Annotated in this window: 234 protein-coding genes, 4 tRNA genes, 1 other RNA gene, 1 pseudogene, 1 riboswitch and 1 other annotated feature (2 of these 242 only partly in view); of the genes and pseudogenes, 171 read left to right on the top strand and 69 right to left on the bottom strand. The window is 42.4% G+C overall.

What is annotated here, in order from left to right; translation table 11 throughout:
* The 13 genes from AC4PHB_RS10340 to AC4PHB_RS10280 form a co-directional block, all read left to right on the top strand.
* Positions 1 to 775: the 3' portion of a M20/M25/M40 family metallo-hydrolase gene (locus AC4PHB_RS10340; RefSeq protein WP_492136347.1), read on the top strand. The gene continues 866 nt to the left of window position 1, outside the view; only the last 775 of its 1,641 coding nucleotides appear in the window; the start codon falls outside the window, past its left edge; it ends in the stop codon at positions 773 to 775.
* Positions 776 to 892: 117 nt separating this feature from the next.
* A complete protein-coding gene (locus tag AC4PHB_RS10335) occupies positions 893 to 1,969 on the top strand; it encodes a DUF5711 family protein (protein ID WP_492136346.1) in 1,077 nt (358 codons plus the stop codon).
* Entirely contained in the window at positions 1,966 to 2,574 is a 609-nt protein-coding gene (yedF, locus tag AC4PHB_RS10330; protein ID WP_492136345.1) for a sulfurtransferase-like selenium metabolism protein YedF, read from the top strand. Before AC4PHB_RS10335 ends, yedF begins: the two co-directional genes overlap by 4 nt.
* A gap of 6 nt (positions 2,575 to 2,580) precedes the next feature.
* On the top strand, positions 2,581 to 2,847 hold the full coding sequence (locus AC4PHB_RS10325) for a putative Se/S carrier protein (RefSeq protein ID WP_492136344.1): 267 nt from the start codon (positions 2,581 to 2,583) through the stop codon (positions 2,845 to 2,847).
* A 9-nt stretch (positions 2,848 to 2,856) separates the two neighbouring features.
* Positions 2,857 to 3,714 (top strand): mechanosensitive ion channel family protein, encoded by an 858-nt coding sequence (locus AC4PHB_RS10320; protein ID WP_492136343.1) that lies wholly within the window; start codon positions 2,857 to 2,859, stop codon positions 3,712 to 3,714.
* Positions 3,714 to 3,947, top strand: coding sequence for a DUF951 domain-containing protein (locus tag AC4PHB_RS10315; RefSeq protein ID WP_492137769.1), 234 nt, complete (start codon positions 3,714 to 3,716; stop codon positions 3,945 to 3,947). The genes AC4PHB_RS10320 and AC4PHB_RS10315 overlap by 1 nt, the downstream gene beginning before the upstream one ends.
* 245 nt (positions 3,948 to 4,192) lie before the next feature.
* Entirely contained in the window at positions 4,193 to 4,726 is a 534-nt protein-coding gene (locus AC4PHB_RS10310; RefSeq protein ID WP_492136342.1) for an RNA polymerase sigma factor, read from the top strand.
* Positions 4,719 to 5,030 carry a hypothetical protein gene (locus AC4PHB_RS10305; RefSeq protein WP_492136341.1) on the top strand — a complete coding sequence of 104 codons (312 nt, stop codon included), beginning with the start codon at positions 4,719 to 4,721 and terminating at the stop codon, positions 5,028 to 5,030. Before AC4PHB_RS10310 ends, AC4PHB_RS10305 begins: the two co-directional genes overlap by 8 nt.
* Positions 5,027 to 7,186, top strand: coding sequence for a tetratricopeptide repeat protein (locus AC4PHB_RS10300; protein ID WP_492136340.1), 2,160 nt, complete (start codon positions 5,027 to 5,029; stop codon positions 7,184 to 7,186). Before AC4PHB_RS10305 ends, AC4PHB_RS10300 begins: the two co-directional genes overlap by 4 nt.
* A gap of 67 nt (positions 7,187 to 7,253) precedes the next feature.
* A complete protein-coding gene (locus AC4PHB_RS10295) occupies positions 7,254 to 8,417 on the top strand; it encodes an iron-containing alcohol dehydrogenase (RefSeq protein WP_492136339.1) in 1,164 nt (387 codons plus the stop codon).
* 67 nt (positions 8,418 to 8,484) lie between these two features.
* Entirely contained in the window at positions 8,485 to 9,306 is an 822-nt protein-coding gene (locus AC4PHB_RS10290) for a purine-nucleoside phosphorylase (protein WP_492136338.1), read from the top strand.
* A gap of 10 nt (positions 9,307 to 9,316) precedes the next feature.
* Positions 9,317 to 10,375 (top strand): S-methyl-5-thioribose-1-phosphate isomerase, encoded by a 1,059-nt coding sequence (locus tag AC4PHB_RS10285; RefSeq protein ID WP_492136337.1) that lies wholly within the window; start codon positions 9,317 to 9,319, stop codon positions 10,373 to 10,375.
* Between the two features lie 134 nt (positions 10,376 to 10,509).
* Positions 10,510 to 11,694, top strand: a complete 1,185-nt coding sequence (locus tag AC4PHB_RS10280; protein ID WP_492136336.1) for an aminotransferase-like domain-containing protein — start codon at positions 10,510 to 10,512, stop codon at positions 11,692 to 11,694.
* A gap of 52 nt (positions 11,695 to 11,746) precedes the next feature.
* On the opposite strand, the gene AC4PHB_RS10275 is transcribed toward AC4PHB_RS10280, so the two are convergent.
* From AC4PHB_RS10275 to phoU, 3 genes are read right to left on the bottom strand one after another with little or no spacing between them, the layout of a single operon-like run.
* Positions 11,747 to 12,805: a sensor histidine kinase gene (locus tag AC4PHB_RS10275; RefSeq protein ID WP_492136335.1), complete on the bottom strand. Its 1,059-nt coding sequence runs from the start codon at positions 12,803 to 12,805 to the stop codon at positions 11,747 to 11,749.
* A gap of 3 nt (positions 12,806 to 12,808) precedes the next feature.
* Positions 12,809 to 13,474 carry a winged helix-turn-helix domain-containing protein gene (locus AC4PHB_RS10270; RefSeq protein WP_492136334.1) on the bottom strand — a complete coding sequence of 222 codons (666 nt, stop codon included), beginning with the start codon at positions 13,472 to 13,474 and terminating at the stop codon, positions 12,809 to 12,811.
* 4 nt (positions 13,475 to 13,478) lie between these two features.
* Positions 13,479 to 14,129: a phosphate signaling complex protein PhoU gene (gene phoU / locus AC4PHB_RS10265; RefSeq protein WP_492136333.1), complete on the bottom strand. Its 651-nt coding sequence runs from the start codon at positions 14,127 to 14,129 to the stop codon at positions 13,479 to 13,481.
* 197 nt (positions 14,130 to 14,326) lie between these two features.
* On the opposite strand from phoU, the gene rpsF reads away from it, so the two are divergent.
* The 27 genes from rpsF (at position 14,327) to AC4PHB_RS10130 (ending at position 39,227) form a co-directional block, all read left to right on the top strand.
* Positions 14,327 to 14,611 (top strand): 30S ribosomal protein S6, encoded by a 285-nt coding sequence (rpsF, locus tag AC4PHB_RS10260; RefSeq protein WP_333686917.1) that lies wholly within the window; start codon positions 14,327 to 14,329, stop codon positions 14,609 to 14,611.
* Positions 14,612 to 14,622: 11 nt separating this feature from the next.
* The gene (locus AC4PHB_RS10255; RefSeq protein WP_492136332.1) at positions 14,623 to 15,072 is read left to right on the top strand and encodes a single-stranded DNA-binding protein; all 450 of its coding nucleotides are present in this window, start codon (positions 14,623 to 14,625) and stop codon (positions 15,070 to 15,072) included.
* A gap of 17 nt (positions 15,073 to 15,089) precedes the next feature.
* Positions 15,090 to 15,314 carry a 30S ribosomal protein S18 gene (gene rpsR, locus AC4PHB_RS10250; protein WP_128424928.1) on the top strand — a complete coding sequence of 75 codons (225 nt, stop codon included), beginning with the start codon at positions 15,090 to 15,092 and terminating at the stop codon, positions 15,312 to 15,314.
* A 123-nt stretch (positions 15,315 to 15,437) separates the two neighbouring features.
* Positions 15,438 to 16,394: a YybS family protein gene (locus AC4PHB_RS10245; RefSeq protein WP_492136331.1), complete on the top strand. Its 957-nt coding sequence runs from the start codon at positions 15,438 to 15,440 to the stop codon at positions 16,392 to 16,394.
* 10 nt (positions 16,395 to 16,404) lie between these two features.
* Positions 16,405 to 18,399, top strand: coding sequence for a DHH family phosphoesterase (locus AC4PHB_RS10240; RefSeq protein ID WP_492136330.1), 1,995 nt, complete (start codon positions 16,405 to 16,407; stop codon positions 18,397 to 18,399).
* Entirely contained in the window at positions 18,396 to 18,842 is a 447-nt protein-coding gene (gene rplI, locus AC4PHB_RS10235) for a 50S ribosomal protein L9 (protein ID WP_492136329.1), read from the top strand. Before AC4PHB_RS10240 ends, rplI begins: the two co-directional genes overlap by 4 nt.
* 78 nt (positions 18,843 to 18,920) lie before the next feature.
* Entirely contained in the window at positions 18,921 to 20,195 is a 1,275-nt protein-coding gene (dnaB, locus tag AC4PHB_RS10230) for a replicative DNA helicase (protein ID WP_492137768.1), read from the top strand.
* Positions 20,196 to 20,286: 91 nt separating this feature from the next.
* Entirely contained in the window at positions 20,287 to 20,883 is a 597-nt protein-coding gene (locus AC4PHB_RS10225) for a GNAT family N-acetyltransferase (protein WP_492136328.1), read from the top strand.
* An 8-nt stretch (positions 20,884 to 20,891) separates the two neighbouring features.
* A complete protein-coding gene (locus AC4PHB_RS10220) occupies positions 20,892 to 21,974 on the top strand; it encodes a DnaD domain-containing protein (protein WP_492136327.1) in 1,083 nt (360 codons plus the stop codon).
* On the top strand, positions 21,958 to 22,947 hold the full coding sequence (locus tag AC4PHB_RS10215; protein WP_492136326.1) for an ATP-binding protein: 990 nt from the start codon (positions 21,958 to 21,960) through the stop codon (positions 22,945 to 22,947). The genes AC4PHB_RS10220 and AC4PHB_RS10215 overlap by 17 nt, the downstream gene beginning before the upstream one ends.
* Before the next feature lie 21 nt (positions 22,948 to 22,968).
* Positions 22,969 to 23,988: a PTS sugar transporter subunit IIC gene (locus tag AC4PHB_RS10210; RefSeq protein WP_492136325.1), complete on the top strand. Its 1,020-nt coding sequence runs from the start codon at positions 22,969 to 22,971 to the stop codon at positions 23,986 to 23,988.
* A 12-nt stretch (positions 23,989 to 24,000) separates the two neighbouring features.
* Positions 24,001 to 24,801: a glutamate racemase gene (gene murI / locus AC4PHB_RS10205; protein ID WP_492136324.1), complete on the top strand. Its 801-nt coding sequence runs from the start codon at positions 24,001 to 24,003 to the stop codon at positions 24,799 to 24,801.
* A gap of 336 nt (positions 24,802 to 25,137) precedes the next feature.
* Positions 25,138 to 26,169 carry a TAXI family TRAP transporter solute-binding subunit gene (locus tag AC4PHB_RS10200; RefSeq protein ID WP_492136323.1) on the top strand — a complete coding sequence of 344 codons (1,032 nt, stop codon included), beginning with the start codon at positions 25,138 to 25,140 and terminating at the stop codon, positions 26,167 to 26,169.
* Between the two features lie 12 nt (positions 26,170 to 26,181).
* On the top strand, positions 26,182 to 26,703 hold the full coding sequence (locus AC4PHB_RS10195; protein ID WP_492136322.1) for a DUF1850 domain-containing protein: 522 nt from the start codon (positions 26,182 to 26,184) through the stop codon (positions 26,701 to 26,703).
* A gap of 19 nt (positions 26,704 to 26,722) precedes the next feature.
* Positions 26,723 to 28,672 (top strand): TRAP transporter permease, encoded by a 1,950-nt coding sequence (locus tag AC4PHB_RS10190; protein ID WP_492136321.1) that lies wholly within the window; start codon positions 26,723 to 26,725, stop codon positions 28,670 to 28,672.
* A gap of 174 nt (positions 28,673 to 28,846) precedes the next feature.
* Positions 28,847 to 30,010, top strand: coding sequence for an alanine racemase (alr, locus tag AC4PHB_RS10185; protein ID WP_492136320.1), 1,164 nt, complete (start codon positions 28,847 to 28,849; stop codon positions 30,008 to 30,010).
* 65 nt (positions 30,011 to 30,075) lie between these two features.
* The gene (thrC, locus tag AC4PHB_RS10180) at positions 30,076 to 31,299 is read left to right on the top strand and encodes a threonine synthase (RefSeq protein WP_492136319.1); all 1,224 of its coding nucleotides are present in this window, start codon (positions 30,076 to 30,078) and stop codon (positions 31,297 to 31,299) included.
* A complete protein-coding gene (locus AC4PHB_RS10175; protein WP_492136318.1) occupies positions 31,283 to 31,747 on the top strand; it encodes a RidA family protein in 465 nt (154 codons plus the stop codon). Before thrC (AC4PHB_RS10180) ends, AC4PHB_RS10175 begins: the two co-directional genes overlap by 17 nt.
* Positions 31,748 to 31,807: 60 nt before the next feature.
* Positions 31,808 to 31,971, top strand: a binding site (T-box leader).
* Between the two features lie 86 nt (positions 31,972 to 32,057).
* Positions 32,058 to 33,332, top strand: coding sequence for a serine--tRNA ligase (serS, locus tag AC4PHB_RS10170; RefSeq protein WP_492136317.1), 1,275 nt, complete (start codon positions 32,058 to 32,060; stop codon positions 33,330 to 33,332).
* Between the two features lie 121 nt (positions 33,333 to 33,453).
* A complete protein-coding gene (locus AC4PHB_RS10165; protein ID WP_492136316.1) occupies positions 33,454 to 33,840 on the top strand; it encodes a DUF302 domain-containing protein in 387 nt (128 codons plus the stop codon).
* 83 nt (positions 33,841 to 33,923) lie between these two features.
* Complete coding sequence (locus AC4PHB_RS10160; RefSeq protein WP_492136315.1) at positions 33,924 to 34,787, top strand: DegV family protein; 864 nt, start codon at positions 33,924 to 33,926, stop codon at positions 34,785 to 34,787.
* A 66-nt stretch (positions 34,788 to 34,853) separates the two neighbouring features.
* Positions 34,854 to 34,929, top strand: a tRNA-Arg gene (locus AC4PHB_RS10155).
* A gap of 19 nt (positions 34,930 to 34,948) precedes the next feature.
* Complete coding sequence (gene tadA / locus AC4PHB_RS10150) at positions 34,949 to 35,404, top strand: tRNA adenosine(34) deaminase TadA (RefSeq protein ID WP_492136314.1); 456 nt, start codon at positions 34,949 to 34,951, stop codon at positions 35,402 to 35,404.
* Positions 35,405 to 35,472: 68 nt separating this feature from the next.
* Entirely contained in the window at positions 35,473 to 36,504 is a 1,032-nt protein-coding gene (gene ltaE, locus AC4PHB_RS10145; protein WP_492136313.1) for a low-specificity L-threonine aldolase, read from the top strand.
* A gap of 10 nt (positions 36,505 to 36,514) precedes the next feature.
* Complete coding sequence (locus AC4PHB_RS10140) at positions 36,515 to 38,521, top strand: molybdopterin-containing oxidoreductase family protein (protein WP_492136312.1); 2,007 nt, start codon at positions 36,515 to 36,517, stop codon at positions 38,519 to 38,521.
* Between the two features lie 95 nt (positions 38,522 to 38,616).
* Positions 38,617 to 39,078, top strand: coding sequence for a pyridoxamine 5'-phosphate oxidase family protein (locus tag AC4PHB_RS10135; protein WP_492136311.1), 462 nt, complete (start codon positions 38,617 to 38,619; stop codon positions 39,076 to 39,078).
* 58 nt (positions 39,079 to 39,136) lie between these two features.
* Positions 39,137 to 39,227 (top strand) — tRNA-Ser (locus AC4PHB_RS10130).
* Positions 39,228 to 39,312: 85 nt separating this feature from the next.
* Here the strand turns inward: AC4PHB_RS10130 and AC4PHB_RS10125 are convergent.
* The 4 genes from AC4PHB_RS10125 to AC4PHB_RS10110 all read right to left on the bottom strand — a co-directional run bounded on the left by AC4PHB_RS10125 (position 39,313) and on the right by AC4PHB_RS10110 (position 41,529).
* Positions 39,313 to 40,506, bottom strand: coding sequence for a tyrosine-type recombinase/integrase (locus AC4PHB_RS10125; RefSeq protein WP_492136310.1), 1,194 nt, complete (start codon positions 40,504 to 40,506; stop codon positions 39,313 to 39,315).
* A gap of 94 nt (positions 40,507 to 40,600) precedes the next feature.
* Positions 40,601 to 40,831, bottom strand: coding sequence for a helix-turn-helix domain-containing protein (locus AC4PHB_RS10120; RefSeq protein ID WP_492136309.1), 231 nt, complete (start codon positions 40,829 to 40,831; stop codon positions 40,601 to 40,603).
* 149 nt (positions 40,832 to 40,980) lie between these two features.
* A complete protein-coding gene (locus AC4PHB_RS10115) occupies positions 40,981 to 41,232 on the bottom strand; it encodes a hypothetical protein (RefSeq protein ID WP_492136308.1) in 252 nt (83 codons plus the stop codon).
* 9 nt (positions 41,233 to 41,241) lie between these two features.
* Positions 41,242 to 41,529 carry a PrgI family protein gene (locus AC4PHB_RS10110; protein ID WP_492136307.1) on the bottom strand — a complete coding sequence of 96 codons (288 nt, stop codon included), beginning with the start codon at positions 41,527 to 41,529 and terminating at the stop codon, positions 41,242 to 41,244.
* Positions 41,530 to 41,720: 191 nt separating this feature from the next.
* On the opposite strand from AC4PHB_RS10110, the gene AC4PHB_RS10105 reads away from it, so the two are divergent.
* Positions 41,721 to 42,032, top strand: a complete 312-nt coding sequence (locus tag AC4PHB_RS10105) for a hypothetical protein (RefSeq protein ID WP_492136306.1) — start codon at positions 41,721 to 41,723, stop codon at positions 42,030 to 42,032.
* A 121-nt stretch (positions 42,033 to 42,153) separates the two neighbouring features.
* On the opposite strand, the gene AC4PHB_RS10100 is transcribed toward AC4PHB_RS10105, so the two are convergent.
* From AC4PHB_RS10100 to AC4PHB_RS10090, 3 genes and pseudogenes are all read right to left on the bottom strand, one after another.
* Positions 42,154 to 42,879 carry a VirB6/TrbL-like conjugal transfer protein, CD1112 family gene (locus AC4PHB_RS10100; RefSeq protein ID WP_492137767.1) on the bottom strand — a complete coding sequence of 242 codons (726 nt, stop codon included), beginning with the start codon at positions 42,877 to 42,879 and terminating at the stop codon, positions 42,154 to 42,156.
* 142 nt (positions 42,880 to 43,021) lie between these two features.
* Entirely contained in the window at positions 43,022 to 43,237 is a 216-nt protein-coding gene (locus tag AC4PHB_RS10095; RefSeq protein ID WP_084234496.1) for a Maff2 family mobile element protein, read from the bottom strand.
* 44 nt (positions 43,238 to 43,281) lie between these two features.
* Positions 43,282 to 43,968, bottom strand: a pseudogene (locus AC4PHB_RS10090) (type IV secretory system conjugative DNA transfer family protein); the annotation flags it as partial.
* Between the two features lie 104 nt (positions 43,969 to 44,072).
* Here AC4PHB_RS10090 and AC4PHB_RS10085 point away from each other — a divergent pair.
* A complete protein-coding gene (locus AC4PHB_RS10085) occupies positions 44,073 to 44,582 on the top strand; it encodes a helix-turn-helix domain-containing protein (RefSeq protein WP_492136305.1) in 510 nt (169 codons plus the stop codon).
* Positions 44,583 to 44,677: 95 nt separating this feature from the next.
* Here the strand turns inward: AC4PHB_RS10085 and AC4PHB_RS10080 are convergent, their stop codons facing one another.
* From AC4PHB_RS10080 to AC4PHB_RS10010, 15 genes are all read right to left on the bottom strand, one after another.
* Complete coding sequence (locus AC4PHB_RS10080; RefSeq protein ID WP_492136304.1) at positions 44,678 to 46,453, bottom strand: VirD4-like conjugal transfer protein, CD1115 family; 1,776 nt, start codon at positions 46,451 to 46,453, stop codon at positions 44,678 to 44,680.
* Positions 46,450 to 46,929, bottom strand: coding sequence for a PcfB family protein (locus AC4PHB_RS10075; RefSeq protein ID WP_492136303.1), 480 nt, complete (start codon positions 46,927 to 46,929; stop codon positions 46,450 to 46,452). The genes AC4PHB_RS10080 and AC4PHB_RS10075 overlap by 4 nt, the downstream gene beginning before the upstream one ends.
* A 94-nt stretch (positions 46,930 to 47,023) precedes the next feature.
* Complete coding sequence (locus tag AC4PHB_RS10070) at positions 47,024 to 47,428, bottom strand: DUF3846 domain-containing protein (RefSeq protein WP_492136302.1); 405 nt, start codon at positions 47,426 to 47,428, stop codon at positions 47,024 to 47,026.
* A 282-nt stretch (positions 47,429 to 47,710) separates the two neighbouring features.
* Positions 47,711 to 49,003, bottom strand: coding sequence for a DUF4825 domain-containing protein (locus tag AC4PHB_RS10065; RefSeq protein ID WP_492136301.1), 1,293 nt, complete (start codon positions 49,001 to 49,003; stop codon positions 47,711 to 47,713).
* Positions 49,004 to 49,024: 21 nt separating this feature from the next.
* Positions 49,025 to 49,336 (bottom strand): hypothetical protein, encoded by a 312-nt coding sequence (locus AC4PHB_RS10060; RefSeq protein WP_492136300.1) that lies wholly within the window; start codon positions 49,334 to 49,336, stop codon positions 49,025 to 49,027.
* Entirely contained in the window at positions 49,320 to 49,811 is a 492-nt protein-coding gene (locus AC4PHB_RS10055) for an RNA polymerase sigma factor (RefSeq protein ID WP_492136299.1), read from the bottom strand. Before AC4PHB_RS10055 ends, AC4PHB_RS10060 begins: the two co-directional genes overlap by 17 nt.
* Before the next feature lie 175 nt (positions 49,812 to 49,986).
* A complete protein-coding gene (locus tag AC4PHB_RS10050) occupies positions 49,987 to 50,613 on the bottom strand; it encodes a hypothetical protein (RefSeq protein WP_492136298.1) in 627 nt (208 codons plus the stop codon).
* 292 nt (positions 50,614 to 50,905) lie between these two features.
* Complete coding sequence (locus AC4PHB_RS10045) at positions 50,906 to 51,853, bottom strand: nucleotidyl transferase AbiEii/AbiGii toxin family protein (protein WP_492136297.1); 948 nt, start codon at positions 51,851 to 51,853, stop codon at positions 50,906 to 50,908.
* Positions 51,846 to 52,616: a type IV toxin-antitoxin system AbiEi family antitoxin domain-containing protein gene (locus AC4PHB_RS10040; RefSeq protein WP_492136296.1), complete on the bottom strand. Its 771-nt coding sequence runs from the start codon at positions 52,614 to 52,616 to the stop codon at positions 51,846 to 51,848. Before AC4PHB_RS10040 ends, AC4PHB_RS10045 begins: the two co-directional genes overlap by 8 nt.
* Before the next feature lie 143 nt (positions 52,617 to 52,759).
* Positions 52,760 to 53,113, bottom strand: coding sequence for a DUF7768 domain-containing protein (locus AC4PHB_RS10035; protein WP_492136295.1), 354 nt, complete (start codon positions 53,111 to 53,113; stop codon positions 52,760 to 52,762).
* Between the two features lie 123 nt (positions 53,114 to 53,236).
* Positions 53,237 to 54,172 carry a DUF6017 domain-containing protein gene (locus tag AC4PHB_RS10030; protein ID WP_492136294.1) on the bottom strand — a complete coding sequence of 312 codons (936 nt, stop codon included), beginning with the start codon at positions 54,170 to 54,172 and terminating at the stop codon, positions 53,237 to 53,239.
* 66 nt (positions 54,173 to 54,238) lie between these two features.
* A complete protein-coding gene (locus tag AC4PHB_RS10025; protein ID WP_492136293.1) occupies positions 54,239 to 55,165 on the bottom strand; it encodes a ParB/RepB/Spo0J family partition protein in 927 nt (308 codons plus the stop codon).
* Positions 55,122 to 55,931 (bottom strand): ParA family protein, encoded by an 810-nt coding sequence (locus tag AC4PHB_RS10020; RefSeq protein ID WP_492136292.1) that lies wholly within the window; start codon positions 55,929 to 55,931, stop codon positions 55,122 to 55,124. The genes AC4PHB_RS10025 and AC4PHB_RS10020 overlap by 44 nt, the downstream gene beginning before the upstream one ends.
* A complete protein-coding gene (locus tag AC4PHB_RS10015) occupies positions 55,928 to 56,269 on the bottom strand; it encodes a hypothetical protein (protein WP_492136291.1) in 342 nt (113 codons plus the stop codon). The genes AC4PHB_RS10020 and AC4PHB_RS10015 overlap by 4 nt, the downstream gene beginning before the upstream one ends.
* Before the next feature lie 71 nt (positions 56,270 to 56,340).
* Positions 56,341 to 56,916, bottom strand: a complete 576-nt coding sequence (locus tag AC4PHB_RS10010; RefSeq protein WP_492136290.1) for a helix-turn-helix domain-containing protein — start codon at positions 56,914 to 56,916, stop codon at positions 56,341 to 56,343.
* A gap of 634 nt (positions 56,917 to 57,550) precedes the next feature.
* Here AC4PHB_RS10010 and AC4PHB_RS10005 point away from each other — a divergent pair.
* The 6 genes from AC4PHB_RS10005 to AC4PHB_RS09980 all read left to right on the top strand — a co-directional run bounded on the left by AC4PHB_RS10005 (position 57,551) and on the right by AC4PHB_RS09980 (position 66,526).
* Positions 57,551 to 59,197: a hypothetical protein gene (locus AC4PHB_RS10005; protein ID WP_492136289.1), complete on the top strand. Its 1,647-nt coding sequence runs from the start codon at positions 57,551 to 57,553 to the stop codon at positions 59,195 to 59,197.
* Between the two features lie 159 nt (positions 59,198 to 59,356).
* A complete protein-coding gene (locus tag AC4PHB_RS10000) occupies positions 59,357 to 60,502 on the top strand; it encodes an aminotransferase class I/II-fold pyridoxal phosphate-dependent enzyme (RefSeq protein ID WP_492136288.1) in 1,146 nt (381 codons plus the stop codon).
* Between the two features lie 184 nt (positions 60,503 to 60,686).
* Positions 60,687 to 62,099, top strand: coding sequence for a glycerate kinase type-2 family protein (locus tag AC4PHB_RS09995; protein WP_492136287.1), 1,413 nt, complete (start codon positions 60,687 to 60,689; stop codon positions 62,097 to 62,099).
* Positions 62,100 to 62,114: 15 nt separating this feature from the next.
* A complete protein-coding gene (gene eno / locus AC4PHB_RS09990) occupies positions 62,115 to 63,395 on the top strand; it encodes a phosphopyruvate hydratase (RefSeq protein WP_492136286.1) in 1,281 nt (426 codons plus the stop codon).
* Between the two features lie 114 nt (positions 63,396 to 63,509).
* Positions 63,510 to 64,745 carry a cysteine desulfurase-like protein gene (locus AC4PHB_RS09985; protein ID WP_492136285.1) on the top strand — a complete coding sequence of 412 codons (1,236 nt, stop codon included), beginning with the start codon at positions 63,510 to 63,512 and terminating at the stop codon, positions 64,743 to 64,745.
* A gap of 158 nt (positions 64,746 to 64,903) precedes the next feature.
* On the top strand, positions 64,904 to 66,526 hold the full coding sequence (locus AC4PHB_RS09980) for a hypothetical protein (protein ID WP_492136284.1): 1,623 nt from the start codon (positions 64,904 to 64,906) through the stop codon (positions 66,524 to 66,526).
* Positions 66,527 to 66,608: 82 nt separating this feature from the next.
* On the opposite strand, the gene AC4PHB_RS09975 is transcribed toward AC4PHB_RS09980, so the two are convergent.
* From AC4PHB_RS09975 to AC4PHB_RS09960, 4 genes are all read right to left on the bottom strand, one after another.
* Positions 66,609 to 67,232: a lysophospholipid acyltransferase family protein gene (locus AC4PHB_RS09975; protein ID WP_492136283.1), complete on the bottom strand. Its 624-nt coding sequence runs from the start codon at positions 67,230 to 67,232 to the stop codon at positions 66,609 to 66,611.
* Positions 67,216 to 69,366 (bottom strand): glycosyltransferase, encoded by a 2,151-nt coding sequence (locus AC4PHB_RS09970; RefSeq protein WP_492136282.1) that lies wholly within the window; start codon positions 69,364 to 69,366, stop codon positions 67,216 to 67,218. Before AC4PHB_RS09970 ends, AC4PHB_RS09975 begins: the two co-directional genes overlap by 17 nt.
* A 67-nt stretch (positions 69,367 to 69,433) precedes the next feature.
* Positions 69,434 to 70,018 carry a TVP38/TMEM64 family protein gene (locus AC4PHB_RS09965; protein WP_492136281.1) on the bottom strand — a complete coding sequence of 195 codons (585 nt, stop codon included), beginning with the start codon at positions 70,016 to 70,018 and terminating at the stop codon, positions 69,434 to 69,436.
* 115 nt (positions 70,019 to 70,133) lie between these two features.
* Positions 70,134 to 71,303: an MFS transporter gene (locus AC4PHB_RS09960; protein WP_492136280.1), complete on the bottom strand. Its 1,170-nt coding sequence runs from the start codon at positions 71,301 to 71,303 to the stop codon at positions 70,134 to 70,136.
* Positions 71,304 to 71,480: 177 nt separating this feature from the next.
* On the opposite strand from AC4PHB_RS09960, the gene AC4PHB_RS09955 reads away from it, so the two are divergent.
* The 3 genes from AC4PHB_RS09955 (at position 71,481) to AC4PHB_RS09945 (ending at position 73,681) form a co-directional block, all read left to right on the top strand.
* Positions 71,481 to 72,242 carry a ZIP family metal transporter gene (locus AC4PHB_RS09955; RefSeq protein ID WP_492136279.1) on the top strand — a complete coding sequence of 254 codons (762 nt, stop codon included), beginning with the start codon at positions 71,481 to 71,483 and terminating at the stop codon, positions 72,240 to 72,242.
* A gap of 104 nt (positions 72,243 to 72,346) precedes the next feature.
* Positions 72,347 to 72,904, top strand: a complete 558-nt coding sequence (locus tag AC4PHB_RS09950) for a TetR/AcrR family transcriptional regulator (RefSeq protein WP_492136278.1) — start codon at positions 72,347 to 72,349, stop codon at positions 72,902 to 72,904.
* A 78-nt stretch (positions 72,905 to 72,982) separates the two neighbouring features.
* Positions 72,983 to 73,681 carry a hypothetical protein gene (locus AC4PHB_RS09945; RefSeq protein WP_492136277.1) on the top strand — a complete coding sequence of 233 codons (699 nt, stop codon included), beginning with the start codon at positions 72,983 to 72,985 and terminating at the stop codon, positions 73,679 to 73,681.
* 69 nt (positions 73,682 to 73,750) lie between these two features.
* Here the strand turns inward: AC4PHB_RS09945 and katG are convergent, their stop codons facing one another.
* Complete coding sequence (katG, locus tag AC4PHB_RS09940) at positions 73,751 to 75,943, bottom strand: catalase/peroxidase HPI (protein ID WP_492136276.1); 2,193 nt, start codon at positions 75,941 to 75,943, stop codon at positions 73,751 to 73,753.
* A 249-nt stretch (positions 75,944 to 76,192) separates the two neighbouring features.
* On the opposite strand from katG, the gene rocF reads away from it, so the two are divergent.
* The 7 genes from rocF (at position 76,193) to AC4PHB_RS09905 (ending at position 82,568) form a co-directional block, all read left to right on the top strand.
* Positions 76,193 to 77,086 carry an arginase gene (gene rocF / locus AC4PHB_RS09935; protein ID WP_492136275.1) on the top strand — a complete coding sequence of 298 codons (894 nt, stop codon included), beginning with the start codon at positions 76,193 to 76,195 and terminating at the stop codon, positions 77,084 to 77,086.
* A gap of 132 nt (positions 77,087 to 77,218) precedes the next feature.
* Entirely contained in the window at positions 77,219 to 78,400 is a 1,182-nt protein-coding gene (locus tag AC4PHB_RS09930) for a DUF5050 domain-containing protein (RefSeq protein WP_492136274.1), read from the top strand.
* Positions 78,401 to 78,562: 162 nt separating this feature from the next.
* Positions 78,563 to 79,723, top strand: a complete 1,161-nt coding sequence (locus AC4PHB_RS09925) for a double-cubane-cluster-containing anaerobic reductase (RefSeq protein ID WP_492136273.1) — start codon at positions 78,563 to 78,565, stop codon at positions 79,721 to 79,723.
* Between the two features lie 15 nt (positions 79,724 to 79,738).
* A complete protein-coding gene (locus tag AC4PHB_RS09920; protein WP_492136272.1) occupies positions 79,739 to 80,494 on the top strand; it encodes an acyl-CoA dehydratase activase in 756 nt (251 codons plus the stop codon).
* A 114-nt stretch (positions 80,495 to 80,608) separates the two neighbouring features.
* A complete protein-coding gene (locus tag AC4PHB_RS09915; protein WP_492136271.1) occupies positions 80,609 to 81,448 on the top strand; it encodes a nitroreductase family protein in 840 nt (279 codons plus the stop codon).
* Between the two features lie 29 nt (positions 81,449 to 81,477).
* The gene (locus AC4PHB_RS09910; protein WP_492136270.1) at positions 81,478 to 82,038 is read left to right on the top strand and encodes a hypothetical protein; all 561 of its coding nucleotides are present in this window, start codon (positions 81,478 to 81,480) and stop codon (positions 82,036 to 82,038) included.
* Positions 82,039 to 82,076: 38 nt separating this feature from the next.
* A complete protein-coding gene (locus AC4PHB_RS09905) occupies positions 82,077 to 82,568 on the top strand; it encodes a pyridoxamine 5'-phosphate oxidase family protein (RefSeq protein WP_492137766.1) in 492 nt (163 codons plus the stop codon).
* 52 nt (positions 82,569 to 82,620) lie between these two features.
* Here AC4PHB_RS09905 and AC4PHB_RS09900 read toward each other — a convergent pair whose 3' ends face one another.
* A complete protein-coding gene (locus tag AC4PHB_RS09900; protein ID WP_492136269.1) occupies positions 82,621 to 83,076 on the bottom strand; it encodes a helix-turn-helix domain-containing protein in 456 nt (151 codons plus the stop codon).
* Between the two features lie 192 nt (positions 83,077 to 83,268).
* On the opposite strand from AC4PHB_RS09900, the gene AC4PHB_RS09895 reads away from it, so the two are divergent.
* The 5 genes from AC4PHB_RS09895 to AC4PHB_RS09875 all read left to right on the top strand — a co-directional run bounded on the left by AC4PHB_RS09895 (position 83,269) and on the right by AC4PHB_RS09875 (position 88,614).
* Complete coding sequence (locus AC4PHB_RS09895) at positions 83,269 to 84,288, top strand: bifunctional transcriptional activator/DNA repair enzyme AdaA (protein ID WP_492136268.1); 1,020 nt, start codon at positions 83,269 to 83,271, stop codon at positions 84,286 to 84,288.
* Positions 84,289 to 84,326: 38 nt separating this feature from the next.
* Positions 84,327 to 84,983 (top strand): hypothetical protein, encoded by a 657-nt coding sequence (locus AC4PHB_RS09890; protein ID WP_492136267.1) that lies wholly within the window; start codon positions 84,327 to 84,329, stop codon positions 84,981 to 84,983.
* Between the two features lie 135 nt (positions 84,984 to 85,118).
* Positions 85,119 to 86,345, top strand: a complete 1,227-nt coding sequence (dpaL, locus tag AC4PHB_RS09885) for a diaminopropionate ammonia-lyase (protein ID WP_492136266.1) — start codon at positions 85,119 to 85,121, stop codon at positions 86,343 to 86,345.
* 11 nt (positions 86,346 to 86,356) lie between these two features.
* On the top strand, positions 86,357 to 87,541 hold the full coding sequence (locus AC4PHB_RS09880; RefSeq protein ID WP_492136265.1) for a YgeY family selenium metabolism-linked hydrolase: 1,185 nt from the start codon (positions 86,357 to 86,359) through the stop codon (positions 87,539 to 87,541).
* A gap of 122 nt (positions 87,542 to 87,663) precedes the next feature.
* Entirely contained in the window at positions 87,664 to 88,614 is a 951-nt protein-coding gene (locus AC4PHB_RS09875; RefSeq protein ID WP_492136264.1) for a DNA-methyltransferase, read from the top strand.
* On the opposite strand, the gene AC4PHB_RS09870 is transcribed toward AC4PHB_RS09875, so the two are convergent.
* From AC4PHB_RS09870 to AC4PHB_RS09860, 3 genes are read right to left on the bottom strand one after another with little or no spacing between them, the layout of a single operon-like run.
* On the bottom strand, positions 88,585 to 90,051 hold the full coding sequence (locus AC4PHB_RS09870) for a sensor histidine kinase (RefSeq protein ID WP_492136263.1): 1,467 nt from the start codon (positions 90,049 to 90,051) through the stop codon (positions 88,585 to 88,587). The two genes, AC4PHB_RS09875 and AC4PHB_RS09870, sit on opposite strands and share 30 nt — an antisense overlap.
* On the bottom strand, positions 90,026 to 90,715 hold the full coding sequence (locus AC4PHB_RS09865; protein ID WP_492136262.1) for a response regulator transcription factor: 690 nt from the start codon (positions 90,713 to 90,715) through the stop codon (positions 90,026 to 90,028). Before AC4PHB_RS09865 ends, AC4PHB_RS09870 begins: the two co-directional genes overlap by 26 nt.
* Positions 90,708 to 91,268, bottom strand: coding sequence for a DUF4342 domain-containing protein (locus AC4PHB_RS09860; RefSeq protein ID WP_492136261.1), 561 nt, complete (start codon positions 91,266 to 91,268; stop codon positions 90,708 to 90,710). The genes AC4PHB_RS09865 and AC4PHB_RS09860 overlap by 8 nt, the downstream gene beginning before the upstream one ends.
* A gap of 292 nt (positions 91,269 to 91,560) precedes the next feature.
* Between AC4PHB_RS09860 and AC4PHB_RS09855 the strand changes: the two genes are divergently transcribed.
* From AC4PHB_RS09855 to AC4PHB_RS09820, 8 genes are all read left to right on the top strand, one after another.
* Positions 91,561 to 92,340, top strand: coding sequence for a DUF2089 family protein (locus AC4PHB_RS09855; RefSeq protein WP_492136260.1), 780 nt, complete (start codon positions 91,561 to 91,563; stop codon positions 92,338 to 92,340).
* A gap of 394 nt (positions 92,341 to 92,734) precedes the next feature.
* Positions 92,735 to 93,172 carry a very short patch repair endonuclease gene (locus AC4PHB_RS09850; protein ID WP_492136259.1) on the top strand — a complete coding sequence of 146 codons (438 nt, stop codon included), beginning with the start codon at positions 92,735 to 92,737 and terminating at the stop codon, positions 93,170 to 93,172.
* A gap of 111 nt (positions 93,173 to 93,283) precedes the next feature.
* Positions 93,284 to 94,345: a DNA cytosine methyltransferase gene (locus AC4PHB_RS09845; protein ID WP_492136258.1), complete on the top strand. Its 1,062-nt coding sequence runs from the start codon at positions 93,284 to 93,286 to the stop codon at positions 94,343 to 94,345.
* Positions 94,338 to 95,387, top strand: a complete 1,050-nt coding sequence (locus AC4PHB_RS09840) for a DNA cytosine methyltransferase (RefSeq protein WP_492136257.1) — start codon at positions 94,338 to 94,340, stop codon at positions 95,385 to 95,387. The genes AC4PHB_RS09845 and AC4PHB_RS09840 overlap by 8 nt, the downstream gene beginning before the upstream one ends.
* 15 nt (positions 95,388 to 95,402) lie before the next feature.
* Positions 95,403 to 96,881: a hypothetical protein gene (locus AC4PHB_RS09835; RefSeq protein ID WP_492136256.1), complete on the top strand. Its 1,479-nt coding sequence runs from the start codon at positions 95,403 to 95,405 to the stop codon at positions 96,879 to 96,881.
* A gap of 274 nt (positions 96,882 to 97,155) precedes the next feature.
* A complete protein-coding gene (locus AC4PHB_RS09830; protein ID WP_492136255.1) occupies positions 97,156 to 97,293 on the top strand; it encodes a hypothetical protein in 138 nt (45 codons plus the stop codon).
* A 24-nt stretch (positions 97,294 to 97,317) separates the two neighbouring features.
* The gene (locus AC4PHB_RS09825; protein ID WP_492136254.1) at positions 97,318 to 98,190 is read left to right on the top strand and encodes an ADP-ribosylglycohydrolase family protein; all 873 of its coding nucleotides are present in this window, start codon (positions 97,318 to 97,320) and stop codon (positions 98,188 to 98,190) included.
* Positions 98,191 to 98,201: 11 nt separating this feature from the next.
* Entirely contained in the window at positions 98,202 to 99,356 is a 1,155-nt protein-coding gene (locus AC4PHB_RS09820) for an aminotransferase class V-fold PLP-dependent enzyme (RefSeq protein ID WP_492136253.1), read from the top strand.
* 92 nt (positions 99,357 to 99,448) lie between these two features.
* On the opposite strand, the gene AC4PHB_RS09815 is transcribed toward AC4PHB_RS09820, so the two are convergent.
* Positions 99,449 to 100,069 carry a TetR/AcrR family transcriptional regulator gene (locus AC4PHB_RS09815; RefSeq protein ID WP_492136252.1) on the bottom strand — a complete coding sequence of 207 codons (621 nt, stop codon included), beginning with the start codon at positions 100,067 to 100,069 and terminating at the stop codon, positions 99,449 to 99,451.
* 226 nt (positions 100,070 to 100,295) lie between these two features.
* On the opposite strand from AC4PHB_RS09815, the gene AC4PHB_RS09810 reads away from it, so the two are divergent.
* The gene (locus AC4PHB_RS09810; protein WP_492136251.1) at positions 100,296 to 105,032 is read left to right on the top strand and encodes an S-layer homology domain-containing protein; all 4,737 of its coding nucleotides are present in this window, start codon (positions 100,296 to 100,298) and stop codon (positions 105,030 to 105,032) included.
* A 572-nt stretch (positions 105,033 to 105,604) separates the two neighbouring features.
* Here AC4PHB_RS09810 and AC4PHB_RS09805 read toward each other — a convergent pair.
* The gene (locus AC4PHB_RS09805) at positions 105,605 to 105,883 is read right to left on the bottom strand and encodes a type II toxin-antitoxin system RelE family toxin (RefSeq protein ID WP_492136250.1); all 279 of its coding nucleotides are present in this window, start codon (positions 105,881 to 105,883) and stop codon (positions 105,605 to 105,607) included.
* Between the two features lie 9 nt (positions 105,884 to 105,892).
* On the bottom strand, positions 105,893 to 106,120 hold the full coding sequence (gene relB / locus AC4PHB_RS09800; protein ID WP_320405685.1) for a type II toxin-antitoxin system RelB family antitoxin: 228 nt from the start codon (positions 106,118 to 106,120) through the stop codon (positions 105,893 to 105,895).
* Positions 106,121 to 106,286: 166 nt separating this feature from the next.
* Here relB and AC4PHB_RS09795 point away from each other — a divergent pair, with 166 nt between their 5' ends.
* From AC4PHB_RS09795 to AC4PHB_RS09775, 5 genes are all read left to right on the top strand, one after another.
* Positions 106,287 to 106,949 (top strand): hypothetical protein, encoded by a 663-nt coding sequence (locus tag AC4PHB_RS09795; protein ID WP_492136249.1) that lies wholly within the window; start codon positions 106,287 to 106,289, stop codon positions 106,947 to 106,949.
* A 32-nt stretch (positions 106,950 to 106,981) separates the two neighbouring features.
* Positions 106,982 to 108,178: a PQQ-dependent sugar dehydrogenase gene (locus AC4PHB_RS09790; protein WP_492136248.1), complete on the top strand. Its 1,197-nt coding sequence runs from the start codon at positions 106,982 to 106,984 to the stop codon at positions 108,176 to 108,178.
* A 12-nt stretch (positions 108,179 to 108,190) separates the two neighbouring features.
* Positions 108,191 to 108,562 carry an iron chaperone gene (locus tag AC4PHB_RS09785; RefSeq protein ID WP_492136247.1) on the top strand — a complete coding sequence of 124 codons (372 nt, stop codon included), beginning with the start codon at positions 108,191 to 108,193 and terminating at the stop codon, positions 108,560 to 108,562.
* Positions 108,563 to 108,591: 29 nt separating this feature from the next.
* Positions 108,592 to 110,310, top strand: a complete 1,719-nt coding sequence (locus AC4PHB_RS09780) for a hypothetical protein (protein ID WP_492136246.1) — start codon at positions 108,592 to 108,594, stop codon at positions 110,308 to 110,310.
* A gap of 266 nt (positions 110,311 to 110,576) precedes the next feature.
* Positions 110,577 to 111,926 carry an ATP-binding protein gene (locus AC4PHB_RS09775; RefSeq protein ID WP_492136245.1) on the top strand — a complete coding sequence of 450 codons (1,350 nt, stop codon included), beginning with the start codon at positions 110,577 to 110,579 and terminating at the stop codon, positions 111,924 to 111,926.
* A gap of 72 nt (positions 111,927 to 111,998) precedes the next feature.
* On the opposite strand, the gene AC4PHB_RS09770 is transcribed toward AC4PHB_RS09775, so the two are convergent.
* A complete protein-coding gene (locus AC4PHB_RS09770; protein ID WP_492136244.1) occupies positions 111,999 to 114,233 on the bottom strand; it encodes a subtype B tannase in 2,235 nt (744 codons plus the stop codon).
* A 369-nt stretch (positions 114,234 to 114,602) separates the two neighbouring features.
* Here AC4PHB_RS09770 and AC4PHB_RS09765 point away from each other — a divergent pair, with 369 nt between their 5' ends.
* The 3 genes from AC4PHB_RS09765 (at position 114,603) to AC4PHB_RS09755 (ending at position 115,688) form a co-directional block, all read left to right on the top strand.
* Entirely contained in the window at positions 114,603 to 115,049 is a 447-nt protein-coding gene (locus tag AC4PHB_RS09765; RefSeq protein ID WP_492136243.1) for an SRPBCC family protein, read from the top strand.
* Between the two features lie 153 nt (positions 115,050 to 115,202).
* Entirely contained in the window at positions 115,203 to 115,418 is a 216-nt protein-coding gene (locus tag AC4PHB_RS09760) for a GNAT family N-acetyltransferase (RefSeq protein WP_492136242.1), read from the top strand.
* Positions 115,419 to 115,688 (top strand): GNAT family N-acetyltransferase, encoded by a 270-nt coding sequence (locus AC4PHB_RS09755; protein WP_492136241.1) that lies wholly within the window; start codon positions 115,419 to 115,421, stop codon positions 115,686 to 115,688.
* A gap of 8 nt (positions 115,689 to 115,696) precedes the next feature.
* Here AC4PHB_RS09755 and AC4PHB_RS09750 read toward each other — a convergent pair whose 3' ends face one another.
* Positions 115,697 to 116,716 carry a YeiH family protein gene (locus AC4PHB_RS09750; RefSeq protein WP_492136240.1) on the bottom strand — a complete coding sequence of 340 codons (1,020 nt, stop codon included), beginning with the start codon at positions 116,714 to 116,716 and terminating at the stop codon, positions 115,697 to 115,699.
* A 159-nt stretch (positions 116,717 to 116,875) separates the two neighbouring features.
* On the opposite strand from AC4PHB_RS09750, the gene AC4PHB_RS09745 reads away from it, so the two are divergent.
* Entirely contained in the window at positions 116,876 to 117,751 is an 876-nt protein-coding gene (locus AC4PHB_RS09745) for a LysR family transcriptional regulator (RefSeq protein WP_492136239.1), read from the top strand.
* Positions 117,752 to 117,783: 32 nt separating this feature from the next.
* Here AC4PHB_RS09745 and AC4PHB_RS09740 read toward each other — a convergent pair whose 3' ends face one another.
* From AC4PHB_RS09740 to AC4PHB_RS09725, 4 genes are all read right to left on the bottom strand, one after another.
* Positions 117,784 to 118,608 (bottom strand): ZIP family metal transporter, encoded by an 825-nt coding sequence (locus AC4PHB_RS09740; protein WP_492136238.1) that lies wholly within the window; start codon positions 118,606 to 118,608, stop codon positions 117,784 to 117,786.
* 83 nt (positions 118,609 to 118,691) lie between these two features.
* The gene (locus AC4PHB_RS09735) at positions 118,692 to 119,897 is read right to left on the bottom strand and encodes an MFS transporter (RefSeq protein WP_492136237.1); all 1,206 of its coding nucleotides are present in this window, start codon (positions 119,895 to 119,897) and stop codon (positions 118,692 to 118,694) included.
* Positions 119,898 to 119,998: 101 nt separating this feature from the next.
* On the bottom strand, positions 119,999 to 120,652 hold the full coding sequence (locus AC4PHB_RS09730) for a vWA domain-containing protein (protein WP_492136236.1): 654 nt from the start codon (positions 120,650 to 120,652) through the stop codon (positions 119,999 to 120,001).
* A gap of 104 nt (positions 120,653 to 120,756) precedes the next feature.
* Complete coding sequence (locus AC4PHB_RS09725) at positions 120,757 to 121,746, bottom strand: macro domain-containing protein (protein ID WP_492136235.1); 990 nt, start codon at positions 121,744 to 121,746, stop codon at positions 120,757 to 120,759.
* 364 nt (positions 121,747 to 122,110) lie between these two features.
* Here AC4PHB_RS09725 and AC4PHB_RS09720 point away from each other — a divergent pair, with 364 nt between their 5' ends.
* The 28 genes from AC4PHB_RS09720 (at position 122,111) to AC4PHB_RS09585 (ending at position 148,956) form a co-directional block, all read left to right on the top strand.
* Complete coding sequence (locus AC4PHB_RS09720) at positions 122,111 to 124,441, top strand: ABC transporter substrate-binding protein (RefSeq protein WP_492136234.1); 2,331 nt, start codon at positions 122,111 to 122,113, stop codon at positions 124,439 to 124,441.
* Positions 124,442 to 124,555: 114 nt separating this feature from the next.
* Entirely contained in the window at positions 124,556 to 125,542 is a 987-nt protein-coding gene (locus AC4PHB_RS09715) for an ABC transporter permease (protein ID WP_492136233.1), read from the top strand.
* A 15-nt stretch (positions 125,543 to 125,557) separates the two neighbouring features.
* Positions 125,558 to 127,324 (top strand): ABC transporter permease, encoded by a 1,767-nt coding sequence (locus tag AC4PHB_RS09710; RefSeq protein WP_492136232.1) that lies wholly within the window; start codon positions 125,558 to 125,560, stop codon positions 127,322 to 127,324.
* Positions 127,325 to 127,331: 7 nt separating this feature from the next.
* The gene (locus tag AC4PHB_RS09705; RefSeq protein ID WP_492136231.1) at positions 127,332 to 128,531 is read left to right on the top strand and encodes an ABC transporter ATP-binding protein; all 1,200 of its coding nucleotides are present in this window, start codon (positions 127,332 to 127,334) and stop codon (positions 128,529 to 128,531) included.
* On the top strand, positions 128,524 to 129,537 hold the full coding sequence (locus AC4PHB_RS09700) for an ABC transporter ATP-binding protein (RefSeq protein ID WP_492136230.1): 1,014 nt from the start codon (positions 128,524 to 128,526) through the stop codon (positions 129,535 to 129,537). Before AC4PHB_RS09705 ends, AC4PHB_RS09700 begins: the two co-directional genes overlap by 8 nt.
* A 5-nt stretch (positions 129,538 to 129,542) precedes the next feature.
* Positions 129,543 to 129,788 carry a hypothetical protein gene (locus tag AC4PHB_RS09695; RefSeq protein WP_492136229.1) on the top strand — a complete coding sequence of 82 codons (246 nt, stop codon included), beginning with the start codon at positions 129,543 to 129,545 and terminating at the stop codon, positions 129,786 to 129,788.
* Positions 129,789 to 129,869: 81 nt separating this feature from the next.
* The gene (locus tag AC4PHB_RS09690) at positions 129,870 to 130,226 is read left to right on the top strand and encodes a transposase (RefSeq protein ID WP_492135739.1); all 357 of its coding nucleotides are present in this window, start codon (positions 129,870 to 129,872) and stop codon (positions 130,224 to 130,226) included.
* Positions 130,226 to 131,065, top strand: coding sequence for an IS3 family transposase (locus AC4PHB_RS09685; RefSeq protein ID WP_492137765.1), 840 nt, complete (start codon positions 130,226 to 130,228; stop codon positions 131,063 to 131,065). Before AC4PHB_RS09690 ends, AC4PHB_RS09685 begins: the two co-directional genes overlap by 1 nt.
* Positions 131,066 to 131,165: 100 nt before the next feature.
* Positions 131,166 to 131,396 carry a hypothetical protein gene (locus AC4PHB_RS09680; RefSeq protein ID WP_492136228.1) on the top strand — a complete coding sequence of 77 codons (231 nt, stop codon included), beginning with the start codon at positions 131,166 to 131,168 and terminating at the stop codon, positions 131,394 to 131,396.
* Positions 131,397 to 131,505: 109 nt separating this feature from the next.
* A complete protein-coding gene (locus tag AC4PHB_RS09675) occupies positions 131,506 to 131,637 on the top strand; it encodes a hypothetical protein (protein ID WP_492136227.1) in 132 nt (43 codons plus the stop codon).
* 18 nt (positions 131,638 to 131,655) lie between these two features.
* A complete protein-coding gene (locus AC4PHB_RS09670) occupies positions 131,656 to 131,967 on the top strand; it encodes a peroxiredoxin family protein (RefSeq protein ID WP_492136226.1) in 312 nt (103 codons plus the stop codon).
* Positions 131,968 to 132,206: 239 nt separating this feature from the next.
* Positions 132,207 to 133,964, top strand: a complete 1,758-nt coding sequence (locus AC4PHB_RS09665; protein WP_492136225.1) for a hypothetical protein — start codon at positions 132,207 to 132,209, stop codon at positions 133,962 to 133,964.
* Positions 133,945 to 135,057 carry an HD-GYP domain-containing protein gene (locus AC4PHB_RS09660; RefSeq protein ID WP_492136224.1) on the top strand — a complete coding sequence of 371 codons (1,113 nt, stop codon included), beginning with the start codon at positions 133,945 to 133,947 and terminating at the stop codon, positions 135,055 to 135,057. The genes AC4PHB_RS09665 and AC4PHB_RS09660 overlap by 20 nt, the downstream gene beginning before the upstream one ends.
* A 185-nt stretch (positions 135,058 to 135,242) precedes the next feature.
* Complete coding sequence (locus tag AC4PHB_RS09655; RefSeq protein ID WP_492136223.1) at positions 135,243 to 136,022, top strand: transposase; 780 nt, start codon at positions 135,243 to 135,245, stop codon at positions 136,020 to 136,022.
* Between the two features lie 168 nt (positions 136,023 to 136,190).
* Positions 136,191 to 136,559 carry a zinc ribbon domain-containing protein gene (locus AC4PHB_RS09650; protein WP_492136222.1) on the top strand — a complete coding sequence of 123 codons (369 nt, stop codon included), beginning with the start codon at positions 136,191 to 136,193 and terminating at the stop codon, positions 136,557 to 136,559.
* A gap of 159 nt (positions 136,560 to 136,718) precedes the next feature.
* On the top strand, positions 136,719 to 137,177 hold the full coding sequence (locus AC4PHB_RS09645; protein ID WP_492136221.1) for a hypothetical protein: 459 nt from the start codon (positions 136,719 to 136,721) through the stop codon (positions 137,175 to 137,177).
* A gap of 95 nt (positions 137,178 to 137,272) precedes the next feature.
* On the top strand, positions 137,273 to 137,689 hold the full coding sequence (locus tag AC4PHB_RS09640) for a DUF1622 domain-containing protein (protein ID WP_492136220.1): 417 nt from the start codon (positions 137,273 to 137,275) through the stop codon (positions 137,687 to 137,689).
* A 110-nt stretch (positions 137,690 to 137,799) separates the two neighbouring features.
* Complete coding sequence (iorA, locus tag AC4PHB_RS09635) at positions 137,800 to 139,575, top strand: indolepyruvate ferredoxin oxidoreductase subunit alpha (RefSeq protein ID WP_492136219.1); 1,776 nt, start codon at positions 137,800 to 137,802, stop codon at positions 139,573 to 139,575.
* Positions 139,576 to 140,145: an indolepyruvate oxidoreductase subunit beta gene (locus AC4PHB_RS09630; RefSeq protein WP_492136218.1), complete on the top strand. Its 570-nt coding sequence runs from the start codon at positions 139,576 to 139,578 to the stop codon at positions 140,143 to 140,145.
* A 275-nt stretch (positions 140,146 to 140,420) separates the two neighbouring features.
* Positions 140,421 to 140,747: a hypothetical protein gene (locus AC4PHB_RS09625; RefSeq protein WP_492136217.1), complete on the top strand. Its 327-nt coding sequence runs from the start codon at positions 140,421 to 140,423 to the stop codon at positions 140,745 to 140,747.
* A gap of 9 nt (positions 140,748 to 140,756) precedes the next feature.
* Positions 140,757 to 141,812: a V-type ATPase subunit gene (locus AC4PHB_RS09620; RefSeq protein WP_492136216.1), complete on the top strand. Its 1,056-nt coding sequence runs from the start codon at positions 140,757 to 140,759 to the stop codon at positions 141,810 to 141,812.
* Entirely contained in the window at positions 141,812 to 143,755 is a 1,944-nt protein-coding gene (locus AC4PHB_RS09615; protein ID WP_492136215.1) for a V-type ATP synthase subunit I, read from the top strand. Before AC4PHB_RS09620 ends, AC4PHB_RS09615 begins: the two co-directional genes overlap by 1 nt.
* Positions 143,756 to 143,783: 28 nt before the next feature.
* Positions 143,784 to 144,221, top strand: coding sequence for an ATP synthase subunit C (locus tag AC4PHB_RS09610; RefSeq protein ID WP_128425051.1), 438 nt, complete (start codon positions 143,784 to 143,786; stop codon positions 144,219 to 144,221).
* Positions 144,222 to 144,223: 2 nt separating this feature from the next.
* Positions 144,224 to 144,529, top strand: a complete 306-nt coding sequence (locus tag AC4PHB_RS09605) for a V-type ATP synthase subunit F (RefSeq protein WP_320405646.1) — start codon at positions 144,224 to 144,226, stop codon at positions 144,527 to 144,529.
* Positions 144,530 to 144,540: 11 nt separating this feature from the next.
* A complete protein-coding gene (locus AC4PHB_RS09600; RefSeq protein ID WP_492136214.1) occupies positions 144,541 to 145,170 on the top strand; it encodes a V-type ATP synthase subunit E in 630 nt (209 codons plus the stop codon).
* Positions 145,163 to 146,935, top strand: coding sequence for a V-type ATP synthase subunit A (locus AC4PHB_RS09595; RefSeq protein WP_492136213.1), 1,773 nt, complete (start codon positions 145,163 to 145,165; stop codon positions 146,933 to 146,935). Before AC4PHB_RS09600 ends, AC4PHB_RS09595 begins: the two co-directional genes overlap by 8 nt.
* A gap of 11 nt (positions 146,936 to 146,946) precedes the next feature.
* Positions 146,947 to 148,320, top strand: a complete 1,374-nt coding sequence (locus AC4PHB_RS09590; RefSeq protein WP_492136212.1) for a V-type ATP synthase subunit B — start codon at positions 146,947 to 146,949, stop codon at positions 148,318 to 148,320.
* 9 nt (positions 148,321 to 148,329) lie between these two features.
* The gene (locus tag AC4PHB_RS09585; RefSeq protein ID WP_492136211.1) at positions 148,330 to 148,956 is read left to right on the top strand and encodes a V-type ATP synthase subunit D; all 627 of its coding nucleotides are present in this window, start codon (positions 148,330 to 148,332) and stop codon (positions 148,954 to 148,956) included.
* A 32-nt stretch (positions 148,957 to 148,988) separates the two neighbouring features.
* On the opposite strand, the gene AC4PHB_RS09580 is transcribed toward AC4PHB_RS09585, so the two are convergent.
* The 4 genes from AC4PHB_RS09580 to AC4PHB_RS09565 form a co-directional block, all read right to left on the bottom strand.
* Complete coding sequence (locus AC4PHB_RS09580; RefSeq protein WP_492136210.1) at positions 148,989 to 150,443, bottom strand: nicotinate phosphoribosyltransferase; 1,455 nt, start codon at positions 150,441 to 150,443, stop codon at positions 148,989 to 148,991.
* Between the two features lie 1,032 nt (positions 150,444 to 151,475).
* Positions 151,476 to 151,733 carry a FeoC-like transcriptional regulator gene (locus tag AC4PHB_RS09575; protein WP_492136209.1) on the bottom strand — a complete coding sequence of 86 codons (258 nt, stop codon included), beginning with the start codon at positions 151,731 to 151,733 and terminating at the stop codon, positions 151,476 to 151,478.
* A 12-nt stretch (positions 151,734 to 151,745) separates the two neighbouring features.
* The gene (gene feoB / locus AC4PHB_RS09570) at positions 151,746 to 153,731 is read right to left on the bottom strand and encodes a ferrous iron transport protein B (RefSeq protein ID WP_492136208.1); all 1,986 of its coding nucleotides are present in this window, start codon (positions 153,729 to 153,731) and stop codon (positions 151,746 to 151,748) included.
* 52 nt (positions 153,732 to 153,783) lie between these two features.
* Positions 153,784 to 154,002 carry a FeoA family protein gene (locus AC4PHB_RS09565; RefSeq protein WP_320406288.1) on the bottom strand — a complete coding sequence of 73 codons (219 nt, stop codon included), beginning with the start codon at positions 154,000 to 154,002 and terminating at the stop codon, positions 153,784 to 153,786.
* A 320-nt stretch (positions 154,003 to 154,322) separates the two neighbouring features.
* On the opposite strand from AC4PHB_RS09565, the gene AC4PHB_RS09560 reads away from it, so the two are divergent.
* From AC4PHB_RS09560 to clpB, 5 genes are all read left to right on the top strand, one after another.
* Positions 154,323 to 156,692, top strand: coding sequence for a heavy metal translocating P-type ATPase (locus tag AC4PHB_RS09560; protein ID WP_492136207.1), 2,370 nt, complete (start codon positions 154,323 to 154,325; stop codon positions 156,690 to 156,692).
* 16 nt (positions 156,693 to 156,708) lie between these two features.
* Complete coding sequence (locus AC4PHB_RS09555) at positions 156,709 to 156,915, top strand: copper ion binding protein (protein WP_492136206.1); 207 nt, start codon at positions 156,709 to 156,711, stop codon at positions 156,913 to 156,915.
* A 44-nt stretch (positions 156,916 to 156,959) separates the two neighbouring features.
* Complete coding sequence (locus tag AC4PHB_RS09550; protein WP_492137764.1) at positions 156,960 to 157,196, top strand: metal-sensing transcriptional repressor; 237 nt, start codon at positions 156,960 to 156,962, stop codon at positions 157,194 to 157,196.
* 140 nt (positions 157,197 to 157,336) lie between these two features.
* Positions 157,337 to 158,284, top strand: coding sequence for a DnaJ domain-containing protein (locus AC4PHB_RS09545; protein ID WP_492136205.1), 948 nt, complete (start codon positions 157,337 to 157,339; stop codon positions 158,282 to 158,284).
* Between the two features lie 14 nt (positions 158,285 to 158,298).
* On the top strand, positions 158,299 to 160,872 hold the full coding sequence (gene clpB / locus AC4PHB_RS09540) for an ATP-dependent chaperone ClpB (protein ID WP_492136204.1): 2,574 nt from the start codon (positions 158,299 to 158,301) through the stop codon (positions 160,870 to 160,872).
* Between the two features lie 212 nt (positions 160,873 to 161,084).
* Here the strand turns inward: clpB and AC4PHB_RS09535 are convergent, their stop codons facing one another.
* Complete coding sequence (locus AC4PHB_RS09535; RefSeq protein ID WP_492136203.1) at positions 161,085 to 161,891, bottom strand: helix-turn-helix domain-containing protein; 807 nt, start codon at positions 161,889 to 161,891, stop codon at positions 161,085 to 161,087.
* 109 nt (positions 161,892 to 162,000) lie between these two features.
* On the opposite strand from AC4PHB_RS09535, the gene kynU reads away from it, so the two are divergent.
* The 5 genes from kynU (at position 162,001) to AC4PHB_RS09510 (ending at position 167,271) form a co-directional block, all read left to right on the top strand.
* Positions 162,001 to 163,281 (top strand): kynureninase, encoded by a 1,281-nt coding sequence (gene kynU, locus AC4PHB_RS09530; protein ID WP_492136202.1) that lies wholly within the window; start codon positions 162,001 to 162,003, stop codon positions 163,279 to 163,281.
* Positions 163,282 to 163,415: 134 nt separating this feature from the next.
* Positions 163,416 to 165,554 carry a DUF5050 domain-containing protein gene (locus AC4PHB_RS09525; RefSeq protein ID WP_492136201.1) on the top strand — a complete coding sequence of 713 codons (2,139 nt, stop codon included), beginning with the start codon at positions 163,416 to 163,418 and terminating at the stop codon, positions 165,552 to 165,554.
* A 414-nt stretch (positions 165,555 to 165,968) separates the two neighbouring features.
* Positions 165,969 to 166,187: a PF20097 family protein gene (locus AC4PHB_RS09520; RefSeq protein ID WP_492136200.1), complete on the top strand. Its 219-nt coding sequence runs from the start codon at positions 165,969 to 165,971 to the stop codon at positions 166,185 to 166,187.
* 41 nt (positions 166,188 to 166,228) lie between these two features.
* A complete protein-coding gene (locus tag AC4PHB_RS09515; protein ID WP_492136199.1) occupies positions 166,229 to 166,693 on the top strand; it encodes a GNAT family N-acetyltransferase in 465 nt (154 codons plus the stop codon).
* Positions 166,694 to 166,737: 44 nt separating this feature from the next.
* Positions 166,738 to 167,271, top strand: coding sequence for a GNAT family N-acetyltransferase (locus AC4PHB_RS09510; protein ID WP_492136198.1), 534 nt, complete (start codon positions 166,738 to 166,740; stop codon positions 167,269 to 167,271).
* Positions 167,272 to 167,338: 67 nt separating this feature from the next.
* Here the strand turns inward: AC4PHB_RS09510 and ffs are convergent.
* Positions 167,339 to 167,604: signal recognition particle sRNA large type (gene ffs / locus AC4PHB_RS09505), an RNA gene on the bottom strand.
* Positions 167,605 to 167,607: 3 nt separating this feature from the next.
* A tRNA-Ser gene (locus AC4PHB_RS09500) sits at positions 167,608 to 167,699 on the bottom strand.
* A 188-nt stretch (positions 167,700 to 167,887) separates the two neighbouring features.
* On the opposite strand from AC4PHB_RS09500, the gene AC4PHB_RS09495 reads away from it, so the two are divergent.
* From AC4PHB_RS09495 to AC4PHB_RS09460, 8 genes are all read left to right on the top strand, one after another.
* Positions 167,888 to 168,052: an Rdx family protein gene (locus tag AC4PHB_RS09495; protein WP_492136197.1), complete on the top strand. Its 165-nt coding sequence runs from the start codon at positions 167,888 to 167,890 to the stop codon at positions 168,050 to 168,052.
* Between the two features lie 93 nt (positions 168,053 to 168,145).
* On the top strand, positions 168,146 to 169,786 hold the full coding sequence (gene dnaX / locus AC4PHB_RS09490) for a DNA polymerase III subunit gamma/tau (protein WP_492136196.1): 1,641 nt from the start codon (positions 168,146 to 168,148) through the stop codon (positions 169,784 to 169,786).
* 12 nt (positions 169,787 to 169,798) lie between these two features.
* Positions 169,799 to 170,137 carry a YbaB/EbfC family nucleoid-associated protein gene (locus AC4PHB_RS09485; protein ID WP_492136195.1) on the top strand — a complete coding sequence of 113 codons (339 nt, stop codon included), beginning with the start codon at positions 169,799 to 169,801 and terminating at the stop codon, positions 170,135 to 170,137.
* A gap of 15 nt (positions 170,138 to 170,152) precedes the next feature.
* Positions 170,153 to 170,752 carry a recombination mediator RecR gene (gene recR, locus AC4PHB_RS09480; RefSeq protein WP_492136194.1) on the top strand — a complete coding sequence of 200 codons (600 nt, stop codon included), beginning with the start codon at positions 170,153 to 170,155 and terminating at the stop codon, positions 170,750 to 170,752.
* Positions 170,753 to 170,974: 222 nt separating this feature from the next.
* Entirely contained in the window at positions 170,975 to 171,322 is a 348-nt protein-coding gene (locus tag AC4PHB_RS09475; protein WP_492136193.1) for a hypothetical protein, read from the top strand.
* A 69-nt stretch (positions 171,323 to 171,391) separates the two neighbouring features.
* Complete coding sequence (locus AC4PHB_RS09470; protein WP_492136192.1) at positions 171,392 to 171,973, top strand: hypothetical protein; 582 nt, start codon at positions 171,392 to 171,394, stop codon at positions 171,971 to 171,973.
* Between the two features lie 50 nt (positions 171,974 to 172,023).
* A complete protein-coding gene (locus AC4PHB_RS09465) occupies positions 172,024 to 172,728 on the top strand; it encodes an immunoglobulin-like domain-containing protein (protein WP_492136191.1) in 705 nt (234 codons plus the stop codon).
* A 245-nt stretch (positions 172,729 to 172,973) separates the two neighbouring features.
* On the top strand, positions 172,974 to 173,108 hold the full coding sequence (locus AC4PHB_RS09460) for a hypothetical protein (RefSeq protein ID WP_492136190.1): 135 nt from the start codon (positions 172,974 to 172,976) through the stop codon (positions 173,106 to 173,108).
* A 165-nt stretch (positions 173,109 to 173,273) separates the two neighbouring features.
* Here the strand turns inward: AC4PHB_RS09460 and AC4PHB_RS09455 are convergent, their stop codons facing one another.
* Complete coding sequence (locus AC4PHB_RS09455; protein ID WP_492136189.1) at positions 173,274 to 174,131, bottom strand: SRPBCC family protein; 858 nt, start codon at positions 174,129 to 174,131, stop codon at positions 173,274 to 173,276.
* Positions 174,132 to 174,471: 340 nt separating this feature from the next.
* On the opposite strand from AC4PHB_RS09455, the gene AC4PHB_RS09450 reads away from it, so the two are divergent.
* The gene (locus tag AC4PHB_RS09450) at positions 174,472 to 175,260 is read left to right on the top strand and encodes an alpha/beta hydrolase (protein ID WP_492136188.1); all 789 of its coding nucleotides are present in this window, start codon (positions 174,472 to 174,474) and stop codon (positions 175,258 to 175,260) included.
* Positions 175,261 to 175,275: 15 nt separating this feature from the next.
* Here the strand turns inward: AC4PHB_RS09450 and AC4PHB_RS09445 are convergent, their stop codons facing one another.
* On the bottom strand, positions 175,276 to 176,820 hold the full coding sequence (locus AC4PHB_RS09445; protein ID WP_492136187.1) for an L-serine ammonia-lyase, iron-sulfur-dependent, subunit alpha: 1,545 nt from the start codon (positions 176,818 to 176,820) through the stop codon (positions 175,276 to 175,278).
* Positions 176,821 to 176,990: 170 nt separating this feature from the next.
* On the opposite strand from AC4PHB_RS09445, the gene AC4PHB_RS09440 reads away from it, so the two are divergent.
* The 6 genes from AC4PHB_RS09440 to AC4PHB_RS09415 all read left to right on the top strand — a co-directional run bounded on the left by AC4PHB_RS09440 (position 176,991) and on the right by AC4PHB_RS09415 (position 183,401).
* Positions 176,991 to 177,764 carry a PhzF family phenazine biosynthesis protein gene (locus tag AC4PHB_RS09440; RefSeq protein WP_492136186.1) on the top strand — a complete coding sequence of 258 codons (774 nt, stop codon included), beginning with the start codon at positions 176,991 to 176,993 and terminating at the stop codon, positions 177,762 to 177,764.
* A gap of 148 nt (positions 177,765 to 177,912) precedes the next feature.
* Positions 177,913 to 178,731, top strand: a complete 819-nt coding sequence (locus AC4PHB_RS09435; protein WP_492136185.1) for a pyridoxamine kinase — start codon at positions 177,913 to 177,915, stop codon at positions 178,729 to 178,731.
* Positions 178,732 to 178,755: 24 nt separating this feature from the next.
* Entirely contained in the window at positions 178,756 to 179,316 is a 561-nt protein-coding gene (locus tag AC4PHB_RS09430) for a pyridoxamine 5'-phosphate oxidase family protein (protein ID WP_492136184.1), read from the top strand.
* Between the two features lie 43 nt (positions 179,317 to 179,359).
* Positions 179,360 to 181,867, top strand: a complete 2,508-nt coding sequence (locus AC4PHB_RS09425) for an excinuclease ABC subunit UvrA (protein WP_492136183.1) — start codon at positions 179,360 to 179,362, stop codon at positions 181,865 to 181,867.
* Complete coding sequence (locus AC4PHB_RS09420; RefSeq protein ID WP_492136182.1) at positions 181,864 to 182,436, top strand: nitroreductase family protein; 573 nt, start codon at positions 181,864 to 181,866, stop codon at positions 182,434 to 182,436. The genes AC4PHB_RS09425 and AC4PHB_RS09420 overlap by 4 nt, the downstream gene beginning before the upstream one ends.
* A gap of 26 nt (positions 182,437 to 182,462) precedes the next feature.
* Positions 182,463 to 183,401, top strand: a complete 939-nt coding sequence (locus AC4PHB_RS09415; RefSeq protein ID WP_492136181.1) for a dimethylarginine dimethylaminohydrolase family protein — start codon at positions 182,463 to 182,465, stop codon at positions 183,399 to 183,401.
* Between the two features lie 28 nt (positions 183,402 to 183,429).
* On the opposite strand, the gene AC4PHB_RS09410 is transcribed toward AC4PHB_RS09415, so the two are convergent.
* The 5 genes from AC4PHB_RS09410 to AC4PHB_RS09390 form a co-directional block, all read right to left on the bottom strand.
* Positions 183,430 to 183,924 (bottom strand): CD3072 family TudS-related putative desulfidase, encoded by a 495-nt coding sequence (locus AC4PHB_RS09410; protein WP_492136180.1) that lies wholly within the window; start codon positions 183,922 to 183,924, stop codon positions 183,430 to 183,432.
* Positions 183,924 to 184,481 carry a CD3073 family putative ECF transporter S component gene (locus AC4PHB_RS09405; RefSeq protein ID WP_492136179.1) on the bottom strand — a complete coding sequence of 186 codons (558 nt, stop codon included), beginning with the start codon at positions 184,479 to 184,481 and terminating at the stop codon, positions 183,924 to 183,926. Before AC4PHB_RS09405 ends, AC4PHB_RS09410 begins: the two co-directional genes overlap by 1 nt.
* Positions 184,482 to 184,590: 109 nt before the next feature.
* Positions 184,591 to 185,145 carry a GNAT family N-acetyltransferase gene (locus AC4PHB_RS09400; protein WP_492136178.1) on the bottom strand — a complete coding sequence of 185 codons (555 nt, stop codon included), beginning with the start codon at positions 185,143 to 185,145 and terminating at the stop codon, positions 184,591 to 184,593.
* Positions 185,146 to 185,715: a GNAT family N-acetyltransferase gene (locus AC4PHB_RS09395; RefSeq protein ID WP_492136177.1), complete on the bottom strand. Its 570-nt coding sequence runs from the start codon at positions 185,713 to 185,715 to the stop codon at positions 185,146 to 185,148.
* Positions 185,712 to 186,395, bottom strand: a complete 684-nt coding sequence (locus AC4PHB_RS09390; protein ID WP_492136176.1) for an RluA family pseudouridine synthase — start codon at positions 186,393 to 186,395, stop codon at positions 185,712 to 185,714. Before AC4PHB_RS09390 ends, AC4PHB_RS09395 begins: the two co-directional genes overlap by 4 nt.
* Positions 186,396 to 186,492: 97 nt before the next feature.
* Between AC4PHB_RS09390 and AC4PHB_RS09385 the strand changes: the two genes are divergently transcribed.
* The 11 genes from AC4PHB_RS09385 (at position 186,493) to AC4PHB_RS09335 (ending at position 198,294) form a co-directional block, all read left to right on the top strand.
* Positions 186,493 to 187,575, top strand: coding sequence for a hypothetical protein (locus AC4PHB_RS09385; RefSeq protein ID WP_492136175.1), 1,083 nt, complete (start codon positions 186,493 to 186,495; stop codon positions 187,573 to 187,575).
* The gene (locus tag AC4PHB_RS09380) at positions 187,575 to 188,531 is read left to right on the top strand and encodes a GNAT family N-acetyltransferase (RefSeq protein WP_492136174.1); all 957 of its coding nucleotides are present in this window, start codon (positions 187,575 to 187,577) and stop codon (positions 188,529 to 188,531) included. The genes AC4PHB_RS09385 and AC4PHB_RS09380 overlap by 1 nt, the downstream gene beginning before the upstream one ends.
* Positions 188,528 to 189,805, top strand: a complete 1,278-nt coding sequence (locus tag AC4PHB_RS09375; RefSeq protein ID WP_492136173.1) for a B12-binding domain-containing radical SAM protein — start codon at positions 188,528 to 188,530, stop codon at positions 189,803 to 189,805. Before AC4PHB_RS09380 ends, AC4PHB_RS09375 begins: the two co-directional genes overlap by 4 nt.
* 3 nt (positions 189,806 to 189,808) lie before the next feature.
* Entirely contained in the window at positions 189,809 to 190,429 is a 621-nt protein-coding gene (locus AC4PHB_RS09370; protein ID WP_492136172.1) for a class I SAM-dependent methyltransferase, read from the top strand.
* The gene (locus AC4PHB_RS09365) at positions 190,426 to 191,790 is read left to right on the top strand and encodes a B12-binding domain-containing radical SAM protein (RefSeq protein WP_492136171.1); all 1,365 of its coding nucleotides are present in this window, start codon (positions 190,426 to 190,428) and stop codon (positions 191,788 to 191,790) included. Before AC4PHB_RS09370 ends, AC4PHB_RS09365 begins: the two co-directional genes overlap by 4 nt.
* Positions 191,790 to 193,112: a B12-binding domain-containing radical SAM protein gene (locus AC4PHB_RS09360; RefSeq protein WP_492136170.1), complete on the top strand. Its 1,323-nt coding sequence runs from the start codon at positions 191,790 to 191,792 to the stop codon at positions 193,110 to 193,112. The genes AC4PHB_RS09365 and AC4PHB_RS09360 overlap by 1 nt, the downstream gene beginning before the upstream one ends.
* Positions 193,113 to 193,122: 10 nt before the next feature.
* Entirely contained in the window at positions 193,123 to 194,481 is a 1,359-nt protein-coding gene (locus tag AC4PHB_RS09355) for a B12-binding domain-containing radical SAM protein (protein WP_492136169.1), read from the top strand.
* 74 nt (positions 194,482 to 194,555) lie between these two features.
* On the top strand, positions 194,556 to 195,500 hold the full coding sequence (locus AC4PHB_RS09350; protein ID WP_492136168.1) for a glycine betaine ABC transporter substrate-binding protein: 945 nt from the start codon (positions 194,556 to 194,558) through the stop codon (positions 195,498 to 195,500).
* Positions 195,501 to 195,519: 19 nt separating this feature from the next.
* Positions 195,520 to 196,653 carry an ABC transporter permease gene (locus AC4PHB_RS09345; protein WP_492136167.1) on the top strand — a complete coding sequence of 378 codons (1,134 nt, stop codon included), beginning with the start codon at positions 195,520 to 195,522 and terminating at the stop codon, positions 196,651 to 196,653.
* Positions 196,646 to 197,566, top strand: coding sequence for an ABC transporter ATP-binding protein (locus AC4PHB_RS09340; protein WP_492136166.1), 921 nt, complete (start codon positions 196,646 to 196,648; stop codon positions 197,564 to 197,566). Before AC4PHB_RS09345 ends, AC4PHB_RS09340 begins: the two co-directional genes overlap by 8 nt.
* Positions 197,563 to 198,294 (top strand): ABC transporter permease, encoded by a 732-nt coding sequence (locus AC4PHB_RS09335; protein WP_492136165.1) that lies wholly within the window; start codon positions 197,563 to 197,565, stop codon positions 198,292 to 198,294. The genes AC4PHB_RS09340 and AC4PHB_RS09335 overlap by 4 nt, the downstream gene beginning before the upstream one ends.
* Here the strand turns inward: AC4PHB_RS09335 and AC4PHB_RS09330 are convergent.
* From AC4PHB_RS09330 to AC4PHB_RS09315, 4 genes are all read right to left on the bottom strand, one after another.
* Positions 198,280 to 198,714, bottom strand: a complete 435-nt coding sequence (locus AC4PHB_RS09330) for a threonine/serine exporter family protein (protein ID WP_492136164.1) — start codon at positions 198,712 to 198,714, stop codon at positions 198,280 to 198,282. The two genes, AC4PHB_RS09335 and AC4PHB_RS09330, sit on opposite strands and share 15 nt — an antisense overlap.
* The gene (locus AC4PHB_RS09325; protein ID WP_492136163.1) at positions 198,705 to 199,499 is read right to left on the bottom strand and encodes a threonine/serine exporter family protein; all 795 of its coding nucleotides are present in this window, start codon (positions 199,497 to 199,499) and stop codon (positions 198,705 to 198,707) included. The genes AC4PHB_RS09330 and AC4PHB_RS09325 overlap by 10 nt, the downstream gene beginning before the upstream one ends.
* Positions 199,500 to 199,511: 12 nt before the next feature.
* Positions 199,512 to 200,342, bottom strand: coding sequence for a histidine racemase CntK family protein (locus AC4PHB_RS09320; protein ID WP_492136162.1), 831 nt, complete (start codon positions 200,340 to 200,342; stop codon positions 199,512 to 199,514).
* 111 nt (positions 200,343 to 200,453) lie between these two features.
* Positions 200,454 to 200,541 (bottom strand) — tRNA-Leu (locus AC4PHB_RS09315).
* A gap of 212 nt (positions 200,542 to 200,753) precedes the next feature.
* On the opposite strand from AC4PHB_RS09315, the gene AC4PHB_RS09310 reads away from it, so the two are divergent.
* The 12 genes from AC4PHB_RS09310 to AC4PHB_RS09255 all read left to right on the top strand — a co-directional run bounded on the left by AC4PHB_RS09310 (position 200,754) and on the right by AC4PHB_RS09255 (position 210,629).
* Positions 200,754 to 200,930: a hypothetical protein gene (locus AC4PHB_RS09310; RefSeq protein ID WP_492136161.1), complete on the top strand. Its 177-nt coding sequence runs from the start codon at positions 200,754 to 200,756 to the stop codon at positions 200,928 to 200,930.
* 18 nt (positions 200,931 to 200,948) lie between these two features.
* Positions 200,949 to 201,443, top strand: coding sequence for a helix-turn-helix domain-containing protein (locus tag AC4PHB_RS09305; RefSeq protein ID WP_492136160.1), 495 nt, complete (start codon positions 200,949 to 200,951; stop codon positions 201,441 to 201,443).
* Positions 201,444 to 201,448: 5 nt separating this feature from the next.
* Positions 201,449 to 201,706: a hypothetical protein gene (locus tag AC4PHB_RS09300; protein ID WP_492136159.1), complete on the top strand. Its 258-nt coding sequence runs from the start codon at positions 201,449 to 201,451 to the stop codon at positions 201,704 to 201,706.
* A 41-nt stretch (positions 201,707 to 201,747) separates the two neighbouring features.
* Positions 201,748 to 201,933 (top strand): DUF6440 family protein, encoded by a 186-nt coding sequence (locus tag AC4PHB_RS09295; protein WP_492136158.1) that lies wholly within the window; start codon positions 201,748 to 201,750, stop codon positions 201,931 to 201,933.
* Positions 201,933 to 202,589: a CPBP family intramembrane glutamic endopeptidase gene (locus AC4PHB_RS09290; RefSeq protein WP_492136157.1), complete on the top strand. Its 657-nt coding sequence runs from the start codon at positions 201,933 to 201,935 to the stop codon at positions 202,587 to 202,589. The genes AC4PHB_RS09295 and AC4PHB_RS09290 overlap by 1 nt, the downstream gene beginning before the upstream one ends.
* A gap of 61 nt (positions 202,590 to 202,650) precedes the next feature.
* The gene (locus AC4PHB_RS09285) at positions 202,651 to 203,160 is read left to right on the top strand and encodes a type 1 glutamine amidotransferase domain-containing protein (protein WP_492136156.1); all 510 of its coding nucleotides are present in this window, start codon (positions 202,651 to 202,653) and stop codon (positions 203,158 to 203,160) included.
* A gap of 291 nt (positions 203,161 to 203,451) precedes the next feature.
* Positions 203,452 to 204,759, top strand: coding sequence for an aspartate kinase (locus AC4PHB_RS09280; RefSeq protein ID WP_492136155.1), 1,308 nt, complete (start codon positions 203,452 to 203,454; stop codon positions 204,757 to 204,759).
* A gap of 21 nt (positions 204,760 to 204,780) precedes the next feature.
* On the top strand, positions 204,781 to 205,764 hold the full coding sequence (locus tag AC4PHB_RS09275; RefSeq protein WP_492136154.1) for an aspartate-semialdehyde dehydrogenase: 984 nt from the start codon (positions 204,781 to 204,783) through the stop codon (positions 205,762 to 205,764).
* Between the two features lie 2 nt (positions 205,765 to 205,766).
* Positions 205,767 to 206,978, top strand: coding sequence for a homoserine dehydrogenase (locus tag AC4PHB_RS09270; protein ID WP_492136153.1), 1,212 nt, complete (start codon positions 205,767 to 205,769; stop codon positions 206,976 to 206,978).
* A gap of 3 nt (positions 206,979 to 206,981) precedes the next feature.
* Entirely contained in the window at positions 206,982 to 208,463 is a 1,482-nt protein-coding gene (thrC, locus tag AC4PHB_RS09265; RefSeq protein WP_492136152.1) for a threonine synthase, read from the top strand.
* Complete coding sequence (gene thrB, locus AC4PHB_RS09260; protein ID WP_492136151.1) at positions 208,456 to 209,310, top strand: homoserine kinase; 855 nt, start codon at positions 208,456 to 208,458, stop codon at positions 209,308 to 209,310. Before thrC (AC4PHB_RS09265) ends, thrB begins: the two co-directional genes overlap by 8 nt.
* A gap of 39 nt (positions 209,311 to 209,349) precedes the next feature.
* Positions 209,350 to 209,408, top strand: a riboswitch (Fluoride riboswitch).
* A 45-nt stretch (positions 209,409 to 209,453) separates the two neighbouring features.
* Complete coding sequence (locus AC4PHB_RS09255) at positions 209,454 to 210,629, top strand: cation:proton antiporter (protein WP_492136150.1); 1,176 nt, start codon at positions 209,454 to 209,456, stop codon at positions 210,627 to 210,629.
* 56 nt (positions 210,630 to 210,685) lie between these two features.
* Here the strand turns inward: AC4PHB_RS09255 and AC4PHB_RS09250 are convergent, their stop codons facing one another.
* Positions 210,686 to 211,264 (bottom strand): GerMN domain-containing protein, encoded by a 579-nt coding sequence (locus tag AC4PHB_RS09250; RefSeq protein WP_492136149.1) that lies wholly within the window; start codon positions 211,262 to 211,264, stop codon positions 210,686 to 210,688.
* Between the two features lie 171 nt (positions 211,265 to 211,435).
* On the opposite strand from AC4PHB_RS09250, the gene AC4PHB_RS09245 reads away from it, so the two are divergent.
* Both AC4PHB_RS09245 and AC4PHB_RS09240 read left to right on the top strand, forming a co-directional pair.
* Entirely contained in the window at positions 211,436 to 212,551 is a 1,116-nt protein-coding gene (locus AC4PHB_RS09245; protein WP_492136148.1) for an RtcB family protein, read from the top strand.
* A gap of 10 nt (positions 212,552 to 212,561) precedes the next feature.
* Complete coding sequence (locus AC4PHB_RS09240; protein WP_492136147.1) at positions 212,562 to 213,068, top strand: dihydrofolate reductase; 507 nt, start codon at positions 212,562 to 212,564, stop codon at positions 213,066 to 213,068.
* A 44-nt stretch (positions 213,069 to 213,112) separates the two neighbouring features.
* Here the strand turns inward: AC4PHB_RS09240 and AC4PHB_RS09235 are convergent, their stop codons facing one another.
* Positions 213,113 to 213,703 (bottom strand): DJ-1/PfpI family protein, encoded by a 591-nt coding sequence (locus AC4PHB_RS09235; RefSeq protein ID WP_492136146.1) that lies wholly within the window; start codon positions 213,701 to 213,703, stop codon positions 213,113 to 213,115.
* Positions 213,704 to 213,717: 14 nt separating this feature from the next.
* Positions 213,718 to 214,158 carry a YaiI/YqxD family protein gene (locus tag AC4PHB_RS09230; protein ID WP_492136145.1) on the bottom strand — a complete coding sequence of 147 codons (441 nt, stop codon included), beginning with the start codon at positions 214,156 to 214,158 and terminating at the stop codon, positions 213,718 to 213,720.
* A gap of 347 nt (positions 214,159 to 214,505) precedes the next feature.
* Between AC4PHB_RS09230 and prxU the strand changes: the two genes are divergently transcribed.
* The gene (gene prxU, locus AC4PHB_RS09225; protein WP_492137763.1) at positions 214,506 to 215,117 is read left to right on the top strand and encodes a thioredoxin-dependent peroxiredoxin; all 612 of its coding nucleotides are present in this window, start codon (positions 214,506 to 214,508) and stop codon (positions 215,115 to 215,117) included.
* An 81-nt stretch (positions 215,118 to 215,198) separates the two neighbouring features.
* A complete protein-coding gene (locus tag AC4PHB_RS09220; protein ID WP_492136144.1) occupies positions 215,199 to 215,603 on the top strand; it encodes a Fur family transcriptional regulator in 405 nt (134 codons plus the stop codon).
* Positions 215,604 to 215,648: 45 nt separating this feature from the next.
* On the opposite strand, the gene AC4PHB_RS09215 is transcribed toward AC4PHB_RS09220, so the two are convergent.
* Positions 215,649 to 216,653 carry a DUF4349 domain-containing protein gene (locus AC4PHB_RS09215; RefSeq protein WP_492136143.1) on the bottom strand — a complete coding sequence of 335 codons (1,005 nt, stop codon included), beginning with the start codon at positions 216,651 to 216,653 and terminating at the stop codon, positions 215,649 to 215,651.
* A 72-nt stretch (positions 216,654 to 216,725) separates the two neighbouring features.
* Positions 216,726 to 218,069, bottom strand: a complete 1,344-nt coding sequence (locus AC4PHB_RS09210; RefSeq protein ID WP_492136142.1) for an SLC13 family permease — start codon at positions 218,067 to 218,069, stop codon at positions 216,726 to 216,728.
* Between the two features lie 174 nt (positions 218,070 to 218,243).
* Between AC4PHB_RS09210 and AC4PHB_RS09205 the strand changes: the two genes are divergently transcribed.
* On the top strand, positions 218,244 to 219,638 hold the full coding sequence (locus AC4PHB_RS09205) for a dipeptidase (protein WP_492136141.1): 1,395 nt from the start codon (positions 218,244 to 218,246) through the stop codon (positions 219,636 to 219,638).
* 185 nt (positions 219,639 to 219,823) lie between these two features.
* On the opposite strand, the gene AC4PHB_RS09200 is transcribed toward AC4PHB_RS09205, so the two are convergent.
* Positions 219,824 to 220,549: a GntR family transcriptional regulator gene (locus AC4PHB_RS09200; RefSeq protein WP_492136140.1), complete on the bottom strand. Its 726-nt coding sequence runs from the start codon at positions 220,547 to 220,549 to the stop codon at positions 219,824 to 219,826.
* Between the two features lie 211 nt (positions 220,550 to 220,760).
* Between AC4PHB_RS09200 and AC4PHB_RS09195 the strand changes: the two genes are divergently transcribed.
* The 8 genes from AC4PHB_RS09195 to AC4PHB_RS09160 are packed head-to-tail and all read left to right on the top strand — an operon-like array spanning position 220,761 to position 228,678.
* Entirely contained in the window at positions 220,761 to 221,831 is a 1,071-nt protein-coding gene (locus AC4PHB_RS09195) for a BMP family lipoprotein (protein ID WP_492136139.1), read from the top strand.
* A 26-nt stretch (positions 221,832 to 221,857) separates the two neighbouring features.
* Positions 221,858 to 223,402 carry an ABC transporter ATP-binding protein gene (locus tag AC4PHB_RS09190; RefSeq protein ID WP_492136138.1) on the top strand — a complete coding sequence of 515 codons (1,545 nt, stop codon included), beginning with the start codon at positions 221,858 to 221,860 and terminating at the stop codon, positions 223,400 to 223,402.
* Positions 223,380 to 224,498 carry an ABC transporter permease gene (locus tag AC4PHB_RS09185; protein WP_492136137.1) on the top strand — a complete coding sequence of 373 codons (1,119 nt, stop codon included), beginning with the start codon at positions 223,380 to 223,382 and terminating at the stop codon, positions 224,496 to 224,498. The genes AC4PHB_RS09190 and AC4PHB_RS09185 overlap by 23 nt, the downstream gene beginning before the upstream one ends.
* Positions 224,498 to 225,418 (top strand): ABC transporter permease, encoded by a 921-nt coding sequence (locus AC4PHB_RS09180; RefSeq protein ID WP_492136136.1) that lies wholly within the window; start codon positions 224,498 to 224,500, stop codon positions 225,416 to 225,418. Before AC4PHB_RS09185 ends, AC4PHB_RS09180 begins: the two co-directional genes overlap by 1 nt.
* Positions 225,419 to 225,440: 22 nt before the next feature.
* On the top strand, positions 225,441 to 226,496 hold the full coding sequence (gene mtnA, locus AC4PHB_RS09175) for an S-methyl-5-thioribose-1-phosphate isomerase (protein ID WP_492136135.1): 1,056 nt from the start codon (positions 225,441 to 225,443) through the stop codon (positions 226,494 to 226,496).
* Positions 226,497 to 226,511: 15 nt separating this feature from the next.
* Positions 226,512 to 227,237: a purine-nucleoside phosphorylase gene (deoD, locus tag AC4PHB_RS09170; RefSeq protein WP_492136134.1), complete on the top strand. Its 726-nt coding sequence runs from the start codon at positions 226,512 to 226,514 to the stop codon at positions 227,235 to 227,237.
* A gap of 12 nt (positions 227,238 to 227,249) precedes the next feature.
* The gene (locus tag AC4PHB_RS09165; protein WP_492136133.1) at positions 227,250 to 227,852 is read left to right on the top strand and encodes a class II aldolase/adducin family protein; all 603 of its coding nucleotides are present in this window, start codon (positions 227,250 to 227,252) and stop codon (positions 227,850 to 227,852) included.
* Entirely contained in the window at positions 227,842 to 228,678 is an 837-nt protein-coding gene (locus AC4PHB_RS09160) for a nucleoside phosphorylase (protein ID WP_492136132.1), read from the top strand. The genes AC4PHB_RS09165 and AC4PHB_RS09160 overlap by 11 nt, the downstream gene beginning before the upstream one ends.
* A gap of 207 nt (positions 228,679 to 228,885) precedes the next feature.
* Here the strand turns inward: AC4PHB_RS09160 and AC4PHB_RS09155 are convergent, their stop codons facing one another.
* Together AC4PHB_RS09155 and AC4PHB_RS09150 are read right to left on the bottom strand one after the other, a co-directional pair.
* Entirely contained in the window at positions 228,886 to 229,278 is a 393-nt protein-coding gene (locus tag AC4PHB_RS09155) for a hypothetical protein (protein ID WP_492136131.1), read from the bottom strand.
* A gap of 18 nt (positions 229,279 to 229,296) precedes the next feature.
* Positions 229,297 to 229,638, bottom strand: coding sequence for a cytochrome b5 domain-containing protein (locus AC4PHB_RS09150; RefSeq protein WP_492136130.1), 342 nt, complete (start codon positions 229,636 to 229,638; stop codon positions 229,297 to 229,299).
* A gap of 497 nt (positions 229,639 to 230,135) precedes the next feature.
* Between AC4PHB_RS09150 and AC4PHB_RS09145 the strand changes: the two genes are divergently transcribed.
* Positions 230,136 to 230,686: the 5' portion of a rhodanese-like domain-containing protein gene (locus AC4PHB_RS09145; protein ID WP_492136129.1), read on the top strand. Its footprint extends 400 nt past the window's final position; 551 of the gene's 951 nt are visible here — the first part of the coding sequence; the start codon lies at positions 230,136 to 230,138; its stop codon lies beyond the right edge, outside the window.

The raw sequence follows: 230,686 nt of genomic DNA, 5'->3' as shown, positions 1-230,686 counted from the left end.
AGTACAGATTGCAAGAAACTCCCTGGTATACTTCAACTACGCAACCCACAACTCCACACCTGACCAGGTAATGGATAAGATGATAAAGGGAGCAACAAAAGCATTCCAGATAACAATAGACGACCTTAACGCACAATATAAAGCGTACACAGAGGCAAGCAACTACCCATTCGAGCCACTTCCATGGAAGGCAAGAGTAATGTCCTACAACGAACTCCTTGAAAAAGTAAAGGCAGAAAGAGGAACAGAAGTAGACGAAAGAATAGAAGCCCTTTCGAAAGAGCTTCTGAAAGACCCAACAGTAGACGACAGGATATTTGCGATGAAGACAGTAGAAATGGTACACAACATGTGGTCAGACAAAGACCCTGTAGTAATAGGCTACTTCTCACCTCCATACTATCCACACATCTACGTAAAGGGAGAAAGCGAAAGAGAGAAAAAGCTTGTGGCAGCAGTAGATAAGGCAATAGCAAATGCAGGAGACGAGTACCATATAGTAAACAAAAAATTCTATCCATACATCTCAGACCTTAGCTATGCAGCAGCACCAAGAGAAGAAAAGGCAGTAGAATCACTAAAAGAGAATATGCCAGGCTTTGGAGTCAAATACAGCCTTCCACTAAAAGAAATGCAGGAATTGAACCTTCCAGTAGTAAACATCGGGCCATTCGGCAAGGATGCCCACAAATTCACAGAGAGAGTTGAGATGGGCTACTCCTTCGGAGTACTTCCACAAATACTCCTTGATACGGTATCGGAATTGATGAAGTAATATCCATGGACCACAGAGTAATACTGTGGTTCTTTTTTTTTGATATTTTCATCCAATTGATTCAATTCCGAATGGATGATATTATATAATGTAAGACATTTTGAATGGAGAGACGCCATGAAACGGTCATCCGGGATATTGCTTAGCATTTTTTTGATATTGTTTGGATTTACAGCAGTCTTCTTTTCCTTCGAAAGCAATCAAAAGCTTCTGGTCAGCTGTTTGGACGGTATTTCCGGAGGAGAAAAGGAGTTTGTTGAAATTTCATATTTCATGGGAGACGACCTAACCTACCACAATGGAAGATATTTCGCTTGGGATGGTGAAAGAATATCATACCTTGATCATGACTCTGAGACCTTGTGGTCGAGAACGTTCCTTTTTGACGAACCCCACCTAAAGATTGAAGGCGGAAGGATCGCAGTATTCGGCCTAGAAGGAGGAATCTACGTATATGATGCCGAAGGAAAGGAGATATTCACCAAAAATCTCGAGGAAAAAATCTTTGACGTAAGGATCCTTGATGGAGATATAGGTGTTCACTTGAAAAAAGAGAATGGCGAAACAATAATAGTATATGGTTCTGACGGATCTGAAAAGCTGAGAAAAGAATATTCTGAAGAAGTACCTTTAGGATATTGGAGGGACGGAAAGGGAGAGATTAAATTCTCAGTTATAGATATGGCAGAAGGAGTTATTTTATCCAAGCTATACTCGGAAAATGATCAAGAACCGATTCTTTCTGTAGTGGATGAGCTTATTCTCAAGACTTTTCCCTACGGGAATGGGAGTATAATTTTAACCGATGAGGGTATAAAGCTATTTAAGAGCAATGGGATCCAATGGGAGCATGACTTCCCGCTGATCAAGGATATTGCAGTTGATGGTACCGATATTTATGTTTTATACGGGGATAATCTAGAGGTGATTGACAAGACCGGGCAGACGATCAAAAAGACAACCAACTCCATAGAGTATAAAGGGCTCCACAATCACGGGAGGTATGTAATAATGTATGGCAATAGGGATATAACAGCATTTAGGGATGGAGAGATCATATGCAGCTATTCAACAGGAGGCAGGATCAAAGGCTTATCTAGCCAGTTCAACGATCTCATCATCACTATGGAGGAAGGTATATCTGTAATGAGGATCAAGGATATTGAGAATAAAGAGCAGGAGGAAGAACAATGAAAAAGGAAATAGATGCAAAGGGCTTGGCATGTCCAAGACCTGTGATTTTGACAAAAAAAGAGCTTGATGGAATGTCAGCAGGAGAGGTCAAAACCCTTGTCGACAATCAGGTGGCAGTTGAAAACCTTTATAGGCTGGCGACTAGTCTTAAGCTAGGCTATGAAACCGAGGTTCTTGGTGAGAATAGCTTTTCCGTGACAATAAAGAAGGGCGAATCTTCAGAAACGGAAGCTGCTGAAGTTGCCGAAGTAATTGCTCCCACGGGTAAAGGGACGATCATAGTTATCCAGTCAGATCAGATGGGAAGAGGGGAGGAAGCTCTGGGCAAGCTCCTGATGAAAAGCTTCATATACACTGTAAAGGAGACGACACCTCACCCTGAGGCAATCCTGTTCTACAACTCAGGAGTTAGACTTACTGTTGACGACAGTCCTGTTTTAGATGACCTGAAGCAACTGGAGAACCTGGGTGTTGAGATAGTATCATGCGGAACTTGTCTTGATTTCTATGGACTTAAGGAAAAGCTTGGAGTAGGGATCATCTCAAATATGTACACTATCTATGAAAAAATGAGCCGTGCGAATAATACTATAACGATAGGATAGGATATTATGAAGATAGAAGAGTATGGAATAATAACCTTTGAGTCGACTCACCACGCGATGGCTGCGGAGTCATATCTCAAGGAACAAGGTATCTTTACTAAGACGATCCCTACACCAAGGGACATAACTCTAAGTTGTGGCCTTGCAATAATGATCATCAAGGATGATATTGAAAAGATAAAAGAGTTTAGATCCAAGGGAGCCTTCAGATCAAAGGCTTTGTACAGCCTGGTCATTGAGGATGGTAACAGAAAACTAGAAATGCTTGAATAGGGGGCAAAAATGGAGTTGATTTGGCAGTTTATAGATAGTTTCTTCAAAACCGATGAAGGATCCTTGAACCTATTTGGTAAAGCAGCAGCCATTATTGTTATCTTCATTGCCATATTTATTATCACAAGGGTAGTGAATCACATTGTAGATAAGACTATGATCAATCGAAGGCTTACGAAGCTTCAGATCAATGATAGGAGGATGAATACCCTATCAGAGATCCTAAAGAAGGTAGTGAAGTACGTCCTTGTATTTATTGGGATCGTAGTTTCTCTTGATCTTTTCAACATCAACACCACCTCCATAATCGCCACTGCAGGGATTGGAGGACTGGCCATAGGCTTTGGTGCACAATCTCTGGTAAAAGACGTCATAACAGGTTTCTTTATCCTCCTTGAGGATCAATATGCTGTCGGGGACTACGTAAAGATAGGGGGACTTGAGGGGATCGTTGAAGAGCTTGGAGTAAGAGTTACTAAGCTAAGGGATTTTACAGGAGAGCTTCATATAATCCCAAACAGCAATATTCAAATAGTCACAAACAGGACAAGAGGTGCGATGAGAGCACTTGTTAAAATATCAATAGCATATGAAGAGGATATTGAGCGGGCTATCAAGGTCTTAGAGAAGGTTTCTGAGGATCTGAGCAAGTCAAACGAAAATATCATTGAAGGGCCAACAGTTCTTGGTGTCACGGATTTTGGAGGATCTGACGTAGTCCTTACAGTAGTTGCCAAGACAAAGCCTATGGAACAGTGGGCCGTGGAGAGAGCCATGAGAAAGGCAATCAAGGAAGCCTTCAATAGAGAGGATATAGAAATACCTTATTCAAAAATTGTAGTTGTGGATGGGGGTAGGGAATCATGATGCTTCATTATCAGGTTGGAGACCAGGTGACTCTAAAAAAAGGGCACCCTTGCGGTGAAAACAAGTGGGAGGTACAGCGTACAGGAGTCGATATAAAGCTCAGATGTATGGGCTGTGATCGTCAGGTATGGTTGACCAGGATAGAGTTTGAGAAGAGAGTAAGAAAGATCCTTGAAGGGGAGAAGTGGGTCAGCATAGTTCACCACAAGAAACCTGAGGAAGTCTCTGAATAATATAATATAATGAAGGCTGAGTCGTTTTTTCGGACCGCTCACGGCCGCTTGGCCAGGAAATGTCCTTAAAACGACATCAGACCTTCAATAATCTAGGGTAAAAAACAGCGCAAAGCTTTCCTTAGCGTTGTTGGTGTTGCAATAGACAGCTCGTCAGGAGGAAAGGGAGAAATTTTTCTCTCTTTTTTGTTTTTTTATGCAACCTTTTTTGGGGAATAACGTCTATAGATTAAGGAGGGTTGATGGTGGCGGAGAGAAAGCTTATTGAGGGCCTTAAAATTGGCCGTGAGGATGCATACAGAAATTTAATGGAACAACATGGTTCAAGACTCCTGCAGACCTGCTGCCTGATACTCAAGGACAATCAAGAGGCTGAGGATGTAGTTCAGGAGACCTTTATAAGGGTATTTAAGGGGATCCATGAATTTAAAGGAAATAGCAGCCTGTATACCTGGCTTTACAGGATAGCAGTCAATATTTCAAGGGACAGGCTGAGGAAGGCTGAAGATACCTTGCCTCTTGAGGAGGAGCTAATAATTGGAGACGATCTTGAATCTCAAATAGTTGGTGAAATTGACAGGGAAGCTTTAAGAACAAAACTATACGGATTAGCCTCGACCTACAGGGAAGTACTGGTACTGTATTATTTCAAGGACTTTTCCATAACAGAAATATCAGAAATACTAGGCAACAGCGAAGGAACTATAAAAAGCAGGCTTTCAAGGGGAAGAAAACTCTTGGGTGAAAGCTTATTGAAAGGAGGCATGCTCGATGAATGAATTGGATAAACTAGGACAAGAGATAAAAAGTATCCTTGAAGAGGATTCGAAGGGCATAGCCTTAAGCTCTGAAGCTATCAATAATATAATGAAAAGCTCGAAACCAACCCTGCAGATGAAGTTGAGAGAGTTTATGAACAGGGAGATAGAAATTCCCCTTGCACCAGCAATAGCAGGATTGGCAGCCTTGCTTGTGATATCGATACTTCCAAAAGGAGTCTTCAAGGACCATAATATCCAGGTTATTGATATTGGAGGGTCTCAGATAATCATCAGAGACGACAGGGAGGTGGCAGATAAGTGAAGATAAGAGTAAAAGTCAAAACCATACTTCTTGGCATGCTTATGATCGGGATCCTATACTTCTGGGGCATACCTCAGGCAACTCTCGGGATAGCAAATTTCTTGGATACAAGAAACAGTGACAAGGCACAGCTTTTCTATGAAAGGTATGCAGACTCAAAAAAAACAATAAGCAGCAGGCTAATTTTCTCCGAAAGTCTTGTGGACCATTATGAGAGATTTGTGATATACAGCCAGGGCTGGGGAGGTGGGAATGGAGTATCTCAGGAGGAAATGAAGAAAGCTGAGGAAATGCTGCATTTAAACCTAGGTGAAAATCCATCCAAATCAGAAATCAAGGATTATACCTCGTCTTATAAGATGCTAATGGATATGGCAATCGCTGAAGGGTCACCTGATAAACTAGAGGAGCTTATTAAATGGGGAGAGAATAGTAATATAGCTCAAGTAAGTGAGCTCTCAAGCATATACAGTGCATTTCTCCACACTATAAATCGGGATTGGGCAAAAGCTGAGATGATCATTGAGGATCTTGAAAATGCCGGGAGCATCGATCCTAGGCTTCAAATAATAAGAGGGGAAATAGCTTTATTTCAGGGTAATACTGAAGAGGCAGCAAGGATTTACGGTGAATTTAGCAAAAGGAATTGGAAGGAACTGGACAGCACATATTTTGGCTCAAGAGCATATTTGGAGAGAAAATTCTGGCTTGAACAAGCGAGCGAACATATCGGAGAAGATGGCTTCATTGAAGGAAGGATCAATTTTGAAGGTAAGCCAATGGCGTTTGTAGAGATTTATCTCCAGTATGCTGATGGAGGCTTCAGGGCTGGAGGCGACGGTTATATAGCAATAACTGATGAAAACGGCTACTTTAAAAGTATAGGGCTAAAAAAAGGACTCTACGATATCGGAGTAGGAACCATGGAGAGTATTTTGGTAGACAAGGTTTTTTCCAGAACGGAACCAGGCTACGTAGAGGTAGGAGAAGGTATAACAACTGTCGATTTCAAGTTTAGAAACACAATAAAGGTCCTATCTCCGCTGCCAGGGACAAAAATAGATTCTGAAGAGTTGTTAGTCCAGTGGGAGGAGGTTCCCGGAGCGGCTTACTATACAGTTGAGCCTGTGGTATTTACAGATCCCATCAATAAATCAGGCGGATACTACAGAAGAGCTGTCGAGTCTGTAGAAGGTAAACTTAGATTTACAAGTGATTCAGCGAAATTCAAGGTGTCAGACCTTCTTTATGCCAGCGGTGGATTAACACGAGAAGGAGATGAATGGATTATTGGACCAGGAGCTATCCTAGGGATGTTCCTCCCAGGAGTTGAGTACCCAATAACAGTAAATGCCTATACCGAGGATAATGGACTAATAACAAGCAGTCTGCCGATGAGGACATATTATGACAGCCTTCCTAGCGTTATTATGCCTGGTGAATTATCTGAAGGTCAAGTACTTGTCGCAGGGATGAAATATCCGGAAGCAATTCAGCACTATGAGGATATTCTTATAGAAGACCCAGAAAACATCGAGGCTTTAACAAGTCTTACTAAGCTTTATGGTTTAGGATGGAAGAAAGGGGAAAAGAACCTGGACAGAGCATTTGATTTGTCTGATTCAGTAACTGACCCGAGATTAAGGTCTGACACGTTGAGGATCGTTCTGCAGGAGATGACCTCAGAGGAGCTGCTTCAAAATGAAAAGCTTGTACTTGAAGTCATAGGGTCCCTTGATAATCTCAAGGATGATGATTCAAAATATATTGAATTCAGATTCAACAGAGCTAAAAAAGACTGGAAGGCTGCAAGGGCTGCCCTGGAAAAACTGGAAAGTTATGTGCCGGATACCCTTGTTTTCTTGGATATATACTTTGAGGACTATGATAAGGCACTTGAAAGACTTAAAGACAAAAGGTTTTATCCATCGAGACTCCAAGGCCACATATTTACCGATGCTGTGGCTGGACTAAAAGTTAATCCACCAACACAAAATGACCTGAAGGTGTTCAGAGAGTTCATCGAAAGTTTGATAGGTGAAGGCGCATATGAAAACAGTGGTAATCTATATACCTCAACAACTGGAAGGCTGAGGGATAAGAACCTAAGGACCATAATCGACGAGATATACAATCAAAGGCACTGGAATCAATAATTTCAACTTTAACTCCTCTATACTTGGGTATACATACACTAGCCCAAAACAAGAGAGGAGTTTTTTTATGAAAAATTTTAGCTTTTATACCCCGACAATGATCAAATTCGGCAAAGGAAGCGTTTCTAAGCTGAGCCGTTTGATAGATGGGAAATACAACAGGATCCTGCTTCATTATGGCGGAGGAAGCATTAAAAAAAATGGCGTTCACCAGGAGGTAATCGAGCAGCTCCATATGACTGGAGCAAAGGTGTTCGAACTGGGTGGCGTAGCCCCCAATCCAAGGCTTTCTCTAGTAAGAGAGGGAGTGGAGCTAGCCAAGAAGGAAAAAGTAGACCTAATTCTAGCGGTTGGTGGTGGTAGTGCAATAGATTCAGCAAAGGCAATAGCACTTGGAGCACTTTCAGATTTAGACATCTGGGATTTCTATATGGGTAAGACAAAGGTAGAAAGAGCACTTCCGGTTGGAGTAGTACTGACACTTCCTGCCACAGGAAGTGAAACAAGCTCAGGTACAGTTATAACAAATGAGGAGGAGCAGCTGAAGCATTCAGTAGACCATGATCTTTTAAGACCAGCCTTTGCCATAATGGACCCAGAATATACGATGTCGCTACCCAATAATCAAACCTTCGCAGGAGTAATGGATATACTATCCCACGTATTTGAAAGATACTTCACTAATACTCCAGATGTTGATCTTACTGACGAGCTTAGCGAAGGAACAATGAGAAATGTAATAAAAAATGCTTATATCCTTAAGAAGGATCCCAAGAACTACGAAGCAAGAGCAGAGATAATGCTGGCTGGAACCATAGCGCACAATGGACTATTAGGCCTTGGCAGGGATGACGACTGGGCAAGTCATAGGATAGCTCATCAATTAAGTGCTCTTTATGGTACCACCCACGGAGACAGTCTGGCGATAATATTCCCAGCATGGATGAAGTACGTATACAGAACCAATCCGGAGAGATTCGGCCGCTTCGCTACAAAGGTATTTGGAGTATCGGATGCAGGAAAATCCAATGAAATGCTTGCTTTAGAAGGAATCAATAGATTCGAGGAGTTCCTGACGAAAACCGGTCTTCCCAAGACCTTCTCGGAAGGAGGCATCCCTGTGGACAACCTTGAGCTTATGGCAGGAAAAGCAGTTCTTATGGGTCCAATTGGATCCTTCAAGATCCTCGAGAAGGAGGATGTCCTTAAAATCTACAATTTGGCTCTTTAAGGGTGCCTTTTGAGAATTAATCTGCTATACTTGAGGAAGATTTCTTATTAGGGGGATGTGAAAATTGATGAAATATGCTTTTGAATATTACAAGAAGGCTGCTGAGTATATCCTGGAACAAGCTGGAGGAGAGGTGGAAATTGGACTTGTCCTTGGCTCTGCCTTGGGAGGAATATCGGAGCTTATACAGGACAAGATAGTGATCAAGTATAAGGATATACCCAATTTCTTGATGTCTACGGTTCATTCTCACGCCGGAGAGCTTCTTATAGGTACTCTCAATGGGAAAAGAGTAGTATGCATGAGCGGCAGATTCCACTATTATGAAGGATATGAGTTTGAAAGGCTTGCCATTCCTATGAGGGTATTCAGACTACTGGGCGTTGAAAAGGTGATCCTGACCAATGCGGCAGGGGGAATCAATACCGACTATAAGCCAGGTGATGTCATGCTTATTAGCGACCACATCAAGCTTACGGGCTCAAGCCCCGTAAGAGGGCCAAATATACCCGAGCTTGGACCAAGATTCTTTGACGTATCCGACATGTACACTAAAGCTCTCAGAGAGCTTGCTAAAAATGAAGCCAAGAACCAAGGAATAGACCTTAAGGAAGGGGTATATTTCTATGCGACAGGCCCACAATTTGAAACACCTGCTGAGATCAGAGCAATGAGGATACTTGGAGGTGATGCAGTTGGAATGTCAACCGTGACAGAGGCTATTACTGCAGCTCATTGTGGAATGAAGGTACTTGGTATTTCATTGATATCCAATATGGCAGCTGGTGTTCTTGACCAGCCGGTCACCACTGAAGAAGTGAACCTTGAGGGGAAAAAAGCCAGGGACAAGATGGAAAGGCTTATTACATCGATCGTCGGGGCTATGTAGGAGGTAGATGATGCATAGAGAAGACAGAGATTTAGCATTTATGCTTCAATATAACAATGTAGCCTGGTATGAGGATGGTAAGGTCAGGATCCTCGACAGACGTATTTATCCTTCACAAAAGAGATTTGAGATTTGTGAAAGTCATCAAGAGGTGGCCAAAGCAGTAACAGATATGGTAACCCAAAGCGCTGGACCATTCCTGGCTGCGGGGATGGGCATGGCTTTGGCAGCTTATGAAGCAAGAAACATGCCAAGAGAAGCTCAGCTAAGCTATCTCAGCAGAGCAGCTGATACAATAGCAAGCGCCAGACCAACTACCGCAAAGAGGATGAGGCTGATAGTCGATGGATGCCTCGAGGCTGCAAGATCTTCGATAGATCTGGATAAGAGACTTGATGAGGTTATATTTGAACACACCATTAAAGTAACGAATGAAAGATATGCAAGAGTGGGCTTAGTAGCCAAAAACCTTGTGGATATGTTCCCAAACAAAGGCACAGTAATGACCCAGTGCTTTGGAGAAACAATAGTTGGAATGATGTTGAGGGAAGCAAAGGACAGAGGTAAAGATATAAAGCTGTTCGTTCCGGAGACAAGGCCGTACTTCCAGGGTGCAAGACTGACTGCAAGTGTAGCTTATGATCAGGGCTTCGACGTCACAGTAATAACGGATAATATGCCAGCCTTTGTCATGGAGAGAAAGGGCGTAGACGTATTTACATCAGCTGCCGATGCCATATGCATGGACGGGTATGTAGTGAATAAGATAGGCACCTTCCAAATAGCGATTGTTGCTAAGTATATGGGAGTACCATATTTTGTAACAGGAGTTCCCGACAGAGGTCACGAGAAAATAGAAACGGTGACTATTGAAGAAAGAGATCCGGATTTTGTTCTTCAGGCAATGGGAGTCAGAACCGCCATGGAGGGCGTAAAGGGCTTTTACCCTTCCTTTGATGCCACCCCACCTCATCTGGTAAGTGGAGTAGTTACAGATAAAGGGATATTTTCACCCTACGATTTGTACAGATACTTTGGAGACAGCAATAAAGCAGAGTTGGTGCTGTGATCATAGCTGCTGGGTAAAAACATCCAGCAGCACCATATTTTTATCCTATTTAATATAGACAAGCATTCATGCAGGGTGATAATATATAAGTATAGTCAGGAAAAGGTTTTCCGATTAAAATGGAGGTGTAAACCATGCAATTGAAATTTGCAAAGAGAATGGAAAATATCAAGGCCTCTGAAATCAGAGAGCTCCTTAAACTAACCCAAAAACCGGAAATCATTTCCTTCGCTGGGGGCCTGCCAGCAGCTGAACTGTTCCCAGTAGAGGAAATGATACATATCAGCAAGGAAGTAATAGAAAAGCACGGTTCCAAAGCACTTCAATATGGTCCTACAGAAGGTTATCAGCCGCTAAGAGAAGCGATTGCAAAAAGAATGGAGAAGGTAAGCGTCCACATGACTGCCAACGACGTTCTAGTTACAAGTGGATCGCAGCAGGGACTGGATTTTGCTGCAAAGATATTTATAAATCCAGGCGATGTAATAATCGTAGAAAAGCCCAGCTATCTAGGGGCCATCAATGCATTCAAGGCCTATGAGCCTAAGTTCATCGACGTTGAGCTTGAGGATGACGGCATGAATATGGATGAGCTTGAGGGGATACTGAAAAATACCGAAAATGTAAAATACATCTATGTAATACCTGACTTCCAAAACCCATCAGGAAAAACCTGGTCTTTGGAAAAAAGAAAGAAACTAGTTGATCTAGCCAATAAGTACGATATCATAATCATCGAAGACAATCCCTATGGAGAACTGAGATTTGAAGGGGAGCTTCTTCCTGCAATCAAGCATTTTGACACAGATGGAAGAGTAGTCTTCTTCGGAACCTTCTCAAAGATATTTTGCCCGGGGCTTCGACTCGGATGGGTAGCAGCTTCACCGGAAATATTGAACAAGTTTATACTTGTAAAGCAAGGTGCAGACCTTCAATCAAGTACCATCTCACAAATCGAGGTAGCGACCTTCCTTCAAAACTACGATATTGAAGAGCATATCGAAAAGATCAAGGAAACCTACCTTAGAAGAAGAAATCTTATGCTTAAGGTAATGGACGAGGAATTCCCAGAGGGTGTTAAGTTCACAAGACCACAGGGTGGATTGTTCACCTGGGTAGAGCTCCCTGACTATATCAACACTCGCGACCTTGCAGTAAAAGCTCTTGAGAAGAACGTTGCATTCGTACCTGGAGGCTCCTTCTTTGCAAACGGAGGAAACGAGCACTGCATGAGACTTAACTACTCAGCTATGAGCGACGAGCGTATAGTCGAAGGAATGAAGAGGCTGGCTCAGGTTATAAAGGAAGCGATGAAGTAATATAAGTAAAAAATTATCCGCAGGGCTTAAGCTCTGCGGATTTTTATTGGTCTTATTTGGGCAGCTTAACTGCTATGGTAGTTCCTTTATTTACCTCACTGTGGAGAGCTACGCTGCCACCGTGGTATTCAACGATATGCTTGACTATTGCAAGACCAAGGCCGGTTCCTCCAGCTTTTCTCGACCTGCTCTTATCTACTCTGTAGAATCTTTCAAATACCCGTTCAACATCGTCTCTAGGGATCCCGATCCCAGTGTCTGAAACAGTTATGACCCCGTAGTTGCCTTCATCCGATAGGGATATATCGACTCTGCCGCCAACGCGATTATATTTTATTGCATTGTCAATAAGGTTAAAGATAAGGTCTTGTATCATCCTTCTATCACCTCGGATCTGTAGAGGTGGGCCTTCAATTGACAGCTCCACAGACTTTTCCTTGGCTGAGAAGTTTAGCTGATCGATAAGATCCTTGGCTATGGTAAATATCTCCAGATTTTCAAAGGTCTTTACGGCATTTGAATCCTCAAGTCTCGAGAGACTGATGACCGAATCTATAAGCTCTAAAAGTCTCGATCCCTCTTTGTGGATCACACCTGCAAATTTTTTAGAGTCCTCAGAGTCCGAAACCCCATTTTGAAGCATTTCAGCATAGCCAATTATTGAAGTCAGCGGGGTCTTTAGCTCATGGGATACATTGGCAGTAAACTCTCTTCTGACCTTCTCTGCTTCCCTCATCTCATGCAAAGCCAGGTCGATCTGCTTTTTCTGTCTGTCGATGGTATCTACAAAGGGTCTTACCTCTGGGTAAACTAATACCTCTTTTACAGGTTTTCCAGACAATATACTCTCCACGCTTGAGGCTATTCTTTTAATGGGAGCCATAAGCCTGTCAGCAAGGCGGTGAGACAATAGGTATAATGTCACCAAAAGCAGAACTAAAACACCAACAGCAGCTGGAAGCATTGACATAAGGACTTCGAAGAAGCTTAGGTTTTCTATACTTCCAGGGCCTCTTGCCAAATCATATACTATAAAGGCCATTACAGCTGTTGTAATGGACATGGTTATACTTACTATTACAGCTAGATACGCGTAGATCCTATTCTCCATAAATCATCCTCCAAACTTGTATCCAACTCCCCGAACGGTCTGTACAAACTCACCTGAATCTCCAAGCTTCATCCTGAGAGTTCTTATATGAACATCCACCGTTCTGGATTCACCCTCAAAATCAAAGCCCCAAACCTCATTCATTATCTTGTCTCTGGTAAGTACCAATCCTGAATTTTTCATAAGATAGTGCAATAGGTCAAATTCCTTGGGAGTAAGTACTATTTCCTTTCCTCCTGACATAACTATGTGCTTTTCGTAGTCGAGGCTTACATCACCTATGGAGATAGCATCGGCATCAGATTTTGGCTGAGCTCTTCTTAAAACTGCTCTTATCCTGGAAAGAAGCTCCATTACACCGAATGGCTTGGCTACGTAGTCGTCAGCACCCATATCGAGTGCCCTTACCTTGTCAAATTCACTGGTTTTGGATGTCAGCATAATAACAGGGACGCCTTGGGTACGGGGTTCTTTTCGAAGCTGCTTCAATATACTGTAGCCATCTGCACCTGGCAGCATGATATCGAGCAGTACAAGATCAGGTACAGGAGCCGTGAAAAGCCCATCTCCTGATTCAAAGCCAACCACATCATAGCCCTCATTTTTAAGGGCATACAAAACCAGCTCTCTTATGCTCTCGTCATCCTCAACACAGTATATCAGCTTCATATGATCAACTCCTTGTGAAATGGTCGCCTGCTATAGCAAAGTATACCCATTCCGCAATGTTTTGTGCATGGTCGCCGATTCTTTCAAAATATTTTGCTATCATCATAAGGTCAATAGCCTGCTCGCTTGAACCTATCCCCGCCTTGATATAACCGATCAGCTCATCCTTGATAACAGTGAAAAGGTCGTCGACTATGTCATCGTAATATATGACGCTTTTTGCAAGCTCAATATCTCTCTTTACGAAGGCATCAATACTATCTCTAACCATTTTGATCGTCGCATCTGCCATTTGAGGGATGTGTACAAGCTCCTTCAGGTACTTTTGATCTGCAAGCCTTATGGTTATCTCTGATATGTCGGCAGACTGGTCTCCTATCCTCTCCATATCCGTGATCATCTTCAAAGCAGAGGATATGAGCCTTAAATCTCTCGCAACGGGCTGTTGTCTCAGTATGAGCTTAAGACAGAGATCCTCGATAGCTCTTTCCATGTCGTTTACTTCCTTGTCACCTGCAATAACTCTTCTGGCAAGCTCCACGTTCTGGGCCTTCAGCGCTGTTACAGCTGCCTCGATCGAGCTTTCCACAAGGTTCCCCATCTCAGTCAGCTCGGAATTAAGTCTTTCAAGATCCTGATCAAATTTGCTTCTCATAATACCATCCTCTTTTATATTATTTATTAATGCTATTATAGGCTTTTAATGTTAAAATTAATCTACTTAGGCTGTAAAATTTGTGTAAAGAAGGGTATCATTGTTATTGCCAAGGTATAACCGCTGTGGTATAATACTTCAGTGTTCCTTGCTCTATCATAAGGATAGAGCCGATAGTCCATAAGGAGGTGAAATACATGAGAAAATATGAAGCTATGGTAATCTTTTACCCAAATTTCGAGGAAGAAAAAAGAGTAGCGCTTTTAGAGAGATTCAAGGGAATCATCGAAACAGGCGGCACTATAACAACTCAAGACGAGTGGGGAATGAGAAAGCTTGCATATCTGATCGATGATTTGGCAGAAGGGTACTACGTACTGATCAACTTCGAGTCAAACCCTGAAGTAGTTAAGGAATTCGACAGAATTGCAAAAATATCAGAAGGCATTATGAGACATATGATCGTTAAAGAGGAAGAGTAATCCAAAGGACGGTGAATGACTTGAATAATGTTGCATTGATAGGAAGACTCACGAGAGATCCTGAACTAAGATATATTCCAAATTCAGGAACACCCGTATCCACGTTCACAATTGCTGTTGACAAAGGTCTTTCACGAGATAAAAAACAAGAAATGGAATCGAAAAATCAACCGACTGCTGATTTCATCAGAATAGTCGTTTGGGGAAAGCAGGCAGAGAACTGTGCAAACTTTCTCAATAAAGGTAAGCTGGTAGGCATACAGGGAAGAATTCAGACTGGCAGCTACGACGACAAGGACGGCAAGAGGGTTTTCACCACAGACGTGGTGGCCAACAACGTTGAGTTCCTTGAGTGGGGAGAGAACACAAATAAGACCTCCTCAAGCTTCAACAATAACAGCCTTGATTATCCTGAAATGGATGGCTTCCACCCAACCGACAATGACGATATTCCATTCTAATTAAGGAGGGGAAAAGGATGCAAAGAAGGTTCAAACCAAGAAAAAGAGTGTGCAGCTTTTGCGCTGACAAATCTACACACATCGACTATAAAGACGTTAGCAAGCTTAAGAAATACATTACTGAAAGAGGAAAGATCCTCCCAAGAAGAATTTCAGGAAACTGCTCCAAACACCAAAGACAGCTTACAATAGCTGTAAAAAGAGCAAGACAAGTTGCATTGTTGCCATATAGCGCAGACTAAGAGAGGGAAACCTCTCTTTTCTTGTTTTTAAGGATAACCGGAATTCCTATCATGTAACACTTTCATTCACTTCTAATATATAATATAATCAAAGGAAGCACTAAAAAATACGGGGTGAAACACTTGAACAAGGACAACAAATGGATGATACCCATAATTGAAGGTGCAGGGATACTTGGGATGGAGGTTCTTGGAGGACTTTTAGCCATCTATTTTTCTCCATTCCTGTTGATATTGTACCCACTGGGCTTCGTTATATACGGAGTAAAGCATGGGCTTGTAAACATGGGTCTGCTTATGGCAGTCACAGCAGCTGTGACAGGACTGGTCTCCGACTTTACAAGTGCACTTGTGATCATCGGGATGTTTGGACCAATGACTATAGGAATAACCTACAGTATGAGAAAAAGAAGAAGACCACTGGAGGTTCTGGCTACAGGCTCCATAGTTTTTTTCTCCAGTACGATGCTCCTATTTGCATTATTTGGAAATGCCACTGGAACCAGCGTAGTGAAGCAGGTGGAGGAGACCTTCCGAGAGACCCTTTTCATGCAACTTGAGATGTTCGAGGGAATGGGTATGAGCGTTTACGAACTTGATAAGACAAGGACTATGCTTGAAGATGCATATTCCTATCTTATGCTTATTCTGCCTGCGATCCTAATGGTACTTTCCTTTGTTATAAGTTACTTGAACTATCTATTTTCTGTAAGACTCCTTAGAGCCCTTGGGATAGGGATACTTCCGATGCCTTGGCTCCACAGGTTCACTGTGCCCAATAACTTTGGTATAGGAATGCTGGTGGTTTTAATTAGTCTCTTGGTCGTAAGATCCTTCGATTCTGGATTTTACGACGTGATATTCATGAACCTTATCGTATTGTTAGGCACAGTATTTGTCATACAGGGATTGGCGGTAATGGATCATTACCTGCTTCAGCTTAAAATGAACAGCGCAGCAAGAGGGATACTTATGTTTATTCTTATAATGCTGTCTCCAATGCTGACCATGATATCACTGCTTGGAGGAGCAGATATAGTATTGGACTTTAGAAAATTGCGGAGAAGAAAACCCAAGTAGGAGGATCGAGATGAAAGATAAGCTGTATACATGGTCGGACAACAGAATATATCTGATCATAATGGCTCTAATGGTGTTTATCATGGCTTTTTTTCAGCCTATCGTTGCCTTTGTCATGGCACTGGTGGCAGGCTATATGGTTTACCACACTCACAAGAAAATCGAAGAAAAGAACCGGGAGCTTGCAAAATACATAGAGAGGCTTTCACATACTTTTGATTCTGCTGCTAAGCATGCCATATTCAATATGCCATTCCCGTTATCCTTTATCGATGACGTCGGGAATGTTACCTGGTACAATACACCTTTCCTTGAGATGATGGGTGGAGGGGACGTTCTCAACAGATCCATAAGTGAGCTGATTCCTGCCTTCAACATGACTGAATTAAGCAGGAAGAAGGAAAATGAACCTTTGGACATAAGGTATATGGATAAGTGCTTTAAGGTACTACCCAACTTTATTGAAGGCAGGGGAAGCTTCGCCAAGGGCAATGTCACAATGCTCTATTGGCTCGAGGACACTGACTATCAGAAACTTCTCAGAATCTACACAGATGAAAAGACTATAGTCGCCCTGATAAATGTAGATAATTACGACGATGTCAAGAGCTCCACGCCTGATACCCATAGGCCGATGGTCCTTGCAGAAATCGACAAGCTTATTAGCACTTACTTTGGCAAATACAACGGTCTGGTGAGGAAATATGAAAACGATAAATACCTTGTTTTAGTTGACCACAATGGTTTGATGGATATTAAGACAAAAAGATTCGATCTTCTGGACCAAATTAGGGACCTCAACATGGGGAACACAATACCCATAACACTTAGCATCGGAGCCTGCCAGGCAGGAAAGACTCTTCTGGACTCCTATAGGAATGCCAATGCCGCTATCGACATCGCCTTAGGCCGTGGAGGAGACCAAGCAGTTGTAAATATTGGGAACTCCTTTGATTTTTACGGCGGCAAGTCAAAGGCTATGGAAAAAAGGAACAAGGTAAAGGCAAGGGTAATAGGAGACGCCTTAAGGCAGCTTATAGACCAATCAGGCATAGTATTCGTAATGGGCCACAAGAATCCGGATATGGACTCAATAGGCTCATCCATCGGAATAATGAGGGCAGTTGAGAATAGGCACAAAAAGGCGCTCTTGGTTCTAAATGGTGAAAATCCATCCATAAAAAACCTAATGGACAGGATGAGAGAGGAAGCACCAGAGATTGAGGAGAAAATAATCACTGGCGACGCTGCTTTAGATATTATAGATGAAAAGGACCTTATGATAGTAGTAGACAATCACAAACCTAGCCTTACAGAGGCACCGGAGCTCCTTGAAAGGACCAATAAGGTAGTTGTAATCGACCACCACAGAAGAGGTGCTGAATTTGTAAAAGATCCTGTACTGACATATCTGGAACCCTATGCTTCATCGACCTCAGAGCTGGTCACAGAGGTTTTGACCTACATGAGCGATGAGACAAATCTCACTAAGTTTGAGGCTGAGGCAATGCTGGCAGGAATCACTGTCGATACAAAGAACTTCAGTTTCCAGACAGGAGTTAGAACCTTTGAAGCAGCATCAGTACTAAAGCGAGCTGGAGCAGATACTACCATTGTGAAGCAGCTTTTCAGGGATGACTTCAGTACCTTCATAAGCAAGGCTGAGGTCGTAAGGTCGGCTAAGATGGTCTATGATAAAATCGCAATAGGAAGACTTGAGATTACCAACGAGGACTCAATACTCATAGCGGCGCAGGCTGCAAATGAGCTCCTGAACATAAACGATGTGGAAGCTTCCTTCGTACTCAGTAAACTTGAGGATAAAATACACATTTCGGGAAGATCTCTTGGAAATATAAGCGTCCAACTCATCCTTGAGAAGCTGGGCGGTGGTGGCCATTTAACAAGTGCAGGTGCACAGGTAGAGAAGCTTTCAATGAACGATGCAGAAAAGCTGTTGATTGATATAATAGGTAAATTCTTAAAGGAAGGTGAAAAAAAATGAAGGTGATTTTATTAAAGGAAGTCAAGGGTATGGGCAAGGAGGGAGACCTCGTCAACTCTAAGGACGGTTATGCAAGAAACTATTTGATACCAAGGAACATTGCAATAGAGGCTACATCCGACAACCTGAGGAAATGGGAGGAAGCAAAAAAACAGGAGGCTGCCAAGAAGAAACAGGAGCTTGAAGAGGCTAAAGCCCTAAAAGAGAAACTGGAAAAGCTCACAGTAGAAGTAAAGGCAAAGGGCGGCAGCGGTGGAAGACTTTTCGGCTCTATAACCTCACAGGACATTGCAGCAGCTTTAAAAGAACAGCATGGAGTCGATATAGACAAGAGAAAGATAGAGATGAAGGATAATATCAAAAATGCAGGAGCTGCAGAGGTGGACCTGAAGCTCTATCCAGAGGTTTCAGCTAAGCTGAAAGTAAACGTAGTAACCATATAAGAGGTGATTTTTTTGGATACTGGACTTGGCAGAATACCTCCACACAGTTTGGAGGCAGAGCAGTCTGTCCTTGGAGCCATGCTCCTGGACAAGGAGGCAATCAACACAGCCATAGAGACGATACGTCCTGACGACTTCTATAAGGAAGCCAACCAGGAGATATTTGAGGCTATGCTTGTCTTGAACAACAGAAACGAACCTGTCGATATCATAACCCTTTCTGAGGAGCTTAAGAGGAGAGGGACTATTGAAGCTGTCGGCGGGATAACCTATCTTGCCAATTTGTCCGGCAGCATAGCTACTACAGCGAATGCAAAATACTACTGCAATATAGTGGAAGAAAAATCCACCCTAAGAAAACTGATAAAGTCCAGCAACGAGATCATGGGATTGGCCTACGAAAACAGTGAAGAGGTCAATGCAATAATTGAAAAAGCTGAGAAGAACATATTTGACATAACTCAGGGAGCACATAAAAAGGGGATAGTACCCATAAGCGAGGTGCTGCTGTCAAGCTTCGCACAGATCGAGGAAAGAGCTGCCAACAAAGGCGGGCTAACCGGTCTTACTACAGGCTTCTCAGATCTGGACAGAAAGCTATCCGGTCTTCAGAAATCAGATTTAGTGCTGCTTGCTGCAAGACCATCCATGGGAAAAACTGCCTTTGGAGTCAATATCGCAACCAACGCTTCCCTCAAAGGAGGCGGAAAGATAGCAATATTCTCCCTTGAGATGTCTAAGGAGCAGTTGGTGCAGAGAATAATAAGCTCGACGGCTCACGTCGACCTTCAAAAGATAATCAGCGGAAACTTGGTCGATGACGAGTGGATCCAGGTTGTAAACGCCATGGGGCCTCTCTCTAAGATGGAGATATACATAGACGACACAGCCGGAATATCTATGATGGAGATGAAGGCTAAATGCAGAAGACTTAAAGTGGAGAAGGGACTTGACCTTATAGTAGTCGACTACCTACAGCTAATGCAGGTAGACGGAAGGGTAGAAAGCAGACAGCAGGAGATATCCGCAATATCAAGAGGACTTAAAGGACTTGCCAAGGAAATGGAGTGCCCAGTGCTTGCACTGTCGCAGCTATCCCGTGCTCCTGAGCTAAGAAGCGACCACAGGCCGATACTGTCTGACCTGAGGGAGTCCGGAGCCATAGAGCAGGATGCAGACGTTGTACTGTTTCTCTACAGAGATGAATACTACGACAAGGAATCCGAAAAGAAAAGCATCGGTGAAGTTATAATTGCAAAGCACAGAAACGGCCCGACAGGAAGCATAGAGCTGGTGTTCAAGCAAGAATACACAAAGTTCCTGAATATGGAGAAATTTATCGATACTGACTGATTAAAAGATCAAGCTTTGCATCATAATTGAAATGTATAACAGCAGGGGTACCGGAGAACAGTCTCAGGTACCCCTTTAAGGAGGAATCATCATGGAGCTGGAGGGAAAAAGCCTTAAGCTTGCACCACTTACTATGGAGGACGCATACGATATGAGGTCATGGGGACAGCATGAAAGCAAGCTCCTTGCAGACTATAATTTCCCATATATAAACGACGCTGAAGTGAATACCTGGTTCAGGTTCAAGACTCTCAACTGGAGGAACAGCTATTTTTCAGTGCGAGACAGGGCTGGAAGACTTGTAGGCTATATGGGGATCAAGAATAGAAGATTATTCAAGAGGACAGCATTTCTCGGCATCGTATTTGACCCGGATCATTTGAATAAGGGGCTTGGAACAGAAGCCCTCGAGACATTTTTGCCATATTACTTCGAAAAGCTCAGGATGAAGGCTCTATTTTTAGAGGTTGCAGAGTTCAATGAAAGGGCTATACGGGTCTATGAAAAGCTGGGATTCAAAAAAACCGCCTACTATCTGGACCCATTTCCTGACCAAAGAATTGACCTCTCAGATCCGGAACTTTTAAGATGGAAATCATGCTTTGTAATTGATGGAGAAAAGATATATAATTATATCTACGAAATGAAACTGACCAAGGATGTGTATCTTTCAAGGAAAAGGAGCTGAGACGCAGGATGGGATTCAAGCTTGAGACCACCGACATGGACCTGGGTGACACCCCTATAGAAAATATATTCCTCAATGATTTCATGCCTATGGCCAACGGAACCTACGTCAAGGTATACCTATTGGGCTATAAATATGCCCACGACAGGGATGCCTCGCTGGAGCTTACAAATCAAACCATAGCAAGGCACCTGGACATTCCCTTGGAGGATGTACTAAGGGCATGGGACTTCTGGGAAAACAAAGGAATAATTGAGAAAAGCGGCGAGGATGACGTAAACTACCAGATAAAGTTCCTAAGCCTCAAACAGCTGTATATAAGAAACAATCTCATGGCTAAGCCAGCTCCTGAAAAGAAAGAGGAGAAGGGCTCATGGGCTGACGATCTTGTGGGAGCGCTTAAAAACCCTATGATAAACACCATGTTCAACAGGATCGACGATATAATGAGGAGACAGACCCAAGCCATAGAAAAAAAGAAGATCCTTGACTGGTTTTACGACTACAATATGGATCCGGATGTTATAGAGAAGGCCTTTCAGTATGGAGTCGAGGCCAAGGGAGTAAAAAAGCTTAATTATATAGAGGGTATAGTAAGAAACTGGTATGACATGGGCTTGACTACTATGGATGCGGTTGAAGGGTACCTGGCCAGTGAGGACCAAAGGTATCACAGATACCACAAGGTAATGAAGGCTGTAGGACTTTCCAATAAGGGCTTCAACGATGGCGACAACAAGCTCATCTCAAAATGGTTCGATGAGTATGGCTACTCCATGGAGATGGTATTGAAGGGCTGCGAGGCCTCCAGCAAGGTGCAGTATCCAACTATCAACTATATTGACGGTGTAATCAGCGACTGGCACAAGAAGGGCTTTAAGACTGTGGAGGATGTTGAGGAAAGAGACAAACCCCCTGAAAAACAGCCGCCAAGGACGGAAGCGAAACGAACTGCAAGGCAAAGCTATAAGACTAAGTTCCACAACTTTGAACAAAGATCCTCTAAATACTCAGCCTCTGAGCTTGAGGATATAGCAAGAAAGAAGAGAGAAGCCCATAAATTGAAGGGAAGGGATGAAGCTGATGCATAGCAAAACCAAGGCAGACATCCAAAGAATATATGAAAGAAGAAGAGACAATAGTCAGAGAGACCTGGAGAGAAGGCAGCAGGAGGTATACTCAAGACTTCCCAGAGTCAAGGAGATAGATGATGAGATAAGAAGAACCGGCATCCGGATGGCAAAAGCTGTACTGGCAAGCTCGGAGGATCCTGAGGATCTTGTCAGAAAGACCCAGGAGAGGATCGAGACCCTAAAGATGGAGAAGGCATTTCTTCTGACGGAGGAGAACATATCCGCTGACTATCTTGAAGCAAGGTACCAATGCAGTCAGTGCAGCGACACAGGCTATCTTGAGGATGGAACCAGGTGTAAATGCCTGAAGCAGGAGATGATAAACAGAGCCTATCAGATGTCCAATCTGGACAGGATACTCCATAAAGAGAACTTTCAGACCTTCAATATAAATTTGTTCTCAGATGATCTATTTGAGGGAGAGACACTCACGCCAAGAGACAATATAGCAGACATTGCAGGCTATGCGGAGGGCTTTATCGGAAATTTTGACGAGGACAATGGTGAAAACCTTCTATTCTATGGCACAACAGGTTTGGGAAAGACATTTCTTTGCAACTGTATAGCTAAAGCTCTTCTGGACAGAAACAAAATTGTGATTTATCAAACGGCATTTACGATACTCGATATCCTGGAGAGAAGAAGGTTCAGGAGAGATGAAAGCGACATGACTGACTATGAGTACTCGATGCTCTTTGATGCCGATCTTTTAATAGTAGACGACCTAGGTACTGAGGTATCAAACTCCTTTACCAATGCTGAGATATTCAACATAGTAAACACCAGGCTATTGTCAGGCAAGAAGTCTATAATATCAACAAACCTTACACCCAACGAGATTTCTGAGATATACACCGACAGAGTTTTTTCAAGGATTTTTGATAAGTTCATACCACTGAAGTTCTATGGAAAGGATCTGCGGTGGGAATAATCTATTGAGAGGGGTTAGTAAATGTCAAGGAAAGCAACAGGAATCCAGGACTATATCGTAAAGGTCCTGAACGGAATGGCTTTAGGTTTGTTCTCATCTTTGCTCATAGGTCTTATAATAAAGCAGATAGGGACCTATGGAGGGATTGAGCCTCTTATCCTATTCGGGAATGTAGCCCAAAGATTGATGGGGCCGGCAATTGGAGTAGGCGTAGCCTACAGCGTTGGAGCACCACCGCTTGGAATATTTGCAACAGCTGCAGCTGGTGCGATTGGAGCTGGCAGCATCTCTTTTGACGGTACAGCGGCGATCATAAAGACAGGTGAACCGGTAGGTGCCTTTGTAGCAGCCTTATGTGGGGCTGAGATATCTAAGCTTGTCAGCGGTAAAACGAAATTCGACATTATCCTGGTCCCAATGATAACGATACTTGTCGGAGGTTTCGTGGGAAGCTATATAAGTCCTTACATAGCAGCATTCATGACAGGTGTTGGAGCTATAATAAACAGGGCAACGGAGATGCATCCTATTCCAATGGGGATAATCGTATCCGTAGTAATGGGAATAGTTCTGACTCTGCCCATAAGCTCGGCAGCTCTTGCCATATCCTTAAACCTGACTGGTTTAGCCGCAGGAGCGGCAACAGTAGGCTGTGCTGCCAACATGGTTGGCTTTGCAGTAGCTTCCTTCAGAGAGAATAGATATGGCGGTCTTGTTGCTCAAGGCCTGGGAACGTCTATGCTGCAGATACCGAATATAGTAAAAAATCCGCTTATCTGGATACCGGCTATAGTAGCTTCGGCAATACTAGGGCCAATATCCACCTACATACTGCAAATGGAGAGCAATGCTATGGGTGCAGGAATGGGTACAAGCGGTCTTGTAGGGCAGCTGGCGATGATAGAAACTATGGGTGCCAGCCCATATGTGCTTTTATTGATCCTGATGATGCACTTCGTATTCCCTGGGATAATAGCATTTTCAGTATCCGAATGGATGAGAAGAAAGGGCTTCATCAGGAAGGGAGACATGACACTATAGAGGGGGAATTTGATGAAGAAACCAATAGGAGTTATCGACTCAGGTATAGGAGGTCTTACTGTTGTAGCATCAATGCAGAAGCTGATGCCGGGGGAGGATATCATATACTTTGGAGACAGCAAAAATGTCCCATATGGAAACAGATCAGAGGAAGAGATATACCTTCTTTCAATGGCCATGCTAAAGTTCCTGGAGGAAAGAGGAGTTAAGCTTGCAGCAATAGCCTGCAACACGATCTCTACTATATATAAAAGGTTCAATGGAAAGCTGCCTTTTCCAGTCGTGGATATTGTAACGCCAACTGTAGACCATATAGATAAGATGGGAGCAGAAAGGCTTGCGATACTGGCTACTGAATTTACCGTAAAAATGGGATCCTATGAGAGGATGCTCAGAGAAAGAAGACCTGGCATAGAGGTATTCAACGAAGGGAGCAGGAATCTTGCAACTCTTATAGACAGAGGAGAGTTTAACAGTCAGGATACCTACGACACTGTCAAGCACCATCTGGAGAGCATAAAGGGAAAGGGAGAGGTTTATAACATAGTACTTGCGTGTACTCACTACCCTATCGTTGAGGATATCTTCCTGGACATAGACCCCTCCCTGAATTATATAAATCCTGGATTCCAGCAAGCCAAAGCTATCAGAGCTCAGCTTCACGAGCGGGATCTTCTTAACAGAAACGGCCTTGGGAGGGTAGAGATATATACCTCTGGAGATCCGGAGCTATACAAGAAGACGGCAGAGAAGCTTGGGATCCGAAGGATCGAGGAAATGGACCACTTGAACATAAAGGAGTACATAGAGTAGTTTAATATAAGCCGTCATTCCTTAAAGGGAACGGCAAGACCCAAAAGATTGGAGAATTATTATCAATCAATCGGCATATTAATTGATTTCTTGATTTTTAAATAATCAAGCAGCTTACATGAAATATTGAAAAACACATAAAATATTAAGACCGGAGATCAAATCTCCGGTTTTTTATATGAAGGACTGACCCTGAAAATACCCGAATCATCAAATATTTCAACTATTCACTAAATAATATATGGATTATAAGCTATTTTTCAGTTATAATATATTTACGAAGCTACCTCATTAAAGAGGCAGATTAGGGCAATACAAACTAAAAGGGGGATGAATATGAACAAAAGGATTTTATCTTTGATGATGGTTTTAGTACTTACCATGACCATGCTGATCGGTTGCGCACCTAAGGCACCAGAACCAGCACCAGCACCTGCACCAGCTGAGACTCCAGCAGCACCGGCAGAACCAGCAGCACCAGCAGAAACTTTTTACCTGAACATAGCAACTGGTGGTACAGCAGGAACTTATTTCCCACTTGGCGGAGCTTTTGCAGAAATTTGGAACGCGAATATCCCTGGAGCTAATGTAACTGCACAAAGCACAGGAGCATCAACAGCAAACATTAATCTTCTATTTGATAAGAAGATTGAGATTGCAATGGTTCAAAATGATATTGCATGGTACTCATATAATGGAGAAGCAATGTTCGAAGGTCAAGAGTTTTCTGATCTACGCGGAATGGCAATACTATACAATGAGCCAATGCAAATGATATCTATCGATCCTACCGTTAAGTCTTTAGCTGACTTAAAAGGGAAAAGGGTTTCAGTCGGAGCCATAGGAAGCGGTAACGAAGCAAATGCAAGACAAATAATCGCTGCAGCAGGACTTGATTTTGATAAAGATATCCAAGCAAGATTCTTACCATATGCAGAAACGATCTCAGGAATGAAAGATAAGCAAATTGATGTTGCAATATTTACTACAGGGATGCCAAATGCTGGTATTCAAGAGCTTGCTTTACAGACTGAGATATTTGTAGTACCTTTCGATACAGATGTAACCGCAAAACTAATGGCGGACTATCCTTATTTCACTGAGCTTATTATGCCGGCAAATACCTATACAGGCCAAACTGAAGATGTTCTTACTATAACTGTAAAAGCAATGTTGGTAGTTTCGGCAGATATGGACGAAGAACTAGCATATGAGTTAACTAAGCAAATTTATGAAAACCATGATAGAGTTGTTGCTGCCCATACAGTAGGACAATTCATAACAGCTGAGAATGCTCTTAAAGGAATGCCGATACCACTACACCCAGGGGCAGAAAGATACTTTAAGGAAATTGGGATCAGCAATTAAAAAGGTAGGGTAATGTTGAAAAACTTAAACATTAGAAATTCTCTTTCCATAAAATTAATACTCTTAGTTTTGATTCTGATAGCTATAACTGCCAGTTCAATAAAAAAAGGTAAAGTTATTGTTATAGAAGATAAAAAAAGTGGCGTTCATCAGGAAATCTATCTAGAGGATGATTCTTTTGTATTAAGTTATACGCATTCTGTTCATAAAACAATCTTTGAAGAGTATTTCATAGTAACACAAGATAACAGGTTCCTACTCCAAAAGAACGTATTTGATTCTTTTGGAGTAGGTTCACCTTATATTGACAATCTAGAAAATTTTAAATTTGAAAATAATAAATTCGTTTACATATTAAATAAAACTCTTGAAGAGATAAACATGATAATTTCTCCTATTCCTGAGCATAAGCTGACTACAGGAGATCGTGTTTACGACATACTTGGTTTATTAAACGAAAGCACTAATTCGATCAAACTATATCCTATTGAAAAGCTAATCATCATAATAGGCAATAAACACATAATTTTATAAAAATAGGAAGGTGATAAAAGTGACGGAGAATTTGACGGATGACAAAGCAAAGGTTGCTGCCGATGCTGAAGAAATCTTAAAAAAATATGATAAGGGTTCAGATTTTAGAACACTCAGCGGTATCCAAAATAAAATTCTAGTTATAATACTGCTGGCGTTTTCATTATTTCAGTTGTACACAGCAATTTTTGGATCACTTGACGCTGTAATTCAAAGAGCAGCACATTTAGGTTTTGGACTATCATTGGTTTATTTGCTGTATCCTTCGAGAAAGAGCTTTTCCAAGACAAAGCTGCACCCGTTGGATGTAATATTGGCAATTTTAGCGGCAGGTGTATGCATCTATGTACTTGTTTTTTACAAAGAGCTGATAATGAGATCAGGAAGAGTTAATTCAACAGATATGATAGTAGGAGTAATAGCAATTCTGCTTGTGCTTGAATCGACCAGAAGAGTGGTCGGATGGCCAATGGTAATAATAGCTGTAGTTTTTATTGCATACGCTCTTTATGGACGATATTTGCCCGGGATACTATCGCATAGAGGAATTGCTCCAGATGATTTGGTTCAACAACTATTTTTTACTACAGAAGGTATATTCGGTATACCAATTGGAGTATCTTCAACATTTATCTTTATGTTTTTGTTGTTCGGAGCTTTTCTTGAAAAAACCGGAATGGGTGAATTTTTCATAGATATATCCAACTCGATTGCAGGTGGCGCAGTAGGTGGACCAGCAAAGGTTGCAGTATTATCCAGTGCGACTATGGGAACTTTGTCAGGAAGCTCAGTTGCAAATGTTGTTGGTACAGGAAGCTTTACCATTCCGATGATGAAGAGAATGGGATATAAACCTGAATTTGCAGGTGCAGTAGAGGCAACAGCTTCTACAGGTGGTCAGTTGATGCCGCCAGTAATGGGCGCAGCAGCATTTTTAATGTCTGAGTTTACAGGTATTCCTTATATTAGAATAATAGGTGCAGCAGCTATACCTGCACTACTATATTATTTTGGAGTTTGGGGTGGAGTACATTATGAGGCAAAAAGACTTGGACTAAAAGGAATGCCAAAGGATGAATTGCCTAAGATAGGCACCGTAATGAAGGAAAAAGGGCACTTAATGTTGCCGATCGTCATAGTAATGTACTTATTGACGGCTGGATATACTCCTATAAGAGCAGCTCTCGGAGCTATTGCTTCTTCCATAATCGTAGCTGCGTTAAAGAAGAGTACTAGGTTAAAACCAAAGGATATTTTCGATGGACTAGTTAATGGTGCTAGAAGTGCGATTACCGTAGTTGCTGCGACGGCTTGCGCAGGAATCGTAATCGGAGTTGTTACACAAACCGGATTGGGACTAAAGATGGGGTCAGTTTTAGTAAGTATGGCTAATGGTCAATTATTCTTAACCTTAGCATTTGCTATGTTAACTTCACTTATCTTGGGAATGGGTGTTCCTACAACCGCTAATTATGTAATTACTTCCACAATAGTAGCACCCGCGCTATTATTGCTAGGAGTACCAATGATAGCTGCACATTTGTTTGTGTTCTATTTTGGAATAATTGCAGACGTTACACCACCGGTAGCACTTGCCGCAATAGCTGCATCAGGAATAGCAAAGTCAGAGCCCATAAAAACGGGAATACAAGCATCTAGACTCGCTATAGTAGCATTCATTATACCGTATATATTTGTTTATAGTCCTGTTTTATTGCTTGTTGATGTAACAGCTTTTCATCTAATATTTGTAATAGTCACAGCGATGGTGGGTGTTGTAGCTTTATCTGCCGGATTGACCGGGTTCTTTAAAACAAAGATGAATATTGTTGAAAGGGTACTATTTTTAGTAGGCGGATTAGTTATGATCACTACAGATTACACTTACAACTTGATCGCTTTAGTTATATTAGTAATCGGGTACTTTATGCAGAAAAGAAAATATACAAAAGAAAATGCGATAGCATAAAAATTAAATAACAAGAAATAAAAAAATAAGTTAGACCTTTGGATTTGTAAGACTAAATTAGACTTCAAAGTGAAAAGGTCTAATTTGTTTTTCAACAATAATTAGAGACAGAAACTAGATTTAAATATTTGATAGCTGTAATCTGTGAGAGACTGTTATAGGAGGGAGTCTGGTTTGGGAGATTTTAAACATTACAACTCCTGGGTAGAAATCAACCTGGATTATTTGTCAGACAATATTAGAAATATAAAAAGCTTGCTAAGTCCTGATTGTGAAGTTATGGCTGTAGTAAAATCAAATGCCTATGGCCATGGTGCAATAGCAATATCAAAATATATTGAAAAAATGTATCCCACCGCTCAACTTGCTGTTGCAGATGCTTGGGAGGGACTAGAACTCCGGAAAGCTGGCATTAAATTACCCATATTAGTCCTGGGGCCTATTTCAGATGACCAGTTGGAGGAAGCTGTTTATAATGACTTATCAATAACTCTGTTTAATATAGGTAATGCTAAGCTAGTTTCAGACATTTCCATTAGATTGAATAAAACCTCAAAGGTACACATTAAAATAGACTCTGGTCTAAGGCGGATCGGATTCAAGCCTGGTGAAGAGTTGAAAAGAGCTATTGATATTTTAAAAAATCTGACAGGCCTAGATATCATAGGTGTATATACTCACTTTGCGGAAAGCGGAGCATTAGATAAGACATTTACAAAAGGGCAGCTGGAGATATTCAATAAAGGATTAAACCAACTTAGAGAAAATAATATTGATCCTAAGTTTGTTCACAGTGCAAGCACTCAAGCAATTTTGGAGCTGCCTGAATCCCACTTCAATCTAGTAAGAGCTGGTAAGGCAATTTATGGATATCACGGAATGGATCACGGATACGACAGAATTTCACTAAAGCCAATATTGGAATGGAAGGCTGTAATTACAAATATAAACCAGCTACTACCAGGAGAGAGCATTGGATATGGTAGAACCTTCACTGCAAGTAAAGAGATGTCAATAGCAGTAGTACCGGTAGGTTTTGGCGATGGGTATAGCTCCTTATTATCAAATAGAGGCAGTGTAATAATAAACGGTAAGAAAGTACCTATAGTCGGAAGAGTATGCATGGATTCATGCTTCGTAGATATTACCGGTTTAGAGAATGTGAAAATAGGAGATATTGCTACCATTTTAGGGGAAGATAACGGAGAAAAAATCGATAAATCTGACATATGCAAAATTACCGGAGCTCAAGTATCCGAGGTACTTGCAATTATTGGCAGACGGGTTGCAAGAATATATAAAAGTAAAGGCGAATATGTGTCCGCCGATAGCTTATAAATCAATTTGCAATAAATGATAAATGCAATGGATCAGTGAAATTTGAAAGTGAAGGATTGATAACAATGAAAGATACAAAGCTTATTTGTACTAAATGCGGTAAGGAGTTCTCAGCCAGTATAAAAAACTTCAGGTGCGATGTCTGTAATGAACCCCTCGAGCTGGAGTTAGTTAAAACAGGTAAGATCTCTGAAGGGAATCCATTAAAACAAACAATTCTTGAAAGATATTCCGAATTTTATCCTTTTAGCAATATCAACAAAGATATATCATTAGGCGAAGGCTTTACACCACTAACTGAGTCTGAAAATTTATCTAAAAAGCTAGGAGTAAAGAATCTATATTTTAAAGATGAAAGCCAAAACCCAACATGGTCATTTAAAGATAGAGGTACCGCTGTAGCAGTTCAACATGCATTGAAGCTAGGATATAAGAAGATCGGTACGGTTTCCAGCGGGAATATGGCTCCTTCTGTTGCAGCTTTTGGGAGGAAAGCAAATCTGAAAGCATACATATTTGTAAAACATGATATCCCAGCCGAGAAAATAGCACCAATAGCCATATATGGCCCTAATCTATTGAGAATAGAGGGTAATTATGAAGATATATATACAAAAAGCTATGAAGTTGGAGATGAAAATGACATTTATTTCATGAATTCTGACGTTCCTTTCAGAATCGAAGGCTCGAAAACTATTGCTTTTGAGATTTGCGAACAGCTTAATTTTGATATGCCCGATTATGTCGTTGTGCCAACAAGTTCTGGGGGTAACACGAGAGGTATAGAAAAAGGTTTTAGAGAATTTCACAACTGTGGACTAATTAATAAAATTCCAAAGATAATATGTGCACAAGCAAGTGGTTGCTCTCCAATTGTAGAAGCATATAGTAATGGGTTAGATGAGGTTCAAAGGGTTGAAAAGCCAAATACTATCGCTCATGCTATAGAAAATCCATATCCACCGAGTGGTAATCAAATTTTACGGATGTTAAAGTGGAATGGTGGAATTGCAGTTGGAGTAACAGATGAAGAAATAATTGAAGCTCAAGCTATACTAGCTACGGATGGGTTGTTTTCTCAACCAGCCTCCGCTGTACCATTGGCTGTAGTAATAAAATTGAAAGCGCAAAACTATCTCAAGCACGAAGATAGAATTGTTTGTATCGTCACAGGAAGCGGTTTGAAATATACTGCTGCTTTGGAAAAGCATAAGCTTAATTCCGTTCAGTGCAGAATAGAAGAGTTATCCAGTGTAATAAAGGGGATCAACGATGATAATAGAAAATAGACTAAAAGAATTAAATATTAATATTCCGCAACCACCCAAGCCTGGAGCTATTTATGTTGCAGCAGTTAAATGTGATGATTATATTTTCATCTCCGGGCAAACGCCTAAGGATGGTGTAAATCTATTATATAAAGGTAAGCTCGGTAGAGATCTAACTACAAAGGAAGGCTATGAAGCATCAAAAATATGTATACTGAGGTCGATAAGTGCGATTAAAGATATAATTTCAGATTTGGACCGGATAGAAAGAATTGTTAAATTAACTGGTTTCGTAAACTCCACTGAAGACTTTATTGAACACTCATTGGTAATTGACGGTGCATCGGAATTGTTAGAACAGATTTTCGGTGAAGCTGGGAAACATGCCAGGTCGGCTATCGGAGTCAGCTCCTTACCCGGCAATGCTGCAGTAGAGATAGAATTAATAATAAAGATCAAGAGACATTAAATAGAATAGAGAGCCACATCTTGACATCCATTGCGTATGTGCTATAATGAATTTTAATTAAATATAGCTGTGAAGGGAAATAGTAGATAAGAAAGCTTTAAAGAGAGTCAGCGGTTGGTGTAAGCTGACAGGTGAAATTATCGAATCCAACCTGGAGCTAAAAATAGTCGAGTGAGCCGAAAGGCTAACTAGGGTGGCAACGCGGGTTAACTCTCGTCCCTAATATCTGGGGATAGAGAGTTTTTTATTTCCACAGATAAGTCGAAGTGTTTTAAAATTGCATAAGCAAATCTAACTAGGAGGGGATAGCATGCTGGACATTAAAAGGATAAGAATGGATTCAGAAGGTGTTTTAAAAGCTCTAAAAAAGAGACACGGCAATTTTCCAATCGAACAGCTCATAAAAGTCGACGAGGAGAGAAGAAATGCCCTTGTTGAGGTTGAGGTAATGAAGGCGGAACAAAACAGAGTTTCTAAGGAGATCCCAGCACTTAAGAAAGAAGGCAAGGACGTTTCAGGGATATTTGAGGAGATGAAAACTCTATCAGAAAAAGTCAAAGTTCTTGACTTGAAAATCAAGGATATAGATGATGAAATGAAGAATCTATTATTCCAGATACCAAACACTCCACATGATACAGTAGTCGAGGGCGAATCTGATGCCGACAATATCGAGATGAGAAAATGGGGTGAACCTAGAAAATTTGATTTTGAACCTAAAGCACATTGGGACATTGGGACAGAGCTTGGAGTTCTTGATTTTGACAGGGCAGTAAAAATAGCTGGTGCACGCTTTAGTGTATTCAGCGGCAAAGGTGCAAGACTTGAGAGAGCAATAATAAACTTCATGCTGGACTTGCACACAGAGAATCATGGTTATAAAGAAATGGCGACACCATTCATGGTAAACAGGGACAGCATGATAGGAACAGGCCAGCTTCCAAAATTTGAAGAGGATATGTTCCATGTTCCAGCGAAGGACTTTTTCTTAGTGCCTACAGCTGAGGTTCCATTGACTAATTTGTTAAGAGATGAGATTCTTAAGGAAGAAGAGCTTCCAGTATATTTTACAGCATACACCCCATGCTTCAGGGCGGAGGCTGGATCAGCCGGAAGAGATACCAGAGGTCTTATAAGAAATCACCAGTTCGACAAGGTAGAGATGGTAAAATTTTCCCATCCAGACAAGTCATACGAGGAACTTGAAACTCTGACCGACAATGCAGAAGAGGTTCTAAGGCAGCTTCAAATACCATTCAGGGTAGTAATGTTAAGTACAGGAGACCTTGGTTTCTCATCAGCTAAGACCTACGACATAGAGGTATGGATGCCAAGCTATGGAAGATATGTTGAAATTTCAAGCTGCAGCAATTTTGAAGATTTTCAAGCTAGAAGGGCAAATCTGAGATACAGAAACGAAGAGACTGGGAAGGTTGAGTATGTCCACACATTAAATGGATCAGGATTAGCTGTAGGTAGGACATTTGCAGCGATACTGGAAAACTACCAGCAAGCAGACGGCACAGTTGTAATTCCTGAAGTATTGAGAAAATATATGAACAATTTGGAAAAACTTGAGAAGTAATAATAAAATCAGTAATGATCCGAAAAATTTTTTTTCGGATCATATTTTTAAGTATGAGGTTCACAATACCTATATGGGGTATACATATCTTGTAAAATAGTATTTGAAAGGAATGATGGATATGGAGCTATACTTGGAAAAAAAATCAAACAAGTCCTTCGAAGAAGCATTGATAGCTTTAAGGGAAACACTAAAGGAAAGACAGTTCGGAGTATTGTGGGAGCTAAACTTCAGGGATAAATTTGCGGAAAAGGGCTTTGATTACGGAAAAAATCACATGATTCTTGAGGTCTGCAATCCAAAAATAGCAATCGAGATCTTGAACGCCAAACCGGATATGGCATATTTCTTGCCGTGTAAGATGATGATCAGGGATGATGGAGACTCTGTAGTGGTAGGAATGATCAAGCCTGAAGCATTGGTCGACATAATGGGAGAAGAAAGCATAAAGGAAGCAGCACTGATGGTTGAAAATACCCTTTGGAGTGCGATAGAGGCCGCTGTATAAGCCTCTTTTTTTCTTTCCAAAACTAAGGACTAATGATATATTATGAGAACAAATAAAAAAAGTAATGGAGGAATACTAACCGGATGATCAAATTAATGGCAGACTCGACCTGTGACCTTTCGCAGGAGATTCTTGAGAGGTACAATATTGGAGTTGCACCCCTTAGTATATTTATAAACAACGTCACCTATAAGGACAAGGTGGACATTACAGCAGATGAGTTTTTCAAAATTCTACCGTCTCTTCCTGAGCTGCCGACGACCTCCATGCCAAGTCCGGAAGAATTCATCAGGATTATTGATGAAGCTATAGTAGAAGGCTATGACGAGTTCTTGTGTATCTGCATGTCCAGCGGTACCAGCGGCTCCTATCAGTCTGCAGTTATAGCCAAGGACCTCTATTTCGAGAAGCATCCTGATACTGGAATAAAGATACATGTTGTTGACTCCCTCTCAATGAGCCATGGAAGCGGCTACCTTATACTCAAATCAGCCCAGCTTATGGACCAGGGTTACACCTTTGACCAACTGATCGAGTTCAATGAAAAATATAAGACAAAGGTAAAGCACTTCCTCTGCGTAGACGACCTGAATAATCTTATAAAAAGCGGCAGGCTGACAAACGCCAGCGCATTTATTGGAAAGCTGCTGAAGGTAAAGCCAATCATGACCATGAAAAAGGGCAAGGGAGCAATCGTCGCGAAGGAAAGAGGCTTAACCAAGGTTCTAAAGTACTATGTAGATGAGTTTGTAAGAAGAGTAGATCCTGAAATGACAAACTTTATCATAATCGGCTATACGTCAGACTCCATCGTTGCAGAAGCGCTTAAGACAAAGCTTCTTTCAGAGACAGGATTCAAAGGGGATATATACATTATGCAGATGGGAGTTTCCGTTGGAACTCATGTAGGTCTTGGCGGATTATCTATGTTCTACATCGAAAAGTAAGCAAAAAGCAAAAGCTAATCCAATTGACAAAAATGGTAATAAATAATATAATTATTTTTGTGACTTGCACCCGTAGCTCAGAAGGATAGAGCGGTGCCCTCCTAAGGCATGTGCAGGGGTTCGATTCCTCTCGGGTGCACCATTTTTTTCAGGTGATAAATATGGATGAGCTCTTTATGAAGGAAGCAATAAATATTGCAAAAACAAGCACCTACGAGGTTCCCGTAGGTGCTGTTATAGTTTATGACGGAAAAATTATCGGAAGAGGCTGGAACAGGAGAGAAACTGAGAAGGACCCCACAGCCCATGCGGAGATCATGGCTATACAGCAAGCAAGTAAATTTCTGGGGGGCTGGAGACTGGTAGACTGTACCATGTATGTTACCCTTGAACCCTGTGCCATGTGTGCGGGAGCAATAGTAAACGCAAGGCTCCCAAGGCTTGTAATTGGGGCAATGGATCCTAAGTTCGGCTGCTGCGGCTCCAACGAGGATCTTGTAAGACACCCAAGAATGAACCATAGAGTTGAGCTTACTACAGGAATACTAGAAAAGGAGTGCAAACAGCTCCTAACAGAATTCTTCAAGGAACTAAGAAAATCAGGGAAGCCAAAATAATGGTTTCCCTTTAGTTTTATCCCTACAAATCGTATAATAAAACCATAACTATAAATGGAGGGATACATATGAGATACATCGACCTAAGAAGCGACACAGTAACCATGCCGACAGATGAAATGAGAAAAGCAATGGCAGCAGCTCCTGTTGGAGACGACGTGTACGAGGATGACCCCACGATTAAAAAACTGGAGGAGCTTGCGGCGAATATGGTAGGTAAGGAAGCTGCTCTATTCGTACCCTCAGGAACAATGGGAAATCAAATTGCAATCATGAGCCATACCTCCTACGGAGATGAGATAATTGTAGGAGCTAACTCACATATAGTAGTCCACGAGGTAGGTGCAGCGGCCAGACTTTCAGGAGTAAGCTATGCAATAGTTGATAATCCAGACGACAGGATCTATGCGAAGGATGTAATAAAAAAAATCAGAACAGACGATATACATCATCCGAAAACCGGACTTGTGTGCTTAGAAAATGCTCTGGCTAACGGGACAGTCGTACCTCTAGACATAATGAAGGAAGCCTATGAGGCTGCGAAGGCAAATGGCCTGCCGGTGCATACAGATGGGGCTAGGTTGTTCAATGCTGCAACAGCATTGGACGTACCTGCATCTGAGATAGCTGGATATACAGACTCTGTGATGTTCTGTCTGTCAAAGGGACTCTGTGCACCGGTAGGCTCGATGCTTGCAGGTTCAAAGGAGTTCATAAATAGGGCAAGAAAGCACAGAAAGCTCCTGGGAGGAGGAATGAGACAGGCTGGTATCCTTGCAGCAGCAGGAATAATTGCACTAGAGGAAATGACCAAAAGGCTTTCTATAGATCATGAAAATGCAAAGTATATGATGGAACGCCTACAGGAAATGCCTGAGATAAGTCTTAAACCTGAAAATGTACAGATAGATATGGTATATTTTGAAATCAAAAAGGAAGGCTTCGATGCAGCAGACCTTACGGACTACCTACTGGCAAATGGAGTAAAGATAAATAATGACTGGCCATTGGAATTCAGATATGTCGCACACAACGACATATCCAGAGAAGACATAGACAAAGTCATCACCTTGATGAAGGAGTATTTTTCAAGAGCTTAACGGAGGCAATATGAACGAAGGAAGAAAAACAATAAAAACTACATGCACTCTTGATTGCTGGGATTCCTGCTCCATGCTTGCCGAGGTAGAAAATGTAGAACTAATAAGTCTAAAGGGAGATCCGAGGAATCCGGTTACAGGAACTGCACTGTGTGAAAAAGGTTATAATCACATAAAAATGAGGACTCACCCTGAGAGACTTAAAACACCCCTGATAAAAAAGGATGGCATACTAGTGGAGTCTTCATGGGATGAGGCTCTTGATCTTGTTGCCTCCAAGCTGGATACATTAAGGAAGAATTACCCGACAACTGCGCTGATGTATATCACAAGCGCAGGCAATACAGGGATACTGAAGAGGCTTGACCAAAGGTTCTTCAATGCCTTCGGGGGAGTAACAATGCCGATCGGCAGCCTCTGTGCAGGTGCCGGGAACGAAGCACAGCGGTTTGACTTTGGCAGATGCCTTCACCATGAGCCTACAGATCTCCTTAATAGCAAGATGATAATACTTTGGGGGAGAAACCCCGTTGCCACTGGTCAACATATAGTGCCTTGGATAAAGAAGGCTAAAGAGAAGGGGGCATACCTAGTTGTAATAGATCCGCTCCATACTGAAACTACCAGGCTTGCTGACCTTCACCTTATGCCTAGACCTGGAACAGACGGAGCACTAGCACTCGCTATTGCTAATATTATCGATAACGAGGGTCTTTTAGATAGTGAGTACATCAAGAATAACACTCTCGGCTTTGAAGAGTTCAGAGAAGTATATAAGGGGTTTAACCCTGGCCTAACATCACAAATAACAGGTATCGATGAAGAAGAAATAATCAAGCTGGCAAAAGCCTACGGTAACAATAAGCCTGGGGCAATAATACTGGGCTTTGGAATACAAAGGTACTCAAACGGAGGGGATACAGTCAGGGCGATCGATGCCCTCGGTGCAATCACGGGAAGTATTGGGAGAAAGGGCGGCGGAGTAAGTTACAATAACCATGTCACGGACCATGTTTTTAATAAAGCCCCTCTTACTGCACCACTGCTGGCGGTTCACAAAAGGACATACAAAATCGCTAGGCTCTCAGAGGAGATAAATACATTAAATGATCCACCTATAAGATTCATATACACAGCCAGAGCAAATCCAATAACTCAGAATATGGACACAGAGAAGTTGGTTAAGGCATTTGAGTCAGTCGAATTTAAGCTCACCCTAGATATGTTCCTTACAGACACAGCCAAGCTGTCAGATGTTGTTCTTCCAGTAAACCATTTTCTCGAAGAGGACAACATCGTTATGCCTCCTTCAAATCACAGCTACATCAATTACTGCAATAAGGCTGTGGAACCTCCCAGAGGTGTGAAATCGGAGCTGGAGATATTAAATGAGCTTGCAGTAAGATTAGAACTTAAGGAATTTCCAATAAAGAAGGATCATGAGTGGTTTGAGGAAGCATTGGAGCCCTTACTTGAAGGGTATGCCGTAAGCATAGATGATCTAAAGCAAGCGCCTATAAGGGTTCCTGAGATCCTAGACATACCTTGGAGCGATAATAGCTTCCACACGCCAAGCGGCAAGTTTGAGTTCTATTCAAGCACAGCAGAGAAGGAAGGCTTCAATCCCATTGCTGAATACAGGGAGATAACAGTTAAGAGAAATAGTGAATATCCATTCTACCTTCTAACGCCGCACCTTAGAGGCTCCCTCCACTCCCAACAGTACATATTGATGGGAGATGATCATACTCCAACAGTATATATGAACGACTTAAGAGCTCATGAGCTTGGGATAGAAAAAGGGGAGCTAGTAAGAGTATCAACTGAGAAGGGTCAGTTGGAAGCTAAGCTTGCCATAGATCCTAAAATGCTACATGATAGGGTCAAAATGTATGAGGGTTGGTGGCTGCAGAGAGGCGGAGGAATAAACAGGCTTATACCAGAGGTAATATGCGATATGGGTCTCTTGGCAGCCTATTACGAAGTTGTTTGCAAAGTAGAAAAAATCCGTGTATAATAACCATTGTACTGATTATGGCAACTCAAGAACACATATTTAATCTTCGCTAATATCCTTAAGGAATATAAGAGGTGAGTATCGTGCAAAACAGAATGAAACTCCATACGATGCCAGTAGAAGAGGTCGAAAGACTATTAGCTAAAGGCCAGGTCGGAAGAATTGCTTCAATCGATCCTCAAGGCTATCCCTATATAGTGCCGGTTCATTTTGTATATTTCAATGAGAAAATTTACTTCCATGGACTACCTAAGGGGCAGAAACTAGATAATATAAGTCAGAATCCGAAGGTGGGCTTTGAAGTTGATGAAATGCTTAGCTTGATGAGCGAGGGAATTGAAGAACCATGTGACGTAAATACAGAGTATAACAGTATAATTATTTCAGGAACTGCTGAACCTGTATCAGATATCGAGTATAAGAAAAAAGTATTGCATAAAATCGTTGAAAAATATACCCCACACCTAAGTGGAAAAAATATACCTGAAAATATGATAAGGGGTACGGCAGTAATCGAAATAACTATAAATGAGTGTACAGGGAAATACTATAAATAACGATAACAGGTTCTCCGTAGTTAGAACACTATGGAGAACCAATGATTGAATATAGATTGGAGAAGTACCCAAGTGGCTGAAGGGTCCGCTCTCGAAAAGCGGTAGGTCGTTAACGCGGCGCGAGGGTTCAAATCCCTCCTTCTCCGCCAGAAAACCCGCGGTTTTCCTCAGTTTGAGGGAAGCCGTTTTTTTTCTTTGTGTGCAGAGAAGACTTGTTTTTCTTCATTATTTTCATCAAATCGAGTCGTTATTTTGGATCAACTCCTTTGGTGTTTCTACGACGAAATTCAATCCCTCGACCATAGCCTGAGCTGATGATATCTTTGAGGTATAGTCCAAATGCGCGTAAATATTGGCTGTGGTGGAGAAATCACTGTGTCCGAGCCAATCCTGAATCTGCTTCATTGGAACATTGTTGGCTAATAGGAGACTTGCACAGCTGTGTCGAAGATCATGAAAACGAATTCTTCTCAGCCCATGTTCCATCAAAAGTCTCGGAAAACCATCTGTTATATAGCTTGGGCGAAGCCTTGCTCCTAATTCATTGACACAAATATAGTCCAAGTAGTCTTTGCTGTAGGATCTGCCGCAAAGCTTTTGGTTGATTGCCTGCTGCTCTTTGGCCGCTAAAAGTTTCTCTTTAAATACTGGAACCAATGGTAGTGTCCTCATGCTGGACTTGTTTATCGTAGAGTCCGATGCGTGGATAATGTGTTTGCCATCAATCGTGAATGAGGTCACTGTGTGTTTGACGATCAGGGTATTGTTATTGAAGTCAATGGCGCTCCACTTCAGACCGATCACTTCACTTCTTCTCAGGCCATAGAAAGCGCCGAGCAGAACTGGAATCTCTAAATTAGTGCCTTTGGCCACCTGAAACAACTGATTTACCTCATTTCTGTCATAGAAACTGCCAACGAAGCGTTCCTGTCTTGGACGCTCGATCTTGCTGGCCGGATTAACGGGAATCACATCGATCTTCATCATATATTTCAAAGACCTATGGATAATGGTGTGATAATGAATCACAGTGCTGGCCTTCACCCGTTTCAACTGGAGGGTATAGAAATCCTGAATATCCTTGGGTTTGAGATCAACAAGTTTGATCTTTTTGTCTTTGAAATATGGAACAATAGGTGATTTGCACATGCTTGCATAGCTTGCGTAGGTAGTAAGCTGAATCGTATTTTTTGCTATCTCAAGCCAATGCCCCAAAAATTCATCGAAAAGCATGTCCTCCATCGAAACCGGTATATCCGGTTCGAAGGTCTTCCGGGTTTCCCGGAGCATTTCCTGTGCCCGTTTCTTATTTCCTTTTACGGGCAACTTCGTAGAAATCCATTTGCTCTTGCGCTTTCCTTCATGGTCTTTGTAAGTAAGTACAATATAGAAATAGCCGTTTTTTTCTTGCAGGTGTCCTGCTACCATTATAAAAAACCTCCTTTGTTTGTAGCTCCGATTACCTGCCGTTGACACTTAGAACGTATCATAGGCAAGTTGCTTCGTGCAATGTTGTGGAGGTTCAAATGGACGGCTGTTCATTTCCGACTCTGAGATACGATATGATGTGTGCTTTTGGGATTCGATAGTTACGCCCAATTTTGATAAAGGTCACGTCACCGTTTTTCAGGAGCTTATAACCTGTCTTGGTGCTGACACCAAGGATTTCACACATTTGATCGATATTCATGACGTCGGGATAATCTTTTAACATGAGGCTATAGGCGTCCTTGCTGGATAAAGTTGTGCTCATGAAAAAACCTCCCTTCATTTAATAAGAAACAGCCGCACCTGAATCAATGGTTCCGCTCATGTGGCGGGATTACCAGGTACGGCTGCTTTAGTTGATTCTGGTTCTTTGGATGGACCGGACAAGCGCTGGCTTACGCTCTCATAGGGCTTTCACATCCCTCCATTCTGATGGCGGGCCGTACTCATTGCCTGCGACGGTTTGATCACGCTCGGACTGTGACTATACGGAAGTATCATTATTTGATGCACAAGGTCATGGCCAGCCGATCTGCCAAGATCGACCTGCAGCAAGGGTATTTGTCGCTCTCTTCGTGAAACAAAGGTCATTGCGTACCTGCTGCCTGGCTTGTCCTTCCGGCTCATGCACCAAAGGTATCCGGTTCTCCTATATGAAGTTATCAAAGATCGATTTTATGAGAAGATAAAAGTCCCTCTCATAAGCCATGAGATTTGAAGGTCATTTATAAACCCTATGGGCTGACCGTTTCGTTCATACATGGCCAGCAGGAAAAAAGGCAGCATGGACAGCACCATCAAAAGAGCTGCCGTGCTGACACTCATGTGGGGTTTAGCAAGAAAAAACAGCGGGACGCCCAGTATGGCACCGCTGCCAAATGAAATCAGTTGACGCTTGGTGAGATTGAGCATCACCTTGGTTTTGATCTTGGTCAGATCCTTCGGTACAGGAACATAGGCCACAGGCTTTCCTCCTTTCGCTAAGTGGGCATTGAATATGGATTTGGTGAGAATACACTTCTGTCGAGTGGTTTAGATTCGAGAAAAACTGCTCACGATGAGCAATGCGCAAATGATATAATTGATTTGATATCAATGAATTTTTCCAGAATTTTTATCCTGATATTTAATAAAGTTGGTTGGGAGGTGTGCCATTGAGAAAAAAGACTGTGCTTATAGTTGTTTTGGGTATCCTAGTTCTAGTTACAGCTTTGTACGTTTCTCGGGAGAGTCGAGTCATCGGTGAAATTACTGGCGCAGAGTGGAACATCCTCACAATCGAAGAAACTGAATATCGGCAGATCAATGGCCTGGACTTTACAATTGCTGATAAGGGTAAGTATTTAGGCAAGGCAAAGTACAATGAATCAGCCGTTCGTCTCTATTCAGTAAAGGGTGATACAGAGGACAAGTACATCTATGCCTTTTGGGACTGGGAAGGATTTTTCTACGTTCTCAATGAGTAAATCCCACAAAATTCTTGGCCAGGCGTCCAAATGAAACTACAAAAGCATTGCGGTCAAAGTATCTTGACCGTATTTTCATGTGCGCATTTTCAAATAAGATTATCAGCTTCCCTCCTTTCGCTTAATGGGCATTGAAGATGGACTTGGCAAGACTTCCGGTCTTGAACAGGGTGAAGCAGAGCAAAACGGTATAGCCGAGGGTGGTCCATACGGCCTTGATGATGTCGGTTTCCGTGGCAATGTTCTGCACCAGGACGGCATAGATGCCGACACAGACCATGATGAGAAAAGCCTGAAAGGCCAGGGCCAAAAGGGAGCGAAGATAGTTCTGTCCCATACCGCCCCATTCCCGGTTGACCATGGTGGCCATGGGGATGGCCCCCACTGACGTGACCAGATAGATCTCGATCATGCGGCCATAGATGACCAGAAAGATGCAGATACTCAGGGCTTGCATGGTAAAGCCAATGAACAGGCTCTGAAACCAGAGTCCAAAGAGCGGACCCAGTTCCATGGCGGTCAGCCGCGTCTGAAGGTCTGCCACTGTGGTGGCCAGATCCACCGAGGCGTCTGCTGAGATGACGCCGGAAGCGCTGTTGACCACCGACTGTGCCATATCGAAGATGCCCATGACGATATCAAAGGTATGGGTGACCAGAAGAACGGCCACAAAGGTTTTAAAGATCCATTTGAAAAAGATCCAGGTATCGATGTCATGAAGATTATTCCGGTCGATGACCATTTGGATGAGCTCGTAGGTCATCACAAAGGCAAGGATCACGCCCGCGATGGGGATGATGACGCTTTCGGAGAGGCTGCGGATCATGGAAAAGACGCCGGCGTCAATCCCACTTGACCTGCGATTTCGCCAACCTGCTGGTTGACGTTATCAAACATCCCCGACAAATTTGTGATGATGCCTTCTACAAGCATCGTCTTCAGCCATTCGGTGATTTTGTCGAGTATGCTTTCCATCGCTTTCTACCCGATTAACCGAACAGACCGGAAAGCAGCGGCACCAGTACGATACCGATGAGGGCGACACCGCCGCCTGCCATGAGCTGCTTCATGCCCTGGGATTTGGCACCGGGGTTATCGTTGCCGTAGCCTTCGAGAAGGTTGATGACGCCCCAGATGGCAAGGCCCGCACCGAGAGCGACGACGAGGGTTTGAAGTACATCTACTGCACTGTTAAAGAATTCCATTGATTGACCTCCATTAATTTAAATTTTGAGATGAAAAAAGCCGCTCATTCGGCGGCTTCGGGTTCGGCGGACAGATCCATGTGATAGACCTCATAGATTTCATCCGGCTTGGGCTTAAGACGGGTGGACAGGTACTTTTCGATGTTGAAGGCGTTTCGCGGGTCCGCATCGGAGAGGTACTTGTAGTTGGGGTGTTTGGTGATGTCATACTTGTTTGAGAGAAAAGGCCGTACCCCGCGCAGCTGCAAAATACACTTGCCGCCGTCCAGCACGGCCAGTTCATCGATGCTCATCAGCTCCTTTCCGAGTTTCTGGTAGTTCAGACTGTGGGAAACCTCACGGCCTCGGCTTTCCCCGGTGTTGAAGGTGTCAATGGTTTCTTTCCCAAGGGTTTCTGAAAGCTCTTTTAATGTGGTGCGCTCCTTGCCGCCCAGAAAGATTGTGCTGTCCATATTGCCGATGATGGTGTCGCAGTGATCCTTATAGAGAGCCTTCAGCTGGGACTGAGCCTGCAGCACCAGACAGGCCGAGATCTCCCGGCTTCGGATGGTGGCTACCAGCTTTTCCAGCTTGGGAATTTGACCTATATTCGCCGCCTCATCAATGAGACAGCGCACATGCACAGGCAGACGTCCGCCATAGACGTCATCTGCCTTGTCGCATAGCAGATTGAAGAGCTGCGTATAAGCCATGGAAACCAGGAAGTTGAAGGTGTCGTCCGTGTCGCTGATATTATGTTAATATTCGATAAATCTGGATGTTAACATACGTTGCTTGCCGCAACGAGTAGCTTATCTTACGATAGTGGTAATTAATAAGAAGGAGGCTATCTCTGATGTTAAATGAGAACATTAAAGCAATCAGAAAATCAAAAGGACTTTCGCAAGAAGAATTTGCTATTAAGCTGAATGTGGTGCGACAAACCATCTCTAAATGGGAGAATGGATTGTCGGTTCCTGATGCCGATATACTAATCTCGATATCGGATGTGTTGGAAGTACCCGTAAGTACATTGCTTGGTGAAACTGTTGTCGAGGCGAAAGTTGATGACTTAAAAGCAATTTCCGAAAAACTAGAGATTATTAACTTGCAACTTGTGCAAAGGAAGATAATGCGACAAAGAATCTTTCAGTGGGTACTTATATCAATTTGTGTGTTTATAACCATAACTTTTGCAGGGTTAATAGTATTAGATAGCCCTTACTTAGGCTGGGATTATAGTAATCCTGAAAATGCCGTTATAGGAGTTGCTTTTCATGTGTTTGAATGGCTATTTGTCAGATTAGCACCAATTATTCTTACAGGAGCAATCGTTGGACTATTATTTTTACGCAAGAAGGGATAAAGAATAACGGGAAGCTCAGACTCTGAAATTTCAATTTATAGGAGCACTGAAGGAAATCTGATCTTTATTTTAAGTTTTGAGATGAAAAAGGCCGCTTATTTGGCGGCTTCAGGCTCATTGTACAGATCCACGTGATAGACATCATAGATCTCATCCGGTTTTGCTTTGAGACGGGTAGACAAGTACTTCTCGATGCTGAAGGCATTACGCGGGTCCGCATCCGAGAGGTACTTGTAATTCGGGTGCTTCGTTATGTCATACTTGTTTGAGAGAAAAGGCCGTACCCCGCGCAGCTGCAAAATACACTTGCCGCCGTCCAGCACGGCCAGTTCGTCGATGCTCATCAGCTCCTTTCCGAGTTTCTGGTAGTTCAGACTGTGGGAAACCTCACGGCCTCGGCTTTCCCCGGTGTTGAAAGTGTCGATGGTCTCCTTCCCAAGGGTTTCTGAAAGCTCCTTTAATGTGGTGCGCTCCTTGCCGCCCAGAAAGATCGTGCTGTCCATATTGCCGATGATGGTGTCGCAGTGATCCTTATAGAGAGCCTTCAGCTGGGATTGGGCCTGCAGCACCAGACAGGTCGAGATCTCCCGGCTTCGGATGGTGGCTACCAGCTTTTCCAGCTTGGGAATTTGACCGATATTCGCCGCCTCATCAATAAGGCAGCGCACATGCACAGGCAGACGTCCGCCATAGACGTCATCTGCCTTGTCGCATAGCAGATTGAAAAGCTGCGTGTAAGCCATGGAGACCAGGAAGTTGAAGGTGTCATCGGTATCGCTGATGATGATAAACAGCGCCGTCTTCCGATCACCCAGGGCATCCAGTTCCATTTCGTCATAGGCCGTCAGGTCTCTGAGCTCCTTGATGTCAAAAGGTGCAAGACGGGCACCGCAGCTGATGAGGATGGATTTGGCGGTTTTTCCGGCAGCCAGCTTATATTTCTTGTACTGCCGGACTGCAAAATGCTCAGAGTCACGTTCCTCCAGAGCGGCGAACATCAAATCCACCGGGTTCTGAAAGGCCTCGTCGTCCTCGCGGACTTCTGAGGCATTGATGAGCTCGATGAGGGTCGAAAAGTTTCGCTCGCTTTCCGGTGCTTCATAATGGATATAGCCCATGAGCGCGGTATAGAGCAGGGTCTCCGCCTTGACCCAGAAATCATCTCCGGCTTTGCCTTCACCTTTGGTGTTGGCGATGAGGGCCGTCACCAGCTTGAGGATGTCCTTTTCGCTCTTGATGTAGGCAAAGGGGTTGTAGTGCATGGATTTGCTGAAGTTGATGGTATTGAGGATCTTGATCTTGTAGCCTTCCCGTAGGAGAAGCTGTCCGCATTCCACCACGACGCTGCCCTTGGGATCGGTGATCACATAGCTGGAATGACACTGCATGAGATTTGGTTTGAGCCAAAACCGCGTCTTGCCAGATCCGGAACCACCCACCACCATGACGTTTTTATTACGTGCCAACCGAGGGTCATTGGGCCGATTGTTCATGGTCAGGCGCTCCGTCTCCGTGAGGATGACGTTGTTGCGAAAGGTTGGATCGATAAAGGGTTTGATGTCCTCGGGTCTGCCCCAGCGGGCTGAACCGTATTCGATGTTTTTACGGTACTTCTTGGCGTTCCTGCCTTTCACATAGACTGCCAGCTTGATACCGACAGCGATCACAATGCCCAGGATTAAATCCTGCGGAAGCAGGCTCGGCCAGGGGGACTGGATAGCTAAAGCAAAGCCGTCCAAGAGATGCAATATCTTCTGAGAAAGATCTAATCCGTAAGAAAAGCGCCAGGCTTCACCAATCTTGGTCGCACCTAGCGTTATTAGAACATAGGGGAGGTTTAAAAGGAGCATCCGCTTGATTTTTCCTGTCATCGCGTCAGCTCCTTGTCTTTGTTTTTCACCCGGTCCATGACCTTGGACTGAACCAGGAGCTTGAATTTGGCAAGCTGCTCCAGGATGGAAGGCTGCTTGTCCTTCTTGATGACCTTCGCCGTGTATTCTGTGAAGGCAGCAGTGAGGGCATCAGCATCCCGGGCTTTGAAGAAGACCAGATATTTGGGCTTCTCTCCGGTGGTGTCTTTCTTGAGGGCATAGTCTACGCCATACTTTCTGGCAACCTGTTCAAAGGATTTGATGTTTTTATCCGTTATCTCAATGTTTGAGACTCCGGCATTCTGACCGATAAGCTCCTTCACGGTCTGCTTGCCATGGGGGATCTGCGGCGGACTGTCCCGGCTCTTCTTCATTTCAGCCAATAGCTTGATGAGTGCGGCCTTCAGTACACGACCGGTCATTCGGGTGGCACTGACTGCCAGGGCAACGGTCCTGTTTTCGACTTCTTCCTGCATGAAAAATTCCTCCTTTCATGGTTTGGTGAATTCAATTTACAAAAATACGTATCTTGCACATGGAATAAGTAAACTCGTAAAGCTCTGAAAGTTTTTAAAGCTCGGGTTCCGTGGACTTCTGTTTCGGTTTGCCCACATGCAGTTCGTCCTTGGGTTTGATAGGTATGGCAACGATGCGGCTGCCCATCTTCATGAAGATCTCAGGATCAGCAAATTTCTCTCGGTACTTCTCGGCCAGCTCAGGCGTTAGGGAATCAAAATCCTCTTCACCCAGCCCGCAGACGATAAAGGTTCCGGCGATGATGTTGTAGTCCTCAAGCTTTCGGTTAAGAGGGAGGCCGATGAGCTTGCCTTCTTCATGACAGACAATAGCAACTGGGTCATCATAGGGATAGACGGCTTCGATGTAACCGCCGACAACCTGCTGCAGGGAGTTTAGGTCACCGGTGATACTGGCCATACGGGGTGCTTTTTCAGGTTCAACAATCAATACGTCCATAGATTTCTTCTCCTTTTCTGTTTTTGAAATTGCACAAAATATTCCTTTTTTCCTATGTTACGCGCAAAAGTAGGAATGGATTTTTCTGTTGTCTGGTAGGGTTTTTCTGACCGTCGCGTTTAACGGTCAGGATGCCACTTAATGAAAAAACCACCTTTTCAGGTGGTTTGGAATAGAAGTCATATTTCTGATAGCTTTATTCACTAATAATAATCAAGGTTGAAAACCAAAATCTGCTTTCATGGTGGATAATTAATTGAAGCTTAGCTGTTGTCATTTGACCTACTGGTCGAACTGGTTATCACCGTAGATTGACTTAAGATACGCTTCAAGCTTGGATGGATCTGTTCCAAAGTCCTTCACATCATGACCCAGAGTTTGAGAAGCTTCATCTGCTGTCAGCCGAAATGTACTTTCACCATCGGTGATTTCAACATAGTCCAGATTCTTGATTAAGCCAAGTAGCTCTGTGGCGTAAGGTGAGTAGATATTCGTTTCAAAATCCATGATCGCGTCAGTATAAATAACTCTTAAACCATAAGGTTTTTCCGAAGTTTTCAGCTCGAGGGTATAGTCCCCTGCGAATTCAAGCCCAGTTTCTTTGACCAGTCGACTAACTCCTGAGTTATCACCCAGATAATCCAGGCGAAGCTTATATAAATTGGCTGCGCCGTTTCGCCACGGTACTGGATCGATAAACAGCAGTGGATCTGTGGATGTTGTTAACTTATAATCCGCTTTCTGGCCATTCACTAGAACCTCAAGTTGAACCTTTGCTGTGGTAGAATAGTCCACCTGGTAAATATGATAATCTGTTGATCCAGTTATTTCAGAATCGTTGTATTCAACTCGCAATGATTCCTTAAAGAAATTTTGGAAACCAACAGCTGCCACGCTGACATCCTTAGAAAGCCCAGTTCGATAGACGATATAGTTCGATCGATTCAGATTACTTGATTTATCTTTTGGATACTGGTACTCCAGAACATAAATTCCTGTGCCGGATGCATCGCAACTTTTGAGCCAATCCGATACGACCTTGTTTTCTGCAAAGTCCTCAATACGCATGCCATCCACTGAACCAACGCTGGTCGGATGGCCGCTGCGGAAGCTGGCAAGCCCGAAAACAAGAGTGGATATGATTAGAACGGGAATAAGAATGACGGCCACCAATATCTTGCCCAGCCCATTGTCTTTACGCTTTGGGAGGGTAGGGATCATTGCATCTGCAGGAACGGGTTCTCCGCAATGAGCACAGTTTTGCCAACCGGAAGCAATCGCTTTACCGCAATTAGTACACTTAGCCTTTAAGCTCGTTCCGCATTTAGGGCAAGAGGAGTATTCTTCAAGGATTGGGGCCTTACAATTGGGACATTCAAAACTATTATAATCTGATCTAACCACCAGGTAGATGATTAAGCCAATACCTGATGGGGCCAGAGCCGCAATCAAAGTCCAAAGAGCTGCATTCATCCCACGGCTGTTAGCATCCCGATATACATAGACTCCGATGAGGATGGGGAGCACGAGAAACAGTGCTACGACAAAAATTAGGTAAAAAGATGCTGCATACATTTATCCATCTTCCTTTCTGATTTAGGCATTGAGTGCAAAGGGTACGGCAGAGGCTTTGCCGTAACGGTCAATGAGTTTTTTGGTAAGCAGGACAGTCAATATTCCACTTGCCGACAGGTAAATTCCCAGGAATACGAGACAGATAACACTGGCTAGCATGGAGTATGGGGCCAGCGCAAGCGCCAGAAGAGCAAGGCTGATCAGAAATAGATTGGACGCCGCGGCAAAAAGGAACATGCGCCGAACTTCACGGCGTTTTTGAAAAACAGCATTGAGCATCTGTTCAGTGAGTCTTGGTGGTTCGTATTGTTCAAAATCATAGCTCAATTTCATCGTTGATCATCTCCTTCAACAGCAGTCTGGACTTACTCAATCTGGACTTGACGGTACCTGGGGGAATATTTAAAATCGCTGCGGTTTCACCGATGTCGAGCTCTCTGAAATAGTACAAGACTACTGTCAGTCGAAGTTTTTCAGGAAGTCTTTTCACCGCAGCATGAAGGTCACTAAAGTCCTCTTTTTCTTCCGTGGCAGCTTTTTCAAGTACTGCGTCCTTCGCCTCCTGAGAGTCAAATAGGTCGAAGATCAGGCTGAGTTTTTTCTTTCGCAACTGATCCTTGTAGGTGTTAACGCATATCCGTGTCAGCCAACCTTCAAATTCATACTCAGGGTTGTAGTGGTCAAATTTTTGATGGGCCTTCAGCCAGGTCTCCTGGTACAAATCATCGGCATCATCAGGGTTTTGGCACAGTGTCCGACATAGACCATAAAGGCGCCTTCCATGTTTTTCTATGTAATCATCGAGCACTTTACCACCTCCCTTACTAACATATACGAATGCCGACACCAAACGGTTCATTCATTTTTGATTTTTTGTTTATATTTTTTGTTCAGAAGATGGATATCAGGATAAAAAAGAACTGCCGGCCTCTTTGCGGCAGTTCCTTAAGATGCATTAGCCCTTCCTTCTTACTCATTAATGATTACCTTAGATCAACCTCAGTGATATAGTAATCTTTTCCGTCATACACTCCAGCGCGGATCTTCAGCCCGCCAATGGATGTATCCAGACGCGCTGAGATCCGTTGCGTCATATCATTAAAAATGGTATCAACCTGCAAAGTATCAAGGACGGGTGGATCCCAGGATAAATCAACAACATATTGGTTCTGGCTTAGGCGAGTGGTCACGTCACGCTCGAGAAGTCCCGGTGAATTGTACTCCTCAAAGATATTGACTCTGTATTGCAGATCATCAAAGTCTTTACCAAATGCTTCAGATATGACTTTACGAAGATAATCTGTACAGCGGGCAGCCGCATATCGATCGATACGGTCCGCTTCATCCAGAGTCGAAGTGAATATTATTTCAGGCTGACTCTGCGAAGATATCCTGAATGAAAATTCCTTGCGCTTATAGTCGTAGCTTGAACTTACAATCTTAAAATCTTCATCATAACTTGTTTCATATGCCTTAATGATTGCTCTTTGCTGGCTGAATCGCTCAATGATGTTACCTGAAAAAGTCATATAGAAATAGAACACGAAGGCAAGTGCAGTAAGGAGAAGAAATCCTATAACACCAACAAGTCGCTTCGTTCTCTTTTTCATTTTTCAGTTCTCCTTTCTAAATTATTTTTCTAATAGCAACATATTCTTCCGTATTTATAAGTATTATATTACACCCATTAAGGTATAGGTTAATATAGTTACAAATAGACTCATGACAGGCAAGCTGGAGATGTCACAAAGACTAAACGCAGAGCTATTTTGCGGCATTTTGACCGTGTCTCTTAACGGTAAGAATGCCGCTTAGGGTGGTTGCCGGGATGCGATGGCAATGTCATTCTTCACAGCAACTTCGAATGAAGATGCTTCAATATTTGAATTCCTGAGTCAGTATTTATTTTTGTGCGCACTTCCAGAGTGCCATAGGGTGGTTTCGAATACGTTCTACGATTTCGGTTGATTCAAAAAGCAGCTCCGGCTGATATGTCTTATTCCTAAAGGCATCCAGGAATTCCTGTTCGTTTTCCTCAAGCTTTAGAAGCGATTCAAGCCAGGCCTTGACTTGCATCTGAGCAGTCTTAAGATCAAATTTCTCTTTGTTTCGTAATACAGGATAAAGGTCTGTCTTGATACGATTCTGAGTGACTTGATCGATCGTGTTAAATTGGAACTCAAAAGGCGGAGATTCCGCGCCTATCGCGCTGTAAAAAACAACACACTTCCTGAGCAGGGGCTCCTCTGATTCATCAATCAACCCAAATTTCACCAGGTTATAAATGTCATAAAGATCTCGTGGTGCCGTTCGATTGATCAAAGCAACGATTTTACTTGCAAATATTTCGATGGGGGCCACACTAAGAACAGAAACTCCAATTGGTTCCCAGGAAGATTCAAAATGTCTTTGTTCAGTTTCAAGAACATGACAGCGAAGCATATAGTTGATTTCAACCTTAATGTTATCCTTCATGCCTCCTGAATTTGAGTATTCATAAACAAAAGAATCAAGAGCATGGTATTGCTTCGATTTGGGACTTAACAAATAGCCGTTAGCTTTCATAAATTTTTCGATTCGGTCATTGATGATTGATCTTGTCGCCATCATTTCATCCCGAGTGACGTTTTTTGAAAAATCCAGATCAATATCAACAGACAACCTTGGCAAATTGAAAATTGTCAGGTTGATGGCCGTTCCGCCCTTTAGAGCCAAAGAGTTCCCTAGCAAAGCGTCATTTTCGAAAAACTTCAGTATATCAGTCAATCTGCAAACTTTCTCATATGTATCTCGCACAAAACCAAGTTCCTTAGCTTGTTTCCCCAACAATAACTTGTTCCACTCAGGCATTGAGATCAACCCCCTTACTGAGGATTGATTTAATATTCTCAGGGGCAAAAATCATCCAATCTTCATGTAGAACAAAGTGCTTGGAAAGGGCATCTTTTTCTGAATACAGATAACTTTTTGATTTAGGGATTTTGCTTCTGCAGTAATCAAAAAATGAGTTTGAAAGACCTAACTGTTCCGAAAATTCCGTGAGTAGGAAGCCGGATTTTTGATATAAATTCGCCTGCCCGTATTCATCAAGATAGGTTATCAACTTATCAGCTCGTAGTGCAGGGACCAGCAACAGACAGCGGAGTAGTTCTTCCAAACCACCAATTTTCTCAAAAGAATAGATACTATCGATGACAGTCCTTTCAAGATCTGTGACTCTGATTCCTGAATTGGTTGTAATCACTCCAGAATCAATTTTCGGAGAAACCTTGGTAAAGGTAATGCCATCAAAAGAAAAGTCAGTGAATCTGCTGGTTGTCGATACAAAGACCTCATGAAAAACTTGATTAGCATAACCATAGTATTCAAATGCACTGTGATGCGAAATATAAGCATCCTCAGCAATATGAGTTGCTATTAAATACCGGTTTGCGACAGGCTGCTTCGTTTCAAGACTGATTGCTGTATATAGATCTCTTCGAATTCGATCAATATATCCGTTTTTGACATAATCATTTAGTATTGAGTGTGCTGCTTTTTCGGTTCCAATTAGGTCAACAACATCTTGTCGTGAAAAACAACCCAACTCAATTAGCTTGTCTAAATATTTCATCACAACACCTCCGTTTCTATTATTGCACAAAACATTCCTTTTTTCCAATGTTTTGTGCAATTTCAGAAACGGCCATTTTTAAATATGCACGAAACATTCCTTTTTCCCAATGTTAAGCGCAAAATCAGGAATGGATTTTTCTATTATCTTGTAGGGTTTTTCTGACCGTGGCTTTTAACGGTCAGGATACCGCTTAAGGTGGTTGCTGGGATTCGATAGCGTTCAGCGATGGCAATGTCGTTTTTCACGACTTCGTCGATCCGAGAGCCACAGACTACGAGGACGTTGGAGCGTCTGAGGTAATCGAGCTCGATGTCCTGTCTGTCCTTATGCTCCTGGGGGATGCCGTCATCAATGAAGGTTGAAAGCATCAGGATGGGACAGATGGGATTGTAGCCAGCGTCGAAAACCTTCCGGCTGTATTTGGTTGCAATCTCTGTATTCTCAGTTGGATCAACGCCCCAGGAAGCTGAGATATATGCGAGAGGTCTCTTCATTTTGAGTAACTCCTTTCAGAAAAGATGAACTTTTGAATCAGTTTCTTTTGACCGGATGAAACTTTGAAATTTGATTATCGTGCTAATTTGATTTGCGAAACTTGCATTAAAATAAACCCCATCTTATTTGCCGGGCTTAATAAGGCTCCCTAGATCCTCGTAAAAGTGGGAACCTGCTCCGTAAAGATCATGTTTCACCAGCGCTGTGTAATAGCTATCGATGGTGGATGGGGCATTGAATAACGTTGTCAGCAGATATTTCTTGATATTCCGGATGAAGGTGGTGTTTTTATCCAGGCATTCAAAGACATATTCGATGTGGGTGCTGTCGATGCGCTGCAGCCGTTCCTTGACCAATGATGCAGGGTAATCATCCCCGGCAACGGTGATGTATTTTCGTTTGGAACAGAGGGTCTCCAACATCAGGTCCACGATTTCATCCAGACGATCTTTGTCATAACGCTGAACAATAAACTTGTATTCGATTTTCTCTTGGATGGACTCCTTGATGGAATGAACATCCAATCCAATCTCATCCTTCTCGATCGTGGCTTCTCTTGATGGATCAGGGATTGATGGATGTTTACTTAATCCCTTAGTCATTAATGGATCTTTATTTGTTTTCTTAGTATTTAATTGCGTTGGATTTCCCAACGTAGGTTTCTCCAACACTGGATTATCCAAGATTGGATTTTCCAACATTGGTCTTTCCAATACTGGCTTCTCCGATATAGGCTCTATGCTTTCTGTAGAATTTGTCGCCAGGTGAGGCTTTTCATAAATCGTGTAGTCTGTACCCTTAAGGTGACCAAACTCATTTCTCTCTCTGGTTCGGACGATGTATCCTGCCCGTTCCAGTTCACGGACTGCTTCCCGGATGGCATCGATACTCTCCCGGTTGATCATGGAAAGTCCCTTGAGGGTGTTGTCCCAGTCTTCCGGGAGTGAGAGCATCTGAGATAGAAGCCCTTTGGACTTCAGCGACAGATCCTTATTCTTCAGATGATGATTCGCCATAACGGTGTAATCCCTCGTTTTCTCAACTCGAAATACAGCCATCTGCATCCCTCCCTTCGTCCGGTTGAATAAAAAAAGCGCTTCGCATTGAAGCACTTCGGAGGGGAATTACCGTTCCTGTGATTGCTGGCGCTTCCGCGACCAGCCTTCCAGCAGCTTGATAATGGTTTCTTCCATCTGCTGGGGCGTATAGGATTTAGGAAAATACTTCTTGAGCTTCTCGCCTGTGAGCGTCACCTTGTCTAATTCACCTTTTTTGTCCTCAGACATGATGGCGGTCATAACATCAAAGGTCAGTTTGCCATCCTGGCTGTACTTCTTCAGGCGCTGAGCCTGAGACAAGGAAGGTGTAGCCTGCTCCATGTCTATGGCTTCCATCAGCTGGACCTGTTCATGAGGCATGAGGTAAGAGAGCTCTACAGCAGGATTGAATGCGATCTTCTTGGTATCGACCATATCTAGCAGCTCAGGAACTAGCTCGGTGAGACGAATAAAACGCTGTACATTTCTGGCACTATCACCGACACTATCAGCTAATTTCTCGTCAGCTCTTGACCTCGTGCCAATTTGGCCCAAAGTTAAATCATTGCGCTGTCCCTGATGTTTTATCGCTTCCAGTTTCAACTTGTAAGCATAGGCACGTTCACTGGGTAGAATATTTTCACGCTGAATATTGCTGTCAACCATGATAATGGTGGCAGCGTCATCGTCGAGATTGCGGACAATACACGGGAGCGTCTCCTTACCGGCCAACTCACTGGCACGCTTGCGACGGTGGCCGGAGATCAACTCATATCCACCATCTTCACGGGGACGGGCGATGACCGGCACCAGGACTCCGTGTTTGGTGATACTCTCGGCGGTCTCCAGCATAGATTCGTCATCTGTTACCTTGAAGGGATGATTCTTGAACGGATGCAAATCTGTCAAAGGAATATCGATGACCTTCTCCTGGGTTGCTTCGATCCTGGTTTCTTCGGTCTGAAAGATCTCATCGTAGGAGGTCAGATTTAGCTTTCTGTCGCTGGGTTTCAAGCTTCATCACCTCCTTCGTCAGATTTTTGTAGGCTTCTGCCACTTTACCCTTGGGATCATGGGCAAAGATACTTTTCCCATAGGAAGCAGTTTCTGCCGCCCGGACAGAGTGGGGGATGGCCGAGTCAAACACCTTCAGCTTAGTTCCGTAGGTTTCCCGTAAAAGAGCACTGATTTCCCTGGCGTCATTGGTCCGGCTATCTACCATAGTCAGCAGGATGCCGTCTATTTTCAACTTGGGATTGATTTGCTTGCGGACTTTGTTGATGGTTTGAAGTAGCTGCTCCAGACCTTTGGCGGATAGATATTGAGCCTGTACTGGGATTAGCACACTGTCAGCAGCTGCCAGTGTATTGACCGTCAGCATACCAAGAGAGGGCATACAGTCTATCAGGATATAGTCATAACCGGGTTTAATTTCATCAAGATACTGTTTCAGAATCTTTTCCCGGCTCATTACATTGACCAATGAGACCTCAAGTCCAGACAGTTCAATATTGGCGGGCACTAGATCAACACCTTCAGGATGATGCAAAATGCCTTCCTGGGGAGAAAGTGCTGTGTCATTCAAAGTCTTTCCTAAGACAGAGGAGAGTGTCACTGGCAGTTGATCCGGTTGAGAATGACCCAAACTAATCGTCAGGCTACCCTGAGGATCGCAATCTACAAGCAAGACCTTCTTGCCTTCAGTGGCCAATCCGATGCCCAGATTGGTGCAGGTGGTGGTCTTGCCGACTCCACCTTTCTGATTGGCGATAGCGATCACATTACAGGGCAAGGAAAATCACCTCCGATCCGATTCAAAATTCCTGTCAGGAATGAGGACAGGAAGCAGCTGTAAAAAATGATGGGCCTCTGTTCCATGACAATTTGGCAGTCGATCTCTTCAGGCATCTGGCTGCCCATGATCTCGTACATCATCCCAAGGAAAACAGCGAATTGCTCATCATCCGTGATGGAATGCATGTAGAAAAGGGTATCGACGAATTCGCCCAGGCTATCAAGATCATCAAATGATCCAGATACAACCTCGGCAAAAGCTTCGCCTTGCTGCTCAGCTACTTGGCAGACTTGTCTGTAGCGTTGATTAAAGGTTTCTTTCATGGCGACCTCCTTAAATTTTGGCAAAATAAAACCGCCACACCAGGTGACGGCTTGAATAGCATTGATTATTGTTAATCCTTGCTTTTGAAAATCTTCTTGATTTGTTCTTCTCCATATTTTGAAGGAATGCGTGCCTTCATGAATTCGGGACCAGATAGAAATTCAAGAAGCCACTCCTTGGGTACTAAGTAGCGATTTCCCATATCCAAGTGTTTAATTGCGCCCTTATTGATCCATTTCAGTAAGGTAGTGGTTGAATACCCGGTAAGGCTGGATAACTGATTGACACTGAGAACATCTGGATACTTGGATAGCTTCTTTAGATAATGAGCACTGATTCTTCGGATATTCGCAGGTGTCATCAAGAGATCCTTCTCATCAGGTTTACCATAGGTCTTGTACCATCCGGATGGGGCAGCATATCGTCCGGGATCTTTTTCTCTTGATTCCAAATACTCGATGACGTCCTCCAACTTGATTTTGTATTTCCTTGTTTTCTTGCCACTGCTCACACAGGGGACAAGACCGTTGTCCAGCAAATGGGCAGCGGTTTTTTTGCTGATATTGCAGATTCTGTAAAACTGATCCTTGGTTATAATGGGCGGATACAGTTTAAAAAGGTACGTATATTTGTTCTTTTTCTTCATGGATTTCACCCTTTCTTTTTTGACTGTCAACGGCAGGTGAACCATGATTTTTATTGATAAACGATAAATAATGGGTTTCAGTTCTCTCCTGAGAATTATCATAAAACCGGAGCGCCTTATGCCCCAAGTGTTTCAGTTCTCTCCTAGTTCTCTCTTTTTTCCAAAAAAGTGCTCTTTTTTGCCCAAAATCGGGGGTATCCGGCAAGCATTCGAACCCAACGGTTTCGGGGCTTTTTTGGACTTTCGAATCGGTGCAACCCTTGATATGACTGCGTTTTACGTTTTTCTATCTTCTATCAAGATCCGCTAAATTCCACTTGGTTATGAATGGAGGGAACGTCTCGAAAAGCGGTAGGTCGTTAACGCGGCGCGAGGGTTCAAATCCCTCCTTCTCCGCCAGATATTAAAGCACAGTTGTCTACTGAGATAACTGTGCTTTAATTTGTTTTTGATTTTTGAACATTGCCATTTGATATAAATAAAAAACCTTAAAAAATCAAACTTCTCTGCCGATTAAAGGTCATATTGTCACGCTTGTGCCAAACTAAAAAAATATGTGTTTATCGATAATTTGTTTTGATAAGATAATTCTAAGATATTAAAATATCAATAATTACAGAGGGGGTCAAGGGCAGTGAGAAAATTCAAAGACCTATTTAAGCGATTCATAGCGCTTACACTAGCAGCCACAATGATACTAAGCCTAAGTGCATGCGGTTCACAGGACACCACTAATGAAGCTGAGGAATTAGAACCAATAACCGTAGAACGGGAGCCTGAACCAGAGTCGCTTAAAGTAGCAAATGAAGCAACAACAGTTGCTCTTAGACAGTATATCTACGCCAGACTTGCGACGGAGAAATTTTTGACTTTAGATTCCTCATCGACGACAATGGAGGAAGTCTCAGATATTGTTGACGAGCTCCTGGTAATATGGGAAAATGCAGAGCAGTATTCACTGGCCGCAGAGGAGATTAGCAGCAAAGCAGAAAAAATTCTCGAGATATCAGTATCAAAACAAGAATCCTTGATTGGCAGACATAAGCTTCAGCTAATGAGCCTTGCGTCTATCCCTTCCGGACTTCAATTCTACGGCCTTGCAGCAGATCCAAAAAAACTTGGCTCGCAGATTTGGGCAGAAAATCTGACAAAACAATTTGATGCCCTGAAAGGAGCTCAGCTGTATAAACAGCTGGCTCAGCAGCTTGGAACAGATGCTAAATCTGCCTTTGAACAAATGCAGCTTGCCCAGAGTATTATTCATGGCCAAGCGACTGAGGATGCTGCATTCTGGGATAAAATGACCAAGGCTGCACAGGCAACAAAGACTGCCAGCAAAGTCGGCGTCTTCGTGGTGGGTACGATTGTAACCGGAGGAGGGAGCATAGCAGCTCTTGGAACCAGCAGCATGACACTTGGAACTACTGCGGGAGTAATCGTAGGCGGCACTGATTGCATTGTTGATATAGCAGCTACTGGCAGCAATATCATTCTAGGCGAAAACCATCAAGTGACGGTTGGTTTTGATGATGTGAAAGAAAAGCTAGCGCCTGTATCTGCAGTGGTAGGTCTTGCATCCTTTAACGCTGCTGAGACAGGAGAACAGCTTTCATATATTGGAGATACACTGGCGGACTGGTTTTTTGAGGGCAAGGTCATGGGAGTCAAGGTGGATGGCGGGACCGTAACTGCACGGATCTTCGACAGTGTAGGAGTTGAAGCGCTTAAATCAGCCTTAGAAACAGCTGGCTATGTTTTTCCCGAGACCTCTGAAAAACTTGAGGATATAATGCAGGAGCTGGGGATAGATCCACAGACAATAGAAGAGAGATTGAAGGTCCTGGACTCCAAACTGTCTGAGCTGGAAAATTCAGCCAGCAATGGTGGGGTAACAGGGAATCAACCTCCGGCTGATGAAGCACCTAAGGAAGAAGAACCCCAGATCCCGGGAGCATCCGGATTCGCAGTCGGGAAGTTAAGCTTATTAGGTACATACTCCATCGTCTCCACCAACAAGGATGGTGGAGACCGAGTTGCCGGATCTATAACCATTGGTGATAACGGCGATGGAAATATTATTTGGACTCATTTGGATGGAAGACAGCTGATACTCCCCTATGACCAGGAAAGCAGAAGAATAATAGGATCCAGTCAGGGAGTAAATGTTGATGTAACATTCGATCCATGGGATGAGGATGTGCTGGGAGTGGGAACTTCCGAAGAGACTATCTCGGGTACTTACCAAATGAGGATTTTATCTTTAACTAAGACCTCTGATTGATGAAAATTAGTAAGAATTTCGAATAAGCACCAGGGACGGACGGTTCCTGGTGCTTATCATTTATCTTTGTTTTCTGAATATTGGCATTTGAAATAAACTACAGATGGAGTATAATATGAATTAAGCGGCATATGTTATAAAATAGAAGGGGGAGAGGTTATGATTTTAGCAGATTTTTTGGTTGAGCAGTGGTTGAATCCTATGGATTCAAAGGCAGAACACAATTTAGGTACAAGCTGTGTAAGAGCAATGACTATGGATGAACTTTTCAGAGTTACTGGCCAGGACGAAGACAAGTTTTTGGAAGAAATGAGGACAGTCAGTCTTCACTACCACCATGGAGATTCTACAGGTTCTCCCAGAATAAAGAAAGCAGTTGCCGGAATTTACCCAAAATCAGACGTTTCACCAGATCACGTCATGATGGTTCACGGCGGTACTGGAGCCAATGATATAGTAATCATGGGCCTTCTTGAAAAAGGTGACAACATCGTAGTCGTAAAGCCTACATATCAGCAGCACTATGATATTCCAAAATCGATCGGTATCGAAACCAGGATAGTTCAACTTAAAGAGGAAGACGACTATCTGCTCAATATGGATACACTCAGAAAAACGGTTGATAAAAATACGAAACTCATAGCACTTTCCAATCCCAACAATCCTACGGGAGCGACATTATATGAAGACGGTCTTCAAGAACTCGCAGATATAGCTAAAAGTGTTGATGCTTATATTTTATGCGACGAAATCTATAGAGGTCTTGATGAAACCTATATGCCTTCTATACTTGACTTTGGGTATGATAAAGCGATAAGCGTAAGCAGTATGTCCAAAATGTTTTCAATGGCTGGAACTCGAATTGGCTGGATAATTACGAAGGATAAAGATGCTTATAGAAACTTTGAGAACAGAAGATCCTACAACACTATCTGCTGTGGACTGATTGATGAGACCATAGCAGCTATTGCACTGGAAAATTATGAAAAGGTATGGGAAAGAGCCAGAAATATACTCCTGCCAAATAAAGAGATAGTATATAACTGGGTAAAAACTCAGCCTCATTTAAGCCTTCGCGGAGATGCAAAGGGCACTACCTGCCTCGTTCGTTATGACTACAATATTTCATCCACTGATTTAGCCGTAGATGCAATGGAAAAAGCTAAGATACTAGTATGCCACGGAGCTTGCTTCGACGAGGAACCTGCATTCCGCATCGGATACGGCGGATATATAGATCAAGAAAAGCTAAAAGCGAGCTTAGATGCATTTAGCAGTTATCTTAAAACACTAGAGAACAGATAATCACAGCTATTTAAAAAGCAGATCCCTTAAAAATCGGATCTGCTTTTGTTTTCGATTAGTCACATGGTTGTAAAGCTAGTGTAGATTTGTTAGAATTTTCTTAGATTGCAATGTAAGTTAATGAACCTGCAATAATAATCACAGATCAGTCTTTACAATACAGAATGATTGGGAGGACGTATTCATGAAATTCACTAAAATAAAAAATGCAGATGAACTGTTGTCACATGGAGACATTGAATCCCGTAGAGTAGTCTTGAAAATTACAGATGAAGTACTGAAACGCCTGGACTCCTACCATCGACTGAGAAGCTTTATATGCAGGGAAGGTAATATACTGCATATCGGAGATAGAGTGCTAAATCTGGACGAATATAAGAGGATATACGTTTTTTGTGCCGGTAAGGCTTCAAACAACATGGCACATGCCTTTGAGGATATCCTTGGAGACAGGCTTACCCAGGGCGTAGTAATTGTCAAAATCAAAGAACCTACTGATATTTATCAACGAACTGAATTATATGTGGGCGGCCATCCTCTACCTAACCTGGAAGGGGTTGAAGGTTGTAAAAGGATATTATCAATAGCCGATCAAATGGAATCTGATGACCTATTCCTTGTAGGTCTTTCAGGGGGTTGTACAGCCTTAATGGGATATCCTGTTGAGGGGATCACTTTGGAGGAAATGCAGGAAGCAACAGATTTAATGATAAAGTCAGGAATGTGGGTCATGGACATAAACGATGTTCGAGGGCACCTCTGCCAAATGAACAGGGGCAGACTTGGCCAACGTATTACGAAGGGAACACAAATAGAATGCTTCGAGATCTGGGATGCAGTTGGACTTGATGAAATGGAAGATTATACAAAACCGGTACCGATCATGGGCACACCTGTAGGCTATGATTTGGTAACATTTGGAGATATTATTAAGATTCTTGAAGAGCACGACCTTCTGGGCAAAATGCCTACAAACGTAGTGAACTACCTAATAAACGCCAAAACTGAACAAGAGACCCCTAAAACGGCTGGAAATGTAACCTATTATGTTATAAATACATTACCGGACGCATGTAATTGTGCATTGGAGGTTGCAGCAGAAATGGGCATCTATGCTGAGGTCCTGACCACCTATGCAGAGGGTGAAAGTAAAGACTATGGTGCCTTCATGGCTGGTCTGGCAAAGGAGATACTTAAGAATGACAGGCCCTTCAAGCAGCCATGTCTAATATTTTCTGGAGGAGAAACGACAACTTATATCCCTGATAACCAAGCAATCAAGGGACACGGCGGTCCTTCCCAGGAATTGACTGCAGGATTTGCACTTGTTGCAAAGGATGCCCCGGGAGCCTGTATGCTTTCCATCGATACTGAAGGGACTGATGGCACTACGACAATGGCAGGGGGTCTGACGGACTCTAAAACATATGACAGAGCTTTAACTGCTGGAATCAACTTAAGAAAAGCACTGAAAGAACATGCCGTAAACGAAGCTCTCTCAGCATTAGGGGAATGTATATATACCGGCAATACGGGTACTAACCTTTGTGATTTCAATGTTCTATATATTCCAGGGGTTCCAGAACTTACATCTTGAAAGAAGGGAAGCAAAATGAAAAATACAAGCATTAAATCATTAAAAGCAAGAGCAGGAATTGACTGCAAAGGAAAGCCAATTTTAGAAGTCGACATTTACACTGAAGAAGGGATCCTTGGCCGTGCGTCCTCACCCTCAGGGATTTCTGCTGGAGAACATGAAGCCTTTGTTCTTCGTGACAATGATCCAAGCTGGCACGACGGCAATGGGGTTTTCAAAGCAGTTGAAATGGCTGAGAAAACTGTGTTCCCAGCAATAAAAGGAATGGACGTTATGGACCAGAAGGCCATGGACGATTTTTTGTGTGATCTGGATGGCACACCCAACAAGTCAAAGCTAGGGGGAAATGTGACGTACAGTGTATCCTTAGCCGTGATGCGTGCTGCAGCCAACACTCTTCGACTTCCACAATACCGTTACTTAAATCCAGGCGAGATCAAAACCATCCCGATTCCAACTTCTGATATGTTCGCAGGGGGAAGCTACGAAAAGGGTACTATGCCTATGCAGGAATGTACAGTCATTCCTTACAAGGTAAACAGCATAGCAGAGGCGACTCATATTTTATGTAAAATGTACAAGATCCTTCCGGAAGTAATAAAGGAATACCAAGGCGGAAGAAGAGCTGAGCCAGGGATACAATCTGCTTTTGTGTGCCCCAGTCCTGACTTCATGGTAGCATTTGACCTTTTGTATGAAACGGCAGTACGAGCTGGCTGCCAGGACAAAATTGCTTTCCATGCAGACTGTGCTTTTAGTGAAATCTACATACCAGAACGAGGCACATATGATTACCTTGGTAAGGAGATGGATCTGGATGAAATGCTCGGTCGGTTGAAGGAGCTTACCGAAAAATATAATTTTCTATACATAGAGGACCCTGTTGATGAAAATGACTGGGATGGATGGGTAAAAGCCTCTAAGATCCTTAATAAAACAGTCTTATGTGGAGACGATCTGACTGTCACAAATATAACCTACCTGCAGAAAGCCTTGGATCTAGGTGCCTGTGGATCTTTTGTATTTAAGCCAAACCAAGTGGGGACCGTTACTGAAGCAATGGAAGCCCAGAAATTTGCAATAGATCATGGTATGTTTTCAGTGCCATCAATTCGAGCCGGAGGCGTCAACGATGATCCTGTTGCAGACATGGGAATAGCAGGTGGAGCTGCAGCAATAAAGCAAGGACCACCGAAAAATGGCCAAGCTATACACATCATTAACACCTTAACTAGAGCTGAAGAGGAAATCGTTGGATCGAAGCCATTTGATTTCAGCCCATTTATTAGATTTTAAAAAAGCAGTGGGGACTGTCCCCACTGCTTTTTATCAAGAATAAATTAAATGGTTTGCATAACTCAAAAACCAAAGATAAGATATAATCAATACAACATTAAGGAGTTGGTTCTAATGTATTCAGGAAACTATCCAATCAATGCGGTAAGACAGCTTTTCCCTGCACTAAAGAGAACCTACAAAGGCAAAACAGTAGCGTACTTTGACGGACCTGGAGGATCTCAGGTAGTAGGTACCTCAATAGAAGCGATCGCCAACTATATGAAGAATGGTGGGGCCAATGTTCATCAGCCATTTGCGTCAAGCATCGAAACTGACCAGTACATAATTGATGGAAAAAAAGCTATCGCTGACCTTGTCAATGCAAATTGGGAGGAAGTCGCATATGGTCCCAGCTCAACAAATCTGGCATTTAACATAGCAAGGTCCATAAGCCTGGACTGGAAGCCTGGAGATGAGATCGTAGTCACAGAAATGGACCACAGATGTAACGTTGACCCTTGGCTAACTGCTGCAAAGGACAAGGGAGTAACGGTTAGATGGCTTAAGGTAGATTTAAATACGCTAACTCTTGACCTCTCAGAGCTTGAATCAGTAATCAACGAAAAGACCGTCCTGGTGGCCGCTGGACTGGCTTCAAATGGTGTAGGAACTGTCAACGATGCCAAGAGAATCAGCTTGAGAGCCAAAGAAGTTGGAGCATTATTCTCACTTGATGCAGTACAGGCCGTTCCTCATATATACGTCGACAGAGACTATTACGACGCTGACATACTTTTCTGCTCGACCTATAAGTTCTTTGGACCCCATATGGGAGCAGCAATAATCAAGAAGGAGCTTCTCGAGTCCCTCAAAGCGTACAAGCTTGTCTGTGCGATGGACGACATCCCTTTCAAACTGGAGCTTGGAACCCAAAACCACGAAGGCATAGCAGGGATAGAGCCTGCAGTTGAGTTTATTGCATCCTTTGGAAAGGGCGAGACTAGAAGAGAAAGGATCATTTCAGGCTATGAGGTCATGGAAGAATATGAAAACTTCCTCGCAGATAAGCTTAGAAGTGCACTTAAAGAGATTCCCCAAATAAAGCTATATCAGGCTCCTGACGACGTCAGGAAAACTCCGACTGTATCTTTTACCATTGAAGGTATGAACTCAGGTGATGCAGTTAGGTGGATTATTGAAAACTACTCGATATTCGTTGCCCACGGTCATTTCTATGCAAGTACATTGGCTGAAGTACTTGGTATCAACGAAAACGGGGGCTGGATAAGGGCCGGGTTCGAGCCATACAACACAGAAGAAGAGATCGATGAATTCATAAAGGCAGTAAAAGAGCTAATAGCTAAATAACCTTTGATGATCAATAGAGCAGTCCTGCGAATAAGCTTCCAGGGCTGCTTTTGTCATCACCGTGACAAACTTAAAAAATATGTGTAAGTGGGTTGATCATTTTGATAAAATCGTTCCAAGAGGTCTAAACATAAACAAACACAGGGAGGATCCAGTCTATGAGAAACCGAATAATTTCGATGATGCTTGCTTTTGCAATTATTCTTAGCCTAAGTGCATGCGGCTCACCGGAGACAACTAATGTTAGTAAAGAACTTGAACCAGTAACTGTAGGAAGAGATCCTGAGCCGGAATCTCTCCAGGCAGCCAATGAAGCTACTACGATTGCCCTGAAGCAGTACATACACGCCAGGCTTGCCACAGAAATCTATATGTCACTAGATCCTTCTTCGATGACCATGGAGGAGCTGGCACAGATGGCTGACGAGGTGCTTCTTACATGGGAGAATGCAGAGGCTTTGTCTGCAGCCGCGGAGGATCTTACAAATAGAGCTGTGAAGGTTCTTGAGACGGCAAGCATAAATAAGAGCAATAATGAACTGAATGCAAACTCAGTACTTAAAAGGATAATAAGGCTTTCAAAGAGCTCTGGATCCATAGCATATGCAGCAGGTACAGCGAGAAAGCTTGACCCGCAAACCTGGGCAGAAAATCTGACCAAGCAATACGATGCTCTTAGAGGTGGTCAAAGGTACCAGCAGCTGGCAAGTCAGCTGGGAACGGACGCAAGAACAGCATATGAGCAGATGGCTCTGGCACAAAAGATAATCCGCGATTCAGCAGCGCTTGAGGAAGCAGAGGCAGATGTAAATGCCTGGACTGAGAGCATAAATTATCTTCAAGGCGTTAAGACAGCGAGCAAGGTAGGAGTATTCGTTGTAGGCACCATAGTCACCGGAGGAGGAACGGTAACTGCCTTAGGAAGCAGCAGTATGACTCTAGGTACTGCGACAGGTGTAATCGTTGGCGGTGCTGACTGCATAGTAGATATCGGTGCAACAGGAAGCAGCATAATCCTCGGTGAAAACAACCAAGTAACAGTAGGCTTCAATGACCTTAAGGATAAGCTGGCTCCGATTTCAGCAGTGGTTGGACTAGCTGGCTTCAATGCAGCGGAAACAGGTGAGCAGTTGTCATATATCGGAGATTCGCTGGTAGACTGGTTCTATGAGGGTAAGTTCATGGGAGTAAAGGTGGATAATGGCGACGTTACAGCACGGATCCTTGACAGCGCAGGCAAAGAGGCCCTCAAATCAGCACTGGTGGCAATAGGGTATGTATTCCCAGAAGAGACTAAAACTATTAAGGATCTAGTGAAAGAATATAAGGATTCTGTGGACCTAGATAGTGTATGGAAGGAAATGGAGATCCTTATATCAGAGATGGGAAAAATTGAAAGCAGTGAAGGGATTTCAGGAGTCATACCAACCGAAGCAGGAAATGTAGCAGAAGAAGTTCCCTCATCAACCAATAATGAATTTAGTATTTTTGGTAAATATAATGTTGTCACTACAGCTGAAGACGGGGGAACTGACTCCTTGACAGTAACCTTAACAGACAGAGGCAACAACATAGTTAGATGGACATCTGACGACGATGATTATACAAATATGTCCTACGATGAGAGCACTAATACTCTACATTATGAAGAGGAAGCCTGGGTTGTAAATGTAGTATTCAAAGATTCAGAAGGCACGGTGAAAGGCAGTGGCTATATGAGTGGAGTGATTTGGGAGCAGGAGTTTAATGTTAAACTTGACTTCACAAAAATATCAGATTAATACTTATTAAGTTAATAATATGTAAGAAAAAAGCAGATCCGAATTCCAAGGATTTGCTTTTATGTTTCTACGACAGTCAGGTCTACTCATATTCCTTAATTATATTGATCACAGAAATAAAATCCTCCTCCTTATCATTTTTTGCGAGGGTAACATTATCGTGAAATGTAACTGTTATTTTATTATATGGAAGAGGTATTTTGAAATTATCCCATCGATTTTTAAGTACTATTTTCCTTCCGATAGTTACTGAAATTGGTATTATGCTTCGTTTCAGTAAGTAAGCGATTGCAAAAGGAAAAATTTTCGGTACATGATAAGGACCAAGGGGACCATCGAGCGAAATGGCTAAATCAGAGTTATCTCCAGACATCCTCCTGACTAGACCTAGTACATATGTACCTTTGCTATTGCTGGTATCTGGCATTCGATAATTGCCATAACCAAATTTCTGACATGTCTCAGCAATAAAATCCCCTCTTCTATCCTTGGTCGTAATGACCAATAAGTTTCGCCCATTCAATGCAGGGTATAGGGAAAAACTATCACCATGCCAGAATGCAAAAACGACGCATTCTCTAGCAAGACTCTCAATCCCATCAAACCCAATGTAATCAAGTTTACTGGTTTTATATACGAAACTTATATATTTATACATAATACTGGAAACAAAATCAGAAATTATGTTTTTAAATGTTTTTTTCATTGTGATTCTCCTTCTGCAATATCACAGTCTTATAAAAGGCAGCTAACTTCTCCGTTAATGCCTCAATAGAGTAGCTATGAGCGAAAACCTCAGCATTAGAGGCAAGTTGAGAACGGAGAATTTGATCATCTACCAATATAGACACCTTATCTGACCACTCTACTAGGTCAGGAGCTGTTTTAAAGCCATTTATCTGATCTACTACCACGTCATCTGTGCCGCTGGATCTTATACATACGACAGGGCAGCCTCCAGCCATGGCTTCAAGCAATACCATTCCTTGAGTTTCTGACTGCGATGAGAAGACAAATAAATCGGACGCAAGGTAATATAGTGGAATAAGCTCCGGTGGAATACTCCCACAAAGTATTATATGTTGGCTCATCCCAATATTGTTTATTTTATCAGTCAGAGCTTCTTTCTCAGGACCATCGCCTATAATTATGCACTTAAATTTAGTTTTCGTTATATCAGAAACCATTTTAATACCATCGACTATAAACTCAGCATTCTTTTCGGGCGAAAGCCTAAAAACAGAGCATAATAGAACTTCATCCTCATTAACATACCTATTTCTAATATTATTTACGTTTGCTATATCCGCATTAAGGTATGAATCGATATCGATTCCAGTTGGCATTACAAGCTTAAGTCTGCTTACGCCAACATTCTCCAAGTACTCTTTAGCAGATTGTGTTGGAGCTATTACTCCATCACATTTTTGTGCAAATCTCTTTATCATTTTATGAGACAAATAATTTTTGAAAATCAATTTCCCAAATGGAAGGTTCTCAGAGTATTTTTCAAGTCTTGTATGATATGTCAATACAACGGGAATAGCTCCTTTTATTCCGAGATTTAAGCCCTTTTTACCCATCCAAAATGCATGATGGACATGGACGATATCAAACTCGTACTTACTGAATTCCTTTTTGATAAACGGAGAATATATATTAGCGATTGCAAAATTAAAATTACCTGTTTTACTATATTTTAATAATGGACAACGGACTACATCCTCATAAAGACCATTGCCAGAAGGATACTCAGGAGAAAATATAACAACCCTATGACCCAATCTCCTTAGAGCTCCTGCGAACCTATGGATAGAGATAGGAACACCCCCAATAAATGGCAGGTAATTGTTTGTGAACATCGCAATTGTAAGAGTTCGGTTTGAGAATTGATCTTTGCTTTCAACTGAAAAGTCTCTATAGTAGTCTGTATCCTTAGATATTTTGTCATATATTGCCAAGCTGAAAATTAGGGAAAGTGACAAGACTATTACTATATTACTGAATTGCACAAAAAATAAGGAGCGTATACCATACCAAAGTCCAACCCAAGCTCTAACCAGAGGGCTTGAGGAACTTGGAGTAACCTTCATGTACTCCAGAGATGTTGAGCTCCCTGATACATGACAAATCAAGTAGCCATAATCAACGCTATCAGCAATACCGCCTGCTTTACCATTGGAGTAGTACCTGACGTTCTCGATTATTCTTTCACTGTAAGAATCTCCAGTATAAAATACTGAAGTAACCCCATAATCTGAAAATAGCCGGGTCAATCCGCCTAAGTAATCTATCTCTTTGTTATTGCCATTATTAATTGGGAATTTATCCATCACCACAAATATATTATCGTATTTTGAGGCTTTGTTTAGCTCTTCGATTAACCAGCTTTCTTGAATCTCAAGGGATGTAATTTCTGTTGAATCAAGAAAAATGAAGTAGGTTTTATCATAAAAGAATGAAAAGTAAGATGGACCGAAATGCTTGTAATACCTCATGTACCCGTTATCAGACACCTCATTGCCACCAATACCAATAATACTAGGACTATTCAAGGATTTTAGAGTCTTATTTAAAATTCGATATTTCTCTTCTGCACCATCCAACACTGAATCGCCTGTGGAAATTAGAAAGTCTATATCTTGACGCCCATTGATCTGTGGTATTATTTTATCTCTAAAAACGTCATTTGAGTTCTTAATAGAGCTCACGACTGCAAATGAGAAAGGTCCATCCTGGTCGGATTCTTTCAAAGAATGAATATTTATGAAGTTATGATCTTTAAAGTCAGTCTCATCTAAATGGAGGTATATCTTATAAATGCTGCTGATTATAATCATAAAAATCAGTACCGCTATTACCCTTTTTAGAACAACTCGCTTCAAAATAGAACACCGCTTTCTGATCTTATTTTCTCAATAATGCCATTATAAAATGAAAAATTGCAGTAGCTCCAAAACTAAAAATTGCTATTGAGAGTGGCTTTCCCATAACTATAACTCTAAGGAAATAACTGAACTTCATTTTAGTCAAGCCCGCCAGATAGCACAAATAGTCGTCAGGAGCTCCAGGCAGGAATATAGCTGCGGTGAATACCTTATTAAATTTATCTTGGTCACTTATTAACTCAAGGTTCTTTTCAAGCAACGATTTGCCTATCATTTTCTTTGTTATGGACAATCCAAATTTTCTGGATAAAGCAAAATTTATACAAGACCCTGTGCATATTGCCAAGTAATTGTATAAAAATCCTAAAAATGGCCCAAAAAGAACAATCCCAACAATTCCTCCAAGGGTAGTAGGCATAAAAGGAACCATAACTTGAATGATCTGAATTATAATAAACACCAATGCTTCCCAAGCTCCAAAGCCTTCGAGATACTTCTCAAAGGATGTAGCGGAATCAAGTACACCCTGCTTGTATAAATTAGATGCAAAAACTCCAATAGCTATAAGAGATATTAATAGTCCAACACTGATCAATTTGTTCATATTTTTCATGGCAAAACATCAAACTCCATATTCAGCAATTATTTTTCAAATCTGATATAAGTATAAAAGGACAAATCAAATCCAAATAATAAGTTAAAGCATTAAATTCATTCTGTCATTGGTTTGGTAAATTCTTTGAGTCTACGGTTACTGCTATTAAAACTGCAGAGAGTATACCAAGCAATCCTCCTAGTATAAATGGAGAATTAGAACCGAGTTTGTCCCATAAAAGTCCTGCAATAATAGATGATAAAAGCAGTCCAAAGCCCTGGAGCATACCGTAAATCCCTAGAATCGTACCATTAAGATCCTCTGGAGCATTTTCGACAATAAAAGCTCTTTCAGCCCCACTGACCAAAGCATTATATGCTCCATATGTAATAAAAAGGATAATTATAGAAATTTTGGATGACAAAATGGCAAACCCTAGATACACTACCCCATATATCAAATATCCAGGAATTAGTATCTTGCTCCTTCCAAATCTATCCGATAACTTGCCAGAAGGTATTGCCAATGCAGAAGCTGAAATATTGAATAATAAGTATAGTAAAATTACTTGCGAAGCAGAAAATCCTCTTTCCTGAGCTTTTAGGAGCAAGAAAGCATTGGATGAATTACCTAAACAAAATATAAAGATTATACCAAGATATATTTTTAATCTGTCATCTAACCTCAGTCCCTTAAATCTAAGCTTTTGGCGATTGGCTTTCTTATTCTTATCTTCCTTTACTGCGGGTATTATTATGATACCCATTATTGCAGGTATGATTGAAAACAAAAATGCTTCATGAAAACCGTAATTCGTTGCTACAAAAAAATAGGCGAATATAACACCAAGAGCTGAACCTGCCATATCAAGCATTTTATGCAGACCAAAAGACCCACCAAGATTGTTTTTGTCGCTTGATTGGGCAACCAGAGCGTCTCTTGGTGCAGTTCGAATGCCCTTTCCTGTACGATCGATAACTCTAGCTGCTAGAACACCTGTCCAGGAGGATGCAAGAATCAGGAAAATCTTATAAACTACAGATGCGGAATAGCCCACGAAAGCCAAATTTTTCTTATTATGGTATACATCTCCGATATAACCGCTGAAAACCTTCAGCATAGAAGCAATACTTTCGGCTATGCCCTCGATTACTCCTACTATTGCTGGTGAAGCGCCAAGGGTTGCTGTCAAATAAAGAGGCACCAGAGGGTAAACCATTTCTGTGCTCATATCCGCAAATAAACTCACTAATCCTAGCAATACAATGTTTGAAAAAATCTTTCTATTTTTCATATTTACACCTAAAATTCTTTTAGTTTATGAATCTAACGATAAGCCTTTAATTTTATAAAATCAAGGTGTTAATAGCATAATTTGAATTAATAGGCCATTTTTAGTTTGATATTAGTCTAATTGATGGGTATTAACTGCTTATGATTGTATTATATTATGTTTTCAGGGGGAATAGATGTGAACTTCATTCCATATTGGATGCAGGCAGCATTTTGGGGAGGCTTAGCAGGAAGTGCACTTATCATAGGTGCTATAATTGGATGCTTTTGTAATCTCAAACAACGGTTAGTAGCTTCAGTTATGGCTTTTGGTAGTGGAGTATTGATTTCAGCTCTCTCCTTTGAACTTATACAAAAGGCATTCGAGAAAGGTGGGTTCAAATCTACTGCGGTCGGATTTATTATGGGAGCAGTGGTTTATACTATTGCTAATTATTTCGTATCCAAGAGAGGTGCAAAGCATCGTAAAAGATCAAACCTGAAGGGTAAGTCGCACCTCGACACAAGTGATGCAGGCGCACTATCCATAGCTATAGGAGCTTTTATCGATGGAATACCTGAGTCCTTTGTTATAGGTCTTAGCATAATTTCTGGCGGCACTATAAACCTAGTAACTGTATTAGCAATATTCATTTCAAATATACCGGAAGGCCTTTCAAGCTCGGCGGGAATGAAGAGAGCAGGAAGAAGCCTGAAGTATATCTTTTCAATTTGGGGCTCAATATCACTTACGAGTGCAATCGCCTCAGCTTCAGGCTATATGATTTTTCAGGGCGTGGGTCCGGTAGTGGTTTCTATGATGTTAGCAGTTGCAGCCGGAGCTATACTGGCAATGATTGTTGATACTATGATACCTGAAGCATTTGAAGAAACACATGACTTTGCGGGACTTATTACAGCTTTGGGTTTCTTGAGTGCATTTATGCTTGGTAACCTTTAGACAAAAATGGATCCATACTTACGAAAGATTAAATTATTTAGCTATTGACAGCTGGAGTTGTGTCTGCTAAAATGAACAGTGTTCAGTATAGAGGAGGCGCTCATATGAACAAAACTGTGACATCAAAAGAATCGATTTTAGCAGCTTGTAAAGATCTTGTAGCTGAGTCGGGTATGGCTGCTCTTAATATGCGAAACGTTGCGAAAAAGTGTGGTGTAGCTGTTGGATCCGTCTACAATTATTTTCCATCCAAGGATGATCTAACAATAGCTGCAGTGGAATCCATATGGTCCGAAATAATTAGTTATGATGAAGATGAACCATATAATTTAAGCTTTGAGGATGCTGTCACCAGACTGTTTGAAAACGTTCAAAAAGGATCTAAGAAATATCCTATTTTTCTAATTATCCACTCCATGCGTATGCTGGATGTAGATAAGGAAAAGGGTCGCGCGGTCATGATAAGTTTTTTCATAGAGATAGAGCATCATTTACTCAAGTCTCTTAATGATGATCCAAATGTTGATCAAAGTGTCTTTGATGCAACTTTTACCAAGGAGGAGTTCATACATTTTGTCTTTTCAAATATTCTTTCTCTGAATGTGAGTAGGGAACCAGACAGTAAATTCCTGATATCAGTTATTAGACGCACAATTTATTAAATTAAAGATGACCCACCTATGGTGGGTTTTCAAAGAAGCTTTAATGAACAATGTTCAATATCAAAAGGAGGCAGTTACATGCAAGCATTTTTCGAAACACATTTTGATGCGGCCTATCTATCAACTGTTATTTTAATGGGCGTATACATGGTCAAAAAATCAAGAAATAAAAAGCAATATCTTTTATTTGGCTTAATGGCCTTGATACTTGGTCTCGGTGACTCATTCCACTTAATTCCGCGTGCAGTAGCTCTTAACAGCAGTGGGCTGGAGAACTTCACTGCAGCTCTTGGAATAGGCAAGTTTATTACTTCCATAACGATGACAGGATTTTATGTTATTCTTTACTATGTTTGGAGAAATAGATACAGCATCAAGGGCAAGAACTATCTAACTATTTCTGTTTATGCCTTATCTATAATCAGGATACTATTATGTCTATTTCCCCAGAATGGATGGACGAGTTCAAATCCCTCAATTGCATGGGGAATCTATAGGAATATTCCATTTTCGATTTTGGGATTGCTTATAATAATTCTTTTCTATACAAGCACTATAGGAGGAGTGGACAAGCCGTTCAGGCATATGTGGCTGACCATAGTACTAAGCTTTGCATTCTACATTCCAGTTGTTTTATGGGGTGATGCATATCCCCTAATAGGAATGCTAATGATTCCTAAAACTTGTGCCTACGTCTGGACAATATGGATAGGATATAGCGACTTGAAAAGGCAACTTGGCCAAATGAAGTCAATAACTCCCTGTCTGACCAAGTAAAACCTGAAACATAGTATTAAAAAAGAGACGACTTCAGGTTATAATTTTCCTAAAGTCATCACTTTTTTGTTATGCTAGATCGAACCTGTCCGCATTCATTACCTTGTTCCATGCAGCTACGAAATCCTTGGCAAACTTTTCTTGTGCGTCGTCACTGCCGTATACTTCAGATATTGCTCTAAGCTGTGAATTTGAGCCAAATATCAAATCAACTCTTGTTCCAGTCCACTTAAGTTCCCCAGTAACTCTGTCACGTCCCTCGAAAACATCCTTATCCTCTTCAGTAGGCTTCCATCCAGTCGCCATGTCTAAAAGATTAACAAAGAAGTCATTGGTCAATGTCTCAGGCCTCTTTGTAAACACACCGTGCTGAGAGCCTTTGTAATTAGCGTTTAGGACCCTCATACCACCAATAAGAACAGTCATCTCCGGTGCTGTAAGAGTAAGAAGTTGAGCCTTATCGACCAATAATTCCTCCGCACAGACCGTGAATTTTGACTTTTGATAGTTTCTGAAGCCATCAGCTTTTGGCTCTAGTACGTAGAAGGAGTCTATGTCAGTTTGCTCCTTGGTGGCATCTGTTCTTCCCGGGAAGAATGGCACTTCAAGCTCCATCCCTGCATTCTTTGCTGCCTGCTCAACTCCTGCACAGCCCCCAAGAACAATAAGATCTGCCAAAGAAACCTTTTTACTGCCAGACTGTGATGCGTTGAACCCTTCTTTTATCTCCTCCAGCTTTGCAAGTATTACCTTAAGCTGAACAGGTTGGTTGACCTCCCAATTCATTTGAGGCTCCAGCCTTATCCTCGCTCCATTGGTTCCACCACGCTTATCTGATCCTCTGAAGGTCGATGCAGATGCCCATGCTGTCGAAACGAGCTGTGAAATGGACAATCCCGAGGCCAGAATTTTCTCTTTAAGTACCCGAATATCATCGTCATTTATCAGCTCATGGTCGACCGGCGGTACCGGATCCTGCCATACCAGATCCTCCTCAGGAACCTCGGGACCAAGATACCTTGACTTTGGTCCCATATCTCTATGAGTAAGCTTGAACCACGCTCTGGCGAAGGCATCCTGAAATTCTTCGGGATTATCCCTATATCTCTTTGCAATAGGATTATATATCGGATCCATCCTCAAAGACAGGTCTGCAGTAGTCATAATAGGTGTATGGGTCTTAGTCGGGTCATGTGCATCCTCGACAGTCTTGGCTGCCTCAGGATCAGTAGGAATCCATTGCCATGCTCCTGCAGGACTCTTAACAAGATCCCAATCATATTTGAACAAGGTCTCCAGGTACCCCATGTCCCACTTGGTTGGATGTGGCTTCCATGCTCCTTCAATGCCGCTGCCTATAGCATCGCCACCCTTGCCGCTTCCAAAAGTGCTTTTCCAGCCCAGTCCCATCTCTTCTATAGGAGCAGCCTCAGGCTCTCTGCCGACATGTGTTGCGGGACCTGCTCCATGACATTTACCAAAGGTATGCCCTCCGGCTATAAGCGCCACAGTCTCCTCATCATTCATTGCCATTCTTGCAAAGGTCTCTCTGACGTCCTTGCCTGACGCCAGCGCACTTGGCTGTCCATTAGGACCTTCGGGATTTACGTAGATAAGCCCCATCTGTACTGCAGCCAACGGATTCTCCAAATCTCTTTCACCGGAATATCTCTTGTCTCCAAGCCATTCAGTCTCGGAACCCCAATACACGTCCTCCTGAGGCTCCCACACGTCCTCACGACCACCGGCAAAGCCAAAGGTCTTAAGTCCCATCGACTCAAAAGCGCAGTTTCCTGCAAGGATCATCAGATCAGCCCAGGATATGCTCTTTCCATACTTTTTCTTGATCGGCCACAATAATCTTCTAGCTTTGTCCAGGTTGACATTATCCGGCCAGCTGTTTAGAGGTGCAAATCTCTGTGTGCTGTCTGAAGCGCCGCCTCGTCCATCGCCCATTCTGTATGTACCAGCGCTGTGCCATGCCATACGAATGAAAAGAGGTCCATAGTGACCATAATCAGCAGGCCACCAATCCTTTGAATCTGTCATTAGCGTGTATAAATCTTCCTTTAAAGCTTTAAGATCAAGCTTCTTGAATTCCTCAGAATAATTGAAATCCTTACCCATCGGATCGCTAAGCTCCGAGTTCTGGTGCAGCATTTTAAGGTTCAGTTGATTAGGCCACCAATCCTTATTGCTGGTGCCTCCGCCTGAAATGCTTTTCCTGGTATGACCGGTAACGGGACATTTCATCTCTTCCATAAAGCTACCCTCCTTTAACGGTTTGATTTATTGCTTTATATTGACGAAGTATTAATACCCATTATAATATTTCTGAGCAACAATTTTTAAATAACTAGACTTATGATCGACGTCCCAAGAGATTGCAGATCTAGATTTCTGGGCATCAATATCAATACATCATAGTAAATCGTTGACTTGCAAAAAAATGTAATCTTGTGTAGTATTTTGATTGCAGGGAAGTATAGTTGATTATAAGGAGCGTGGGGTATGAAAAAGAAGGTTGATTTGATAGGAGTACAGGTTGACTGCGGGGCATCCAAGGTAGGAGCATCCATTGGACCGGTTGCAATAAGAATTGCAGGGATCTGCGAGGGAATAAAGAAGCTTGGTTATGAGCTGGAGGACAAGGGAGATATAATCCAGCCTAAGGGAGGAGCAAGCTCTGAAAAGCTAAGAAACCATGAATCAGTTATATCAACATGCAAATCACTCTATGAAAGCACCCTCGAATCATTAGAGCAAGGAGCCTTTCCTGTGGCTATCGGTGGAGATCACAGCCTGGCAGCCGGCAGCATATCAGCAACTCTCAAGCACCACAAGGGAAATGTAGGCGTTATTTGGATAGATGCCCACGGCGATTGGAATGACGAGGTGATAACAGAAACCGGAAACATGCATGGGATGTCCTTCTCAGCAGTATGCGGTCATGGACCGGATGTAATGGTAGACTACGGGCAAGGACCGGTATATGCGGATGTAACCAAATGCGTGCAAATAGCAGGAAGAGATATAGATCCAGAGGAAGCAAGGAAGATGAAGGCAGCAGGCTTAAACGTATTTGCAATAGATACTATCGATAAGCTTGGAATGCAGGAAGTAATGAAGAGAGCTATAGAGATAGCGTCAAACGGCACCGATGGTATCCACTTAAGCTTTGATATCGACTCGCTTACACCAGAGGCAGCTCCCGGAACGGGAACAAAGGTCCACAGTGGTTTGACCATAAGAGAGGCATTCCTTGCAGTGGAAATGCTTCATGAGTCTGGGAAGCTTCTGGCTATGGATATGGTGGAGGTTAATCCGATTCTGGATATTTCCAATAAGACGGCAAAGCTTGCAAGCGAGCTTGTACTTTCTGCTCTTGGCAAAGTCGTTTATTAATATTGTAAAATTTATGGCTGCAGCTAACGCTGCAGTCTTTTTTATATTAAATATCAAATACAATAAAACGGGGTATAAATATACTGTAAAATATTGACAAGTAAATCGTATCCTTCCAAGGGAGTGTTTTAAATGAAAAGAGCTGCCTTTAACAATAAGATGTTGGCAAAGCTTGTTATAATTTTATTGACTCTAGTATTTATGACAATATTTATCGAGGAGGTAATGATCAACTGGATCCCCTTTACAGTGGGACTTGCTGCTGCAATCGGAATCATAATAGTTTTGAAGAAAAAGGATGCACCAGGAATAATCAAATTTATGCTTGCTACCCTTGCCGGTACATTCGCAGTAGCCCTTGGATTAGCTCTATTCCTCCCAACACTTGGTATTGGTATGGGTTTTTCAGTCAAGGACAAGCTTACTGAGGAACAAGCAGGTTCACCAAGAGAAACGCCAATAAATAACGGAGTAATTTCTGAGGCTGGCAACTACATTTTCTACATAGAACCAGAATCAGGAGTAATGCCAGGGGATCACCTGGTTGGAAAGCTTATAAGAAGAGACAGGGATTGGACAAACAGGACAGAGCTTACCACTACAATGGTCAGCTACATTATGGTCCACGATGACCTTATCTACTACTCAGACGCATTGAAAGGTAATTATCTGTACAGCATGAAGTTTGATGGTTCTGAAAGCTCTCTTGTATTACAAAAAAGCATCAATGCCTGTGAAATAGAGGATGATATTATTTACTACAGTGTGTTGGATGGAATGTATAAGACCAAGCTTGGCAGCATGGAATCTGTCAAGCTTCAATCAAAGGGAGGCTATCCAGTTATTTCGGGAGATTGGATATATTATTCAGACTCGCAAGGCATACTCAACAGAGTGGATAAGGATAGCACCGAAGATCAGAAGCTGATAGAAGATCAAGATGGATTCTTTATTGGAGAAGATCAAATATTCTACATCAATTTATCTGAGTATACTGAAGGCTATGGATACCAATTGAAGCTTTTTAGCTGCAATCTGGACGGAGCTGATCAAAAGGAAATTAAAACCCTTGAAAGAGTAGGCAGTGCAATGTTTGGAGAGGGATACCTGTACTGCCAGCTTTTGAAACCGGATGGCAGGATCGAGAAGGGAATATTCAGAGTAGGTTTGGATGGTTCAGATCCTCTGAGAATGAACAAGGCCGTCATATGGTCCTGGGACTATATTCTAGGCGATTGGGCTTATGCTCTCCAGTACAGTGGAGACAGGTACAGGATCAAGTTGGATGATAACATTGCAGTAAGGTTTGAATAGTATAATCAAATTCGAGGGGTAACTAGACCCCTCTTTTTTTATTCAATATCCTGTCCAAACAACCATTTATTGATAATTGATATCCATAAAGGAATTGAATTTTTATAAGCCAGAATATTATGTTAACCTTTAAACGAAAACATTCTAAAGAGGAGAGATAAAATGAGACCAATAGTAATGGAAGAAGTAGAAGCACTGCGAGGAGTCAACTCAGTTAAGGTAAAGGAAGCACATGAAGCAGGAAGAAAAATCGTAGGTATGTACTGTGTATTTTCACCATCAGAGATTGCTCTGGCGGCGGATGCCATATCGGTAAGCTTATGCGGTACGTCACAAGAACCCATTGAAGAAGCAGAAAAGGAGCTTCCAAGAAACCTTTGTCCACTTATAAAATCAAGCTATGGATTTGCGATCACCGACAAGTGCCCGTACTTCTATTTTTCAGATGTTTTGTTAGCTGAGACTACCTGTGATGGAAAGAAAAAAATGTATGAGCTTATGGGCAAGCTAAAGCCGATGCATGTAATGAACTTGCCTCAAACAGCAAATGACGAGGATTCACTTGAATTCTGGAAGAGAGAAATGGTAAAATTCAAGGGATTCCTAGAAAATCAATTCAATACTGAAATAACTGATGATAAGCTGAGAGATGCAATCAAGCTAATGAATAGAGAAAGAAATGTTATGAAGAAGCTGCATAAACTGAATGCGCACAAGCCGGCACCGCTTGCAGGAACCGACATGATGAAGGCTCAATGGCTCAAGGGCTTCAATATAGATAAGGAAGCTGGCATTGAGCTGATAGAAAGATTGATTGCAGAGGTTGAAGATAGAGTAGAAAAAGGAATATACGCATTCGATGAAAAAGCACCAAGAATACTTCTTACAGGCACTCCAATAGGCGTGGGCTCAGACAAGGTACTAAAGGCACTTGAAGAAGCAGGAGCTTCTGTAGTAGCATTTGAAAACTGTACAGGCTACAAAGGTCTTGATGTAATGGTAGATGAAGATAAAGACCCAATAACGGCACTTGCAGAAAAGTACTTATCGACACCTTGCTCATGTATGACAAACAATAATGGAAGACTTGATCTCATTCGCAGAATGGTAGAGGAATACAAGGTTGACGGGGTTGTGGATTTGACCTGGCAGGCATGCCACACTTATAATATTGAGTCATATACTGTCAAGAAGTATGTTCAGGAGGAGCTTGGGCTTCCTTTCATACAAATTGAGACAGATTATTCTGATTCAGATACTGGGCAAGTGAAGGTCAGGGTTGAAGCTTTCCTGGAAACTCTTGACAGCCATAGCTTAGTATAATTAAGGATGAAGGAAATGGATTTTATTGGTATAGATATTGGATCAACTGCAGCCAAGGTCACAGTATTTAATGAGAAGGCCTTAGTTGACAGCTATGCCCTGCCTACAGGCTGGAGCAGCGTAGAAACCGCTGAAGCTATTAGAATTAGGCTGGAAAAGGGAGGCGTTGACCTTAAGTCTTCAAAGATAGTGGCTACAGGCTATGGCAGAATATCCGTCCCCTATGCAGATAAGACGGTTACAGAAATTACCTGCCACGGAGTTGGTACGAGCTACCTATTCGGAAATAACGCAACTGTAATAGACATTGGAGGTCAGGACACAAAAATTATCACTCTGGCTGACGGCAAGGTTACTGATTTTGTAATGAACGATAAGTGTGCTGCAGGCACAGGGAAATTTCTGGAGTTGATGGCCAATACCCTGGGAGTTGGGATCGAGGAGCTTGCCCTTATGGCGCTTGAGGGAGAGAACATTTCAATCACCAGCATGTGCACAGTCTTTGCAGAATCAGAGGTCATATCACTTATTGGATCTGGAACAAAGAGAGAGAGCATTGCCAGGGGAATAGTGAACTCAATCACCGGCAGAGTATACGCTCTGCTGCACAAACATGGGGTTAAAGAGCCTGTTTTTCTGACTGGCGGCCTCTGTGAGGTGGAACCTTTTGTTCATCTGCTCTCTGACAAGCTTGGTACCCCGGTAAAAACAAACTCTATGGCAAGATATGCGGGATCTATCGGAGCTGCACTCATCGCCAGGAAAATATAACTGAAATCTACTACATCATGCCAGCACCTACTCACGGTGTTGGCTTTTTTTCAACATTATGATAAGATTAAGTGTGAGAAATGGGTATGTATCTCCGGGAAAGGGGAATGGTAAATGAAAATAAACTTTAGTATAGAGGAAGCAGTTAGGAAGAGATACAGCGTAAGAAATTATTCTGATATTGAGATCAGTGAACAAACGATGAGCTCCATAAGAGAATTTATAAGCAACCTGTCTAATCCCTTTGGTCCTAAGGTCGTATTCCACTACCTGGATATCAACGGTAATCAGGAAAGCCAGAAGCTTGGAACTTATGGAGTAATAAAAGGTGCAAAGAAATATATCGGTACAACTATAAAGGACGAACCCCTTGCCCTGGAGGCATTAGGTTATGAGATGGAAGTGCTTATGCTTTACCTTGCCAGCCTGGGACTTGGTACATGCTGGCTTGGAGGGACCTTCGACAGAGAGGGCTTTGCGACTGCCATGAAGGTAGATAAGGGAGAGTTGTTCCCGGCAATAACACCATATGGTTATCCAGCAGATAAGAAGCATATCAAGGAAGTGGCTATGAGGACACTGATAAAGGCAGATCAACGGGTAGAATGGAGCAAGATATTTTTTGAAAATGACCTTAACTCACCTTTGAGCGAGGGGCAGGCGGGTGAGTACGCATTTCCGCTGGAAATGCTTCGACTTGGACCGTCAGCATCCAACAAACAGCCCTGGAGGATCGTTCTCCAAGGTGGAGCCTTCCATTTCTACGAGGATAAGGAGCCGGGCTACAGCGATCGCTTCACCTACGATATACAGAAGATAGATATTGGCATTGCAGCAGCACATTTTGACCTTGCAGCTAAGGAAAAAGGACTTAAAGGAGTGTTTGTAGTAGAGGAGCCTGAAATAGAGCTTCCGAAGAATATGCTATACTCATTTTTATGGAGGTTGCAATAATAGCTTTGGTGCAGTAAACGAGGTGTAAAATGAGACCAAAGGAAACATATGAAAGATACGCATTCGATAAAGATAGTCAGGCATATATAATACCTGTGGCATTGGACGACTATAACGATGTATTCGACGACTGGGATCCATCCCCATTTAAGTTGAGAGACATAGAGGATGAATTCCTTGATTTTCTCTGGGATTCAGTCGAAGACATTCCAAGGAAGTACCCGCTGATATTCGAATTTTCGATCCCAAAGGAGCTCAAGAATGAAGCTAAGGAAAGGCAGCTCATAAGCGCACTTGGTCACCAATTCGACTACATGCTCTCAAAAAATGCCAGAAAAAGACGTCATGAAAGGTTGGAGGAAGTTAAGTACTTTGTTTTTGCGATCACATTTTTCTTGATTTCTTACCTATACCCATTTGATTCCGAGCTTTTTATATCAAGGGTAGTCACAGAGGGCGTTTTTATTGGCGGTTGGGTGTTCATGTGGGAGGTCATCTCCAACATATTCATAGAATCCAGAGAACTGAACGAAGAAAAAACCATCGTTAAGCGCTTCAAAAGTGCTACAATTAGATTTGTTGAAAGGTAATACAGTCATAAAACTTCATGGAAGAGGTGTATTGGGAAATGTTCAGGGAAATGAGAAGGATAAAGCAGCTGCTTTCAACTGAGGATGTAAATGCAATCATGGAAAGATGCACAAACGGTATACTTGCATGCATGGGAGATGAAGACTATCCTTATGCAGTACCTGTAAGCTATACATATACCGAAGGCAAGATCTATATCCATTCTGCAAAGGCAGGGCACAAGATAGATGCAATCATAAAGCACCCAAAGGTATCCTTTACAGTAGTAGATGAGGATCAGATCGTAAGTGCTGAATACACCTCCTATTTTAGAAGCGTCATAGCCTTCGGAAAGGCAAGGTTAGCCGAGGGAGAAGAAAGACTTGAAGCTTTTCGTGATCTTGTTGAAAAGTACTCAGGAGATCAACCGGAGCAGTCTAAAAGGGATTCAATTGAAAAGTGTACTAATTCTCACATGATCGCCATAGATGTTGATCACATAACAGGCAAGGAAGCGATAGAGTTCGTAAGGATGAAGGAATCTAAATAGAAAGTACTGAAAAGTCCCCTAAACAGGGGACTTTTTTTCATACTAAAATACCTTAATTTTTCTCAAGATCCCCTAATACACTCATGACAGTACTCATAAACTGAAGATTTCCCCAAAGCATTACTCTTATTATGTTCTCAGGCATTATATACTGAGAAGTCATTGAGGTATGGCCGTCCTCCGGATTTTTGGCCTGCAATAAGCCTATGACCCAGTTAATGGTTTGAACTGCCTCAGCCTCATTATTAACGGGTATATCGATAACAGCAGATACCCTGGTCTTCTTGAGAGAATCCTCGATTATTGTCTGCATTCCAGGTGAAGCAGTAGTCTCTATCACACCATCTGTACCCTCGACAAAAACACTCAGGTCATGTCCTGTTACCCTCCATGCCTTCCCTACCTTTTGAGCCTTAAGCTTTCCTTCCCTGATATACCTTTGTATAGTCTTAGGATGCATATCGATCAGTGAAGCAACCTGCTCTACTGAATAATACGTTTCAATCATAATAATCACTCCCTTATATTCCTAAAAATTCCTTATAAATACATAATAAGTAATAATAAGTAATATGTCAAGAACATTTTAAGGAACAATAAAAATAAATTGAATGTTTAAAAACAGAAAGAAATTAATCGACAAATCACGTATAATTAATTTGTAATATATAGTAGACGATATTAATGAGGAGGTGCAGGAATGGAAGACAAAGAAAAATGGGAAGCCATAATAAGCAACAATAGGGAAGTAGACGGTAAGTTCTACTACGCAGTAAAGACAACCGGGATATTTTGCAGACCTTCCTGCAGCTCAAAACAGCCCTCAAAGCAAAATGTATTGATCTTTAATACAAGAGAAGACGCGATTTCTGCAGGCTTCAGACCCTGCAAAAGATGCAGACCGGATCTTGACGAATACGATCCTGTGGCAGACATGGCCAGTGAGATCAAAAGAATAGTTGAATCAAACGGATTCAGCAAGGAGCTGTTGGAGGATAGTTTGAGATCCCTTGGGATCTCAAGACAAAGACTTTCACAGATATTCAAAAATCATTACGGGAAGACGATTAACGAATACTCTAATGCTCTAAGACTTGAGGCTGCAAAGGATAAGCTCAAGAATTCTGACGAACAGATAATTGACATAGCTTACTCGCTGGGCTTTGAAAGCATATCAGCCTTCTTCACCTTCTTTAGAAAGCTAACTGATATGACTCCCGGTGAGTACAGAGAGATGGATAAGGCTTCAAATGAAGGGATCATGTTCAGCATATACGATACAAGCTTCGGGTCTGTAACCATAGGTGCAATAAGTTCAGGCATTAGAACGGTCCAATTCGGAGAAAGAGTACCAGCTGGTGTAAAGCAGAACAGAACAAGCTTAAGTAATATAGCAGCTCTTGAACTGGATGAATACCTATTGGGCAATAGAAAGCAATTCGACGTACCAATAATATATGAGGGCACCCCGTTTCAAAAGCAGGTATGGAATGAGCTTCTAAAAATCCCATATGGAGAAACCAGAAGCTACAAGGATATCGCAGCAGCCATAGGAAACCCAAAAGGAGTAAGGGCAGTAGGCATGGCGAACAACAAAAACAAGCTGATGGTGCTGATACCCTGTCACAGAGTGATCGGTGCAAACGGAGCGCTTGTAGGCTATGCAGGCGGGATCGAGTTGAAGGAAAAACTCCTTAGGCTTGAAAGAGACAATAAGTAATTTATTGGACATAAAAACTTTAAGGGAGAGGTTGCCAGATGACAAAGACTTACTTCAACCCAGGCTGCGGCTTAAGCATTTATAAGCCGGAGATGGAAAACAGGATCCTTGATTTTTTAAACACCAACTATGGAGAGGTGGAGCTCCACAAGATATGCTGCCATCATGATCCGCAGCTTGAAGAAGGCTCGATGATAATCAATGTTTGTGCAGGCTGCGACAGAAGGTTCCGAAGCCTCTACGAGGGCATAACAACAAAGTCTCTTTATGAGATCATCGATGAACTGGATTCCTTTCCATACCCGGACCACAGCGGCCTTAAAGTGTCCGTACACGACCCATGTCCAATAAGAGAGAAGCCTCAGATCCATGAAGCAGTACGAAGTATACTGGGCAAAATGAATATTGAGATCGAAGAAACAGAATTCCACGGGACGCGCTCCATTTGCTGCGGTGATGATTTCTACCCAAGCCTACCCTTGGACCAAATCCATGCACACATGCATAAACGGGCAAAATCCATGCCATGTGACGACGTATGCGTATACTGCATATCCTGCATAAAATCCATGCACATCGGAGGCAAAAATCCAAGGCATCTGCTGGATCTAATGCTTGGAGAATCCACTGAACCGCAGATCTATGACACAGTCGAATGGCATGACCAGCTTCAGGAATACATAGACGCACATTAAACACTACCCCCGGTCCACTAGATCCGGGGATTTTATTTGCATATTCATTTGAGATTCTTTATATTTACCACTATAATATTAATTAATGAATTATCAGATTATTTCTAACTAAGTGAGAAGATGAGGGGGAGACAAATGAAGGAAACCTTTAAGATAGTACAATTTGAAAGAAAGACAGTGGAGAAGAGCTCTCTAGAAATTCTAAGTGAAAAGGTATCAAGGGAAGTAATGGACTTTCACAAGAGCTTTCCTATGTACTCAGAGACACCTCTAAGAGACATGAAGAACCTTGCCAGTGAGCTTGGCTTGGGAAGGATCTACGTAAAGGACGAATCCTACAGATTCGGACTAAACGCCTTCAAGGTACTTGGAGGAAGCTATGCAATCGGCAACTACCTTGCGAAAAAGCTTGGTAAGAGCATAACTGAAATGCCATACAACATTCTAGTATCAGACGATGTCAGAGAAGAGCTTGGTGAAATGGTATTTGTTACAGCTACAGACGGAAACCACGGAAGAGGCGTCGCCTGGACAGCAAATCAGCTTAAGCAGAAATCAGTCGTTCTTATGCCAAAAGGGAGTTCCATAGAAAGACTTGAAAACATAAGGGCAGAAGGAGCAGATGCTTCCATAACTGACTTAAATTATGACGATGCGGTAAGAAAGGCAAACGGCATAGCTGATGATAACGGTTGGGTAATGGTTCAGGATACCGCTTGGGCAGGCTATGAGGATATACCCACCTGGATAATCCAAGGCTACAGCACGATGGGCTATGAAGCATTCGAGCAGCTTAAAGCAATCGGCGAAGAGAAGCCCACACACATCTTCCTACAGGCAGGGGTAGGCTCCATGGCTGCAGCGATCACAGGATTGTTCTCCTCTATATACGGAGAGGAAAGACCGATAATAACAATAGTCGAGCCAAACAAGGCAGACTGTCTGTATAGAACTGCTGAGGCAAACGACGGACAGCTCAGAGTGGTATCGGGAGACATGGACACAATAATGGCTGGACTTGCCTGTGGAGAGCCCTGCACAATTGGCTGGGAGATACTTAAGGACTACGCAGATTTCTTCATATCCTGCCCTGATTTTACGACTGCAGAGGGAATGAGGATGATGGGAAATCCTCCAAGGGGAGATGAGAAGGTGATCTCAGGAGAAAGCGGTGCGGCAACACTGGGCTGCGTAGCAGAAATAATGACAAACGAAAACCTTTTATGGATGAGAGAAAAGCTTCAATTGAACGAGTCATCCAGAGTGCTGTTCTTTAGCACAGAGGGTGATACTGACAAAAAAAGCTATCAAGATATAGTTTGGAACGGAAAGTATCCAAGCTACGAGAAAAAACAATTTTAGGGGTGAATAAGATGCTAAATAAGGAAAGAGAGGAAAAGGTAATTGCCCTCTGTCAGGAGCTTGTTAGAAACCAAAGCTACTCAGGTCAAGAGGACAAGGTGGTTGAAGTTCTTAAGGAGAACTTCAAGAAAATGGGCTTTGACGATGTGATCGTGGACCACTACGGGAACATAATAGGCCAGATCAAAGGAAAAAGACCAGGCAAGAAAATTGTGTTCGATGGACATATCGACACAGTGCCGGTATCAAATGTAGACGAGTGGACTTATCCTCCATTCGGAGCGGAGATAAGCAATGGAAGGATCTACGGCAGAGGCACCACTGACATGAAGGGTGCAGTAGCAGCGATGGCATGTGCAGCAGCCAACTTTGCAGAGGACACAAACAAGGACTTTGCAGGAGAGATATATGTAGCAGGAGTAGTCCACGAGGAATGCTTCGAAGGAGTTGCCGCTAGAGCAATAAGCGAAAGGGTAAAGCCTGACTACGTAGTAATCGGGGAAGCATCTGAGCTTAACATTAAGATCGGACAAAGAGGAAGAGGAGAGATCGTTATCGAGACCTTCGGAATCCCATGCCACTCAGCAAACCCTGAAAAGGGAGTAAACGCAGTATATAAAATGGCAGAAGTGATCCAAAGGATAAGAACCCTTGAGCCGACCCACCACGACGTATTAGGGCCAGGGATCCTGGAGCTTACAGATATCAAATCCAGCCCATACCCAGGAGCATCGGTAGTACCTGAGTACTGCAGAGCAACCTATGACAGAAGACTTCTTGTTGGCGAGACTATGGAAAGCGTCCTTGAGCCAATAAACAAGCTTCTTGACGAAATGATGGCAGCTGACCCACAGCTTAAGGTCAAGGCATCCTATGCAATTGGAAAAGAGCTGTGCCACACAGGAAACCATATTACAGGCGAAAGGTTCTTCCCAGGGTGGCTTTACGACAAGAATGAGGCTTTTGTACAGGATACCTACAACGAGCTTAAGAGCATGGGCTTTGACCCAGTGTTAACGCAGTACAACTTCTGCACCAACGGAAGCCACTATTCCGGAGAGGCAGGTATTAAGACCCTTGGAATCGGTCCGTCGAGAGAAAATCTTGCGCATATCGTTGATGAATACATCGAGATAGAGCAGCTGACCAAGGTAACTGAATGTTACTATGGCGTAATGAAAGCACTCTTAAAATAGGAATAGTTTTCACAAGCTTAAGTATTTTAAGTAGACTCTTGATTAGTCTTGTAAACTCCCTGTGGTATAATCAATATAATTGCTCCAAACAATCAATAATTAGCTCACAAGGAGATGATCGTGTGGAAAAAATAAAAGCTGGAAGAAATAAGACAATAGATACAGATATTTCTGAAGGAAAGAAATATCTTGATAGATGCATCACTATAGAAAAGCCTGTTTATGAGATAAATGATATTTTGGATAAGACTATTATCGGGAACTCTTTTAATGTTATGGAGCTCTTACCTGAGAAAAGCGTAGACCTTATCATCGCAGATCCACCCTACAACCTCACAAAGTCCTTCCATGGGACACAGTTTTCCAAGAAAAAGGAATCTGAATACGAGGAATACACACGCAAGTGGCTTTCAAAAACAATACCCCTCCTAAAGGATGACGGGTCTATTTATGTTTGCTGCGACTGGGAGACAAGCCTTATCATCGGCCGTGTGCTACAGGAATATCTAATAGTGAGAAACAGGATCACATGGCAGAGAGAAAAAGGAAGAGGCGCAAAGGCCAACTGGAAGAACGGCTTGGAGGACATATGGTTTGCAACGAAATCAAACAACTACACCTTCAATCTGGATACCGTGAAAATAAGGAAAAAAGTGATTGCTCCATATAGAGTAGATGGCAGACCTAAGGATTGGACGGAAACAGAAAATGGGAACTACAGAGACACTTGCCCCTCAAATTTCTGGGACGACATAACGATCCCATTCTGGTCAATGCCTGAAAACACGGCACACCCAACACAAAAATCGGAGAAGTTGGTTGCAAAAATAATGCTTGCAAGCTCTAACCCAGGAGACATAGTTTTTGATCCCTTCCTGGGCTCAGGCACCACAAGCGTTACAGCTAAAAAGCTGGGGAGGCGATACCTAGGTATAGAGCTTAATGAGCAGTACTGCATCTGGGCTGAACAAAGACTTGAGATGGCAGATAATGACGACTACATCCAAGGCTATACCGACGGAGTATTCTGGGAAAGAAACGCTCTAAACAAGAGCCTCAGGGAACACGATTGATATCCTTGTTCCAATATTCAACCTGCTGTGGATCTCGAAGAAGGCTCCATGCCTCTCAACGATCCACTTTGCTATTGCAAGCCCCAAGCCTGAGCCGCCGCTTTTTCTGGCCCGGGATTCATCTGAGCGATAAAACCTGTCAAAGATATGCGGTAGGTCATCAGGTGGTATACCTATCCCTGTATCCTGGACTACAATAATGACCTTCGAATTTCCCTTGGTCACCCTTAGGACTATTTCCTTACCCTCCTGGGAATACTTGATGGCATTATCAACAAGGATCCTTATGCTTTGCTTAAACAGCTGCCTGTCAGCCTCAATAAAGGCAGAGGTATTCAGCTCAGTCTTAAACACATGGCTCTCATCGATCATCTGAGCCTCTCTTACGATTTCATCAACTATCTCGCTGGCATCGAACCTCTCCATATTAAGCTGAATGGTCTCATTGTCTCCCCTTGCAAGGAACAACAGCTTTTCAACCAGATCCTTCATATTCCCGATCTCGCTTTTAATGGCATCAATAGATTCCTGCCTCGTTTTTTCATCGTTCTTGCCCCAACGGTCTAAAAGATTTACATAACCTTGTATAACAGCTATGGGAGTCCTTAGCTCATGGGACGCATCTGAAACGAACCTTACCTGTGACTGGTAGGACTGGTTTATCCTGTTAAGCATTCCATTTATCGCGAATGTCAGATCCTTCAATTCATTCTGGGAGCTGTCAACGGATATACCCTTATCCAGCCTGTTAACGTCGATGCTGCTCAATTCACCTGCAATAGCCTTCAGATACTTCTCGTCATAGGGCTTCATGGTCTGAAGAGTCCTTGTAGTCTCGGCAAGATCTGCAAGGGGCTTCAAGGTCTCCCTTACGACCCTATTGCCTCTTACCGTGTGCTTTATAAGCATAAGTGTCTCTGCAATAAGAAGAATCAAAAGCATCTGTATTAGTCCATATACCTCAGGACCAATATTATATACGAACCTGTAATATGAAAAGTCCTTGTCAAAGCCGATGGAGTATCTTATGTTCTCAATTCTCTCCCTCAGGGGAGCAGGAAGCTCCATAGCTCCTGTAAAAATATCTCTTTCCGCATCCTTTATCTGGAAGGGCAGAAGCTCCTGAATATCCCTGTGAAGCGTTGTTCCTTCTTCAGGTCCCACTGCCATGATCTCAAAATCTACCATAGGGTAATGTGCCGACCCCTCATTAAAGCCAGAAGCAATCAAGGTGTTGTACGAATCCTCAATAATGACCTCAGCTCTCCATAAAACGACAAAAAACCCCATCAGAAATACAAGGATATTAACTGCCATAAATCCAGATAACAACCTTCTTACCATTTCCAGATTGAGTTTTAGTACAAGCGATGATCTTATTCTGTTTGAAAAGCTTTCCTTGCCTTTATCCTTATTGGTCCTCATCTTTGATTGCATACCCCACTCCTCTGACAGTACAGAAGATCTTCATTCCAAAGGGCTCCTCCAGCTTTGACCTTAGGTACCTTATATACACATCTACTGCATTGGTTCCCCCTGAGAAATCATAGCCCCAGATCCTTTCAAGTATTGTCTCCCTGGATAGTACGATGTTCCTGTTCTCCATAAGAAGTTCAAGAAGATCGAATTCCTTCTTAGTCAAGGGAACCACAGTACCCTTCACATGTACTTCTCGTTTCTTAGTATCAAGACTAAGCTCCTTATATGTCATTATATCCTTGGCTTGTGCCTGGCTGCCAGGTTCCTTTTTTCTTAATACCGCCCTTATCCTTGCCAACAGCTCTTCAATAGCAAAGGGCTTAGTGATGTAATCGTCCGCACCACTGTCAAGACCCGTTACCTTGTCTACCACAGCATCGCGTGCAGTAAGCAATATAACGGGTACATCAGATGTCTGCCTGATCCTTCTCAACACCTCTATGCCGTTTAAGCCCGGAAGCATTATATCTAGAAGAATAAGGTCGAAGGGGCTGGCCTTGACCATATCAATTCCAGCCCTTCCATCATATGCCTTTTCTACTTCATAGCCCTCGTACTGAAGCTCCAGCTCAACAAACCGAGCCAGTTTTTCTTCATCCTCAACTATTAGGATCTTAGTCATTTTTGTTCTCACCACTGAATTCTTTTTTTAGGTTGTCAACTACGTCAGATACTTGATCCATAGTACGGTTTACTTCTTCCTTGCCAAGCTCCGGTCCTGAGAAGGAATACTTATATCCGAAGAACAGACCAATGATCATCAAAGGAACTGTTATCCAGAAGGTAAATATAAGCAGTATTACAAGCACTGTTACAGGCAATGTCATGGTGCTCTGTCCATTCTTTGAGACCTCAAATATGTTTCTGTTACCCTTATGGAACAGCTTCCCTATGAATGCTGAAAACCTCTGGAACAGGTCCGAGAATCCTGATGAAGCCTTCTTCGTTGATTCAGTGCCAGCCTTAGCTTCACTACTCTTCTGCTCCCCAGTCTCCCCAGTGTCTTTAGTACTATAATACCCACCATTCTTGGGAGGTTCTATTCTCCCCTTCTTCTCCAGATTTATGATCGCTTCCAGGATGTCACCGTTAGTTTCCTCCAAGGCTTCCTTAGCCTCATTGAATGTAATATCGGCATACTTTCTTAGTTCTTCTACTTGTTGTAAAGTTACCATTATAAACACCTCCTACTATTTTCTATGTCTTCATTATAGTAGTGGAAGATTCAAACACAATTTAAGTAACATTAAAATTACATTAAAAAATCGTGTACTTTTTCTCATTTTATCAAAGTGGGTGGAGATAGGCAATAGAGGGGAGTGAGCGAGTAAGTTTACATAGTAGGATAGTTATAATTCTCAGATAGAAACAAGCATTGAATAAATTAATAAAGACATAAACAAAATTAATAACTATATTGACAATGGTTGCTACTAATATTATCCTGAACATAAGGAGGGATAATAAATGTTCAAAGAATTGGTTACAACTTGTCCCAGATGCAATGAAAAACTAATAATAAAACAGATGAGTTGTGGTAACTGTGACTTAGAGTTAAGTGGGAAATTTTCACTAAGCAAATTTGATTATTTATCATCAGAAGATTTAGACTTCATTGAACTATTCCTTAAATCGCATGGTAGCTTTAAAAGTTTACAGTTAAAATTAAATATGTCATATCCAACTGTAAAAAGGAAGTATAGTGAAATTTTAATAAAGCTGGGACTTCAACAATTAGATATTGAGGAGAAGGAGAGTGTTGAGATGACAACACCAAAATATGTTGCTATAGCTGAATCGGACAGTCTCGTAACCAGAACAATAAAGGAAAAACTTAATATTAATGAAGGAAGAGCCCTAATACCTCAATTTAGAGGAGATCTCTGTGAGATAAGGTATGACATAAGTGGAAATGGATTGACAACACAAAAAATACCTATACCTGACCAACTTACATGGGATGTGTTTGATGCAGCAGTTGAAATTGTGATCAAAAATGGTGGTAGGGTAGTTAAAGGTAAAGCTCAGACAGGGGCAAGACTTGGCAGTGATGATTTGCCCATAGATTCTCTTGAGGGCTATATAGCTTATAAGGTTAGAGGGAAAAAAATTGGAGAGACTACTTATGGGCCGGGATTTGTAGTTGCTGCCATTCTCGATTGGGCAGATATCTGTAATAACGAACGTGGTTATATTTCAATTAAATCACAATTTTTAAAAAAGAGAGATACAAATAATTCTATTTGAGTTAGAGGTTATGTAAATATCTTGTCAGACCGACCCATATTAATGTGTAAATACTTTATACACTAATGATAAACCATTGTAGATATATGGGATATGGGAGCTTCTTGGTAGCGATTAGAGGGATTATATGCTTTTAAACAAGTATCAAGCAACAAAACCAATCTTTTTTTGATTTTACTACGATGAAGGCATGGTTCCTATCTAAATTTATTATTAGTGTGATTACTTAACAGGGAAATATTTGTAGTATTTAAGGGCTATTGCTTTTTATATTTTAATGAGAGCTATTAGTTTTTAGATTACCTTAAACAATAGATAACAACCTCTAAACTATAAAAAGAACTCATTTAGATTTGTCATTGGAAAACAAAAACTATGTTACAGGAGTTTAATCATGAGTGAGAAAAACAGTATAGAAGAAAGAAGTAAAATTATGAGAGCTGTGAAAAGTAAAGATACAACCATTGAAATTGCTGTGAGGAAAAAATTTTATGAATCGGGCCTGAGGTATAGAAAAAATAGCAAGAAAATACTGGGGACTCCAGATATCAGCATGAAGAAATACAAAGTGGCAGTATTTATAAATGGTTGCTTTTGGCATGGCCATGATGGATGTAAGAGAGCTACTATACCAAAGACAAGAACTGAGTATTGGACAAAGAAGATAAACAATAATAAAATCCGCGATGAGTATATTTCAAAGGTACTAGTTGAGGAAGGTTGGCATGTTTATACTATATGGGAATGCCAGTTAAGAAGCAACTTTGACAAATATGTTGAAGCAATAATTGAGGAAATTAGGTCAGTTATACAGAATAATAAATCATCATAGTATCTCATCAATGTAAAGTATTTAACAATAAGTGACAGGTTTTATTAACTACTCACTTTCTGATATAATACTTTATGATGACAAAATAAATAACTAAAAGTAGGTGGAGAAATGAAAGGCTTGTCACTTTTTTCTGGCGCAGGTATTGCTGAAATGGGGTTAAGAAATACAGATATAAGCATTATAGTTGCAAATGAGTTATTGAAGTATAGAGCTCTGGCTCACGAATTTTGGCACCCTGGAACCAAAATGATTTGTGGCGATATTAAAGATCCAATAGTTCGAGAGGAATTAATTAGTGAATCGATAAATAATGAAGTTGAATTCATATTAGCAACCCCCCCTTGTCAAGGGATGAGCCTTATAGGGAAAAATAAATCAAATTCAGATATGCTAAATGATGATAGAAACTATTTAATTTTTGATGTGGTTGACTTTATTAAAATCCTCTCGCCAAAGTACGTATTAATTGAAAACGTTCCTAGGTTTTTTAAAATTAAGTATATGGTCCAAGATAAAGAATCTAGTATCATTGATATAATTAATGATCAATTCCAGGATGAGTATAATATTAAATTTAATGTCTATAATTCTGCTGACTATGGCGTGCCTCAAAATAGGAATAGGGCATTCATAAGAATTTGGAAGAAGGGCTTGATTTGGGAGGATCCTATCGAGAAAACACAAATAACTGTACGAGAAGCAATTGGGGGTTTACCATCCTTAGAATCAGGTCAAAATAGCAACATAAAAAATCATGTAGCAAGAAAACACACAAGTTCTCATGTTTCATGTATGAAATATACTCCTACTGGTAAATCAGCATTTGAGAATGAAGTACATTACCCGAAAAAGCCTAATGGTGATAAACTTAAGGGGTTCAGCGCAACATATAAAAGAATTGACTGGGACAAACCTGCACCTACTATAACGATGAGAAACGATGCTATTTCATCTCAAAGTAACGTTCATCCTGGTAGGTTGTTACACGATGGGACTTACTCAGATGCAAGGGTTTTAACATTAAGAGAGATATTTATATTGATGTCAATGAATCCTGATTTGGACATACCTCCTGGTATTAGTGATATTCAAGTAAGACATATCGTAGGAGAAGCAGTACCGCCATTATTAATTGAATCTATTGTGAAAGGAATTAAATCATATGAATAGACTAAAAGGAGCCTCCATGTTTTCAAGCTCAGGGATTGCTGAACTTTATTTCAAACAAATAGGTATAGATATATTAATAGCGAATGAGTTGCTTAATAAACGAGCAGATTTGTATAAGTATTTATACCCTGATACTAAAGTCCTTGTAGGCGATATAAATTCTGAAGAATTATTCTGTGACTTTTTAACAACAGTCAAAAAAGAGGGGTGCGATTTTTTAATAGCAACACCACCATGTCAGGGTATGAGTTCTTTAGGTAAAAAGGATTACGATAACGATGAGAGGAACTACTTAATTTTTAAAGTCTTTGATGTAATTGATAATCACAACTTTAAGTATATACTTATTGAAAATGTTCCAAAATTTCTGAAACTATATTTTCCATATAATAATGAGCCGAAAACCCTGTTGGAAATATGTAAAGATAAATATTCCAAAGACTATGTTATTGAATCAGCAGTATTAAATGCTTCAGACTACGGCGTTCCACAGAGTAGACCAAGAGGATTTATCAAAATCTATAAAAAGGGTCTTTCTTGGGATTGGCCTAATAAAACAGAAAGAATCAGTCTAAAACAAGCAATAGGGGACTTGCCAGCACTTGAGCCTGGCGAAGACTCTGGGATCAAATGGCATTATGCAAAAAATCATAATGAAAGAGAAATTATTGCTATGAGACACACTAGAGCAGGAGAATCAGCACTCAAGAATGAACTTCACTATCCAAAAACTGTTGATGGTAGAAGGGTTAAGGGATTTCACAATACTTTTAAAAGAATGAAGTGGGAGGAACCTTCACCCGCAAGGGCAAAAAACAGCGGTAATATTGGTGGTCACAATAATGTTCACCCGGGTAGGATCAGACCAGATGGAACGGTTTCTGATGCTAGGGTTTTAACTTTAAGAGAATTATTTATTGTATCATCGATACCTGCAGATATTGATTTGCCTGATTGGTGCACTGATAACTTTATAAGAACTGTTATAGGTGAAGCGATTCCACCAAAATTTTGTAAGAAGATTGTTGAGACTCTATTCTAAGGGAGGAGATTATTTATGATAAAATTGAATCGATCTAAAGAAAATAGGATAATAATTCAAAAGAACATAAACTCAAAATCCCAAATTGATGCATTTTTATTAGCTATTAAGAGTTTGAAGAATAATATAGATACCAAAATGTTACTAGAAGAGCTAAAGTCTATTGATGTCTATAAGGGTAGAACAACAAAGGGGTCTACTAGCACCATGGGCGTTAGATTAAGTCAAATTTGCTTTTATATGTTCGGGTATAGAGATATAAATTCTGATGCATTTGTCCCCTCTCCACTAATGGAAATGATGCTTAGGGAGCATTCAGATTATAGAACAATAGCATTAATTAATTTATTCTCTATCCAGTTCCCACATCCTTTTAGCAATACACCTCCTAATTTTAATATCTACTTTGGAAGACTATTAATATCCCTACTTATGGAAGAAAAGCTAAATAAGAAGCTATATATAGATGAAGCGGTTTGGTTTTTGCCATTTGTTGAATCCATTGATGAAAAAAGTTATCATGATTTGATCAATAGTATTTTATGTTTTAGAAAATTAGAATTTCATGAAAAAGCAGCACTATTTAAGTCTGTACCAGATTACGAAGGAGTATTTTCTAATTGCATGCATGAAATCAACTATTATCTATTTAATGTTTTTTATGAGTATGATGTTTTTAAAATAATTGGTGATGAAGAACACAACGAAGGAAACTTATTGTCATTCAGGCATGGTAAAGGGAATACTTTTCGGACTGATAGGTATAGCTCGAAAAAGACTTATAGTGGTTATGTAAGTCTTAATACCGATTTACTAGATAAAGCGGAGACCTTATTAGATAACTATAAATATTATGAAGTCCCTGTATCTCAAGCTACAGCATCATCAAGAATCGATTGGATAAGAGATTTATATGAGTTCAATCCACTTAAGTATCTAAGCACAATGAATGTAATCCCCGAGAGCAAGACCCGGATAAGTGAAATAATACATGATGTGGTTTACAACTCTAAGTTTGGGGGAAGAGATGGTAAGAAGTTTGAGATATCGTTAGCGAATTTGTTTGATAATTTTCGAGAAATAGTCGATGTTGAAATAATAAGTGGATCAGGAGATACTGATATATTGTGCAATGTTGAGGATTCATATAAGAAAAGACTATATAAAATAAATGTTGATGCAAAATCAACTCGAAAGGCAACTTCATCTTTAAATGCTAGTAGGTTGAACAAACATATCGAGAAAAATGGATCGGATTATTGCATAGTTGTTTCGCCAAAATTCATGAGAGGGGTAAAATTGGATATTGAAGGTAGCAGCATAGTAACTATAGAAGCTGAAAGCCTTGCAAACTATTGCCTTAAAGAGTGTATAAATTCACCTGATGATTTAGCTGATTATGAGGCATTGGATATTATAATAAGAGAGAACTTTGGCAAAGATATATCTTATGAAGTTAATAATAGGATAGTATCCAAATTCGGAATAGTTTAATTGTAAATTTAGTAGATTAAATAAAGTTAAATTATTTATAAATGACATGAAGATATAATCATGGCCTAAAAGATGCTTTGCCAATCCACCTCAAATATTTGTCATATTGAGGTTAATACTTTATATGAACCCAATTATAAATCCCATATACATACACCTAAATATTATAATTTTCGATAATCTTTAGATTACTCCATCAGAAATTCCTGATTTTAATTTTTGTCACAGCTGATGAAGAATTACTAGAAAAGATAAGAGAATTTTGGGAGGCAATATGAAAATAGGGATTAGAAAACCAAGCCTGAGCAAGAGAATCAATGCACGAACCAGCATAAAAAGACAAGTGGTACATAGAGCCGGAATCAAAATGCCCAGAGGATATGGTTGGGGATGGGTGGAGATGTTCAAGTAGTTAGTAGATGGGAGGTCAAGAATAATGCTAGGAGCAATTATTGGTGACATCGTCGGTTCTGTCTATGAATGGGATAATATTAAGACAAAAGATTTTCCTCTTTTTCGTGACGATTGCTTTTTTACTGATGATACTGTGATGACGATTGCAGTGGCGGATGCAATTATGCAAGGGGAAAGTGAGATGCTTGGCAGCGGGGTCAGTTCTCATAGAGGTATATTGGTAAGTGAGGATCTATTTATCGACTCTATGAAGAAGTGGGGAAGACTATACCCAAACTCTGGCTATGGAGGGCACTTCAGATTATGGATACAATCTGATACCCGGGAACCATATAATAGCTGGGGCAACGGCTCAGCAATGAGGGTATCTCCTTGTGCCTGGGTATGTGAGCAGACTGAGTTTATTCATGAATGTTTAGAGGATGTTGATGAATTGGCTGGTGCAAGTGCATCAGTCACTCATAATCACCCTGAGGGGATAAAGGGAGCCGTAGAGACCGCAAGGGCTATATGGTTCATGCTAAGAGCGCGCAGCTTTTATGACTACCCAAATAATATAGACGAGTGGAAAGATGAGATCAGAGAGAATTCCGGTTACGACTTATCCCGAACTCTCGATGAAATAAGGCCTGGTTATCGTTTCAATGAAACATGTATGGATACTGTTCCTCAGGCTATTATCGCATTCCTCGAAAGCACTGATTTTGAGGATGCTATACGAAATGCAATATCCCTTGGAGGGGATAGCGATACTCTTGCAGCCATAACTGGCAGTATAGCCGAGGCTGCATATGGAATTCCAGAATGGATCGAGGACAAAGCATTATCTTATCTGGACGAACCGCTTAGAGATGTTTACCGTAGATGGAAGATTTTTTTAGCTGAAAAACAATAGGAGGCGTACCCATGGAAACATCCAAATTCGAGAAGATAAGGCTGGAGCAGTACCCCTTGGTGCAAAAGTATACATACCTGGATACTTCAACAACAGGTGTATTTTCAACAAAAAGCAGGGATGCAATGGTTGATTTCATTGACGACAGATACTCTGAAGGTATGGACATGTATGACTTTGTTGACAACTGGAAGCATGCGGATGCTTTGAGGGAAACTGCTGCCAGGGTCATAAATGCAGATTCGAGCGAGATATTCTTCTCAGCCTCAAGTTCTGAGATGCTAAATGTGTTTACCAATGGGATCGAATTGAAGGAGAATACAAATATAATCACCACAGATCTGGCATTTCCAGCGACCGTATTCAGCTGGTTCAACAGGGTTGGAAAAGAAAATGTAAGAATTGCTAGATCAGATGATGGGAAGCTTCCTACTGAAAGGCTGTTTGAACTTGTGGATGAAAACACAGCTGTTATAGCGCTTTGCTTGGTTGAGCATTCCTCAGGCTGGCGTCATGATATTAAGACCATCGGTGAGTTTTGCAAGGAGCGAGGGATATATCTGGTGCTGGATGCAACCCAGTGTATATGTGCCATGAAGATAGATGTTAAGGAGGCTCATATAGATTTTCTTGCAATATCCTCATATAAGTGGCTGAGCGGGGTGTTCGGAGTAGGCTTTTCTTATGTTTCAAATAGGATCCTTGATAAGATCAGCCCTAAATACGTTGGCTGGACTGGCAACAAGGACAGGCTCAACAACAGCGAATATAAGCTTGATCTATCTGATGATGCCAACAGATTTGAAACTGGGAGCCTTAACTGGGTAGGACTTAGAGGACTTGAGCAGTCGCTGAATATTTACTTGGAGCTTGGAATAGACGATGTTGAGAAATATATCCTTAGCTTGGTGGATCACTTGTATGAAAGTGTTGCTAAATCAAAGAAATTAAGACTGGTTGGGCCATTCCCTGAGGAAAATAGATCTGGGATAGTATACATCAAGCTTCCTAAAAAGTGGGAATTGAACGATAAGATCCTTCGGGAAAAGGGGATCAGGGCTCATGCAACGAATATCTCGACTATAAGGGTAGGGATCCACTTCTATAACAACATAGAGGATATTGACAGGCTGATAGAATTCTTAGAATCATACGAAAATAAGTGATCTTGAACTGTGTTGTCTTTACAACCATGCAAAAAACTGAATTAAATTGGCTTTCTAGGTTTTCCCATTTGCAGGGCTGTTACCCATTTCGGTTATACCGTAATTCCCTCAATCAGCAATCGGCAATGCTCCAAAGCTTGCTTCTTTAGGTCAAAATCGGGATAACGAATACACCACTCATAGCTGACGCCGCGGATTGCCATCACAAAATGCCGGGAAAGAACCTCTAACGGCAATGAAGACGCAATCTCCCCACGTTGGATGCCTTTTTCAAGCACATCATAAAATAACGTATAAAGCTCTCTGCCATAGCCTTTCACAGCTTCGGTATCAATAGTACCGGCCAGCAGCATTTGGTAAACTTTCCTCATGCTTTCGCAGCCGATGGTAAACATAAGTTCATCGGCTACCTTTTGGGTCATTGCAAGTAGTACCTCGGAAACGTGCATATCATCAGGCAGCAATTTTAAAAAGGTTTTGTAAGCCAGATCCGCTTGGGCGGCATGATCAGCAATCAACATAGCAATCAGTGCATCCTTCGATTCAAAATGCACATAAAAAGCACCCTTAGTGATTCCGGCTTCATAGGTAATATCCTCTACACTGACATCCTCAAAGTCATGTTCTACAAAAAGCCTCTCTGCTATTTCATATAATCTTTTCTTGGTTTCGGCCCCTTGTAACTTTTTCTTGCTGGGCTTTTTTTCTCTCATATTCTCCCTCCTCGATTGAATTCTATTAAAGAATATTGTATAATATGCTAAAATAATGACCCGGGTTACTAAACAGGGTTATTATAATGTTAGTATAGCGCTTGCCAAGTCCGAATTCAAGCAATCATTCTAAAATAGGTTCACTTATAGAACCTTCGCTCGAGGAGTATGTGGTGTAATTCATGAGTAGCCAAGAATTTTCAGGAGATGAAATGGAGGGAGCAGCATGAGCAAAAACAAGACGATTCAAAAGACTACAGTTATGATGCTATCTATCATCACGATTATGTGTATCATGATGACAGTTTCGGCAAGTGCACAAGCCTACATCGATGGCGAAGGGGTGGAAACACTCAGCATGGTTGAAATATCTGAAGGCCAGACGGTTGCCGATATTGCATCTGCGATACAAACAGCTCTTAGCGACGAGAATAGCAATACCGTTGTTGTCACAGGCTCAAAAACGAATGTAACCTCCTCCCTTTATTTTTATATACCCGAGGGCAAGACCGTTGTTTGGCGAGCGATCTTCAAAGGCGCTGCCACCGATTGTTTGATGCGTCTGAATGGAAAAGGTTTTTTTGAAGTTGCGGAAGGCGGCGAAATTGATGCGTCCTTCGGTGATGCTATAGCCACCGAGACCTCATATATTAATTACGACATTCCTTCAATCACGGTCAGTGGCGGTGCAGTCAAAGCGGTAGAGGGCCGTGCTATCTTCATCTATAGCAGCACTCTAGAAAGTTCAGCAGTTACAATCAGCGGTGGTGTAGTCAGCAATGTAGGGACAGGGGGGAATCCCACCATTCATATATTAGGCAATAACAATATCAACATCACCATTAAAAACGAGGGGGAGGTATTATCGACCGGCAACTACGGCATTGCTGTTCAATCCTCCGGCAATGTGAAAATACAGGAAGACGCTAAAGTTATCGCCGGCCGCACTGCCGTAATAGGAAAATCTATCACAGTTGAGGGAGGCACTATAAGTGCCGTCGACTTCACAATTTTATCTCTCGGCACAAGCAGCACTACAATAATACAAGGCGGTAGTGTGGAATCCACCGGTTCGGAGGGCAGTTCAATTTCTGCTGAAGGAGATGTTCTGGTGAGCGGCGGTATGGTCAGCGCAACAGGGGGAAATAGCACTGCCATAAGTTCTCTTAGGTCTAGTACCATTGTGGTGGAAGGCGGCACTGTCAGTGCCAAGAAAACTGCTATTCAATTGTCTGGGGGCAGTCTGCTTGTACGAGGCGGTCTAGTTAGAGGTGGGAATAATGTCATCAATGCCATTAGTGGCGGATCTGTTTCAGTGGAGGATGGCAAGGTGGAGGCAACGGATAGCAGCGGAAGTGCAATTTTTGCACGAGACGTACTTATCTGGGGGGGCACAGTAAGTGCAAACAATGATAACGGCATCGCGGTTAATTCCGTAGGAGACGTACTTATCAAGGGCGGCTTGGTAAGTGCAAATAAAGGGAATGGCATCGCCGTCAGAGCAAGTACCCCAAACTCCTTTGTGACAATAGTAAACGGCATTGTAGAAGCAACAGGCACAGGAGGCAACGCCATATTCGCCCAGGACAGCGGGGGAATGCTTGTCAGCGGCGGTACAATCACAGGCAGCACCGCCATCAGATTCTCAGCCAGGTCTAATGTAGCGATGACGATCAGCGGTGGCACCGTTAGTGCCGAGAAAACTGCCATTTTATTTTCTGGTGGCAGTCTGCTTGTGCACGATGGAATAGTCAGAGGCGGAAATGAAGGCATCTACGCCAGTGGTTTCGGTTCTGTTACGGTGGAGGGAGGCAAGGTGGAGGCAACGAATACCGGCGGCATTGGTATTTATGCCGAACTAGACGTACTTATCAAGGGCGGCATTGTAAGTGCAAACGAAGAGAACGGCACAGCAGTTAAAGCAGGGGGGTCATTGTCCCAACTGACAATAGAAAAGGGTATGTTAGAAGCAATGGGCACAGGCGGTACCGCCATCTTCGCAGAGTACATCACGGGAATGCTAGTCAGCGGCGGCACTATAAATGCCGGCAATATTGCTATAGACTTTTTTGGCAATGATTACACAATCATAATCAGCGGTGGTACTGTCAACGGTGGAAGAATTGGCATACGTTCTAAATCATTTTTGAACCCAGTTATTACGGTAAGCGGGGGTAAAATCATTGGTGGCAGCAATGCCATCAGATTAGAAACCAAGAGAAATCCTGCAATCACAATCACCGGCGGTATGGTGCTTGGTTGCGGTAGCAAGTACTCTATAGATCATGATAACGCCTCCATCTATATGGAAATCGGAGTCCCCACGGTTACCTCGCCTGGAACGGTTGTCGCATGGGACAAATCCATGGGCAACAGGCTCTACGGCCTTCATACAGCAACAGACCTTGCTTCCCTTCCCGAAAGTGCAGCGAAGTGGAGCAGGATCTCTGGTAAAAATGGTATTTTCTATGGCCTCGATGGTTTTCTTGAGATTGACGACGTTTCAGTGGCGGAAATAACAGCCGATGCAACTGGATTGGATGGGCTTAAGGTTGGCAAGGCCGTAGATGCCACTATTACATATACTTTGACAGGCGGATCATATGCAACCGATTTGGAATCGATTGACCTTGCCCCGAGTGGGCTTCCTGAATGGCTGAGCATTATGAATACCGTAATTGAAAGTACGACCGTCAGAGTTTCCCTCTCAGGCACGCCAGATCGTGTCAGCGAGCCGCTAACACTCACACTGCCCGAAGCACTCTCCGCCGTCAATCTTATGGGCGGCACCGACGGCGTTCCTATATCTGTTAAGGGTACGGTCTACATCGGTGCGGTGGCAAAAGGTGATGGTGTTGATATAGCTGATTTAGAAGTAGATGAAATAACCGCCACTGATGTCACATTGAGACCAATAGCGGGTCTTCCAAATGGACAGAGGGCAGAGTATGCCGTCTCAGAGACAGCGTTCCAGCCCTCTTCCGCAGTTTGGCAAGATAGCATCAGCTTTTCGGGGCTTTTCCCCAACACGGAATACTATGCGTTTGTCCGCTCAAAAGAAGATGAGCATTATTCTTCAGGTGCTGTGAGTGGAGGAGTCCGATTCAATACCGCCAAAGCGGAGCTTTCCGGTTCAGTGAGCGTCAGCGGCAGCCCGGTATACGGCGCAACATTGACCGCTGTCACCACAAGCCTTCACAGCGCAACACCCGGGGTGTCTCCCGATAAGCTTGGGTCTCTCAGCTATCAGTGGTGGCGCAGGAGCTCCGACGGTGTAGTGGAGACAATGATTCCTTCCGCAACAAGTAGCAGCTACACGATAGCGGAAGCAGACGTCGGCCAAATCATTTGGATTGAGGTCAAGGCGGCAAATTGCATAGGTACGGTTAACGGCAGCATTAATAAACCAACAGAAAAAGCAATGCCCGCTGGTACGCCTACCTATACAGAAATTATACAAGCAGGCCAAACACTTGCAGATGCGGAATTAAAGGGGAGTTTTCTTAACCCGCATAACGACACCTCTGTGCCGGGCATACTGAGTTGGAATGTCCCGTCCAACACGCTTGTTCAACGCGGCAAAGCCTACCGCTGGACCTTCGTGGCAGCAGAAGAGGCCTGCTTCCATACTGTTTACGGTAGCATGATCCTCTGGTCTGCGGCGGACAAAAGTGGGAGATCCAATGATGAGAATCCCCCTGCATCAAACGCAGCGTCAGATAAGGTGCCCAATCAGCCGGTTACTGTAACGACACTCATTCCAGCCACGACGGATGCTAATGGCATTGCCAATGCAAATATATCTGATAAAGCAATCACTGATTCAATTGCTAAGGCACAGATTGATGCAAAGGTTCAGGGCAGAACCTTAAATGGCATCGCTGTGGAGCTTGATGTTTCCATGCCTAAGGATACAACCGCACTCTCTGTCTCGCTTTCACGTAATTTTCTACAAAGTCTTGTGAGCACTGGTGTGACTAGCCTGACCGTCAGCGGTTCTCCTGTCAAGGTTACATTTGACATGAAAGCTTTGCAGGAAATCTTGGAACAGAGCAATGAAACCATTAACATTTCCATTGAGCCACCGGCGAAGCTCTCGAACTCTGCAAAAAAAATCATTGGGATAAGACCTGTATATAACATTACTGTGGGCTATGGCTCCGGTAAAACAGTATCTGGATTCAATTCAGGCAGTGTATCAGTTGAAATTCCATACAACCTTGGTGCAAACGAAAAATCCGGCAATGTGCAGGCGGTCTATGTGGATGTAGAAGGTGACGCACATTGGGTTTTAAGTTCTGTTTATGACAGTGTGAGCAGTGTGTTGCGTTTTAGTACCAATTATTTCTCCGCTTATGGTGTGGGCTACAAGCAGGATGCTCCTGATTTTACCGACATCGGTAGCCATTGGGCAAAGGAAGATATTCAGTTTGTTGTAAACAGTGGGTTGCTCAGGGGGACTTCTGATACCGCGTTTAGTCCCAACTCGGTTATGACCAGAGGAATGTTTGTCACCGCCATTGGCAGATTGGCAAAAACAGATGTGAGAACATATGAGCATAGCAGCTTCACTGATGTGAAAAGCGATGCTTACTACATGGGGCACATTGAATGGGCAAGCAAGAACAACATAGTAAACGGCATTAGTGATGAAAAATTCGCACCGGATCACCCTATTACCCGTGAGCAGATGGCAGTCATCATGCAAAATTACGCCAAAGCCATCGGCTTTGTATTTCAAGAGGTTCATGCAGAAAATGCCTTTGCGGACAATATCAAAATCAATGATTATGCCAAGGATGCCGTGAAGCAGATGCAGATGGCAGGTGTGATCAACGGCAAAAACGGAAATGTCTTTGACCCACGGGGTACAGCAACAAGAGCTGAGGTGTCCGCAGTGCTGCGCCGCTTCCTGGAGCTGTCGATTTCCATTTCCACCACTGTCACCAATTCCGATATGTAGTCACTTAAGGAAACACTGTTAGGTAATACTAATAAAATCATTAGAACAGCTTAAAGCAAATATGCGACTGACAATTTAAGTAAGAGGATATCCATTATCTGTTCTGTGATTATTTACCCTGGAGAGAATGAGCTGTTGGCTATGGCTCAAGGTGCACTGAGGGTACATAAAGGTGAAGCGAATTCAAAGGAATATAAATAATCAACATCCCCTGGGATCAACCTCAGGGGATGTTATTTAATCTTTAAAAATTATCAACCGTTTCACTGCTCATTTTTTTCAGATATAGTAAAAAAATACTGAATTTTTATAAGTTTTTAAGATATAACTGAAAAACATATAATTCCTAATCGAGGATATTAATAGTCATCCACTCAATTTAGATGTTCATCGAGCTTAAATAATGGAAATTTCATGGGGATAACATTTCTATCCAGTCATTTTTGGGGTTACGATTCAGTCATATTTATGATTTTCATCCGGTCGATTTTTGAGGCGAGCTCAAAAATCTTCTTAATATCATAGTAGAATAGGTAAAAAAACAGCCAGTTTATGGCTGTGTGGACGAAAATCTAATAGTTCTCATAAATTTCTTTCCTGTGTCCAATATCGATTATTATTATTCTAACCTCTTGGTCAACAATATCTGCAATTATCCTAAAATTTCCAATTCGATATCTCCAGTAATCCTTTAAATTGCCTTTAAGAGGCTTACCTGTCGCCCGAGGATTTGAAGTTCCATCAAGGTTCTTCTTAATGTAGCTGAGTAAAAGGATTCTTTGAGAGTTATCTATTTTACTCAATTGCTTGAGTGCATTTCTTTCGATAACAACAGTGTAGTATTTTTCCATAGAAGATCCTCAATAATCAATCATTTTTTCAGCAACTTCAAGACTATAGAATTCGACTTCGTTATTAGCTAACCTTTTCTCATAATCCAACACGGCTTTAAGGTCTATTTCATTTTCAATTTTCTCCATAAGGGCTTCCTTCATCAATGTTGATAAAGGTAGATTATTGAACTCCGAGTATTTAAAATATATTTTAGCCTCTTCATCATTTAATCTTACAGTAACAGTTCTACTCATTATTATCCCTCCTTACAGAATTATTGTAGCACAATGTAACACAAAATACAATGTAAAATTTTCAACTGTAAGGTTCTGATTTTCTCTGGGGGATTATCATTTCTCTCAGGGGGTAAAAATGGATTAAACAACGCAGAATACAAATTTTAGATATGAGGTGTGATTTATGAGAAAGATTATAAATACAGGGTCGATGTTGTTGTTTGCTTTAATTATAGGTGCCTTATTGGCTGGATGTACTGCACAGGAGCCCGCTGCTCCAGCTGAACCTCCAGCTGAGGTAGTGGAAGAGCCTGCTGAAACACCGACTGAGCCTGAAGAGTACAAGGAGCTTTGCTCAATTGAAGGCAATGAAAGGCTGTTGATGCAGCAGCTGGCCTTCATATATGAGGATAATACCATAACCTTGGGTGATTTTGCAGATAAGGATAAAATGTCCAGCATGTTTGGGGAAGCTTTAGAGATGAAGGAGCACACCTTCACTGCAGATGACGGTAGGAATATGGACCAGCTTCTTGGTCTTACTGAAAAGGAGTATACCTATGACGGTCTTGTAATTAAGACTATCGAGAAGGAGGGCAGTGTAGAGCCCTTCATATTCTCCATTGAGATCACTGATCCCAAGTATATGACCCTGAGGAAGATCAAGGTCGGTGACAGCTATGAGGTTCTAAGGGAATCATATCCGGAGGGAGTTCTTCTTGGAGGAGAGCTTACTGATGGCGAGGATGACTATAGATATGAACCCTTTGACTATGTGAACGTTATGAATTTCCATATAAACAATAGAGTGGTTGAAAGTATAAGTATAAATAGACTCCTGGATTAAGACGATATATATGTCAAGAAGGAGGAAGTAGGATGAATAAAAAGTGGCTGATAGTGTTCATACTGATCATTGCTTTGGTGATATTTTGGCTTCTGGGAGGTCTGGATTCACTTCTTGGCAGGACTGTGTTCGCTCCGGATTATAAGCCTGAGCCAGCCGAAGAGGTAGAAGAGGAAAAACCTATGGAGGAACCAGGGGAGGCTGAAGAGCCAGCTGAGGAATTAGTAAAGTATCCAGCGTCGGAGCTAAGCTATGAAGTCGAGATTATTGGAGATAATCTTGAGATTCCATGGGAAATAGTTCCCATTCCTGATGGGAGAATATTAGTGACTGAAAGACCTGGAAGAGTAGTTATCCTTGGAAAAGGTGAGATATATCGAGTGGAAGAGGCTGAGCACACCGGAGAGGCAGGACTTCTTGGAGCTGTCTTAAGTCCTGAATTCGAGGAGGATAATTATATTTACCTCTATTATACCTACAGATCTGGCAGCGGGTTGTTCAACAGAGTATCAAGGTTTGTTTTGGCGAATGATACCCTTAATGATGAGGTGTATATCCTAGATAGGATTCCTGGAGCAAGGTTCCACAATGGTGGAAGGATCAAGTTTGGCCCGGACGGCAAGCTTTACGTAACCACTGGAGATGCCCAGGAAACAAGCTTATCTCAGAGATTGGATTCACTTGCAGGAAAGATATTGAGGATGAATCCTGACGGCAGCATTCCACAAGATAATCCCTTCGAAAACAGCCTTGTCTATGCCTACGGTCTAAGAAATCCGCAAGGTTTATCGTGGCATCCGATCACTGGTGACCTATATGCCAGCGATCACGGTCCCAACAGCCAGGATGAGGTTAATCACATACTGCCTGGGAAAAACTACGGATGGCCGATCGTAACCTGCACTGCCAGTGATGAAAGGTTTGAGGACCCATTGGTCTGCTACTCTGAATACACAATGGCTCCATCGGGAGTTGCATTCCTTCCATGGGAAGAGCTTTCGGAGTCACCGCTTTATGTTGCGGGACTAAGGGGAAACATGCTTATGAGGCTGGATCTGGATGAACAGGGGAAGCTATTAGGTCGGGAAGAGCTATTCACTGAACTGGGCAGGATAAGAACTGTTGTATATCATGAGGGCTCATTATATATAGCTACCAATAATAGAGACGGAAGAGGTGTGCCAAAGGACGGTGATGATGTTATAATGAAGATAACGCCAATGCGATAATGGAGGCCATTAATGCAAACCTTTGAGGAATATCTTGAAAACTTGGAGAATATGGAGCATAGGAATTATCTAGCTGAGATTCTAATCTGGGTTGAGGAGAAGTTCCCTGGTCTTGAAAAGCGTATCGCCTGGAGCCAGCCAAATTTTGTGGACCACGGTACCTTTATCATAAGCTTCAGCTATTCGAAGAAGAACATGGTCGTATCTCCTGAGGCTGCTGGGGTAAGGAAATTTTCTGAGGAGCTGGATAAGCTTGGCTATGGTTATGGCAGCATGACCATCAAGTTCCCGTGGAATAAGCAGATGGACTATGATCTACTTGAGAGGATAATAAGATTCAATATTGAGGATAAGAAGGACTGTGGAACCTTCTGGAGGAAGTAAAAGGGATAGAAAGAGAGGAGACTTACTTAATGGATTCAGGGCATAACAATAACGGGGGTTTTAATTTTAAGTTTGACTTCGGTAAAAAGCCGAATGCAGAAAATATCCATAAAGGATCCAAGGGCTTTAAGCAGGCATTTTCAGATCTCAAGGAGGAGATGAAGACTCGGGATAACAATAGGAAGGGCTCTAATCCACTTAAAGTGATCTTATTGACCCTGGTCATTATGTTTATTCTGTTCTTTGTGACGCTTCCCGCGCTAAACTTTATGGCACCTGAGTTTTATTCCTTCCTAATAGCTGGAATAATACTTTTCAACGTGCTTAACCTTATATTCGGCAAAATGCCAATTTTTAAGATCGGATCGGTTTCTGCCATACTGGTAGCGATCCTGTTGCTTGCACCTATAGTTATAGGCTTCTTCGCTCAGCCGATATTCAGAGCTAAGGCATATTCCACACTGATTCCTGTTTCTGATGCAAACTTTGCTGAGACAGTAACTGAAATAAGCTATGACAAGGTACCTGTAGTGGACAGGGAGGCTGCAGCGATAATTGGAGCAAGGCAGATGGGCTCTGTTCAGGAGGTTGTATCTCAGTTTGAGATAAACGAGAACTATACCCAGATAAACATTAAGGGAGTTCCTGTAAGGGTTTCTCCACTGGCATATTCTGACCTTATCAAATACTTCCTTAACTTCAGGACCGGTATACCTTACTATGTAAAGGTAGATATGGCTACTCAGGAGGCGGACCTTATAAAGCTTGTTAACCCGTTGAAGTACTCCAAGAGCGATATCCTTGTGAGGGATATCATAAGACACAACAGGTTCAGGTATCCCACCAAGATGTTCGGTGAGACCAATTTCGAGGTGGACGACGAGGGTAACGGCTTCTATATAACCTCAGTGCTTACAAGAAGGATAGGATTCTTTGGGGGTACCGATGTAAAGGGAGCTATTGTCACCAATGGAAGCACAGGAGAGTCAAACTATTACGATATTGCCGACGTTCCGTCCTGGGTGGATAGGGTATATCCAGCCGACCTTATCATTCAGCAGCTTGATTACAGAGGAAAGTACACTAATGGCTTTATTAATTCTGTGATCGGGCAGAGAAATGTAACTAGGACTACCAGAGGCTACAACTATGTGCCTCTTAATGACGATATATATCTTTTCACAGGGGTTACCTCCATAAGAAGCGACTCATCCAACCTTGGATTCTACTTTGTAAACCTGAGGACCAAGGATGCAAAGTTCTTCTCTGTACCTTCAGCGGATGAATTTTCAGCTATGAATTCAGCAACAGGGCAGATCCAGGAGAAGAATTACGTACCGGCATTCCCTGTGCTGTTGAACATCAAGGACAGACCGACGTATCTAATAGGCTTAAAGGACGCATCGGGACTTGCCAAGATGTTCGCGCTGGTGGATGCTGAGAACTACCAGAAGGTAGAGGTTGGGAATACCGTTCAGGAGGTCATAAACCAATACTACATGAGGACAGATACCTCAAATCTTCCAGGAGCAGATGCTAACGAGCTTACTATAAAGATAGAGGAGATCCAAAGCGTAGTAATTGATGGAAACACCATCTACTACATCAAGGCTGTAGGAGATAAGGTGGTTTACGTTGGGACTGCAAAGACCCTTGGTGCTCCAATAGTATTCGCAAAGCCCGGGGATTCTCTGAAGATATTCGGGAACCCGAGAAATAATCAGTTCGATATACTTGAGATAAGATAACCACACAAAGCCCCCAGGCAATATTGCTTAGGGGCTTTAAGATTCTTCGCTGTCGCTCAGAATGACCATTATGCTGAGTTTGCTAGCGCGAGTGTCATCCTGAACATAGTGAAGGATCTTGTATCACAAAAAAATACATAATTATGTGATAAAAATACACAAAAACCCTATAATTATGTGATTTATATTGACGTAATTTCTCAGAATGCTAAAATATATATAATAATGTGAGAAATCGACTCAAAAACCTAATAATTATGTGATGAATGGAGCTGATTCTTATGGAAAGACTTGCAATGAATAAATTACTGGCATGGAAGATTTATAAGTATCGAAAACCATTGATTTTAAAGGGTGTAAGGCAGGTAGGGAAAACATGGCTTCTGCGAGAATTCGCAAAGCGATATTATGCAAACATTGCTTATTTCAACTTTGATGAGCATCCGGAGTATAAGCAGCTATTTGAAAGCACAAAGGATGTTGATAGGATCTTACAAAATCTTATGATGGCAAGTGGAGAATATATAGATACAGAGAATCCGGAAAAAACCTTGATCGTCTTTGATGAGATACAAGAGTGTCCAAATGCATTGAATACTCTCAAGTATTTTTATGAGAATACTCCTTACTATCATGTCGCGTGTGCCGGTTCACTTCTAGGAATTACATTATCAAAGCCTACATCATTTCCCGTGGGTAAAGTCGATTTTCTTGAAATTATGCCTATGACCTTTACAGAATTTCTTATGGCTAATGGTGATGAGAACCTAGTTACTTATTTAAATAGTATAGATAAAATCAAGCCTATACCTGATATATTTTTTAATCCGCTGTATGAAAAACTGAAAATGTATTTTATAACAGGTGGTATGCCTGAATCTGTAAGGTCTTGGACCCAAGACAGGGATGTAGATCTTATGCAGCAGGTATTATCAAATATTTTAGGTGCATATGAGCGCGACTTTGCCAAGCATCCCGACCCAAAGGATTTTCCAAAAATATCTATGATTTGGAGATCGATTCCTTCACAATTAGCAAGAGAGAACAAGAAGTTCATATATAAGGTCGTCAAGGAAGGAGCAAGAGCCAGAGAATATGAAGATGCTTTGCAATGGCTATGTGATGCTAATTTAACCCATAAGATATATAGAAGTACTGCACCTGGCTTACCTATATCTGCATACGATGATTTGTCGGCGTTTAAGCTGTATATGGCTGACGTTGGGTTACTACGAAGACATTCCCTATTAGCCCCTTCTGCATTTGGGGAAGGTAATAGGATATTTGTGGAATTTAAAGGAGCTTTAAGCGAAAACTACGTCTTACAGTCATTAATGACTCAGTTTGAGGCTGCTCCCAGGTACTGGACTATTGATAATCCTAGATATGAAGTGGACTTTCTAATCCAAAGAGAGAACGATATTTTCCCAATTGAGGTTAAGTCGGAAAATAATGTTGAAAGCAAAAGCCTCAAGAAGTATAAGGAAAAGTTTGGAGAAGATGTCAAGCTTCGAGTAAGACTATCCTTAAATAATCTTAAGCTTGATGATGATCTTTTGAATATCCCATTGTTTATGGCTGACCATACTGACAGATTGATAGGCATGGTGCCATGAAAGAACAAAGCCCCCAGGCAAAAATGCTTGGGGGCTTTACAATCACCTTATCCTCGGCAGGTAAGATTGTACTTATTCCATATCAAATTCAATTCTTGCATTGCTGTCCATCATTCTAGTCAGTATAACTGCTACCTGACTTCTCCTTATGTTTGAATCAGGGCTTGAGTTGTGTTCAGCATCCATCCCTTGAAGTATACCTGCTTTATACAGCTTGTAGATCGCAGCTGCACTTTCATGAGTCATAGGTACATCCGGGATTGCATTATCTCCTATGCTGTTGATTGGGGGAAGCGCAGCATCAGGAAGTGCCTTTGCAAAGATCTCCATATATCCTGCTCTTGTTATCTTGGCATTCCAATCGAAGTCCTCAGAAATGATCCCGTTTGCCTTGGCATAATCAACATAGGTCATATACCATGGGGTCCCATTTACAAGGGTGACTTCTCCTGTCGAATATTTCTGATGCATTGTAGCTGCAAGCTTGACTGCCTCTGCATACGTGAGGTTGTCATTTGGTGCAAACATCATGTGTGTTTTTCCATTGATAAGACCTGTAGCATAAGCATCAGCCACATCTTGGCTGAACCAATCCTTGAAGCTGACATCTGCGAAGTGGTGAGGCATATAGCCTTCGTCTTTCATAATGTCTGCAAGCCATGCATAAGCCTCAGGGACGTCGTAGTCTCCGCCATGCCCTTTAAGCCATGCGAAGTTAAAATTCACATCCTCTATAGATTCGTCATTTATAAGTGAATAGTACAGAGTTCCCTCTACTGCAAAGGAAGTGTCTCTATCAGCTATGCCGTGTCTTACATACCAGTAAGGAGCACTTTCGCCCTCGTCCTCACTCAATAGATATGGGATCGGGTTGGTCATCTTCAACTGAAGTTTAAGGAATTCTCCCTCGTCAGTTTCCATGTACTCATCCCAGTCGAGACCTGTGTTGTTCATACCAACATCGATCCCTTCAGCTGTGTGATTATTCCATGACCAGAACTCAAAGGGGCTGTATGCCTGATCCTTAGCTCCGAATATATTGTCTTCATTTAACGCAGGGTGCTGGTTCGGAGTTCCTCTGTTGCTGAATGCAGGAGCAGTCTTAAGTCCACTCTTTTCAGTCCCTATCCAGTAGAGATACTCATCCCAATCTACATTTGCCTTGCCATCCTCTATTGTCAGCCACTCGAAGGTTCCGTTTACCGGAGTTGGGTCTGATGATGGGAAACTGGTTGTGAGCTCCTTCTCGATACCTTTTTCCACAAGGGCAGCTAGAGCCTCCGCAAAGGTCCCGTCATCAGCTTTCAACGGATCGCCATCCTCATCCTTAAGCCCTAATTCATTGAAGTACTCAATATAGTCAGCAGCAAGTGCCTCTGATGCTGCGAGAACGCTGTCGCCAAATACCTGATCAGTGCTTGTTGGTGCACCCATACCGCCCGGGTTTGGATTTACGTCCTCCAACGCCAGTCCATCTGCCTTATAGGCTTCTCTAACAGGACCATAGACCCACTCATAGGCTTGGTCAGCATTTGGGAGGTCAGTGATTGGGCAGTATGCAATGGCAGCAAATACCGCGTCACTGATTGTGGGTGTGGTTGCACTTGTCATTCCTGCAGCACCGATCTCAAATAGAGACGGATAGTAATCCGGACTGTCGCCGGATGCCGCAATTATTGATGTTAGCGCTCCGCCACCGCTTGTCCCGGTGACGACAATTTTTTCTGAGTCTCCAGGAAGAGCTGCATCATTGTGACGCAGATACCTTATAACTGCTTTTGTGTCTGTCATAGTTGCAGGGGAGTGCCCTAGGTATTCACCATTATTTGGGGAATCGTTTCGTCCCCGTGCTGAGTAGGTCACTACCAGATAGCCTGCCTTGAGAGCTTCTCCTATTGCTGCAGTTTTACTCCCGTTTGCTGGAAGAACGTCTCCATCCTTCAGCTTGACGGGTTTTGTGTTTGTGAACCAGCCGCCATTGTCAACATATAAAATTATGGGGCTTTCGTCACTTGCATTCGATGGTACATAGATGTTAAGTAGTTGGGTGGTATTTATCGTGGGAACATTTGGGATTGGTGGGAAATGGAAGCTAATGTCTATTGGTTTTTCAACATAGACTACTCCTTCCCACGCTGCAACGGAGATATTCATACCATCCTCAGTTTTGACGTGGATCATCGCTGTAGGATCGCTGGGCAGAGCGAGTGGATCCTCTGCCGCAAGTGTCATGGTTGGAAGCAGCGACAGAACCATTACCAAAGCGATGAATAATGCCAGGTGTTTCCTTGTCATCGTGCTTTTCATAAACCAAGTCTCCTTTATTAAATTTTTTGTGCGATGGGGATTATGCAAACCGAGGTTTAGCTGGCTTTAGATTGGTCTGATACCAGCTTGAGGTGATCCAACATAATTATACCCTAAGTTAAGGGATTGTCATAGCACGTTAAAGCGACAATTGGAAAAATGTTTGTAGTTTTTGTTAATTGAAAGTGCAGCATAAATTTATTGCAATTGAATAGGTAATGATGTATGAAAATACATCAAGTTAATCTTCATTCACAAAAGGGTAAATATTAAATGCACCAACAGGTCCGGCAATATAGGGTACATTTTTACATAATTGGTTATTGGATAATCGATTATGAATACCTAGGCTGGAAGGAGATATTTGCAATGTCAAATCTTAAGAAAAGCATTTTCATCAAAGCACCAATGGATAAGGTTGTGAAATATGCCACAAATCCAAAGGAATGGGCACATTGGTATTCACATTTATCCGAGCCTGAGAATCTCACGGGTACCGGTGAGAAAGGCACTGTAGGGGAGTTCAAGTATACAATAATCGGAATGAACCTGCCGATGACAGTAGAAGTTAAAGAAAACAGTCCAAGCAATGGCAAACACGTTTGGATTGGAACGTTTGAGGGACCGCTCTCTGGCACACAGACATTTACATACATGGAAAAGGACGGCGGAAGCGAGCTGGATGTGGAGATCGAATACAAGCTTCCTGGCAGCATCCTCGGCAAATTTGCGGATGCTCTGATAGTTGAGAGGATACAGGAAAATGCTACTACAGCAACATTGAACAATCTGAAGACTATATGTGAAGCTATTTGATTTAGTTGTGGCATCAGAATCTAGACATTTTACAGCATGAACCTCATTTTTATAGTTGTTGCCGAAAATTTCGGATATACTATAGCTAAGATGATGGTTCGTGCTGTTTTGTATTCAATAGCTTTATAAGTATTATTATGGGAGGGTGTTGAAATGGAATTTGTGGTCGATAAAATGACACCTGAGGATTGGACTTATGTTGCTGATATCTTTGCTGAGGGTATAAGCACGGGAGTATCAACCTTTGAAACATCAGTTCCTTCGTGGGAGACCTGGGACAACGAGCACTGTAAGCCCTGCAGGCTGGTTGCAAGAAGCGAAGGAAAGGTAATTGGCTGGGCAGCGATATCCCAGTTCTCAAACAAATGAGTGAGATCCGGGATCGCGGAGGCGAGCATATATATAACAGCTGATTGGAGAGGGAAGGGCGTTGCAACTACTCTTATAAAGGAGCTTGTGGCATGTTCTGAAGCTAACGGATTTTATAGCATCCAGGCAGAGATCCTTGGAGGAAATACTGCAAGCCTGAATCTATGCAGAAAGTCAGGCTTCAGAGAAATTGGTTATAGAGAAAGATTTGGGAAAACACCTGACGGCAAGTGGTATGACGTGATACTTATGGAAAAGAGAAGTGAATAGTATAAGTTCTATACTATTCCCATAAAATACTCTACTGTTATTGCTACAATAACTACTAATGCAGATATTATGAATCCATGGATCATAGGATTGATCCCGGATTTTTTCATTTCGCTAAAATCAGTGCTCATTCCTATTGCTGCAAGAGAGGATGTCATTAGAACCTTACTTATATCCTTTAAGCTGGCAGATAAGGAAGTTGAGAAAAGGCCTATACTGTTTAATACTGACATGCCTATAAAGGCCAGGATGAACCATGGGAACAGTGACGTGATACTGACTTTGATTTGTTTTTGATCTGTTAGTTCTGCCTTTTTGGCCTTCAATTTTGCATTTATCAGTGAGAACACCATCACAGTCGGTATGATGGAAAGTGTACGGGTAAGCTTGACCATAGTTGCAAAATCTCCCGCTGCTTCACTGAATGCGTACCCGGCAGCGACTACACTTGAAGTATCGTTTACTGCAGTTCCCGCCCACAAGCCGTATGCTATGTCACTTAAGCCTATAGCTCGTCCCATTATTGGAAACAAGACTATCATGACCATGTCAAATAGAAAAGTAGCAGATATGGCATAGGCTATGTCCTTATCCTCAGCCTCTATCACAGGAGCCATGGCTGCAATAGCCGAACCCCCGCATATTCCGGTTCCAGCCGATATCATATTTGAAAGCTTCCAATCCAATCCAAGCAATTTGCCGACAAAATAACCACCGCCAAAGCAGGTCAACAGGGTAAAAAGCATTACGGTCAGCGACATCCTGCCAATTGTTAGTATAGTACCAATGCTTAGTGAGGCTCCCAGTAGTATTATTGAAAGCTTGAGGATCTTTTTAGAGGTGAACTTAAGTCCGGCTTCAAACTTTTGTCCTGACTTGAATGCTTGGTTTACAAACATTCCCATAAATAGAGCAATTACAGAAGCCCCAATAAGGTGTATCGGCAATAAATTCTCTACCCATCTTGCAAGTACTGCTATCAATAGGCTTAATGCAAATCCAGGCATATAACTGTGTAATCTTTTCAAATCTATCCACTCCTTACCATTTGATGTTATAGGATGATTCTATATGAGAAGGAGTATAATTACAAATTATGATTTATTATTATTGATAAATATATGTTATGATAAGGGTGAGTCAAAACACTTAGATATATGATCGTTTGATAGAGGATGGTGGAAATTATGCTTGATCCTAGGATATTTACATTTTTAGAGGTTGCCAAATACAAGAATTATACGAAGGCAGCTGCACATTTGAACTTGACCCAGCCTGCAGTGACCCAGCATATAAAAAAGCTGGAGGAGTATTACGGCTGCAGTCTGATCGATATCAGCGGGAAATCAGTGAAGTTGACGGCTCAAGGCGAAGCACTCTATAACTATGCCAATTTTCAGATCGCCAATGAGGAGCAGCTCATTAATCAGATCAAGAAGATCGAAACACCGATCAAGATCGGAGCTACTCTATCCATTGCAGACTATTATTTGCCGCCCTATTTAAGCTCCTATCTTGCAAATAATGATGAGCTTGTATCACTTACCGTAAAGAATACCAAGTCTATCATTGATATGTTGCTTAATAATGAGCTTTACTGTGCATTTATTGAGGGAATATTCGATAAGTCGCTGTTTCATTTCTATGAATTCTTCAGCACAAGGTTCCTTCCTGTAGCAAGGAAGGGACATCCATTAGAGGGTGTGGAGGCATCGATATCTCAAATCCATGAATATCCATTGATTCTAAGAGAAGAGGGCTCCGGGACAAGGGAGATATATGAAAATTATCTGTATCAAAATAATGACTCAATACTTTCTGCATCCAAGGTCTACGAGATAAGCAGCTTTGGAGTCATAAAAAAAGTATTGAGCACTTCGGATGCGATCTCTTTCATGTACGAGGAGGTTGCTAAGCAGGAGGTCGAGAAAGGGGAGCTATGCTATCTATCTATTAAGGATTATTCCATCGAGAGGCCATTGTACTTTATATATCCAAGCAATAGCCTTATGAAAAATAGAAATGAAGCCTTTTATGAAAAACTGATGAAGGAAGACTTCTAGAGGGGAGAGAACCCCTCATTTTTTTTGTGTACTTATCCTAAAGCTACATCCAGGATCATCATGACTGTAAAGCCAAGTAATGATCCGAGAGTCGCAACATCTGTCTTGGAACCGCCTTCCTCTCGCTGAGCCTCAGGAATTAATTCCTCAATAACTACATATATCATCGCCCCTGCTGCAAAGGCTAAGGAAAAGGGCAATAGATTTTGGATTTTTGCAACTGTATAGGCTCCAATTACCCCTGCTATGGGTTCAACAATACCAGATGCCTGTCCATATAAAAAGGATTTTGTTCTGCTTAGTCCTTCTCTTCTTAAAGGGATAGATACTGCTGCTCCCTCCGGGAAATTTTGCAGCCCAATTCCTATTGCCAGCGCAACCGCACTGGCTAATGATGCAGAAGAACCTATGCCAGCCGCGACTGCACCGAATGCAACTCCCACTGCCAATCCTTCCGGAATATTGTGTAATGTTATGGCTAAGACCAGTAGGATACTTCGCTGCCAGTTTGTTTTTATCCCCTCTGCATCATCTGTTTCAAGGCCCATATGAAGGTGAGGAAGTAATTTGTCTACTAAGTAAAGGAACCCTCCTCCTGCAAGAAACCCGCTGGCTGCGGTGATATATGCAATCTGATTAAGCTCCTCCGCCATTTCGATTGCTGGAGCTAGTAAGGACCAGTAGCTGGCTGCTATCATAACACCTGATGCAAAGCCCAGCATACTATTCAGGACCTTTTTATTTATGGTTTTGAAGAAGAATACAAGACCAGAACCCAATGCGGTAACTCCCCATGTAAAAAGAGTTGCAAGCAATGCCTGTTGAACGTGAGACATGCTGCTTAGCCAATCTATCATGATAGTTTTCCCCCTTGGAATAAGTTGAATTACCATACCAATATACCCATTTTACTTATTTGATAAATGATTAGATAATTTTTTTAATTAACCTCTTTGTTTAATCGTCCAACTGTAGTTAGAACTATCAATGATCCGGCAATACATAGCACTGTACTTAGAAGCAGCAGCTGCGATGGACCGCTTGAATCTAATACCATACCTCCCCAGAGGCTTGCAAACACTGCGCTTAGAGTCATCATACCTGAAATCAGCGACTGCCCCTTTACTGCCTCTCTTCTATCCATCAGCTCATGCACAAGATGGACTGAGGACGCCAGGTAGAAGGGGAAGGATATTAGCTGAAAAATAAATGCAAGGTATATAAATCCTACGGATTTGGCAGTATAGGTAAAAAATATCTTGAGTATGAATGCAACAGAGGATATCTTAAGCATGGTCTGACAGCTTATTTTTTTATTGATTTTATTGAAGAAGAACAGTCCGGGAAGCTCCAGAATAGCCATGAATGAGAAGATCCTCCCCATATCGCTGCTGGTACCGCCTATAGGTGCAATGATTTGGAACAAATAGTTGTTTATTATGGCGTTTTGAAAGAATACCAATAGAGTTCCCAAGGAGAAAACAAACAGCATCTTATTTCTTTTTGCAAAAGTGATAAGCGAAATGGGCTCGTCAAGCTTTAATGCTTTGGCGCTTCCATGTTCATCAGGTGACAATGCTATGCCGCTATTATAGAGCTTCTCGGTAGCGAAAAGAGATAATAATAGCATAATTAGAACAGCGATCCCTACTGAAGGGATCGTATTGGTCCCGAAGGTAAAAACAAGATATCCCAGTACCATGCTTATGCCTGAGTAAGCTATGGAGCCTCCGCTTCTGGCCACCCCGTAATTTATTGGGTTGTTGAAGCTGCTGTACTGGAAAGCAATTGAATTTATGATCGGAGACAGTGATACCATAAGGCCGCCAAGTACCACGAAAATAATAGTCAACATGACAGATCTTGACTCAAACAGGAACAGCATTGCCATTAGAAGCAGCAGTACAAACGAGAAAATTCCGGTGATTTGAGCAAGAGACAGTTTTTTGGACCTGTCGGCAGCATCGCCAAAGAAGGGAAGCAGAGATACGGATATGATGTTTACCATAGCCAATATGGTACCGATTTCTGTGTTGGTATAGCCCTTTGGAAGAAGATATACCGACGAAAAGCTCAACACCACTGCAAATAGCATGCAGTAGGCTGCCTGTACGGATGTATATGATAGGTTTAATTTGTTTTTCATGATGGTCACCATTTTCGTTATATTTAGTACCTATACATTCTAACATCTAAAGTAATTTCCCACAATGAAAAACCAGCTGAAGCGTCAGCTGGTTTACAAAATCATGATTTTTTCTTTCTGCTCTTATAGTCCTCGTCGATCTTTTTCTTCCAGTCCTTATCCATGGTCTTTTGCTCTCTGAGTGTCCTGACGGCTTGATCCATGGCCTGGTAGGTAACACGGGTGCCTTCCCCGTCGGCATGGTAATCTGCGGCTTTGTCCTTGGAAATCCCGAATTTTTCCGCCGTCTCAAGTGCATCGATATTTGCTCCAAGGAAAAGGAACTCCCATCCATATCTGTCTCTTTCTTTCTCAATCATAGCCTTGACCTTATCGTAGGAGTACTCTCTGCTTGCATTTTCATAGCCGTCTGTAGTTATTATAAACAGTACCTTTTCTGCCCTTTCCTCCTCGGCTGTATTTCTCTGGACTGAGGCGATCTTATTTATCGTCCTTCCCACTGCATCCAGAAGCGCGGTTGTGCCCCTTACATAGTACTCCTTCTCCGTAAGAGGCGAGATCCCCTTAAGGTTGATCCGATCGTGCAGAAGCTCGTAGCGGTCGTCGAAAAGGACCGTAGTCACTATACACTCTCCATCTACTGATTTTTGACTTTTGATCATGGAGTTGAAGCCTCCGATGGTGTCGGTCTCAAGACTGCTCATTGAACCGCTTCTGTCTAAAATAAATACCAGCTCGACCAATCCTTTTTTCATAATGATATCCTCCTCTGTTATCTCAGTATTTATCTTCCTGATTTAAGGATATCAATTTTGGGGATGCCGGTGGTCGCATGGCAAGCGACAAATTACTAAATGAATCAACCTCCAAGCGTACTCTCCTCAAAATAGAACAGTATGCTGTTCAGCTCAAAGATATCGTAGTTCCCATTTTGAATAAAATACTGTACGATCATGTCAAACCTGTTGCTTGGAGAGAGCGCCAGGCCTGCCCTTCTCAATAGATCTGTGGCTTGATCAAGGTTAAGCTCAAGTGCAACGCATAGAGCAAGGGCTGTGTTCTTGCTGGGCTTGTAGCTTGGGTTGTTCCTTATCTTTGAAAAATGTCGTCTGTCGATATTCGCCTTCTTATATACCTCGGGATCAGTCAGTCCTTTTTTATCTATAAGATTGAGGAGCATCTGTGAAAAGGAGGTGTCTAGGTTGTTCACAAACTCCTCTAGCTCTATCGGGGATTCCTCAAGAACTGGTCTTGAATACTCCAGAAGCTCAAAATCTCTGCTTCTGTAACTGGATAATATCGTACCTTCCATAGCTCTTTCAGCGTAGCTGTCAGTGATATAAGCCTTTACCTCCCTGAAGAGCTTACCGCTTAAGGAGAAGGCTTTTTTATCGAATACGACTAAATATACAGTCATATCACTCTCCATCAGGAATTCACTAATGGAGCTGATTGCAGTTTGAAGTGCCTTGGCTTTTGGGTAACCGAAGGCTCCCGATGATAGCAAGGGAAAGGCTATGGTTTCAAGTCCTTTTTCCTGAGCAAGTCTCAGGCTGTTGCTGTAGCAAGACTGGAGGATACCTTCCTCCCCCTTTGTTCCACCCTCCCATATAGGTCCAACCGTGTGGATCACGTATTTGGCAGGAAGATCGAAGCCATCTGTTATTACAGCTTCACCGGCTTCACAGCTCTTGTAAGCCTCTAAAGCAGCTTTCATTTTCTCCTCGCCGGCAGCGTCAAATATTGCTCCGCAGACTCCCCCGCCTTTCTTAAGCTTGGAATTAGCGGCGTTTACTATTGCATCCACATCCATTTTGGTTATATCGTTCCTTACTATTTCAAACGGCATATCTATCCTCCCTTATAAGCTTTGCAGTCATATCCTTATGATACCCAAACTGAATATAAATACTAAGAACAATGAATACGGTACAGCTAGGGACTATTTAAAAGTATAATTATTGCACTGACTTTTTTTAATTGCAAATTCATTTACAGGGTGGAAATGTTAAATTTCAAACATTTGTATCAAAAAAGTAAGCATGACAAATTATAAACTGTTCCATAAACTATATAAACTGAGGTTTAACAAAATTCAAAATTGTGGTAAAATTAGACAAAGCTTTTAATCATCGTAGGCTGTGGCAGCTTGTGGAGCTAATTTCTTCACCAGACTACCTGACAGCTAGTTTCTAAAAAAAAGGAGGAAGAAAATGAAAAAGGTATTAGTTCTAATGCTGGCAATGGTTATGGTAATATCCATGTTGGCAGGATGCGCGCCTAAAGCACCAGTAGAGACTCCTGTCGAGACTCCTGCTGAAACACCGGCAAACGACACACCGCTGGTAGTAGGTTATGCAGCATTCAGCCAGAAGTTCAGTCCATTCTTTGCTACAACAGCATACGACATGGACGCTGTTACCATGACTCAAGTATCACTTCTTACTACTGACAGAGTGGGAGGGATCGTGTACAACGCAATCGAGGGCGAAAAAGTCGGCTTCGAGGGGACAGATCACGAGTACACAGGGATTGCAGACATCAAGGTTGACTATGATGAGGCTGCTGACGTAACTACTTACAACATCAAGCTTAAGGAAGGCGTAATGTTCAGCGACGGACAAGAGATGGATGCCGACGACATAATATTCAACTATTATGTATATTCAGATCCTACTTATACCGGATCAACCACCTTCTATTCATTCCCGATAATCGGGATGACAAACTACAGAGAAAACAACTCCAAAGCTGAAGAGCTGGCAGTAACTCCTGAGGAGCTTGCAGCAGCTATGGAAAACCCAACTGACGAAATGAAGGCATTTATGACCGATTTCGTAAGTGGAGTCCTGACTGACGAGCTTGACTGGGTTAAGAGCATCTATGGAGATCCAAACTACAAGACTTATACAGACCAATATCCAGTTGCTAAGGACTTATTTGCATTCTTCTATGCTAAGGATGCAAACTATGATGCAGCAGCAGTTGCTGACGAGGCACAAGTGCTTTCAGATGTAATCGCTCAGTATGGCGACGACTGGAAAACACTTGGAGCTAACTACGGCGGAAGCGAAGGCTATTTTGCTGGTGATATCGAAGGCGAAGTAGGCAAGATGGTTCTTAAAGAAAAACTTGCTGCATCAGATGGTACTGAGGTACCAAATATCGAAGGTATCAAAAAACTTGGACAATATGAAGTGGAAGTTAAATCCAAGGGCTTTGATGCATCCGCAGTCTATACAATTTGCGGAATCCAGGTAGCTCCAATGCACTACTATGGAAGCGAAGATATGTATGATTATGACAACAATAAGTTCGGCTTCACAAGAGGCGACCTTTCAGCTATCGAAGCTAAAACAAGCAACCCAATGGGAGCGGGTCCTTACAAGTTTGTTGAATACAAGGACAAGGTAGTTTACTACGAAGCAAATGAAAACTACTACAAAGGCGCACCAAAGACTAAATATGTACAATTGAAAGAAACTACTGACGGTGAAATGATCGCCGGTGTTGGTACAGGCGTAATAGACCTTGCTAATCCTTCAGGATCAAAAGCTAAGTTCGATGAATTGAAGTCCTACAACTCAAACGGCGAAGCAGTAGGCGATAAGATCGCAGCTGTATCAGTTGACAACCTGGGTTATGGCTACATCGGAATCAACTCCAAGACTGTGAACGTCGGCGGGGAACAGGATTCTGAAGCGAGCAAGAACCTTAGAAAAGGCTTTGCAACTGTATTTGCAGTTCACAGAGACGTTGCTATCGACAGCTACTATGGCGACGCTGCATCTGTAATCAACTATCCGATATCAAGTACTTCCTGGGCAGCTCCACAAAAATCTGATCCAGGCTACTCAGTAGCATACTCCAAGGACGTAGACGGAAACGACATCTACACCGAGAGCATGGTAGCTGAGGACAAGTATGCGGCAGCTCTTGAGGCAGCAGTTGGATTCTTCAAGGCAGCAGGATACACATTTGACGAAGCGACTGGCAAGTTTACTGCAGCTCCAGCTGGAGCAGACCTTGAGTATGAAATAATCGTTCCTGCTGATGGAATTGGTGATCACCCTGCATTTGCAATACTTGCTGACACCAAGACATCACTTGAGAAGATAGGCATAACTCTTACAATCAATGACCCTGCTGACACTAACGTTCTTTGGGATACATTGGATGCCAATACACATGAGATGTGGACTGCTGCATGGGGCTCAACAATAGACCCAGACATGTATCAGGTATACCATAGCTCAAACGGTAAAGGCCTTGGTGGAACTGACAGCAACAGCTACAACATAGCTGACGCCGAGCTTGACAGATTGATAATCGAAGCTAGAAAGAGCCCGGATCAAGAGTTCAGAAAAGCAGTTTACAAGCAAGCTCTTGACATAATCCTTGACTGGGGAGTAGAAATCCCGACTTATCAAAGACAGAACTTGGTAATCTTCAGCCCAGAAAGAATCAACATGGATACAGTAACACCAGACATAACGACTTACTGGGGATGGATGAACGACCTAGAGCTTCTGGAAATGAAATAGCAGTCGATGGTTAAGCATGAGCCCACAATTGTGGGCTCATGTTGCGCCATCAGGTAATTTATTGGGGTGGCGTATTAACCAGCTAACTATTTAACGGAAAACGAGGGATATCAAATGCGCAAATACATATTAAAGAGGCTATTGATATCAGCGGTGCTCCTATTCTTTGTATCGCTGATAATTTATACCATAATGAGAAGCATTCCAACATCATATGTCGAGTCCCAGGCAAGGATGCTTTCTATGAGACCAAACTCCAAGCCCTACAGCGAGTGGCTCGCACAGCTTAATTCAGCTTATGGTCTGGATATAGGTATAGTGCCTGGATTCTTTAAGTGGCTGTCAAACGCAATAAGAGGTAATTTCGGAGATTCCTGGGCATTCAGCGTACCAGTGACCCAGAAATTTGCATCAGTAATTTGGGATTCATTTATACTTGGTTCAATAGCATTTGTGCTTCAGGTCATAATCTCGATCCCCCTTGGGATACTTGCAGCAAAAAGACAATACAGCAGAACAGATTATGCAGTAACTGTAGTGGCACTACTGGGGATTTCTCTCCCTACCTTCTTCTTTGCCACAGTTCTTAAGCTTATCTTTTCGGTATGGCTGGGATGGTTCGATCTGTACGGCAAGGTGGGAAGAAATTATATGCTTCTGGATTCCTTTGGACAGTTCATGGACGTGGCAAGCCATTTTGTCCTTCCAGTTATGACACTGACCATTATTGGAATAGGAAGCCTTATGAGATACACAAGGACCAACATGCTAGAGGTCCTTAACTCAGACTTTATTAGAACGGCAAGGGCAAAGGGACTTTCTGAAAAGAGAGTTATCAACTTCCATGCCTTTAGAAACACTTTGATCCCAATAGTAACAATATTGGGTGGATCATTGCCGGGCCTGTTTGCTGGTGCTCTAATTACAGAGACTTTGTTCCAGATACCAGGCATCGGTTACACGGGATATCTTGCCATGGTAAGCGGCGACATACCATTTACCATGTTTTACATGGTGTTTTTAGCAGTTCTGACGCTGTTGGGAACACTTATTGCAGACATTCTGTATGCAGTTGTGGATCCAAGAGTCAGAATAGACTGATGGAGGTGATTTTACGTGACTGAGAAAAATCAAGAGCTGGTAATGAAAGAAAAAGATGAGAATATCGCTAAGAGTCATGTGAGCACATCCGGAAGTCTTGGGGATGAACAGAGAGTTAAGGTATTGTCTCCAGGGATGCTTGTTGTAAAGAGATTTATAAGGAATAGACTTGCGATAATAGGTTTGATAATAATTGCGTTTATGTTTGTGTTCTCCTTTATCGGAGGGTTGGTGACACCTTATGAAGAAACTCAGGTCTTCAAGTATGTGGGAACCATGTCCAAGGAATATGCGAGTATCACCTACAATGACGATTACAGATATACAGTAGTTGAAGGGATGGAGTATTCAAGTTCAGCCCACTCAGCATTCATACTGGCAAGAAACAGCGGAAAGACAACCTTTACCTCAGGAGGCCAGGAGTATCACATAGTTGAAGAGGGCGAGGAATTTTATAAGATAGTTACTTCGGCACCAATAGCTAAGATAACAAACTTCAGAGGACTTGTTGCAATTAATGGAATCGATGGAGAAATCATCTCTCCGGAATTGAATGCAGCAGCTACTGAGTCAGTTTTGGGAAATGTTGGTCAATTCAGCCTCGATGGCGAGCTTTATACAATAGTCCAGAGCGGCAGGGAATATGTCCTTGGAAGATCAGGAGATGCTGCAATAGAGTCAAAAAACATCTTCGATCCTGCTGTACCAACCCAAATCCTTGGCTATGAGTTTACCTATGCAGCAGAAAAGGCCTTCAGAGAAGATGGCGTATTTACATTCTCTGCCGATGGCGTCGATTACAGGATCGAGGAAGAGGACAATTTGGCAGTAATCTATAAAGGTGATGAGGAGTATGCATTGCTTTCAAATCTTGCTATACAGCCGGCATCACCGGACGTATTCCTTACAATTGAATTTAAGAAAGCATTAAGTGATGCCATAGAGGGAAACCACCCATCCTTCATGTTCAAGAACGAAGAGGGTGTAGATGTAGAGTATCAGGTATCGAGGATCAATAACCTTTATACTGTAAAGGCGGATACTCAGACCCACCTTATATCCATCCATGAGCAGCCGTCAGCAAAGCACTGGCTAGGTACTGACAAGCATGGTATGGACGTTATGACAAGGCTTATGTACGGCGGCAGGATATCTCTTACCATAGGATTTATCGTAGTTCTTTTGGAATCAGCTCTTGGAGTCATCATGGGCGGTATTGCAGGATACTTTGGCAAATGGATCGATATGCTGATAATGCGTATAGTTGACGTATTCAACTGTATACCTTTCATGCCTCTGTTGATAATTCTGGGATCCATAATGGATGCTATGGAGGTTGCGCCGCAGCTTCGGATCTATTTCTTGATGTTTATTTTGGGTATCATGAGCTGGCCTGGTATAGCACGGATGGTAAGAGGTCAGATACTTTCACTTAGAGAACAGGAGTTTATGATAGCTGCTGAGGCTACGGGGATATCAGTATCCAGAAGGATATTCAAGCACCTTGTACCAAACGTAATTCCACAGCTGATTGTTTTTGCAACAATGGGACTTGGCTCTGTAATACTTTATGAATCAACTTTGAGCTTCCTGGGGCTGGGCGTAAAATTTCCGCTGGCATCCTGGGGAAATATAATAAGCGGCGTGTCCACAGCCTATGAAATGACTAATTTCTGGTTCGTTTGGATACCAGCAGGTACTCTTATACTGTTGACGGTCCTTGGCTTCAACTTCGTAGGCGATGGCCTGCGTGATGCCTTTGACCCCAAGATGAAACGGTAGGTGCGAAATGGACAATAAGAAAAACCTTATGGATAAAATACTAAACGGCAAGAATGGGAAGACGGTAAGGAATGTAAACTACCTTTCGGCCAAGGAATTGAGAAAGATATCAAGGGAAAACCGGAAGATAACAGACGAATTAGAGAGGATAAGGAACAGGAAGGACGTTCCAGAGTCTGAGTATTTGACGATTATGAAGAATCCCAATAATATCCTAGAGATAGACAACCTGAACACCTATTTCTTTACTGATATCGGAATCGTTAAGGCAGTGGACGGAGTATCCTTTGACGTACCTAGAGGAAAGACTGTTGGAGTCGTCGGGGAGTCAGGCTGCGGAAAATCCGTAACCTCTCTTTCTATCATGCAGCTGGTGCAAAGACCTCAGGGTCAGATCGTAGACGGTGAAATCCGTTTCAACCTGGACAATCAGGTATACGACATCGCTAAGATGCCTACTGAAAAGATGCAGAAGATAAGAGGCAATGAGATATCTATGATATTCCAGGAGCCAATGACAAGCCTTAATCCGGTTTTCAAGGTGGGAATGCAGATCGACGAGGTCATCGAGCTACATAATCCTGAGATGAACAAGGATCAGGTGACTGCCAGGACCATCGAGATGATCAAGATGGTAGGTATCGCCAACGCTGAGGGAGTCTACGAGATGTACCCCCATGAGCTGTCGGGCGGTATGAGGCAGAGAGCTATGATCGCTATGGCACTGGCTTGTACTCCTAAACTTATCATCGCTGACGAGCCAACGACAGCGCTTGACGTAACTATCCAGGCGCAGATCATGGACCTATTGAGAAACCTTAAGGATCAGATAAATTCTAGCATCATGCTTATTACCCATGACCTTGGCGTAATCGCTGAAATGGCGGATTATGTAGTCGTAATGTACGCTGGAAGAGTTGTTGAACAGGGAACGGCCCAGGAGATATTCCATTCGCCGAAGCATCCATACACTGTTGGACTGATGGAATCCAAGCCAAGCAGCAACAAGAAGGTAGATAGGCTTTACAGCATACCCGGATCAGTTCCTAATCCGATAGATATGCCTAACTATTGCTACTTTAAGGACAGATGCAACAAGGCCTTCGAGGCCTGTGAGGGAGTATATCCTCCAACGTACCAGATGAGCGGTACACATAAGGTAGCCTGCTACCAATACATGCCTGGAAGGAGGGAGAACAATGAGTGAGGCCGTAAGATATGACGAGCTAGCAGAAGAAAATGGTGAAAGCATTATCCAGGTCAAGAATCTCAAGAAATACTATCCGATTTCCGGAGGCATGTTCTCCCAGGTAAAGGGTTATGTGAAGGCAGTTGACGACGTAAGCTTCGACATAAAGCGAGGTACGACGATGGGCCTTGTTGGGGAGTCGGGCTGCGGGAAGACGACAATTGGCAAGACGATACTTAGGTTGACAGATAAAACAGATGGCTCAGTAAAGTTTGACGGAATAGAGATCCACGATCTTAATCGAAGAGACCTTAGAGCCTTAAGACCTAGGATCCAGATCATATTCCAGGACCCATATTCAAGTCTTTCACCAAGGATGCCGGTAGGAGAGATCATCGGAGAGGCAGTCAGGGAAAAGAAGTTGGTGCCTGAGGCAGAATTCGATGAGTACATCACACGTATCATGAAGGACTGCGGACTTCAGGAATACCATAAGGACAGGTACCCTCATGAGTTTTCAGGCGGACAAAGACAGAGGATATGTATAGCAAGGGCGTTGGCTCTTAACCCTGAGTTTATAGTATGCGACGAACCTGTTTCAGCGCTTGACGTATCGATCCAGGCACAGATCATAAATCTTCTGAAGGACCTTCAGGAAAAGTATGATCTGACATATCTTTTCATATCCCACGATCTGTCTGTAGTTGAGCATATTTCAGACACGGTAGGGGTAATGTATCTGGGGAATCTGGTTGAGTACGCTGACAAGGAATCGATATTCAGGAATCCGCTGCACCCATATACACAAGCACTTTTCAGTGCCATACCTGTACCGGATCCGGACTTCAAGGCAGAGAGGATCATCCTTGAGGGGAGCATTCCTTCACCAGCAAATCCGCCTTCAGGGTGCAAGTTCCACACTAGGTGCAGGTTTGCAATGGATGTATGCAGCAGAGAGGTTCCATTGATGCAAGAGATAGAAGAGGGGCATAAGGTGGCTTGCCACCTTTATAATAAGGAGTAGTTTTTATGAAGAAGCACTTTGAGGACGATGGAAGGGTAGTCGCCGACATGAATTTTGAAGGTGCACCCTGGTATGTGAAGGAGAAAAAGGAGCCGGCAGGACAGTTCGTCGGCGACAATGAGCCTATGAGCAAGCGTGAAATGTTCACACTGATGAAATATGCGGTGGGAGCGGGACTCGCTATTGCACTTGTGTTCGTCTTTGCCTTTTTCCTGTTCATCATGTTCTCATTGAAATTCTGGCTGAATTAGGGACAAAAAGAACTGGCAAGGACCCTCTTAAGTTTACCATTTAGGGACGGTAAGATATACTAAACTTAGGAGGTGTTCCTTTTGAATAAAATATACTCTGATGAATTCAAATTATCCGTTGTCCTTGACTACTACAGCAGCTCTCTTGGTGTCAGAGCTATTGCAATGAAGTACAATCTTCCTTCAAAAAACTACATCAATAATTGGGAACAACAACTCATTGACAAAGGACTTCTTCCTCCAAACTCTACAAAGCAGGAGAAGTCAGTTGCCAGATCAAAGGAGTCAATCGTTAGAAATGACACTAGGACTCCTCTTGAAAGACATTATGAAGATGAGATAGAGATCCTTAAGGCTCGTATAGAGTACCTTGAGGGTCTTGAATCCTTGAAACCATTTCTTAAAAAAAAAGAACCCGTGAAGCAAAATACGAAGTAATACTCAGTCTTGAGTACAAATACCCCATATGGCTTCTTTGTGAAATAGCCGGAGTAAGCAAAGCATCGTACTACAACTACAAGAGGAATCCTTCTAAGCCCTCAGATTCAAATAAAGTGATAGAAGAACTGATTCTCCTTATCCACAAGAAATCAGGTCGTAGAAAAGGCTACAGGCCCATCAAGGATGACTTAAGAAACATATATCATCTCAATGTGAACCATAAAAAGATACTACGAATAATGCGAGAGAAAAAGATTTCATCAATACTCACAAAGAAGTCCAAAAGGACCAGAGAGCAAAGCATTATCAAAGAAGATTTACTCCAACGTGATTTCTCATCAGCCGTACCTGGCAAAAAGCTTGTAACTGATATAACATATATACCAACAAGAAGAAAGATGATTTATCTTTGCACAGTAATCGATCTGTACAATAATGAACCTGTATCCTGGAATATAAGCGATACTCAGGATAAATATCTTAGCTTAAATGCAATAAAGGCACTTTCCGAGAAGTTCGACCTATCTGGCAGTATCATTCATAGCGATCAAGGTGTCCATTACACTAGCTTGATGTATGTCAATCTTCTAAAAGAGTTGAATGTTAAACAGAGCATGTCACGAAAGGGCAATTGCTGGGATAATGCTAAAGCAGAAAGCTTTTTCGGTCACTTTAAAAGCGAAACTATTCATCTAATGAGTAGAAGGATCAAGGATATCAACGAAGTCATTGAGATAGTTGAAGACTATATGAGATACTATATATACGACAGACCTCAGAAGAAACTTGGTGGATATCCTCCTGGCATATTCAAAGAAAAACAATTATCTGCATAAAAACTAAAAAATTAACCGTACCCAAATAGTAAACCTTTAAGGTAGCATGCCAAACCGTCCCCAATGTCCCTTAAGAAATTTTAAACTTAGAGGTATTAGTATGGATGATAAAGACAAACTAAAACGATTTGAAAAGCATCTTGTGAAATGTCCTCATTGCGATAGGGATGTCCTAGATCACATGAGGCAGTGTCCCTTTTGTAAGGGTGAGCTGGAGGGCAGCGGCTATGGTGGGATAGATCCTGCATCTAAGAAAAAGATCAGGACTGTTTTAACTGTAGTATTTATTGCAGCTGCTATACTAATATATCTAATCAAATCCATTGGATGAAGCTGTGACCGTTTGGGAATACCCAAGCGGTCTTTTTATTGGAGATCCACTAGATGGGTATAATACAGAGGAACAGGTAGACAATAGTTATATAGGGAGGAATTGGATAATGGCAAGCGTAGAAGTAAAAAAGCCAGCACCAGATTTTGAGATGAAGGACTTTAAAGGTAATATATTCAAGCTTTCTGCTTTCAAAGGAGATAAAAATGTACTTATCGTTCTAAATAGAGGTTTTGTATGAATGTACTGCCAAAAGCATATGATGCAGTTGCATCAAGATTACTATAAATTCGCTGAAAAAGACACGGTTATTGTGGCAATCGGACCTGAAAATGAGGAAAGCTTCGAAAAGTATTGGAAGAATAATGAACTTGAGTTCTATGGCATCCCAGATCCTAATCATGAAGTGTTAAAGCTCTACGGGCAAAAGGTCAACTTGTTTAAGCTGGGCAGAATGCCTGCACAAATGCTGGTGGACAAGGAAGGAATGCTGCGATACGTGCATTATGGCCACTCGATGCAGGACATCCCGGAGAATGATGAAATACTGGGGTTAATAGATTCACTTTAAGCCACCGGGGACGGTCCTTTTTGGCAGGAATTAGATATAAATAGACACAATTCCTGCCACTGGGGACCGTCCCTAGTGGCTTTATTCAATGTCCTAAAACTATTTTTGCGATTAATGCAGGAAATATATTATAATAGAGTCAGAATTTACTGAGAAATTCACTTTTCATGCATATCGTAGCCTAAGCACTTATACTAATAAGCGAGGTAATCATTTTGGCGGTTAAATATGAAGATTTTTTGAATGAATTAGTAGTACTAGAGAAGAAATATCTTTTGTATTCACATGGCCATGATTTTGTTAATCAAGCTGTATTGGATCTGCTTAGGACTATTGGGGAAATACATAGCACCACTCCAAATATCAAGATTGTAGATACCGGGTTCAGCCTTATAATAAATGGTGTGGAGTTTAGTGCAGATAACATAAAAGCAGGATACATAATGCAATTGTTGGGTGGTCGAGGTATAACTTCTGTAACATTTTGTTCAGGGGTTGGATTCTCGCCTATAATTGATTTTCTCTATCTATTGAATGCCATTCCTACCAATAGCAAGCTGTTATACCATACTGATATTCAGTATGCGATCCATAATATTGATTCAATAATTATTGAAGAGATGGATTATAGTAGTCTAAGATATGGATACCAGACCGAAATTCAAGATGTACCTTCAGGTAAAACAAGTATAAGAAGTGAGTTGATTAAGTCATTAAGGACACTTAATCCTTTAGTAGATAGTCTTACTACTGATGAATTGATAGATATTGCATTGGAAGAGTTGTCCAAGATGTCTGAGAATGAGGCATCTATCTTTTTAAAAGGATTACCTTATGAAGCGATTTCTGTTGTGGTTGCAAGAGCAAATGTAAAGAAGAATTCCATCTCGCCTTCATTAGTCGATCTTCTTGTCGCCATGGATTTAGCCAGGAAACTCGCAGGAGGTGAAAGTTTAGAGACGACTGACGAAGTGATAAGCGATGATCAAATAAACAAGCTGGTCGAGAGAGAAGCATATGAGTTGTATGTTACAGAGGATTACAGGCAACACCTACGGAGCTTGTTATCCTATGATGCACAATCCGAGAATGGTTTAATTGAAATTGATTTGTTTGACAGTAAACTTATCAATAGAACAATTGTAACTGCACTTTTACATCTGGTAAGGAATAAGCTTGATGACTCAATGCATATTAGTTTTGTAGACAGCATACATAAGTATCTTGATGAATTTATTGACACTAGAGACTGGCAGTTCATCCATTCGATCATAAGTGATGAACGGGTGCATTCATACTTGAATAAGGATTCTTCAGTATTAAAGTTGTCTCAAACAATCAGAGCAAGCAAGTCATACAGCGATAATTATCTTCAGGAAGTCATTAATGCAAGCGGACCTAAAAACCTAGGATGGCTTATCGATGCTTATATCGATGAAGAGGATTTGAGGACAAGGCGGAGAATTCTAGTTCTGATGCAATCATTCCAAGAAATGGCAGCCATTCAGGCTGTAAGAAAGTACATTGGGGACCCAACAAGGAAAATATCAATATTTATCCCAATGATTGATGAACATCTTGACTCGATACCAAAGGACATCGCCGCGAAGCTTTATATCTGTGATTCAATGGAAGCTAAAATACTGGCTTTGAGGATCCTATTGACGCAGAATGACGACAAGATAATAAGTGAAATTAATCACCTTATTCAAGTCGGGAATAATGAACAGATCTTGATCTTGCTTGACCTAATCAAGGAATTTAGGGTCACTGAAGTGGTTGAAACTCTTGTCGAAAGGATAAGTACATTTCATATCGATGATAATATGTATAAATTCATTGTGAAAACAATCGATACAATCGCTTGGATAGATCTTAATTCTTTTCAGGATTTGTATAATAGGTTGATGAATAACAGGCTTACCTTATCACCGAAGAAGCTTAGTAGGATAAAAAGGCATTTAAAAGGAGTCAGTCATGATTATAAGTCAAGATAGAGTAGACAACATTTTAACTGAACTGCTAGGCGCTATCAATTCTATTAGGCTATATTCATACAAGCATCCTCAGGCAAAATTAGCTATAGAACAATTGATGAAAAGCTTTGATGAAAATTTTAAAAATGAAGACAAGATACTTATTGGCTTCTTAAATGAGAACATATTAGTTAATCAAAAACCCGCAATTGGAGTAGGGAGGGCAGCAGAATCCTTGATAAAGCTGCTGAAAGATGCAGGTATTGATCAAATCGTATTTGTGAAAGGGCTAGAACAGGAGGAGCTATCAGTTTTTCTGTATGAGACATTCAATACTGGCAAGAAAAATGTAAGACTAAGAGATTATGCACATATCTTACTTGGGACGATTTCAACAAGCGACAGCACAGACAATGATGATAGTATAGATTCTATTATGGACCTGGAATCATCCAACGATTTCATCTCCATGTTACAGAATCTTGATGTTCAAAAGTCATTTGATTTCAAGACGGTTAGTAATCTATCAGAGGATTTAATGGAAACTTTCAGATATTCTGCAGGCCCCTTGAAGTATCTGGCAGAGGTTAAAAGCGAAGATGAATACACTTATGTTCATACGATCAATGTAGCATTACTCTCAATGGCTTTGGCCAAACACATAGGGATTGCTGGAGCGGAGCTGCTGGATATAATTTATGCAGCGTTGATGCATGACGTTGGTAAGATGCTTGTACCAAATGAGATACTTAATAAAACAGGTCCACTAACCACCAAGGAGTTTGAGACTATAAAAGCTCATACTCTAAACGGAGTAATGTATCTATGTAACCAGAAGGGAATACCTAGGATAGCCATATTAGCTGCGTTAGAGCACCACATTAAGTACAATGGCGGTGGATATCCGACAATAGCTGATGATTGGAAACCTCATTTTGTCAGTCAGATCATAAGCATCGCAGATATATACGATGCACTTAGAAGCAACAGACCATATCGAGCGAGACTTGAGCATGATCAAATCCTTGGATTATTACGGCACGATGCTGGAATTGGTTTAAACCCAAGATTGGTCGATGATTTTATTGAGATGCTGAACTCCCAGTTGAGTTAGGGACATTTGAGCCATCGGGGACGGTCCTTTTTGGCAGGAATTGAATGCAAATCCACACAATTACAACCATGAGGGACCGTCCCCGGTGGCTTTTCTCTTTGTTTTAATGTCTCATTTGCTGTTTATATTAATATAATATTTTGAAAATGACAAATTTGTGGTAATATTGGGTTGAGGTGATACTAGTGCCGAGACAGAAAAGACCGGAAAGCCCCAGTGGATACTACCATATTATGATGAGGGGCATCAACAAAGAAATGATCTTTCGTGAAGACGAATTCAAAAAAGCGTTTATGGACATTTTGTCCAAGAAGCTTGATGAGTCCGATGTTGAAGTGGTTGCCTATTGTGTCATGGATAACCATGTACATATTGTTATGTGGGGCGAGTTAACTGAGATAAGCATCCTGCTAAAACGAGTAAACACAACCTTTGCGATGAAGCTGAACTGCAAGATGGATAGGATTGGGCATGTTTTTCAGGATCGCTATAAGTCACAAGAGGTGTTGAGCGATGAACATCTCATGCAGGTTGTAAGGTATACACACAACAACCCTGTAAATGCAGCCATAGTCAAGGATTGCAGTGGATATTTATGGAGCAGCTATAATGGATATTTAACAGGCAACCTTGGGATAGTTGAACAGAATCAATATAATTTTATTCTAGAGCTATCCGGAAGCATTGAATCATTCATTGATTTTCACAAGCTGGAGGATGAAGGGGAGTATTTGGATACCAAAGAAGAAATGGAACAATTGAAATATATAAAGGCACAAAGGATAATAAGTGAATTTTGTGAACGCAAAGGTATTACCGATGTAAGGCAGCTTACTCGAAAGCCTGATCTAATGGATTCTTTGATTGATATCATGATTGATAGATCAAAGCTTTCACTCAGGAAGATAGCTGAGATGCTGGAGGTAAGCAGGAGTATGGTACAAGAAGTTGCTAAAAAAAATTAGCAGGATAACCGGATTGAGAATTGTACTTAGAAAAGTTCAATTTCAGCCAAAAAGCGTCTTGTTTAGCCAAATAAAAATTTGAAATTCGCTGCATCTGACCTACGACGAGCTAAAAGATTTCTTTTAGGTCATTAAACCGTCCCCAATGTCCTTAGGAGGCACTTAAGAATGTTTTTTATTGCAGGGGTTTACCCCAAATCATATACATACGAATACAATCGGGCTGAGATATGTTCATCCTGCGGTAAGTACGGGAGATATACGGTGCAAGGTCATTGCAATGTATTTAGCTTTTTCTTCATCCCATTATTCAAGTGGGGTTGGAAGTACACTGTGACAAAGTCCTGCTGCGGCCAAGTCTGCATGCTGGACAAGGACCTGGGCGACAAAATCCGCAGGGGCGATGATATTACGATAGCCGATCGAGATCTTGATTGCGGGCATGCCCATACAACCGGCTATACAGGATGCCCCAGCTGCGGAGCGCAAGTGGATCCCCAGTACAATTTTTGCCCGAATTGCGGTCAGAAGCTATAAAAGCACTAATAATAAGTCGGATTCCTAGCCAAATAAAAAGCTAAGGAGATTTAAAATACAATTATAGTTATCTCGATGTCGGCACAATTCCAGCCAATAGGGACCGTCCCTAATGGCTGGAATTGTGTCCCATTGTCCCTGAAAGGAAGGTGTAAGTGAATGTTTATTAAAAGAGAGAGCCCTCTGAGGTTCATTTCCAGATTTTCTGTAATACATACCCTGACCTACACGATATTTGGCATAATGTTTATGCTCCTTAGCGATTACTTTGCTTACTTTGAGGCCGATGAGCTTATGAGTCTTGTCATGAAGCCTGCCGATGCCCTTTCAGTAAGGCTTGCAGTACCAGTTCAGCTTATACGCGGAGCGATCCTGGGCTCAGCAATATACCCATTCAAGAATAACATTATCAAGGAAGACTTTGGATGGCTTAAGCTGGCTTGGCTTATGTTTGCACTGACATCGATCGGTGCGGTCATAACAGGTCCAGGCTCGATAGAGGGGCTGCTGTACACAAATTTCTCATTCGATCCACTAACAGGCTATCCGGAGATAATTCTTCAGATATTAGCTTTCTCAATACTATTCACCTGGTGGTCCAACCGAAAAAACAGATAGATGGTTATAATTTTATTTTGGAAAAAAGTGCATCATATGGTAGAATGAACGTTAGGGAATTTATTGTTCTACTTTTTATTTAAGGGGAGATAAGTTTGATTATCGAGCATTTTCTTGAGTACACAGTACCATACATCACCAGCTCGCTGGAGCTTATAGGTGTTGCGATCATAGCCATTGCAGCTGCAAGAGGTCTTATTCAGTTCTTCAGGAATGGATTTGACTTTAGGGGAGACGACGTATCTATAGACTTTGCAAAAGCCATGGCACTTAGCCTTGAGTTCAAGCTGGCAGCAGAGATCATTAAAACCGTTGTAATTAGAACTATAGACGAATTTGTAATTCTTGCCTCTGTTGCCATACTAAGGGTCGTGCTTTCCTTCGTTCTCCATTGGGAGCTTAAGACTGGGGCAAAAAACATCGACACTTACTGTCCAGACCCGGCTGATCTGGCAATCGACCCTGCAGATATCAGTATAGCACCCAAGGAAACGATGAAGTCAGGACACTGATTTTAAGCGTTAAAGCCGCATAGAGACTGGAATTTTCCACTAAAACATAGTGGAATTTTTCTATATATAGTATATAATGTAAACAAAGATATTAAACGAGGAGTGATTATATGAAAAAGCTTATGACCGGAAACGAAGCGATCGCAAGAGGCGCTTACGAAGCCGGATGCTTAGTTGCCGCAGCATATCCGGGAACGCCTTCGACTGAGATCCTTGAAAACGTTTCCACATACCCCGAGATCTATTCTGAATGGTCTACAAACGAGAAGGTAGCGGTCGAAGTAGCTGCAGGTGCATCTATTGCCGGAGCAAGGTCAATGGCAGCCATGAAGCACGTTGGACTAAACGTAGCGGCAGATCCTCTTTTCTCCTTTGCATATGAGGGAGTTAACGGAGGCTGCGTAATAATCACAGCTGACGAGCCTGGTATGCACAGTTCCCAAACCGAGCAGGACAACAGACTTTATGCTCAGGCAGCAAAGATTGCAATGGTAGAACCATCTGACAGCCAGGAATGCAAGGACTTCATGAAGGAAGCCTTCGAAATATCTGAAAAGTTCGATACGGTTGTTCTTTTCAAGGTCACAACAAGGATCTGCCACAGCAAGGGCGCAGTTGAGCTATCAGACAGGGTAGAGGCAGGAGTTAAGGAATACACGAAGGATATCAAGAAATACATAATGGTACCGGCTCACTCAAGAGTCAAGCACATCGAGATGGAGACCGAAAGGATTCCTCGCTTAAGAGAGTTTTCAAACACTACTGAGATGAACAGGATAGAATGGAATGACAGAAAGATAGGCATCGTGACCTCAGGTGCATGCTACGTTCATGCTAAAGAGGTATTTGGGAATACAGTATCCTACCTTAAGGTAGGTTTCAGCTGGCCGCTTCCTGACCAGAAGATGAAGGAATTCGCAGCAGGCGTCGAGAAGTTATATGTTATAGAAGAAAACGAGCCATACATGGAAAACTACATGAAGGCCATGGGCATAGAGTGTACAGGCAAGGAGATTTTCTCAGTATGTGGAGAAATCAGCCCACAGATCATCAGAGAGGTAATGCTTGGTGAAAAGCCTGAGGAAGGCTACACACTGGAGATAGCTGCTCCAAACAGACCGCCTGCACTTTGCGCTGGATGTCCTCACAGAGGAATCTTCTACGCAATGGGCAAGCATAAGAATAAGATAAATGTAACCACAGATATTGGCTGCTACACTCTTGGAGCCATGGCACCTCTAAATATTGGCGATATCTCGATCTGTATGGGAGCAGGAATCTCTGCCGGAATCGGCTTCGAAAGAGTAAATAGGATTGCCGGAAGAGATAAGAAGGTATTCGGAGTAGTTGGAGATTCAACCTTTTTCCACTCAGGAATGACCGGTCTAGTGGATGCAGTCTACAACAAGAGCAATATGGCGGTAGTGATCCTTGACAATAGAATCACAGCTATGACAGGACACCAGGAAAACCCTGGAACCGGCAAGACAGTTTCAGGCGTAGAGTCTCCTCAGGTAGACCTGATAGCCTTAGTTAAGGCCATTGGGATCAAGGAAGAGAACCTAAGAGTCATAGACCCCTATGATATGGAAGCAAACTATGAGGCTGTTAAGGCAGCTATAGCTACTGACGAGCCGTTCGTCATCATCACAAAGCAGCCTTGCGCTCTTATAAAGGATGTCCAAAAGAGAAGAGCCAACCTTTACTGCCAGGTAAATCAGGAGCTTTGCAGAAAGTGCAAGACCTGTCTGAGAATCGGCTGCCCTGCAATATCCATGAAGGACAATGTCGTAAGCATGGATATCTCAATGTGCAATGGCTGCCAGGTTTGTCTTCAGGTATGTCCGTTCCATGCTATTGAAGCTTTCGGGGAAGAGGTGAAATAGATGAATAAGAAAATACTTATGGTTGGAGTAGGTGGACAGGGAACTATACTTGTATCGAAGATACTTACAGAAGGTCTCCTTGAGGAAGGTTACGACGTCAAGATGTCTGAGATACATGGTATGGCTCAAAGAGGAGGCAGCGTAACGACCCAGATAATCTTCGGAGACAAGGTATACTCTCCTACGATAAACAAGGGAGAGGCCGACATACTGGTTTCATTTGAAAAGGTGGAAGCTCTTAGATATATACCAATGCTTAAGAAAGGTGGCACTCTTATTGTAAATGAGGAAGAGATCTGGCCCCTGCCTGTACTTTCCGGACTGGAGGAGTACCCCCTTGGGATAATGGAGGGGATCAAGGATACCCTTGAGAACGTAATATCAGTCAACGCAAGAGAGATCGCTGAGGAGCTTGGCGAACCAAGGTCCGCCAATATCGTAATGTTCGGACTCATGGTAAAAGCCCTTGGACTGGACAAAATCGATTGGATATCTAAGATAAAGAAATTCTTGCCAGCTAAAGTTCACGAAGTTAATGTGAATGCGTTTGAAAAAGGATTGAGTTTGTAATATAATAGAGATGCCGCAGATGGCTGTGGCATCTAATTTTTTGCTTCTCGCCTTTCGGTGGAGGAACTACCCATCGATATATTAATTTTCCTTAATATTTGTGAAAAATGAAGATAAATGGAGAAAACAGGAGCAATATCGAGATATTCCAAGATGTTAGTGTTTTAACAAACAACGACACAATTTGCGACTGTTTGCTGCCATTTTCGACATATTGATTTATTGTTATATATTCCTATTAGAGTATAATTAATAGGGTTAAGGAGTGATAAAAAATGAACGAAATCACACAACAAATCATCAATCTAGATAAGGAGACCATTGCCCTAAGAGCCAAATATGAGGAACTTCTGAGAAAGAAAAAGCTGGAGGGCTTGGACATGCTTCAGAAGCTGGAGCAGGACCTTATGAAATCTTACATGGAGGAGGGAGAAAAGGCCTATCAGGAGATCATGCAGAAATCTGTCCAGGAATCAGAGCGTCCAGGCAAGATTGAGGTCGAATGTATGAGCAGCATGGTCAATATCGACGTAGTTTATAACGAAGCAAAGGATCAGTTAATCGAAAGTCTTTGGAAAGAAATACTGACCGGGGAAGAATAGAGGGATAAAATGGGAAATGAAAGACGATTTTCAGCAATAAATACAAAATTGAGAGTTATGCGCTCCCGTTTCCTGAAGGATTCCGACTACATAACGCTGATGGAAAAGGAAAAGGTCAGCGACCAGGTTCAGTACTTGAAAGACCATACCGTTTATGGACAGGTCCTTCAGGAGCTCCATGATCTGGATGAAATCCAGAAGGTTGAAATCCAGCTGGACAGGTTTTTGATCATCCAGTTCAAGAAGATACTGAAGTATTTTACCGATGACTATGAGAAGTTTTATAAGGCCTATATGTTCAGATTCGAAACTGAGGACCTGAAGCTTTACCTTAGAGCCCTTGCAAGGGGGGAGGATCTGTCAAAATATGAAAAAGTCAGCATGATCCGGGATGAATACTACAGCTTCTCAATAGAAAAGCTTAGAAGTTCTAAATCTCTGGACGACTTTATCGAGAGACTGAAAGGAACAAAATTCTATGATGTTCTATATCCCTACAGGCATGAGGACTATTCCAAGCTTCTTTTCTATATGGAGATGAATCTAGACAGGCTTTACTTTAATTCACTGTTTGAAAGTACGAATTTCCTTGGGAAGAAAGATAGGAATATCTATACCGACTTCCTAAGTGAAAACATAGATCTGCTGAACATTGAATGGATATATAGAGGGATTAAGTTTTACAATCTTCTACCTGAGGAGCTTATAAACTATACACTGCCCAATGGGAAGCTTTTTGGCTACAAGGAGTTGAAGGAGCTATGCTACGGCACTGTTGAGGACCTAAAGGCAAAGGTTTCCAAGACTCCCTATAAGGAAATGATGAATGAGGAGAAGGACATAGACCTTTTCATGGAGATTAGACTGCAGCGGCACTTATACAATATGTTCAAGAATACATTTACTAAAGGAAAGCTGGATCTATCGATTTCAAATGCATATCTTCACCTGCTGGAGTTTGAGATCCGGGATATTGTATCTATACTGGAAGCAAAAAAATATGGATTATCCTATTATGAGATCAAAGAGTATCTCGTAAGGACGATAAAAGGAAGTGATGAATAATGTCCGTAGAAAGAATGACGATGATGAATATCATCGGCAAGGTGGAGGAGACAGACCTGGTGCTGAAGGATATCCTGCAGTCCGGAAAGGTAGACCTTGTAGATGCGATGACGCAGATCGAGGAAAACAACTTCCTTTTCGACGTCAGCGATGAAAACATCGACAGGCTGATCGACCTGAATAACATTACCACCTTTGAGAAGGATGAGCGTTACGAGGAACTTCTTAAAAAAGGAGAAGAACTGAAAAAGATTCTCGGAATCGAAGCCGGGTCTGAGAAGCAAGAGGCTGCAGTCGAGATGAAAAGAGATGAAATTCTTGTTGAGCTTAATGACATCTGGGAAGAAGTCACTGAGCCAAACATGATGCTTCAGGCTATGAAGAAGGAGCTTGACTACCTGGAGGACTTCTATGCCAACAGCTTTAAGGAGCTTAAGGAATTTACAATACCTATAAGCTCACTTAGGGAAATGGAGTATTTCAGCTTCAAGATGGGGATCCTTAGCAAGGAAGACCGCTATAAACTTAAAAAGAATTATGAAAACATACTTGCTATACTTCTGCACACTGGAACCAGCTCAGAGGGTGAGGTCTACTTTGTACTTTACCCTACAAGTCTAGAAGAAGAAATGAAAAGGATCTTAAGGTCGTTAAATTTCAGGGAGATAGCGATCCCTAAGGAGTATTCAGGTACTCCGCAGGAGATCAGAGAGCAGATAATAAGGAACCAGGAAAGACTCCAAAAGGAGATAAAAGGCCAAGAGGACAGATTAGCTGAAATCAAGGCAAAATACGGAGACAGGATTGAGCATCTAATAGCTCAGGTAAAGCTTCTCTCCAAACTTGATAACATAAAAGAAAAAATAGCATTTTCAAAGAGATTCTTCTATATGTCAGGCTGGGTAGCACAGTCAGAGAGAGAAGACTTAAAAGAAAAACTCAAGGAATACGGGGATATGCTTGTTATATTCAAGGATGAGACTAGTCTTCAGCCTCCTACGAAGCTAAAGAACAACTGGTTCTTCAGACCATTTGAGTGGCTTGTGAACCTTTATGGCACCCCGAATTACAATGAAATTGATCCGACTCCATTTGTAAGTCTTTCTTACATGTTAATATTTGGAATAATGTTTGGAGACCTTGGTCAGGGTCTTGTACTCCTTATAGGTGGTTATTTCCTTTCTAAGAGGATGAAGCTTTTTGGAGGATTGCTTTCAAGACTTGGAATATCTTCAATGATTTTTGGTGCTCTATATGGAGCTGTATTCGGAATAGAAACATGGATCCCTGCATTATGGATGAAGCCCTTCGAAAATATAAATGACATTTTATTTTTCGCAATCGGCATTGGTGTTACAGTGCTCATAATCTCATATGTATTTGGGATCATAAATGCACTTAAGAGACACGACATTGAGGAAGGATTGTTCGGCAAAGAAGGTGTAGCTGGTGTTGTCCTATACATTACAGTACTGGTTCTTGTTGGAGGAGGAATGCTTGGAATCAATATCCTCCCGATGCCTGTAGGTATTGTGATTGCTGTTGCTGCACTTCTTGCAATAGTCTTCAGGCTGCCGCTTACTCACATGATCGAGAACAAAAGGCCTCTTCACGGCGGGGATATTTCAGGTTATTATGTTGAATCCATATTCTCGCTTATTGAGACATTCCTGGCAATGCTAAGCGGGACTGTATCCTTTATAAGAGTTGGAGCCTTTGCACTTACGCACGTTGGATTATTCCTTGCATTTGAGACTATGGGCCATATGATTGGCACTGCAGCAGGAAACGTCCTTATGATAGTTATAGGAAATATATTCATAATTGGTCTCGAGGGCTTGATAGTTTTCATTCAAGGAATGAGACTTCAGTACTACGAGCTATTCAGTAGATACTACAAGGGCGATGGAAGAGAATTCAATCCAGTCAGCCTTAAAAACTAACACAATCTAATTTTTAGGAGGAGAAAAAATGTCATTTATACTTGTTTCTACAGCAATCTTAGTTCTACTTACGATCGGTACAGGAGTTTTTTACATCTACAACAATATGGAAGGTGGAAAAAAGAAATTAAAGGGTATCCTAAGGACCAACCTGTTCGTATTTCTTCCACTTCTTATAGCGGCAGTAGTTATCATGGTTCCCCAAGCTATCAACGCTGAGACCGGAGAGGCAGCTGGCGGACTTCTTTCATCATCGCAGGGACTTGGTTTTATTTCAGCGGCTTTAGCAACAGGAATTGCAACTCTTGGTGCAGGTTACGCGGTAGCAGTTGTAGGTTCAGCAGCTCTTGGTGCAGTTTCAGAGGATTCATCACTTCTTGGTAAGACACTTATATTCGTAGGTCTTGCAGAGGGTATCGCCATCTATGGACTTATAGTATCGATAATGATCCTGGGAAGGCTATAAAAATGAAGTCTTTCCTGATCAGTGATAACAGAGATACGATAATCGGGATGAGACTGGCCAATATCGAGGGCGTCCTTGCCCAGACAAGAGAGGAAATAACAGCACGCTTCAACGAGGCTGTCGAGGACAAGGATATCGGGATCATCATTATTACTGAGAAGATCTTCGAAGAAATGAAGGAAGAGGTGCTGGAGCTTAAGCGCACCGGCAGCTCCCAGCTTATAGTGACGATTCCTGACCGTACTGGCTTAAAGGACAAGAATTTCATTATGAGGTATATTAAAGAGTCCATAGGCATAAAAATATAGGTGGTGAACTTATGATAACAGTTGAGGAGAAATTGGAGATATTCCACAAGATCGTCTACCGTGAGGAAGAGGAGAAATTCCAGAAAGCTCTAAAGGAACTTGAGGAGATGAATCTGCAGGCGCTTGAAGATAGAAGAAAAGAGCTTGAAGCCAATAGAGACGAGATAGTAAGAAGGAAAATCAGCATGGCTAAGATAGAGAGAAATGAAGCCATGGCCAAAGCAATTGAAAAGAACAAAGCTCAGCTGAGACAAAAGAGGAAGGACCTGCAGGATCAACTTTTAAGGGAGATCCTGAAGAGGGCGAACCAATTTGTCGACACTGATGAGTATTATGAATATCTTTGCGAAAATATCAATAAATATCTCAAAGAAATTGAGAACAATGAGGTAGTTGTCTATGTAAGAGAGAAGGACAAGGAGTCGATCAAGGGCTGCATCAAAGGCCTTGTAGCAGTAACGGGCAAGTCCTTTGTCATTGAGACCATGAGCGATGAAAAAATCGGTGGCTTTGTAATAAGCAACTCCGAGAAGACTTATAATATCGATCATTCACTTAAGACTCTTATCGAAGAAAAGGAATACACCATAGGTCAAAGGCTGTGCCTTGTCCTTGGAAAGGCTGGTGAGAGCAATGAGTAAACTAATAGGCGAAATCCAGATGATCAACGGACCCGTTATTCTTGGCAAAAACATGACCGGCTTTAAGATGAGAGAAATGGTAATGGTTGGCACCAAGAAGCTGATAGGAGAGGTAATTGCTGTTGACGGCGATTACGGAACAGTCCAGGTATATGAAGAAACTGAGGGAGTCAAAAGAGGAGAAGAGATCATCTCCACGGGTAAGCCTCTTTCACTTAAGCTTGGACCTGGAATGCTGAGTAATATGTTTGACGGTATCCAAAGACCTCTAAAAAGGATAAGGGACGAACATGGAAGCTTTATTCCCGAAGGTATAGGCCTTATATCCATCGATGAGGAAGCACTTTGGGATGTCGAGTTTACAGTTTCTGTTGGAGATTATGTAAAGCAAGGAAATATATTCGGCAAGGTTGAAGAGACGCCTCTTGTAACACACAAGCTTTTGGTTCCCATAGGAGTCGAGGGCAAGATATCCTGGCTTGCAGCTCCAGGGAAGTACAATATAAACCATGTAGTTATGAAGGTAATAGACCTCAAGGGTCAGGAACACGAGGTAATGATGCACCAGGAATGGCCAGTCCGTGTTCAAAGACCGGTCGAGGAAAGACTTCAGATAGATAAGCTTCTTATTACCGGACAAAGGGTTCTTGATATTTTCTTCCCTATCGCTAAGGGAGGAACAGCAGCAATACCAGGCGGTTTCGGTACAGGAAAGACTATGACTCAGCATCAGCTGGCAAAGTGGTCTGATGCGGACATAATAATATACGTAGGCTGTGGAGAACGTGGAAACGAGATGACGGAGGTTCTTGAGGACTTTCCTAAGCTGATTGATCCGAAATCCGACAGACCAATAATGGAAAGAACAGTTCTCATTGCAAATACCTCAAACATGCCGGTAGCCGCAAGAGAGGCGTCAATATACACAGGAATCACGATGGCTGAGTACTTCAGGGACATGGGCTACAATGTGGCGATCATGGCTGACTCAACCTCCAGATGGGCGGAGGCCCTAAGAGAGATCTCAGGTCGTCTTGAAGAGATGCCTGCTGAGGAAGGCTACCCTGCTTACCTGCCTTCGAGACTTGCTCAGTTTTACGAAAGAGCTGGTTATGTAAAGACTCTTTCAGGTGAAGAGGGCTCAGTTACAATAATCGGAGCGGTTTCTCCTGCGGGAGGAGACTTCTCAGAGCCAGTAACTGAGAACACGAAGAGATTCGTCAACGTTTTCCTTGGTCTTGATAGAGAGCTTGCTTACTCAAGACACTACCCGGCAATAAACTGGCTGACAAGCTATTCCGGCTACAGTGATATGATCAAGAAGTTCTACGAGAAAGAGCTTAATGAGGATATCGAGGGAATCAGATCGAGGATGCTTAACCTTCTTTACGATGAAAGCCGACTTCTTGAGATAGTTCTTCTGGTGGGAGAGGACGTACTTCCTGATGACCAGAGGCTTATCCTGGAGGTTGCAAGAGTAATCAAGATCGGGTTCCTTCAGCAGAATGCCTTCCATAAGGAGGACACCTTCGTTCCTCTTAAGAAGCAGTTGGAAATGCTTAAGACCATAGAACTTCTATACAACAGAGGACTTCAGGCGGTCAAGAAAGGCATTCCGATATCAAGAGTAAGAAATGCTGATCTCTACGAGGAGATCATTAAGATGAAATACACCATACCTAACGAAGAGATCGAAAAAATACAAGGCTTGAATACTATGATCAATGAATTCTACAACCAGTTAGAATCAGAGTATTCCAAATAGTGGGTGATAGGATGAAGAGAGAATATTTAAAACTAGATAGAGTACAGGGAGCTCTTATTGAGCTTTCAAAAATACACAGAGTCGGGTATGGAGAAATAGTTGAGATAGAAGACCAGCTGGGCGACAGGAAGGTTGGTCGTGTTATCAAGATCGATGGGGACAAGGTAGTAGTTCAGGTATTTGGAGCTACGATGGGAATGTCCATTGAAAACTCAAAGGTAAGCTTTAAAGGCAAACCCTTTGAGATACCTCTTTCAAAGAAGATACTTGGGAGAACCTTTAATGGCATAGGAAGACCGATCGACGGAGGAAGAGACATATACTCCGAGAAGACCTATAATGTAAACGGAAGACCAATAAACCCGGTTTCAAGGGAATACCCCAGAAACTACATCCAAACGGGAATATCCTCGATAGATGGACTGACTACCCTTATAAGAGGGCAAAAACTTCCAATATTTTCAGGAGCTGGACTTCCACACAACGAGCTTGCAGCTCAAATAGTCAGACAGGCGAGGATACAGTCAAGAGAGGGAGACAATAACTTCTCTATAATATTTGCTGCAATTGGGGTTAAGCACGACGAGGCATTCTTCTTTGAGGAAGCCTTCAAAAAGGCTGGGGTTCAGGAGAAGGTAGTTATGTATATAAACTATGCTGATGACCCGATCATGGAGAGGATAATCGCTCCAAGATGCGCCCTGACTGCAGCTGAGTACCTGGCTTATGAGGAAAATCAGCACGTGCTTGTTATAATGACAGATATCACAAGCTATGGAGAGGCACTTCGTGAGGTTTCTTCACTTCGTGAGGAGGTTCCAAGCAGAAGAGGTTATCCAGGATATCTATATTCAGACTTGGCTGCCCTATATGAAAGAGCTGGTATGATCCACGAGGTTGAGGGTTCTGTAACGCTTATTCCGATACTGACAATGCCAAATGACGATATAACACACCCAATCCCTGACCTTACTGGCTATATAACCGAGGGGCAGGTGGTGCTTGCCAGAGAGCTTTATCAAAAGGGAGTTTATCCTCCGATAAACGTATTGCCATCACTTTCCCGTCTTATGAAGGACGGTATTGGCGAGGGCTTTACAAGGGAGGATCATCCTGAGGTTTCGAACCAGCTGTTCTCAGCATATTCCAAGGTTCAGGAGGTAAGAGCCCTGGCTCAGATCGTTGGTGAGGAGGACCTTTCAGACAAGGATAAGAAGTATATGAGGTTTGGGGACGCCTTTGAAAAGAGATTTGTGACCCAGAGCTTCAATGAGAACAGAGATATGAATGACACACTGAATTTGGGATGGGATCTTCTTAAGCTTCTTCCAAGGGAAGAGCTCGACCGTCTGAAGCCGGAAATGATCGAAAAGTATATGAAATAGGGTGAGGCAATGGCAGTTTATAAAATAACTCCAACAAAAGCCAACTTGATAAAGTCAAAGAATTCCCTTAAGTTTGCAAAGAAGGGCTTCGAGCTTCTGGATAAGAAGAGAACAGTTCTGATAAGAGAAATGATGGCGTTAATCGATTCAGCCAGCAGCCTTCAGGAGAGGATCGAAAGGACCTTTTCAGAAGCCTATGACGCTCTTAAGCTTGCAAACATAACTATGGGCTCTGAGTACGTCGAGGAGATAGCACAGTCCATTGAAAAGGAAGCAGACTTCCAGATACTTTTCAAGTCTGTCATGGGCGTTGAGGTACCGATGATCAAAAGGGAGGAGAAGCCTTTTACAACTGAGTATGGATTTTTCAGGACCAACTCAGCCTTTGATAAGGCAGTTCTAAGCTTTATCCAGATCAGAGGACTTATATATGAACTTGCTGAGATAGAGAATTCTGTCTACAAGCTGGCTATGGAGATAAAAAAGACTCAAAAGAGGGCCAATGCCCTGGATAAGATTCAAATACCCCGTTATGAATCCACCATAAAGTATATCGACGAGGTACTTCAGGAGAAGGAGAGAGAGGACTTTTTCCGACTCAAGAGGGTCAAGAGCAAAACAAAGAAAAAGAAGTAAAAAATGCCGGAGGATCGGTCCTCCGGCATTTACTATTTATGCTCCTTTAACAGCTTATCCTTTATATCCCATAGATCCTGTGAAAGGTCTACAAAATATTCATGTGGTCTTTCAAAACGCTTTACCTCATCCCATAGGGTATCTATCTCTGCCTTGCATACATCCCTTATATCCGTAACATGAGGACTTTCATAGACACATTGACCATCCTTAAACAATTGAATAAGGAGCGGCTTAGCGTGGAAGTCCGTCAGGGTTGTTCTTTTCCATGTAAACAATGGGTGGAATATCTCGTAAGGCCCTGACTCGTCGATTTTCTCATCATGAAGAGTGATAACATCTGCTATTGCCTTTTTATCTGAATTCCTATATAGCCTGTAAACTTGCTTAAAGCCTGGAGTGGTTATCTTTTCAACATTATTGCTGATCTTGATCTTAGGTGTCACGACTCCGTTATCCTCTACAGCAACCAGCTTGTAGACTCCGCCAAAAATCGGCTCGGACTTTGCAGTTATAAGTCTTTCCCCAACACCAAAGCTGTCAACTTGTGCTCCCTGGGTTATTAGGTCCTTTATGACAAATTCATCCAGACTGCTGGATGCCATTATCTTTACGTCCGGATAGCCGGCATCATCAAGCATCTTTCTTGCTTTCTTCGAAAGATATGCGATATCACCGCTGTCTATTCTTACTGCCTTGGGTCTGAAGCCTCTAGGTACTACCTCCTCGTCGAACACCTTGATGGCATTGGGAATGCCCTTGCCAAGGGTGTTGTAGGTATCTACCAACAAGGTGCAGCTGTCAGGATAAATCCTTGCATATGCTCTGAATGCCTCCAGCTCAGTTGGGAACATCTGTACCCAGCTGTGTGCCATAGTACCCATGGCGGGGATACCATAATCACGGTCTACTATTGTGTTTGCCGTTCCTATACATCCTCCGATATAGGCTGCTCTGGCTCCCAGGATAGCACCTTCATAACCCTGAGCTCGCCTTGAACCAAACTCGATTACTGCCCTGCCGTCAGCAGCTCTTACGATCCTGTTTGCCTTTGTGGCTATAAGGGATTGATGGTTGACTGTAAGAAGTATCATCGTCTCAACAAGCTGTGCCTGAACTACAGGACCTCTCACTATGACTATAGGCTCCTTTGGAAATATTGGAGTTCCTTCGGGTATTGCCCAAACGTCACAGGAAAAAGTGAAGTCTCTCAGGTAGCTTATAAACTTTTCTCCAAATATGCCTTTGCTTCTGAAAAATTCAAGATCATCTTCATCAAACTTTAGATTTCTAAGGTATTCGATAAGCTGTTCAACCCCAGCCATAATGGCGAAGCCTCCGTCGTCAGGGATGGATCTGAAGAACATATCGAAGTAGCCTATTTTTTCCTCCATGTCATTTTCTAAATAACCATTGGCCATGGTGAATTCATAAAAATCAGCCAGCATGGTCAGATTCCGTTTATCCGCCCAATCTAATTTGTTCATCACGAGTCTCCTTTAGATATATTAATATCATTATAGACTTGTAGAACTGGAAATTCAAGGATATCGATATTTTAAAAATATATAAGAGGGATTATCCATCAACTACCTGAACGATCCCTCTTTATAAATAGAACTTACGATAACTGCTCCAACGAGAACTTTTTGGTTCAATCACTTTATCCAATCTACTCTCCTTAATTTAGATTACAGAGGATTAAACTCTAATCGTATAACCTAATAAGTTTATTTAGTTGTGTTTCTTTCTCAAGCCTTACGGCCTGAGTACTACATTTTACTTATACTACAAGCTACTCTTACTAAACTTACTACTTGTGTTGCAAGTGGTTCATCTTTCAAAGCTGCTGCCCGTACTACAAGTGTTTCTTTCCTGTACGTTCGTACAGGTACTTCCATAACGCAACTGCTTTTCCTTCTTTACTACATTACCTGCGTTCAATCCAAACAACTGTTATTTCGAAATCTGTGAACCAGTAACTTTGAATATAGGAGCAGCAAGCTAATTTAAAACTCTTTACATCTTAAACAAGTTCCACTACTTTATCTATCTTCGCAACTTTACTATCCAGAGTTTCCTAATCCCAATTGATTTCGGAATCCTGCACTGGTGATGCGATAAAAATAGGTGAAGCATTTTTTCAATCTCTCGATTGAATTTGAATCAAAGCCTCAATATCCAATGATGCGAGTTCAGACTTTTTCAAGGCCTGATTTTTCACCACCAAGTATTGATTGGTCGTTTTGTTGGATGCAGTTATCAAAGTCCTATTAAACCATTATACAAACCATCGCTTCAATGAAGCATTGAATTAATATAATGATTTGTATGTATATTATACCCACATATTTTTTTCTAAACAGATGAAACAGAAAAAATTATGTTAACTAATTTTAATAAATTAATACTGCAGTTAATAGTGATCAGTGAATAGTGAAGAGTAGAAAGAATAGACTATCCCATTAAATCACCTAAAATCATCTAAAATCAACTATTCACTTTTCACTCTTACTTATTCACTGACTTAAAAGTTTCTCTCCCTTATTAGTCACAGAAAGCATTTTGATAGGGGTAGTACTGCAGCTAGAAACATGGCAGCCCGCACACTTGCTTTCGCAGGTTGGAGAGCCCAGATCCTCAGAAAGGTAACCCATCCTGATCAGCTGTGACAGCATATCCTCCAGAACTTCCTCAGATATTTTAAGATTATGTGCAATAAGAGGCTTGGAGTAAACCTTGACCTCCTTGACTTCCCTTAATACTTCCTTAAGCATTTGGACCCCTCCTTAAAAACCCAGGATTGTGCCGACCTGGTACACAACTACACTAAACACCCACCCAAGAACGAAGGGGTAAACAGCCATAAATGCAGCCCATTTCCAGGAGTTGGTCTCCTTCTTGACGGTTGCAATAACAGCAGCACAGGGTGTGTAAAGCAGTGTCATAACAAGGAAGGATACAGCTGACAGTGGTGTAAAGGCTGACTGGATAGCAGTTATAAGCTCTGTTCCTTCGCTGACTCCGGCATAGACCATTCCAAGGATCGCAACTACTGCCTCTTTGGCAGCGATTCCAGCAAAAAGACTTACCGATGCCTGCCAAGTCCCGTAGCCTGCCGGTATAAACAGCGGTGCTATAAATTGTCCAATTCTGCCGAGTATGCTTTCATGTGAATAGGGTTCAACTCCAACGGGGAGAACAGATAATATCCATAGTAGAGAGACCACCGCAAAAATAACAGTTCCCGCTCTCTTTATAAAATCCCATACCTTCTCCCACATATCCCGTATAACACTGGATGCCTGGGGTAGACGATAGGGTGGAAGCTCCATGATAAAGTGAGAGGACTCTCCCTTGAACAAGGTTTTACTGAATATTTTACCCATCAACAAGGCAATTGCGATCCCCAATGCATAAATTATGAAAAGCACCAAGCCTCCATTGTTTGGGAAGAATGCCGCAATAAACACAAGGTAGATCGGTAATCTTGCCCCACATGACATAAAGGGGTTTATAAGTATTGCGATCATCCGGTCCCTTTTGTTTTCCAGAGTTCTTGTCGACATAACTCCAGGTACGTTGCAGCCAAAACCAATAATCATAGATATAAATGTCTTACCATGGAGTCCCACCGCTCTCATGATCCCATCCATTATATAGGCAGCTCTTGCCATGTAGCCTGTATCCTCAAGGATAGCCAGGAAGAAGTAAAGGACCATTATTAGAGGTACAAATACAAGCACTGAGCCTACGCCTCCTATGAAGCCCTCGATCACGAATGAAATTAACCATTCGGGAGAATTAATCGAAATCAGTAATGAGCTGAGACCTTCACCTATAATACCTACAAAGGCTTCTACATAACCTCCAAGAAAATCAGAACCAATGACAAAGGTCAACTGGAACACAACATACATGATCAGACCGAATATGGGAAGACCAAACAGCCTGCTTGTAAGCACCTTATCTATTTTGTCTGTTGTGGTAACTATTTCATTTTCCGGCCTCTTAACGCTATCTCGAACGATCTTGTTTATGTAGCTGTATCTGCTGTCGATGATATCAAGCTCAAGATCAGTATCCTCACCTGTTATGCTGGATATATATTCCTTTGCTTCCTCATTATCTGAAATAAGTTTTTTTATCTCAGCATCCCCTTCGAGAGCCTTTAAGGCTATCCACTTTACGGGATACTGGTATTCCTTGTTATTAATGATTCCAGACAGCTTCATTATTTGTCCATCAAGTTTATCGCCGTGGGCTAAATCGTGCGGCTTTTGATCGGAACCAATAGCCTTTACTACTTCATCCAGAAGCTGGTTTACACCCTTTTTCTTAGCGGCAACCGTTGGAACAACAGGTACCCCAAGGGATTTTGAAAGATCCTCAACGGAAATATCTATTTGCTTCATACTGGCCTCATCCATCATGTTAAGTGCAATTACCACGTTTGCACCCATTTCCATGAGCTGAGTGGTGAGGTAGAGGTTCCTGTCGATATTTGTTGCATCCACAACGTTGATTACTACATCCGGCTGTCCCTTAACAACAAAATCCCGAGCAACCAGCTCGTCCTCTGAATAGGCTCCGAGGCTGTAAGTGCCGGGAAGGTCCACAACATTATAAACAGCTCCCTTATGATTTAAGGAGCCTTCTTTTTTCTCTACTGTAACCCCTGGCCAGTTTCCAACATGCTGGTTGGAGCCAGTGAGAGCATTAAACAAGGTGGTCTTCCCACTATTGGGATTACCCACCAAAGCAATTGTGTACATTGATCCACGTCCCTTCTTTATTGATAGAGATTATCAATAAAAATCAAAAAAATTATTCTGAATCTACAATAATGTGCTGAGCAAGACCTCTCCCTATGGCAAGCTTATTACCAGAAAGGGACACAATAACAGGACCAAAGTCGTTCTTAACAACTTTGACCTCAGCACCTGTGATAAAACCAAGCTCATATAATCTTCTGCGTGCGTAACCTCCGCCTGCGATATTTTTAACTCTGCATTTATGGTTTGCCTTGAGACTTGAAAGTACCATAGGATCACCAAAACCTTTCTATGTAAGATAAAGTGTATGTTAATTTGATAACTATTCTCATTATCATAATATATTATTTGTACCTGTTATGCAAGAGTTTTTTCAGAGGGACATCGGGGAGGGACATGAAGCCACAAGGGACGGTCCTTTTTGGCTGACATTGTTTGATATTTAATGCATTTCCAGCCAAAAAGGACCGTCCCCAATGGTTGCCATGGTTGATGTCCCTAAAATATCTATTGACAACTATCTATGTAGGTAGTACTATAATATTGAACCGACCCCCTAGGGGAGGGGGATAGATATGAAAGGATGATACTATGAGTACTGAAAAGCTTACGGTCAATGTAGTCGGAATGACCTGTGCGGCTTGCTCAGCAAGGATTGAAAAATCATTGAATAAGCTCGAGGGTGTGACCTCAGCCAATGTGAATCTCCTTGCAAACAAGGCCACAGTTGAATTCGATTCTGCAGCGACCAGTAAAGATATGATAATCAAGACTATAGAGAAGACCGGCTACCAGGTCCCTCTTGTGAGGGAGACTCTTCTAGTGGAGGGTATGACCTGTGCAGCCTGCTCTACAAGAGTAGAGAAGATGCTAAGCAAGGTCGAAGGAGTGGTGAAAGCCAATGTAAACCTCTCAACAAATAAGGCTATTGTCGATTTCCCGTCAGGTGTCGTTGAACCATCTTCCTTGATAGCCGCAGTAGAAAAGGCGGGCTATAAGGCTCAGATCCAGAGAGAATCTGATTTGGACAAGGAAAAGCAAATGAGGGAGAAGGAGATAAAATCTCTTAAAAATTCCTTTATTGTATCTCTGATCCTAACTGCTCCACTTGTGGCAGCCATGTTTTTCCATATGGCCGGAATCAAGAACATCCTCACAGATGGCTACTTCCAATGGGTATTGGCAACACCAGTTCAATTTATTATAGGATATAGGTTCTATAGGGGAGCATACCACTCCGTCAGAGGCGGAGGGGCGAACATGGACGTACTAATTGCATTAGGTACCTCAGCTGCATATTTCTACAGCATATACAATTTGTTCAACATGGTCCACGAATACTACTTTGAGGCTTCGGCTGTTATCATCACCCTGATAGTACTTGGAAAGCTATTTGAGGCAATAGCAAAGGGCAAGACATCTGAAGCAATCAAGAAGCTTATGGGTCTGCAGCCAAAGACTGCTCGGGTCATAAGAGATGACATGGAGGTAGACATAGATATAGATGACCTGCTAATTGGCGATATAATAATTGTAAGACCTGGCGAAAAGGTTCCTGTCGACGGGATGATCGTCGAAGGCTCTTCAGCTCTCGATGAATCCATGATAACCGGTGAAAGCATTCCGGTAGATAAAAAGGTGGGTGACCAAGTTATCGGCGCCACTATAAATAAATTTGGCGCATTTAAATTCAAGGCAACAAAAATCGGCAAGGATACTGTTCTTTCACAGATTATCAGACTTGTGGAGGATGCCCAAGGCTCAAAGGCTCCGGTACAAAAACTCGCTGATAAGATATCCGGGATATTTGTCCCTATTGTACTGGTGATTGCCCTGGTTACCTTCCTCATCTTCTACTTCTTGGGAGATTTCAACACAGGATTGATCAATGCAGTTGCTATCCTTGTAATCGCTTGTCCATGTGCTCTTGGCCTTGCAACTCCCACCGCTATTATGGTTGGTACAGGAAAGGGAGCTGAAAATGGGATCCTTATAAAATCAGGGGAGCATCTTGAAGGTGCCCATAAAATGGATGCCATTATTTTCGACAAAACGGGAACTATTACAAAGGGTGAACCGGAGGTTACCGATGTTGAAGCCTTAAAAGGTTTTGATGAGATTGAGTTGTTAAGGGTTGCAGGGTCCGTTGAGAAGACCTCTGAGCATCCACTTGGCCAGGCAATAGTAGGCTATGCAGAGGCACAACTTGTAATGTTGAAGGATGCAGACAGCTTTGCAGCAGTCCCCGGCAAGGGATTGAAGGCTAAGTTTGAAGGCAAGGATGTTCTTATAGGGAACAGAAAGCTCATGAACGATGGAGATCTTGACCTTACTGGCATCGAAGAGAAGATATCAACCCTGGAGGAACAGGGAAAGACTGCAATGCTCATAGCTGTAGATGGCAGGCTGGCTGGGATCATAGCTGTTGCAGATCAGATAAAGAAAACTTCGCTGGCAGCCATTAAGGAGCTTCAGGGAATGGGTCTTCAGGTGTATATGATAACAGGTGACAATGAGAGAACAGCGAAAGCCATAGCTTCACAGGTGGGTATAGACAACGTGCTTGCAGATGTTCTTCCAGAGCATAAGGCGTCAAAGGTTGAGGAGCTTAAGAGTCAAGGTAGACATGTAGGAATGGTTGGAGACGGTATCAACGATGCACCTGCGCTTGCAGCAGCTGATGTAGGCTTTGCAATAGGTACTGGAACAGATGTTGCTATGGAGGCAGCAGATATTACCCTGATGAGAGGAGATCTCTCAGGAGTTGTAACTGCAATAAGACTTAGTCATAGGACCATGAAGACCATCAAGCAGAATCTATTCTGGGCGTTTTTCTACAACTCTGTAGGAATCCCCTTTGCTGCACTTGGATTCCTGAATCCAATGATCGCAGGAGCTGCGATGGCATTCAGTTCGGTTTCTGTCGTTACAAACTCGCTTAGACTTAGAAATTTCAAATAAGGAAAGGATGATCAAAATGGAAAAGATTTTAAAGGTAGAAGGCATGAGCTGCAATCATTGTGTCATGGCGGTAAAAAGAGCTCTGACAGGTTTAGATGGAGTTGGAACAGTTGAGGTCGATCTTGAAAGCGGCAAGGTGACTGTGGTTGGAGAAGCATTGGCAGACGAGGCTATGAAGGAAGCCATCGATGATGCAGGCTATGAAGTAGTATCCATTGAATAGGAGTTGATCCTTTGAACCAGGGGAAAGCAGCAGCGCTGAATAAAATGAAGACAGCAAGAGGCCAGCTTGACGGGATCATTAGGATGATCGAGGACGACAGGTATTGCGTAGACATATCCACCCAGATACTGTCCGTAATAGGTCTTTTGAAGAAATCCAACATAGATGTTTTGAATGGCCATATCAGGACCTGTGTCGCGGATGCTATCCTTGAAGGTGGAGAGCAGGGCGACGAGAAGATAGAAGAGATAATAAATATAATCGACAAGTATATAAAGTAATGACATCTCCCTCCAGGACTAAACTCCGGAGGGGTTATTTTTTCCCCACAGGGGTATATACATATTGCAAATTTTAAGTTTTTTTAATATAATTTAATCAAAGGTCAAAGAAAGTCAAACATATCATTGGAGATGGTTTTATGGAATATAAGGATTATTACAACATACTAGGCGTTGAAAAAACTGCAACCCAGGATGAGATAAAGAAAACCTACAGGAAGCTGGCAAAGAAATATCACCCGGATTTAAATCCAGGAGATGATAAGGCTCAGGAGAAGTTTAAGGAGATAAATGAGGCTTATGAGGTACTTAGTGACGATACAAAGAGAAAGCAATATGACCAATTCGGTCAGTATGGCTTCTCAAATGGCCAAAACTTCGATCCAAGCCAGTATGGCTTCGACTTCGGTCAAGGTGGAAGGACCTACACCTATTCCGCAGGAGATGCAGGAGGCTTCAGCGACTTCTTTAACGCGTTCTTCGGTGGAGCAGGAGGTGGTAGAGACGGCTTTGACATAGGCGATCTTTTCGGTGGTGGCAGGACCGGAGGAAGAAGGACCAGAGAACCTCAAAGGCAGAGCTATGAGTCTGAACTTCAGATATCTATTTTTGAAGGCTACACAGGAGGAGAAAGGGAAGTATCCCTAAATATAGGAGGTACTCATAAGAGTATCAGAGTAAAGATACCCAAGGGCATTACCCCTGGTAAAAAAATCAAGGTCAAGGGCGACAAATGGGGTCTGGATGGAGACATACTTTTCAAAGTTAGCTTCAGAGAGGAAGCTGGAACAAAGCTTGAAGGACTGGATATAACAAAGAAGATACAGGTGCTTCCGTGGGAGGCGGCACTGGGAACTAAGGTAATTGTTCAGACCTTATCGGGAAAGATAAAGCTGGATATTCCAAAAAATACCAACACAGGCAAAAGGATGAGGCTTCCGGGTAAGGGATATATAGATATGCAGGGGCATGCAGGAGATCTTTATGTGGAAATTGAGATCATAAATCCGCCTCAGCTTGATGAGGAAGCCTTAAAGCTTTATGAAAAGCTTGCCGAGAAGGTCAAATATAATCCAAGAAATGAATAAAAGGAGGAATGGCTATGGATCTTAATAAATTTACTCAAAAAAGCATAGAAGCAATTCAGGAATCCCAAAATGTAGCGATGAAGCTTGGTAATCCCGAGCTGGTGGAGCTTCACCTTCATCACGCTCTCATTGAGAGTAGAGACGGACTTGTACCAAGGGTTCTAGGGCTGATGGGGATCAGCTGGGATGGAGTCAAAAAGGTTGTCGAGGACAGACTTGGCCGTCTGCCAAAGCAGACAGGAGGAAGCCTTTATCCTGGCAGGACATATACTAAAGTCCTTACGGATGCTGAGGAGGAAGCCAAGAACTTCAAGGATCAATATGTTGGGGTCGAGCATATTTATCTGGCTCTACTTAGCCAGAAGGGGACGGCCTCACAGGACATATTCAAGCAGTATGGAATAACAAGGGATCGATTTTTAGGCTCTCTTATGAAGGTCAGGGGAAGTCAGACGATTACCTCAGATAATCCTGAAGAAACCTACGAAGCCCTTGCAAGATTCGGCCGAGATCTGGTTGAGGATGCAAGGAAGGGCAAGATAGACCCAGTCATCGGTCGTGATCAGGAGATAAGAAACGTAATCAGGATACTTTCAAGAAGAACAAAGAACAATCCGGTGCTTATAGGTGATCCTGGAGTTGGAAAGACTGCAATTGTAGAGGGTCTGGCTCAAAGGATAGTCAATGGAGACGTTCCTGAGGGCTTAAAGGATAAAACCGTATTTGCCCTTGATATGGGTGCTCTCGTCGCAGGGGCTAAGTATCGAGGAGAGTTTGAGGAAAGACTTAAGGCAGTATTGAATGAAATACAAAAGTCAGAGGGACGGATATTACTTTTTATAGACGAGCTCCACAATATAGTTGGAGCAGGCCGCGCCGAGGGCTCCATGGATGCAGGGAACCTTTTGAAGCCTATGCTTGCAAGAGGTGAGCTTCACACAATAGGGGCTACGACACTAGATGAGTACAGAAAGTATATCGAGAAGGACGCAGCTCTTGAGAGAAGGTTCCAGAAGGTCCTTGTGACTGAGCCAACAGTGGAGGACACTATTTCGATACTAAGGGGACTCAAGGAAAAATATGAGATCCACCATGGCATCAGGATATCAGACGGTGCAGTAATTGCTGCAGCGACTCTATCCGACAGGTATATATCGGACCGCTTTCTCCCGGATAAGGCCATAGACCTTATGGATGAAGCCTCTGCGATGATAAGGACAGAGATAGACTCTATGCCTGCTGAGATAGATGAGATCAGAAGGAGAGTACTCCAGCTTGAGATCGAAAGAGAGGCTCTTAAGAAGGAGACTGACTCAGCCTCCAAGGCAAGGCTTGAAAAGCTCAACAAGGAGCTTTCTGAGCTTAAGGAGCAATTTGACCTTTTGAAAGCCCAATGGGAAGAGGAGAAAAAGGAGATAACTGCTGAAAAGGACATCAAGGAGGAAATCGACAAGGTCAAAAGGGAGATCGAAGAGGCTGAGAGGAGCTACGACCTTGAAAGACTTTCTCAGCTAAAGTACGGAACTCTTGTTGAACTTGAAAGGAGACTTAGGGAAGCACAGGATAAGGATAAGGACAAAGAGCGGATGCTAAAGGAAGAGGTCACTGAGGAGGAAATCGCTGAGGTAGTAGCCAAGTGGACGGGAATACCCACATCTAAGCTGCTTGCAACTGAAAGAGAGAAGCTCCTGGGGCTTGGAGATATCCTCCATAAAAGGGTCATCGGTCAGAATGAAGCCGTTGATTCAGTGGTAGATGCGGTTCTTCGTGCGAGGGCAGGCTTAAAGGATATCAACAGGCCAGTTGGAAGCTTTATTTTCCTAGGTCCTACAGGTGTAGGCAAGACTGAGCTGGCAAGGGCTCTTACTCAGGCACTTTTTGATGATGAAAAGAATATGATCAGGATAGATATGAGCGAATACATGGAGAAGCATTCTGTTTCAAGGCTTGTAGGAGCGCCTCCGGGATATGTGGGGTATGACGAAGGAGGACAGCTGACGGAAGCTGTCAGGAGAAGACCTTACTCAGTAGTACTCTTTGACGAGATAGAAAAGGCTCACCCGGATGTATTCAATATTTTGCTTCAGGTACTTGATGACGGAAGATTGACTGACAACCAGGGAAGAACTGTAGACTTTAAGAATACTGTAATCATAATGACGTCCAACATAGGTTCATCCTATCTACTTGAAGGACTTTCCGAAAAGGGAGAGATCGAGGAGAACGTCAGGCAGACTGTTATGAATGAGATGAGAAGGGTATTCAGGCCCGAGTTTCTCAATAGGATAGATGAAACTGTTCTTTTTAAGCCTCTTCAAAAGGACGAGATCTATCAGATCATAGACCTCCAGCTTGAGGACATCGAGGACAGGCTCAGGGACAGAAGCATAACTCTTAAGGTCACAGGAGCTGCCAAGGAGTATATTTTGTATAAATCTTATAATATCCAATACGGCGCAAGACCAGTCAAAAGGTTCCTCCAGAAGGAGCTTGAGACAAAGATCAGCCGGTTGATTATCCAGGGTTCTATCAAGGATGGAGATACAATAAATATTGATGTGCAGAATGGACAGCTTGTAGTTTCATAATAACAATAATGGACAATTGACAATTGACGATTGATAGATTTAAGATTTAACCAGGACATGGGTAACACTTAACATCCATAAAGTAAAGGAGTATATGTTGTAACCTATGTCCTGAAGTTTTTGGTCATCCTGTAGGGTCAGACGACCCTGTCTGACCGTATATGAGGAATCCCCCCACCCGTCATCCCGAGCGAAGTCGAGGGATCTCGTTTCTAGATATAAGAGTGTACCCAGATAATATCAGTCGCTTCTTTTCCCGGATTCGACCATCTATGTTTTCTTGAGGACTCGAAGTGGATCGAATCATTTACATTCAATAAATGAGTAGAATCATCATCCAGAACCACTTCAAGCTGGCCGGATAACACAAAGATAAACTCATTCCCGCTTCTGTGGGAGTGTGCCTTAAAGTCACCGCAGCCTGGCTGGATTGAGAATCTTACCACATCAAGGGGACTTGAAGACGATCCAATCAGGGTTTGGATATCTACTCCATTGAATCCTGAAGCTGTGGATTTTCCCTGCCCATTTCTAACTACTTCCTTCTTTTCTTCTTCTCTTATATCGAAAAACCTTAAGGTACTTTCTCCATAGAAGGCAGCAAGCTTTTCAAGAACTTCAAAGGACACATTTGCTTTGCCCTGTTCTATTCTGCTCAAATATGAAGGGGATATCCCGACTGACAGGGCTACTTCATCAAGAGTAAAACCTTCCTCTTCCCTGTACTTTTTAAGCATAATGTGATGGATTTTTTTATATGAGCTCTCATCTGATTCAAGAAAAGTAAGGTCATCCTTGGACACAAGCTCTTTTATAAGCTCTTGAGTCATTCCTTTCTCAACAGAGTAATGTTGAATGGTCTTCAAGGTCTCTATATCCTTAAAATCAAAAACCCGATAGTTGTTGTCACGGCGCTTGGACTTTATTAGTCCGTTCTTTTCCCAATTTCTTATTGTGGCTGGTGACACTCCCACCATTTTTGCAGCTTCATTAATACTGAAAAAGCCCTGTTGATTCATAGGTTCCACTCCTTAGAATAAAATAACCTTACTAACATTATAAACTATATTGACAAGGTTATGCAATAGTGATAACATAAAAATCATAAATAACTGAAGGAGGTCAATCATGCGCAATTTTGATACAACAAAGCAGTTTGCACTTGATATGGACAGCAAAGACACACTAAGGGAATATAAGGAGAGGTTTTATGTAAAACTCGGGACTATATATATGGACGGGAACTCTCTGGGACTTTGTTCAAAGGATGCTGAAAAGTACTTACTTGAAGCCCTGGAAAATTGGAAAACCCATGGAATTGACGTATGGTCTCATCCTGAAGTCAACTATTTCCTGTATCAGGACAAGCTTGGAGAGCTGACTGCTCCTTTGATCAATGCAAAGCCCAGTGAAGTCACTATTTGTACAAATACGACAATCAATATCCATAAGGCGCTTGCAACCTTCTATCGTCCAACAAAGGAAAGATATAAGATAATCGTAGACGACCTGAATTTTCCCACAGACAAATATGCCGTGGATAGTCAGGTCAAGCTCCATGGGATCGATCCAGAGGTTGGTGTGAAAATAGTTAAGAGCAGGGATGGCAAGACAATCAACGAGGACGATATGATAGAGGCAATGACCGATGATGTATGTCTTATCCTGCTGCCTTCAGTACTGTATAGAAGCTCCTACCTGGTTGACATGCAAAAGATTGCTGATGCAGCAAGAGCAAAGGGGATATATGTTGGATTTGACCTCAGCCATTCCATCGGTAGCGTACCTCACGATTTTTCCAGGATCCAACCGGATTTTGCAGTATGGTGCAGCTATAAGTACCTTAATGGTGGACCTGGTGCAATAGCGGGGCTATATATAAACGAGAATCACTTCAAGCTTGGTCCAGGACTTGCAGGCTGGCATGGGAATAAGAAGGAGACTCAGTTTGATCTTAATCAGACATTCGAGCCTTCTGAATATGCGGGAGCCTGGCAGACGGGAACACAGCCGATTTTCAGTATGGCGCCAATCGAGGGCAGCCTGAGGATGTTCGCTGAAGCTGGATTTGATAATATAAGAGCTAAATCCCTTAATATTACAGCTTACCTGATGTATCTGATAGATGAGAAGCTTAAAAAGTATGGATTCTCCTACGGTAATCCGACTGATGATGAGAGAAGAGGCGGGCATGTGGCTCTTGAGCATGAAGATGCCATAAGGATAAACAAGGCACTAAAAGGCAGGGGAGTTGTTCCTGACTTCAGGTATCCGAATGTTATAAGGCTGGCACCTATAGCTTTCTACGTGTCGTATGAGGATATTTACAATTTAGTGGAGATCATAATAGACATCATGGAGACAAAGGAACATGAAAGATATGACAGCAACAGAGGAACAGTTGCATAAGGACTGATTACACCGGGGAGACCCGGTGTTTTTGATTGCAACTATGAAAATGTCATATTTGAAGGAATTTAGTGGGTCGTTATGTTACAATAATAACTAATACGACAGTAACGTTATTCTTGAAGGAGGTACTCATGAGAGATAAGAACAGCATGGTAATCCTTATTGGTAAAAGGCTCCTATTTTTCTCAGTTCCAATTATAGCGGCTCTATACTTTGTTTATGAGGTGATTTTCGGACTCGATATGGTCTTCTCCTGGATGTTCGCATCATTGTATGCAGCAATAATAGGCTTATCTACGGCCCTGAATTACAAGCACATGGAGATCAGCGAGAGCGTAGAGTCCTTTGAAAAGCTCGAGGATCAAATTTCCAGGGGAAGATGGGATGTAGTTAAAAAAGGAGAGAACAGCCTGGCATTAAGACCAAAATTCGACTTTCCATACAATAAACTAAGCAAGGATATTGTAGATGTCGAATACTCCAATGGGTCGGTCATAATGTCTGGTCCTCATTACTACCTAGATAAGTTGAGCAAGGATATAAGAGGCAAGGGAAGCATCTGGACAAAGAGAGCAACCAGTGTTGTAACCACTCTTCTAATACTAACCATGGTATCTATCCCTATCCTGGGTGAGACGGGGATGTTCTGGAAGATCAAGATGATGAGACATAACTCCTATGTCAAGAAGGTGGAGGAGATTCAATTTAAGAATATCTCCAAGCCAGGTAATTCTGTAGAGAACACCAATAATTACGGATATGGGGTCGAGGACGAGGAGAATATTTACTATGTTGAAGACCACCTTAACCTTATAAAAGCAGATAAAGATTTTCTAAACAAGACTTACCTTATCCAAAAGTCAGGCGGGACAGGTATAAACAGACTCAATATCGTTGATGACTGGATATACTACATGAGCGGGGAAAGCCTTAACAGGATCAAGACTGATGGGACTGTGAATGAGACAATATATAAGCAAGGATATTTACTAGACATCAATATAGAGGATGGGTGGATTTATTTCATTAATCCTTCTGACAGATTCTATGTATATAAGATGGACCTTAACGGAAGAGGGCTTGAGAGGTTCCTTGATGTCGAAGCCTCAGATATTTCCATCTATGACAAGAGATTATACCTAGGTCATGAGAAGACTGAGAAGGACTTGATTGAAAGCATTAAGCTGGATGGGAGCGACCGAAGGATCGAACTAGAGAGTTATGCAAGAGATATCCTGATAGATGGCGATTACATGTACTTCATTAACGATGACTATGGGCTTTATAGGGCAAGCATGAACGGCTCTAATACTCCAGAGTTACTGGTCGGGCAAAAGGTATCATCCTTCACCATTACTGATATGGGAATATTCTACTCGCTCCATGGGAAAGAGGTTGGATATCCTGGAGATGGTCTATACCTTATCCAAAAGGACGGATCAGGAAATCAGATATACTATGAGACCTTCAGCGTTGAGGGATTAGCCAAGGTAGGGAAATGGCTATTGTTCCATTCCTTTGAGGACAACCAGTATCCAACTCTAAAGAGGATCGATTTAGAAACGGGAGAGATCAGGTCTGTAGCATTTAACGAATCATCAGAGCTGAAGCCACTGGAGTTTGAAACCCTAGAGCTGACAGAAGTATATACAAAGGAATCACCCCAGTTAAATGATGGCCTAATAATTGAAGATGGTATTGAAGTAAATGTAAAAATCAAAATACCTCAGGTAGTAAATCTTGAGGAAGAGACTTTGGAACAAGAATTCAATGAGTACTTTATAAATGAAGGACAAGCATTATTGGACAAAGCCATTGAATACATTGCAGTTCCAGGGTTAAAGGAGAATACAAAGGTCGACGTTATATGGAACTACAAGATTGCCAGAAATGATGGAGAGTGGCTAAGTGTAATTAGGGGCGGTACTATAGATTTTAACGGACAAGATACGCAAACTTCTGCCCACACTGATAACTTCATGATCAAAGAGGCAGGCTTGGAATATGTTTACTTGGACTTGATATTCACCATCCCTTCTGAAGAGTATAGATCTGCTCTTATCAGAATAATCGAGGAAAAGAGTAACGGAAAATTCACCCAAGAAGACTTAATGGGGTACTTTGATTTCAATAATTTTTACATTGCAGATAATGAACTTGTGATTTTTTACCAGGAGGCTACTATAGCTCCTCGAGCTCAAGGTATTCAGGAGTTTTGGATATCTTTCAGTGAAATCGAGGGGATCAATAGAGGAGATATTTTGAATTAAATCATTTTTAGGATATATAGAGTAATTATGGGTAGATTACCTAAAAGAAAAAACATACGACTAAAAGAATATGATTATTCACAAGCAGAATATTATTTCGTTACGATATGTACCAAGGATAAGAAATGTACATTATGGGACAATATTACGCACAATAATACATCACAAACTGCCAACGGTGTAGGGGCGGCCAATGACCGCCCCTACGATATCACAAATTATTCAGCAGTTTAAGGGTTCAGTAACCAAACAGGCAGGTATTATCATATGGCAGAAATCATTCTATGACCATGTAATTAGAAATGATTATGATTACATTAGGATCTGTGAATACATCGAAACAAACCCATTAAAATGGACTGACGATGAATATTTTATATAAAACCGCGTAATATACGAAGGGGTGAAGACAATATGAAATGTCCATACTGCAGCAATGAAATGATAAGGGGCACGATTTATGGTGACAGATACGCGCTAAAATGGCTGCCGGAAGACAAGAAGCTATTCCTTGGGATGTGGGCTAAGGGTGGCCTGAAGGTAGGAATAGGTGATGTGTTTGAGAGACCGAAGGTTGAGTCCTATATGTGCAAACCATGCAGCAAGATGATCATTAATTTGCCTCAAGAATAAAGTTAATAGGTCTGTAGAATATAGAACCGGAGGGAGATACAATGCTCCAGATCAAGATTATCCAGCCTGAAATGACATACAGCATTAGACATAAGGTCCTGCGGCCGCATCAATCCATCGAGAGTTCAATATATACCAGCGATTATGAGGAAGGCTCTTTTCATGTAGGAGCTTTCCTTGACGATAAGCTTATAACGGTAGTATCGTTTTGTTTGGAAAAACACCCTGACTTTCCTGAAGAAATCCAATACAGGCTTAGAGCAATGGCTACACTTGAGGATTACAGGATGCTTGGGGCAGGGAGGCTGGCTGTCAGATTTGCAGAGGAGATAATCATCGATAAGGGTGTCGATCTATTATGGTGTAAGGGGAGGACCTCCGTGCAAAAATATTACGAAAACCTTGGCTTCAAGGCATTTGGCGAAGCATTTGACTACCCCCCGATAGGTCCTCACATAATCATGTACAAGAGGCTTGAAAAGTTCTCAGTTAATAGAACGGAATAGATTATAGAAACTGAACAAGTATGGTATATGGAGGGAATAAGTGGATGTATTCATCGCTGAAGGATGGTAGAAAATATACGATTAGAAGAACTACTGAAGCTGATGCAGGATCAATGATAGAGTATGTCTATAAAATAGGATCTGAGTCAGATAATCTGACATTTGGAAAAGGTGAATTAGACATAACCTTTGAGCAAGAGGAAGAATTCCTAAAAAGCTTTGCAAATAAAGCAAACTCATTGCATATCATTGCTGAGCTGGATGGAACAATCATTGGAAGCCTCAATTTCACAGGTGGTGGAAGACCAAGAATAGCACATACTGGCGAATTTGGAGTAAGTGTTCTAAAGGAATACTGGGGACAAGGTGTTGGAACTAATCTGGTCGAGTACTTGATCAAATGGAGTAAAGAAACGGGAATCATCAGAAAGATAAACTTAAGGGTAAGGAGTGACAATTTCCCTGCTATTCAGGTGTATAAGAAGCTTGGATTTCGTGAGGAGGGCATTATAACCAGAGAATTCATGATCGATGGGAAATTTTTTGATTTGATTTCTATGGGCTTAAAGATAGATTGATACTTATTGCAGATGATGAAAGGTTTAAAAGCGAAAAGAGACCATGAAGGTCTCTTCTCATATGTAACCGTGCACCCGGTTTTGGCGATCCTATTCCAAGCGTTACCCAAGCAGTTTGCTCGAGCCAGGCTCACCCACGGCACACGAAAATATTCACTTATCGCTGCTTCCTTCCGGACCTGACGAGGTTCATGAGTTTCCGTTGCGTAGGACCCAACCGTCAACGCCACTTACTTGAGGCAGACCTTACAATAGAGATGTCGGGACCGGGGATTCAATCCTGCTACAGCGGGTTGCAGGTACAGGGCACCGCTACCTCCCCATTTAGCACGGTAATGGCGGAGAGAGAGGGATTCGAACCCTCGAGACGTTCGTCACGCCTACACGATTTCCAGTCGTGCGCCTTCGACCAGCTCAGCCATCTCTCCATGTTTTCCACAGGATTACATTATAGACTAAAATAGCGGTCATGTCAACAACTCCGTTTGCTTATGCCTTTAAGTGGGTAAAATGAAACTAAATCATAAGAGGAGGAATTATTATGGCAAAAAGATTAAAAATAGAGTATTGCACATCCTGAGGCTATCGTGGAAGAGCAGTTGCTCTTACAGATGCAGTGCTTTCTGAGCACAAGAATAAAATCAGCGAGGTAGCTATAGTGCCTTCAACAGGAGGAGTGTTTGAAATCAGCCTGGATAATAAGCTCCTGTTCTCAAAATCTGAGCTGGGAAGATTCCCCGAGGACGGAGAGGCAGAAGGGCTTGTTAGAGATAACCTATAATTTGGGGCCAATTGGCCCCTGTTTACATTTTTGGTGTAAATAGAGCGTTTTTTTGATATAATGGGACCATATCAAAAGGTAAGGATGATGTCAATGTATCAGGCAATTTACAGGAAATACAGACCCAGGACCTTTGACGAGCTTCTAGGGCAGGTACATGTCACTACGATACTTAAAAATCAAATAATCAAAGGCAATATAGGGCACGCCTACCTTTTTTCAGGAACAAGGGGAACTGGAAAGACCTCAGCAGCAAAGGTATTTTCGAGGGCGGTCAATTGCCTGGATCCCAAGGATGGAAATCCTTGTAATAAATGTGAGATTTGTAAGGGGATCCTCGATGAAAGCATAATGGATGTCATTGAAATGGATGCAGCCAGCAACAGGAAAATAGAGGATATCCGTGAGCTTAGGGAAAAGGTAGTCTATCCTCCTTCGAGGGCAAGGTATAAGGTATACATAATAGACGAGGTCCATATGCTTACCAACGAGGCCTTCAATGCTTTGTTGAAGACTCTCGAAGAGCCGCCCAGACATTTGATATTTTTGCTTGCTACCACAGAGCCTGAGAGACTTCCTCCGACCATACTTTCAAGATGTCAGCGCTTTGATTTCAAACGATTGACCTCAAGAGACATGGAGGACAGTATGAAGACGATATCACAGGAGATGGGCGTAGAGGTTGATGATAAAGTATTCAAGCTTATCGCATCTAATTCTGATGGAGCCATGAGGGATGCACTTAGTCTTCTGGATCAGTGTATTGCCTTTGACGATAAAAAGGTAACCTATGATGATGCCTTGAAAATACTTGGGATAGCCAACAAAGACCTAATTTTCAAAATGGTAGACTCCATAAGGGATGAAAAGCTGGATGAAGTACTTCAGCTGGTCGATCATATAATTCAGGAGGGAAAGGACACTTCTCTTTTCCTGAAGGATTTGATACATCATTACAGAAATCTCATGATCGCTAAGACCTCCATTGACCCGGAGCAACTGATAGACTGGGGAGAGGTTGAGGTATGCAAAAGACAGTCTGATCAAATGGAGCTGAACTACATCATGAGGTCACTCCAGATACTTACAGATGCTGACACTAGCATGAAGTGGTCTACTCAACCAAGAATAATACTTGAGATGGCAGCTATAAGGTTAGTCGGACTCAATAATGAGAAATCCCTTGAGGAGAGAGTCAAAGCCCTTGAAGAGGGATCAGCTTTACCGCTTGAAAAACCAAAGCAGGAACCGGTCAAGAAAGCTGAGAAAGCTCCAGAACCAAAACCTGCCGTGGAGGAGAAAAAGCAGGAAGCTCCAAAAAACTCTGAGGTGAAAAGGCCGGAGGAATCCATAGATAAGCCTAGTCTTGATATTGAGTCAATAAAAAAGGCATGGCCAAGGTTCCTTCAGACGGTAAAGACACGAAAGATGAGTATATACGCCCTTGTAATGGAGGGAGAGGTGGCTCAAGTCAATGGAAACAGGATCACACTTGCGTACAAGGATGGCTTTGAGTTCCATAAGGATGCTGTCAACAAGCCCCAAAACAAGGAATTTCTTGAGGGAATACTCGTGGAATTTTTCGGGCAGCCAGTGGAGCTTATGATCCTAATGAAGTCTTGTGTTCCGGATACCTCTGGGAGTTATCCTGAAAAACCGGCTAAGGTAACCAAGGAAGAAGCCATAAAGGAAGCAGTTGATTTTTTCGGTGAAAATATAATTAAATTTAAGTAGGGAGGAATTGAAATGGCAAGAGGCGGATACCCAGGAATGGGTGGAAATATGAACAATATGATGAAGCAAATGCAGAAGATGCAAAAGAAAATGGAGGAGGTCCAGGCTGAGATAGATGCTAAGGAGCTTGAGGCGACTGCCGGAGGTGGGGCTGTTAAGGTCACTGTCAATGGAAAGAGAGAGGTTCTGAACATTGAGATTGACCAGTCAGTTGTCGATCCGGAGGATGTTGAGATGCTCCAGGATCTTGTGCTTGCAGCTGTAAATGAGGGCCTTAGAAAAGCAGAGCAATATGCAGCAGACGAAATGAAGAAGGTTACGGGAGGCATAAATATCCCAGGACTGTTCTAAGAAGGGGACGATCAAATGGATCATTACGCCTTACCAATAGCAAATCTAATAGACCAATTTTCAAAGCTTCCGGGTATAGGAAGAAAGTCCGCCCAGAGGTTGGCCTTTTATGTCCTTGAAATGGATTCTGAGGAGGCTCAAAAGCTATCCTCTGCAATCCTTGAAGCGAAGGAAAGGATTGGCTTTTGCCAGGTCTGCGGAAATCTTACGGACAAGCCGGTATGCAGCATCTGCAGCAATACTGGAAGGGACAAAGCCCTTATATGCGTAGTTGAGGGACCAAGGGACATAATAGCCATGGAAAAGAGCAGAGAGTATAAGGGCTTATACCATGTGCTGCACGGGACGATTTCTCCTATGGAAAATATTGGGCCTCAGGATATAAAGATCAAGGAGCTATTAAATAGATTGGGCGATGACACGGTAAAGGAAGTAGTAATTGCGACTAATCCGACAGTTGAGGGAGAAGCTACTGCACTTTATATCTCAAGGCTGATAAAGCCCTTGGGAGTTAAAGTCACAAGGATCGCCCATGGCATTCCTGTCGGAGGAGATCTGGAGTACTTCGACGAGATAACCCTCGCCAGGGCTATGGAAGGGCGCAGGGAAATGTAATAAAAGGTAAAAAAATAAAAGAGTAAACGCTGACAATTAATGCGTATTACTCTTTTATTTTTGGAGCTGATTGTTAATTAAACTTGTTATTTAAGGTTGCAAAGTAATAAAACATTCATTTTTAGACATTTATATTGCTGGTATTGGAATAAAAATCCCAGCCTTGTGGTATACTAATAAGAGGGCAGATAATACTTATACCGTTTCAAAGGAGGGATCCACTTGAAAAAGCACCTTAAGAGCACCTTATTTGTTCTGATACCTGTCATACTAATAGAGTTTTATTTCTTTGCTAAAGCTGGACTTAAGATGAGTGAGACATTCTTTTTCATATGGTTTGTGGTATTTATTACTTTATTCTCTTTTAGATGGGTGAATGGAGGTACAAGTCTTATGGGGATCGGAGGCAGCTCCAATAGATTTCTTGCATCAAAATTTAGCGAGAGCATGTATAACGTACCAGATGCTGAGAAGTTCAAAAAGAGTGATTTAGGACTTGATCTGGTCTTCCTTGGTATTGCGATCGCTAACTTATTGTTGTCATTACTGTCATATTACATGGCGAAGTAGGCAGGTCAATTAGTACATATAAGTAGATTTATACGCCACATGGTAAGTATGATAGGAGGAGATTAAGCTATGAAGAGAATTTTAATATTAGTAGCAGTCATTGTTGGAGTAGCATTATTTGCAGTGGGTTGTAACAATGTGAATGAAGAAGAGTCTCAGGAAGGGATAAAAAATACTGGTTTTGGAGGAATAGTAGTTGGATATAGTATTGAAGATAAGGAAGAGATTTTTGGAAGTTTGAGTACAGAAGAAGTAAATGGTATTATAGAAAATATTTCGGATGAGGTAGCTAAAGATAAAAATTATGCAGATAATCTTGATTTAATTTTAGAAAAAGTATTTAAAGAATCAGGAATAAATGACACTGAAAAACTTGAAGCTGCAAAATCTAAGCTTACAATATCAAAAAATGGGTCATTAACAATCAAGTGGGATATTAATTTAGAGAAAGAGATTTTTGGTGAACTAAGCAAGGATGAAATAGGAAGGCTATTGTCAGATATTGCAGCTGAGGTATATGATGATGAAGATTATGAAAATAACCTTGATTCAATAATAGAAAAGGTATTTAGAGAAGCAGGAATAAATGATTCCTCCAAATTGGATACTGCAAAATCTTCAATTAAAGTATCTTATTCTAATCCTAAATAGAATTTATGACACATAATTTATATTATGCGTCAAAAGAAGGAGAGGTTTGAGTGAGAAGATTTAACTTAATTATTCTTTTGCTTTTTATAATGTTATCATTAATTGGTTGTAATACAGATCTGGCTACTCCAGAAACGCCAAATACAATGCCTCCTTCAATAATGGTGGATGGGGAGCTGTACTCTTCAACTGGTAAAGAGATGCCGGTAGAGCCTGACGAGAGTGTCATTAAGACAGTTTCTTCAGTAGTAAAGAGTACTGAACTACCTTCAAATGAAGGTGAAATAAATGTACCTGCCCCAAATGCAAAATATGCAAAGATCAATGATTATGAAGGAGAGTATGTTGTTGTAAGCTTGCCCTCGGAATGGGTAAGGTATGATAAAAGTGAATATTGGGGTTTGGAGTTAACTTCAATCAACGTATCGTCTGTAGGTTTAAAATTATTGTTCAATCAGTCTGGAGGAGATCCCAAAGGAGATTTACAAACAGGAAGCTACTATTGGTTGGAGAAGCATGTTGAAAATGAATGGGTCCCTGTTGAGATGCTTCCCTCAGCTCAAGATGTTGGATGGACAGCCGAGGCTTACATTATAAATATGAATGATATAACAGAATGGGAAGTCAATTGGGAATGGCTATACGGTGAACTTCCTATCGGTAACTATAGAATAGGTAAAGAAGTTATGGATTTTAGAACTACAGGAGTCTTTAACACTCTTAAATACTATGCTGATTTCAAGATAGTAGAGTAAGACGCTTAATTTATATTATGTAAATAGGTACAAAGTTACCTTAAGCAGCAAGATATGACAAGTAGGAGGTTAAAAGTGGCGTTTACACCAGTAAGTTTGTTAGCATATTTCATATTAATACCTGTAATAACTTTTGCCTTTTATCTGCTGATTCGGAAATTGTTTAGATATAAATAAACCTGGCAGTATTGGCTGTAGGTAGAGATATCTTTGATTTAAGTTTGTTTTAAGGGAGGAATTTTGAAATGAGCAATGTTCTAGCAGCAGGATTAATTTTACTACCGATATATGTCGCTTTGCCAGCATTGGTATTATATTTCATAATTAAAATGGCAGTCAAAAATGCAATTAAAGAGCTGAAAAGGGATAATATTATTTAGCTTCGACTAAGAATTTGATATGACGGTAGGGGCAGAAAAGACAAGGGGACAGGAACCTTGTCCTACTTCTTATAGTCAATGGCAATAAAAGAAAATGAGTCCCGATAGACCGGGACTCTTAAATTTTAAGGATTCACATGAACATATTTATCGTTTTTAGTATTATTATCCAGCTAAATTTCTAAGAATGCTCTGCCACCCTTTGCGCTGCAGATCAAGATTGTTCTGCTGTTCAGCTTCGAAGCGTTCTTCGATCAAGCATCCATATGGTTTATCAATTATATCGATACGAACCTTTCTACCATCGCCAAGATCAAAATAGAGTTTTTTATTGGGCTCGATCAAAGTGTAGGTTCCCCAGAAATCGAATGACATGCTACCGTCTTTCGCAGCCATCTCGTAATGAAATTCTCCACCCTCGATCAAGTTATTGCTTGCTTTAGGACAATGCCAATCGTCGGATGCATAGTTCCAAGTCATTACTTTTTCCGGAACTACCAATCTATCCCATATAGCATCTACACTTCTCGAAGATTTTTCTCTAAGAGTTATTACTCTGCCGACATCCTCTGATTCTTCTAGAAGATTCGAAATTCGGTTAAATGCACTTCTCCAGGATTCTTTAAACCCATCAAACTCTTCATCAGGAATCTCTTGATCCAGCTCGAAAATACAGCTTCCATCTTCTTGTGAAGTCAGCCTATAATTCTCGAATGCTGGAGTCCATTTTTTAGCGGAGGGTGAATCATAATCTTCAACCCCATCCATTACCAAGCCAAGATGCCTGATTGAGATAAATTCAGGCCAAATACTTTCGACTATCTCAGAAAGCATTCCATTCTCATTATCTGATTCATCCTCAGCTACAAACCTCATCCTACTTCCCTTTGACCAATCACCCACAAAATCTGATCCTTCGGAGAATGCTTTTGTCCAATTCCTATAATGGTCTGCATCAACTATTAGTTCCCATAGCTTTTGCTGTGTAGTATTGAATTTTCTTTGCATTTGAAGTCGTTTCATAACTAACTCCTTTCTATAATACGATCCCTTACTCGAAGATCTTAATTGAAAATAATCATTAATAATTCTTATTGTTTATAATAACCAAAATTGATGGATATTATTGCTAAATTTTTACCCAAAAAAACGTCATGAGATAAAATAAATTTACTAGTGCCCTGTAAGACAAGGGGACAGGAACCTTGTCTTATATGTTATATTTCATAATCAAAATGGCAGCTAAAATTGCAATCAAAGACCTAAAAAGAGATAATATTATTTAGAATGGACTTAGAATTTGATATTATGTTTGTGAGACGGTATGGACAGTACATAATAATAAAATCTTAGGAGATTAAAAATGTTCGAGATAAATGAGCGTATGGTAAAAATTGAGGAGTTTTACTCCAATATTCTCAATAACACCAGAGAGATAAATATATATTTGCCACCGAGCTATTATGAATCCACCGATAAATCATACTCTGTGCTGTACATGCATGATGGCCAGAATATATTTGACGGTGTAAGAGCCTATGCTGGCGTGGGATGGATGGTACATGAAACCCATGATGAGCTGGTGGACAGGGGAATGATCAGGGAGCTTATAATCGTTGGAATAGACAACATGGAGCATGACAGGCTGAGTGAGTACGCTCACTTCAATGGCAAGTATAAAAGAGAGAGGATACAAGCAAAGGGATGGCTGTATGAAAGATTCCTTATTGAGGAGCTTAAGCCCTTTATCGATGAAAACTTCAGGACATTGACCAACCCAGAGGACACTGGCCTTATGGGATCATCCATGGGAGGGCTAGTGTCCTTTAATATTGGATTCCGAAATCCTGATGTATTTGGAAGACTTGGGATAATATCTCCTTCGTTTTGGTGGGGAACGAGGGAAAATATCAAAACAGTGTATATGCACCAGGATGCAATTGAAAACAGCCGCATGTGGATAGACATGGGAACAAGAGAGGGCAATCTGGATAAGTCCTTTGACAAGGTCGTTGAACATATCCTAAGCATATATGATAGCTCAAAAGGAAGCATAGAAGCCCATTGGATTATTGGTGCAGCCCACACTGAGGCTGATTGGCAGCGACGTGTTCACTGGCCCCTGATCCATTTGTTTGGACTTGATGAGTAGGGAAGGACTGGTTTTTCAGTTTTTATTATTTCCATTGACTGAGTCTCGTTGAACCTTGCAGTAGCATACACCAAGGTCATTTAGACCATGTTCCTTAAGCTTCATACCTACGCGAAGCACAGTTTCGGAGATTTCATCAATAGTAGTCAAGGTTTCGCATCCTCCTGCAGCGGCATTGGCGCAGACAATAGCTGTGGGAATAGCAGTCATATTTCGTATAAAACAAGGGACTTGAGAATAACCATCAACTGGATCGCATATCAAACCTAGAATACTTTGTGCACCCAGTACTGCAGCACGCTCGATTACGTCAAGATCATCGGATATCATCGATGCCAAAGCTCCTGCAGTCATTGATATGGCTACACCGATCTCAGCTTGGCAACCCCAGGCACCATGATAGTGAGTTGGGTAATATATGATGCCAAGAATACCAGCAACAAGTAGGGCTTTCAGTGCATCCTCTTTAGTTTTGCCAAGGGCCTCAGCAGTGTATCGAATAGCAGGTACTGGTACTCCAGATGCACCACCTGTAGGCATGCATGCTATGACTCCGTGAGATGCAGCAAATTCCATTATTGATAGGGCGTCTGGTGAAGCTTTATCGGCAACTCCCAAAGGTATGAATAGCCCTTTTTCATAGAAAGCCTTTACTTGTGCAGCGTGAGGTTTTGTGTTGCCGTCGTAACCCTTGACCTGGTAACCTTTTATAGAGGAGTCAATAGATAGATCCCAAAGGGATTCGGCGATTTTCATAAGCTCTGATTCAGATAGGCCGCTAATGGCCTTTTCATAGTCCAGAGCTGCCTGCCAAAGATTTATATTCTCCTTCTTAGCGTATGAGAACATTTCAGCACCATTGACAAAGGGCATACAGGGATCATCAATAGGTATTATGTCATAAACGGGATCCACACAACGGGCGTAGATTACTTCATCCATTGCTCTAAGGCCATCCAATAGATCTTTAAGATATGGTATGCGGCTTCGCGAAGTGATAAGACTATCTCCACCTTCAGTACTTTCGATATTATAATTACCTGGTAAATTAGATATTACTTTAGTGACATTATTTGTAGTTGTACGGATAAGTAGGTAATAATATTTTCCATCAATATAAGTCTTGATACCATCCAAGCAATCTATATAGATCTCACCACCCCCAAGGGATGCAGTTTTGACAAACACCTGATCACCAGAGTCTGAAAAAAGAGTTAACCAAGCGGATTCAGATGGACGAATGGGAACTACACCCTCTGTAAACTCATAATTAAATGTCAATCCACTGCTGTTTGCATCGATATAGGCTTGATCAAAATCATATATAACGATGGATTTTTTCATTACCCCAACGAGGAATGCTTTGTCGCTATGCATTCCATAGAAGGTTGAATAATATCCGCCATCCTTGGCCATCTCGACATTCAAATGGCTAGGCATTCCGATCAATAAGTTTGAAACCATCCTGCCAAGACGGTAAGGACCAGCTGTATTAGAACTGGATGGGCCAGGGGTGACTGGTGACAGGCAATCGTTGAAAATGCTGGGATAAGTTTTCATTATACATTCCTCCTGATTTGATGCTTATTTAATAGCGGCTAATAATTTAATGTGTCTTCAATTACTATTATTATAGCTTAGCATATTCAAGTATGGGAGAAATATTGGAAATTGGGTAAAGCAAAAAAGAAAGAGTACAGGTAGAGAATGTGTTTTTAGGAGGGGCTAAATTGAAGCAATATGTCGTAGATGCATTTACTGATAAGGTCTTTGGAGGAAATCCAGCAGCGGTTTGTGTTATGGAGGAATGGCTTGATGACGAGACGATGCTAAATATCGCGAGGGAGAACAACCTGTCCGAAACGGCCTATGCAGTCAAAGAGGGCTCAGATTACAGGCTTCGTTGGTTTACTCCAGGTGGGGAGATAGATCTCTGCGGACATGCTACCCTTGCAACAGCCTATGTGATAACAAGATTCTACGAGCCTGAGGCAGATGAGGTCAGATTTCAGACTCGCAGCGGACTTCTAACAGTTGTGAAAAAGGGTGAACTTTTAGAGATGGATTTCCCTTCTTATAGCCTTACTAAGGTGGAAGTCACCGATGAAATGGAAAAAGCGATCGGCGTAAGACCAACAGAGGCATATATAAGCAGAGACCTTCTATGTATCCTACCAAATGAGGATGATGTTAGGAAAGCTGCTCCCGATATGGAGAGGGTGAAAAAGCTTGATGGCCTTCTTCTTCATATCTCAGCTAAAGGGGAAGGATATGACATCGTATCAAGATCCTTTGCACCTAAGCTTGATATCCCTGAGGATCCTGTTTGTGGCTCAGGTCACTGTCACATAGTACCATTTTGGGCAGTTGGTGAGGGCAAAGAGAAAATAGTTGCCTACCAGGCTTCACAGCGTGGAGGAGTCCTATACTGTGAATATCTGGGTAAGAGAATAAAAATGAGCGGGAAGGCTGCTTTGTTTTCAGAAGCAGAGATATATTTTTAATAATATATGCCAGTTTACATAGACAAGGGTGTTGAACCCTTGTCTTTTCTTGTGTTGGGAATTTGATCAAAATTCATTGCATTGTCTTCTATTCATCACATTTATGCTATACTTTAGTCAAGAATACTTTTTGAGGAGAGATAATTTGATGAAAAATCAGGTACTTTTGATCAATGATTTACCAGGCTATGGGAAGGTTGCACTATCGGCAATGCTTCCAGTACTATCACATATGGGATTCAACCTGTACAACCTGCCAACTGCGCTGGTATCAAATACTCTGGATTATGGTAAGTTTGAGATACTGGATACTACCGACTACATGAAGAATACTATAAAGGTATGGGAACAGCTGGGCTTTGGCTTTGATGCAATATCCACCGGCTTTATAGTTTCAGGCGATCAGGTAAAGCTGGTTGCTGAGTATTGTAAAGCTCAATCAGCGATTGGTACCAAGATTTTCGTGGACCCTATAATGGGTGACGACGGCAAGTTGTATAACGGCATAAGTGAGACAACAGTCGGGCACATGAGAGAGCTTTGCTCCGTGGCCGACTACGTAGTACCAAATTACACGGAGGCATGCTTTTTAACTGGAATGGCTCCAAAGCAGTCGGTGTCATTTGAGGAAGGTCTAAAACTGGTGGACAACTTGAGAGAAATGGGTTCGGATTCTGTTGTAATAACAAGTGTATATCTTGAGGATGGAGCGGCAGTAATTGGATATGACAAATCAATAGGGGATTATTTCAGGATCCCATTTGATTATATCCCGGTGAGATTTCCAGGAACAGGGGACATATTTTCAGCTGTTTTGATGGGTAAAGTCCTTTCAGGCTGGAGTCTTAAGGATAGCGTTCAAAAGGCGATGGATATAGTCAGTGGATTGATCATTTTGAATAAAGATAATGTAGACAAATTTAAAGGAATTCCAATAGAAGCATCCTTAAGCAGAATTGATATTTAGAATATTCTCCAGGAGGTGATTGCAATGAGGCGTAAGGACAGAGAAATGAGCAGTGAGTTTGGACTTGAGGTGATTGAAAGAGCTCAATATGGAGTACTATCCATGGTGGATGATAAGGGCGAACCCTATAGTATCCCTCTTTCTATTGCTAGAAAAGGAGATTTCCTTTATTTCCATTCTGCAAAGGAAGGAAAAAAAGTAGAGCTGTTCGAGAGAGAACCAAAGGTGAGGGTAGTATTTGTGGGGAATGTAGAGGTTCCTGAGCTTTATTCAAATGAAGAGCTGGAGGAAATATCCGAAGATAAGGGAGCGGCTGCAGCTCTTGCCAGCACAGTATTTACAACAGAATTCGAGTCTGCTGTAGTATCAGGTAATGTAAGGATAGTACAGGAGAAGGAAGAAAAAATAAAAGCCTTAAGACTTATTTGTGAGAAATATACTCCAAGCAAGCTAAAGTACATTGATATCGCTATCGACGGAGGACTTGAAAGAACGAACATATATAAAATTAGAATTGAGGGAATCACTGCTAAAAGGAAGAAGTTCGATGATAAGCGCGAAGAGATGAAGTGGGGAAGAATGTGATAACAATGGGAAAGATCGCTCTTTGAAAAGGGAGGGTCCTTCATTGGGTAGACGGCATACCTCAGGAGGTGAAAAGAGATTGGATTTGATTATTAAAGGTGCAAGGGAAGGAAACCTTAAGGATATCTCTTTAAATCTTCCCAAGAACAAGCTTATAGTCCTCACTGGTCTCTCGGGTTCCGGTAAATCAACCTTAGCGGTTGATGTCATATTTCAGGAGTGCCAGCGGCAGTACCTTGAAGCCATAGGACTTCAGGGCATTCGAAAGCCAAAGGTGGATGAAATGAGAAATCTCTCACCTGCTGTGCTTATTGGTCAGGGAGAATATGGCAAGAACCCAAGGTCCTCAGTTGGCACTGTAACCGATATTTACACGGATCTCAGGATGATATTCGAGAAGCTCCATGAAAGAGAATGTCCAAATTGTCATTCACGAATATATTCACACCTTTGCAAGGAGGAGCTCGTAAAGGATGGAAGCGACTACAAAGTATACATGTACTGCTCCAGCTGTGGACACAGGATGGACAAGCTTACCAGAACTCATTTTTCTTTCAATACAAGAGAAGGGGCGTGCGAGAAGTGCCATGGCCTGGGCGAGGTCATTGAAATAAGTGAAGCTGCGGTTATAGATAAAACTCTTACCCTTGAGGAAGGAGCAGTCCAGTACTGGGACCATGCCTACAAGGATTATCAGATAGGGAATGTCAATAAGGCAATGAAGCATTATGGAGTTCCACTTCAAAAGGAAGCAAGAGTGATGAACTATACTGATGAGCAGCTTGCCATACTCCTATACGGTGCTGAAAGTGATGAGGTCAAGGAACTATTTCCTGAAATTAAAGCCCCAGATAAGGTTACTGATGGAAAGTTTGAAGGAGTTTATACAACCCTATGGAGGAGACTTTCTGATAAGGGAGGATTGGCTAAGCAGCTTGAAGGATTTTTCCATTCTAAGGTCTGCCCGGCTTGTAATGGAGAGAGGCTGTCAGAGGTTTCTAGAAGCGTAAGGGTCCATGGAACGAGACTACCTGAACTGGCAAGGTCATCTCTCGAGGAGCTGGGAGCATGGATCTTCGATCTAACAGGAACTGCATCTGATAGAGAGATAGTTTTGGTAGAGCCATATATTATTGACCTTAAGACAAAAATAAATAGGATCAACAACGTGGGATTGGGTTATCTTTCACCAGACAGGCAGACGATGACACTTTCAGGTGGAGAAGCTCAAAGGATAAAGCTTGCAGCGATCCTGGACTCAACACTTACAGGTGTTATATATATAATGGATGAGCCTACGATTGGACTTCATCCAAGAGATACTGAGGGTCTTATCAGGATACTTAAGGATCTTAGAGACCTTGGGAACACTGTGATAGTTATTGAGCACGATCCCGAAGTCATGAAGGAGGCTGACTTCATTGCGGATCTTGGACCTGGCTCAGGAAAGCATGGAGGAGAAGTAATAGGCACAGGGACTCTCAAAGAGATCATGGAAGATCCGAAATCTGTTACAGGGTTTTGGTTAAGAAGTACCAAACAGATAAAGACTTCCTTTAGGCAAGGTACAGGTGAGCTGCTTTGGGTTAGAAATGCAAATCTACATAATCTAAAAGGTATAGACGTGAGCTTCCCTGTTGGATGTTTGACGAGCGTTACCGGTGTTTCAGGCTCCGGAAAATCTACACTAGTATTTGATGTACTAGCAAAGGGAAAGGATAGCTCAAAATATAGTGAGATATTGGGTACTGAGCTATTTGACAATATAATCACTGTTGAGCAGTCACCGCTTTCTCGGATGCGAAGATCAAACGCAGCCACCTATACAGGACTTTACACAGAGATAAGAAAGATTTTTGGAGGTCTTCCAGAAGCTAGAAAATTAGGTCTCGATACAAAGCATTTCTCCTTTAACACAGGTGAAGGAAGATGTGAAACATGCGAGGGGTTGGGCTTTGTCACCAGCAACATGCTGTTTTTTCAGGATATCGAAGTTGTTTGCCCTGATTGCGGAGGCAAGAGGTTCAAGGATAAGATTTTGAATGTAAAGTATTTTGGATACAATATAAATGACGTGCTGGATATGTCTGTAGAAGATGCATTGGTCCTGTTCAAGGACAACAAGAAGGCTGCTGCCGTCCTGGGGCTTCTCTGTGAAGCAGGTCTGGGATACCTTCAACTCGGGCAGTCTATAACTACTTTGTCAGGTGGAGAAGGCCAGAGACTGAAGCTCTCAAAGGACCTAATGGAAAACAAGGGCAAAAAGAACCTCTATCTTATAGACGAGCCTACCACAGGACTCCACCCCCTGGATGTGGAAAATTTTCTTAAGCTCCTGGATAAGCTTGTCGATGCAGGAAATACGGTTATTGTAGTTGAGCACAATCAGCAGGTGATAGCTTACTCGGACTGGGTCGTCGACCTTGGTCCTGAGGGAGGTATCAAGGGAGGGGAGCTTGTCGCTGAAGGCACTCCAAGAGAAATAATAAGGAATGAGGCGTCAATAACAGGAATATATCTTAGAAACTTTGAAGAGGAGGAGATTTTGTGATTAAGGACTTGATCATCAAAAACAGGACCTATAGAAGGTTTTACCAGAATGTTGAGATCACAGAAAAGGAGTTATTGGAATTTATCGATCTGGCAAGGCTCTCTTCAACCGGTGCCAATATGCAGCAGCTTAAATACATTGTCTCACACACTGCAGAGAAGAACGAAATGATATTCCGGGAGTTGAAGTGGGCAGCGTATCTAAAGGATTGGGACGGACCCATCGAGGGTGAGAAGCCTTCGGCATATATTGTTATGGTAGCAGACAAGGAAATCAGCTCCAACATATACTGGAATCATGGTATAGCATGTCAAAGCATTCTTCTTGGAGCTGTGGAAAAGGGCTACGGAGGCTGTATGTTTGGAGGCTTCAATAAGGAAAACCTTAAAAATAAGCTGAATGTCCCTGATCGATATGAAATACTTCTTGTGATCGCGCTGGGTAAGCCTAAGGAAAAAGTAGTTCTTGAGGATATTGGACCGGATGGAGATATCAAGTACTGGAGAGATGAAAATGGAGTGCATCACGTTCCAAAGAGAAGTCTTGAAGAATTGATATTAAAGCTGTAAATATTATTTATAAGGGGGGTATTCGTATGTCAAAGGGTATCGATCTTGTTGCAGGCGAGAGGTGGTTTCCAAAAGAAACAGGCTTTGAAGAGGATATGCCATTATTCTGGGGAGACTGGGGAGTCGCTTCTGAGGTAGCAGATCTTAAATCCGTGATCTTAAGGAGGCCAGGCAGGGAGGTGGAGGAATTCGATCCTGAGAAGGTAAGATTTACCAGTGAGCCTCTTGATGTAGAGCTGATGAGAAAGCAGCACGACAAGCTTGCCGATATCTACCGGGAGAATGGGGTCAAGGTTTACTATGTTGAGAATCAGCGCGATGACAGACCTAACGCCGTATTTTGCAGAGACCTTATGTTTATGACGCCTGAGGGTGCCATTGTTGGAAGGCCTGGTATGGAGATGCGCAGAGGTGAGGAAAGATATCTTGCGGAATCCCTTGCTAAGATTGGGGTTCCTATCGTCAAGACAATTTCAGGTGATGGCTTCTTTGAAGGTGCAAATGCAATGTGGGTGGATAGAAAAACAGTCGTTCTTTCAACCAGCAGTCGCTGCAACAGATCAGGCTATGAGCAGGTTGAGACTGAGCTTAAGCGGATGGGAGTAACGGACATTATCCCAATGCAGATACCCTACAGCAATATCCATATCGATGGGATCATGAACATGGCTGCCGAGGACATTGTGATGCTCTACGCACCACAAGCTTCCTACGATGTAGTCGATACGCTTAAGAGAAAGGGAATAAAAGTCCTTGAAGCCCCGTCAGAGTATGAGGTTAGGCAGAAATTCGGAATAAATTTTGTGGCATTGAAGCCGGGTTTGGTAGTTCAAGCTGAAGGTGCCCCCCAATGCAGAGAGCTTCTCGAAAAGAACGGAGTTAAGGTAATTCCTGTTGATTTTACTGAGATAGTTAAGGGCAGAGGTGCTATCCACTGTGTAACAGGATTCTTAAAAAGAGGATAAGAAAAAGGACTAGCTCTTGGTTTCCAGGCTAGTCCTCTTTCGATATTTGATCAGCTAAAAACTCAATAAAGTCAACTCCACGTTCACCATCATAATAGTCTTCAGGGACTTCGAAAATATTAATGCTTATGCCCTTACTCTCCAGTATAGGTATAAGCTCCTCCATGAACACACCTTGTAAACCAGTTATTGAGCAAGTAGGGCTTTGATGTATTCCAAGAATACCAACGATCTCATAACCAGAGTTTGAATAAACTTCAATAATTTTGGCTGAATCAGCCGCAAGCACTTTGCAGAGCTCTCTAAACTCAGGAGTATCATACTCTTCCTTAGACATTGGTGGCCTGCCTAGGCCAAGATATCTAAATTCTGGACAAGGCAGCTGATGTATACCGATGCCTTTATCCATTATTAATTCAATTATGTCCTTGTAGGCGCCCTTAGCTCTTGCAAGAGGCTCAACTACTGAGTTTTGATTTAGAACGCAGTGTGCTGCGAATATTACTCTTTTGCTTCTATCCATTATTTAACTCCGTTTAATAGGTTTGATGGAAGCTTTTTAATAAGAAGCGCTACTAATACTGAGCTTAGGATCTTGTCCACTATATTACTGGCTATTCTAGGTATGAATGCAGCTGTGAATATCTTTTGTCCTGATTGTACCAGCCAGGTAAATATTACGTCATTAAAATCTCCGGTGATTCCTCCATATACATATGTAGCGATTGGAGTGCCTATTAGGGGCGCAACTACTGCTAAGATCATACCGGTTATTACTGCTGTTTTAAGGTTAAACTTATATTTTCTGGCTATGAAGCCTACAATAATACCTACCGCTATGTTTACAAGTGCAAAGGGTATGTTTCTAGGATCGCTTATTACGCCTTGAACCACATTTGTTAGACCGCCTGTCAACGCTCCCCACCATGGTCCAAATATTGCTGCTGTAAATATTGTTCCGATTGTATCAAGAAACACAAGTGGTATACTTAAAAAATTTGCCACAGATCCTAAAACAATGTTAATAGCTATTCCAAGTGCAGCAAAAATCATAGCTGAGGTGTTCTTTTTGCTATTCATTTATCTGACCTCCTATATTATAATCACAACTGATTATAATATAGGTATCGACATGAAGTTAAATTGGATTATTTTATACAAATTTGAAGTCTATTAGCTTATCAAATAGCTATTTTGTAATATCTAGCAACATAAAATCTCTTTTTAAGTAGCCCATAAGTACCGTGTCAGTATATCCCCCGTTGATATAGTAATCCTCTCTGAGCCTTCCTTCCTCAATAAACCCACATTTTTCGTAGCATCTGATGCCTCTTTTATTGTAATCCCTTACGGTTAGATCCACCTTGTTCAGGTTAAGCTGGTTAAAGGCAAAACCAAGAAGCAGCTTGATAGCCTCGGTCCCGATGCCTTTCCCATGGAGCTCCTTCCTGCCTATGACTATACCAAGAGTCGCCTTTCTGCTTACCCAGTCCACCTTAATCAAATCTATCTGACCGATATACTCCAAGGTGTCCTTATCTGCAATTACAAAGCCCCTGGCCTCGGATTTATTTTCGATCATCATGCTTAAGTAGCTCTCTGACTGGTGAAGCGTGTGAGGATAGAGGAATAATCCGCTTAAAAACTGTGTAACCTCACTGTCATTGACCCAGCCTCTTATACCATCCAGGTCCTCCCATCGGTATTCTCTAAGCACTATGCTTTTTCCATATAGTCTTGGCATTTAAGTTCGATCCTCCTTCTCAAGCTTCTCATTCAATAGGACCATATGTATGTGGTCCTCCCACTTGCCATTTATCTTCAGATATTTGATAGCAAGACCTTCGTTGTGAAAACCAAGCTTCTCAGCTACCCTAAGCGATCTGACATTTCTAGGCATGATATTTGCCTCTATCCTGTGCAAACCGAATTGGTCAAACATTATCTCAATTCCCTTTCTGGCAGCCTCAGTGATATAGCCCTTGTTTATCTCGTCCTTATCTATCTTGTAGCCCATAAAACAGGATCTGAAGTGACCCATCACTATATTGTCAAAGCCAAGGGAGCCGATGGGCGTTGCAGGGTCCTCCTTCTTGAAGATCCAAAGTCTTAGCGAGCCTCCATGCTCCATAACTATCTGTTCCTTTTGTATAAGGAGCCTTTGATAATCCAGAGTGAAATAGTCCTCGGTTCTCTCTGTTTCCCACTCCTTGAGGAATTCCCTGTTCCTCAAGTAAAATTCAAGGACCCTTATGGCATCCTCCTCCTCAAGCGTCCTTAAGATGAGTCTCTCAGTCTCATAATGTCTACTCATACGCCCACCTCACTGTCATCAAAAAAATTGAATAAACTCCAGGGCTCCTCATTAGGTGGCAGCGAAGCAAGTTCCATAAGTCTACTATCTTCAGGATGCTTGAAGACGAGCTTGTTTGACCATAAAGCAATCTGGCTCCAGCCCTCCTTTTTCATAAATACCCTGTTGTACTTAGTATCTCCCCAAATGGGCAGTCCAGCATTTGACAGCTGGACTCTGATTTGGTGGTGCCTTCCTGTATGTAGCTTTACTGAAAGAAGACTTAGAGCTCCAAGGTCACTGGTTTCAACGGTTTTTATAAGGTTGTATGATAGTCTTGCTTCCTTTGACCCGGGAGTACCAGGCGGGACAACCTTACTCATATTAACTGTCCTGAGCTTTTTAAGATGGTCACTTAGTTCACCATAAGGAGCAAAAGGGGTTCCCATAACAACCACATAGTACTCTTTTTGAATCGTCTTATCAGTTATCTGCTTAGATAGTTTTGCTGCGGCTGCCTGAGTCTTTGCGTAGAGAATTATCCCTCCAACAGGTCTGTCAAGCCTATGGACAAGAAATAAGTTCCCTCCAAGCATAGTCAAAAGGTCCTCGTCTCCAGTCTTGTCACCCTGGGCAGCAATTCCCGACGGCTTGATTACCGCCAAGATATGCTTATCCTCAAATATTCTTCTTATCTCCATAATAGCCTCCTAGGTGTCGCCTTGAGATTATTATACTCGATACTCAAGCAATGTGCATATGGTATAATAAAAGATACAATTCACACCTGGAGGACAGATGGAGCTTTTTATTGCCGATTCAAAAAAACTGAAGAGTAGATTCGTGAGCTTTTATTTGGACCAATGCAGGAAGGACCCTTTGAGAAGAGACTCCATGTCAGGGCTGTTAAGGGGTCTCTTGTATAAAGAGTCGGTGATGGCAGCTTCAGCATATCTTGAGCCGTTATTAGTTGTGGATGAGGACAGGATAGTGATGGCAACGATCCTGGCTCAGGCTGATAGGATGCCTGAAGCACTCCAGTTATGTTTCTTTGAAAGCGATGGGTATAATTCGGAGGCCTTCAGCATAATTTTGGCAAAGGCTGAAGAATTGGCCAGGGAAATTGGAGCTAAGCAGATAACAGGATCTCTTAATCTACACGTAAATTACGGCCTTGGCTTTCTTGCTGACAGCTACGATAAGGTCCAGAGCTTCGGCATGTCTCATAATCCTGAGTATTTCCACCAATACTTCATTGAAAATGGCTTCGAGCCCATCGATCTCGTATCCTACAAAAAGGACATGAGGGGTTTGGATCAGCTTATGGGGAAATCCCTAAGGAAAAGAATAGAGTCAAGGTATAGTGTTCGAGAGCTTGACTTGAAAAAACTTCCTGAGGAGGCAGAGCTGTACACTCGTATCAATAACCAGGCGTTTTCATCCCATCCCTTCTATTACAGGAGGGTGCCAGAAGAGGATCTTGAGCTTTTCAAGGACTTCAAGCTTTTTCTGAAGTCTGAGAACCTTCTATTCGTATACCGCGGAGATGAACCTGTAGGTTTTATGCTCTGGTATCCTGATTTTCATCAGCTGATGAAGCCGGGTGAGACTATTGGACTAAAAACACTCCTTAGGTTTTGGATGAATAAAAAGAAAATAGATACCTTCAAGATAGTTGAGATGGGCGTTGTTGAAAAGGAAAAGGGAAGGGGGGCCATACTTGCCCTATTCCAATACTGCCTTGAAAGAACCAGAGGGAGATACTCTTATATGGAGTCAGGGTGGGTACTTGAGGATAATATGGATTCCAGGGCTTTTGGATTGAAATGGGCAGATGGTGAGTCCAAAAGATACACAGCCTATATTAAGGAGCTCAAGTGATGAAAGCATTCAAAAGGATATCAGATCTGCAGGGAGAGGATTTTCAGGTTTTTCCTGAGATAATTGAGCTTTTGGAGGTACTGGAGAGTACAAATCTATGCGGACAGATATATTATCAAAACAACAAGAGCCTAGCGTCTACTTACAGAATAAGTATTTCACCATTTACTTTCATGAATGGATCAAAATGGGAAATCCCTCTAAGAATCGTGGGGCTTCCTGTTTCTCTGGCCTCACAGGGATACTGGGCTGTAGAGAAGGAGCTTCTTGAGATCCTTGATGGTCTTAAAGGTATAACTCTTGTGCTTAACAGCAGGGAAGCTCTTAAGGGCTCGGTGCGGACTCTTCCAACCTACGTACTAAAGAACACATTCAGGAATATGGATGACTATCTGACTTCTCTGAGGAGCAGCTATAGAAGAAGGCTGAGACTTGCCCTCGACAGGGGAAGCTCGATCTATATAGAGACTATCCAGCAGCAAAAATTTGCGGAGGAGCACTACGAACTCTATTTAGACGTCATGAAAAGAACAAAGTTTCCCCTGGAGACATTGTCTATAGATTTTTTTAGAAGATACCCTGCCAGACTTACCCAGTTTAGAGACAAATCAGATGGAAGGCTGCTTGCCTTCACTCAGACTAAGCTAGTGGGTAAAAGACTTGTATTTATGTTCTGCGGCTTCAGGGAGGAGGATGTTAAGAGCTATGACCTTTACTGGAACATGCTCCTTTCAGTTCTTGAAGAGGGATTTGATAATGGAGCTGAACTTATAGAGATGGGACAGACATCTGCTGAGACTAAGCTTAAGCTGGGGTGCTTCAGTGAAGAAAGGTATATGATGCTTTACCACAAAAACCCTCTGCTTAGAAAGCTTTTACAACTAGTTTCATCGCTCTTGGCTTACAAAGAAACTGATCCTGCATACCATGTTTTCAAGGGGGCTGAGAGGTTTTGAGGATCCTTATTGAGAAAACCAGAGTAGATACCATATTAAACTTTTTCCAGCCAGTTGTTACAGAACCGCTTGAGCTGGAGTATCTAAAGTCATCACTTGAAAGCTCAGGTCATGAGGTTTTTCTGGTGGATAAGATGTTCCGTCTCCAGATGTCGGCTAATATTGCTCCGGAGCTGGTTATCCTGAATGGATACAACACAGCTGAGGACGCTATGAGAGAAAGGGCAGCCGAATACAGGAAGCAATATCCAAATTCATTGATTGCAGCTTCAGGAGTCCATGTACAGCTGAATAAAGAGGTTTTTAGAGACGAACACTTCGATCTTGTCATTCACTCTGTAAGCATTGAAGCCTTTATGAGACTTTTGGATGTCCTCCAGACATGGGATGGCAAAACTCCTCTAGAGGGTGCTGATATCATGTCAGGAGAGGATGGTATCTGGATCCTTGGAAATGAGGTAAATCTTGAGCGGGCTGAGCAGATCGTCCCTGATAGAGCTCTATTCAAAAGAATAAGAAGAAAGACCAGATATCTTGATAAGAAGGACGTAGCGCTGTTTAAGTCAGGGGTAGGATGCCCCCACGACTGTTCGTTCTGCTACTGCAAGGCCTTAAATGGGAGTAAGTACATTAAATCTGACTACAGAAGGCTATTTCAGGAGATGACGGAGCTATCTCCAGGCTACTGCTGGATCGTAGACGACATTCTAATGAAAAATGAACATGATGCAAGGAGCTTTATCGAAGCGTCAAATGAAGCAGGGTTTTCTGGGAGTATCATAGGCTATCTTAGAGCTGATTTTATCTATAGGAATCAAAGCATACTCAAGGAGCTAAAAAAAGCAGGACTGAATGAAGCAATCGTAGGCTTTGAGGCACCATTCCACTGGCAGCTTCAGGATTACAACAAAGAAATTGGACCGGAGACGTTTCGAGATATAGTTGAGAGCCTTAAAGCTGCAGAAATTGATTTGACTGCTCTGTTCATTGTAGATCCTGGATACACCAGGAAGGATTTCAGGGAGCTTAGATCCTTCATCAGAGAATTGGATATCGAGGTATTCACTATGTCAATTTTTACGCCGATAAAGGGAACTGCAGACTATGAGGAAATGAAGGATAAGATTATCGACCACAGGTCAAATAGGAGTGATTTCCTCCACCTTATACTCCCTTCAAAACTTCCGAAGGCTGTTTTTTACTTTGAGTTCTATCTGACCCACCTAAGGCTTCTATTGTCCCGGAGGGTATGGAAATATATTTTGAAGAGGTAAACTATGAATGAAATGATATGGGATTTTTGGGCATCGAGATATCATAGGCTTTGGGTACAGAAACACTCACTGAGGCCTACAAGGCATGCCGTATTGGATATCATAAGAGAGCTTGAACCAATACAAGGCACTAGGATCCTTGACCTTGGCTGCGGAGTTGGGGAGCTGATGGAGGAGCTTGAGAAAAACCACGGAGGTATTTCTCTTACAGGGATAGACTCATCCGGCGAAATGCTTCGGATATCCAAATCGAGGAATCCAAACGCGAAACACATCCAACTCGCTGCAGAGGAGCTAAGTTCTCTTAAGGACTCCTTTGACATCATAGTCTGCACCCATTCCTTTCCCTATTATGCTGAAAAGCACAAGGTCATAATGGAACTGCATAGGTTACTAGCTCCGGGAGGAAGTCTTGTCATAGCCTTTGCAAGCGTCAACTCATTATACGATAAGCTGGCGATGTCTATGGTAAAGTTGACCACAGGAAGTGCGGAGTATCCTTCCCACGATAGCTTTTTAGAGCTTATCCACTCTTGTTTTAATGCCAATCGTCATCTGATCATTAGGGAAAGACCGTATATGCCGACAATTTCAGTCTACCAGCTTAGGAGGAAGGAGCTATGAAGATCCTGCTGGTAAGACCCCGTCCTCACAAGGAGACCATCGGACTTCAGCATGTCATGATTTGCGAACCCCTTGAGCTGGAGTACCTGGCAGGCAATATCCCTGGTGTATTATCAGAGCAGGTAGAAGCCGTGATCTATGATATGATCCTTGAGAAGGAAAGCTTTAAGAGCATACTTTTAAGGGAAAAACCTGAACTGGTGGCGTTTACAGGTTATATAACTCATGTTGGAACGATCAAGGAAATGGCTGAAGCTGTCAAGAAATTGCTGCCAGATGCAGTTACAGTTGTTGGAGGAGTACATGCTGAGGTAGTTGGTGACGATTTCAAGTCTCCCTTTATTGATTTAATATTCACTTGGAATGGGGTGAAGGGCTTTAACCTTGCCGTAAAGGAGCTTTTGGAGGGAAGAGCTATAGAGGAGATAAGAGAAGGCCTGAAGTCTATGGAGAGAGATCCATATGACTTGAAGCTGCTTCCTCCTGACCGGTCACTTGTATCAAGGTACAGACAAAAATACTATTATATGTTCCACAATCCATGTGCACTTATTAAGACCTCCTTTGGCTGTCCTTACAATTGCAGCTTTTGCTTCTGCAGGGAGATCACCCGTGGGAGCTACTATAAAAGGCCAATGGAGGAGGTCATCGATGAAATTCTGTCGATCCCTGAGAGGGAGATATATATAGTTGACGATGATTTTCTATATGACGAGGAGAGGCTTGGCAGGTTTATTGAACTGGTTAAGGAAAAGGGCATAGACAAAAGGTTTCTGGTCTACGGAAGGGCTGACTTTATTGCCTCCCATCCACAGCTTATGAATGAGCTACACTCTGTGGGCTTAAGGGCGGTTATCGTCGGAATTGAATCCGTAAGATCTGAGGACCTTAAGGACTATAGAAAAGGAACCACAAGAGAGATAAATGAGGAGTGCATAAGACTGCTAAAGGACCTGGGGATAGAGCTCTATGCAACTCTAATAATTCCAATGGATTTTTCTGCTGCTGATTTCTGGGAGCTTTCTGGATGGCTGGTTAGTCAAGGGGTTACTTTTGTAAACCTACAGCCTTTAACCCCCCTTCCTGGTACTGAAATTTTCGCTGAATACGAGGACAAGCTCCTTATTAATAGAGAGGATCACCACCTGTGGGATATGGCTCATGTAGCTCTTCAACCTGAAAGAATGACCGTAAGGGCGTTTTATATAAGGCTGCTATTATCTTACTGGAGAGTCGTAATGAGACCCGGAAATATCGTAAGGCTGATAAGGGCTTATGGAATCAGAGAGAATCTTAAGATGCTTATGGGCAGCCAGAGAGTGAGCCTTCAATACGTTGGTAAGATACTGAGAGGGATATGATGAAGAGATTACTGCTTATTCAGCCAAGTCCATATGACAAGGAGAAAAAGCCCATAAGAAAGAGCAGGCTATATTTTGTTGGCCTTGCGCTGCCTATTCTTGCAGCCTTGACCCCTGAGGATTGGGAGGTTGAGATCATCCTCGAGACAATTGAGGATGTGCCATTGGATCATCCCTGCGACCTTGTGGGGATAAGCACCATGGGTCATGGAGTCCTTAGGTCGATCGACCTTGCAAGGGAGTTCAGAGCAAGAGGTAAGACAGTAGTCCTTGGGGGATATATGGCCAGCATTATGCCTGAAGAGTCTTTGAAATACTGCGATGCTCTAGTTGTTGGAGATGCCGAGATGGTATGGAGTGAGCTCCTGGAGGATTTTAACAGAGGTGAGCTCAAGCGCAGATATGAGAAAAGGCACTCTGGTCCATGGTTCTCAACACCAGCTCCCAGGTTCGACCTGATCCTCCATAAACCAATTGGGGACTTTCTTCCTGTGCAGGCTGGAAGAGGATGCCCCAATGTATGCAGCTTTTGCTCAGTTGCCTGCCTCTATGAGGGAAGCTATATAAGAAAACACCTCGAGGAGCTGGAGAGGGATCTTGAACAGATAAGAGAACTAGGCTTTAAGAAGGTGCTGCTGCTGGATGACAATATCCTCTCTGACCGGGACTACCTTTATCAAGTCCTTGAGCTTCTTAAGGCCAAGGGACTTAAATGGATGAGTCAGTGCGATATAAGGGTAGGAGACGATGAGGAACTGCTAAAAAGGCTTGCCGACAGCGGCTGCACTGCACTTAGCTTTGGCCTGGAAAGTATTTCGAGGAAGAGCCTTATTGGCATGAGCAAGGGCTGGGCTGATCCTGCCAGCTATCCAAGACTTATAAGGAATATTAGGAGACATGGGATCGAAGTATCCACCGAGATGGTAGTGGGCGGAGAAGGAGACACTCTCGATTCAATTAAACTTACAAAAGACTTCGTTGAAGACAACAGGATATCAGTCCCCAGATTCTATATTCTTACCCCATTTCCAGGAACCAGGTTTTTCAAGGAGATGGAGGAACAAGGGAGATTGGTGGTCGGGAATATCTATTCCTATGACGGCACCTTTGCAGTATACAGGCCTTCAAACATGACCCCTGAGGAGCTGACAGACAGCTATTGGAGGTTATATGATGAGCTGTTTACCTTAAGCTCCATCATTAAGAGAAATATACTTAAGAAAGCCTTCCTCAGGTATCCGGGAAGATATTTGTTCTACGTTGGAGTAAACCTATATTACAGACACCAGATAAAGCAGCGGATAACGCCAAATATATTTTAGCGAGGAATTTATGAGAATACTACTTGTAAGACCGCCGCGGATCAAGCAGGCGGTTACAGTTGGGGAAATGATGTTTTCAGAGCCCTTGGGCCTTGAAATGATATATGGGGTCCTTAAAACAGATCATCACGTAAGGATATTCGATATGATGATAGAAAAAGACCTGAAGTCGGAGCTGGAGGAATACAAACCTCAGGCAGTCGGCTTTACAAGTCTTTGCGTGGACGTAGGGATGGTACTTAAGCTTTCGAAGCTTGTTAAGGAACTTTATCCTACGATTACGACTATTGTAGGAGGTACACAGTGCCTTCTTAGACCGGAGAGCTTTTTTGATGAAACTATGGACCATATTTTTAGATTCACTACGGAGGACAATATAAAAACCTTCTTCAATATGCTGGAGGATAGGGCTTTAGATATAATACCAGGAGTTCTTTCAAAGGAGTTTTCATATAAGGACGAGGGGACTAAGGGCAGAAACCAGTACCTTATTCCTGACAGGTCATCAACTGAAAGATACAGAAGAAGTTATTCATATTTTGGCTACATGCCTGCAGCTATCATGGAATACGGAACAGGGTGTGGGAAGGCGTGCCGATTTTGTCTGAGATGGGGAATAGAGGGTGTTGAGGAAAAGCTTATCGATCCTGAGCTGACCAAAAGGGACCTCCTCTCAATCGAGGAAGACACAATAATGTTTATAGACAATGACTTTTTTTCCAGTATGGACAAAATCAGAGGATTTCTCGAACTGGTAAAAGAGCTTGGGCTTAGGAAGAACTACATAGTCTACGGTTCTGTTGAAGGAATACTTGGCTGCAAGGAGCTCCTGTCGGAATTTGTAGATATAGGGCTGAAGGCAGTCCTCGTAGGCTATGAGACCTTCAGCGACACTGAGCTTAAGGAATATAGAAAACGCGCAACTGCGACAGACAGCGAGGAGGTATCCCGACTATTGAAGGCGTACAAAGTTGATGTCTGGGCATCCTTCATGGCTCACCCAGACTGGGAAAAGCGGGACTTCAAGGCATTGAGAAGGTTTATAAACCTCCTTTCTCCTGAGATATCCACCATAAACCCTCTTACTCCTTTTCCGGGTCTTCCTATCTACAAGGAATTCAAGGACAGGCTTTTATTCCCGGAAGATGACCACGAGCGATGGAGCTTTGGACAGGTAGTCGTAAAGCCTTCCCAAATGAGCCTGAGGAGCTATTATTGGGAGCTTATGAAGACATATCTGTATATTAATCTTATGAGCAACAAAAGCACAGAGATGCTCAAAAAATATGGCTTAAAAAGCCTATTGAGAATAACAATTGGCTCAGTAAGGTTATCCCGGAAATACCTAAGCCTCATTATAAAGGGCTGATGTGTTAGGCAGCTTTTTTACAGGGTAAAATAATAGTGTTGGAATTTGTCTTAATGACGAACGGAGGTATTACCATGAAAAAGCTGTCAATAATAACGATAATGATAATAAGTGCGGCATTGCTCCTATCCTCCTGTGCTCCTGAGGCCTCCACTGAGGTACTGAACCAGGGTGATCCTATTATAGTCGGCTCCTTTGTCGATACAGAGGGAGGGATACTAGGCAATATGATCCTCCTTACCCTTGAGAAGAATGGATATGCAGTGACTGACAAGGTACAATTCGGAACACCTGATGTCCACAGAAATGCACTGATCGCTGGTGAGCTCCAGGTAGGCATCGATTATACCGGCAACGGACAATTCTATTCCGAGGGTATAGATGAGGAAGTTTGGAATGATGCATTGGCAGGATATGAGGCCATAGCAGCATATGACAAGGAAAACAATGGACTTATATGGCTTAAACCGGCAAAGGCAAATAATACCGAGGCCATCGCCATGACGAAAAGCTTTGCAGAAGAAAATGGGATTGTGGATATGTATGATTTCGCTGATTACGCAAACAGTGGAGGAGTAATTAAGTTCATCACAAGTCAGCTATTTGCAGAAAAATACTCAGGGCTTCTGGGAATGGAGGAGGCCTATGGCTTTAAGCTAAAGCCAGAGCAAGTGATAATGCTTCCTCACGGCAATACGGCTGAAACAATAAGTGCTCTCGCAAATGGCACTGATGGAGTAAATGCTGCTCTTGTTTATGGAACGGATGGTTCACTTGCAGATCTCGAGCTGGTCGTTATCGAGGATCCTCTTTCGATACCGCCTGTGTACGAGCCATCAGCAATAATAAGGTCTGACGTGCTGGAAAAATACCCTGAGATAGGACCTATCATCGAGGATGTATTTGAGACTCTGGATCTTGAAACCCTGCAGCTATTAAACAAGAAGGTAATAGTGGATGGATTGTCGCCCAGAGAGGTTGCCGAGGAGCATCTGATAAATGAGGGGATATTGGAATAGCATCCAAGGAGAGTACATCATGAACAGGGTGATACTTGCATTATCGGGAATATTATCAGCATTACTTTTAAATATTGCAGAAATAAAACTAAACAGGATAGCATCGGGGACAAGTCAAGGTGCATTCGAGTTCCTGGGTATTTGGGTCTATTTATTGCTAGCGGCTTGGGTCATCGTGATGGCCCTTTCTTTTTATAAAGGCAGGGAAGGAGAGATTCTTACCTTTATTGCAGTTATTTTTGTGCCAATAGCTTTAATATTTGGGATGGTTTCATTTGGAGATACATCTGTACTTGAAGGTGCGAGTCCAAGGATATCGCTATCGGCAGGATTTTATACACAGCTTATGCTTCTCTACCTCTTGGTATCTGGAATAGAGAAACCGAGATCGATCTTGAGATGGATGATACCTATGGTCTATGCGGGACTGATTGTATTAGTAATATTTATTGCTATATCCGGTAAACTTGACGGCTACTCTCTGACCAAGGAGTACTTGGTCAGAAGGTCTCAGTTTATGGGGCACCTAAGAACGCATGCCATATTATCAGTAGGGTCCACTTTTTCTGCAGCTATTATCGCAATTCCTCTTGGATATCTGGCATACAGAAAAAGCAGCCTGGAGGGACGAATAATGGTACCCTTGAGCATCATAGAGACAATACCAAGCCTGTCACTTTTCGGACTATTACTTGTTCCTTTATCCACTCTTGGCAGCTTTGGTCTGTTTAGGGCTATTGGAGTCAGCGGGATCGGATGGGCTCCAGCTTTTGTAGCACTTACCCTGTACGCACTGCTTCCCATAGCTAGAAATACTCTTGCTGGCTTCGGATCGCTTGATCCGGCGATAATTGATTCAGCAATTGGAATGGGAATGACCAAAAAAGAAATACTGAGGAAAATTGAACTTCCCCTGGCTATGCCAGTGTTATTCACAGGAATAAGGATAGCACTTGTACAAACAGTTGGGGGAGCAGTATTGGCAGGTCTTGTTGGAGGCGGAGGATTAGGAAGCTTTGTTTTTCTGGGACTTGCAGAGGCCTCGCAGGATCTGGTGCTTCTTGGGGTAATACCTATAGTAGTGATAACTGTTTTGGTAGACGGTGGATTGAAGAGACTTGAGGATATATTCAGGAGATCTGTTTATGATTAGATTTGAGGGAGTAACTAAGAACTATAATGAATTCAGTGCAGTTAATGACGTATCCTTCCATGTGGAAAAAGGAGAACTCCTTGTGATCCTGGGGCCTTCGGGCTGTGGGAAGTCAACCACCCTCAGGCTGGTCAACAGAATGGTTGAAAGAACCAGAGGCAACATCCAGATCAGAGGGAAGGACATAGACAGCTATGATCAAGTTGAGCTTAGAAGAAGCATAGGCTATGTGATCCAAAGTACTGGATTGTTCCCGCATATGAGTGTAGGAAAAAATATCTCAGTAGTCCCTAATCTCTTGAAATGGGATGAGAAGAGAGTAAAGGATAGAGCTATTGAGATGCTCCAGCTTGTTGGCCTTGACAATGATGGATATTGGAATAAAAAGCCATCAGAGTTGTCAGGGGGAGAGGCACAAAGGATAGGCGTGGCAAGAGCCCTTGCATCAGACCCAGATATACTTCTCATGGATGAGCCTTTCGGTGCGGTAGATCCCATCAACAGGCTCAGACTTCAAAGAGAATTTATGAGGATCCAGCAAAAGCTTCATAAGACTGTACTTTTTGTTACTCATGACGTAGACGAAGCTATTCTTCTTGGGGATAGGATCTGTCTTATGGATAAGGGAAGGATAGTTCAGATGGATACCCCTGAGAAGATAGTTATGAATCCTTTGAACGAGTTCGTGGAAAGCTTTTTCAAGGGAGAGGGAGCGCTAACTCTGCTTTCGAGACGAAGAGTATGCGAAGCAGTGGAGATGATTGAATTTCCAGGAAAAACCATATCACCTGATGCTACGCTGAAGGAGGCTGTTGGGATCATGCTGTCGACCGGTGAGGAGAGGCTTTCGACCGATGGTGGGAGTATTTCATGGGAGGGTATACTCAGGATCATGAGGGGTGACCTTAAGTGAAGGGGAACAACAGAAATCTAATATATGGAGCCATTATTAGTTTTTTATTATTGCTGATACTTGTATTTGGCGAAAGCTTTCAGAGGATACTTGTTTCAATAGCAGGAAGAGAAGAAACGACTTATATCAGGACTCCAGTTTATATTTATTTCCTTCAGCATCTTTGGATGATCGGGATCTCAGGACTGGCATCAGTAGTTCTTGGAACTGCATTGGGTGTTTTTGCAACAACTACCTTTGGATCTGATTTTAAGCAAACTCTTTTAAAATTGGTCAAGCTTGGACAAGCTTTTCCATCGCCAGCACTTCTTGCACTCTCAGTCCCAGTGTTTGGCTATGGCTTAAACGGAGCCCTTTTGGCACTTGTAATATATGCTCTTATGCCCATAGTGTACAATGTCGTCGTTGGAATAGACGAGGTATCGAGGGACGCTATAGAGGCAGGGAAGGGTATGGGGATGAGCGAACTGCAGCTCTACACAAAGGTAAAGCTGCCCATGGCCTTAAGTGTAATACTGGGAGGCATAAGGACAGCAATGGTTATAAATGTAAGTGCTGCAACACTGGCAGCTGCAGTAGGTGCAGGCGGCTTGGGAGTTTTGATAGTAAACGGAGTCCGCACATTTGATATGGCACTTATAATGCAGGGGGCGATACCTGTAACTCTCCTTGCAATACTTGTCGAACTGATTCTTAAATGGTCTCAGGAGCGGTTAAGCTGGAAGTGATTCCTTTACCAGCTTGACTATCGATGTAGCAACTATGACTCCACAGGCGATGGAAACAGCTATGAACATCGATTCTGAGCCTGATACTATTGCTTGACTAAAATCGTTGTTTATTATATGGTACATCGTATTGTATATCCCATAGCCTGGAACGAAGGGTATTATCCCAGGGATAATAAAGATCGTTGCAGGCTGTTTGTTTTTGATTGCAGCTATCTCACCTATAACTCCAACTACAATCGATCCCGCAAGGGGGGGAACTATAAAGCTGGCTGAACTGGATTGCAGCAGCAGATAAATGAACCATCCGATCGCACCGTTCAGACTGGCAATAAGTATTTGCTTTCTTGGTATGTTGAACATAACACTAAAGCCCATTACACATAAAAATGAATAAAATGATTGAATTATTATATCCATGAAAGATCACCTAAAATGGCTAGACTTAACTGCAGTACCACACCGACCCCAAAAGCAAGTGCAATTGCGATAAAAAGAGCCTCCATTATTTTAACACTACCTGCAATGAGCTCGCCTGAAATAAGATCCCTAATTCCATTGGTCAATGCAACTCCGGGTACCAAGGTCATCAAGGGACCGACTACTATATGGTTGTAGGAGGCAAATACGCCAAAAAGCCTTAGAAATAAAACGGTAACAAGAGCTAGTCCTGCTGCAAGCAATCCTCCGGATATGTTCTTTATAAAAAAGTTCATGTCCTCCCTTGAAAGAGCGTCAGAGAACATTACAACCAAAGCAGATGCAATGTATGCTGATAAAAATTCAATAAAGGTCCCACCAAGAAGAAGAACAAAGAAACCTCCAGCAGCACCGCTGAACAGGTATCTTATCCATTCGGGGAACCTGGGGTGGTTTCTTAGTCCCTGGAGTATTATTTCTGCATGCTCCTCAGTCATGTTATCATCAGTAAAAAGACGTGAGAAAGCATTTGCCCGTGATATCACCTCGAGATCCAGAGATATTGAAGTAGTTCTGTCGACTACTGTGTAGGGATCGCCTTCGATAACGGTACTAACAATTATACCGGTAGAGACCACGAAGACGTTTACTGGAGCTGTGTGCTTTGAAGCTATCATTCTCTCTATGGTCTCCTCGACCCTGTAAACCTCTGCTCCATTTGCCAGCATTATCCTGCCTGTCTCAAGAGCTATTGATATTGCTTTTTTTATACTGATTTCTGCCATGATTATCTCCTGCTATAGATTTACTGTTCCTTCAGCTACTATTTCTACCATGCCGTCAAGGGTTATGGAAGTAACCTCCTCGCCGTTCCACTGGACTTTGATAAGTAAGCTCCCGCCTGGTTGTTTGATCTCCATCTGAATATCAGAGCCACGAAGGTATGCCAAAGCGGCTCCAAGAGCTGCAGTTCCTGATGCACAGCTTCTCTCCCAGACCAGTGAGTCTGTATCCTTTACATATACCAATGGAGATGAGGAAGACTCCTCAAAGTTGTGGTACATTATTCCGAAAGCCTCGAAGCTTTCATTGGACATCTTATCCCTGACAAGATGAAAAAATTCTGTTCTGCTTCTGAGATTGTCCTCATCCACAACGAAGTGTGTTATCCCTGGAAAATCTACACGAATCGCTGCCCTATTTTCGCCGCTTATGATAAACTCTTCAGCATGCATGCCTATAGGCAGAGGCATTTCAACTGAAGCCTTGAAGCTTGAGGGTATTTCAGTAGGGTATACCCTGCAAACCAAATCTCTCTCCAGACCTGATACCTGTATGGGAACTATGTAGCTGTCGTTTTCAAATCCGATTTGAGGATATCCGGAGTATACCATATAAGCTGCGAAGGATCTGCTGGCGTTACCACAGAACTCACCGCCCATCATCTGAAGTCGGATTCCGTCCGGATCATTCTTAGGTTTCTCGATAAAGCCTACCTGTTCGGCATACAGGCTCCCGGGATCCATAAGGGCTCGTGCTACTTGACTGTGCAGATCTCTAGGGATCTGGTCTAGTATGAATACGGTTGTATTCCCTGCAGGGCTTGTCTTAATAAAGTTAAGCTTCATGATATCACTTCCTTTCCTGTCTTTAGTATAGCAAAGAAGTAAAGGAATATCATCATGAACTTAGGACACTGGGACATAAAAAAGACAAGGTCGATTACCTTGTCTTTTGTTTGGTGCGGCAAAAGGGACTCGAACCCCCACCCTGGCAATCAGGACTAGAACCTGAATCTAGCGCGTCTGCCAATTCCGCCACTGCCGCATGGAACATTTTTAATTATACATAATGCACTAAAAATTTACAACAGGAATTTTTGAGAAGCGCTAAAATTCAACGACTCAACCTGTGGTTGAATAAAAATCAACTAATAGTATATAATTTTAAGTGAAATACAACCTCCAATACCTTCATGAAAAGCACCTCTGGATGTATCCTTAAGCTGTAAGAGGGATGATGCTGGAGGAGGTTTTAATGTGGAGATCACCATCGGAAGAAAATTATTAGAGGAAAGCAAGAGAGCAGTTAAGAATAACCTTAAGAAAAAAAAACTAAGGGCTGAGATAAAAAAAGAATATGCATTGGAGAGAGACTGGAGCACAATAAATCCTCAGCATATAAACAGCTACGGTATCCAGAGGAAGGATTTCTAATAAAGGGAGGTCAATGAAATGGTACAGTCATTAGGTAAAAGAATAAGTGAGTTTAGAAAGAAGAAGGGGATAACTCAGGATCAGCTGGCAGAGGAGATGGGTGTTTCCTCGCAGGCGGTGAGCAAGTGGGAGAATGACATATCCTGTCCTGATATTGGACTATTGCCTCAGCTTGCTGATTTCTTTGGAGTTTCCCTTGACGAACTGATGAGAGGAGACCGTGAGAAGGAGGTACAGGTAGTGCCTGAGTCCGAGCGAAAGGACCCCTCAAAGCTTATCATGCGGATCAAGGTCCTAAGCTCTGACGGCGACAGGGTAAATGTTAATCTTCCAATGGCCCTTGTAAAGATGGGACTTGAATCCGGCATGCTTGATTCTATGCTAGGAAAGAATGAGAACCTTAAGGGTATCGATTTTGACAGCCTGCTTCTTATGGTCGAGAAGGGAGCCATAGGAAAGCTGGTAGAGGTCCAGTCTGCTGACGGGGATCTAGTAGATATAACTGTGGAGTAGGTGAGATGATGAGGATAGAGATCAAACAGAGCGAGGGAAGGGGATTTACCATCCCGATACCGGAGTTTCTGGCGAACAACTCCATAAGTCTTAATGCAGCTGCATCCAAAATCAATGAGCACTCACCTATGAAGGTCACAGCCTCGGATTTAAAAGAACTGCTTCTTACTGTCAAGAGATATAAGGAAGAGACCGGGGTAAGTGAGTTGTTACTCGTAGATGTTGAATCCTCCGACGGAGACTTGGTCAAGATATGGATTTAGCAAATATCATTGTGATATAATCTCCTCAGGGAGGGATCTGTATGGGAGATAAAAGATTTGTTGTAGAGCATAAGGAAGGTGTAATGACCTCCACAAAAATTATTGTAGACAGAGAGACTGGAGTCAACTACCTATTCGTAGGCGAAGGATATGCCGGCGGTCTGACTGTATTGTTGGACAAGGATGGCAAACCAGTTATAACACCGGTTGGAAGGTACCCTTACTGATGAAAAGAATACTTTTTGTAGCAGCTGTTGCTGTTGGGCTGATGGCACTTATAGACGGTGTGATCAGCCCGGGTTATTTTCCTAAATCTCTTGCTAAGATTGCTTTGTTTCTCGTATTACCCATCGCTGCCGGAGGTATAAAAGCCAATCCAGGGAGCTTCCTCAAGGTATCCGGTAAGAGGGAGATCATTACGTCTGTGATCCTTGGAGTCGGAGTTTATCTTTCAATACTCGGAGTTTATTTGCTTCTTTCTCCCTACCTTGATCTTGACAGGATAAGAGCTTTACTTGGAGAGCAGCTGGGGGTAGTAAGGGATAATTTTATACTTGTTGCGATCTATATTTCATTTGCAAACTCATTGCTTGAGGAGTTTTTCTTCAGAGGTTTTCTTTTCCTCGGACTTCTTAGGAAAACCACCAGATCAAATGCATATTTCATAAGTGCAGGGATATTTACATTATATCACCTTGCGATCCTCAAGGGATGGTTCAGTCCCTTGATCTTTGCTCTTTCCATGATTGGCCTTTTTGTTGGAGGCTTGATCTTCAATAAGCTTAACGAAAGAAATGGCAATATTTTATCTTCATGGCTGGTGCACATGATGGCGAACCTGGCTATAAATACAATAGGTCTGATAATGTTTGGAATATTATAGAGTACGATAAACCTCTTTCGGGTATCCATATACGGAAACCATAACGAAGGAGGTTTTTTGTATGAAGAAAATAATTGTTCTAATCGAGAACCTGTTTGATGAACAGGAGCTTGTATACCCATATCATAGGCTGAGAGAGGATTTTGAGGTTCATCTAGTAGGTCCTGAAAAGCATGTTGATTACTCTGGTAAGTCAGGGTTCAAAATGAAAAGCACCCATAGCTCAGTTGATATAAAGGCTGAGGATTATGAGGGGATAATAATCCCTGGAGGCTTTTCACCTGACTACATGAGAAAGTCAGAGGCAACAAGAAAGCTGGTATCTGACTTTGACAAGGCTGGAAAACCTATAGCAGCCATATGCCACGGTCCATGGATGATGGCATCCTGCTGCGATGTTAAGGGTAAGAGACTTACCTCGGTCCCTACTATTAAGGATGATCTTATTCATGCTGGAGCTGAGTGGGTCAATGAAGCGGTCGTAGTAAGCGGGAACCTTATAACCTCAAGAAGTCCCCTGGACCTTCCTGCTTTCGTAAAGACCTTTGTGAAGGAGCTTCAGAAAAAATAACATAAATCCACTTGACAGAGCAACTTTATCGCTATAGAATGGTAAAAAGCGAAGACGAGGACGAGTAGATCCTGCAAGGTCGAAAGAGAGGGAGGTTCACCGGCTGAAAGGCCTCCTGCGATACACAGAATCGAAAACCACCTCCGAGCACTGCCCTGAAATACAGTAGGGGTAAGCGGTAGCTACGTTAAAGCTGTTTGTTCTGTCATGCATTTAGGTGGAAGCGGGTTATTACACTCGTCCTTTTTTGGACGGGTGTTTTTTGTATACATTTTTAGAGGAGGCTATAGCATGAAGGTAGCGAAGTTTGGGGGCAGCTCTCTCGCGGACGGTGCCCAATTCAAAAAAGTTAAGAGCATAGTGGAGTCTGACAAAAGCATAGGTATAGTGGTGCCTTCTGCTCCCGGGAAGAGACATGGTAAGGATCATAAGGTAACGGATCTTCTGTATATGTGCCACCAGCTTGCATCCCATGGTTTAAATTTTGACGAGGTGTACACCATAATACAGGATAGATTCACTGGGATCTGCTCAGAGCTAGAAACAGGGATCCCCATAAGTGAGATTTTAACAGATATAAAGACCAGGATAAGGGATGGAGCCACAAGAGACTACTGCGCCAGCAGAGGAGAATACATAAACGGACTTATACTTGCAGACTACCTGAGTATCCCTTTCGTAGATGCTGCTGAGCTAATAAGGTTTGATTCCATGGGGCAGCTGGATGAAATTAAGACCAGATCACTGATCGCAGATAAGCTCGTTGGTATAGAAAAAGCAGTGGTACCCGGCTTCTATGGATCTAACGAGGACGGCTCTATCAGGACTTTTTCAAGAGGTGGCTCGGATGTCACAGGGGCTATAATAGCTGATGGAGTTGATGCCGAGCTTTATGAAAACTGGACTGACGTATCCGGCTTTCTAATGGCAGATCCAAGGGTAGTAAAGGACCCAAAACCTATCAAGCTTGTCACCTACAAGGAGCTTAGAGAGCTTTCATATATGGGTGCACCGGTACTACATGAAGAAGCAATTTTTCCTGTAAGAAGACTTGGGATCCCCATAAACATCAGGAATACCAACAAGCCTGAGGATGAGGGAACTCTCATAGTACACGATCAGTGGGCTGAAAGAAACGAGGGAAGCATCACAGGGATCGCCGGTAAAAAGGATTTCACTGTAATATCGGTTGAAAAGACCCTTATGACTGCCGAACAGGGATTTTTCAGGAAGCTGGTCTCAGTATTCGAAACAAACGATATTACTATTGAACACATGCCTTCAAGCATAGACTCGATATCCGTTATAGTCTCGGATATCGGCTTAAACGGCAAGCTGAAGAAGGTAAAGGATGAGATCCAGATATACTGCAACCCAGACAATATAGTTTCTTATCCCAGCATGGCTCTTATAGCGGTAGTGGGAAGGGGAATGATCAATACCAAGGGTATATCAGCCAAGGTATTCACCGCACTATCAGATGGCGGAGTGAATATTAGGATGATCTCACAGGGCTCCAGCGAGCTGAATATAATCATCGGAGTCGAGAACAACGATTTTGAAAAGGCGATAGAGGCCATTTACAAGGCCTTTGAATAAAGAGAAAGGGAGGCAGGAGCTATGAAAAAGTATAACGTGGCAGTAGTAGGAGCAACAGGACTAGTTGGAAGGACAATACTTAAGGTCATGGAGGAGAGGAGGTTTCCTGTCGGGACCCTTGTTTGTCTGGCATCCAAGAAATCAGCAGGAGAGGTTTTGGAATATGATGGCAGAGAGATAATAGTGAAGGAGCTTGATGAGAACTCCTTTGATGAGGAGATAGATATAGCCTTTTTTTCGGCAGGCGGATCGATCAGCGAGAAATACGCACCGATCGCTGCCACTAAGGGTGTCGTCGTCGTGGACAACAGCAGCGTATTCCGAATGAATGAACAGGTCCCATTGGTGGTACCTGAGGTAAATGGAGAAGATTCATTTTCGAATAAAGGAGTAATATCAAACCCTAATTGCTCAACAATACAGTGCATGCTGCCCCTAAAGGCAATAATGGACAGATATGGAATCAAGAGAGTAGTTTATTCGTCCTACCAGTCAGTGTCCGGCTCGGGTACCAAGGGCTTAAGGGACCTTGATGAGGGACTTTCGGAGTTCTACCCATTCCCTATACAGAATAATGTTCTGCCTCACATAGACGTATTTCTCGAGAATGGATATACCAAGGAAGAAATGAAGATGATCGAGGAAACGAGAAAGATCCTCCATGCACCTGAGCTGAAGGTCACGGCAACAACAGTTAGAGTTCCTGTAAGATTCGCCCACAGCGTCTCTGTCAATTTGGAGCTTGAGAAAGACTTCCAGGTGGAGGATGTCAAAAGGATTTTAAGTGAGTTCCCAGGGATAATAGTAAAAGACGACCCCGGTCAAAAGCTCTATCCAATGCCGATAGATGCAGAAGGGCGTGATGAGGTTTTTGTGGGAAGAATAAGAAGGGATTACAGCCTTGAGCATGGGCTCAATATATGGATAGTTGCTGATAATATAAGAAAAGGAGCAGCTACCAACGCAGTTCAGATAGGTGAGCTGCTAGTGAAAAGGGGGATCTAGGTATGGCAAAGCTTGGAATGCTTGGATATGGAACAGTAGGTCAGGGGGTTGCTGACATCCTTAATAGAAGAGGCGAAGAGCTGGGGCTCCTGCTTGGAGAACCTTTACAGCTTAAAAAGATCTTGGTCAGAAGCCTGGATAAGGAAAGAAGGGTATCTGTCCCGGAGGGAGTCCTTACAACGGATCCGTACCAGGTGCTTCTTGATGAGGAGATAGATATAATTATAGAGGTTACAGGAGATCTTGATGACAGCTACGTCTTTATCAAGAAAGCCCTCCAGAATGGGAAGCACGTCGTAACTGCCAATAAGGCAGTTGTATCAGCATACTTTGAGGAGCTGTCCTACATGGCTGAGGAAAAGGGGCTCCACTTCCTGTATGAAGCAAGTGCAGGAGGCGGGATACCATTCATCAAACCTTTGAAGGACGCCACTAGGCTTAACAAGGTTGAAAGCATTAGGGGAATATTGAATGGTACCTGTAACTTCATACTCTCCAAGATGACCAATGAGGGTCTTGATTACTCAGAGGTTCTGAAGGAGGCTCAAGCTCTAGGATACGCAGAAGCTGATCCTTCTGCAGATGTAGAAGGGACAGATACTATGAGAAAGCTTAGGATCATAGGGACACTTGCGCTTGGTGCATCCATTTCCGAGGATGATATAATCGGTGACGGGATAGACAGGCTGTCTGCATATGATATCGAGAAACTGAAGGACAGGGGATATGTAGTAAAGCTTATAGGAGAAGCCAAGGAGGCTGATGGAGGATTTACAGCAATAGTCCAGCCTACAGCAGTACCTGTGGGAAGCAGTTTTGCTGGCGTTGGCGGAGCAATGAATTCTGTGTGCTTTTCAGGAGATAGTGTAGGAGTGCTTACCTTTACAGGAGCGGGTGCAGGAATGCTCCCAACAGCCAATGCAGTACTAAGTGACGTCATCGACTGCATTCTGGATACTCAGAGCAAGCTATCGCCTCTTCGAGCAAGAGCGCTTCAAAATAGAAACGGGTCCCTGAAGGGCTCCTATTATGTAAGATTTGAAGGCGGATTTGGAGCAGAAGTTCTAGGGAAGCTGTCATTAAAGGAACTAATCAGCCAAAAAGAACCTGTTGCTGCAATAACAGCTGAGGTGCAGCTTGATAGACTTCTTGATCTGGCAGCAAGCTTGGATCCAACCGGCTATTCCATTGTTAGAATAGAGGAGTTGAACTGACAGATGAGATATTACAGTACAAGAAACAAGAATATATCTGCATCGGCTAGTCAGGCTATCCTTAAAGGCATAGCTGATGACGGCGGTTTGTTCATCCCTGAAACCTTCCCCAAATTGCCACATCTTGAGGAGTTGATGGGGAAAGACTATAGAGAGCTTGCATTTAAAATATTACAGATGTACCTAGATGACTACTCTGATCAAGAGATACTTCAGGCTATAGAAGGAGCCTACGATGATAAGTTTGAGGATGAAGCCGTCGTTCCCTTAAGAAAAGCAGGAGGAGCTTTTTTTCTTGAGCTGTTCAAAGGACCAACTCTTGCCTTTAAGGACATGGCACTTACTATTCTGCCATATCTATTAAAGACTGCCCTTAAAAAGCAGGGCGAGGACAGAGAGGTGGTTATTTTGACTGCTACCTCTGGAGATACCGGCAAGGCTGCTCTTGAGGGCTTCAAGGATGTCCCTGGGACAAAGGTAGTTGTTTTCTTCCCTGAAAACGGAGTAAGCAAGATCCAAAGGCTTCAGATGGTCACACAGAGAGGCTCCAACACCTATGTGGCAGCAGTGAAGGGAAATTTTGACGATGCTCAGAATGGAGTAAAGGAATTATTCAATGACAAGGTATTTAACGAAGAGTTGAAGGAGAAGGGATTTATACTCTCTTCAGCAAATTCTATAAATATTGGAAGACTCCTTCCTCAGATAGTCTACTATGTGTACGGATATCTAAGACTGGCTGAACAAGGAGAGATAAAGCCTGGAGATAAGATAAATATTGCGGTTCCAACAGGCAACTTTGGCAATATCCTGGCAGCATATTATGCAATGAGGATGGGACTGCCTGTAAACAAGCTTCTTTGTGCATCAAATGACAATAGAGTTCTTACAGACTTTTTTGAGAGCAGTATTTATGACAGAAGAAGAAAGCTTATCCTGACATCTTCCCCATCTATGGATATACTGATATCCAGCAATCTTGAGAGATACTTGTTTCATATGACGGAGGAAAATGTGGAGGAAATTGCGGATAAAATGAAGCTTCTGCAGGAGAGAGGTTATTATCAGTGGCCTAAGGAAAGTCTTGGACCGATTTTTCCCGGTATGGCAGGAGAACAGCAGATATCCTCAGCCATAGAAAAACTATGGTCAAGCGATGGATACCTTATGGATCCCCATACCGCTATAGCATACAGTGTATGGGGAAAATATCAGGAGGAAGCGGGGGATGATACCCCAACATTGATAGCCTCGACTGCAAGTCCATTTAAGTTCTCCGGAAAGGTACTGACTTCAATTGGAGAGGATAAGCATGAGGACGAGTTCGAAGCAATGAATAAGCTTGGAGATCTTATGGGGATTCCTGTTCCTGAGAGAATGAGCGAGCTTGAAAAGCTTCCAATCCTCCATAGGAAGGTATGTGAAAAATCACATATGAAAGATACCGTAATGGGATTTTTGGAAGGAGGCAGGAGCAATGGTTAGAATAAGAGTCCCGGCGACTACTGCAAATCTCGGACCTGGCTTTGACGTACTTGGTCTTGCTCTCAGCCTATACAACATTTTTGAATTCAAGGAGGATCATAGCTGCAGCCTGGATGACAAGAACATGATCCACAGGGCTTATAAATACACATTTCAGACTATGGGTAAGGAAGTAGTCAACGCAGAAATAACTGTAGAGGCAGAAATTCCCTCATCTAGGGGTTTAGGATCCTCTGCTGCCTGCATCGCTGCCGGTATTATGGGAGCTAACTCGATCATGGGTAACCCACTGGATAGGGACGATATCCTTAATATTGCGACCCAACTGGAGGGACATCCGGACAATGTTGCACCTGCAATATACGGAGGACTTATGGTTTCTGTCATGGATGAGGAGGGTGTTGTGACCAACAGACTCCAGCTTTCTGATGATCTTGGATTTGTCGCTCTTGTCCCAGATTATCAGCTTTCAACTGCAGAGGCCAGGGCAGTTCTCCCACGGGAGCTTCCTCTAAAGGACGCTGTGTACAATATAGGGCGAGCAAGCCTCCTGGTTTCAGCCCTTGCCACAGGCAGGGACGAGCTTATTAACGCTGGTTTGAAGGACCGAATACACCAACCCTACAGGGGCAGCCTGATACCTGATTTTGACAAGATAACTGAGCTTTGCGAAAGACATGGAGCATTGGGCTCCTACATCAGTGGAGCAGGATCCACGATAATGTCCATTATAAAGGGCGATCCGGAGAATTTTATAATCGAGATGGGGAAAAAGCTTTCGTTTATGCCGAATAATTGGAGGGTAATATCTCTCAAGCCTGATTATGAGGGAGCCGTAGAACTATAATATCAAAGTTGACATGAATGATCCGGAACAGTATACTTAAACAATATAGGCGATGGGGTTCGCCATTGATTGCGCAAGCTGATGACTCCTGCTAAGGGCTTAGTAGCCCTTAGCGGGATTTTTTTGCACTTAAGGAGGATAAAATGGCGACAGGACTGGGAATAATAACTATTCTGGGATTAATTGCGAATTACATCTTCACGAAGCTGAAGCTTCCAGGACTACTGGGGATGCTGCTACTGGGGATAATGATCGGTCCATATGGCATGGATCTACTGAGCCCTGACCTTATGAGGGTATCCTCGGATTTCAGGGAGATTGCTCTGATTGTTATACTGTTAAGGGCAGGATTGGGGCTGGACTGGGATGAACTTAAAAAGGTAGGAAAGCCCGCACTGAGACTTAGCTTTATTCCAGGGGTCATAGAGGGCATCGCAATAATGCTTGTTTCCAATAGACTACTGGGAATATCTTTAGTAGAGGGTGGTATTCTTGGATTTATCATATCTGCGGTTTCCCCTGCAGTCGTCGTTCCTTCAATGCTTCATTTAAAAGAGAATGGAATTGGCGTAAAAAAGGGGATCCCGACCATGATACTTGCCGGAGCATCCCTGGATGATATAGTTATGATAACTATTTTTACAGGGTTTATAGGTCTTTATGGGGGACAAGATATCAATATGTTTTCTCAGTTTATGAGGATACCGGTGTCAATAATTACAGGTGTTAGTTTAGGCATTATCGTAGGGTCGATATTTGTTGGAATTTTCGAGAGGTATCATATAAGAGATACTAAAAAAGTGCTGATGATCACTGGAGCGGCCCTTTTGATTATGGCTGCAGAGGATATGCTGGCAAATACTATTCCAATAGCAGGGCTACTCAGCGTTATGACCATAGGTTTCATCATCCTACTAAAAAGGGGAGTCGTAGCAAAAAGATTGTCCGTAAAGTTTAATAAAATATGGATCCTTGCAGAGATACTCCTATTCGTACTGGTCGGAGCTCAGGTAAATATCCATGTGGCTCTTGGAGGAGGAGCAGTAGCATTTATGGTTCTTTTTATAGGTTTGCTGGCAAGGTCACTTGGGGTATTCTTATCACTTGCCGGGACAAACTTGAATCAAAAGGAACGAATTTTTTGCGCAGTCGCATACACTCCAAAGGCAACGGTACAGGCTGCTATTGGAGCTGTTCCACTGGCAGTTGGAGTCGCTTCAGGGGAGCTGATTCTTGCAATAGCAGTACTTTCGATCATATTGACAGCACCACTGGGAGCTATAGGGATCAGACTATTGTCTCCTCTGATTAAAGATTGAAAGCAAAAAACAAGAAAGGAGCTTACCAATTTCTGGTAAGCTCCCTTAAAGTACCTTTATTGATATGACTCGATCGGTCCCTCAATGCTCATATGGCCCATAAGAGTCTCTGCTTCTTGTCCATCAACTAGGAATTGCACCCTGTCCACTGAGTCAAGCTGAGTCAATGATTCAACTACCTGACCGATAACGTAGCTCTCCTGCATAGATCCTCCATGAAGCCCTTCGCTGGCAAAGTTTACGTAAGCAGTTCCATCCAGAACGTCCACTGATATCAGCTGAATGGTTTCCGTAAATCCGGTGCTGAGATTATCAGTATCCTTTGGTCCTGTCATCAAGGCTCTTACTATAGCCTCCTCAAGACAGATATCACCATAGGTTACCTCTTGAACCTCAGTAAGCATCCACTCGTACTGCTCGTCACCAGTCATGATATACTCATTATTGCCAAAAAAGAGTACTACCTCCTCGGTTTTTTCCTCAATGGCCGGCTCTTCTGCCGGTTCCTCGACAGGCTGCTCTGCAGGCTCTTCAACCGGCTCCTCGACAGGCGGCTGAGGTTCCTCTTTAGGTGCGCAAGCTGCAAGACCTAGTACCAAGGCAAGTGCCAACAGCAATATAGTCAATTTTTTCATCTTATTTACCTCCTTAGATCCAACTGGACCAATCCTTTGTCCTTAATCATATAATACCACAATATAGATGCACTACAATTTACAATTCGATGACAAAACGGCTCAACTAAGCGAAATGAATCAATAATCGAAATTTTGGTACTCGTCATGGCATAGGGGGTATAAAGCACTTTGACAAGGAGAGTTGATTTTATGATGATAAAAGGCATGTATGGAGAGGCTGAGGTTTTCACCGATAATTTGGAGGAGGGAGCACTTCGGCAAATAAAGGAGTTTCTGGATCAGGACTATACAAAGGGTAAGATGGTAAGGATAATGCCAGACGTACACCAGGGAATAGGCTGTGTTATTGGACTTACGGCACAGCTGGGGGATGTTGTAGTTCCAAACCTCGTCGGGGTGGATATTGGCTGCGGAATGCTGACGATAAAGCTTGGAGATAAGTGTCCAGACCTTGCTGAACTTGATAGGTTTATCCGAAAAAGTATCCCCTCAGGGACGAAAACTCACAGAGATCCAGTAAAAATAATGGGCGAGCTGACAGGTCTAAGGTGTTTCGGGGAGCTAAAAAGTATCGACAGGATCCAGCGGAGTATCGGCACCCTGGGCGGAGGTAATCATTTCATTGAAGTCGGAATGGACAGCTTTGGGGATCATTATCTGGTGATCCACTCCGGAAGCAGAAACCTCGGAAAGCAGATTGCTGAGATCTACCAAAGGCTTGCTGTGGAGGTTTGCGGGAAAAACTACCCAAAACAGCTTTGCGGATTAAAGGGAAAGTACAGGGATGACTACCTGGATGATATGAGGCTCGCTCAGGACTATGCAAGGATAAACAGAGAAGCTATGGGAGAACTCATCGTAAAGGAGTTCTATAATGCTGACCTTGTGGACTTTAAACATTTTCACACAGTCCACAATTACGTTGACTTCAGGGACAATATCATTAGAAAGGGAGCAGTTTCAGCCTATGAGGGTGAGGAGCTGCTCATACCGATAAATATGAGGGATGGATCAATACTGGCAGTTGGCCTTGGAAACTCAAGATGGAATTTTTCAGCACCTCATGGTGCCGGGAGGCTTATGAGCAGAAGGATGGCTAGAGATGCTGGAGCAATGGACAGGTTCAGAGAGGCAATGAAGGGGATATATTCTACATCAGTACATGAAGGTACCATTGATGAGAGCCCCTTTGCATATAAACCCATGGAGGAGATACTCGATAGGATAAATGAAACGGTCAGAGTTGTTGACAGAATAATACCTATATATAATTTCAAAGCGTAGGAGGGAAGGCATGAATCTAATATTTGCGGTGGACGGGAACTGGAAAATCGGCTACAACGGACAGATGCTGGTCGAGATCGAGGAGGATCTTCACCGGTTCAGGAGGATAACGGAAGGTCATATCGTAGTAATGGGAAGAAAAACCATGGAAGCTCTTCCTAATCAGCAGCCACTTGAGAACAGGGAAAATATAATAGTCACAAGGAACAAGGATTTCAAAAAGGAGGGATTTATAATAGTAAATTCCCTCGAGGACCTTTTTCCTCTTCTAAAGGAGATCAACCCTGAAAAAAAGAAAGAGGTCTTCATAACAGGAGGAGGTACAATAGCCAGGCAGCTGCTGCTGTTCTGCAACAAGGCGTATATTACTAAGATATTCAAGGATTTCAGGAATACCGACACCTTTATTCCAAACCTTGACCTTGACCCGGATTGGCATGTAGTTGAAGAATCTGAGGTCTTCAGACAAGACGATATCTATTATAGATATGTAGACTATGAAAGAATAAGGTGGTAAGCAAGGGACGCCTGAAATATCAGGCGTCCTTAACATTAACTATTCTAAATAGCTGAGAAAGGATCCTCTTCCATGTTTTCATTCCATAAATACTCAATGAACCTTGCTGCTTCAAGAGCCTTGTCTCTTCCATTAAACTTTTCCACAAAGGAAAGTGCCATGTCGATCCCTGCAGAAACTCCGGAGGATGTCCAATACTTGCCGTCAACAGACCATCTTGCCCTTGGAAGCCACAATACCTCAGGGTCAACAGATTTGACCCAGTCAAAGGATATCTTGTTTGAGGTGGCCTTCTTTCCCTTAAGAAGACCTGTTTTTGCAAGCAGCGCAGATCCGGTGCATACTGTCATGCAATAGCTGCTTCTATATGCAAGCTCTCGTACCATATCCAGGTAGGAGTCCTCATTTACAAGTGGTCTAACTCCATAGCCTCCCGGGATGAAGAGCATCCCGCCTTCCATAAACTCATCCAAGGGACTGGTATGCACCAGGAAACCATGTCTGCTCCTTATAAGTCCGCCTTCTGAGGATATATACCTTAGAGAATAGCTTTTTCCAACGATTCCAAATACCTCCACCGGACCAAAGACATCCAGCGTCTCAAAATCATCGAACAGTAAAATATTGATATCCATAGTGACCTCCTTCTTTAGATAGTTATTTCATCGAGAAGCCTTTCAAAGGCTTCCCTGAAGCCCTTGTCCTGATACTTATTTCGCTTGGCGGGTTTTGACAGATAGATTCCCTTTTGTCTCAGTTCTCTGTGAAAATGTCTGGAGTTCAGCATCCCGTCAATATTATCACCTGTTATCCTGACGCCATTTTGGTTTATGACATAAGCACCCTTAGCCAGACACATTGCTGCAAGGCCATTATCCTGAGTAATGACTGCATCTCCCATAAGAGAGTGATTGGCTATGTAATAGTCTGCACTATCCCTAGAGTTGTCAACAGTTACTACCTGGGCATATTCATCATTGATCACATGGGAGTGGTTCTTTACGATAGTCACCGGGATCCCCCTCCCCTTGGCGATCCTCACTGCAGTATCTACGACAGGGCAGCCGTCAGCATCAATATATATCCTCATATTGCTATCTCCTTAAGAAATTGGAATTTATGTTATCAAAAAGCTAGATACCCAAAGATCGGCATATATCCTCAAAATCTGTAAAAAGCACATCTAAGATTAAATGGTATATTTATTTTTGACATTATCCCGAAAAAAGTTTCTTATAAGCAGCGGAAGGGTATTGAATTTATTAATACAAAGTGTTACTATGTACATAATAATGTAATCATTACAAAAATATCCAAGGAGGTGTCAACTTGGCAGAAACATTGAAACCAGGCTGCAACAGACCAGCAATCAAGAAGATCAAACCAGAGGCAGCGCCGTCAACTGAGATCCAGCAAGAACATAAGGAGGTAGAGTCAATGGTAAAAGTAGGAAAACCAGCACCACTATTTGAAGCACCGGCATTTCATAAAGGGACCTTTACAAATGTAAAGCTAGAGGACTACAAGGGCAAATGGGTACTACTGTGTTTCTACCCAGGCGACTTCACCTTTGTCTGAGCGACTGAGGTTTCAGCAGTTGCTGAAAAATATGATGAGCTTCAATCACTTGGAGTAGAGGTTATTTCAATGAGCGTTGACAGCCACTTCGTCCACAAAATGTGGAACGATCACGAGCTTTCAAAGATGATAGGCAAGGATATCCCATTCGCTATGGCATCTGATCAGGATGGCTACATTGGTAAGATGTACGGTATATATGATGAGGACAGCGGAGTCGAGACAAGAGGAAGATTCATAATCGACCCAGATGGAATAATCCAAGGCTTTGAGGTACTTACACCACCGGTCGGAAGAAATGTTGCTGAAAGTATCAGACAAGTAAAGGCATTCCAATTGGTCAGAGAATCAAAGGGAACCAAAGCAACTCCATCAGGTTGGAAGCCAGGCAAGAAGGTTCTTGAACCAAGCCCGGACCTTGTAGGAAGAGTATGGGAGGTTTGGAAGGTAAGCGAGGCATTCGAAGACTAAGATTAATCAAAAACATTGACCCCTCCAATTCATTACGGTATAATAAAACATCATGTAAATAAATTGAGTGGGGTTGCGTGGATGAAAAATTATGATGAAGCAATTAGAATGCTAAAGCAAAAAGGGATAAGACCTTCCTTTATCAGAGTCAGGATACTTAGTCTGCTTATGAATGCCCGCATACATCCGACGGTGGATGAAATATATGAGGTTCTGTCAAAGGAAATACTCACGCTTTCAAAGACCACTGTATACAACACCTTGAAGCTATTTGCCGAAAATGAGCTGGCTCAAGCCTTGAACATTGAGGGTAATGAGCTTAGATATGAGGCAGCGAGAGGATTTCACGGTCATTTCAAATGCCAAAGCTGCGACAGCATCTACGACTTGAATGTGGAGACTATAAACTTTATGGATGACATGGAGGGATTTATAATCGCAGACGAGCAAGTCCTCGTTACCGGAGTCTGTCCAAAGTGTCACTAAAATTGACTAACAAAAAACACCCCTTAGGGTGTTTTTATTTTGATCTTATTCCTTGTTCTCTTCCGTGTTCTCCTTCTTTAGAGGCTCTTGGAACTTGGGAGCTTCAATCTTTCTGCTCTTTCCAAACAACCTTCTTATTATCCTTTTTATCACCATAATTATTACTACAAAGAATACAAGAAGCAATAGAAGCATTGGACCGTTGTAGATAATAAATATTACGAAGTTTTCAGCAGATCTTATAAATTGATAAAGCGAGTTATCAAATGCATTCCTTACTCTGTCCATGAATGTTGTTTCTACTGTTTCTGTCGTGGTTACCTTAGCTACTTCTCTTAGGCTTATGTTGAAGGTTGAGTAATCTATCCTGTCGTCAAGATTTATCAATGTCGCCTTGAGATTCTCTTTCTCGTAGATTACTTCGCTCAGTTGGTTTTCAAGAGCGATAATGTCCTCTATCTTTTCCGCTTTTTCAAGAAGTGAAAGAAGTCTCTCTTCCTTTATAGTAAGCACGTTCAGTCGTGACTCAGTGTCTCTGTAGTATCTTGTAACGTCCTCTTTGGAGGTACTTTCGCTGGTAATGTTTCCGATCTCTGGAAGCTGGGTCCTGAACTGATTTACCTTGTCTCTGGGTATTCTGATCGAAAAGTCCCCGTTTCTGTATTGAGTGCCCTCATAATAGCTCCCGTAATATATGTTCGAGCTTGCAAGGTAGCCTCCTGCCTGCTGGATCAGAGAATACAGAGACTCAAGTGATTTGTCAAACTCTGTGGTTTCAGCACCAAGATAAACAGTGGTTATAATTTTGTCTGGTTCGATGGATCCTCCCATGTCAGATCCAAGTCCGTAATCCCCACCTTTGGACTCCTCCACTATGGGCTCAGGCATTGGTGCTGGAGCAGAAGGCGCTTCTGCAGGCATCTCCTGAGGGTATCCAGGCTCTGATGTCACTCCGTCATTTGAGGATTTTCTTGCACTGCAGCCTGTAAATACAGATACAGCAAGTATAAATACAAGCAACAGAGCACCAAATTTTATTCTTTTGCTCATTATTCTCATCTCCTTTGGCTTAATTATACCCTTTGCAGGCTATCTATGTGAGACAAATCGGTTACAATCATTTTACAAAATGCCTACAATACTCCACCATGGGAGGTAAAGAATAAGTATTGACCCTATGGTTACAAAGGTCATATATATTCCGAATCCGGTAACTGTTCCTGAACTGAAGAAGCCATAGCCCTCTCCGATCACAAGATGAACGTTGTGGAATGGGAGGAAGAAATGGGCTACAATTGAGATAAATACCAATAGCGGCAATACGATCTCCGGCATGATCCCTGCTGTTGCAATGGACATTCCCGGTATTGCTACAGACATCGTCGTAACTACACTTCCAAGCATCATGTGTATCACCATGGCAGCTGCGATGACCGCCAAGATCATGAGTATCGAAAATTCCTGCGGGAAAATCATTGAGAGTCTGCCAAAAATTATCCCCGCAACTCCGCTTCCAGTCATGGCGGCTCCAATGGAGAAGGTTGCTGTTAGGAATAACATCAGAGGCCACTCTATAGCCTTAAGGTCTTTCAGATCAAGTATCCTTCGACCAAACATAAGCAACGTGCCAATAAGGATCACTCCTGCACTGGGTATGGGATGGTATTTTTCAAGTGCCCAGATGATTATCGTCGCTCCCACGATCGATAGGTTTATCCAGTCATCACGTTTCATATCAAGCTTTGGTCTCCGTATCAAACCAGGTGAATATTTCTTTAGCTCCTTTCTGTAAACCAAAAGGAATACAGCCATGGTAACAGTCAGCATTCCAAGGCCTGGAGCTGCAAGAAGCTTGAACCACTGCGCCTCACCTATATCGATGCCTGAGAGGTTTACGACAGCAGCATTCATTATGATGTCGCCTTTGAGTATGAAGGTGTTTGTTATCATCGATATCAGGAAAACCATAAGCAGCAGCAGCTCCTTTAGCTTTCCATCTGCTTTGACGCCATCGCAATACTCTCTGAAGATCATTGCAAGCATTATAAGGCGGCAGAAGGGCTGAGGAACCATAAATACCATTACCAATGCCATTCCTGCAATGACTGTAAGGAGTCTAGCAGGTGTAGTGGCCAGATATCCGATGTAGGGTTTGAATAATTTGTCGATAAGCTTGCTTTTTACTATCCCTTCCGAAAATAAGAAGGAAAATATAATTAGATAAAAGTTTTCGGAAAGTGGGAAGAAGAGTATCTTCTCCGCAGGTGCTCCGCTGAAAAGAAGGAAGGAAGACAATAATAGCAAGGAAGACAAGGTCCTGCTCACTGCCTTGTTTACCCAGAAGGTCAAAACCAGAAGTAGCGATGCCAGTATCAATGTCTGGTTAATGGTCATGCCAAGAGGTCTGATCAAAAGGATTATAATTGGTATTATAAAGCTGGCTAGAATTTTCTTTTTCTTGTCCATAGAATCACCCTATGTAAGTACTCGACTGCTTTACACTAATAATAGCACAATTGAGTTGTTTATGGACTGGGTTTGAAAAAATAACCAGCCCTAATATGTATATTATTGATATAATTAAACTATTATGGACCGGTAAGGATCCGAAACAGACATTTGGCACGAAGGGAGGAAGCAATGAAGAAGATAGTTGCCCTTGTGTTGGCATTTTCAACACTTATTATCGGAACAGCCTTTTTGTATTCAAAACGAAACGGAGTGATGATACCCTTGAAGCTGCACATAGATTCGGTGGTGGTAGATGCACATAACGATACCATGATGAAGATAATTGATGAAAAGACCTGGCTTCCCGCTGTTGATTTGAGAAAGGATTCCAATCTTCAAATAGATCTTATAAAGCTAAGAGCAGGTAACTTGAGCGTTCCATTCTTTGCAGCCTATTCGTCTCCGTACCATGGGAATCCGGACAGAAGCGTAAGCAGGACTCTTGCTCTTATAAATGCGCTCTACTTTACGGAGAAGCACAACAGAGATATATTTAAGATATCATCCAGCTACAAGGAGATAGAAGAGGTTGTTCTAAAAAGAATGATAGCAGCTGTGCCTACAATAGAAGGAGCATATTCCCTTTCAGAGGAAAATGCCCATGAGCTCCTGAGGCAATATGACGATTTGGGTATCAAAGCCATAGGCTTCACGTGGAATTACTCCAACGCCCTTGGGGAGGGACTATACAGATCCTATGCAGACATAGACGGCAGCTTTTCTCAAGGAGGGCTTACAGAATTGGGAAGAAAAACTGTTAAGGAGATGAACCAGCTTGGGATTGTTATTGATGTAAGTCATCTTGCAGAAACAAGCTTCTGGGATGTTATAGAGATTTCCGATCTTCCTATAATTGCGTCTCACTCCGGTGTATTTTCGGAGTTTATCCATGAGAGGAACCTAAGGGACGATCAGATCCTTGCAATCAAGGAGAATGGAGGAGTAATTGGGGTCGTATTCTATACTGACTTTATCAGTGAACCGGGTACTGCATCAATATCCAGGATTGTCGACCATATAGACTACATTGTCAAGCTGGCCGGAATCGATCACGTAGGACTGGGATCAGACTTCGACGGTGCAGTTATGCCTTATGATCTAGGGGATTCCTCCGGGATATATAAGATAACGGATGAGCTTGCAAGGAGAGGTTATTCTGAACGGGATATCAGGAAGATACTAGGGTTGAATATGCTGAGAGTGATAAAAGAAAATGATGAGGCAAGGATAGAGAAGCAAAAGCTTGATGGGATAACAATAACACCGCAGCTTCAGATGGGTGAGAGGTTTGAAACTAAAACGCCATCTCTAAAGGCATACATTTCAGGACATAATGGCAAGGATCTGAGTTATCGGGTGATACTAAACGGCATTCCTCGAGAGGCAGTGATAGAGAATGACCAGATAATGCTAAACATCTCCTCGCCCCTTAAAGAAAAGTTCTATGTAGTGACCTTTGAGGCCAGTGATGAAACAGGCTCAGTTGAAAGAGCTACCAGGATACTATATATAGAAGGAAATTAGCAATACTAAATCTATAATAATCAGGATGCAAAACTCTTACTTAATTAAATATTTTACAAAGAAGATCGAGGAGGAAATCTTTTTCGAACATTTTCCGGCCAAGCGGCCGTGAGCGGTCCGGTAAAAGAATTCCCCCTCGATTGTTACTAACCAAATCATAATTTTCTTTGTCTGATGGGATAGGCTTAGTCCATGACCTTACGAATAAGGCTGAAATCAAATTTATCGCTTATAAAATAGCTGTCAGAGTACAATGCAGGAAAGCCCTTATTTGAATAGTGGACTTGCTTTAAGTGGAGCAGGGCGGCAGGTTCATCAAGATTTAAGCAACTCATTAATTTTTCGTTGCTTATTGAAGCCTTTATGTCGCAATCTGCAAAGGTTATCTTTATATCGTAGTAACTTAGGAATTCAAATAAAGACTGCGTGTTTCCCAAGCTGAACCTTTCATACATATCATCTATGATCGGGATATAGTCCTCGACATAAATGACAGGTTTGCCATCAGCGGTCCTTATCCTCTCGATGTAAAGGACCATATCGCCTTCATTTATACCAAGTTTTTTCGAGAGATCCTTGGCTGCCGGTCTGGCATCGAAGTAGATGGATTTGCTTCCAGGTTCGTAGCCATGATTTGTCAATATCTTGGTGAAGCTGTCGAGGATGGTTATATTTGAGATAATATTATTGGCACTTCTTATGACAAAGGTACCCACTCCGTGACGTGTCGATACTATGCCCTCATTTTCCAGTATCTTCAAAGCCTCTCTTACTGTATTTCTGCTGACCCCAAGTCTATCTGACAGCTCATGCTCTGATGGCAGCTTTGTCATAACTTCCAATGAATTTTCAATCATATCCTGGATTGCTTCCTTTGCTTGGATTGTCAAGGTTTTACTTGTCAACTTCATTCGATATCACCAATCCCTTCGATAACCACTTAATACGATTCTAACAAATTATTGTAATTTTTAGTTATAAAATTTTGAATAACTTTTGCGTTGACAGGGTAGACTATAAATGCTAGATTATAGTTGTAGGACAACCAAACAACTTGATTATATTATATACCATTTATATACCAAGGGCAAGCGTTGTCCAATATATTAGGGGAGGGTAATGATGAATAAGAAAGTAGTTGCTTTAGCGTTGGTTTTGATCCTATCATTGACCGTATTGGCTGGATGTGCAGGTAATGAGGCTCCTGTTGAAACACCGGCTGGAGACGAAGCAGTTAGAATTGCTATCATTCACGGAAACCTTGGAGACCTTGGATTTATCGATGAAGCCCATATCGGACTCAATAAAGCTAAGGAAGAGCTTGGAATCGAATTTGATTATGCAGAGATCCTTGAAAACAGTGAAGTTGAGACCCAGCTTAGAATGTTCTCAGACTCAGGTGATTACGATCTGATAATCGCATTGGGCGCAAACTATATCGATCCGCTATTGGCTGTTGCAGCAGATTATCCTGAGCAGCACTACACTCTCGCAGACGGCGTTGTGGAGGGATATGACAATATCCACAGCATCAGAGCTCTTGACCCAGAGCAGACATTCCTGTCAGGAGTGATCGCAGGTCTTGTTACCCAGGATGAAAGGATGCCTCTTTCAAATCCAGAGAACATAATAGGATTCGTTGGAGGGATGGATACCCCTGTATCGAGATCCGGAGCTGCTGGCTTTATGGCTGGAGCAAGATATGTAAATCCAGAGGTAGAATTTATCTATAATATAGTAGGAAACTACAGAGATCCGGGAACAGCAAAAGAAATAGCTATGACTTCATATGGAAGAGGAGCAGACGTAATATCCCACAATGCAGGCGGTTCAGGCCTGGGAGTATTCGCTGCTGCAGAGGAGTCAAATAAGTATGTTATCGGAAGTTCATTGGCAACGGTAGATCCTGAGAGAAGCCTTGTTACTTCTATAAAGAGAATAGACCTCCTTATTTATCAGGAAATTGAAGAAGTAGTCAATGGAACTTGGGCATCAGGAGTTACTCTAAAAGGAATCAGAGATGACGTAACTGGCTACAGCAGAGAAGGAATAACTAATGAACTTCCAGAGGATATCCTTGCGATAGTTGAGGAAGTCAAACAGCAATATATAGATGGCAAATTCCAGCTCCCTGACGATCCAGATCAGGTTGATGCTTGGACGCTTGAAAATAGCTACGAAAACAACAAATAGCTTCAAAGACCTTGGAGGTGAAGAGTATGGATATGCTTAGAATGACTAACATAAGCAAATCCTTTCCCGGAACCAAAGCCCTTGATGGAGTAGATTTCTACCTGAAGGAGAGAGAAATACTTTCTCTTCTGGGAGAGAACGGTGCAGGCAAAACTACGCTGATGAAGGTATTGTATGGAATGATACAGTCTGACACTGGCGAGATCCATTACAAGGGAAACAAGGTCCATTTTAAAAGCCCCCTTGATGCAATCAACATAGGTATCTGTATGGTGCACCAGCATTTTATGCTGGTGCCCGCATTTACCGTCATAGACAACATTATTGTCGGAAATGAACCAAAGGGCGGCATTTTTGTGGATGAAAGGAAGGCACGGGAGGAAGTTGCAGAACTGATCAAGAGGTTCAATTTCAACATCAATCCTGACACGAGGGTGGAGAAGCTGTCAGTAGGAGAACAACAGAGGGTTGAGATTTTGAAAGCACTATACAGGAAGGCGGATGTAATAATACTTGATGAGCCAACCGCAGTGCTTACACCCCACGAGGTTGATTCTCTTTTTGTTATCCTGAAAAAGCTCAAGGAAGAGGGCAAGAGTATAGTCATCATAACTCATAAGCTTAGAGAGACTATGGCCATAGCTGACAGGATAAATGTTTTAAGAGATGGAAGGATGATACACAACAATGTTGATCCTAAGGAGGCAACTATCCACACATTGTCAGAGATGATGGTTGGAAGAGAGGTAGCCCTTGGGATCAAAAGACCAGCCAAGAATATTGGTGATACTGCTTTTAAGGTCGAAGATCTGAACGTCACCGAGGATGGAATCAGAAAAATAAAGGATGTCAGCTTTAGCATCCGTAAAGGTGAGATCCTGGGAATAGCAGGAATAGAAGGAAATGGACAAACACAGCTGCTAGAGTCGCTGACTGGTCTCAACAAGCCGGAAACTATGAAGGTAACTCTTGATGGCAAGGAAATAAAAGGAAGTGCTGACAGCTTTCTAAGAAACGGGATCGGACATATCCCTGAGGACAGATTGACCATGGGTCTGGCTACCGAAATGAGCGTCAGAGACAATTTGATATTAGGCTATCATAAAGCACCAGGGCTTCAAAAACATGGGATACTCTCAAAAAAGAAAATCCAGGACTATTCTGAGAAATGCAGGAAGGACTTTGGGATAAAAGCTCCGGGAGTCGAGGTAAAAGCGAAGTCTCTTTCTGGTGGGAATCAACAGAAGATCGTTATAGCTAGAACCTTTTCTCATGACCCTGACGTTATAATTGCTGCACACCCAACCCGGGGAGTAGATGTTGGAGCGATGGAATACATCCACACAAAACTGTTGGATCTGCGAGATCAAGGTAAGGCAATATTATTGGTTTCAGCAGATCTTGACGAGGTAAGAAGCCTTAGTGACAGGATACTTGTGCTTTATGAAGGCCAGATAGTATCCGAAAGCATGCCCGGTGAACTTACTGAGGTTCAGCTTGGTCTATTAATGACGGGGAGCAAACTGGAAGATCCAAAGGAGGTAAAGAATGAAATCGGGAAAGCTGATTAATAATAAGTTGACGAATTCCGGCGGATCTCTTGTGACCTCTGTTATAGCGTTTATACTCGCCATTGTCGTAGGGGGACTACTGATCGAAGCGGCCGGGTATTCCTCAATTGCAACATATACAGCCATATTCTCAGGTTCCCTGGGGTCCTCAAAGGGGATCATTTTGTCACTAAGCCAGGCGACGCCTCTTCTATTGACTGGACTTTCCTTTGCTATAGCATTCAGGGTAAGGATAATAAACACCGGGGCAGAAGGGCAGGTATATATCGGAGCTATGGCTGCAGCTCTAGTTGGAGCTTATGTAGGATTTTTGCCGGGTATAACCCATGTCGCTGCAGCTGTCTTGGCTGGGATGCTGGCAGGAGGGTTGATTGGACTGTTTATTGGTTTCCTTAAGATACGTTTTGGAGCTTCAGAGGTAATTGTAGGAATAATGCTCAACGAGATATTGATCCTTATTACTGCATGGCTCAGCACAGGACCCTTGATGACTCCTGGAAGTGCTACGGCACAGACGAACCCGATTCTTGAAACAGCTAAGCTGGCAAGACTTGTTCCCAGGTCTCAGCTTACCTGGGCATTGATATTGGCAGTTGTCATCGCCGTTTTCCTTGAGTGGATGATCAGAAAGACGACACTGGGATACGAGATCCAGGTTATAGGATCAAACCTCAAGGCTGCAAAGACAGCAGGTATCAATGTATCCAAAATATATCTTTTGACCATATTTATAAGTGGCGCGATCGCTGGATTAGGAGGCGCTGCACTTTCTCTGGGGATACATTATCGATTTATCGAAGGGATATCTACAGGCTTTGGATTTGCCGGTATACCAGTTGCTGCACTTGCTGCATACAGCCCTGTTGGTGTAGTTATCTCATCATTTTTATTCGGAGCATTAAGAGCCGGTGCTATGACTCTTAACCGAACTACTTCAATACCTATTGAATTTGTAAGCGTAGTCCAGGCTTTGGTAGTTGTTTTCGTTGCAGCTCCTATGCTTATTTCGTCGATAACTAAGAATGTGAAGAAACCATTCTTAATATTCAAGAAGTCCGGGGAAGCAAATGGACCATCGAAGGAGGGAGAGCAGTAATGGGAGATCTTTCGAATATTCTATACGTCGTTGTTGTATCCACCATTAGGATGAGCGTCCCGATGATCCTGGCTTCAGTAGGAGCCGCATTTTCGGTAAGATCTGGAATAATGGCTCTTGGCTGCGAGGGCATGATGATTGCCGGAGCATTCTTTGGCGTCATGGGCTCCTTCTATACAGGAGATCCTTGGTTGGGAATACTTTCAGGGATAATATTTGGCATCCTTTTTTCTCTTATCCATGGAGTGCTCAACATTCGTTACAAGGTGAATCAAACATTGAGCGGGATGAGCGTAAATCTTCTGGCTGCGGCTGTAGCTCCTCTTATGCTGCAGATATTGTGGAAGTCAAAGGGGATATCTCCAAAGGTAGAGAGCTTCAGCAAGCTCGACATTGGAATTTTAGCTGAAATACCTGTGATAGGCTCAATATTGGCAGAACAGAACATTTTGTTTTATATAACCCTGGCTGCAGTAGCAATAGGCTGGCTATTTATGTTCAGGACCCCACAGGGTCTTAGGATGAGAATGGTTGGTGAAAACCCGGTTGCTGCAAATACGGTTGGAATAAACGTAGTGGGCTATAAGTACCTTGGTGTTATACTAAGCGGTGCCTTCAATGGGCTGGCAGGAGCTTATCTGTCTCTTGCTCAGCTTGACATGTATATCGATGGAATGACTGCCGGAAGGGGATATATTGCCATGGTAATAACCACCTTCGGCAAGAACAGTCCATTTGGTGCAATGCTTGGCAGCTTGTTCTTCGGATTTTTCGACGCGCTGCAAACCATTTTCCAGGGTGGTGCGATACCAAGCCATATAGTTCGTACTCTGCCCTATGTTCTTACAATGCTCGTAGTGGTTTTTGGGCTAAAGAGTGCTAGAAATCCGGCTGGTATGGGCAAACACCATGATGAATAATTTGAAGACAGGAGGTAAATAATTGAGTAATTTAAGCGATAGAGCCATACAATGGCGAGAGGAAAAGCTTATCCTTCCCATTTGGTTGGATGATAGGAAGGTTTGTATAATAGATCAGATAAAGCTGCCCTTCACGGAGGATGTATATAGACTTGAAAGAGTGGAGCAACTGGCAAAAGCAATAAAGGACATGACTATAAGAGGTTCGGGAGCTATAGGGATAGCAGGAGCCTATGGAGTATTACTTTCAGCTCTCCAGTCAGATGGAGACAAAAAAACAATAAAGGATGGCGGTTTGCTCCTTAAATCCACAAGACCGACTGCCGTGAACCTTATGAAGACAGTGGATGAAATGCTTCTTGCTGTTGAAGGGTATGAAGGAGAAAATATCATCCAATTTATTGAAGCAAAGGCTGAAGAGATAGTCGTAAGACAGCTTGGTTATGAAAGAAGCCTGGGTGCTTATGGGGCGGAGCTGATTGAGGACGGAGATTCCATACTGACCCACTGTCACTCAGGAGCCCTTGCAGGAGCGGGCTTTGGAGGCAGAGCCCTTTCCGTGATTAGGACTGCCCATGAGATGGGCAAAAAGATCCACGTATTTACAAGTGAGACTCGACCATATCTACAGGGTGCAAGGATAACAGCCTATGAGCTAATGAAATGGGGGATACCCCATACTCTCATCACTGACGGGATGAGCGGCTACCTTATGAGACTGGGTAAAGTACAAAAGATCGTCGTAGGCTCGGACAGGATCGCTGCCAATGGTGACCTACTCAATAAAGTAGGGACTTATATGCATGCACTTGCCGCCAAAGCTAATGATATCCCATTTTACACTGCGACCTCCAGCCATACCATCGATTATTCACTTGCTGAAGGCATGGCAGCAAAGGTTGAATTCAGGGATGAGAATGAGGTCACATCTCTAAATGGTCAGAGGATAGCATTGGAGGGAACAAGAGCTCTGTACCCTTCATTTGATGTAACGCCAAATGAACTGATCAGTGGGATCATAACTGAAAAAGGAGTAATGACTGCACCATTTATCGAAAGCTTATTAAAAGTAAAGTAATAGGAGGAATGTGAAATGGAAATAAACATTAAGGCACCAACACATCATATCGAAGCTCAATACGGCGAGATCGCAAAGACTGTTCTTATGCCGGGAGACCCACTTAGAGCAAAATTTATAGCCGAAACCTTCCTTGAGGATGCTGTTCAGGTAAATGGAATAAGATGCATGTATGCATATACCGGAACATATAAAGGCAAAAAGGTTTCTGTCATGGCAAGCGGCATCGGTGCGCCTACCATGGGTGTTCATGCATGGGAACTCTTCCACCTTTATGGTGTAGAAAATATAATCAGAGTGGGCACTACAGGCGGGATACATCCAGACTTAAAAATCGGCGACCTTGTATTTGCAATGGGAGCATGCTACAACACTCCCTATGCAGATCAACACAAGCTGGCAGGAACTTTTTCAGCTATAGCAGATTATAAGCTTATGAGGGCAGGTATCGACTTAGCTGAGGAGAGAAATGTTAAGCACATGGTAGGCAATGTTTATTCAAGCGATGTCTTCTACCCGGAGTATGGCCGTGAGGACAATGAAAACTGGGCCAAGATGGGAGTCCTTTCAGTCGAAATGGAGACGGCAGCTCTATATATCGTGGCTGCCCGAGCTGGTAAGAAGGCACTTTCGATACTGACGGTTTCAGACCATGTTATGACAGGCGAGAAAGTTTCAGCAGAAGTCAGGGAGAAGAGATTCACAGATATGATGGAAATCGCCCTTGAGATAGCAGAGTAAGGAGGATATCTAATGACTGATCTTTTAAAACTAAAGAAGGACCTGGTGGATTACTCCAGAAGATGCTATGACAGGAACCTTATATCAGCTACAGGAGGCAATGTCAGCATAAGGGTTCCAGGAACCCAAACAATGCTTATTAAGAGTTCAGGTAGCGCCTTCTCGGATATGACTGAAGAAGACGTAGTTCTGGCAGATTTTGACGGCAATGTTTTAGAAGGCGACAAGAAGCTCTCCAAGGAATGGAGATTCCACTCCGGAATATATAAAGCCAGAGAGGAAGTAGGTGCGGTCGTCCACATACACCCGCCATATGCAACGGCAGTTGCCAATACTATGGACCACCTTCCACTTGTCACTAACCATGCAAAGGTCTACTTGAAGGACGTACCGACGATCGGAATGGCCGCCTCAGGCTCAGAGGAGCTGGGTGAAAAGGCTGTTGAGCCATTTGAAGGCTCAGACAAAGTCGCAGTGCTGATGGAGGAGCATGGTATCATAACAGTGGGGCCTGAGGTCAGAAAAGCCTTCTTCCTTGCTGAGATGCTTGAGGACACAGCGAAGATATACCTGATGAGCAGACTCAACCTTGGGGTGAAAAACAATGGAGAATAAGAAAAATTGGGAGTCAAAGGCCGACAGGCCAGAGCTTGACGGCGGCCTCCAATACCATATAAGGTGCCGCCTAGGGGATATTGCTGAAACTGTGCTCCTGCCAGGCGACCCGGACAGAGTCCCTAAAATGTCTGCAATGTGGGACAAATTCGAGGAAAAGGGAAGAAACCGTGAGCATGTTACGCATACAGGTGAGTATAAGGGAGTCCAGATCTCAGCCTGCTCTACAGGAGCAGGCGGTGGATCTACAGCAAGCGCTATGGAGGGCTTGGCTGCAATCGGTGCAAAGACCTTTATCAGGGTTGGTACCACCTCAGGTATCCAGGAGGGCATAAAGCCGGGTGATTTGATAATTTCAACCGGTGCGGTAAGATATGACGGGACATCTGAAAATTATGTTGACGTTCATTATCCGGCAGTCGCAGACTATGAGGTCAACCTTGCTCTTATCGAGGCATGTGAACAACTTGGATACACCTACCATTTAGGGATAACCGCTACAACGGCGTCATTCTTCTGTGGTCAGAACCGAGATGGATTCGGAGGCTACAGGCAAAGCTGGTTCCAGACCAGATATGATGATCTTAGAAGAGCAAACGTTGTGAACTACGAAATGGAAGCCGCAACCGTTCTTACTCTTTCAAGTTTGTTCAGACTTAGAGCAGGTGCTGTATTTACTGTTATCGGGAACAGGGAGACTAATGAGTTCTCGTACGAGGGAATCGAAAAGAGCATCGAAGCTGCATCTCTAGCTGCCGTTATCCTTAGCAGATGGGATGAAAAGAAGAAAGAGAACAATAAGAAATACTATTTTCCATCGTTGTAGAAGTATAAAGTGAGAGACCATTCTGTCATTCTTGTATATGCCGGATAAGAATTAATTTAAATTATAATTTATGTAAAGAAGATCGAGGGGGAACTCTTTTGAGGACATTTCCTGGCCATGCGGCCGTGAGTAGTCCGATAAAAGAATTTCCCCTCGATTGCAAACAAATATTATTTTATATCTTATATTAAGATTTTGTCTGTAAAACTATCTCAACAAGTAAAACAGCGCGCTGGGCAAGAAGATGTGGATCAATAACAGTACCACTGTAACCGCAGCCATCCTCTTATGCCATTGAAAAAGCGCTCTTTTTTTCAACCTGTAAAAGCTTCCTCCAAGCGCTGCCGTTGCAAAGGCAGAAAGGTAAAGAAACGTTCCTGTGTGAAGTCTGAAACCACCCAATGCCATATAGCCGTGAATGGGTGCAAGTATAGCGAGGACAATTCCAAGAGGTTTATGGAAGCCTCTTAAAAGCTTTACCAAATGCCTGAAGCCCTTGCTCTTGGTCTTTATAAGGTGATTGTTCAGAAAATTAAGCAGGAAGGGTGATAGAAGTATCACCAATATACCTGCATTCAGCCATCCCAATACCGAATACATAGAACACCCCCAGCTATTTTAGTCTGCCAGCTTGCCGACTGCAGGTACATTATCCAACTTTCCTACCCCATGCGGTGAATCGTTCTTGATTGCATCAGTCAAATCCTGTCCAGCCTGGAAACCGTTGTGTCCGCCTTCTTTCCATGCAGGCGAATCTGTCATGTCGTATATGATACCGTCAACTGCAACATAAGCTCTTCTTCCATCTTTTCCATCATACTCAGCCAGTTCTTCTAATGTAAGGATCAGCTCCTCAGAAGGCTCTTCAGCCGGTTCTTCTGCAGGAGCTGGTGCACATCCTGCCAGTACGATCACGGCGATAGTCAATATCAGCAATAGATTAAAATATTTTCTTTTCATAGATATCGCTCCTTTCATATTTAAAGGGGTTGATGCTATTATACCCAGCCAGGGTTTAATGCCAACATAAACAGTAGGATTTAGGCAAAAAAACATTCATCAAGCTGCAATTTTGATATAATAAACTAAAGTGCATACTTAGATGCTGGATAAGTTCGCTCTTAAAATTACAAATACCAGTGAGTAGTAGGACTATTTTCCTATCTTGAGCCAATAAAGGCTGAAGTATAGTTTGTGATAGCATTAAACAAAAAGTTTTGTATACCGGACATAGTATGCTGAGAAGTAGTGTTTATGGACGATTTAGCAGAAATCGTCACCTGATTTAAATACTAAACTGTGTTTGGATAAATTTCTTCAAAAGCTTTGCAGCCCCGATTTTAGGCCAATTGTTAATTGACATATTCCCTAAATCTGGTATACTTTAAGTATGTTTTAGGATAATGTCACCAAAAAAAGTTAAATTTTTAACTAACTAAGTTTGAGGAGGGTAAAAAATGAGAAACAAAGCACGAATTATCAGCCTGCTTTTGGTACTTATGATGTTTGCAACTGTACTAACAGCATGCGCTCCAAAGGCAGAACCAGCACCAGCTCCGGCTGAACAACCTGCACCAACTCCAGAGCCGGCTCCAGCTCCAGCTGAACCAGCATTGGTACCTGAGGATGTACTTAAGGAAGCTGCATTGAATTTGTTGAACAACATTCCCGACAACAACTTCATAATGGCTTCAGATGCAGCATTGGCACTTGCTGAAGAAAACCCTGATGCTGTACTTTGGGTTGACCTTAGATCGGCTGAGGATTATGCTAAGGGTCACATCACTAACGCAGTAAACATCCCATGGGCTACACTTGGTGAGAACCTTGAGGTTCTTCCCATGAACAAGCAGATCATATTCCAGTGCTATTCAGGACAAACCTCTGCACAGGCAACTGCACTTGCTCAAATGCTGGGCTTCAATGCAGTATCCTTTAGAGGCGGAATGAACTTTGGATGGGCTCCTCTTAATCTTGGAGAGGATTCACTGCAAATGGATGCAAATCC

Source organism: Gudongella sp. QWL-04 (genome assembly GCF_058683975.1).
The sequence above is the reverse complement of the archived record's forward strand: the minus strand, read 5'-3'. Positions and strand labels throughout refer to the sequence as shown.

What these genes read in the sequence shown, in the direction of transcription:
- AC4PHB_RS09565 (WP_320406288.1), bottom strand. Translation starts at nt 154,002, where the DNA reads ATGGTACTTTCAAGTCTCAAGGCAAACCATAAATGCAGAGTTAAAAAT.
- AC4PHB_RS10165 (WP_492136316.1), top strand. Translation starts at nt 33,454, where the DNA reads ATGGAGCTATACTTGGAAAAAAAATCAAACAAGTCCTTCGAAGAAGCA.
- AC4PHB_RS10225 (WP_492136328.1), top strand. Translation starts at nt 20,287, where the DNA reads ATGGAGCTGGAGGGAAAAAGCCTTAAGCTTGCACCACTTACTATGGAG.
- AC4PHB_RS09415 (WP_492136181.1), top strand. Translation starts at nt 182,463, where the DNA reads ATGTCAAAGGGTATCGATCTTGTTGCAGGCGAGAGGTGGTTTCCAAAA.
- AC4PHB_RS09195 (WP_492136139.1), top strand. Translation starts at nt 220,761, where the DNA reads ATGAATAAGAAAGTAGTTGCTTTAGCGTTGGTTTTGATCCTATCATTG.
- AC4PHB_RS10050 (WP_492136298.1), bottom strand. Translation starts at nt 50,613, where the DNA reads ATGAAAAAGAGAACGAAGCGACTTGTTGGTGTTATAGGATTTCTTCTC.
- AC4PHB_RS09825 (WP_492136254.1), top strand. Translation starts at nt 97,318, where the DNA reads ATGCTAGGAGCAATTATTGGTGACATCGTCGGTTCTGTCTATGAATGG.
- AC4PHB_RS09215 (WP_492136143.1), bottom strand. Translation starts at nt 216,653, where the DNA reads ATGAGCAAAAGAATAAAATTTGGTGCTCTGTTGCTTGTATTTATACTT.
- AC4PHB_RS09290 (WP_492136157.1), top strand. Translation starts at nt 201,933, where the DNA reads ATGAAAAGAATACTTTTTGTAGCAGCTGTTGCTGTTGGGCTGATGGCA.
- AC4PHB_RS10030 (WP_492136294.1), bottom strand. Translation starts at nt 54,172, where the DNA reads ATGGCTGTATTTCGAGTTGAGAAAACGAGGGATTACACCGTTATGGCG.
- AC4PHB_RS09845 (WP_492136258.1), top strand. Translation starts at nt 93,284, where the DNA reads ATGAAAGGCTTGTCACTTTTTTCTGGCGCAGGTATTGCTGAAATGGGG.
- AC4PHB_RS09345 (WP_492136167.1), top strand. Translation starts at nt 195,520, where the DNA reads ATGAACAGGGTGATACTTGCATTATCGGGAATATTATCAGCATTACTT.
- AC4PHB_RS09395 (WP_492136177.1), bottom strand. Translation starts at nt 185,715, where the DNA reads ATGAGTAGACATTATGAGACTGAGAGACTCATCTTAAGGACGCTTGAG.
- AC4PHB_RS09595 (WP_492136213.1), top strand. Translation starts at nt 145,163, where the DNA reads ATGAGTAAACTAATAGGCGAAATCCAGATGATCAACGGACCCGTTATT.
- AC4PHB_RS09880 (WP_492136265.1), top strand. Translation starts at nt 86,357, where the DNA reads ATGCTAAATAAGGAAAGAGAGGAAAAGGTAATTGCCCTCTGTCAGGAG.
- AC4PHB_RS09770 (WP_492136244.1), bottom strand. Translation starts at nt 114,233, where the DNA reads ATGAAAAGCACGATGACAAGGAAACACCTGGCATTATTCATCGCTTTG.
- AC4PHB_RS10295 (WP_492136339.1), top strand. Translation starts at nt 7,254, where the DNA reads ATGAAAAATTTTAGCTTTTATACCCCGACAATGATCAAATTCGGCAAA.
- dpaL (WP_492136266.1), top strand. Translation starts at nt 85,119, where the DNA reads ATGAAGGAAACCTTTAAGATAGTACAATTTGAAAGAAAGACAGTGGAG.
- AC4PHB_RS09650 (WP_492136222.1), top strand. Translation starts at nt 136,191, where the DNA reads ATGTTTTTTATTGCAGGGGTTTACCCCAAATCATATACATACGAATAC.
- AC4PHB_RS10220 (WP_492136327.1), top strand. Translation starts at nt 20,892, where the DNA reads ATGGGATTCAAGCTTGAGACCACCGACATGGACCTGGGTGACACCCCT.
- AC4PHB_RS09450 (WP_492136188.1), top strand. Translation starts at nt 174,472, where the DNA reads ATGTTCGAGATAAATGAGCGTATGGTAAAAATTGAGGAGTTTTACTCC.
- AC4PHB_RS09350 (WP_492136168.1), top strand. Translation starts at nt 194,556, where the DNA reads ATGAAAAAGCTGTCAATAATAACGATAATGATAATAAGTGCGGCATTG.
- AC4PHB_RS09280 (WP_492136155.1), top strand. Translation starts at nt 203,452, where the DNA reads ATGAAGGTAGCGAAGTTTGGGGGCAGCTCTCTCGCGGACGGTGCCCAA.
- AC4PHB_RS09820 (WP_492136253.1), top strand. Translation starts at nt 98,202, where the DNA reads ATGGAAACATCCAAATTCGAGAAGATAAGGCTGGAGCAGTACCCCTTG.
- eno (WP_492136286.1), top strand. Translation starts at nt 62,115, where the DNA reads ATGAAAAATACAAGCATTAAATCATTAAAAGCAAGAGCAGGAATTGAC.
- AC4PHB_RS09150 (WP_492136130.1), bottom strand. Translation starts at nt 229,638, where the DNA reads ATGAAAAGAAAATATTTTAATCTATTGCTGATATTGACTATCGCCGTG.
- AC4PHB_RS09925 (WP_492136273.1), top strand. Translation starts at nt 78,563, where the DNA reads ATGAGACCAATAGTAATGGAAGAAGTAGAAGCACTGCGAGGAGTCAAC.
- AC4PHB_RS09610 (WP_128425051.1), top strand. Translation starts at nt 143,784, where the DNA reads ATGTCATTTATACTTGTTTCTACAGCAATCTTAGTTCTACTTACGATC.
- AC4PHB_RS09560 (WP_492136207.1), top strand. Translation starts at nt 154,323, where the DNA reads ATGAGTACTGAAAAGCTTACGGTCAATGTAGTCGGAATGACCTGTGCG.
- AC4PHB_RS09585 (WP_492136211.1), top strand. Translation starts at nt 148,330, where the DNA reads ATGGCAGTTTATAAAATAACTCCAACAAAAGCCAACTTGATAAAGTCA.
- AC4PHB_RS09240 (WP_492136147.1), top strand. Translation starts at nt 212,562, where the DNA reads ATGAATCTAATATTTGCGGTGGACGGGAACTGGAAAATCGGCTACAAC.
- AC4PHB_RS09485 (WP_492136195.1), top strand. Translation starts at nt 169,799, where the DNA reads ATGGCAAGAGGCGGATACCCAGGAATGGGTGGAAATATGAACAATATG.
- AC4PHB_RS10335 (WP_492136346.1), top strand. Translation starts at nt 893, where the DNA reads ATGAAACGGTCATCCGGGATATTGCTTAGCATTTTTTTGATATTGTTT.
- AC4PHB_RS10280 (WP_492136336.1), top strand. Translation starts at nt 10,510, where the DNA reads ATGCAATTGAAATTTGCAAAGAGAATGGAAAATATCAAGGCCTCTGAA.
- AC4PHB_RS09695 (WP_492136229.1), top strand. Translation starts at nt 129,543, where the DNA reads ATGAAGAAGCACTTTGAGGACGATGGAAGGGTAGTCGCCGACATGAAT.
- AC4PHB_RS09830 (WP_492136255.1), top strand. Translation starts at nt 97,156, where the DNA reads ATGAAAATAGGGATTAGAAAACCAAGCCTGAGCAAGAGAATCAATGCA.
- AC4PHB_RS09660 (WP_492136224.1), top strand. Translation starts at nt 133,945, where the DNA reads ATGATTATAAGTCAAGATAGAGTAGACAACATTTTAACTGAACTGCTA.
- AC4PHB_RS09855 (WP_492136260.1), top strand. Translation starts at nt 91,561, where the DNA reads ATGTTCAAAGAATTGGTTACAACTTGTCCCAGATGCAATGAAAAACTA.
- AC4PHB_RS09930 (WP_492136274.1), top strand. Translation starts at nt 77,219, where the DNA reads ATGAAAAGAGCTGCCTTTAACAATAAGATGTTGGCAAAGCTTGTTATA.
- AC4PHB_RS09890 (WP_492136267.1), top strand. Translation starts at nt 84,327, where the DNA reads ATGACAAAGACTTACTTCAACCCAGGCTGCGGCTTAAGCATTTATAAG.
- AC4PHB_RS09330 (WP_492136164.1), bottom strand. Translation starts at nt 198,714, where the DNA reads ATGGATATAATAATTCAATCATTTTATTCATTTTTATGTGTAATGGGC.
- AC4PHB_RS10065 (WP_492136301.1), bottom strand. Translation starts at nt 49,003, where the DNA reads ATGTATGCAGCATCTTTTTACCTAATTTTTGTCGTAGCACTGTTTCTC.
- kynU (WP_492136202.1), top strand. Translation starts at nt 162,001, where the DNA reads ATGCGCAATTTTGATACAACAAAGCAGTTTGCACTTGATATGGACAGC.
- AC4PHB_RS09430 (WP_492136184.1), top strand. Translation starts at nt 178,756, where the DNA reads ATGAGGCGTAAGGACAGAGAAATGAGCAGTGAGTTTGGACTTGAGGTG.
- AC4PHB_RS10315 (WP_492137769.1), top strand. Translation starts at nt 3,714, where the DNA reads ATGCTTCATTATCAGGTTGGAGACCAGGTGACTCTAAAAAAAGGGCAC.
- AC4PHB_RS09735 (WP_492136237.1), bottom strand. Translation starts at nt 119,897, where the DNA reads ATGAAAAACAAATTAAACCTATCATATACATCCGTACAGGCAGCCTAC.
- AC4PHB_RS10200 (WP_492136323.1), top strand. Translation starts at nt 25,138, where the DNA reads ATGAACAAAAGGATTTTATCTTTGATGATGGTTTTAGTACTTACCATG.
- AC4PHB_RS09850 (WP_492136259.1), top strand. Translation starts at nt 92,735, where the DNA reads ATGAGTGAGAAAAACAGTATAGAAGAAAGAAGTAAAATTATGAGAGCT.
- feoB (WP_492136208.1), bottom strand. Translation starts at nt 153,731, where the DNA reads ATGTACACAATTGCTTTGGTGGGTAATCCCAATAGTGGGAAGACCACC.
- AC4PHB_RS10215 (WP_492136326.1), top strand. Translation starts at nt 21,958, where the DNA reads ATGAAGCTGATGCATAGCAAAACCAAGGCAGACATCCAAAGAATATAT.
- AC4PHB_RS09390 (WP_492136176.1), bottom strand. Translation starts at nt 186,395, where the DNA reads ATGGAGATAAGAAGAATATTTGAGGATAAGCATATCTTGGCGGTAATC.
- AC4PHB_RS09725 (WP_492136235.1), bottom strand. Translation starts at nt 121,746, where the DNA reads ATGCCGTTTGAAATAGTAAGGAACGATATAACCAAAATGGATGTGGAT.
- AC4PHB_RS10085 (WP_492136305.1), top strand. Translation starts at nt 44,073, where the DNA reads ATGTTAAATGAGAACATTAAAGCAATCAGAAAATCAAAAGGACTTTCG.
- deoD (WP_492136134.1), top strand. Translation starts at nt 226,512, where the DNA reads ATGGAAATAAACATTAAGGCACCAACACATCATATCGAAGCTCAATAC.
- AC4PHB_RS09470 (WP_492136192.1), top strand. Translation starts at nt 171,392, where the DNA reads ATGAAGAGAATTTTAATATTAGTAGCAGTCATTGTTGGAGTAGCATTA.
- AC4PHB_RS10040 (WP_492136296.1), bottom strand. Translation starts at nt 52,616, where the DNA reads ATGAAATATTTAGACAAGCTAATTGAGTTGGGTTGTTTTTCACGACAA.
- AC4PHB_RS09865 (WP_492136262.1), bottom strand. Translation starts at nt 90,715, where the DNA reads ATGACTAAGATCCTAATAGTTGAGGATGAAGAAAAACTGGCTCGGTTT.
- AC4PHB_RS10195 (WP_492136322.1), top strand. Translation starts at nt 26,182, where the DNA reads ATGTTGAAAAACTTAAACATTAGAAATTCTCTTTCCATAAAATTAATA.
- rocF (WP_492136275.1), top strand. Translation starts at nt 76,193, where the DNA reads ATGAAAAAGAAGGTTGATTTGATAGGAGTACAGGTTGACTGCGGGGCA.
- rpsR (WP_128424928.1), top strand. Translation starts at nt 15,090, where the DNA reads ATGCAAAGAAGGTTCAAACCAAGAAAAAGAGTGTGCAGCTTTTGCGCT.
- AC4PHB_RS09860 (WP_492136261.1), bottom strand. Translation starts at nt 91,268, where the DNA reads ATGGTAACTTTACAACAAGTAGAAGAACTAAGAAAGTATGCCGATATT.
- AC4PHB_RS09190 (WP_492136138.1), top strand. Translation starts at nt 221,858, where the DNA reads ATGGATATGCTTAGAATGACTAACATAAGCAAATCCTTTCCCGGAACC.
- AC4PHB_RS10070 (WP_492136302.1), bottom strand. Translation starts at nt 47,428, where the DNA reads ATGGACGTATTGATTGTTGAACCTGAAAAAGCACCCCGTATGGCCAGT.
- AC4PHB_RS09380 (WP_492136174.1), top strand. Translation starts at nt 187,575, where the DNA reads ATGAAAGCATTCAAAAGGATATCAGATCTGCAGGGAGAGGATTTTCAG.
- AC4PHB_RS09645 (WP_492136221.1), top strand. Translation starts at nt 136,719, where the DNA reads ATGTTTATTAAAAGAGAGAGCCCTCTGAGGTTCATTTCCAGATTTTCT.
- AC4PHB_RS09555 (WP_492136206.1), top strand. Translation starts at nt 156,709, where the DNA reads ATGGAAAAGATTTTAAAGGTAGAAGGCATGAGCTGCAATCATTGTGTC.
- AC4PHB_RS09590 (WP_492136212.1), top strand. Translation starts at nt 146,947, where the DNA reads ATGAAGAGAGAATATTTAAAACTAGATAGAGTACAGGGAGCTCTTATT.
- iorA (WP_492136219.1), top strand. Translation starts at nt 137,800, where the DNA reads ATGAAAAAGCTTATGACCGGAAACGAAGCGATCGCAAGAGGCGCTTAC.
- AC4PHB_RS09385 (WP_492136175.1), top strand. Translation starts at nt 186,493, where the DNA reads ATGGAGCTTTTTATTGCCGATTCAAAAAAACTGAAGAGTAGATTCGTG.
- AC4PHB_RS09550 (WP_492137764.1), top strand. Translation starts at nt 156,960, where the DNA reads ATGAAGACAGCAAGAGGCCAGCTTGACGGGATCATTAGGATGATCGAG.
- AC4PHB_RS09980 (WP_492136284.1), top strand. Translation starts at nt 64,904, where the DNA reads ATGAGAAACCGAATAATTTCGATGATGCTTGCTTTTGCAATTATTCTT.
- AC4PHB_RS09765 (WP_492136243.1), top strand. Translation starts at nt 114,603, where the DNA reads ATGTCAAATCTTAAGAAAAGCATTTTCATCAAAGCACCAATGGATAAG.
- dnaB (WP_492137768.1), top strand. Translation starts at nt 18,921, where the DNA reads ATGCTCCTGGACAAGGAGGCAATCAACACAGCCATAGAGACGATACGT.
- AC4PHB_RS09680 (WP_492136228.1), top strand. Translation starts at nt 131,166, where the DNA reads ATGGATGATAAAGACAAACTAAAACGATTTGAAAAGCATCTTGTGAAA.
- AC4PHB_RS10035 (WP_492136295.1), bottom strand. Translation starts at nt 53,113, where the DNA reads ATGAAGAGACCTCTCGCATATATCTCAGCTTCCTGGGGCGTTGATCCA.
- AC4PHB_RS09300 (WP_492136159.1), top strand. Translation starts at nt 201,449, where the DNA reads ATGATGAGGATAGAGATCAAACAGAGCGAGGGAAGGGGATTTACCATC.
- AC4PHB_RS09210 (WP_492136142.1), bottom strand. Translation starts at nt 218,069, where the DNA reads ATGGACAAGAAAAAGAAAATTCTAGCCAGCTTTATAATACCAATTATA.
- AC4PHB_RS10080 (WP_492136304.1), bottom strand. Translation starts at nt 46,453, where the DNA reads ATGACAGGAAAAATCAAGCGGATGCTCCTTTTAAACCTCCCCTATGTT.
- clpB (WP_492136204.1), top strand. Translation starts at nt 158,299, where the DNA reads ATGGATCTTAATAAATTTACTCAAAAAAGCATAGAAGCAATTCAGGAA.
- AC4PHB_RS09920 (WP_492136272.1), top strand. Translation starts at nt 79,739, where the DNA reads ATGGATTTTATTGGTATAGATATTGGATCAACTGCAGCCAAGGTCACA.
- AC4PHB_RS09370 (WP_492136172.1), top strand. Translation starts at nt 189,809, where the DNA reads ATGAATGAAATGATATGGGATTTTTGGGCATCGAGATATCATAGGCTT.
- AC4PHB_RS09160 (WP_492136132.1), top strand. Translation starts at nt 227,842, where the DNA reads ATGGAGAATAAGAAAAATTGGGAGTCAAAGGCCGACAGGCCAGAGCTT.
- AC4PHB_RS10325 (WP_492136344.1), top strand. Translation starts at nt 2,581, where the DNA reads ATGAAGATAGAAGAGTATGGAATAATAACCTTTGAGTCGACTCACCAC.
- AC4PHB_RS10095 (WP_084234496.1), bottom strand. Translation starts at nt 43,237, where the DNA reads ATGGAATTCTTTAACAGTGCAGTAGATGTACTTCAAACCCTCGTCGTC.
- AC4PHB_RS09705 (WP_492136231.1), top strand. Translation starts at nt 127,332, where the DNA reads ATGGACAATAAGAAAAACCTTATGGATAAAATACTAAACGGCAAGAAT.
- AC4PHB_RS09285 (WP_492136156.1), top strand. Translation starts at nt 202,651, where the DNA reads ATGAAGAAAATAATTGTTCTAATCGAGAACCTGTTTGATGAACAGGAG.
- AC4PHB_RS09510 (WP_492136198.1), top strand. Translation starts at nt 166,738, where the DNA reads ATGTATTCATCGCTGAAGGATGGTAGAAAATATACGATTAGAAGAACT.
- AC4PHB_RS09840 (WP_492136257.1), top strand. Translation starts at nt 94,338, where the DNA reads ATGAATAGACTAAAAGGAGCCTCCATGTTTTCAAGCTCAGGGATTGCT.
- AC4PHB_RS10140 (WP_492136312.1), top strand. Translation starts at nt 36,515, where the DNA reads ATGAACGAAGGAAGAAAAACAATAAAAACTACATGCACTCTTGATTGC.
- AC4PHB_RS10125 (WP_492136310.1), bottom strand. Translation starts at nt 40,506, where the DNA reads ATGGTAGCAGGACACCTGCAAGAAAAAAACGGCTATTTCTATATTGTA.
- AC4PHB_RS09835 (WP_492136256.1), top strand. Translation starts at nt 95,403, where the DNA reads ATGATAAAATTGAATCGATCTAAAGAAAATAGGATAATAATTCAAAAG.
- AC4PHB_RS09965 (WP_492136281.1), bottom strand. Translation starts at nt 70,018, where the DNA reads ATGAACAAATTGATCAGTGTTGGACTATTAATATCTCTTATAGCTATT.
- AC4PHB_RS09235 (WP_492136146.1), bottom strand. Translation starts at nt 213,703, where the DNA reads ATGGATATCAATATTTTACTGTTCGATGATTTTGAGACGCTGGATGTC.
- AC4PHB_RS10240 (WP_492136330.1), top strand. Translation starts at nt 16,405, where the DNA reads ATGAAAGATAAGCTGTATACATGGTCGGACAACAGAATATATCTGATC.
- AC4PHB_RS09250 (WP_492136149.1), bottom strand. Translation starts at nt 211,264, where the DNA reads ATGAAAAAATTGACTATATTGCTGTTGGCACTTGCCTTGGTACTAGGT.
- AC4PHB_RS09810 (WP_492136251.1), top strand. Translation starts at nt 100,296, where the DNA reads ATGAGCAAAAACAAGACGATTCAAAAGACTACAGTTATGATGCTATCT.
- AC4PHB_RS09360 (WP_492136170.1), top strand. Translation starts at nt 191,790, where the DNA reads ATGAAGAGATTACTGCTTATTCAGCCAAGTCCATATGACAAGGAGAAA.
- AC4PHB_RS09805 (WP_492136250.1), bottom strand. Translation starts at nt 105,883, where the DNA reads ATGGAAAAATACTACACTGTTGTTATCGAAAGAAATGCACTCAAGCAA.
- AC4PHB_RS09155 (WP_492136131.1), bottom strand. Translation starts at nt 229,278, where the DNA reads ATGTATTCGGTATTGGGATGGCTGAATGCAGGTATATTGGTGATACTT.
- dnaX (WP_492136196.1), top strand. Translation starts at nt 168,146, where the DNA reads ATGTATCAGGCAATTTACAGGAAATACAGACCCAGGACCTTTGACGAG.
- AC4PHB_RS09400 (WP_492136178.1), bottom strand. Translation starts at nt 185,145, where the DNA reads ATGCCAAGACTATATGGAAAAAGCATAGTGCTTAGAGAATACCGATGG.
- AC4PHB_RS09910 (WP_492136270.1), top strand. Translation starts at nt 81,478, where the DNA reads ATGAGACCAAAGGAAACATATGAAAGATACGCATTCGATAAAGATAGT.
- phoU (WP_492136333.1), bottom strand. Translation starts at nt 14,129, where the DNA reads ATGAGAAGCAAATTTGATCAGGATCTTGAAAGACTTAATTCCGAGCTG.
- AC4PHB_RS10305 (WP_492136341.1), top strand. Translation starts at nt 4,719, where the DNA reads ATGAATGAATTGGATAAACTAGGACAAGAGATAAAAAGTATCCTTGAA.
- AC4PHB_RS09970 (WP_492136282.1), bottom strand. Translation starts at nt 69,366, where the DNA reads ATGATTATAATCAGCAGCATTTATAAGATATACCTCCATTTAGATGAG.
- AC4PHB_RS10270 (WP_492136334.1), bottom strand. Translation starts at nt 13,474, where the DNA reads ATGAAGCTGATATACTGTGTTGAGGATGACGAGAGCATAAGAGAGCTG.
- AC4PHB_RS09815 (WP_492136252.1), bottom strand. Translation starts at nt 100,069, where the DNA reads ATGAGAGAAAAAAAGCCCAGCAAGAAAAAGTTACAAGGGGCCGAAACC.
- AC4PHB_RS10210 (WP_492136325.1), top strand. Translation starts at nt 22,969, where the DNA reads ATGTCAAGGAAAGCAACAGGAATCCAGGACTATATCGTAAAGGTCCTG.
- tadA (WP_492136314.1), top strand. Translation starts at nt 34,949, where the DNA reads ATGGATGAGCTCTTTATGAAGGAAGCAATAAATATTGCAAAAACAAGC.
- AC4PHB_RS09515 (WP_492136199.1), top strand. Translation starts at nt 166,229, where the DNA reads ATGCTCCAGATCAAGATTATCCAGCCTGAAATGACATACAGCATTAGA.
- AC4PHB_RS09455 (WP_492136189.1), bottom strand. Translation starts at nt 174,131, where the DNA reads ATGAAACGACTTCAAATGCAAAGAAAATTCAATACTACACAGCAAAAG.
- AC4PHB_RS09220 (WP_492136144.1), top strand. Translation starts at nt 215,199, where the DNA reads ATGAAAAATTATGATGAAGCAATTAGAATGCTAAAGCAAAAAGGGATA.
- AC4PHB_RS09740 (WP_492136238.1), bottom strand. Translation starts at nt 118,608, where the DNA reads ATGATAGATTGGCTAAGCAGCATGTCTCACGTTCAACAGGCATTGCTT.
- AC4PHB_RS09255 (WP_492136150.1), top strand. Translation starts at nt 209,454, where the DNA reads ATGGCGACAGGACTGGGAATAATAACTATTCTGGGATTAATTGCGAAT.
- relB (WP_320405685.1), bottom strand. Translation starts at nt 106,120, where the DNA reads ATGAGTAGAACTGTTACTGTAAGATTAAATGATGAAGAGGCTAAAATA.
- AC4PHB_RS09525 (WP_492136201.1), top strand. Translation starts at nt 163,416, where the DNA reads ATGAGAGATAAGAACAGCATGGTAATCCTTATTGGTAAAAGGCTCCTA.
- katG (WP_492136276.1), bottom strand. Translation starts at nt 75,943, where the DNA reads ATGGAAGAGATGAAATGTCCCGTTACCGGTCATACCAGGAAAAGCATT.
- AC4PHB_RS10275 (WP_492136335.1), bottom strand. Translation starts at nt 12,805, where the DNA reads ATGGAGAATAGGATCTACGCGTATCTAGCTGTAATAGTAAGTATAACC.
- AC4PHB_RS10120 (WP_492136309.1), bottom strand. Translation starts at nt 40,831, where the DNA reads ATGAGCACAACTTTATCCAGCAAGGACGCCTATAGCCTCATGTTAAAA.
- AC4PHB_RS09410 (WP_492136180.1), bottom strand. Translation starts at nt 183,924, where the DNA reads ATGGATAGAAGCAAAAGAGTAATATTCGCAGCACACTGCGTTCTAAAT.
- AC4PHB_RS09535 (WP_492136203.1), bottom strand. Translation starts at nt 161,891, where the DNA reads ATGAATCAACAGGGCTTTTTCAGTATTAATGAAGCTGCAAAAATGGTG.
- thrC (WP_492136152.1), top strand. Translation starts at nt 206,982, where the DNA reads ATGAGATATTACAGTACAAGAAACAAGAATATATCTGCATCGGCTAGT.
- AC4PHB_RS09900 (WP_492136269.1), bottom strand. Translation starts at nt 83,076, where the DNA reads ATGATTGAAACGTATTATTCAGTAGAGCAGGTTGCTTCACTGATCGAT.
- AC4PHB_RS09780 (WP_492136246.1), top strand. Translation starts at nt 108,592, where the DNA reads ATGGATTCAGGGCATAACAATAACGGGGGTTTTAATTTTAAGTTTGAC.
- AC4PHB_RS09995 (WP_492136287.1), top strand. Translation starts at nt 60,687, where the DNA reads ATGAAATTCACTAAAATAAAAAATGCAGATGAACTGTTGTCACATGGA.
- AC4PHB_RS09200 (WP_492136140.1), bottom strand. Translation starts at nt 220,549, where the DNA reads ATGAAGTTGACAAGTAAAACCTTGACAATCCAAGCAAAGGAAGCAATC.
- AC4PHB_RS10045 (WP_492136297.1), bottom strand. Translation starts at nt 51,853, where the DNA reads ATGCCTGAGTGGAACAAGTTATTGTTGGGGAAACAAGCTAAGGAACTT.
- yedF (WP_492136345.1), top strand. Translation starts at nt 1,966, where the DNA reads ATGAAAAAGGAAATAGATGCAAAGGGCTTGGCATGTCCAAGACCTGTG.
- AC4PHB_RS10160 (WP_492136315.1), top strand. Translation starts at nt 33,924, where the DNA reads ATGATCAAATTAATGGCAGACTCGACCTGTGACCTTTCGCAGGAGATT.
- AC4PHB_RS09775 (WP_492136245.1), top strand. Translation starts at nt 110,577, where the DNA reads ATGGAGCTGATTCTTATGGAAAGACTTGCAATGAATAAATTACTGGCA.
- AC4PHB_RS09305 (WP_492136160.1), top strand. Translation starts at nt 200,949, where the DNA reads ATGGTACAGTCATTAGGTAAAAGAATAAGTGAGTTTAGAAAGAAGAAG.
- AC4PHB_RS09325 (WP_492136163.1), bottom strand. Translation starts at nt 199,499, where the DNA reads ATGGCAGAAATCAGTATAAAAAAAGCAATATCAATAGCTCTTGAGACA.
- AC4PHB_RS09615 (WP_492136215.1), top strand. Translation starts at nt 141,812, where the DNA reads ATGTCCGTAGAAAGAATGACGATGATGAATATCATCGGCAAGGTGGAG.
- AC4PHB_RS09180 (WP_492136136.1), top strand. Translation starts at nt 224,498, where the DNA reads ATGGGAGATCTTTCGAATATTCTATACGTCGTTGTTGTATCCACCATT.
- AC4PHB_RS09795 (WP_492136249.1), top strand. Translation starts at nt 106,287, where the DNA reads ATGAGAAAGATTATAAATACAGGGTCGATGTTGTTGTTTGCTTTAATT.
- AC4PHB_RS10320 (WP_492136343.1), top strand. Translation starts at nt 2,857, where the DNA reads ATGGAGTTGATTTGGCAGTTTATAGATAGTTTCTTCAAAACCGATGAA.
- AC4PHB_RS09520 (WP_492136200.1), top strand. Translation starts at nt 165,969, where the DNA reads ATGAAATGTCCATACTGCAGCAATGAAATGATAAGGGGCACGATTTAT.
- AC4PHB_RS09320 (WP_492136162.1), bottom strand. Translation starts at nt 200,342, where the DNA reads ATGAAGCTTAACTTTATTAAGACAAGCCCTGCAGGGAATACAACCGTA.
- serS (WP_492136317.1), top strand. Translation starts at nt 32,058, where the DNA reads ATGCTGGACATTAAAAGGATAAGAATGGATTCAGAAGGTGTTTTAAAA.
- AC4PHB_RS10060 (WP_492136300.1), bottom strand. Translation starts at nt 49,336, where the DNA reads ATGAAATTGAGCTATGATTTTGAACAATACGAACCACCAAGACTCACT.
- AC4PHB_RS09905 (WP_492137766.1), top strand. Translation starts at nt 82,077, where the DNA reads ATGTTCAGGGAAATGAGAAGGATAAAGCAGCTGCTTTCAACTGAGGAT.
- AC4PHB_RS09730 (WP_492136236.1), bottom strand. Translation starts at nt 120,652, where the DNA reads ATGAAAAAAGGATTGGTCGAGCTGGTATTTATTTTAGACAGAAGCGGT.
- AC4PHB_RS09445 (WP_492136187.1), bottom strand. Translation starts at nt 176,820, where the DNA reads ATGAAAACTTATCCCAGCATTTTCAACGATTGCCTGTCACCAGTCACC.
- AC4PHB_RS09715 (WP_492136233.1), top strand. Translation starts at nt 124,556, where the DNA reads ATGCGCAAATACATATTAAAGAGGCTATTGATATCAGCGGTGCTCCTA.
- AC4PHB_RS10175 (WP_492136318.1), top strand. Translation starts at nt 31,283, where the DNA reads ATGATAATAGAAAATAGACTAAAAGAATTAAATATTAATATTCCGCAA.
- AC4PHB_RS09435 (WP_492136185.1), top strand. Translation starts at nt 177,913, where the DNA reads ATGAAAAATCAGGTACTTTTGATCAATGATTTACCAGGCTATGGGAAG.
- thrC (WP_492136319.1), top strand. Translation starts at nt 30,076, where the DNA reads ATGAAAGATACAAAGCTTATTTGTACTAAATGCGGTAAGGAGTTCTCA.
- AC4PHB_RS09185 (WP_492136137.1), top strand. Translation starts at nt 223,380, where the DNA reads ATGAAATCGGGAAAGCTGATTAATAATAAGTTGACGAATTCCGGCGGA.
- thrB (WP_492136151.1), top strand. Translation starts at nt 208,456, where the DNA reads ATGGTTAGAATAAGAGTCCCGGCGACTACTGCAAATCTCGGACCTGGC.
- AC4PHB_RS09295 (WP_492136158.1), top strand. Translation starts at nt 201,748, where the DNA reads ATGGGAGATAAAAGATTTGTTGTAGAGCATAAGGAAGGTGTAATGACC.
- AC4PHB_RS09620 (WP_492136216.1), top strand. Translation starts at nt 140,757, where the DNA reads ATGGGAAATGAAAGACGATTTTCAGCAATAAATACAAAATTGAGAGTT.
- AC4PHB_RS09605 (WP_320405646.1), top strand. Translation starts at nt 144,224, where the DNA reads ATGAAGTCTTTCCTGATCAGTGATAACAGAGATACGATAATCGGGATG.
- ltaE (WP_492136313.1), top strand. Translation starts at nt 35,473, where the DNA reads ATGAGATACATCGACCTAAGAAGCGACACAGTAACCATGCCGACAGAT.
- AC4PHB_RS10000 (WP_492136288.1), top strand. Translation starts at nt 59,357, where the DNA reads ATGATTTTAGCAGATTTTTTGGTTGAGCAGTGGTTGAATCCTATGGAT.
- AC4PHB_RS09700 (WP_492136230.1), top strand. Translation starts at nt 128,524, where the DNA reads ATGAGTGAGGCCGTAAGATATGACGAGCTAGCAGAAGAAAATGGTGAA.
- AC4PHB_RS09625 (WP_492136217.1), top strand. Translation starts at nt 140,421, where the DNA reads ATGAACGAAATCACACAACAAATCATCAATCTAGATAAGGAGACCATT.
- AC4PHB_RS09545 (WP_492136205.1), top strand. Translation starts at nt 157,337, where the DNA reads ATGGAATATAAGGATTATTACAACATACTAGGCGTTGAAAAAACTGCA.
- AC4PHB_RS09630 (WP_492136218.1), top strand. Translation starts at nt 139,576, where the DNA reads ATGAATAAGAAAATACTTATGGTTGGAGTAGGTGGACAGGGAACTATA.
- AC4PHB_RS09165 (WP_492136133.1), top strand. Translation starts at nt 227,250, where the DNA reads ATGACTGATCTTTTAAAACTAAAGAAGGACCTGGTGGATTACTCCAGA.
- AC4PHB_RS10135 (WP_492136311.1), top strand. Translation starts at nt 38,617, where the DNA reads ATGAAACTCCATACGATGCCAGTAGAAGAGGTCGAAAGACTATTAGCT.
- AC4PHB_RS10285 (WP_492136337.1), top strand. Translation starts at nt 9,317, where the DNA reads ATGCATAGAGAAGACAGAGATTTAGCATTTATGCTTCAATATAACAAT.
- AC4PHB_RS09670 (WP_492136226.1), top strand. Translation starts at nt 131,656, where the DNA reads ATGATGCAGTTGCATCAAGATTACTATAAATTCGCTGAAAAAGACACG.
- AC4PHB_RS09340 (WP_492136166.1), top strand. Translation starts at nt 196,646, where the DNA reads ATGATTAGATTTGAGGGAGTAACTAAGAACTATAATGAATTCAGTGCA.
- AC4PHB_RS09270 (WP_492136153.1), top strand. Translation starts at nt 205,767, where the DNA reads ATGGCAAAGCTTGGAATGCTTGGATATGGAACAGTAGGTCAGGGGGTT.
- AC4PHB_RS09580 (WP_492136210.1), bottom strand. Translation starts at nt 150,443, where the DNA reads ATGAACAAATTAGATTGGGCGGATAAACGGAATCTGACCATGCTGGCT.
- AC4PHB_RS09960 (WP_492136280.1), bottom strand. Translation starts at nt 71,303, where the DNA reads ATGAAAAATAGAAAGATTTTTTCAAACATTGTATTGCTAGGATTAGTG.
- AC4PHB_RS09785 (WP_492136247.1), top strand. Translation starts at nt 108,191, where the DNA reads ATGCAAACCTTTGAGGAATATCTTGAAAACTTGGAGAATATGGAGCAT.
- AC4PHB_RS09760 (WP_492136242.1), top strand. Translation starts at nt 115,203, where the DNA reads ATGGAATTTGTGGTCGATAAAATGACACCTGAGGATTGGACTTATGTT.
- AC4PHB_RS09600 (WP_492136214.1), top strand. Translation starts at nt 144,541, where the DNA reads ATGATAACAGTTGAGGAGAAATTGGAGATATTCCACAAGATCGTCTAC.
- AC4PHB_RS09950 (WP_492136278.1), top strand. Translation starts at nt 72,347, where the DNA reads ATGAACAAAACTGTGACATCAAAAGAATCGATTTTAGCAGCTTGTAAA.
- AC4PHB_RS10290 (WP_492136338.1), top strand. Translation starts at nt 8,485, where the DNA reads ATGAAATATGCTTTTGAATATTACAAGAAGGCTGCTGAGTATATCCTG.
- AC4PHB_RS10015 (WP_492136291.1), bottom strand. Translation starts at nt 56,269, where the DNA reads ATGAAAGAAACCTTTAATCAACGCTACAGACAAGTCTGCCAAGTAGCT.
- AC4PHB_RS10010 (WP_492136290.1), bottom strand. Translation starts at nt 56,916, where the DNA reads ATGAAGAAAAAGAACAAATATACGTACCTTTTTAAACTGTATCCGCCC.
- AC4PHB_RS09365 (WP_492136171.1), top strand. Translation starts at nt 190,426, where the DNA reads ATGAAGATCCTGCTGGTAAGACCCCGTCCTCACAAGGAGACCATCGGA.
- AC4PHB_RS09870 (WP_492136263.1), bottom strand. Translation starts at nt 90,051, where the DNA reads ATGCAATCAAAGATGAGGACCAATAAGGATAAAGGCAAGGAAAGCTTT.
- AC4PHB_RS09945 (WP_492136277.1), top strand. Translation starts at nt 72,983, where the DNA reads ATGCAAGCATTTTTCGAAACACATTTTGATGCGGCCTATCTATCAACT.
- AC4PHB_RS09230 (WP_492136145.1), bottom strand. Translation starts at nt 214,158, where the DNA reads ATGAGGATATATATTGATGCTGACGGCTGCCCTGTCGTAGATACTGCA.
- AC4PHB_RS09915 (WP_492136271.1), top strand. Translation starts at nt 80,609, where the DNA reads ATGAAAATAAACTTTAGTATAGAGGAAGCAGTTAGGAAGAGATACAGC.
- rpsF (WP_333686917.1), top strand. Translation starts at nt 14,327, where the DNA reads ATGAGAAAATATGAAGCTATGGTAATCTTTTACCCAAATTTCGAGGAA.
- AC4PHB_RS09405 (WP_492136179.1), bottom strand. Translation starts at nt 184,481, where the DNA reads ATGAATAGCAAAAAGAACACCTCAGCTATGATTTTTGCTGCACTTGGA.
- AC4PHB_RS09895 (WP_492136268.1), top strand. Translation starts at nt 83,269, where the DNA reads ATGGAAGACAAAGAAAAATGGGAAGCCATAATAAGCAACAATAGGGAA.
- AC4PHB_RS09790 (WP_492136248.1), top strand. Translation starts at nt 106,982, where the DNA reads ATGAATAAAAAGTGGCTGATAGTGTTCATACTGATCATTGCTTTGGTG.
- AC4PHB_RS09460 (WP_492136190.1), top strand. Translation starts at nt 172,974, where the DNA reads ATGAGCAATGTTCTAGCAGCAGGATTAATTTTACTACCGATATATGTC.
- AC4PHB_RS09205 (WP_492136141.1), top strand. Translation starts at nt 218,244, where the DNA reads ATGAAGAAGATAGTTGCCCTTGTGTTGGCATTTTCAACACTTATTATC.
- AC4PHB_RS09575 (WP_492136209.1), bottom strand. Translation starts at nt 151,733, where the DNA reads ATGCTTAAGGAAGTATTAAGGGAAGTCAAGGAGGTCAAGGTTTACTCC.
- rplI (WP_492136329.1), top strand. Translation starts at nt 18,396, where the DNA reads ATGAAGGTGATTTTATTAAAGGAAGTCAAGGGTATGGGCAAGGAGGGA.
- AC4PHB_RS09975 (WP_492136283.1), bottom strand. Translation starts at nt 67,232, where the DNA reads ATGAAAAAAACATTTAAAAACATAATTTCTGATTTTGTTTCCAGTATT.
- AC4PHB_RS09720 (WP_492136234.1), top strand. Translation starts at nt 122,111, where the DNA reads ATGAAAAAGGTATTAGTTCTAATGCTGGCAATGGTTATGGTAATATCC.
- AC4PHB_RS09985 (WP_492136285.1), top strand. Translation starts at nt 63,510, where the DNA reads ATGTATTCAGGAAACTATCCAATCAATGCGGTAAGACAGCTTTTCCCT.
- AC4PHB_RS10075 (WP_492136303.1), bottom strand. Translation starts at nt 46,929, where the DNA reads ATGCAGGAAGAAGTCGAAAACAGGACCGTTGCCCTGGCAGTCAGTGCC.
- AC4PHB_RS09355 (WP_492136169.1), top strand. Translation starts at nt 193,123, where the DNA reads ATGAGAATACTACTTGTAAGACCGCCGCGGATCAAGCAGGCGGTTACA.
- recR (WP_492136194.1), top strand. Translation starts at nt 170,153, where the DNA reads ATGGATCATTACGCCTTACCAATAGCAAATCTAATAGACCAATTTTCA.
- AC4PHB_RS09745 (WP_492136239.1), top strand. Translation starts at nt 116,876, where the DNA reads ATGCTTGATCCTAGGATATTTACATTTTTAGAGGTTGCCAAATACAAG.
- AC4PHB_RS09675 (WP_492136227.1), top strand. Translation starts at nt 131,506, where the DNA reads ATGGCAAGCGTAGAAGTAAAAAAGCCAGCACCAGATTTTGAGATGAAG.
- murI (WP_492136324.1), top strand. Translation starts at nt 24,001, where the DNA reads ATGAAGAAACCAATAGGAGTTATCGACTCAGGTATAGGAGGTCTTACT.
- AC4PHB_RS09275 (WP_492136154.1), top strand. Translation starts at nt 204,781, where the DNA reads ATGAAAAAGTATAACGTGGCAGTAGTAGGAGCAACAGGACTAGTTGGA.